General features: G+C 67.7%; 209 protein-coding genes (2 of these 209 only partly in view). 107 read left to right on the top strand and 102 right to left on the bottom strand.

The genetic code is table 11. The annotated features are described in order from the left end of the window. The 4 genes from ABGI63_RS11930 to ABGI63_RS11915 all read left to right on the top strand — a co-directional run. On the top strand, positions 1-648 hold the 3' portion of the coding sequence (locus tag ABGI63_RS11930; RefSeq protein ID WP_349742624.1) for a prepilin peptidase. It extends 279 nt beyond the left edge of the window; 648 of the gene's 927 nt are visible here — the last part of the coding sequence; its start codon lies off the left edge, out of view; the stop codon is at positions 646-648. Then, the gene (gene coaE / locus ABGI63_RS11925; RefSeq protein ID WP_349742623.1) at positions 648-1,253 is read left to right on the top strand and encodes a dephospho-CoA kinase; all 606 of its coding nucleotides are present in this window, start codon (positions 648-650) and stop codon (positions 1,251-1,253) included. Before ABGI63_RS11930 ends, coaE begins: the two co-directional genes overlap by 1 nt. A gap of 72 nt (positions 1,254-1,325) precedes the next feature. Beyond that, positions 1,326-2,081 carry a cell division protein ZapD gene (gene zapD, locus ABGI63_RS11920; protein ID WP_137941653.1) on the top strand — a complete coding sequence of 252 codons (756 nt, stop codon included), beginning with the start codon at positions 1,326-1,328 and terminating at the stop codon, positions 2,079-2,081. A 17-nt stretch (positions 2,082-2,098) separates the two neighbouring features. Further along, the gene (locus ABGI63_RS11915; protein WP_349742622.1) at positions 2,099-2,299 is read left to right on the top strand and encodes a DNA gyrase inhibitor YacG; all 201 of its coding nucleotides are present in this window, start codon (positions 2,099-2,101) and stop codon (positions 2,297-2,299) included. Here ABGI63_RS11915 and ABGI63_RS11910 read toward each other — a convergent pair. From ABGI63_RS11910 to tal, 3 genes are read right to left on the bottom strand one after another with little or no spacing between them, the layout of a single operon-like run. After that, on the bottom strand, positions 2,288-2,905 hold the full coding sequence (locus ABGI63_RS11910) for an HAD family hydrolase (RefSeq protein WP_349742621.1): 618 nt from the start codon (positions 2,903-2,905) through the stop codon (positions 2,288-2,290). The genes ABGI63_RS11915 and ABGI63_RS11910 overlap by 12 nt on opposite strands. Beyond that, positions 2,902-4,527, bottom strand: coding sequence for a glucose-6-phosphate isomerase (pgi, locus tag ABGI63_RS11905; RefSeq protein WP_349742620.1), 1,626 nt, complete (start codon positions 4,525-4,527; stop codon positions 2,902-2,904). The genes ABGI63_RS11910 and pgi overlap by 4 nt, the downstream gene beginning before the upstream one ends. Beyond that, positions 4,527-5,477 carry a transaldolase gene (gene tal, locus ABGI63_RS11900; RefSeq protein ID WP_349742619.1) on the bottom strand — a complete coding sequence of 317 codons (951 nt, stop codon included), beginning with the start codon at positions 5,475-5,477 and terminating at the stop codon, positions 4,527-4,529. Before tal ends, pgi begins: the two co-directional genes overlap by 1 nt. Positions 5,478-5,612: 135 nt before the next feature. Between tal and zwf the strand changes: the two genes are divergently transcribed. Together zwf and ABGI63_RS11890 are read left to right on the top strand one after the other, a co-directional pair. Then, complete coding sequence (zwf, locus tag ABGI63_RS11895; RefSeq protein WP_137941520.1) at positions 5,613-7,052, top strand: glucose-6-phosphate dehydrogenase; 1,440 nt, start codon at positions 5,613-5,615, stop codon at positions 7,050-7,052. A gap of 2 nt (positions 7,053-7,054) precedes the next feature. Continuing rightward, positions 7,055-7,915 (top strand): MurR/RpiR family transcriptional regulator, encoded by an 861-nt coding sequence (locus ABGI63_RS11890; RefSeq protein ID WP_349742893.1) that lies wholly within the window; start codon positions 7,055-7,057, stop codon positions 7,913-7,915. Positions 7,916-7,917: 2 nt separating this feature from the next. Here the strand turns inward: ABGI63_RS11890 and ABGI63_RS11885 are convergent, their stop codons facing one another. From ABGI63_RS11885 to ABGI63_RS11860, 6 genes are read right to left on the bottom strand one after another with little or no spacing between them, the layout of a single operon-like run. After that, the gene (locus tag ABGI63_RS11885) at positions 7,918-8,226 is read right to left on the bottom strand and encodes an STAS domain-containing protein (RefSeq protein ID WP_349742618.1); all 309 of its coding nucleotides are present in this window, start codon (positions 8,224-8,226) and stop codon (positions 7,918-7,920) included. 4 nt (positions 8,227-8,230) lie between these two features. Next, positions 8,231-8,881 (bottom strand): MlaC/ttg2D family ABC transporter substrate-binding protein, encoded by a 651-nt coding sequence (locus ABGI63_RS11880; protein ID WP_349742617.1) that lies wholly within the window; start codon positions 8,879-8,881, stop codon positions 8,231-8,233. 28 nt (positions 8,882-8,909) lie between these two features. After that, positions 8,910-9,677 (bottom strand): MlaA family lipoprotein, encoded by a 768-nt coding sequence (locus ABGI63_RS11875; RefSeq protein WP_349742616.1) that lies wholly within the window; start codon positions 9,675-9,677, stop codon positions 8,910-8,912. After that, entirely contained in the window at positions 9,674-10,153 is a 480-nt protein-coding gene (gene mlaD / locus ABGI63_RS11870; protein WP_262971286.1) for an outer membrane lipid asymmetry maintenance protein MlaD, read from the bottom strand. Before mlaD ends, ABGI63_RS11875 begins: the two co-directional genes overlap by 4 nt. 16 nt (positions 10,154-10,169) lie before the next feature. Beyond that, entirely contained in the window at positions 10,170-10,943 is a 774-nt protein-coding gene (mlaE, locus tag ABGI63_RS11865; protein WP_262971287.1) for a lipid asymmetry maintenance ABC transporter permease subunit MlaE, read from the bottom strand. Beyond that, positions 10,940-11,776, bottom strand: coding sequence for an ABC transporter ATP-binding protein (locus ABGI63_RS11860; protein WP_349742615.1), 837 nt, complete (start codon positions 11,774-11,776; stop codon positions 10,940-10,942). The genes mlaE and ABGI63_RS11860 overlap by 4 nt, the downstream gene beginning before the upstream one ends. Positions 11,777-12,079: 303 nt before the next feature. Here ABGI63_RS11860 and ABGI63_RS11855 point away from each other — a divergent pair, with 303 nt between their 5' ends. From ABGI63_RS11855 to ABGI63_RS11830, 6 genes are read left to right on the top strand one after another with little or no spacing between them, the layout of a single operon-like run. Continuing rightward, positions 12,080-12,550 (top strand): type IV pilin protein, encoded by a 471-nt coding sequence (locus tag ABGI63_RS11855; protein ID WP_349742614.1) that lies wholly within the window; start codon positions 12,080-12,082, stop codon positions 12,548-12,550. Further along, positions 12,544-13,134: a pilus assembly FimT family protein gene (locus tag ABGI63_RS11850; protein WP_349742613.1), complete on the top strand. Its 591-nt coding sequence runs from the start codon at positions 12,544-12,546 to the stop codon at positions 13,132-13,134. The genes ABGI63_RS11855 and ABGI63_RS11850 overlap by 7 nt, the downstream gene beginning before the upstream one ends. A 44-nt stretch (positions 13,135-13,178) precedes the next feature. After that, complete coding sequence (locus tag ABGI63_RS11845; protein WP_432767408.1) at positions 13,179-13,586, top strand: type IV pilus modification PilV family protein; 408 nt, start codon at positions 13,179-13,181, stop codon at positions 13,584-13,586. Next, positions 13,583-14,764 carry a PilW family protein gene (locus tag ABGI63_RS11840; RefSeq protein WP_349742612.1) on the top strand — a complete coding sequence of 394 codons (1,182 nt, stop codon included), beginning with the start codon at positions 13,583-13,585 and terminating at the stop codon, positions 14,762-14,764. Before ABGI63_RS11845 ends, ABGI63_RS11840 begins: the two co-directional genes overlap by 4 nt. Beyond that, positions 14,761-15,393 carry a hypothetical protein gene (locus ABGI63_RS11835; protein ID WP_349742611.1) on the top strand — a complete coding sequence of 211 codons (633 nt, stop codon included), beginning with the start codon at positions 14,761-14,763 and terminating at the stop codon, positions 15,391-15,393. Before ABGI63_RS11840 ends, ABGI63_RS11835 begins: the two co-directional genes overlap by 4 nt. 8 nt (positions 15,394-15,401) lie before the next feature. Further along, the gene (locus ABGI63_RS11830) at positions 15,402-19,205 is read left to right on the top strand and encodes a pilus assembly protein (protein WP_349742610.1); all 3,804 of its coding nucleotides are present in this window, start codon (positions 15,402-15,404) and stop codon (positions 19,203-19,205) included. Positions 19,206-19,273: 68 nt separating this feature from the next. Here the strand turns inward: ABGI63_RS11830 and ABGI63_RS11825 are convergent, their stop codons facing one another. The 12 genes from ABGI63_RS11825 to ABGI63_RS11770 all read right to left on the bottom strand — a co-directional run bounded on the left by ABGI63_RS11825 (position 19,274) and on the right by ABGI63_RS11770 (position 36,498). Further along, complete coding sequence (locus tag ABGI63_RS11825; protein ID WP_349742609.1) at positions 19,274-20,740, bottom strand: glutamate synthase subunit beta; 1,467 nt, start codon at positions 20,738-20,740, stop codon at positions 19,274-19,276. A 15-nt stretch (positions 20,741-20,755) separates the two neighbouring features. Next, on the bottom strand, positions 20,756-25,504 hold the full coding sequence (locus ABGI63_RS11820; protein ID WP_349742608.1) for a glutamate synthase-related protein: 4,749 nt from the start codon (positions 25,502-25,504) through the stop codon (positions 20,756-20,758). Between the two features lie 116 nt (positions 25,505-25,620). Then, on the bottom strand, positions 25,621-26,328 hold the full coding sequence (locus tag ABGI63_RS11815) for an REP-associated tyrosine transposase (RefSeq protein ID WP_349742607.1): 708 nt from the start codon (positions 26,326-26,328) through the stop codon (positions 25,621-25,623). Between the two features lie 44 nt (positions 26,329-26,372). Then, positions 26,373-27,500: a deoxyguanosinetriphosphate triphosphohydrolase gene (locus ABGI63_RS11810; protein WP_349742606.1), complete on the bottom strand. Its 1,128-nt coding sequence runs from the start codon at positions 27,498-27,500 to the stop codon at positions 26,373-26,375. Between the two features lie 18 nt (positions 27,501-27,518). Next, positions 27,519-28,622, bottom strand: coding sequence for a 3-dehydroquinate synthase (gene aroB / locus ABGI63_RS11805; protein WP_349742605.1), 1,104 nt, complete (start codon positions 28,620-28,622; stop codon positions 27,519-27,521). A gap of 38 nt (positions 28,623-28,660) precedes the next feature. Further along, on the bottom strand, positions 28,661-29,200 hold the full coding sequence (locus tag ABGI63_RS11800; protein ID WP_432767415.1) for a shikimate kinase: 540 nt from the start codon (positions 29,198-29,200) through the stop codon (positions 28,661-28,663). A 41-nt stretch (positions 29,201-29,241) separates the two neighbouring features. Beyond that, entirely contained in the window at positions 29,242-31,293 is a 2,052-nt protein-coding gene (locus ABGI63_RS11795; RefSeq protein WP_349742603.1) for an Ig-like domain-containing protein, read from the bottom strand. Positions 31,294-31,366: 73 nt separating this feature from the next. Next, complete coding sequence (locus ABGI63_RS11790; protein WP_432767407.1) at positions 31,367-33,574, bottom strand: type IV pilus secretin PilQ; 2,208 nt, start codon at positions 33,572-33,574, stop codon at positions 31,367-31,369. Next, positions 33,571-34,074 carry a pilus assembly protein PilP gene (locus tag ABGI63_RS11785; protein WP_349742602.1) on the bottom strand — a complete coding sequence of 168 codons (504 nt, stop codon included), beginning with the start codon at positions 34,072-34,074 and terminating at the stop codon, positions 33,571-33,573. Before ABGI63_RS11785 ends, ABGI63_RS11790 begins: the two co-directional genes overlap by 4 nt. A gap of 35 nt (positions 34,075-34,109) precedes the next feature. Then, on the bottom strand, positions 34,110-34,802 hold the full coding sequence (locus tag ABGI63_RS11780) for a type IV pilus inner membrane component PilO (protein WP_349742601.1): 693 nt from the start codon (positions 34,800-34,802) through the stop codon (positions 34,110-34,112). Between the two features lie 8 nt (positions 34,803-34,810). Continuing rightward, entirely contained in the window at positions 34,811-35,422 is a 612-nt protein-coding gene (locus ABGI63_RS11775) for a PilN domain-containing protein (protein ID WP_349742600.1), read from the bottom strand. Beyond that, the gene (locus ABGI63_RS11770; protein WP_137941496.1) at positions 35,419-36,498 is read right to left on the bottom strand and encodes a pilus assembly protein PilM; all 1,080 of its coding nucleotides are present in this window, start codon (positions 36,496-36,498) and stop codon (positions 35,419-35,421) included. Before ABGI63_RS11770 ends, ABGI63_RS11775 begins: the two co-directional genes overlap by 4 nt. A gap of 274 nt (positions 36,499-36,772) precedes the next feature. Here ABGI63_RS11770 and ABGI63_RS11765 point away from each other — a divergent pair, with 274 nt between their 5' ends. After that, positions 36,773-39,175: a penicillin-binding protein 1A gene (locus ABGI63_RS11765; protein WP_349742599.1), complete on the top strand. Its 2,403-nt coding sequence runs from the start codon at positions 36,773-36,775 to the stop codon at positions 39,173-39,175. Here ABGI63_RS11765 and cyaY read toward each other — a convergent pair. After that, the gene (gene cyaY, locus ABGI63_RS11760; protein WP_137941494.1) at positions 39,165-39,515 is read right to left on the bottom strand and encodes an iron donor protein CyaY; all 351 of its coding nucleotides are present in this window, start codon (positions 39,513-39,515) and stop codon (positions 39,165-39,167) included. The two genes, ABGI63_RS11765 and cyaY, sit on opposite strands and share 11 nt — an antisense overlap. An 18-nt stretch (positions 39,516-39,533) precedes the next feature. Here cyaY and lptM point away from each other — a divergent pair, with 18 nt between their 5' ends. Next, complete coding sequence (gene lptM, locus ABGI63_RS11755) at positions 39,534-39,659, top strand: LPS translocon maturation chaperone LptM (protein ID WP_137941493.1); 126 nt, start codon at positions 39,534-39,536, stop codon at positions 39,657-39,659. A 54-nt stretch (positions 39,660-39,713) separates the two neighbouring features. Here the strand turns inward: lptM and ABGI63_RS11750 are convergent, their stop codons facing one another. The 8 genes from ABGI63_RS11750 to ABGI63_RS11715 form a co-directional block, all read right to left on the bottom strand. Further along, positions 39,714-40,709, bottom strand: coding sequence for an ABC transporter ATP-binding protein (locus ABGI63_RS11750; protein WP_349742598.1), 996 nt, complete (start codon positions 40,707-40,709; stop codon positions 39,714-39,716). Further along, a complete protein-coding gene (locus tag ABGI63_RS11745) occupies positions 40,706-41,689 on the bottom strand; it encodes an ABC transporter ATP-binding protein (protein ID WP_349742597.1) in 984 nt (327 codons plus the stop codon). Before ABGI63_RS11745 ends, ABGI63_RS11750 begins: the two co-directional genes overlap by 4 nt. A gap of 9 nt (positions 41,690-41,698) precedes the next feature. Beyond that, a complete protein-coding gene (locus ABGI63_RS11740) occupies positions 41,699-42,640 on the bottom strand; it encodes an ABC transporter permease (protein WP_349742596.1) in 942 nt (313 codons plus the stop codon). Continuing rightward, a complete protein-coding gene (locus ABGI63_RS11735) occupies positions 42,637-43,848 on the bottom strand; it encodes a M20 aminoacylase family protein (RefSeq protein ID WP_349742595.1) in 1,212 nt (403 codons plus the stop codon). Before ABGI63_RS11735 ends, ABGI63_RS11740 begins: the two co-directional genes overlap by 4 nt. Continuing rightward, positions 43,848-44,831 (bottom strand): ABC transporter permease, encoded by a 984-nt coding sequence (locus ABGI63_RS11730; protein WP_137941488.1) that lies wholly within the window; start codon positions 44,829-44,831, stop codon positions 43,848-43,850. Before ABGI63_RS11730 ends, ABGI63_RS11735 begins: the two co-directional genes overlap by 1 nt. A gap of 241 nt (positions 44,832-45,072) precedes the next feature. Continuing rightward, the gene (locus tag ABGI63_RS11725) at positions 45,073-45,810 is read right to left on the bottom strand and encodes a DUF3047 domain-containing protein (RefSeq protein ID WP_349742594.1); all 738 of its coding nucleotides are present in this window, start codon (positions 45,808-45,810) and stop codon (positions 45,073-45,075) included. Positions 45,811-45,943: 133 nt separating this feature from the next. Then, complete coding sequence (locus tag ABGI63_RS11720; protein WP_349742593.1) at positions 45,944-47,341, bottom strand: porin; 1,398 nt, start codon at positions 47,339-47,341, stop codon at positions 45,944-45,946. A 206-nt stretch (positions 47,342-47,547) separates the two neighbouring features. Then, on the bottom strand, positions 47,548-48,558 hold the full coding sequence (locus ABGI63_RS11715; RefSeq protein WP_349742592.1) for a porin: 1,011 nt from the start codon (positions 48,556-48,558) through the stop codon (positions 47,548-47,550). 292 nt (positions 48,559-48,850) lie between these two features. Here ABGI63_RS11715 and coq7 point away from each other — a divergent pair, with 292 nt between their 5' ends. Next, positions 48,851-49,495 (top strand): 2-polyprenyl-3-methyl-6-methoxy-1,4-benzoquinone monooxygenase, encoded by a 645-nt coding sequence (gene coq7, locus ABGI63_RS11710; RefSeq protein WP_349742591.1) that lies wholly within the window; start codon positions 48,851-48,853, stop codon positions 49,493-49,495. On the opposite strand, the gene ABGI63_RS11705 is transcribed toward coq7, so the two are convergent. Next, a complete protein-coding gene (locus ABGI63_RS11705) occupies positions 49,496-49,918 on the bottom strand; it encodes an OsmC family protein (RefSeq protein WP_349742890.1) in 423 nt (140 codons plus the stop codon). It lies immediately after the preceding gene. A gap of 352 nt (positions 49,919-50,270) precedes the next feature. Between ABGI63_RS11705 and ilvA the strand changes: the two genes are divergently transcribed. After that, positions 50,271-51,788 (top strand): threonine ammonia-lyase, biosynthetic, encoded by a 1,518-nt coding sequence (gene ilvA, locus ABGI63_RS11700; protein ID WP_349742590.1) that lies wholly within the window; start codon positions 50,271-50,273, stop codon positions 51,786-51,788. A gap of 59 nt (positions 51,789-51,847) precedes the next feature. Further along, the gene (locus tag ABGI63_RS11695; protein ID WP_349742589.1) at positions 51,848-52,966 is read left to right on the top strand and encodes a nicotinate-nucleotide--dimethylbenzimidazole phosphoribosyltransferase; all 1,119 of its coding nucleotides are present in this window, start codon (positions 51,848-51,850) and stop codon (positions 52,964-52,966) included. A gap of 3 nt (positions 52,967-52,969) precedes the next feature. Here the strand turns inward: ABGI63_RS11695 and ABGI63_RS11690 are convergent, their stop codons facing one another. After that, positions 52,970-53,569 carry a hypothetical protein gene (locus tag ABGI63_RS11690; RefSeq protein ID WP_349742588.1) on the bottom strand — a complete coding sequence of 200 codons (600 nt, stop codon included), beginning with the start codon at positions 53,567-53,569 and terminating at the stop codon, positions 52,970-52,972. Positions 53,570-53,612: 43 nt separating this feature from the next. Here ABGI63_RS11690 and gspG point away from each other — a divergent pair, with 43 nt between their 5' ends. From gspG to gnd, 14 genes are all read left to right on the top strand, one after another. Next, positions 53,613-54,053 carry a type II secretion system major pseudopilin GspG gene (gene gspG, locus ABGI63_RS11685; protein WP_349742587.1) on the top strand — a complete coding sequence of 147 codons (441 nt, stop codon included), beginning with the start codon at positions 53,613-53,615 and terminating at the stop codon, positions 54,051-54,053. After that, complete coding sequence (locus tag ABGI63_RS11680; RefSeq protein WP_349742586.1) at positions 54,044-54,526, top strand: type II secretion system protein; 483 nt, start codon at positions 54,044-54,046, stop codon at positions 54,524-54,526. Before gspG ends, ABGI63_RS11680 begins: the two co-directional genes overlap by 10 nt. After that, the gene (gspI, locus tag ABGI63_RS11675) at positions 54,523-54,885 is read left to right on the top strand and encodes a type II secretion system minor pseudopilin GspI (RefSeq protein WP_349742585.1); all 363 of its coding nucleotides are present in this window, start codon (positions 54,523-54,525) and stop codon (positions 54,883-54,885) included. The genes ABGI63_RS11680 and gspI overlap by 4 nt, the downstream gene beginning before the upstream one ends. 2 nt (positions 54,886-54,887) lie before the next feature. Next, complete coding sequence (locus ABGI63_RS11670; protein WP_349742584.1) at positions 54,888-55,523, top strand: type II secretion system protein GspJ; 636 nt, start codon at positions 54,888-54,890, stop codon at positions 55,521-55,523. Then, the gene (gspK, locus tag ABGI63_RS11665; protein ID WP_349742583.1) at positions 55,520-56,482 is read left to right on the top strand and encodes a type II secretion system minor pseudopilin GspK; all 963 of its coding nucleotides are present in this window, start codon (positions 55,520-55,522) and stop codon (positions 56,480-56,482) included. The genes ABGI63_RS11670 and gspK overlap by 4 nt, the downstream gene beginning before the upstream one ends. Before the next feature lie 47 nt (positions 56,483-56,529). Beyond that, entirely contained in the window at positions 56,530-57,789 is a 1,260-nt protein-coding gene (gene gspL, locus ABGI63_RS11660) for a type II secretion system protein GspL (RefSeq protein WP_349742582.1), read from the top strand. After that, entirely contained in the window at positions 57,786-58,307 is a 522-nt protein-coding gene (locus tag ABGI63_RS11655) for a type II secretion system protein M (protein WP_349742581.1), read from the top strand. The genes gspL and ABGI63_RS11655 overlap by 4 nt, the downstream gene beginning before the upstream one ends. Further along, entirely contained in the window at positions 58,304-59,104 is an 801-nt protein-coding gene (gspN, locus tag ABGI63_RS11650) for a type II secretion system protein N (RefSeq protein WP_349742580.1), read from the top strand. The genes ABGI63_RS11655 and gspN overlap by 4 nt, the downstream gene beginning before the upstream one ends. A 5-nt stretch (positions 59,105-59,109) precedes the next feature. Next, the gene (gene gspD / locus ABGI63_RS11645) at positions 59,110-61,269 is read left to right on the top strand and encodes a type II secretion system secretin GspD (protein ID WP_349742579.1); all 2,160 of its coding nucleotides are present in this window, start codon (positions 59,110-59,112) and stop codon (positions 61,267-61,269) included. A gap of 10 nt (positions 61,270-61,279) precedes the next feature. Continuing rightward, a complete protein-coding gene (gene gspE, locus ABGI63_RS11640; protein WP_349742889.1) occupies positions 61,280-62,695 on the top strand; it encodes a type II secretion system ATPase GspE in 1,416 nt (471 codons plus the stop codon). A gap of 10 nt (positions 62,696-62,705) precedes the next feature. After that, entirely contained in the window at positions 62,706-63,920 is a 1,215-nt protein-coding gene (gene gspF, locus ABGI63_RS11635; protein ID WP_349742578.1) for a type II secretion system inner membrane protein GspF, read from the top strand. Positions 63,921-64,031: 111 nt separating this feature from the next. Beyond that, a complete protein-coding gene (locus tag ABGI63_RS11630) occupies positions 64,032-65,021 on the top strand; it encodes an AAA family ATPase (RefSeq protein ID WP_349742577.1) in 990 nt (329 codons plus the stop codon). Between the two features lie 39 nt (positions 65,022-65,060). After that, on the top strand, positions 65,061-65,957 hold the full coding sequence (locus tag ABGI63_RS11625) for a 5'-nucleotidase (RefSeq protein ID WP_349742576.1): 897 nt from the start codon (positions 65,061-65,063) through the stop codon (positions 65,955-65,957). A 72-nt stretch (positions 65,958-66,029) separates the two neighbouring features. Beyond that, positions 66,030-67,484 carry a decarboxylating NADP(+)-dependent phosphogluconate dehydrogenase gene (gene gnd, locus ABGI63_RS11620; protein WP_349742575.1) on the top strand — a complete coding sequence of 485 codons (1,455 nt, stop codon included), beginning with the start codon at positions 66,030-66,032 and terminating at the stop codon, positions 67,482-67,484. Here the strand turns inward: gnd and tyrS are convergent, their stop codons facing one another. Beyond that, positions 67,485-68,759 carry a tyrosine--tRNA ligase gene (tyrS, locus tag ABGI63_RS11615; protein ID WP_432767406.1) on the bottom strand — a complete coding sequence of 425 codons (1,275 nt, stop codon included), beginning with the start codon at positions 68,757-68,759 and terminating at the stop codon, positions 67,485-67,487. 224 nt (positions 68,760-68,983) lie between these two features. Here tyrS and ABGI63_RS11610 point away from each other — a divergent pair, with 224 nt between their 5' ends. Both ABGI63_RS11610 and ABGI63_RS11605 read left to right on the top strand, forming a co-directional pair. Beyond that, complete coding sequence (locus ABGI63_RS11610) at positions 68,984-70,366, top strand: M23 family metallopeptidase (RefSeq protein ID WP_349742574.1); 1,383 nt, start codon at positions 68,984-68,986, stop codon at positions 70,364-70,366. 13 nt (positions 70,367-70,379) lie between these two features. Further along, a complete protein-coding gene (locus ABGI63_RS11605) occupies positions 70,380-71,489 on the top strand; it encodes an anhydro-N-acetylmuramic acid kinase (RefSeq protein WP_349742573.1) in 1,110 nt (369 codons plus the stop codon). A 64-nt stretch (positions 71,490-71,553) separates the two neighbouring features. Here ABGI63_RS11605 and erpA read toward each other — a convergent pair whose 3' ends face one another. The 3 genes from erpA to rplM form a co-directional block, all read right to left on the bottom strand. Continuing rightward, positions 71,554-71,928, bottom strand: a complete 375-nt coding sequence (gene erpA, locus ABGI63_RS11600) for an iron-sulfur cluster insertion protein ErpA (protein ID WP_349742572.1) — start codon at positions 71,926-71,928, stop codon at positions 71,554-71,556. A 159-nt stretch (positions 71,929-72,087) separates the two neighbouring features. Beyond that, a complete protein-coding gene (rpsI, locus tag ABGI63_RS11595; RefSeq protein WP_137941463.1) occupies positions 72,088-72,480 on the bottom strand; it encodes a 30S ribosomal protein S9 in 393 nt (130 codons plus the stop codon). 10 nt (positions 72,481-72,490) lie between these two features. Next, positions 72,491-72,919, bottom strand: coding sequence for a 50S ribosomal protein L13 (gene rplM, locus ABGI63_RS11590; RefSeq protein ID WP_349742571.1), 429 nt, complete (start codon positions 72,917-72,919; stop codon positions 72,491-72,493). 275 nt (positions 72,920-73,194) lie between these two features. Between rplM and ABGI63_RS11585 the strand changes: the two genes are divergently transcribed. The 5 genes from ABGI63_RS11585 (at position 73,195) to ABGI63_RS11565 (ending at position 79,958) form a co-directional block, all read left to right on the top strand. Beyond that, the gene (locus ABGI63_RS11585; protein WP_349742570.1) at positions 73,195-73,911 is read left to right on the top strand and encodes a GNAT family N-acetyltransferase; all 717 of its coding nucleotides are present in this window, start codon (positions 73,195-73,197) and stop codon (positions 73,909-73,911) included. A 142-nt stretch (positions 73,912-74,053) separates the two neighbouring features. Further along, on the top strand, positions 74,054-74,851 hold the full coding sequence (locus tag ABGI63_RS11580; protein WP_349742569.1) for a DUF2726 domain-containing protein: 798 nt from the start codon (positions 74,054-74,056) through the stop codon (positions 74,849-74,851). 62 nt (positions 74,852-74,913) lie between these two features. Then, a complete protein-coding gene (locus ABGI63_RS11575) occupies positions 74,914-75,945 on the top strand; it encodes a serine/threonine protein kinase (protein ID WP_349742568.1) in 1,032 nt (343 codons plus the stop codon). 263 nt (positions 75,946-76,208) lie between these two features. Further along, positions 76,209-79,376, top strand: a complete 3,168-nt coding sequence (locus ABGI63_RS11570) for a zinc metalloprotease (protein ID WP_349742567.1) — start codon at positions 76,209-76,211, stop codon at positions 79,374-79,376. Between the two features lie 9 nt (positions 79,377-79,385). Further along, the gene (locus ABGI63_RS11565; protein ID WP_349742566.1) at positions 79,386-79,958 is read left to right on the top strand and encodes a hypothetical protein; all 573 of its coding nucleotides are present in this window, start codon (positions 79,386-79,388) and stop codon (positions 79,956-79,958) included. Here the strand turns inward: ABGI63_RS11565 and ABGI63_RS11560 are convergent. From ABGI63_RS11560 to rsmI, 7 genes are all read right to left on the bottom strand, one after another. Continuing rightward, positions 79,945-80,307 (bottom strand): hypothetical protein, encoded by a 363-nt coding sequence (locus tag ABGI63_RS11560; protein ID WP_349742565.1) that lies wholly within the window; start codon positions 80,305-80,307, stop codon positions 79,945-79,947. The genes ABGI63_RS11565 and ABGI63_RS11560 overlap by 14 nt on opposite strands. Positions 80,308-80,326: 19 nt before the next feature. Next, entirely contained in the window at positions 80,327-82,207 is a 1,881-nt protein-coding gene (gene htpG, locus ABGI63_RS11555; RefSeq protein ID WP_349742887.1) for a molecular chaperone HtpG, read from the bottom strand. Positions 82,208-82,296: 89 nt separating this feature from the next. Continuing rightward, complete coding sequence (locus tag ABGI63_RS11550) at positions 82,297-82,608, bottom strand: hypothetical protein (RefSeq protein WP_137941458.1); 312 nt, start codon at positions 82,606-82,608, stop codon at positions 82,297-82,299. Positions 82,609-82,653: 45 nt separating this feature from the next. Then, positions 82,654-83,778 (bottom strand): 3-deoxy-7-phosphoheptulonate synthase, encoded by a 1,125-nt coding sequence (locus ABGI63_RS11545; protein ID WP_349742564.1) that lies wholly within the window; start codon positions 83,776-83,778, stop codon positions 82,654-82,656. A gap of 237 nt (positions 83,779-84,015) precedes the next feature. After that, entirely contained in the window at positions 84,016-85,479 is a 1,464-nt protein-coding gene (gene tldD, locus ABGI63_RS11540; protein ID WP_349742563.1) for a metalloprotease TldD, read from the bottom strand. A 40-nt stretch (positions 85,480-85,519) separates the two neighbouring features. Beyond that, entirely contained in the window at positions 85,520-86,881 is a 1,362-nt protein-coding gene (locus tag ABGI63_RS11535; protein ID WP_349742886.1) for a TAXI family TRAP transporter solute-binding subunit, read from the bottom strand. A 21-nt stretch (positions 86,882-86,902) separates the two neighbouring features. Further along, positions 86,903-87,823: a 16S rRNA (cytidine(1402)-2'-O)-methyltransferase gene (rsmI, locus tag ABGI63_RS11530; RefSeq protein WP_349742562.1), complete on the bottom strand. Its 921-nt coding sequence runs from the start codon at positions 87,821-87,823 to the stop codon at positions 86,903-86,905. On the opposite strand from rsmI, the gene ABGI63_RS11525 reads away from it, so the two are divergent. Genes ABGI63_RS11525 through ABGI63_RS11515 form a run of 3 tightly spaced genes read left to right on the top strand, consistent with a single transcriptional unit; the run spans position 87,813 to position 89,474 of the window. Further along, positions 87,813-88,193 (top strand): YraN family protein, encoded by a 381-nt coding sequence (locus ABGI63_RS11525; RefSeq protein ID WP_349742561.1) that lies wholly within the window; start codon positions 87,813-87,815, stop codon positions 88,191-88,193. The genes rsmI and ABGI63_RS11525 overlap by 11 nt on opposite strands. A gap of 29 nt (positions 88,194-88,222) precedes the next feature. Continuing rightward, positions 88,223-88,795, top strand: coding sequence for an SIS domain-containing protein (locus ABGI63_RS11520; protein ID WP_137941454.1), 573 nt, complete (start codon positions 88,223-88,225; stop codon positions 88,793-88,795). Positions 88,796-88,829: 34 nt separating this feature from the next. Further along, a complete protein-coding gene (locus ABGI63_RS11515) occupies positions 88,830-89,474 on the top strand; it encodes a BON domain-containing protein (RefSeq protein WP_349742885.1) in 645 nt (214 codons plus the stop codon). Between the two features lie 21 nt (positions 89,475-89,495). Here the strand turns inward: ABGI63_RS11515 and ABGI63_RS11510 are convergent, their stop codons facing one another. From ABGI63_RS11510 to ABGI63_RS11500, 3 genes are read right to left on the bottom strand one after another with little or no spacing between them, the layout of a single operon-like run. Then, on the bottom strand, positions 89,496-90,395 hold the full coding sequence (locus ABGI63_RS11510) for an NAD(P)-dependent oxidoreductase (protein WP_349742560.1): 900 nt from the start codon (positions 90,393-90,395) through the stop codon (positions 89,496-89,498). Positions 90,396-90,417: 22 nt separating this feature from the next. Continuing rightward, positions 90,418-91,554: a PilT/PilU family type 4a pilus ATPase gene (locus ABGI63_RS11505; RefSeq protein WP_137941452.1), complete on the bottom strand. Its 1,137-nt coding sequence runs from the start codon at positions 91,552-91,554 to the stop codon at positions 90,418-90,420. A gap of 15 nt (positions 91,555-91,569) precedes the next feature. Further along, on the bottom strand, positions 91,570-92,613 hold the full coding sequence (locus ABGI63_RS11500; protein ID WP_349742559.1) for a type IV pilus twitching motility protein PilT: 1,044 nt from the start codon (positions 92,611-92,613) through the stop codon (positions 91,570-91,572). 26 nt (positions 92,614-92,639) lie between these two features. Between ABGI63_RS11500 and ABGI63_RS11495 the strand changes: the two genes are divergently transcribed. The 14 genes from ABGI63_RS11495 (at position 92,640) to ABGI63_RS11430 (ending at position 105,538) form a co-directional block, all read left to right on the top strand. Further along, positions 92,640-93,338, top strand: coding sequence for a YggS family pyridoxal phosphate-dependent enzyme (locus tag ABGI63_RS11495; RefSeq protein ID WP_349742558.1), 699 nt, complete (start codon positions 92,640-92,642; stop codon positions 93,336-93,338). Between the two features lie 63 nt (positions 93,339-93,401). Further along, a complete protein-coding gene (locus ABGI63_RS11490) occupies positions 93,402-94,094 on the top strand; it encodes a c-type cytochrome (protein WP_349742557.1) in 693 nt (230 codons plus the stop codon). Beyond that, positions 94,091-95,350 carry a c-type cytochrome gene (locus ABGI63_RS11485; protein ID WP_349742556.1) on the top strand — a complete coding sequence of 420 codons (1,260 nt, stop codon included), beginning with the start codon at positions 94,091-94,093 and terminating at the stop codon, positions 95,348-95,350. Before ABGI63_RS11490 ends, ABGI63_RS11485 begins: the two co-directional genes overlap by 4 nt. Positions 95,351-95,528: 178 nt before the next feature. Next, positions 95,529-97,085: a methyl-accepting chemotaxis protein gene (locus ABGI63_RS11480; RefSeq protein ID WP_137941447.1), complete on the top strand. Its 1,557-nt coding sequence runs from the start codon at positions 95,529-95,531 to the stop codon at positions 97,083-97,085. Positions 97,086-97,128: 43 nt separating this feature from the next. Next, a complete protein-coding gene (locus ABGI63_RS11475) occupies positions 97,129-97,458 on the top strand; it encodes a TonB family protein (protein ID WP_137941446.1) in 330 nt (109 codons plus the stop codon). A gap of 218 nt (positions 97,459-97,676) precedes the next feature. Beyond that, positions 97,677-99,296, top strand: a complete 1,620-nt coding sequence (locus tag ABGI63_RS11470) for a methyl-accepting chemotaxis protein (protein WP_349742555.1) — start codon at positions 97,677-97,679, stop codon at positions 99,294-99,296. 35 nt (positions 99,297-99,331) lie between these two features. Further along, entirely contained in the window at positions 99,332-99,718 is a 387-nt protein-coding gene (locus ABGI63_RS11465) for a hypothetical protein (RefSeq protein WP_349742553.1), read from the top strand. 69 nt (positions 99,719-99,787) lie between these two features. Beyond that, positions 99,788-100,051, top strand: a complete 264-nt coding sequence (locus tag ABGI63_RS11460; protein WP_349742552.1) for a hypothetical protein — start codon at positions 99,788-99,790, stop codon at positions 100,049-100,051. A gap of 25 nt (positions 100,052-100,076) precedes the next feature. Further along, positions 100,077-101,468, top strand: coding sequence for a TolC family protein (locus tag ABGI63_RS11455; protein ID WP_349742551.1), 1,392 nt, complete (start codon positions 100,077-100,079; stop codon positions 101,466-101,468). A 13-nt stretch (positions 101,469-101,481) separates the two neighbouring features. Beyond that, positions 101,482-102,873, top strand: coding sequence for a multicopper oxidase family protein (locus tag ABGI63_RS11450; RefSeq protein WP_349742550.1), 1,392 nt, complete (start codon positions 101,482-101,484; stop codon positions 102,871-102,873). 13 nt (positions 102,874-102,886) lie between these two features. Continuing rightward, positions 102,887-103,396, top strand: a complete 510-nt coding sequence (locus tag ABGI63_RS11445) for a cupredoxin domain-containing protein (protein WP_349742549.1) — start codon at positions 102,887-102,889, stop codon at positions 103,394-103,396. Then, complete coding sequence (locus ABGI63_RS11440) at positions 103,393-103,860, top strand: DUF411 domain-containing protein (RefSeq protein WP_349742548.1); 468 nt, start codon at positions 103,393-103,395, stop codon at positions 103,858-103,860. The genes ABGI63_RS11445 and ABGI63_RS11440 overlap by 4 nt, the downstream gene beginning before the upstream one ends. 13 nt (positions 103,861-103,873) lie before the next feature. After that, positions 103,874-104,206 carry a copper-binding protein gene (locus ABGI63_RS11435; protein WP_349742547.1) on the top strand — a complete coding sequence of 111 codons (333 nt, stop codon included), beginning with the start codon at positions 103,874-103,876 and terminating at the stop codon, positions 104,204-104,206. A gap of 105 nt (positions 104,207-104,311) precedes the next feature. Then, entirely contained in the window at positions 104,312-105,538 is a 1,227-nt protein-coding gene (locus ABGI63_RS11430) for an HD-GYP domain-containing protein (protein WP_349742546.1), read from the top strand. Between the two features lie 15 nt (positions 105,539-105,553). Here the strand turns inward: ABGI63_RS11430 and ABGI63_RS11425 are convergent, their stop codons facing one another. Further along, a complete protein-coding gene (locus ABGI63_RS11425; RefSeq protein WP_269838030.1) occupies positions 105,554-106,327 on the bottom strand; it encodes a ferredoxin--NADP reductase in 774 nt (257 codons plus the stop codon). A gap of 79 nt (positions 106,328-106,406) precedes the next feature. Further along, a complete protein-coding gene (locus tag ABGI63_RS11420; protein ID WP_137941436.1) occupies positions 106,407-106,709 on the bottom strand; it encodes a flagellar basal body rod protein in 303 nt (100 codons plus the stop codon). A gap of 191 nt (positions 106,710-106,900) precedes the next feature. On the opposite strand from ABGI63_RS11420, the gene ylqF reads away from it, so the two are divergent. The 5 genes from ylqF (at position 106,901) to ABGI63_RS11395 (ending at position 112,963) form a co-directional block, all read left to right on the top strand. Beyond that, positions 106,901-107,839 carry a ribosome biogenesis GTPase YlqF gene (gene ylqF, locus ABGI63_RS11415; RefSeq protein ID WP_349742545.1) on the top strand — a complete coding sequence of 313 codons (939 nt, stop codon included), beginning with the start codon at positions 106,901-106,903 and terminating at the stop codon, positions 107,837-107,839. A gap of 95 nt (positions 107,840-107,934) precedes the next feature. Next, positions 107,935-108,405 carry a MerR family transcriptional regulator gene (locus ABGI63_RS11410; protein ID WP_349742544.1) on the top strand — a complete coding sequence of 157 codons (471 nt, stop codon included), beginning with the start codon at positions 107,935-107,937 and terminating at the stop codon, positions 108,403-108,405. A 14-nt stretch (positions 108,406-108,419) separates the two neighbouring features. Continuing rightward, positions 108,420-109,589 carry an acyl-CoA dehydrogenase family protein gene (locus ABGI63_RS11405; RefSeq protein WP_432767414.1) on the top strand — a complete coding sequence of 390 codons (1,170 nt, stop codon included), beginning with the start codon at positions 108,420-108,422 and terminating at the stop codon, positions 109,587-109,589. A 22-nt stretch (positions 109,590-109,611) separates the two neighbouring features. Further along, positions 109,612-110,817, top strand: a complete 1,206-nt coding sequence (locus tag ABGI63_RS11400) for an acetyl-CoA C-acetyltransferase (protein WP_349742542.1) — start codon at positions 109,612-109,614, stop codon at positions 110,815-110,817. 1 nt (position 110,818) lies between these two features. Further along, positions 110,819-112,963, top strand: a complete 2,145-nt coding sequence (locus ABGI63_RS11395) for a 3-hydroxyacyl-CoA dehydrogenase NAD-binding domain-containing protein (protein WP_349742541.1) — start codon at positions 110,819-110,821, stop codon at positions 112,961-112,963. Here the strand turns inward: ABGI63_RS11395 and ABGI63_RS11390 are convergent. Continuing rightward, entirely contained in the window at positions 112,960-113,331 is a 372-nt protein-coding gene (locus tag ABGI63_RS11390) for an EF-hand domain-containing protein (protein ID WP_349742540.1), read from the bottom strand. The genes ABGI63_RS11395 and ABGI63_RS11390 overlap by 4 nt on opposite strands. Positions 113,332-113,345: 14 nt before the next feature. Next, positions 113,346-114,137: a lectin gene (locus ABGI63_RS11385; RefSeq protein ID WP_349742539.1), complete on the bottom strand. Its 792-nt coding sequence runs from the start codon at positions 114,135-114,137 to the stop codon at positions 113,346-113,348. Between the two features lie 129 nt (positions 114,138-114,266). Here ABGI63_RS11385 and ABGI63_RS11380 point away from each other — a divergent pair, with 129 nt between their 5' ends. Continuing rightward, complete coding sequence (locus ABGI63_RS11380) at positions 114,267-114,680, top strand: hypothetical protein (RefSeq protein ID WP_349742538.1); 414 nt, start codon at positions 114,267-114,269, stop codon at positions 114,678-114,680. Positions 114,681-114,689: 9 nt separating this feature from the next. Here ABGI63_RS11380 and ABGI63_RS11375 read toward each other — a convergent pair whose 3' ends face one another. Further along, positions 114,690-115,856, bottom strand: a complete 1,167-nt coding sequence (locus tag ABGI63_RS11375) for a YbfB/YjiJ family MFS transporter (RefSeq protein ID WP_349742537.1) — start codon at positions 115,854-115,856, stop codon at positions 114,690-114,692. Positions 115,857-115,969: 113 nt separating this feature from the next. On the opposite strand from ABGI63_RS11375, the gene ABGI63_RS11370 reads away from it, so the two are divergent. Continuing rightward, positions 115,970-116,821, top strand: coding sequence for a M90 family metallopeptidase (locus tag ABGI63_RS11370; RefSeq protein WP_349742536.1), 852 nt, complete (start codon positions 115,970-115,972; stop codon positions 116,819-116,821). A 100-nt stretch (positions 116,822-116,921) separates the two neighbouring features. Beyond that, entirely contained in the window at positions 116,922-117,479 is a 558-nt protein-coding gene (locus ABGI63_RS11365) for a protein phosphatase CheZ (protein WP_349742535.1), read from the top strand. A 33-nt stretch (positions 117,480-117,512) separates the two neighbouring features. On the opposite strand, the gene infA is transcribed toward ABGI63_RS11365, so the two are convergent. Beyond that, on the bottom strand, positions 117,513-117,773 hold the full coding sequence (infA, locus tag ABGI63_RS11360) for a translation initiation factor IF-1 (protein WP_137941425.1): 261 nt from the start codon (positions 117,771-117,773) through the stop codon (positions 117,513-117,515). A gap of 174 nt (positions 117,774-117,947) precedes the next feature. Then, positions 117,948-118,643 (bottom strand): CBS domain-containing protein, encoded by a 696-nt coding sequence (locus tag ABGI63_RS11355; protein ID WP_349742534.1) that lies wholly within the window; start codon positions 118,641-118,643, stop codon positions 117,948-117,950. A 47-nt stretch (positions 118,644-118,690) separates the two neighbouring features. Here ABGI63_RS11355 and ABGI63_RS11350 point away from each other — a divergent pair, with 47 nt between their 5' ends. The 3 genes from ABGI63_RS11350 to ABGI63_RS11340 all read left to right on the top strand — a co-directional run bounded on the left by ABGI63_RS11350 (position 118,691) and on the right by ABGI63_RS11340 (position 121,994). Further along, the gene (locus ABGI63_RS11350) at positions 118,691-118,918 is read left to right on the top strand and encodes a hypothetical protein (protein WP_349742533.1); all 228 of its coding nucleotides are present in this window, start codon (positions 118,691-118,693) and stop codon (positions 118,916-118,918) included. A 17-nt stretch (positions 118,919-118,935) separates the two neighbouring features. Beyond that, the gene (locus tag ABGI63_RS11345; protein WP_349742532.1) at positions 118,936-119,970 is read left to right on the top strand and encodes a patatin-like phospholipase family protein; all 1,035 of its coding nucleotides are present in this window, start codon (positions 118,936-118,938) and stop codon (positions 119,968-119,970) included. A 65-nt stretch (positions 119,971-120,035) separates the two neighbouring features. Then, complete coding sequence (locus tag ABGI63_RS11340; RefSeq protein WP_349742531.1) at positions 120,036-121,994, top strand: C1 family peptidase; 1,959 nt, start codon at positions 120,036-120,038, stop codon at positions 121,992-121,994. Between the two features lie 12 nt (positions 121,995-122,006). Here ABGI63_RS11340 and ABGI63_RS11335 read toward each other — a convergent pair whose 3' ends face one another. From ABGI63_RS11335 to ABGI63_RS11280, 12 genes are all read right to left on the bottom strand, one after another. Beyond that, positions 122,007-122,843: a Rossmann-like and DUF2520 domain-containing protein gene (locus ABGI63_RS11335; protein ID WP_349742530.1), complete on the bottom strand. Its 837-nt coding sequence runs from the start codon at positions 122,841-122,843 to the stop codon at positions 122,007-122,009. 32 nt (positions 122,844-122,875) lie between these two features. Continuing rightward, positions 122,876-123,784 carry a heme o synthase gene (gene cyoE, locus ABGI63_RS11330; protein ID WP_349742528.1) on the bottom strand — a complete coding sequence of 303 codons (909 nt, stop codon included), beginning with the start codon at positions 123,782-123,784 and terminating at the stop codon, positions 122,876-122,878. Between the two features lies 1 nt (position 123,785). After that, positions 123,786-124,091: a cytochrome C oxidase subunit IV family protein gene (locus ABGI63_RS11325; RefSeq protein WP_137941419.1), complete on the bottom strand. Its 306-nt coding sequence runs from the start codon at positions 124,089-124,091 to the stop codon at positions 123,786-123,788. A 13-nt stretch (positions 124,092-124,104) separates the two neighbouring features. Beyond that, positions 124,105-124,782, bottom strand: coding sequence for a heme-copper oxidase subunit III family protein (locus ABGI63_RS11320; protein WP_349742527.1), 678 nt, complete (start codon positions 124,780-124,782; stop codon positions 124,105-124,107). Between the two features lie 16 nt (positions 124,783-124,798). Beyond that, positions 124,799-125,365 (bottom strand): cytochrome c oxidase subunit 3 family protein, encoded by a 567-nt coding sequence (locus tag ABGI63_RS11315; RefSeq protein ID WP_137941417.1) that lies wholly within the window; start codon positions 125,363-125,365, stop codon positions 124,799-124,801. Beyond that, complete coding sequence (ctaD, locus tag ABGI63_RS11310) at positions 125,362-127,137, bottom strand: cytochrome c oxidase subunit I (RefSeq protein WP_349742526.1); 1,776 nt, start codon at positions 127,135-127,137, stop codon at positions 125,362-125,364. The genes ABGI63_RS11315 and ctaD overlap by 4 nt, the downstream gene beginning before the upstream one ends. An 11-nt stretch (positions 127,138-127,148) precedes the next feature. Next, positions 127,149-128,279 carry a cytochrome c oxidase subunit II gene (locus ABGI63_RS11305; protein WP_349742525.1) on the bottom strand — a complete coding sequence of 377 codons (1,131 nt, stop codon included), beginning with the start codon at positions 128,277-128,279 and terminating at the stop codon, positions 127,149-127,151. Positions 128,280-128,346: 67 nt separating this feature from the next. Then, positions 128,347-128,859, bottom strand: a complete 513-nt coding sequence (locus ABGI63_RS11300; RefSeq protein WP_349742524.1) for a hypothetical protein — start codon at positions 128,857-128,859, stop codon at positions 128,347-128,349. A 201-nt stretch (positions 128,860-129,060) separates the two neighbouring features. Further along, positions 129,061-129,873 (bottom strand): class I SAM-dependent methyltransferase, encoded by an 813-nt coding sequence (locus ABGI63_RS11295; protein ID WP_137941413.1) that lies wholly within the window; start codon positions 129,871-129,873, stop codon positions 129,061-129,063. 72 nt (positions 129,874-129,945) lie between these two features. Then, positions 129,946-132,432, bottom strand: a complete 2,487-nt coding sequence (locus tag ABGI63_RS11290; RefSeq protein ID WP_349742523.1) for a branched-chain amino acid ABC transporter ATP-binding protein/permease — start codon at positions 132,430-132,432, stop codon at positions 129,946-129,948. Further along, complete coding sequence (locus ABGI63_RS11285) at positions 132,429-133,307, bottom strand: branched-chain amino acid ABC transporter permease (RefSeq protein ID WP_349742522.1); 879 nt, start codon at positions 133,305-133,307, stop codon at positions 132,429-132,431. The genes ABGI63_RS11290 and ABGI63_RS11285 overlap by 4 nt, the downstream gene beginning before the upstream one ends. A gap of 1 nt (position 133,308) precedes the next feature. Further along, the gene (locus tag ABGI63_RS11280) at positions 133,309-134,487 is read right to left on the bottom strand and encodes an ABC transporter substrate-binding protein (RefSeq protein ID WP_349742521.1); all 1,179 of its coding nucleotides are present in this window, start codon (positions 134,485-134,487) and stop codon (positions 133,309-133,311) included. Between the two features lie 175 nt (positions 134,488-134,662). Here ABGI63_RS11280 and ABGI63_RS11275 point away from each other — a divergent pair, with 175 nt between their 5' ends. From ABGI63_RS11275 to ABGI63_RS11265, 3 genes are read left to right on the top strand one after another with little or no spacing between them, the layout of a single operon-like run. After that, entirely contained in the window at positions 134,663-135,562 is a 900-nt protein-coding gene (locus ABGI63_RS11275) for a polysaccharide deacetylase family protein (RefSeq protein WP_349742520.1), read from the top strand. Between the two features lie 36 nt (positions 135,563-135,598). Beyond that, on the top strand, positions 135,599-136,300 hold the full coding sequence (locus tag ABGI63_RS11270) for a GntR family transcriptional regulator (protein ID WP_349742519.1): 702 nt from the start codon (positions 135,599-135,601) through the stop codon (positions 136,298-136,300). A 17-nt stretch (positions 136,301-136,317) separates the two neighbouring features. Further along, positions 136,318-136,944, top strand: a complete 627-nt coding sequence (locus ABGI63_RS11265; RefSeq protein ID WP_349742518.1) for a flavin reductase family protein — start codon at positions 136,318-136,320, stop codon at positions 136,942-136,944. Between the two features lie 41 nt (positions 136,945-136,985). On the opposite strand, the gene ABGI63_RS11260 is transcribed toward ABGI63_RS11265, so the two are convergent. Next, positions 136,986-138,266, bottom strand: a complete 1,281-nt coding sequence (locus ABGI63_RS11260; protein ID WP_349742517.1) for a tetratricopeptide repeat protein — start codon at positions 138,264-138,266, stop codon at positions 136,986-136,988. A 204-nt stretch (positions 138,267-138,470) separates the two neighbouring features. Between ABGI63_RS11260 and ABGI63_RS11255 the strand changes: the two genes are divergently transcribed. The 8 genes from ABGI63_RS11255 to ABGI63_RS11220 are packed head-to-tail and all read left to right on the top strand — an operon-like array spanning position 138,471 to position 147,067. Beyond that, positions 138,471-140,480: an amidohydrolase gene (locus tag ABGI63_RS11255; protein WP_349742516.1), complete on the top strand. Its 2,010-nt coding sequence runs from the start codon at positions 138,471-138,473 to the stop codon at positions 140,478-140,480. A 58-nt stretch (positions 140,481-140,538) separates the two neighbouring features. After that, entirely contained in the window at positions 140,539-141,459 is a 921-nt protein-coding gene (locus tag ABGI63_RS11250) for a chromate resistance protein ChrB domain-containing protein (RefSeq protein ID WP_349742515.1), read from the top strand. Further along, on the top strand, positions 141,456-142,808 hold the full coding sequence (gene chrA / locus ABGI63_RS11245) for a chromate efflux transporter (RefSeq protein ID WP_349742514.1): 1,353 nt from the start codon (positions 141,456-141,458) through the stop codon (positions 142,806-142,808). The genes ABGI63_RS11250 and chrA overlap by 4 nt, the downstream gene beginning before the upstream one ends. A 9-nt stretch (positions 142,809-142,817) precedes the next feature. Continuing rightward, a complete protein-coding gene (locus ABGI63_RS11240) occupies positions 142,818-143,516 on the top strand; it encodes a Fe-Mn family superoxide dismutase (protein ID WP_349742513.1) in 699 nt (232 codons plus the stop codon). Positions 143,517-143,555: 39 nt separating this feature from the next. Then, entirely contained in the window at positions 143,556-144,590 is a 1,035-nt protein-coding gene (locus ABGI63_RS11235; protein ID WP_349742512.1) for a Cj0069 family protein, read from the top strand. Positions 144,591-144,605: 15 nt separating this feature from the next. Then, a complete protein-coding gene (locus ABGI63_RS11230; protein WP_349742511.1) occupies positions 144,606-145,661 on the top strand; it encodes a solute carrier family 35 transporter in 1,056 nt (351 codons plus the stop codon). A gap of 7 nt (positions 145,662-145,668) precedes the next feature. After that, on the top strand, positions 145,669-146,049 hold the full coding sequence (locus ABGI63_RS11225; RefSeq protein WP_349742510.1) for a hypothetical protein: 381 nt from the start codon (positions 145,669-145,671) through the stop codon (positions 146,047-146,049). A 16-nt stretch (positions 146,050-146,065) separates the two neighbouring features. Continuing rightward, on the top strand, positions 146,066-147,067 hold the full coding sequence (locus ABGI63_RS11220) for an aldo/keto reductase (protein WP_349742509.1): 1,002 nt from the start codon (positions 146,066-146,068) through the stop codon (positions 147,065-147,067). 6 nt (positions 147,068-147,073) lie between these two features. Here ABGI63_RS11220 and ABGI63_RS11215 read toward each other — a convergent pair whose 3' ends face one another. After that, positions 147,074-148,249, bottom strand: coding sequence for an esterase/lipase family protein (locus ABGI63_RS11215; RefSeq protein ID WP_349742508.1), 1,176 nt, complete (start codon positions 148,247-148,249; stop codon positions 147,074-147,076). A 170-nt stretch (positions 148,250-148,419) separates the two neighbouring features. Here ABGI63_RS11215 and ABGI63_RS11210 point away from each other — a divergent pair, with 170 nt between their 5' ends. Further along, a complete protein-coding gene (locus ABGI63_RS11210; protein WP_349742507.1) occupies positions 148,420-153,756 on the top strand; it encodes a diguanylate cyclase in 5,337 nt (1,778 codons plus the stop codon). On the opposite strand, the gene ABGI63_RS11205 is transcribed toward ABGI63_RS11210, so the two are convergent. Next, a complete protein-coding gene (locus tag ABGI63_RS11205; protein ID WP_349742506.1) occupies positions 153,746-154,180 on the bottom strand; it encodes a globin family protein in 435 nt (144 codons plus the stop codon). The two genes, ABGI63_RS11210 and ABGI63_RS11205, sit on opposite strands and share 11 nt — an antisense overlap. Positions 154,181-154,388: 208 nt before the next feature. Between ABGI63_RS11205 and ABGI63_RS11200 the strand changes: the two genes are divergently transcribed. Next, positions 154,389-155,162, top strand: coding sequence for a GGDEF domain-containing protein (locus ABGI63_RS11200; protein ID WP_349742505.1), 774 nt, complete (start codon positions 154,389-154,391; stop codon positions 155,160-155,162). Positions 155,163-155,169: 7 nt separating this feature from the next. Here ABGI63_RS11200 and ABGI63_RS11195 read toward each other — a convergent pair whose 3' ends face one another. The 4 genes from ABGI63_RS11195 to ABGI63_RS11180 all read right to left on the bottom strand — a co-directional run bounded on the left by ABGI63_RS11195 (position 155,170) and on the right by ABGI63_RS11180 (position 158,649). After that, on the bottom strand, positions 155,170-155,745 hold the full coding sequence (locus tag ABGI63_RS11195) for a PEP-CTERM sorting domain-containing protein (protein WP_349742504.1): 576 nt from the start codon (positions 155,743-155,745) through the stop codon (positions 155,170-155,172). 35 nt (positions 155,746-155,780) lie between these two features. Then, positions 155,781-157,277 carry a PhoX family protein gene (locus ABGI63_RS11190; RefSeq protein WP_349742503.1) on the bottom strand — a complete coding sequence of 499 codons (1,497 nt, stop codon included), beginning with the start codon at positions 157,275-157,277 and terminating at the stop codon, positions 155,781-155,783. Between the two features lie 149 nt (positions 157,278-157,426). After that, on the bottom strand, positions 157,427-158,008 hold the full coding sequence (locus ABGI63_RS11185; RefSeq protein WP_349742502.1) for a DUF1134 domain-containing protein: 582 nt from the start codon (positions 158,006-158,008) through the stop codon (positions 157,427-157,429). Next, the gene (locus ABGI63_RS11180) at positions 158,005-158,649 is read right to left on the bottom strand and encodes a TetR/AcrR family transcriptional regulator (RefSeq protein WP_349742501.1); all 645 of its coding nucleotides are present in this window, start codon (positions 158,647-158,649) and stop codon (positions 158,005-158,007) included. The genes ABGI63_RS11185 and ABGI63_RS11180 overlap by 4 nt, the downstream gene beginning before the upstream one ends. Before the next feature lie 146 nt (positions 158,650-158,795). Here ABGI63_RS11180 and ABGI63_RS11175 point away from each other — a divergent pair, with 146 nt between their 5' ends. The 4 genes from ABGI63_RS11175 (at position 158,796) to ABGI63_RS11160 (ending at position 162,181) form a co-directional block, all read left to right on the top strand. Further along, entirely contained in the window at positions 158,796-159,827 is a 1,032-nt protein-coding gene (locus ABGI63_RS11175; protein WP_349742500.1) for an MBL fold metallo-hydrolase, read from the top strand. Positions 159,828-159,976: 149 nt separating this feature from the next. Continuing rightward, the gene (locus tag ABGI63_RS11170; RefSeq protein WP_137941389.1) at positions 159,977-160,420 is read left to right on the top strand and encodes a hypothetical protein; all 444 of its coding nucleotides are present in this window, start codon (positions 159,977-159,979) and stop codon (positions 160,418-160,420) included. A gap of 9 nt (positions 160,421-160,429) precedes the next feature. Next, the gene (locus ABGI63_RS11165; RefSeq protein WP_349742884.1) at positions 160,430-160,828 is read left to right on the top strand and encodes a PilZ domain-containing protein; all 399 of its coding nucleotides are present in this window, start codon (positions 160,430-160,432) and stop codon (positions 160,826-160,828) included. A gap of 123 nt (positions 160,829-160,951) precedes the next feature. Next, positions 160,952-162,181, top strand: coding sequence for a glycerophosphodiester phosphodiesterase (locus ABGI63_RS11160; protein WP_349742499.1), 1,230 nt, complete (start codon positions 160,952-160,954; stop codon positions 162,179-162,181). A gap of 3 nt (positions 162,182-162,184) precedes the next feature. On the opposite strand, the gene ABGI63_RS11155 is transcribed toward ABGI63_RS11160, so the two are convergent. Beyond that, complete coding sequence (locus ABGI63_RS11155; RefSeq protein WP_349742498.1) at positions 162,185-163,033, bottom strand: alpha/beta fold hydrolase; 849 nt, start codon at positions 163,031-163,033, stop codon at positions 162,185-162,187. A gap of 146 nt (positions 163,034-163,179) precedes the next feature. On the opposite strand from ABGI63_RS11155, the gene ABGI63_RS11150 reads away from it, so the two are divergent. Genes ABGI63_RS11150 through ABGI63_RS11140 form a run of 3 tightly spaced genes read left to right on the top strand, consistent with a single transcriptional unit; the run spans position 163,180 to position 166,180 of the window. Continuing rightward, positions 163,180-164,301, top strand: a complete 1,122-nt coding sequence (locus ABGI63_RS11150) for a sensor histidine kinase (protein ID WP_349742497.1) — start codon at positions 163,180-163,182, stop codon at positions 164,299-164,301. Continuing rightward, positions 164,298-165,419, top strand: coding sequence for a histidine kinase (locus ABGI63_RS11145; RefSeq protein WP_349742496.1), 1,122 nt, complete (start codon positions 164,298-164,300; stop codon positions 165,417-165,419). Before ABGI63_RS11150 ends, ABGI63_RS11145 begins: the two co-directional genes overlap by 4 nt. Further along, positions 165,416-166,180 carry a LytR/AlgR family response regulator transcription factor gene (locus ABGI63_RS11140; RefSeq protein ID WP_349742495.1) on the top strand — a complete coding sequence of 255 codons (765 nt, stop codon included), beginning with the start codon at positions 165,416-165,418 and terminating at the stop codon, positions 166,178-166,180. Before ABGI63_RS11145 ends, ABGI63_RS11140 begins: the two co-directional genes overlap by 4 nt. A gap of 7 nt (positions 166,181-166,187) precedes the next feature. On the opposite strand, the gene ABGI63_RS11135 is transcribed toward ABGI63_RS11140, so the two are convergent. Continuing rightward, a complete protein-coding gene (locus ABGI63_RS11135) occupies positions 166,188-167,012 on the bottom strand; it encodes an MBL fold metallo-hydrolase (RefSeq protein WP_349742494.1) in 825 nt (274 codons plus the stop codon). 179 nt (positions 167,013-167,191) lie between these two features. Here ABGI63_RS11135 and ABGI63_RS11130 point away from each other — a divergent pair, with 179 nt between their 5' ends. Further along, complete coding sequence (locus ABGI63_RS11130; protein ID WP_349742493.1) at positions 167,192-167,737, top strand: protein tyrosine phosphatase family protein; 546 nt, start codon at positions 167,192-167,194, stop codon at positions 167,735-167,737. 30 nt (positions 167,738-167,767) lie between these two features. Here the strand turns inward: ABGI63_RS11130 and ABGI63_RS11125 are convergent, their stop codons facing one another. Next, positions 167,768-168,154, bottom strand: coding sequence for a hypothetical protein (locus ABGI63_RS11125; RefSeq protein ID WP_349742492.1), 387 nt, complete (start codon positions 168,152-168,154; stop codon positions 167,768-167,770). A gap of 164 nt (positions 168,155-168,318) precedes the next feature. Here ABGI63_RS11125 and ABGI63_RS11120 point away from each other — a divergent pair, with 164 nt between their 5' ends. From ABGI63_RS11120 to ABGI63_RS11110, 3 genes are all read left to right on the top strand, one after another. Beyond that, positions 168,319-170,547, top strand: a complete 2,229-nt coding sequence (locus tag ABGI63_RS11120; RefSeq protein WP_349742491.1) for a molybdopterin-dependent oxidoreductase — start codon at positions 168,319-168,321, stop codon at positions 170,545-170,547. A gap of 216 nt (positions 170,548-170,763) precedes the next feature. Next, on the top strand, positions 170,764-170,970 hold the full coding sequence (locus ABGI63_RS11115; RefSeq protein ID WP_137941637.1) for a cold-shock protein: 207 nt from the start codon (positions 170,764-170,766) through the stop codon (positions 170,968-170,970). 292 nt (positions 170,971-171,262) lie between these two features. Then, on the top strand, positions 171,263-171,490 hold the full coding sequence (locus ABGI63_RS11110; protein WP_349742490.1) for a hypothetical protein: 228 nt from the start codon (positions 171,263-171,265) through the stop codon (positions 171,488-171,490). A gap of 73 nt (positions 171,491-171,563) precedes the next feature. Here ABGI63_RS11110 and ABGI63_RS11105 read toward each other — a convergent pair whose 3' ends face one another. The 3 genes from ABGI63_RS11105 to ABGI63_RS11095 are packed head-to-tail and all read right to left on the bottom strand — an operon-like array spanning position 171,564 to position 177,315. Next, the gene (locus ABGI63_RS11105) at positions 171,564-172,949 is read right to left on the bottom strand and encodes an efflux transporter outer membrane subunit (protein ID WP_349742489.1); all 1,386 of its coding nucleotides are present in this window, start codon (positions 172,947-172,949) and stop codon (positions 171,564-171,566) included. 1 nt (position 172,950) lies between these two features. Then, complete coding sequence (locus ABGI63_RS11100) at positions 172,951-176,115, bottom strand: efflux RND transporter permease subunit (protein WP_349742488.1); 3,165 nt, start codon at positions 176,113-176,115, stop codon at positions 172,951-172,953. A gap of 18 nt (positions 176,116-176,133) precedes the next feature. Continuing rightward, positions 176,134-177,315: an efflux RND transporter periplasmic adaptor subunit gene (locus ABGI63_RS11095; RefSeq protein WP_490424228.1), complete on the bottom strand. Its 1,182-nt coding sequence runs from the start codon at positions 177,313-177,315 to the stop codon at positions 176,134-176,136. 208 nt (positions 177,316-177,523) lie between these two features. Between ABGI63_RS11095 and ABGI63_RS11090 the strand changes: the two genes are divergently transcribed. Both ABGI63_RS11090 and ABGI63_RS11085 read left to right on the top strand, forming a co-directional pair. After that, on the top strand, positions 177,524-178,234 hold the full coding sequence (locus tag ABGI63_RS11090) for a TetR family transcriptional regulator (protein ID WP_349742487.1): 711 nt from the start codon (positions 177,524-177,526) through the stop codon (positions 178,232-178,234). A gap of 91 nt (positions 178,235-178,325) precedes the next feature. Then, the gene (locus tag ABGI63_RS11085; RefSeq protein ID WP_349742486.1) at positions 178,326-180,653 is read left to right on the top strand and encodes a YgiQ family radical SAM protein; all 2,328 of its coding nucleotides are present in this window, start codon (positions 178,326-178,328) and stop codon (positions 180,651-180,653) included. 2 nt (positions 180,654-180,655) lie between these two features. Here ABGI63_RS11085 and ABGI63_RS11080 read toward each other — a convergent pair whose 3' ends face one another. Together ABGI63_RS11080 and ABGI63_RS11075 are read right to left on the bottom strand one after the other, a co-directional pair. After that, positions 180,656-180,967: a YqjK family protein gene (locus ABGI63_RS11080; protein WP_349742485.1), complete on the bottom strand. Its 312-nt coding sequence runs from the start codon at positions 180,965-180,967 to the stop codon at positions 180,656-180,658. After that, positions 180,967-181,365: a phage holin family protein gene (locus ABGI63_RS11075; RefSeq protein ID WP_137941370.1), complete on the bottom strand. Its 399-nt coding sequence runs from the start codon at positions 181,363-181,365 to the stop codon at positions 180,967-180,969. Before ABGI63_RS11075 ends, ABGI63_RS11080 begins: the two co-directional genes overlap by 1 nt. 209 nt (positions 181,366-181,574) lie before the next feature. Between ABGI63_RS11075 and ABGI63_RS11070 the strand changes: the two genes are divergently transcribed. After that, entirely contained in the window at positions 181,575-183,848 is a 2,274-nt protein-coding gene (locus tag ABGI63_RS11070) for a GGDEF/EAL domain-containing response regulator (protein WP_349742484.1), read from the top strand. Here ABGI63_RS11070 and ABGI63_RS11065 read toward each other — a convergent pair. From ABGI63_RS11065 to ABGI63_RS11055, 3 genes are all read right to left on the bottom strand, one after another. Next, positions 183,835-184,146, bottom strand: coding sequence for an ElaB/YgaM/YqjD family protein (locus ABGI63_RS11065; protein ID WP_137941369.1), 312 nt, complete (start codon positions 184,144-184,146; stop codon positions 183,835-183,837). The two genes, ABGI63_RS11070 and ABGI63_RS11065, sit on opposite strands and share 14 nt — an antisense overlap. A 50-nt stretch (positions 184,147-184,196) precedes the next feature. After that, on the bottom strand, positions 184,197-185,318 hold the full coding sequence (ald, locus tag ABGI63_RS11060) for an alanine dehydrogenase (RefSeq protein ID WP_349742483.1): 1,122 nt from the start codon (positions 185,316-185,318) through the stop codon (positions 184,197-184,199). Positions 185,319-185,420: 102 nt separating this feature from the next. Further along, positions 185,421-186,950 carry a methyl-accepting chemotaxis protein gene (locus ABGI63_RS11055; RefSeq protein WP_349742482.1) on the bottom strand — a complete coding sequence of 510 codons (1,530 nt, stop codon included), beginning with the start codon at positions 186,948-186,950 and terminating at the stop codon, positions 185,421-185,423. 208 nt (positions 186,951-187,158) lie between these two features. Here ABGI63_RS11055 and ABGI63_RS11050 point away from each other — a divergent pair, with 208 nt between their 5' ends. After that, positions 187,159-188,376 carry a 6-phosphofructokinase gene (locus ABGI63_RS11050; protein WP_137941367.1) on the top strand — a complete coding sequence of 406 codons (1,218 nt, stop codon included), beginning with the start codon at positions 187,159-187,161 and terminating at the stop codon, positions 188,374-188,376. Here the strand turns inward: ABGI63_RS11050 and ABGI63_RS11045 are convergent, their stop codons facing one another. Continuing rightward, positions 188,377-189,063 carry a haloacid dehalogenase type II gene (locus tag ABGI63_RS11045; RefSeq protein WP_349742481.1) on the bottom strand — a complete coding sequence of 229 codons (687 nt, stop codon included), beginning with the start codon at positions 189,061-189,063 and terminating at the stop codon, positions 188,377-188,379. Positions 189,064-189,091: 28 nt separating this feature from the next. Continuing rightward, a complete protein-coding gene (locus tag ABGI63_RS11040; RefSeq protein WP_349742480.1) occupies positions 189,092-189,859 on the bottom strand; it encodes a MipA/OmpV family protein in 768 nt (255 codons plus the stop codon). A gap of 193 nt (positions 189,860-190,052) precedes the next feature. Between ABGI63_RS11040 and ABGI63_RS11035 the strand changes: the two genes are divergently transcribed. The 4 genes from ABGI63_RS11035 (at position 190,053) to ABGI63_RS11020 (ending at position 193,651) form a co-directional block, all read left to right on the top strand. Further along, positions 190,053-190,730 carry a response regulator transcription factor gene (locus ABGI63_RS11035; protein WP_137941364.1) on the top strand — a complete coding sequence of 226 codons (678 nt, stop codon included), beginning with the start codon at positions 190,053-190,055 and terminating at the stop codon, positions 190,728-190,730. Further along, complete coding sequence (locus ABGI63_RS11030) at positions 190,727-192,097, top strand: ATP-binding protein (protein WP_349742479.1); 1,371 nt, start codon at positions 190,727-190,729, stop codon at positions 192,095-192,097. The genes ABGI63_RS11035 and ABGI63_RS11030 overlap by 4 nt, the downstream gene beginning before the upstream one ends. Positions 192,098-192,170: 73 nt before the next feature. Continuing rightward, on the top strand, positions 192,171-192,977 hold the full coding sequence (locus ABGI63_RS11025; protein WP_349742478.1) for a phosphodiesterase: 807 nt from the start codon (positions 192,171-192,173) through the stop codon (positions 192,975-192,977). A gap of 14 nt (positions 192,978-192,991) precedes the next feature. Beyond that, the gene (locus ABGI63_RS11020) at positions 192,992-193,651 is read left to right on the top strand and encodes a dienelactone hydrolase family protein (RefSeq protein ID WP_349742477.1); all 660 of its coding nucleotides are present in this window, start codon (positions 192,992-192,994) and stop codon (positions 193,649-193,651) included. On the opposite strand, the gene ABGI63_RS11015 is transcribed toward ABGI63_RS11020, so the two are convergent. Both ABGI63_RS11015 and ABGI63_RS11010 read right to left on the bottom strand, forming a co-directional pair. Continuing rightward, entirely contained in the window at positions 193,645-194,769 is a 1,125-nt protein-coding gene (locus tag ABGI63_RS11015; RefSeq protein ID WP_349742476.1) for a hypothetical protein, read from the bottom strand. The two genes, ABGI63_RS11020 and ABGI63_RS11015, sit on opposite strands and share 7 nt — an antisense overlap. A gap of 170 nt (positions 194,770-194,939) precedes the next feature. Then, positions 194,940-195,278 carry a hypothetical protein gene (locus tag ABGI63_RS11010; RefSeq protein WP_349742475.1) on the bottom strand — a complete coding sequence of 113 codons (339 nt, stop codon included), beginning with the start codon at positions 195,276-195,278 and terminating at the stop codon, positions 194,940-194,942. Between the two features lie 124 nt (positions 195,279-195,402). Here ABGI63_RS11010 and ABGI63_RS11005 point away from each other — a divergent pair, with 124 nt between their 5' ends. Next, on the top strand, positions 195,403-195,642 hold the full coding sequence (locus tag ABGI63_RS11005; protein ID WP_349742474.1) for a hypothetical protein: 240 nt from the start codon (positions 195,403-195,405) through the stop codon (positions 195,640-195,642). A gap of 286 nt (positions 195,643-195,928) precedes the next feature. Here ABGI63_RS11005 and adhP read toward each other — a convergent pair whose 3' ends face one another. The 12 genes from adhP to ABGI63_RS10945 form a co-directional block, all read right to left on the bottom strand. Then, positions 195,929-196,951, bottom strand: a complete 1,023-nt coding sequence (adhP, locus tag ABGI63_RS11000; RefSeq protein WP_349742473.1) for an alcohol dehydrogenase AdhP — start codon at positions 196,949-196,951, stop codon at positions 195,929-195,931. A gap of 72 nt (positions 196,952-197,023) precedes the next feature. Beyond that, on the bottom strand, positions 197,024-197,932 hold the full coding sequence (locus ABGI63_RS10995) for a hydroxymethylglutaryl-CoA lyase (RefSeq protein ID WP_349742472.1): 909 nt from the start codon (positions 197,930-197,932) through the stop codon (positions 197,024-197,026). Positions 197,933-197,937: 5 nt separating this feature from the next. Next, positions 197,938-199,929 (bottom strand): acetyl/propionyl/methylcrotonyl-CoA carboxylase subunit alpha, encoded by a 1,992-nt coding sequence (locus ABGI63_RS10990; RefSeq protein WP_349742471.1) that lies wholly within the window; start codon positions 199,927-199,929, stop codon positions 197,938-197,940. Between the two features lie 34 nt (positions 199,930-199,963). Continuing rightward, entirely contained in the window at positions 199,964-201,004 is a 1,041-nt protein-coding gene (gene bioB / locus ABGI63_RS10985) for a biotin synthase BioB (protein WP_349742470.1), read from the bottom strand. After that, positions 201,001-201,675: a dethiobiotin synthase gene (bioD, locus tag ABGI63_RS10980; protein ID WP_349742469.1), complete on the bottom strand. Its 675-nt coding sequence runs from the start codon at positions 201,673-201,675 to the stop codon at positions 201,001-201,003. Before bioD ends, bioB begins: the two co-directional genes overlap by 4 nt. Continuing rightward, positions 201,672-202,883 (bottom strand): 8-amino-7-oxononanoate synthase, encoded by a 1,212-nt coding sequence (gene bioF, locus ABGI63_RS10975; RefSeq protein ID WP_349742468.1) that lies wholly within the window; start codon positions 202,881-202,883, stop codon positions 201,672-201,674. The genes bioD and bioF overlap by 4 nt, the downstream gene beginning before the upstream one ends. After that, positions 202,873-204,186, bottom strand: coding sequence for an adenosylmethionine--8-amino-7-oxononanoate transaminase (gene bioA / locus ABGI63_RS10970; RefSeq protein WP_349742467.1), 1,314 nt, complete (start codon positions 204,184-204,186; stop codon positions 202,873-202,875). The genes bioF and bioA overlap by 11 nt, the downstream gene beginning before the upstream one ends. A 5-nt stretch (positions 204,187-204,191) precedes the next feature. After that, positions 204,192-204,977, bottom strand: coding sequence for an enoyl-CoA hydratase/isomerase family protein (locus ABGI63_RS10965; protein WP_137941352.1), 786 nt, complete (start codon positions 204,975-204,977; stop codon positions 204,192-204,194). Further along, the gene (locus ABGI63_RS10960) at positions 204,974-205,510 is read right to left on the bottom strand and encodes a GNAT family N-acetyltransferase (protein WP_349742466.1); all 537 of its coding nucleotides are present in this window, start codon (positions 205,508-205,510) and stop codon (positions 204,974-204,976) included. Before ABGI63_RS10960 ends, ABGI63_RS10965 begins: the two co-directional genes overlap by 4 nt. Then, positions 205,510-205,911, bottom strand: coding sequence for a type II toxin-antitoxin system VapC family toxin (vapC, locus tag ABGI63_RS10955; RefSeq protein WP_349742465.1), 402 nt, complete (start codon positions 205,909-205,911; stop codon positions 205,510-205,512). The genes ABGI63_RS10960 and vapC overlap by 1 nt, the downstream gene beginning before the upstream one ends. Further along, positions 205,898-206,164 (bottom strand): type II toxin-antitoxin system VapB family antitoxin, encoded by a 267-nt coding sequence (locus tag ABGI63_RS10950; RefSeq protein WP_349742464.1) that lies wholly within the window; start codon positions 206,162-206,164, stop codon positions 205,898-205,900. Before ABGI63_RS10950 ends, vapC begins: the two co-directional genes overlap by 14 nt. Before the next feature lie 39 nt (positions 206,165-206,203). Continuing rightward, complete coding sequence (locus ABGI63_RS10945; protein WP_349742463.1) at positions 206,204-207,811, bottom strand: carboxyl transferase domain-containing protein; 1,608 nt, start codon at positions 207,809-207,811, stop codon at positions 206,204-206,206. Positions 207,812-207,973: 162 nt separating this feature from the next. Here ABGI63_RS10945 and ABGI63_RS10940 point away from each other — a divergent pair, with 162 nt between their 5' ends. Then, positions 207,974-208,675: a TetR/AcrR family transcriptional regulator gene (locus ABGI63_RS10940; RefSeq protein WP_349742462.1), complete on the top strand. Its 702-nt coding sequence runs from the start codon at positions 207,974-207,976 to the stop codon at positions 208,673-208,675. An 89-nt stretch (positions 208,676-208,764) separates the two neighbouring features. Here ABGI63_RS10940 and ABGI63_RS10935 read toward each other — a convergent pair whose 3' ends face one another. After that, positions 208,765-211,608 carry a TonB-dependent receptor domain-containing protein gene (locus ABGI63_RS10935; RefSeq protein ID WP_349742461.1) on the bottom strand — a complete coding sequence of 948 codons (2,844 nt, stop codon included), beginning with the start codon at positions 211,606-211,608 and terminating at the stop codon, positions 208,765-208,767. A gap of 309 nt (positions 211,609-211,917) precedes the next feature. Here ABGI63_RS10935 and ABGI63_RS10930 point away from each other — a divergent pair, with 309 nt between their 5' ends. The 6 genes from ABGI63_RS10930 (at position 211,918) to ABGI63_RS10905 (ending at position 220,272) form a co-directional block, all read left to right on the top strand. Further along, positions 211,918-212,292, top strand: a complete 375-nt coding sequence (locus tag ABGI63_RS10930; RefSeq protein ID WP_349742460.1) for a hypothetical protein — start codon at positions 211,918-211,920, stop codon at positions 212,290-212,292. 59 nt (positions 212,293-212,351) lie between these two features. Beyond that, positions 212,352-213,977, top strand: coding sequence for a FecR family protein (locus ABGI63_RS10925; RefSeq protein WP_349742459.1), 1,626 nt, complete (start codon positions 212,352-212,354; stop codon positions 213,975-213,977). Between the two features lie 28 nt (positions 213,978-214,005). Continuing rightward, positions 214,006-216,729 carry a CHASE2 domain-containing protein gene (locus ABGI63_RS10920; protein WP_349742458.1) on the top strand — a complete coding sequence of 908 codons (2,724 nt, stop codon included), beginning with the start codon at positions 214,006-214,008 and terminating at the stop codon, positions 216,727-216,729. Between the two features lie 82 nt (positions 216,730-216,811). Next, positions 216,812-217,279: a (2Fe-2S)-binding protein gene (locus ABGI63_RS10915; RefSeq protein WP_349742457.1), complete on the top strand. Its 468-nt coding sequence runs from the start codon at positions 216,812-216,814 to the stop codon at positions 217,277-217,279. Positions 217,280-217,281: 2 nt separating this feature from the next. Next, positions 217,282-219,408, top strand: a complete 2,127-nt coding sequence (locus ABGI63_RS10910) for a xanthine dehydrogenase family protein molybdopterin-binding subunit (protein ID WP_349742456.1) — start codon at positions 217,282-217,284, stop codon at positions 219,406-219,408. 78 nt (positions 219,409-219,486) lie between these two features. Continuing rightward, complete coding sequence (locus ABGI63_RS10905) at positions 219,487-220,272, top strand: GIN domain-containing protein (RefSeq protein ID WP_349742455.1); 786 nt, start codon at positions 219,487-219,489, stop codon at positions 220,270-220,272. A gap of 9 nt (positions 220,273-220,281) precedes the next feature. Here the strand turns inward: ABGI63_RS10905 and ABGI63_RS10900 are convergent, their stop codons facing one another. Next, positions 220,282-221,580, bottom strand: coding sequence for an HD-GYP domain-containing protein (locus ABGI63_RS10900; RefSeq protein ID WP_349742454.1), 1,299 nt, complete (start codon positions 221,578-221,580; stop codon positions 220,282-220,284). A 64-nt stretch (positions 221,581-221,644) separates the two neighbouring features. Further along, positions 221,645-221,848: a heavy-metal-associated domain-containing protein gene (locus ABGI63_RS10895; protein WP_349742453.1), complete on the bottom strand. Its 204-nt coding sequence runs from the start codon at positions 221,846-221,848 to the stop codon at positions 221,645-221,647. Between the two features lie 116 nt (positions 221,849-221,964). Here ABGI63_RS10895 and ABGI63_RS10890 point away from each other — a divergent pair, with 116 nt between their 5' ends. After that, on the top strand, positions 221,965-224,196 hold the 5' portion of the coding sequence (locus tag ABGI63_RS10890; RefSeq protein WP_349742452.1) for a heavy metal translocating P-type ATPase. 126 nt of this gene lie beyond the right edge of the window; only the first 2,232 of its 2,358 coding nucleotides appear in the window; its start codon is at positions 221,965-221,967; its stop codon lies off the right edge, out of view.

The raw sequence follows: 224,196 nt of genomic DNA, 5'->3' as shown, positions 1-224,196 counted from the left end.
CCCCAGTGCGGCCACCAGCTGGCCTGGCATGAGAACCTGCCGCTGATCGGCTGGCTGCGCCTCGGTGGCCGCTGCTCGGCCTGCAAGACCCCCATCTCGGCCCGCTATCCCATCATCGAGCTGCTGACCGGCCTGCTGTTCGCCGCCATCGGCTGGCGTTTCGGCGCCCAGCCTGTAAGCCTGATGTGGTGCGCGTTCGCGGCCTGCCTGCTGGCCCTGGCGGCAATCGACTGGGACACCACCCTGCTGCCCGATTCGCTGAACCAGCCCCTGCTGTGGGCCGGCCTGCTGGCCGCGCTGCTGGGCTGGACGATTGCGCTGGACCAGGCCCTGATCGGCGCCCTGGTCGGCTATCTCTCGCTCTGGTCGGTCTACTGGCTGTTCAAGCTGACGACCGGCAAGGAGGGCATGGGCTATGGCGACTTCAAGCTGCTGGCGGCGCTGGGTGCTTGGCTGGGTTGGCAGATGATTCTGCCCATCGTGCTGGGCGCCTCGGTGATCGGCGCCATCGTCGGCATCGCGATGAAGATGAGCAGCAGCCTGCGCGAAGGCCGCTATGTGCCCTTCGGTCCCTTCCTCGCCGGCGGCGGCCTGGTCGTGCTGTTTGCCGGCTCGGAGCGGGTGCTCGGTTGGCTGGGCTGGGCCTGATGGCCTTGCGGGTCGGCCTGACCGGCGGCATCGGCAGCGGCAAGAGCACGGTCGCAGGCTTTTTGCGCGAGGCCGGCGCGGCCTTGATCGACACCGATGCAATCTCACGACAGCTGACGGCCGCCGGCGGGGCCGCGATGCCGGCGATCACCGCCGCCTTCGGCGTCCAGGCCTTGACGGCGGAGGGCGCGCTGAACCGGGCCCATATGCGCGAGCTGGCCTTTGCCGACCCTGAGGCGCTGCGCCGCCTCGAGGCCATCATGCACCCGATGATAGGCGCCGAGACCCGGACCCAGGCGGAGGCGGCGAGCAGCGACCTGCTGGTATTCGATGTGCCGCTGCTGGTCGAGTCGGGGCGCTGGCGCTCGCAGGTGCTGCGTGTGCTGCTGGTCGACTGTGACGAGGCCAGTCAGATCGCGCGGGTCACACAGCGCTCGGGGTGGACCGTGGCTGCGGTGGAAGCGGTGCTTAGGCAGCAAGCCAGCCGTGCGCAGCGGCGTGCAGCGGCCGATGCGGTGATCCACAACGAAGGGCTGGATCTGGCCGGCTTGCGCGAGCAAGTCCTGACCCTTGCGGCTCATTGGCGCAGCGTCGCCAGCGTATGAAACAATAGCGTCCACCGGCGCGCAATCGGCGCCCGGCTTGCCTCCCACGCTGACAGACGAGGAATGGCCCCCTTGGTTCTCTACGAATACCCGTTCAACGAAAGCATCCGCACGATGCTGCGTCTCGAACACCTGTTCGACCGCCTGGGACAGCTGATCCCGCGCGAGACGCCGCTGGACCATCATTTCGCCCTGGTGACGATTTTCGAGATCATGGATGTCGCCTCGCGCGCCGATCTGAAATCCGACCTGCTGAAGGAGCTCGAGCGCCACAAGGCCCAGCTCAACAGCTACCGCGGCAATCCGGCCATCGCCGAGGACGCGCTCAACGAGGTGGTTGCACGCATCGACCATGCCTACAGCGGCCTGAACCAGCTGGTCGGCAAGGCGGGCCATGTGCTGACGACCAATGACTGGCTGATGAGCATACGCAGCCGCATCAGCATCCCCGGTGGCACCTGCGAATTCGATCTGCCGGCCTACTACACCTGGCAGCAATTCCTGCCGGCGCGCCGCCGCAACGACCTGATGCAGTGGACCCAGTCGCTGATGCCGCTGGCTGAGGGCCTGCAGGTGCTGCTTGGCCTGCTGCGCGACTCGGGCGCGCCGCACAAGGTCGCGGCCCAGGCCGGCCAGTTCCAGCAAAGCCTGGCCGCCGGCCGGGTCTACCAGTTGCTGCGCATGAAGCTGGACCCCAGCCTGGGGCTGATCCCCGAGATCAGCGGCCACCGCCTGATGATCAATATCCGCCTGATGCGGCAGGACGAGGAAGGCCGGCTCAAGCTGGCCCCGCAAGACGCCAGCTTCGAGCTGACGCTGTGTGCCTGAATTTGTGATGACTTGTGATGACGACCGACGAGAGCAAAAAGCCGCCGCGCATCGTGCGCTGCCCCACCTGCGGCGGTGACAGCGTGTTCGCGCCCAGCAACAGCTGGCGCCCCTTCTGCAGCCAGCGCTGCCGCCAGATCGATCTGGGCGCCTGGGCCAGCGAGAGCTTCCGCGTCGAGGCGCCGCCGCCGCCGGAAGACCGCGACCTAGAGCAGTAAGCCCAGGGCCTGCAGCTGCGGCCGCATCGCGGCCGCGTCGCTGAACAGCAAGGCCTGCCAGCCGGCCGCCCGGGCCGCCTCGATATTGGCCGGATGATCATCGAGGAACAGGCAGCTCGCCGGCGCCACGCCGAACCGCTCGGTCGCAAGGCGATAGATCTCGGCGCCCGGCTTCGATTGCTTGACCCGGCCCGAGAACAGGCCCGACTCGAACCATTCATGCAGCGGGTAGTGCCGCTCCAGATGGTCGGCATAGGGCTCGGGCATATTGGACAGATAGAAGAGCCGATGGCCGGCCTGCTTCAAATCCTTGATCAGCTCAACCGTGCCGGGCAAGAGCTGCAACTCGTCCGGTACCGCGCGCACCACCTGCCCGACCTCGGCATGAGGCCAGCCGGTGCGGGTGGCAACGCGCTCGGTGACTGTCACTGCGTCGATCAGACCCTGGTCGAAGGCGCCCCAGTCGCCGCTGTAGTTCTGGAAGAACTCGGCGGCCACGATCATGCCTGACTCGGCATCGGCCACGCGGTGCGGCCAGACCCGCGCCAGAAAACTCGCTGGATGCCAGCGAAACAGCACAGCACCGAAATCGAGCACCACATTCATGCGCGCAGCCTCTGCAGCAGGCCGGCGGTGGAGGCATCCAGGCCGGCGGTGTCGCCGCTGCTCAAGCGCGGCAGCAGACTGTTGCACAGGGCCTTGCCCAGCTCGACGCCCCATTGATCGAAGCTGTTGATGCCCCACAGCGCACCGCTCACGAAGACACGGTGCTCGTAGAGCGCGATCAGCGCGCCCAGCGAGCGCGGGCTCAACTCGTCCAGCACCAGGGTCGTGCTGGGCCGGTTGCCGGGAAAGCTGCGGTGCCGGGCCACGGTCAGCGCGCCCAGCGATTTCGACGCCGTCGGCGCTTTCTCGTGCAGCGCCTCCTCCACCGTCTTGCCCTGCATCAGCGCCTGCGACTGGGCCAGGCAGTTGGCCAGCAGCTTGCTGTGCTGGTCCTGCAGCAAGCCGGCCAGCTCGCCGCCGATATGCGGGCCATGATGGGTGTGCTTGACCGCGATGAACTCGACCGGAATCACGTCCGTGCCCTGGTGCAACATCTGGAAGTAGGCATGCTGGCCATTGGTGCCGGCCTCGCCCCAGACCACCGGGCTGGTGCCATAGGGCAAGGCCTGACCCTCGCGGTCCACGCCCTTGCCATTGCTCTCCATCTCCAGCTGCTGCAGATAGGCCGGCAGGCGCTTCAAGCCCTGGTGGTAGGGCGCGACGCTGCGGCTGCTGAAGCCATGGAAATTGCGGTACCAGATGTCGATCAGACCCAGCAGCACCGGCAGGTTGTGCGCCAGTGGCGCTTGCCGGAAATGCTGGTCCATTGCATGGGCGCCGGCCAGCAAGGCGCGGAAGTGGTCGGCGCCGATCGCGATCGCGATCGGCAGGCCGATCACAGACCAGAGCGAGTAGCGGCCGCCGACCCAGTCCCAGAAGCCGAAGCTGGTGTGGATGCCGAAAGCCGCCGCCGCCTCGGTATTGCTGCTGGTGGCGACGAAGTGGCGCGCCACATCACTGCCGCCATTCTTCAGAAACCAGGCCTTGGCGGCCAGCGCATTGGCCAGGGTCTCCTGGGTCGTGAAGGTCTTGGATGCGATCACGAACAGGGTCTTGGCCGGATCCAGATCGCGCAGCACCGGGGCCAGGTCATGCCCGTCGACATTGGAGACAAAATGCAGGCGCTGCCCGGCCTGGGTGTAGGCATTCAGCGCGCCGACCACCATGGCCGGACCGAGGTCGCTGCCGCCGATGCCGATATGGACAATGTCGCGAAAGCCGCTGCTGGCCACATCGCGCACGCTCTCGGCAAAGGCCAGCATGCGCGCCAGCGAGGCCTGCACCTCGTCGCTGAACAAGCCCTCGCCGGCCGGCGCGCGCAGGGCCGTGTGCAGCACGGCGCGGCCTTCGGTATGGTTGATCGGTTCGCCCTTGAACAAGGCCTCGCGTTGTGATTCGAGCCCGCAATCGCGCGCCAGCTGCAGGAGCAGGTCCAGCGTGGCCGCATCGACGCGGTTCTTCGACAGGTCGGCGAAGACCTCCGGCGCTTCGAAGGACCAGGCCGCAAAGCGGCCGGCATCGGCGGCAAAGGCACTGCGCAGATCAAAGGCCTGGCCGGCCTTTTCATAGTGGCTGCGCAAGGCGGCCCAGGCCGGGCTTTGATCACAACGCGAGAAAGTCATCAGCGGCTCTCTTCAATCATCTGGTCCAGTTTGGCCGAGTCGACGGCAAACAGGCGGATGCCTTCGGCCAGCTTCTCGGTGGCCATGGCGTCCTGGTTGAGGGCAAAGCGGAAGCCCGCTTCGTCGAAGGAAACGGCGGGGATGTCGGCGGCACGCGCCGCCTCGGCATCCAGCGCGCGGGCCAGCGGCTCTTCCGAGGCCTGCAACTGGGCCAGCAGATCGGGGCTGATGGTCAGCAGATCGCAGCCGGCCAGCGCACGGATCTGGCCGATATTGCGGAAGCTCGCACCCATCACCTCGGTGGCGATGCCGTGCTTCTTGTAGTAGTTGAAGATCTGCGTCACCGACTTGACGCCGGGATCGTTGGCACCGGCCTGGGCGGCCTCGTCCCAGGCGGCGCCGGCACTCTTCTTGTACCAGTCGTAGATGCGGCCGACAAAGGGCGAGATCAGCTGGATGCCGGCCGCGCCGCAGGCCACCGCCTGGCCGAACGAGAACAGCAGGGTCAGATTGCAGTGGATGCCTTCGCGCTCCAGCTCGGCGGCGGCCTGAATGCCCTCCCAGGTCGAGGCGATCTTGATCAGCACCCGTTCACGGCCAATGCCCGCAGCCTCGTACAAGGCCATGATGCGGCGGGCTCGCGCCAGGGTGCCCGCCTTGTCGAAGCTCAGGCGGGCATCAACCTCGGTCGACACCCGGCCCGGCACCACCTTCAGGATTTCGAGGCCGAAACGCACCAGCACCTGGTCGACGATCTCGTCCAGCGGCTTGCCGCGATGCGCAGCCACCGTGTCCTTCAGCAGCGGGGCATAGTCGGCCGACTGCACGGCCTTCAGGATCAGCGAGGGATTGGTCGTGGCATCGCGCGGCGCGAACTGCGCCAGCTGCAGAAAGTTGCCGGTGTCGGCGACGACGGTGGTGCAGGTCTTCAGTTGTTCGAGCTGATTCATGAGCAAGGTCCGTTGGTGATGCAGATCCCTTATTAGAACCGCCAGGGCGACACGGATTGACCCCCGGAAGAAACTCGTGCATCATAAATCCGGTAACTTCGTTACATCAACAAAACATTCCAACAGCAAGCGCGCATGTCATTCGATCTCGTTTTTTTCGGCGGTACTGGCGATCTCACATGGCGCAAGCTGATGCCGGCGCTGTTCCAGGCCTTCCGCCACGGCAAGCTGCCCGAGGGTGGCCGTATTCTGGCCGTGGCCCGTGACGATATGCCCGACGAACGCTATCGCGAATGGCTCAAGGAACGTTTCAGAGAGGTCGACGGACCAAAGCGCCCCAGCGACGAGGAGTTCGAGCGCTTCGCCGCGCTGCTGCACTACCGACGCATGGACCTGTCCCAGCCCGAGCATTACCAGAAGCTCAAGGACTGGCTGGACGAGCGCAATGCGGACACCGTGGTGCTCTATCTGGCCACCAGCCCGCATCTGTTCACCCAGATCTGCGAGCAGCTGGGCGTGGCCGGCCTGAACCAGCCCAAGGTGCGCGTCGTGCTGGAAAAGCCGCTGGGCCACGATCTGGCCAGCGCCCAGCAGATCAACAAGGTGGTGCGCTCGGTGTTCGCCGAGGAGCAGGCCTTCCGCATCGATCACTATCTCGGCAAGCCCTCGGTGCAGAACCTGATGGCGCTGCGCTTCGGCAATGCCTTCTTCGAGCCGCTGTGGCGCCGGGAGAGCATTGCCAATATCCAGATCACCCTGGCCGAAAGCCTGGGCGTCGGCACCCGCGGCCCCTTTTATGACGGCACCGGCGCACTGCGCGACATGATCCAGAACCATGCGCTGCAGCTGCTGACCATGATCGCGATGGAGCCGCCGTCGACCAATGATGCCGACGCGATCCGCGACGAGAAGCTCAAGGTGCTGCGTTCGCTGAAACCCTTCACCGCCGAGAGCGTGGCGCGCGATGTGGTGCGCGGCCAGTACCGCGCCGGCACGGTGGACGGCAAGGCCGTGGTGTCCTATCTGGACGAGGGCAAGATCCCGGCGGACAGTGCCACCGAGACCTTTGTCGCGCTGCGCACCGAGGTGCAGAACTGGCGCTGGGCCGGCGTGCCCTTCTATCTGCGCACCGGCAAGCGCCTGGCGGCGCGCGACGCGCAAATCGTCGTCAATTTCCGTCAGGTGCCGCACCCGATCTTCCCCGGACCGAACCAGCCGAATCGCCTGGTCATCAAGCTGCAGCCCGAGGACGGCCTGGAGCTGCAGCTGCTGGCCACCAAGGGCAGCGGCGAGGCCCTGACCCCGGTGTCGCTGGATCTGGACTTCGACAAGGCCTTCGCAGCCAACCGCGTCGGTGCCTACGAGCGCCTGCTGCTGGACGCGATCGCCGGCCGCCTGAACCTGTTCGTGCGCAGCGACGAGCAGGAGCAGGCCTGGCGCTGGGTCGAGCCCATCCTGGACGCCTGGAAGCGCGACAGCGCCGGCCCACGCACCTACACGGCCGGCTCCTGGGGCCCGCCGGCGGCCAGCGCGCTGGTGGCGCGCGACGGCTTCACCTGGGCTGAGGAACAGTGAGCATTCTCGAAAGAATCAAGGCGGCGCTGCCCGCGCTGCCACCGGCCGAGCAGCGCGTTGCCAAGCTCCTGCTGATCGACGCCCGCGCCTTCGCCAGCCTGCCGGTCAGCGAGCTGGCCGACCGGGCCCACGTCAGCAAGCCCACCGTGGTGCGCTTTTGTCGCAGCGTCGGCTATGACGGGCTGGCCGACTTCAAGCTCAAGCTGGCCGGCAGCGTCAACGAGGGCGTGCCCTTTGTGCACCGCGCCGTCGACGAGGACGACAAGCCGGGCGATCTGATCGTCAAGGTGGTCGACAACGCGGTGGCCGCGCTGCTGCACTACCGCAACGATGCCGCCAGCCACGCCTTCGAGCGCGCGATCACCGCGCTGGCCGAGTCGGGCCGCAACGGCCGGCGCATCGAGTTCTACGGCGTCGGCAATTCAGGCATCGTGGCCCAGGACGCCCAGCACAAGTTCTTCCGCCTGGGGGTCAACACCGCCGCCTGCAGCGACGGCCATGTGCAGCTGATGAGCGCGACCATGCTGCAGGCGGGTGATTGCGCCGTCATCATCAGCAACTCGGGGCGCAGCCGCGACCTGATGGACGCGGCCGAGATCGCGCGCAAGAAAGGCGCGACCACCATCATCATCACCGCCAGCGGCTCACCGCTGGCGCAGATGGGCCAGGCACCGGGCCAGATCCTGCTGGCGGTCGATCATCCGGAAGACTTCGACCGCTACAGCCCGATGGTGTCGCGGCTGTTGCACCTGATCGCGATCGACATCCTGACCACCGGCGTCGCGCTGCAGCTGGGGCAGAAGCTGCGGCCCATGCTGCAGGAGATCAAGCGCAATCTGCGCAGCAAGCGCTACGCGGCCTAATTTCAGGACGCCTCGGGCCAGAGCAGCTCGGTCACGCCATACACCCGAGCCAGCTCCTGCAGCTTGTCGGGTGCGTTGTGGATCTGCAGGCTCAAGCCCTGCTGGGTACAGAGCCGTGCCGCGCCGAGCAGCAGCGTCAGCGCGGCGGAGTCGAAATGGCGCAACTCGCCGGCATTGAGCTGCACAGCCTTGCCCGCCGCATTGCCGACCTGGGCCGCCTCGGCCAGCAGGCCGGCCTGCAGATGCGCCCAGAGCTGGGGTGCCTCATCAAGCCGTACCGACTCGGGCAGCTTCAGCATCGAGGCCGGCATCGCCTCAGGACTTGGCGGCCGGAGCGGCCGCCGCCTTCTGGTTGCGCTCGGCCAGGGTCTTGATCAGGCCGTCGATGCCGTTGGCACCGATCTCCTGTGCAAAGCTGTTGCGGTACTGGTCAGCCAGCCAGATGCCCAGCACATTGACGTCATAGATGCGCCAGACATTGCCGGCCTTCTCGAGCCGGTAGTCCAGCTGGATCGGGTCGCCGCGGCCTCGCACCTCGGTACGCACCACCACCTCGGTATCGTCCGGGCTGGCGCGCAGCGGGCGCAGCGCGATGGTCTGGTCCTTGACCTGGGTCAGCGCACCGGCATAGGTGCGCACCAGCAGGGTCTTGAACTCGTCCTGCAGGCGCTTTTGCTGCTCGGGCGTGGCCTGGCGCCAGAAGCGGCCGACGGCCGAGGCCGTCATGCGCTGGAAGTTGATGTGCGGCATCACCTTGGCGTCGACCAGGGCGATGATCTTCTGCACATCGCCGGCCTGGATCGCCTTGTCGGCCTTGACGGCTTCGATGGTCTCCAGCGACAGCTGGCGGATCAGCGTGTCGGCGGCACTGGCGTCGGCAGCCCGCGCCGCCAGCGGCAGCGCGCTCACGGCGGCCAGGCCCAGGGCCAGCAGGGTGCGCATCAGGCCACGTTTGTTTGCATTCATCGATGAGGGTCCTTCTTGATTCAGGGATTCAGCGCCCGGCCTGAGGATCGCTCTGCGGCTCCGGGCTGATGACCTCGTACTCGTCGCCGCCATCTTCCTCAAAGCTGCCGCGCCGGGTCAGGTAGGCGTCGCGGATAAAGGTGTATTTGTCCAGTGCAATGCCGTCCAGCATCTCACCGGCGCGCAGGAAATTCGAGCGCGCATTGACGGCTTGCAGAACGGTGATGCCGAACTGCGCATTGCCGGAGTCGAGCAGCAGCGCCGGGCTGGCGCGACGGTCGAAAGGAAGCGCAAACGAATCGCGCACCGACGAAGGGCCCAGCAGCGGCCAGACGATATAGGCGCCGGTGCCGGTGCCCCAGCGACCAAAGGTCTTGCCCAGGTCCTCGCTATGGCGCTCCAGCCCGACCTCGGTGCTGATGTCCAGCACGCCGCCAAAGCCCAGCGTGGTGTTGACCGCAAAACGCATGGTCTGCAGCACACCGGTCTTCAGACGCCCCTGCAGGAACAGGTTCACCGCCGACCAGGCATCGGCGACATTGCCGAAGAAATTGTCCACACCCAGGCGGGCCGGCGCCGGCACCACTTCGCTGTAGGCGGTGGCCACCGGCTTGAGGACGTTCTCATCGATCTTCTCGTTGAAGCCAAAGACCTTGCGGTTCCAGTTCTCCCAGGGATCGAGTTTCTGGCCGGGCGAACCCGGCCCCTTGAGACTGGCGCAGCCGCCCAGGCTCAAGGCCATGATGCTCAGCAGAGCCAGCCGACGCCAGGACGCGCCGGCATGGGATTTTTTCATTGCTTCTCTCCAGCAGCACTACCCATATCGGCCGCCTTGTTATTGATGAACTGGCCGATCAGGTTCTCAAGCACAACGGCCGACTGCGTCTGCGAGATGCGGTCGCCGGCAACCAGGTTTTTCTCCTCCGCACCCGGCTCCAGGCCGATGTACTGCTCGCCCAGCAGACCCGAGGTCAGGATCTTGGCCGAACTGTCCTTGGGGAAAGCCACATTCTTGTGCAGATTCAGAACAACCCGGGCCTGAAAGGTCTTGTCATCGAACTCGATGGATTCCACCCGGCCGATCACGACACCGGCGCTCTTGACGGCTGCACGCGGCTTGAGGCCACCGATATTGTCGAAACGGGCCGTCACCTGATAGGTTTCATCAAAGTTCAGGCTCAGCAGATTGCCGGCCTTCAGCGCCAGAAACAGCAGGGCCGCGGCCCCCAGCAGCACGAAAAAACCCACCCACGCATCGCGACGAGATTGCATGCCCATCTCTCCAGAATCAAATCGAAAACATCATGGCCGTCAGCACAAAGTCCAGTGCCAAAACCGCCAGCGACGAGACCACCACGGTACGGGTGGTAGCCTGGGAAACGCCCTCGGGCGTCGGCTTGCAGGTGTAGCCCTGCAGCAGCGCGACAAAGCTCACCGTCACGCCGAACACCAGGCTCTTGACCACGCCATTGCCGACATCGGCCCAGACATCGACCCCGCCTTGCATCTGTGACCAGAAGGCGCCGGCATCGATGCCGATCAGCGGCACCGCCACCAGCCAGCCGCCGATGATGCCCACCGCCGAGAACACCGCCGCCAGCAAGGGCATCGCGATCACACCGCCCCAGAAGCGCGGCGCCAGCACCCGCTTGACCGGGTCCACGGCCATCATCTCCATCGCCGTCAATTGCTCGCCGGCCTTCATCAGGCCGATCTCGGCCGTCAGCGACGTGCCGGCACGGCCGGCGAACAGCAGCGCCGTCACCACCGGGCCCAGTTCGCGAACCAGACTCAGCGCGACCAGCAGGCCCACCGCTTCGGCCGAGCCATAGCGCTGCAAGGTGTAGTAGCCCTGCAAGGCCAGCACGAAGCCGACGAACAGGCCCGACACGCCGATGATGGACAGCGAGCGGTTGCCCAGGAAGAACACCTGCTCGCGCACCAGCGAAAAGCGCAGCAAGGCCTGCGGGCTACGCGCCAGCAGCAGAAAGAACAGGCGGGCGCTGGCGCCGATATCGGCCAGCGACAAGCGCACGGCACGCCCGACGGGGGCAAAAATCATCGCTGACCTCCGACACCAAAATCTTCGGCCACCGGCACCGCCGGCTGGTGGAAATGCACCGGGCCATCGGGCTTGGCGCCGACAAACTGCTGCACCAGCGGGTCCTCGCTGCGCCGCAGCTCCTCCGGCGTACCCTGGGCCACGACACGGCCATTGGCAATCATCGCCACCTGGTCCGCAATGGCAAAAGTCTCATGCAGATCATGCGAGACAATGATGCTGGTCAGCCCCAGCGCGTCGTTGAGATCGCGGATCAGCCGCGCCGCAACGCCCAGCGAGATCGGGTCCAGGCCGGCGAAGGGCTCGTCGTAGAGCACCAGATCGGGGTCCAACGCGATCGCCCGCGCCAGCGCCACCCGCCGCGCCATGCCGCCCGACACCTCGGAGGGCATCAGATCGCGCGAGCCGCGCAGCCCCACCGCGTTCAGCTTCATCAGCACCAAATCGCGAATCATCGCCTCGGGCAGCCGGGTGTGCTCGCGCAGCGGGAAGGCAACGTTCTCGAACACCGACAGATCGGTGAACAGCGCGCCGAACTGGAACAGCATGCCCATGCGCCGGCGCACCGCGTACAGCTGATCCTGATTCAAGCCCGCCAGATCCTGACCATCGAACAGCACCTGGCCCGAGATAGGCTTGATCTGCCGCCCCAGCAAGCGCAGCACCGTGGTCTTGCCCCCGCCCGAAGTGCCGATCAGCGCCAGCACCTTGCCACGCGGCACCCGCAGATTGACACGCTCCAGGATGATCCGGTCGCCGTAGCCGCAGCTGACGTCGCGGAGTTCGACCAAGGGGGCGTCAGAAGCTGTCGATACCGTGTGTTGTGGAGCCATGTGGGCACAAAAAGAGGGCCCAGGGCCCGGCTTGCAAAGTCGGCATCATAGGGGAAAGCACGAGTTGCCGCTGTTGACGGCAATGCCTTTACCTCAGGTACAGAAAGCGGCAAACAGCCCTCTTTGAGCAGCATGCAACGTCGAGCTTCGTTACCTCTGCTTTCAGATCCCAGGCCGACCTGAGCGTGAGGCATTTCACGAATGGACGCCAGTGGGCGACAAGCGTTCACCGAGCCCCGACTAACGGCGCCGCGATAGCTCGACGAAACGGAACAATAAGCTCACAGCCGGAGAACCAGACCCATGTCGCTCATGAACCTCAACCGCCGAACACGCCGCCCCCAAGGTTTTACCCTGATCGAGGTGATGGTGGTGGTGGCCATCATCGGCATTCTTGCCTCGGTGGCCTACCCCGCCTACAACGACTATATCGTCCGTGGCAGTCTGGCCGACGCCAACAGCGGTCTGGCGACGATGCGGGCGCAGATGGAGCGCCACTATCAAGACAACCGCACTTACGCCACCGTCGGCGCATTCACGACACCCTGTGCAACGGCTGAGGCCGGGCGCACCTTCGGACGTTTCGTGGTCAGTTGCGTTGAGGCACCCACAGCCACTACTTACACCTTGCAGGCCATTGGTAACGGCGCGGCGGCCGACTTCATCTACCGGGTCAATGAAATGGACGTGCGGGTGACCCACAAAGTACCCTCCGGCAAGGGCTACAACACCTGCGCGACCAAATGGCTGATGAAGAAGGGTGAGACATGCTGATGCGCATGCGCGGCTTCACGATGGTCGAGTTGATGGTCACGGTCGCGCTGGGCGCGCTGCTGATGAGTCTGGCCGCGCCATCGTTTCGCACCTGGATTCGCAACGCACAGGTGCGCTCGGTCAGCGAGTCCCTGCAGTCCGGTGTGCGACTCGCCCAGGCCGAGGCGGTGCGTCGCTACCAGCAGGTGGTCTTCTTCCGAACCAACCAGGCCAACTGCCCCCTGGCCACGACGGCCTCGGCCACCGGTACCTTCTGGGCGATCCGCACCGTGCCGAACGCCGGCGGTCCGGCGGCCCAAACAGTGCACTGCGGATCACTGGTGGAGGCCGGCTCAGGCGTTGAAGTCTTGGGCCCAACAGCCATATGCTTCAGCGCCAACGGCCGCCTGATGGCCAATGCGGCACCCGGCGTGGGCGCCCCGACCTGTGCGATAGACGGCACTGCCAGCGCTTACGACGTCAGCGGCGGCACCAGCGAAGGCAGTCGGCCGATGCGCGTGCGTATCAGTCTGGGCGGCAGTGTGCGGATGTGCGACAAGTCCAAGACCTTTGCCGCCGACACCCCGGAAGGATGCCCCCCATGAATTCTTGCCCACACCGACGGCGCTCCTCCCAGCGCGGCATCGCCTTGATCGAGGTGCTGGTCGCAGCCCTGCTGATCTCATTCGGCCTGCTGGGCCTGATCTCGCTGCAGTCGCGTGCCACCCAGTTCTCGGTCGGCGCCGATGATCGCGCCCGCGCCGCGCTGCTGGCCAATGAGCTGGCATCGGAGATGTGGGGGCTAGGCAGCGTCAATATCGATGCCGCAACGCTGGAGAAATGGCAAAAACTGGCGAAGGATCCGACTGGCGCCGGGCTGGCCAACGGAGAAGTCACGGTCAAAGATCTCGGCAGCAATACCATGAGGATCACGGTGGAATGGAGCCCGCCCAAGACCAAGGACGAGTCCAAGAACCGCTACACGACCGATGTAGCCATACCGGTCATCCCCGTGGCGCCAGCCCCCCCCCCTCCAGCCCCCGCTCCTGCGCCATGAATCCGATCAAACCCTATCGAATCCTCGGGCGCCGCCTGTCGCAGGGGCTGACCTTGATCGAACTGATGGTCGCCCTGGTCATCGGCCTGACCCTGACCCTGGCGATGACCATGATCACCGTCCGGTACGAAAGCGGCAAGCGGGTGCTGGGCACGGCCAATGACATGACGGCCAACGGCAACTTCATCTCCTACGAGCTCGACCGCCAGTTGCGCAGCGCGGGCTCGGGCTATGTGCAGGGTTGGAGAGACAACCTCGGCTGCCTGCTGCGCGTCTCTCGAAATGGTCAGCAGATCCTGCCGCGTCTGGGGCCCTTCCCCGCCCCCTTCGACACCCTGCCCCAGCAGGTGCGCCTGGCCCCGGTACTGGTCTTTCCCGGCGCCGGCAACGGCGACTCGGATGTGATTGCCATCGCGACCGGCACCTCGGGCCTGGCCGAGACGACCTCCACCGTACTGCCCAACTCGACCACAGCCACATCGCTGCGCATGCCCAACACCGTCGGCATGCGCGGCGGCGATCTGATGCTGGTGGCAGAAACAGGCGTGGGTTGCATGATGCAGGAGGTCGCCAGCCCCTTTGCGGGGGGCGCCACCCAGCAGCTCAACCTGGATGGTGTCTATGCCAGCTCCGTCATCAACGGTCTGGCGATGGCGGACTTCGCGAAGACGGGCAGCGCCTCGGTGGCGGCGCTCGGCAATGTGGCTGGCAACCAGCCTTCTTTTCAGCTGCTGGGCATGAATGCTGATTCGGCCCTGGTGTCCTACGACCTGCTGCAACTCGGTGGGCAGGATGCAGTGCAGGTGATGGCCGACGGCATTGCCGACCTCCGGGTGATTTACGGCATTGACAGCACCCCCAACAACCTCCTATTCACCGTGGATCAATGGGTGACCCCGACCGGCGATTTCGCGCCTGCCGCGCTCACCGACGGTTCGGCAGCGGCACAGGCACGCCTGATGAGCATCATGGCGGTGCGCGTGGGCATGGTGCTGCGCAGCGACCGGGTGGAAAAAGAGGGCGAGGAGGTTGCCCCCGACAAACTGACGCTGTTCGCCGGCATGCCGGCCGCGCTGCAGGTTGAGGTCAAGATCGAAAGCCTTCAGCAGCGGCAACGCCATCGCACGGTGGAGTTCACCGTGCCTCTTCGCAACATCATGCTGACGGTACGGCCATGAAACGCTTCCAAGCCCCCCAACTCCCCGGCCGCCAGCGCGGCGTGGTCCTGGTTTTCGCGCTGATCGCCCTGGTGCTGCTGCTGGTCGGTGCAGCCGCGATGATGCGCTCGATGAACGTCTCGCTGACCAACGCGGGCAATATCGGCTTCAAGCGCGACCTGACCAACCAGGGAGAACTCGCGATGAACCAGGTGGTCGCCGTGCTCAGCACTGGCAACCTCAGTACCGAAGCCGCCCGGCTTGCGGCCAACAAGGCAGAGAACTACAGCGAAGTCATTCTGCCCACCAATCCGCAAGGCGTGCCGCTGGCCTTGCTCACCGACACCGCCTTCGCTGAGGTCGGAGTCGCGACCAGAGACATCAAACCGGCCGACACGGGCGTCGAGGTGCGCTACGTGATCGACCGTCTGTGCAGCGACACCGGCGCTGTCGACCCGTCCCGCTGCAGCATGGCCGGCCCGCCGCCGCCGTCCGGCGTCAGCTGGTCCGAACGGTTGCGCGCCGAAGACAGCTCGAGCGCCGGCGCCGGCGCCGTGCCCCTGCAGGTGGTGTACCGCGTCAGCATCCGTGTCAACGGGCCGCGCGGCACCCAATCCTTCTTCCAATCCACGTTCACGAACAGCAACTGAGCGAAGCCGTGACCGGCCGTCCGCAGGAGAGTCTCATGAAAACCAAGCCTATCAGCGCGCCGGCACGCCGGTACTGCACCGGCCTGCTGCTGCTGTCCCTGCTGAACAGCAGCTGGGCCCAGATACAGCTCGCCGACCAGCCGGTGTTTTCCTCGGTCAGCGTGCCGGGCAATATGGCGCTGGCCCTGTCGGTGGAGTTTCCGACCGCGATCAGCGTGGCGCACAAGGGTGGCACCTACAGCAGCGCGAACACTTATCTGGGCTACTTCGACCCCAACAAGTGCTACGTCTACACCTACCAGTTCAACGACACCACGAAGGTGGATTCGAGCTATTTTTTCCCTGCCAGCCTGGCGGCGAGTCGTACCTGCAGCGGCCAGTGGAGCGGCAACTATATGAACTGGGCCACGATGCAGACCATCGACCCGTTCCGCTGGGCCCTGACCGGCGGCTACCGCTCTACCGACACGGCGACCGAGACCATCCTAGAGAAAGGCTGGGGTTCGGCCCAGGGTGGCATTGGCAACTTCCCCGATCGCGCGATCAGCCCGGCGGCAAACGTACCCAAGGCCACGCCGGTCAACTGGACGACGTTCAACACGAGAACCTATGGCCTGGGCAATGCCATGCGATTCACGGCGAGCGGGAATCTGGCAGGCACCAGTCCCACGCGCTACGGCTCGACCAAGACCCTGGACCCGGCCACCGTTTACCAGCTCATGGTGAGGGTCAAGGTCTGCGACCCGGCGCTGGGCGTCGACAACATGGAGAAGAACTGCACCAAGTACCCGGCCGGCAACTACAAGCCCACCGGGCTGATCCAGAAATATTCCGACCAGATCCGCTACAGCGCCTTTGGCTACCTCAACGATGGCAATCTCAAGCGCGACGGCGCGGTGCTGCGTGCTCAGCAGAAGTTCGTCGGGCCGACCCGGCCGGTACCCGGAGGCCAGCCGCTCGCGACCACAGCCCCCGAATGGAATGCCGACACGGGTGTCATCTATGACAACCCGCACTTTGAAGAAAAGGAAACCAACAAAGCCTTCGACGTGGCCAGCGCCAATAGTGGCGTGATGAACTATCTGAACAAGTTCGGTCAAATCAATCGAAGCCTGACCAACAACTACAAGACCTACGACCCGGTGAGCGAGTTGCACTATGCAGCCGTGCGCTACTTCAGAAATTTGGGCAATGTGCCGGATTGGTCAGCCCCTGGCACCACTCCGGAGCAGAGCGCCGTTTTTGCGGATGGTTTCCCGGTGCTGACCGCGTGGGAAGACCCGATCCTCTACTCCTGCCAGAAAAACTTCATTCTGGGCATCGGCGACACCAATAGCCATGCCGACCGTAACTTGCCGTTCGCGGGCGGTAACTCCGAGCCCACCCCAGACAAATTGCTCAATGACGACACGTTCAAAGCCGTGGACGCCACCAACAAGGTCGGCGAGCTGCAGAACTCCAACAAGTCCCTGGGTACGCAGCAAAACATCGCCAATAACAATGCCGGTGCGCTGATGGCCGGCATGGCCTACTACGCCAACACCAAGGACATCCGGCCGGAAGAAAAGATGCCGGGCCGCCAGGCCGTCCAGACCTACTGGCTGGACGTGCTGGAAACCGGGTTCAAGAATCAGAACACCAACCCCTTCTATCTGGCCACCAAGTTCGGCGGCTTCACCGTGCCCGAGGGCTTCGACCCCGATGCGCGGACCACCGCCCTGCCGGAGACCTGGTGGCGCACCAACACGGACACGGTGGGAACGAATATCCCGCGCCCGGACAACTACTTCACCGCCGACCGCCCGGACCTGATGGTGGACGGCCTGACCAAGGCCTTTGCAAGCATCGCCTCCAAGCTCAAGGCCAACACCACCACATTGCAAACCGCCATGCCCCAGGTCACGACCACCGGCTCGGCCAGCTTTGCGGCGCTGTTTGACGCCACCACCTGGAGCGGTGAGTTGGCCGCCTCGAAATCGACCTTCGATGAAACCTCCGGCGCACCGGTGCAGACCGAGTCCTGGAAATTCTCAGCCAAGCTCGACAACCAGGCCAAGGGCACCGGCTGGGACGGCGGCCGGGTGATCATCACGCACAACGGCACCAGCGGGGTACCCTTCCGCTATGACAGTCTGGCCAGTTCGCAAAAGACAGCTCTGAACACGGCCTACCGCAGCGGCGACGATGGCGTGGACTATGTGAACTATCTGCGCGGCGAGCGCCAGTACGAGATATCGGTAGCAACCGACGCCAGCAAAAAGGTCTACCGTGACCGCAGCAGCCTGGTCGGCGATATCGTCAACTCCCGCGTACGCGTCGTGGTGGAACCCAACGAGCGCTACTCGGATGCCACCAACCCCGGCTACAACGACTTTAAGAAGAAGTACGCCAAGCGCAAGGCCATGGTCTATGTGGGGACCAATGCGGGCATGCTGCACGGTGTCGATGCCTCATCGACCACAACGGCTGGCAATGAGGTGTTTGCCTATGTGCCCGGCGCGCTTTATGAGGGCCCCAGCGGAACGCCCGCCGTCAACGGCTTGCAGGCCCTGGGCAAGCCCGAGTTCACCCACTACAACTTCGTCGATGGCTCGCCGGTGGTGGGCGACGTCGATCTCGGCCGCACGGTTGGCGGTAGCGGCACCAACTGGCGCACCCTGATGATCGGCTCGTTGGGCAAGGGCGGAAAGTCCATTTTTGCGCTCGATGTCACCAACCCGGCCGGCACGACCGACGCGACTGAAGCGGCCAATATGGCCACCGAGAGCAGCGCTGCCACCAGAGTGCTGTGGGAGTTCAGCGACAAGGACGGCCTGGGCTTCACCTACGGCGAACCGGCCCTGGTCAAGACCCGCAAGCACGGCTGGGTGGTGGTCTTCGGCTCCGGCTACAACAACGGGGACGGCAAGGGCTATCTCTTCATTCTCAACGCGCGCACCGGCGAGCTGCTTGCCAAGGTCGAGGCGAAAGGCGGCAAGGAGGGCACAGCCGCCGCACCTACGGGCCTGGCCCATGTGCAGGCCTATGTGCCGGACCTGACCGACAACACCGTCGAAAGCGTCTATGCCGGTGACCTGTTCGGCCAATTGTGGCGCTTTGACCTGACCAAGACCGATGCCGGCGACTATCCGAGCCCGCAACTATTCGCTGAGTTGAAGGACTCGACCGGCACGGTCGCCCTGCCCATCACCTCGCGACCCCTGGTGGTGATACAGCCCAACACCAACAAGCGCTATGTGACGGTGGGCACCGGCCGCTTGCTGCACAGCACCGACAGCGGCAATACCCAGGGCCAGCGCTTTTACGCCATCATCGACGGCGTCGGCGTGCGCCCCAACAAGGCGTCGGACCTGCCGGCAGGCATCAGCTTCCCGATTGGCAATGCCAAACTCAAGCAGCTGACCGATCTGACGCAGGCGATCGTGCTGGACCTGAAGAGCGAAATCGGCTGGTATGTGGATCTGGGGCGCCTGGGCGCAGGCGCCGGCTGGCGCGTGATCTCGGACCCGGCCTCCTTCAACGGCATCGTGGCCTTCGCAGCGATGGTGCCCTCCTCGGCCGACGCCTGTGCGCCTTCGGGCAGCAGCCGCGTCTATGCGATCGATCTGGGCAGAGGCCAGTCGGTGTTCGAGCCCAATAACAAGACCTTCATCGATCTGGCCGGCGTTGTAACCGATCTGCGCTTCTATAGCGTGAGCGGCAAGCCGCGGCTGCTGGCAGGCACAGACACCGGCAAGATCACCCCGTTGCCTGGCAGCTACAGCGGAAAGCAAGGTCTGCGGCGACTCAACTGGCGCCAACTCAACCAGTAAGCAACTCCGATAGCAAAGCGCCGGCATCAAGCCGGCGCTGTCGTTTTGGAGACGGGCTTAGCCGCTGCTCAGCGCGGCAACTCGCTCTCCCCCATCAGGAACTCATCCACCGCCCGCGCCGCCTGACGGCCTTCGCGGATGGCCCAGACGACCAGGCTCTGGCCACGGCGCATATCGCCGGCGGCAAAGACCTTGGGCACATTGGTCTGGTAACCGCCGGTGAACTCGACCGTGGCCTTGGCGTTGCCGCGGTTGTCCTTGGCCACGCCGAAGGCGTCCAGCACGGTCGCGACCGGGGCGACGAAACCCATCGCCAGAAAGACCAGATCGGCCTTCAGCACCTGCTCGGAGCCGGCCACCTCGACCATCTTGCCGCCTTGCCATTCGACGCGCACGGTCTTGACGCCGGTGACTTTGCCCTTCTCACCGAGGAACTCCTTGGTGGCGATCGCGAACTCGCGCTCGCAGCCTTCTTCGTGGCTGGACGAGGTGCGCAGCTTGATCGGCCAGTAGGGCCAGGTCAGCGGGCGGTCCTCGACCTCGGGAGGCTGGGGCATCAGCTCGAACTGGGTGACGCTCTTGGCACCGTGGCGGTTGCTCGTGCCCACGCAATCGCTGCCGGTGTCGCCGCCGCCGATCACGATCACATGCTTGCCGTCGGCGCGGATCTGGCCCTTGAGCTTGTCGCCGGCATTGACCTTGTTCTGCTGCGGCAGGAATTCCATCGCGTAATGGATGCCGCTCAGCTCACGGCCCGGCACCGGCAGATCGCGCGAGGTCTCGGCACCGCCGGCCAGCAGCACCGCATCGAACTGGCTCTTCAGCTCATCCGGGCTGATGCTTTCCTTGGCCCAGTTGGTGATCTTGCTGTCGGCGGGCAGTTCGGCCACCAGCACGCCGGTGCGGAACACCACACCCTCGGCCTCCATCTGCTTGACGCGGCGGTCGATATGCGACTTCTCCATCTTGAAGTCGGGGATGCCGTAGCGCAGCAGGCCGCCGACGCGGTCGTTCTTCTCGAACACCGTCACCGCATGGCCGGCACGCGCCAGCTGCTGGGCCGCCGCCAGGCCGGCCGGGCCGGAGCCGACCACGGCCACGGTCTTGCCGGTCCGGGTCTTGGGCGGCTGGGGCTTGACCCAGTCCTCTTCCCAGGCGCGGTCGATGATGGCGTGCTCGATGGACTTGATGCCCACCGCATCGTCGTTGACGTTCAGCGTGCAGGCCGCCTCGCAGGGCGCGGGACAGATGCGGCCGGTGAACTCGGGGAAGTTGTTGGTGCTGTGCAGCACGGTGATGGCGTTGCGCCAATCACCGCGGTACACCAGGTCATTGAAGTCCGGAATGATGTTGTTGACCGGGCAGCCGCTATTGCAGAAGGGCGTGCCGCAGTCCATGCAGCGCGCACTCTGAATCTTGGCCTGGTCGGCATTCAGGCCGATGACGAATTCCTTGTAACCCTTGACGCGCGTGGCGACGGGCTCATAGCCCTCTTCCAGACGCTCATACTCCATGAAGCCGGTGACTTTTCCCATGACAGACTTTCTTTCTTAGACCTTGGCGGCCGAGGCGGGTGCCTTGGCATGAGCAATGGTGTCGGCAGCCTCCTTGGCCGCATGGATCTCGCCCAACGCACGGCGGTACTCGTGCGGGAAGACCTTGACGAACTTGGCGCGCGAGGCGGCCCAGTGGTCCAGGATGTCGCGGGCGCGCTGGCTGCCGGTCCAGCGGTGGTGATCCTCGATCATCTTCTTCAGGATCGCCTCGTCGGTCTGCTGCTCGGCACCGGCCAGGTGGTGCCAGACCGCGCGCTCCAGCGTGGCTTCCTGCTCGGCGGCGGGCTGCACCTTGTCCAGCGCCACCATGGCCGGGTTGCAGCGGCCGGCGAACTGGCCATCCTCGTCATAGACATAGGCGATGCCGCCGCTCATGCCGGCCGCGAAATTGCGGCCGGTCTTGCCCAGCACGACGACGGTGCCGCCGGTCATGTACTCGCAGCCATGGTCGCCGGTGCCCTCGACCACCGCCGAGGCGCCCGACAGCCGCACCGCGAAGCGCTCGCCAGCCACGCCGCGGAAGAAGGCCTCGCCACGGGTCGCGCCGTAGAGCACGGTGTTGCCGACGATGATGTTCTTGGTGGCGTCGCCGCGGAAGTCGATGCTGGGGCGCACGACGACGCGGCCGCCGGACAGGCCCTTGCCGGTGTAGTCGTTGGCGTCACCGATCAGATAGAAGGTGATGCCCTGCGCCAGGAAGGCGCCGAAGCTCTGGCCACCGGTGCCCTCCATCTGGATGAAGATGGTCTGGTCCGGCAGGCCCTCGGGCTTGCGGCGGATCAGCTCGCCGGACAGCATCGCGCCGACCGTGCGGCGCACATTGCTGACCTGCTGCATGAACTGCACCTTCTCGCCGCGCTCGAAGGCGGGCAGGCACTTCTCGATCAGCTTGACGTCCAGCGCGCGGTCCAGGCCGTGGTCCTGCGTGTCGTTGTGGATGCGGGCCACCTCGGGCGGCATCACCGGCCGGTGGAACACGCGGGCGAAGTCCAGGCCCTTGGCCTTCCAGTGCGTGATGCCTTTCTTGGTGTCCAGCAGGTCGCTGCGGCCGATCAGCTCGTCGAATTTGCGCAGACCCAGCTGGGCCATGATCTGGCGGGCTTCCTCGGCGACGAAGAAGAAATAGTTGACGACATGCTCGGGCTTGCCGGTGAACTTGGCGCGCAGCAGCGGATCCTGCGTGGCCACGCCAACCGGGCAGGTGTTCAGATGGCATTTGCGCATCATGATGCAGCCCTCGGCCACCAGCGGCGCGGTCGCGAAGCCGAATTCGTCGGCGCCCAAGAGCGCGCCGATCACGACGTCGCGGCCGGTCTTCATCTGGCCATCGGCCTGCACGCGAACGCGGCCGCGCAGGCGGTTCAGCACCAGGGTCTGCTGCGCCTCGGCCAGGCCCAGCTCCCAGGGTGTGCCGCAATGCTTGATCGAGCTCCAGGGCGAGGCGCCGGTGCCGCCGTCATGGCCGGCGATCACGATATGGTCGGCCTTGGCCTTGGCCACGCCGGTCGCGATCGTGCCGACGCCGACTTCGGAGACCAGCTTGACGGACACATCGGCGCGCGGGTTGACGTTCTTCAGATCGTGGATCAGCTGGGCCAGATCCTCGATCGAATAGATGTCATGGTGCGGCGGCGGCGAGATCAGGCCGACGCCGGGCACCGAGTAGCGCAGCATGCCGATGTAGTCGGTCACCTTGCCACCGGGCAGCTGGCCGCCCTCGCCGGGCTTGGCGCCCTGGGCCATCTTGATCTGGATCTGGTCGGCACTGACCAGGTACTCGGTCGTGACACCGAAGCGGCCGGACGCGACCTGCTTGATCTTGGAGCGCAGGCTGTCGCCTTCCTTGAGCTCGTAGTCGACCGCGATGACCTTGTTGCCGATCACATCGCTGACCTTGGTGCCGGCGCTGATCTTGATGCCCTTGAGCTCGTTGCGGTAGCGGGCCGGATCTTCGCCACCCTCGCCGGTATTGCTCTTGCCGCCGATGCGGTTCATCGCGACGGCCAGGGTCGCATGGGCCTCGGTGCTGATCGAGCCCAACGACATCGCGCCGGTGGCAAAGCGCTTGACGATCTCGGCCGCCGGCTCCACCTCATCCAGCGGGATCGCTTTGCTCGGATCGATCTTGAACTCGAACAGGCCGCGCAGGGTCATGTGGCGCTTGCTCTGATCATTGATCAGCTGCGCGTATTCCTTGTAGGTCTCGAACTTGCCGGAGCGCGCGCTGTGCTGCAGCTTGGCGATCGCGTCGGGCGTCCACATATGCTCTTCACCGCGGGCGCGCCAGGCGTATTCGCCGCCAGCGTCCAGCATGGTTTCCAGCACCGGGTCGTCGCCGAAGGCGGCCTTGTGCAGGCGGATCGACTCCTCGGCCACCTCGAACACGCCGATGCCGCCGACCTGGGTGGCGGTGCCACGGAAGTACTTCTCGACGAAGTCCTTCTTCAAGCCGATGGCCTCGAAGATCTGCGCACCGCAGTAGGACATATAGGTCGAGATGCCCATCTTGGACATGATCTTCGACAGGCCCTTGCCGACCGCCTTGATGTAGTTGTAGACCGCCTTGTCGGCGCTCAGATTGCCCGGCAGCTCGGCATGCATGCTGCTGAGCGTTTCCAGCGCCAGATAGGGGTGGACGGCCTCCGCGCCGAAGCCGGCCAGCACCGCGAAGTGATGGACCTCGCGCGCCGTGCCGGTTTCGACCACCAGGCCGGCGGTCGTGCGCAGGCCCTCACGCACCAGATGGTGGTGCACGGCGGACAGCGCCAGCAGCGCGGGGATGGCGACACGGCTGGCGCTCAGGTGCCGGTCCGAAATGATCAGGATGTTGTGGCCACTGCGGATCGCGTCCTGGGCTGAAGCGCACAGCGAGGCCAGCTGGGCCTCGACACCTTCATGGCCCCAGGCCAGCGGGTAGGTGATGTCCAGCTCATAGGACTTGAACTTGCCGTTGGTATGAGACTCGATGCCGCGCAGGCGCGCCATGTCCTTGAAGTCCAGGATGGGCTGGGTCACTTCCAGCCGCATCGGCGGGTTCACCGCATTGATGTCCAGCAGATTGGGCTTGGGGCCGACAAAGCTGTTCAGGCTCATCACGATGTTCTCGCGGATCGGATCGATCGGCGGGTTCGTGACCTGGGCGAACAGCTGCTTGAAGTAGTTGTACAGCGGCTTGTTCTTGCTCGACAGCACCGCCAGCGGCGAGTCGTTGCCCATCGAGCCTATGCCCTCTTCGCCATTGGTCGCCATCGGCGCCATCAGGAACTTGATGTCTTCCTGTGTGAAGCCGAAGGCCTGTTGGCGCTCCAGCAGCGGCGTCTCGAAGACCACGGGCTTGACCTCGGCCACTTCGATGTCGTCGAGCTTGACGCGGACGTTGTCGATCCACTGGCGGTAGGGCCGCGCGTTGGCGTACTGGTTCTTCAGCTCCTCGTCATCGACGATGCGGCCCTGCTCGAGGTCGATCAGGAACATCTTGCCCGGCTGCAGGCGCCACTTCTTGACCACCTTGCCCTCGGCAATCGGCAGCACGCCGGACTCGGAGGCGAGGATGACCAGATCGTCATCGGTGACCCAGTAGCGGGCGGGGCGCAGGCCATTGCGGTCCAGTGCGGCGCAGACCTGGCGGCCATCGGTGAAGACCATCGCGGCCGGGCCGTCCCAGGGCTCCATCATCGCCGCGTGGTACTCGTAGAAGGCGCGGCGGCGCGGGTCCATCAGCTCGTGCTGTTCCCAGGCTTCCGGGATCATCATCATCGCCGCATGGGCCAGCGGATAACCGCTCATCGTCAGCAGCTCGATCGCGTTGTCGAAGGTCGCGGTGTCGGACTGGTGCTCGAAGCTGATCGGGTAGAGCTTCTTCAGGTCGTCGCCCAGCACCGGTGACTTCATCACGCCCTCGCGGGCCCGCATCCAGTTGAAGTTGCCCTTGACGGTATTGATCTCGCCGTTGTGGGCGACCATGCGATACGGGTGAGCCAGCGGCCACTCGGGGAAGGTGTTGGTCGAGAAGCGCTGGTGCACCAGCGCGATGGCCGAGACCACGCGTGGGTCGGCCAGGTCCTTGTAATAGCTGCCCACCTGGTCGGCCAGCAGCAGGCCCTTGTAGATCACGGTGCGGCAGCTCATGCTGGGCACGTAGTACTCGCGGCTGTGGGTCAGCTTCAGCGCCTGGATTGCGCTGGAGGCAGTCTTGCGGATCACATAGAGCTTGCGCTCCAGCGCGTCGGGCACGATCACATCGGTGCCGCGGCCGATGAAGATCTGCCGGATGATGGGTTCCTTCTCGCGCACCGTCGGCGACATCGGCATCTCGCGGTTCACCGGCACATCGCGCCAGCCCAGCAAGACCTGACCCTCGGCCTTGATCGCGCGGGCCAGCTCCTGCTCGCAGGCCAGACGCGAGGCATGCTCCTTGGGCAGGAAAACCATGCCGACGCCGTACTCACCCGGGGGGGGCAAGGTGATGCCCTGCTGTGCCATCTCGGCGCGGTAGTAGTCGTCCGGGATCTGGATCAGGATGCCGGCGCCATCGCCCATCAGCTTGTCAGCGCCGACGGCACCGCGATGGTCCAGGTTTTCAAGGATCTTCAGACCTTGCTGAACGATGGAGTGGGCCTTCAGCCCCTTGATGTGGGCGACGAAACCGAGGCCGCAGGCGTCCTTCTCGTTCGACGGGCGATACAAGCCATGTTCGGCCAGGTCTCGGATCTCGGCTTGTTGCAACTCTGTGGCCTTGGTCATGGCTCTCTCCACGCTATCAGCAATGGCGCGAAGCGTACTGCGCCGCAGCAAAACCATCAAGTTCGATTAAATGGGGTCAGATTCAAATAAAAACCCGCCAAATCAAATCACGCCTTTTAATTAGGGACAGAGTCATCAGCACGCTTGCGCGGGCGGCCCCGGCTGCGGGGCGCCATCGGACGGTCAACCTGTGCGGCAAGCCCTTGCAAGAAACTTGCCGAGCCGAGCGGCCAGCCCTTCAGGGCGGAGGCCGTCAGTGCCCCGACCTCTTCGTCGCTGAGACCCTGCTCCATCAGCTCACGGTAGGCAGCCTCGCGCTCGAAGGGTGTGTTGCCCAAGGCCCAGTACATCGGATGTTCGGTGACCAGCGGATCGCGCCGGCGCCCCAGGTGGTGGGCGCAGCTGGACCAGGGGTAGGCGCCCGCATCCACCGCCATGCCGGCCCGCAGCGGATTCAGCTCGATATAGCGCGCGCAGGCGAGCAGATGGCGCTCGCCCTCGATCAGTGCCGCGCGGAAGCGCCCTTCCCACAAGGTGCCGCTACGACCATGACGATGGTTGAACCAGCCCACATAGCGCCGCCCCAGCGACTGCATCATGCGGCTCAAGCCATCCACCTGCCGCGGTGTGGCCAGCAGGTGTACATGGTTGTCCATCAGCACATAGGCATGGATGGCAACCTGATGGGTTAGCGCACACTCCCGCAAGGTGGCGAGGAAATGCTGACGGTCTTGGTCGTCGACGAAGATGGCCTGGCGGTTGTTGCCGCGCTGGATGATGTGGTGCGGCTGGCCGGGCAGCACCAGGCGGGGAAGTCGGGCCATGGGATCGGGCTTTAATTGAACCTGACCCCATTATGAAGGAAAGATCAGAACAGCTGCTTGCCGGTCAGGCGCTGGTGCTCGCGCAAGGCGAAGCGGTCGGTCATGCCGGCGATGTAGTCGGCGCAGGCACGGTGGGCGTCATCGGTCTGCGCGTGATCGGCAGGCAGCTGGCTGCTGTCGTTGATGTAAATCTCGAACAGCTCGCGCAGCACCTGTTCGGCACGCAGTCGGGTCTCCTGCACCTGGGGGTGGCGGTAGAGCTTGGCAAAGAGAAAGCGCTTGAGCTCGGTGCTGGCGGTGCGCATCTCGGGGCTGAAGCGCAGCAGCGGAGCCTGCGCCCGCACGGCATCGACGTCGGCCGGCGCCACCGCATCCAAGGCGGCCTGGCTGGCCTTGATGATGTCGTAGACCTGCTCCGACAGCATGCGGCGTATGGTTTCGAACAGCAGCCGCTTGCCCTTGAGTTGCGGAAACTCGGCCAGCGCCTGGCGCAGATAGCGCTGCACCAGCGACACCTCTTCCAGCTGCTCCAGCTCGATCAACCCGGAACGCACCCCGTCATCGATGTCGTGCGCGTTGTAGGCCACCTCGTCGGCCAGATTGCAGAGCTGGGCTTCGAGGCCGGGCTGCTGGCCGCCCAGAAAGCGTGCCGCCACGCCGCCCGGCTCGGCCGCCTCCAGCAGCTGCGCATTGCGCTTGCTGCAATGCTTCAGGATGCCCTCGCGGGTCTCGAAGCTCAGGTTCAGCCCGTCGAAGGCCGGGTAGCGTTGCTCCAGCTGGTCGACCACGCGCAGGCTCTGCAGATTGTGTTCAAAGCCGCCATGCCCGCGCATGCATGCGTCCAGCACGTCCTGACCCGCATGGCCGAAAGGCGTATGGCCCAGATCGTGGGCCAGCGCGATCGCCTCGACCAGATCCTCATCCAGCCGCAAGGTGCGGGCGATCGAGCGGCCAAGTTGCGCCACCTCCAGCGAATGCGTCAGCCGGGTGCGGAACAGATCGCCCTCATGATTCAGGAAGACCTGGGTCTTGTAGACCAGACGCCGGAACGCGGTGCTGTGGACGATGCGGTCACGGTCGCGCTGGTACTCGCTGCGTGTCGGGGCCGGCGGCTCGGCGAACCGCCGACCACGGCTGTTGAGAGGATCACAAGCGTAGCGGGCGAGCGGCATCGTGGCGGGATTGATTGTTCAGTCGGCGGCGTTGGCTTCAAGCACCTCGGCCACCAGCGCATCCGGTGCCCCGCGCATGCCAGCCTTGCCCAGGCCCTCGATCAACACGAAGCGGATCTCGCCACCCTCGCTTTTCTTGTCCACCCGCATCAGCTCGAGATAGCGATCAACACCCAGGCGCGGCGCCCGCACCGGCAAGCCGGCCGCCGCGATCAGGCGGCGCATGCGGGTCAGAAACTCCGGCGGCATCAGGCCCAAGCGCACCGACAGATCACTGGCCAGCACCATGCCGCAGCCAACGCCCTCGCCATGCAGCCATTCGCCATAGCCCAGGCCGGTCTCGATCGCATGGCCAAAGGTGTGGCCGAAATTCAGAATGGCACGCAGGCCCTGCTCGCGCTCGTCCTGGCCGACGACCCAGGCCTTGATCTCGCAGCTGCGCTTGACCGCATAGGCCAGCGCCGCCTTGTCGCGCGCCAGCAGCGCACCCAGATTGGCCTCGATCCAGTCGAGGAAGTCGGCGTCAGCGATCGGCCCGTACTTGATGACCTCGGCCAGGCCTGCGGCCAGCTCGCGCGGTGGCAGTGTGTCCAGCGTGTCCAGGTCTGCAATCACCCGGGCCGGCTGGTAGAAGGCGCCGAGCATGTTCTTGCCCAGCGGATGGTTGATCGCGGTCTTGCCACCGACCGAGGAGTCGACCTGGGCCAGCAAGGTGGTAGGCACCTGTACAAAAGGCACGCCGCGCATATAGATGGCGGCCGCAAAGCCGGTCATGTCGCCGACCACGCCACCACCCAGCGCGAACAGCACGGTTTTGCGATCCGAGGCGCTGCCCAGCAGGTGGTCGACGATCTGATTCATCGTCGCCCAGTCCTTGTACTGCTCGCCGTCCGGCAGGACCACGGCATCGACCCGCCTGTAGTGAGCCAGCAGTCTGCTGCGCAGTCGCTCCAGGTAGAGCGGCGCCACCGTGGCATTGCTGACGATCAGGGCCGCCGCGGCACGGGGCAAGCCGTGCCAGGTGGCAGGATCCTCCAGCAGCTGCGGGCCGATCAGGATGTCGTAGCTGCGCTCGGCCAGCGCGATGGAAACCGTGGAGGGGGAACAGCGATCACTACTCATAAGCAGCGAGTGTACGGGCGTGCCGCAGCGCTGTTGGTTCAGCAACGCTCCGCGCCCACCGTCGCCGCCACCCGCGCCGGATCCACCAGCCCGGCCAGTTCCAGCTGCATCAGAATCATATTGACCAAGGCATGCACCGATGGCCGCCCCGTCTCCAGCACGAAATGCGCGGTGCGCCGGTACAGCGGATCACGCTGGGCATAGAGCTCGCGCAGCTTCTTCAAGGGATCCTTGACCTGCAGCAGCGGGCGCTGCGTGTCGTGGCGCAGGCGGCGGAAGAGTTCTTCGGGGGAGGAGCGGAGGTAGACCACCGTGGCCTGTCGATGCAAGACCTCTCGATTGGCCTCGCGCAGCACGGCACCGCCGCCGGTGGCCAGCACCATGTCTTGCGGGCTGCAAAGCAAGTCCGCAATCACCTCGGACTCGACATCCCTGAACTTCTCCTCGCCCTGCTGGTCGAAAAAGCTGCGGATGCTCTGACCCAGGCGACTCTCGATCTCGGCATCGGAGTCCACACAAGCCACGCTCAATTGCCGCGCCAGCTGGCGGCCGACGGTGGACTTGCCACCGCCGGGCATGCCGACAAGAGCAACTACAAAAGGCAAGACAGTTCGCCCATTCAGTTCGGGCTGGCGCAGTTGCCGGTCGTGCCGTAAGGGCTAAGCACAAAAGGCGGGGCACCGTCTTGCGTCAAGATATCGGCGGGCACGATCAGCAGCCGCGCCGTGCCCTTGAGCGTCCCCACCGTGTCTCCTTCCGCAGCAAGCCGGCCGGTCCAGGCAGGCGGGCTCACGACGCCGGAAGCACTGACCCGGATCGAGAACTCAACCCAAGAGCCAAAGCTCTGCGCATACTCGATTCGCAAAGTCGCCATACCAGCAGCATTGGTCCTGGTCGAGCCGACAAAGCTGATCGACACATCCGACTTGCGCGGATCCAACTGACCGCTGCCGTTGACGTCTTCACCCGTCTCTATCGTGCCGTTCCGATAACCGACACCGACCGCATTGTCTTCATTGATGCAAGTGGCAAGCTCGGTCTTGATCCAGTTGGAGCCGACGCGGCTCCAGAAACCCTTTCGATAGGTCGGCAGATCCAGCACAGCCGCCAGTTGGGCATCGGGCCGCGGGTTACCGGCCGCATCAACAACCAGCACGGTGAAGTCATGCGCGTATGTATTCTGGTTGACGATCACCAGATTGTTGGAACCCACGGAGACCGACACCGCCTCCTCCACCACAGTCAGCGATACCGTGCGCAATCTCTCCACCGGGCAAGCGGCTATCTGCTCGACCGCATCCGTCTTGCCGAAGCATGCATAGATTTTCAGTTGCTCGGTCGGGCTGGAGCGGCGACCGGCGATAAAACTGGAAACTGCCACGCCATTGGCATCGGCCACGATCACCTTGTCCTTGCCCGAACTGATGTCGCCATCGGTGCCAGAGACATTGGCACCAAAGCCAAGCCGCACACGAACATTCGGCACAGGCTCGTTCTTGTCACTACGGAACAGCAGGCGCAACTCCGAACGGTTGTTGGTGCTGCCCACCTGATTGACATTGACCACCACCGGCGAGGCCGTGAAAGTGGCCGAGGCAATTGCTGTTCCTACCGGCACATCGGAGACGCTGGCGTCAATCTGCACCGTGCTCTCCAGGCGAACACCACCGGGCGCTTCTGCCCTGATCACCGTCGGCCCAGTTCCGGCAGCGGTATAGGAGTAGAGATACTTGCCGAGCGCATCGGTTTTGCCTGCGCCACTCGAGGCGCCAGGGCCCGACACAGTGATGTCGACACCCGCCATCGGGTTCGATCCCGAATCCGTCAAGGTGTATTCCACCTGACCTGGAGAACCGGTCGTCAGGGTTGCCGGCAGCAGGGTCGCCGTCAGCCGGGAACCGGTGACGATAAAGCTGGCTTCGCGGGACAGGGCACCAATATTGGCCGTGACCTTGATCGTGCGGTTGGTACGGTCGGCGCCAATCCGCACCGAGGCTTTGGCCTGGCCGTTGACATCGGTCGTTGCATTACCTACAACGATAACCGCGCCCTTGTCGTCAGCCACAAACCTTACGGGCAGACCTGACACTGCGTTTCGTGCAGAGTCGACGGCCGTCACAGTCACCTCCACCGGGTCTGTCCCAGTATTCGTGACATTGGTACGGCTCAGCACTATCGACATGTCATTGGCTTCGGGAACGACCACGACCGCGTCGACGACATTCAAAGTCACGCTCTTTTCAATCGTACCGCTAACTGCTTTCAAAGTGATGCTGCGATTGCCTTTACCGCCTCCAAGATCAACCTGGGCCGTAAGCTGTCCGGTCGTCGCGTCGGTTGTGGCTGGGGCGCCTTTCATGAAGGCCGTGTTTGAAGGATCGACCACCTGCAGGCTCACGGGTACGCCGCCCGTTGCGTTGCGAGAGGCATCCAGCGAGGTCACCGTCAGTGTCGCCTGCTGACTACCATCGTTGGCGACCGTGTCAGGAGTCAGTTGCAAAGCGAGATCTGCGACCTTCGACGCTGCAGGAGGAGCAGTCCCATCACCACCGCCCACTACTGGGTCTCCGGAAGCACCACCACCACCACCACATGCGCCCAGCAGCGCCGTCAGACCGAGCACCACGGCATAGCGCCACACGCTCGTCTTCGGTAATTTGAAACTCATCATTCGATCACTCCTTATGCACCGCGCCCTGTTCAAAGGACGCGGCCTTCTCCCTATGTTTGTGCGTGCGGATGACTCAACGCACGGTCACCCGATCATTCACAACCTTGGGTGTCAAGAAAATCAGCAACTCGGTCTTGCTTGATGTCCGCGACTTGTTGCGGAATAGATGCCCCAGCACCGGCACATCGCCCAGCAGCGGCACTTGAGAAACGTCCTCGCGCTCGTCCAGTGTGAAGATGCCACCGATCACGACGGTGCCGCCGTTCTCGACCAGCACCTGGGTCTGCACATGCTTGGTGTTGATCGCATAACCCTGTGGCGTCAAGGTGCCGCGGCTGTCCTTGTTGACGTCCACATTCAGGATCACATTGCCCTCGGGCGTGATCTGCGGCGTCACTTCCAGCTTCAGATTGGCCTTGCGGAACTGGATCGAGGTGGCGCCGCTGGCGGTGGCCACCTGGTAGGGCAGCTCTTCACCTTGCTCGATCAGCGCCCGCACCTGGTCGGCCGTCACGACACGCGGGCTCGAGACAATCTTGCCCTTGCCATCGGCTTCCAGTGCCGACAATTCCAGATTCAGGAAGCGGTTGGCCGAGGCACTGAACAGCGATAGCGCAAAGGTCGCCGCCGTGGCGCCGCCGAAGCTGTCCGACGAGACATTGGCCGGCAGGTTGACGAAGTTGCTGTTGGCGTAGTTCTGCGCCACGCCCTGGTTGGTCTGCGCACCGACGGCCAGCGAGTTGCCGCCTATGGTCACATAGTTGCTGCCGCCGACGTTATAGCCGGGGATGCCGCCTTGCAGGCCGCGCAAGTCCTGCGAACCCAGCTTGACGCCCAGCGAGCGACCGAACTTGTCGTCGGCCTCGACGATGCGGGCCTCGATCAGCACCTGCCGCACCGGGACATCGATCTTGGCGATCATCGCCAGGATCTCCTCCAGCTTGGACGGGATGTCGGAGACGAAGAGCTGGTTGGTCCGGGTCTCGTAGATCACGCTGCCGCGCGGCGACAGGATGCGGGTGTTGTTGCTGCCACCGCCACCGCCACCGCCACCGCCACCGCCACCCTGGCCGGCCGTCTGGCCACTCAGCCCCTTGGCCACTTCCTCGGCCTTGGTGTAGTTCAGTTGGATGGCCTGCGTGCGGGTCGGCTCCAGCTGCGCGATCTGGGCCTTGGTTTCCAGATCCAGCTTCTCCTTGGCCGCCAACTCATCCTTGGGTGCAATCCACAAGACATTGCCGGACTTGCGCAGCCCCAGGCCCTTGGCCTGCATGATGATGTCCAGCGCCTGATCCCAGGGCACATCCTTCAGGCGCAAGGTCACATTGCCGGTCACGGTGTCGCTGGTCACCACATTGAAGTTGGTGAAGTCGGCGATCACCTGCAGCAGGGCCCGAACTTCGATGTTCTGGAAGTTCAGCGACAGTTTGTCGCCCGCATAGCCAGGGCCCGTCGTCAGCTTGTTGGGGTCGACCTTGACCGGCCGCACCTCCAGCACGAACTGGTTGTCGCTCTGGTAGGCGCTGTGCTCCCAATTGCCCTTGGGCTCGACCAGCATGCGCACGCGCTCGCCGTTCTGGGTCGTCGAGATGGTTTGCACCGGGCTGCCGAAATCAGCGACGTCGAGCTTGCGGCGCAGCCGGTCGGGCAGATTCGCGCGCAGGAACTCGACCACCAGGTTCTGACCCTGCTGCTGGATGTCCACGCCGACCTGGTTGCTCGGCAGGTTGACGATCACGCGGCCGGTGCCATCGGCGCTGCGGCGAAAGTCGATATCCTGCAAGGTCTGCGGCGAGCTGTTGAGACTCTGCGCAAAGTGCACTGGCTCGGCGCTGCCGCTCGGCGCGGCGGCAACTCCGGGCGCGCTGTCCAGCACGATCACCAGCGCGTTGTCCTGGATCTCGGCGCGGTAGCCGGAGGGCTGCCGCAGATTCAGCACCAGCCGGGTCCGGTCACCGGCCTGAGCCACATTGGCCGAACGCAGATTGCCCTGATTGATCTCGACCAGACTGCGCCCCATCGCATTGCTGATGCCCGGCAGATCGATCGCGATGCGCGGTGGCGTCTGCACCGTGAATCCCTTGGGCACTTCGGTCAGCGGCTGGGTGAGCTCGATACGCACCACCTCCACGCCCGCTTGCTGCACGCTGTTGATCGAGCGTATCGCGTTCTGGGCCCAGGCCTGCGCCGGCACAAGAACACATGCGCCGAAGGCCAAAGCCAGAGGTCCCGCTATATGGCGCCAGAGGCTCATCCTGATGGTCTCCTGAAAATTCTTCATCGTCCCGTCTCCTGCAGCTGGAGGGTACTGGTGCGTTCAATCCACTCGCCCGCAGCGTCTTGGACGACTTCTCGCAAGGTAATTTCGGTCTCGCTGATCTGGGTCACACGGCCGAAGTTCTGGCCCAGATAGTCGCCACCCTTGACCTGGTGCAGCAGGTTGTCGACCCGCAGCAAGGCGTAGCGACGGCTCTGCCGGGTCAGACTGCCGACCATGGACATGCTGTCCAAGGGATAGGCTTCCAGCGGCTCGCGCCGACGGTTCATCTCGGCGGCCAGCAGGGAACTGGGCTGGGCCGCCTCCTGCTTGAGGGCCACGCTGAGCTTTTGCGTGCTGAAAGGGTCGGCACCGGCCTGCGCCTCGTAGGGCTGCGGCAGGAATTTCTTCGGCGGCACCAGCGGCTTGATGGTCGCGCGGGCGGACTTACGCTCCTGCTCCATCCACTGCTGCAGCTCGTCCAGATCGGCCGCGCAGCCACCCAACAGGGCCAGGCTCAGCATTGCCAGAGCGCGCCATCGGCGCTTGCCGCAGTCCATCACTTTTGGGCTCCTGCAGCCTTCTTGCCGGCTGCTACTTTCTTCTGTTCGGCCACTTCGCCAGCATCCAGATATCGGTAGGTTCGCGCAGTGGCCTCCATGCTCAGCGCCCCACCCAGGTCCTTACCGGTGGGGGCGACCACGCTGAGGTTGTGCAAGGTGACGATGCGCGACAGATTGGACACATCGGCGGCAAACGAACCCACATCGTGATAGCGACCGGATACGCGCAAGGCGATCGGCAACTCGGCGTAATAGTCCTTCACCAGGATTTGACCGGGGCGGAACAGCTCGAACTGCAGGCCGCGTCCCAGGCCGGCCTGGTTGATATCCGACAACAAGGCATCCATCTCGGCCTTGCCGGGCAGCTGTTTCTCGAGCTGGGTCACATACTCCTCGACCTGGCTCTTCTGCTTGCGCAACTCGGGCAGATTGACGGCCTGGGCCAGCTTGCTGCTGTAGTCCTGCTTCAGATTGGGTTCTTTTTCGCGCTCGGCATCGAGTGCGGCCTGCACATCGGCCAGCACCAAAAACCAACCCAGCGCAATCACCGCCAGTACCACGACGAAGAAAGCCGCCAGCTTCGGCAGCAGAGGCCATTGACCGGGCTCGTTCGGATTGAGGCCACGGAACTGCTCGGCCACGCCCTCGAACCAGGCATTGATATCGACGGAAGGTCGCTTGGTCACCATGGCTCTGCTCAGCTCCTGTTGGGCGCCACCGCGCTAGCCGCACCTGCCGCAGCCTCGGCCGACGGCGTCTTGATGCTCACGCGCAGCGAAAACTCGAACAAGCGTTTCTGATCCCGGGTATTGGCGCTCAGATTCGCCAGCTTGATCTCGACGAGTTCCGGCTTATCCAGCCATTCCGAGCCTCGCGACGCATTGCGCAGGAACTCCGACACCCGCTCATTGGTCTGGGCAATGCCGTTCACGGTCACCACCTTGTCCGTCTGCCGGATGCTGGTCAGGTAAATCCCCTCGGGCGTATGGCGGGCGAGTTCATTGAGCAGATGCACCGGCGTATTGCGGTCGGTCTGCAAATCCTCGACGGCACGCTGGCGCGATTTCAAGGCCTCGATCTCGGCGCGCAGATTGGCGATGTCCTTGATCTGCGCCTCCAGCAAACTGATCTGCGAGCCCAGATACTGGTTGCGTGATTGCTGCTCATCGGTCAGATGCAGCAACAAAGCCCAGGTCGCTGCAACTACACCGGCACCCAGCAAGGCGGAGAAACCAACGCCGACAAAGAAGGCATTCTTGCGACGCTTGCGCTTCTCTTCCCGGTAAGGCAGCAGGTTGATCAGAATCACTGGAAAAACCTCCGCATCGCCAAACCGCAGGCCGTCAGATAGGCGGGAGCCTCGCGGCGCAGCTTGGGCTCGCGCACGGCCGATCCCAAGCCCATGTTCTCAAACGGATTCACCACCATGCAGGCAAAACCGGTCAGCTCGGTGACGCGCTCTTTGAGTCCAGCCAGCGTCGCGGTGCCACCGGCCAGCATCACATAGTGGACCTTGTGGTGCGGCGTGCTGGTGAAGAAATACTGCAGCGCGCGGCCGATTTCCTGTGACAGGCTGTCGACGAAAGGATTCAGCACCACCGTCTCGAAATCCTCCGGCAGCTCGTTGGAGAGTTTCTTCTGCTCGGCCTCCTCGAAGGAAAAGCCATACTGGCGAGAAATCAGCTGCGTCAGCTGCGAGCCACCAAAAGCCTGGTCGCGGTCATACAGCATTTCGTCGTCGCGCAGCACCTTCAGACTGGTCGTGTCGGCACCGATCTCGAACAAGGCCACCAGCGCATCCTTGCCGGCATTGGGCAGATTGGTAATCAGCCGCCCCATCGCCATGCGCGAGGCATGTGATTCGATATCCAGGATCACCGGCCGCAAACCCGCCGCCTCGGCCAGACCCTGCCTATCCTGCACCCGGTCCTTGCGCGAAGCCGCGATCAGCACCTCGACATCGCCGACCGAGGTCGGGCTGGGCCCGATCACGCAGAAATCCAGACTCACTTCATCGAGCGAGAACGGAATGTATTGATTGGCCTCGGCTTCGACCTGGATTTCAAGTTCCTCGTCGCGCAGGCCGGCGGGCAGCATGATTTTCTTCGTGATGACCGCCGATTGCGGCATCGCCAGCACGGCATCACGGGTGCGGGTGCCGCTGCGAGCGACAACGCGGCGCACGGCATCGGCCACCTCGTCGAATTTCTCGATCTGGCCGTCGGTAATCCAGCCCTTCTCGAAAGATTCGGTAGCAAAGCGCTCCAGCACCATTTCGCCGCTGGCGTTCTGACCCAGCTCTACCAGCTTGACGCTGGACGAACTGATATCCAGGCCAATCATGGGCGGATGCTTGCGACCCAGCAGTACGTCAAGTAATCCCATGACGCTTATTCCCCCAATTTGAGCCCCAACACGCTTTAGGAGCGCGGCACTATTAATAAGTTACTTGAATGCTAGCAGCAAAGCCTATGACAGCCCATGGTTTTGCCGCCACAGCCCGTAACACCACGTTGCGAAACATACACGCCTCTTGCAGCCCCAAAAGCCTCGAATAAGGGCTTGTTTCCGGCCAGTGGTGTCGGGATGTGACGACAGGCCAGGCACGGCAAGCCGGGCGAGCGTCTTCCTATAATCGGCCGACGCCATCCGGAGGCCCATGAGCGACGCCAAGAACAAGACCACGCGGGGTCAGTCACCCGAGTCCGCACCCCTAACACCCAGCCACCCTGTCCTGCTCTTCGCCGGTCGCAGCCTCGCCTGGCTGGCCGGCCTGCTGCTGGCTGGCTGCGCCGGCGTGCTGCTGTTGCTGGCCCTGGGACTGGCCATGGCCTATCCCAATCTGCCCGACATCAGCGGCCTGACCGACTACCGCCCCAAGCTGCCGCTGCGCGTGCTGTCGGCCGAGGGCGCACTGCTGGGCGAGTTCGGCGAGGAGCGGCGCAACTATCTGCCGGTGGGACAGATCCCCAAGGTAATGCAGGACGCGGTGCTGGCGATCGAGGACGCGCGCTTCTATCAGCACGGCGGCGTCGACTACCTGGGCGTGCTGCGGGCCGGTCTGGCCAATGTCAGCGAGTCGCGCAGCCAGGGTGCCTCGACGATCACGATGCAGCTGGCGCGCAACTTCTATCTGTCCACCGAGAAGACGCTGACACGCAAGATCTACGAGATCCTGCTGGCGCTGAAGATCGAGAGCGCCCTGCCCAAGGACAAGATCCTGGAGATCTATATGAACCAGATCTTCCTGGGTCATCGCGCCTACGGCTTCGCGGCCGCCAGCGAGGTCTACTTCGGCAAGGCTCTGAAGGACATCACGATCGCCGAGGCGGCCATGCTGGCCGGCCTGCCCAAGGCCCCCTCGGCCTACAACCCGATCAGCAATCCGCGCCGCGCCACCTTGCGCCAGCAGTACATCATCGACCGCATGCTGGACAACGGCTTCATCAACGAGGAGCAGCATCACGCGGCCAAGGCCGAGCGCCTGCGCTACCGGCCACAGATGAGCGAGAGCACCACCCACGCCGAGTATGTGGCCGAGGCGGCACGCCAGCTGATCTTCAACCAGTATGGCGATGAGGCCTACAGCCGCGGCCTGAACGTGCATCTGACCGTGCGCGCCGACGAGCAGAACGCCGCCTATCGCGCGCTGCGCCGCGGCATCATGGACTACGAGCGGCGCCAGGTCTATCGCGGCCCGGAGGACTATGTCGATCTGCCGGCGGACCCCAAGGACCTGGACACCCGCATTGCCGAGGCGCTGGCCGACCACCCGGCCAATGACGAGCTGCTGCCCGCCGTGGTGCTGGAGGCCGGTCCGAAGAAAGTCGTCGCAGCTCTGCAAAGCGGCGACCCGATCACCATCGTCGGCGAAGGTCTGAAGCCCGCCACCTCGGGCCTGGCCGAGCAAGGCAATCCGAAGACCCGCATCCGCCGCGGCGCCATCATCCGGGTGCTGAAGACGGTCAAGACTGGCAAGGACGGGGTCAAGGAGGAATGGACCGTCACCCAGCTGCCCGAGGTCGAGGGCGCGTTCATCGCGATGGATCCGCGCAGCGGCAATCTGCGCGCCATGGTCGGTGGCTTCGACTACGCCAAGAACAAGTTCAACCACGCGACCCAGGCCTGGCGCCAGCCCGGCTCCAGCTTCAAGCCCTTCATCTACTCGGCTGCGCTGGAAAAGGGCTTGACGCCCAGCACCGTGGTCAATGACGCGCCGCTGTTCTTCAGCGCTGCCAATACCGGCAGCCAGCCCTGGGAGCCGAAGAATTACGACGGTACTTTTGAGGGCCCGATGCCTTTGCGCCGGGCCCTGGCCCGCTCCAAGAACATGGTGTCGATCCGCGTGCTGCAGTCGGTCGGCGTGCACGAGGCCCAGGCCTGGCTGACCCGCTTCGGCTTCGAGGCCGACAAGCACCCCGCCTATCTGACGATGGCGCTGGGCGCCGGCTCGGTGACGCCGATGCAGATGGCCCAGGCCTATGGCGTGTTCGCCAACGGCGGCCATCTGCTGACGCCGCGCCTGATCGCCAAGCTGACCGACAGCCAGGGGCGCGTGCTTTATGAGGCCCCGACACCCAAGGCCGAAGATACCCCGCAGGTGATCGAGCCGCGCAATGCCTTCCTGATGAACAGCCTGCTGCAGGAGGTGACGCGCAGCGGCACCGCCGCCAAGGCCCAGGCCCAGCTCAAGCGCCCTGATCTCTATGGCAAGACCGGCACCACCAACGACTCGATGGACGCCTGGTTCGCCGGCTATCAGCGCGAGGTGGTGGCCGTGGTCTGGATAGGCTACGACCAGCCGCGCAAGCTGGGCAGCCGCGAAACCGGCGGCGGCCTGTCACTGCCGGTCTGGATCGAGTACATGCAGTACGCGCTGCGCAATATCCCGGTGTCCGAGTACAGCGCCCCCGAAGGTGTCGTCAATCTGAACGGCGAGTGGTACTACGACGAGTTCACCGGCGGCAATGCGGTGCGTGAGCTCAGCAGCGACGAGGGCCACCTGCCTCAGTCGGCCAGCGAGGACGAGAAAAAGAGCATCCTCGATCTGTTCAAGCGCTGAAGCTCAGCGCCTGGCCGGCCTGGGCGCTGGCCAGGCGCGACAGCAGGGCATGAAACTCCTGACCCTCGCGCTCCAGCCAGCGGCCGTCGACATAGCGGAAGTGATAGCCGCCGGCGCGCGCCGCCAGCCACAGCTCCTGCAGGGGCGGCTGGGTGTTCAGCACGATCTTGCTGCCGTTCGGGAAGCTCAACTCCAGCAGACCACCGGTGCGGTGGCTGTCGATATCGATCACGTCCTGCTCCAGCCAGGCATCGACGGTGGCCTCGACGCCGTCCAGCACGGCCCGGGTCTTGGCGTGGTAGTCGGCATCGTCGAGCGGGGTGGCAACAGGGGCGGTCATGACCGATAAACTCGCGGAATGAAAAAGACAAACGCAAGTGTAGGCCTGCTGCTGATCACCCTGCTGCTGACGGCCTGCGGGCAAAAAGGCCCGCTGACCCTGCCCGCGCCCAAACAGGCGGCATCCGCTCCCGCCAGCCCTTAGCCAGTTGGGGACAGAGCTACTCGCTTCGCTCGAGCGGTCTGTCCCGCAAGGTCCTTAGATTCGGCCTTCTTCCACTGCGTGGCAGGCCACCTTGATGCCCTGAAAGTCCTGTAGCGGCGGGCGCTCGGCCTTGCAGCGCTCGTTGGCATGGGGGCAGCGCGGATGGAAGCTGCAGCCGCTGGGCGGGCTCAGCGGGTTCGGCACCTCGCCCTGCACCGGCGTGCGGGCGCGCCCGCTCATATGGATGTCGGGAATCGCATCCAGCAGCATGCGGGTGTAAGGGTGGCGCGGGCGGCCGAACAGATCGGCCTTGTCGGCCACCTCGACCAGGCGGCCCAGATACATCACACCGACCTGGTCCGAGACATGGCGCACCACGGCGAGGTTGTGCGAGATGAAGAGATAGGTCAGGCCGCGCTCGCGCTGCAGGTCCTTCATGATGTTCAGCACCTGGGCCTGCACCGAGACATCCAGCGCCGAGGTCGGCTCATCACAGACCAGGAACTCGGGCTGGGTGGCCAGGGCGCGTGCGATCGAGATGCGCTGGCGCTGGCCGCCGGAGAACTGGTGCGGGAACTTCTCGCGGTCGCTGGGCGTCAGGCCGACCGACTGCAGCAACTCACCGACGCGTGCCTTCAGCTCCTCGGCCTGGTTGATCAGGCCATGCTCGCGCAGCGGCTCGCCGATGATGTCCTGCACCTTCCAGCGCGGATTCAGCGAAGCATAGGGATCCTGGAAAATCATCTGCATGCGTCGGCGCAGCGCCTGAGCGCCGGGGCCGGCCAGGGTCTGGGCGGTATCGACGCCGTCCACGCTGACCTTGCCGCAGGTCGGCTTATACAAGCCCACCAGCAGACGCGCCACCGTGCTCTTGCCGCAGCCGGACTCGCCGACCAAGGCCAGGGTCTTGCCCTTCTGGATGCTGAAGCTGACGCCGTCAACGGCGTGCACGAATTGCCTGGGCTTGCGTTCAACGACGCGGTTCAACCAGGGCTGCGAGACATCGAAGATCTTGGCGAGGTCCTGGACTTCAACCAGCGGGCGGCTCATACAACGGTTTCCTTCTCGGCAGCATGCAGCCAGCACGAGGCGCGGGTCGCGCCTGTGGCCAGCAGTTCGGGGCGCTCGGTACGGCAGCGGCCGAAGACTTTGGGGCAGCGCGGGTTGTAGGCGCAGCCATTGGGGATGGAGTTCAGGCGCGGCATCGCGCCGTCGATCTGCAGCAGGCGCTCACGGTCCTCGTCCATCGCCGGGATCGAGCCCATCAGGCCAACGGTGTAGGGATGCGCCGGCTTGTGAATCACATCGTGGACCGGGCCGATCTCGGCGACCCGGCCCGCATACATCACCGCGACGCGGTCACAGGTCTCGGCGATCACGCCCATATCGTGCGTCACCAGCATCACGGCCGCGCCCTGCTCCTTGCAGATGCGCTTGAGCAGCGAAATGATCTGCGCCTGGATCGAGACGTCGAGCGCCGTGGTCGGCTCGTCGGCCACGATCAGCTTGGGCTCGGCTGCCAGCGCCAGCGCGATCACGACGCGCTGACGCATGCCACCGGAGAACTGGTGCGGATACTGGTCGATGCGCTGCGCGGCGGCCGGGATGCCGGTCTGCTCCAGCAGCTCGATCGCGCGCTTGCGCGCCTGACTCTCGCTGAGGTTCAGATGGGTGGTGATGGTCTCGGTCAGCTGCTGGCCCACCGTGTAGAGCGGATTCAGCGAGGTCAGCGGATCCTGGAAGATCGCGCCGATCTGGCGGCCGCGGATCTTGCGCATCTCGTCATAGGGCAGGTTGTCGATGCGCCGGCCTTCCAGCAGGATCTCGCCGGAGGCGATGCGCCCCGGAGGATCTAGCAGGCCGATGATGGACGCACCGGTCAGCGATTTGCCGGCGCCGGACTCGCCGACCACGCCGAGGATCTCGCCGGGTGCGATGTCGAAATTGATGTCGTCCAGCGCCAGCAGGGTGCCGCGCCGGGTCGGGAACTCGACCCGCAGATGGCGGACTTCAAGAAGAGGTGCGGTCATAGAAAACTCTTAGCGCAGGCGGGGATTGAGGGCGTCGCGCAGCCAATCGCCGAGCAGATTCACGGACAGGGCGATCAGCACCAGCATCACGCCGGGCCAGATCGTGATCCACCATTCGCCGGAGAACAGGAAGTCGTTACCGACCCGGATCAAGGTACCCAGAGACGGGCTGGTCGGCGGCACGCCGACGCCCAGAAAGGACAGGGTCGCCTCGGTGATGATGGCGGCCGCGACCTGGATGGTTGCCAGCACCAGCACCGGCCCCAGCACATTGGGCAGCACATGCTTGCGCATGATGCGCAGCGAGCTGACGCCGATCACGCGGGCCGCCTGCACATACTCCTTGTTGCGTTCCACCATGGTCGAGCCGCGCACCGTGCGGGCGTACTGCACCCAGCCGGTCAGCGCGATCGCGAAGATCAGCACGCCGAAGGCCAGCGCATCATGCGCGTTCGGGAACATGGCCCGACCGACGCCGTCGATCAGCAGCGCCACCAGAATGGACGGAAAGGACAGCATCACATCGCAGACCCGCATGATGAAGGCATCGACCTTGCCGCCGACAAAGCCGGCCAGCAGACCCAGGCCGACACCGATGATCATCGACAGCACGACCGAGGCCAGGCCGACGAACAGCGAGATGCGCGCGCCATACATCAGCGCCGACAGCAAGTCGCGGCCCTGGTCGTCGGTGCCCAGCAGGTATTTGCTGCTGCCACCTTCCATCCAGGCCGGCGGCAGGCGCGCATCCATCAGCTCCAGCGAAGCCAGATCAAACGGGTTGTGCGGCGCGACGAATTCGGCGAACAGCGCGCAGAACACGCAGATGAAGGCGATGACGGCCGCGATGATGGCCGTCGGCGAGGCACGGAAGGAATGCCAGACATCGCCATCGAAAAAGCGCTGCAAGGCATTCGGCGCCGCAGCAACAGGGGAACTCGGGGAACTCATGGCGTGGATACTCCGGACGGTGATAGGGGCAGGCCCTGCTCGACCAGGCCGGCGAACAGCGCCGCACCCAGAGGCAGAACCTCGTCATTGAAGTCGTAACGGGGGTTGTGCAGGCCGCAGTTCTCGCCCTCGGTGCGCGCCTGGCCCAGGCGCAGATAGGCGCCCGGCTTGACCTGCAGCATGAAGGAGAAGTCCTCCGAGCCCATGCTGGGCGGCAGCTCGCGATTCAGGCGGGCCGCGCCGACCAGGCGCTCGGCAACATCGGCCGCGAAATCGGCCTCGGCGGCCGAGTTGATGGTGGCCGGGTACAGGCGCTGGTAGCTGACGCTGGCACTGCCACCGAAGCCCTGGGCCAGCGACTGCACCAACTCGGCCAGACGCTGCTCGATCAGCAGCTGCACCTCGGGTCGGAAGCTGCGCACCGTGCCGGTCAACCGGGCCTCGCGCGGGATCACGCTGAAGGCGCCCGGCTCGCCGGCACGCAGCGAGCACAGACTGACCACGGCCTGGTCCAGCGGCGCCACATTGCGCGAAACCAGGCTTTGCACGGCCGTGATCACATGGCCGGCCATCAGCACCGGATCGACCGCCAGGTGCGGGTGCGCGCCGTGGCCCCCGCGCCCGGTCAACACGATCTCGACCTGATCGGCCGCCGCCATCATCGCGCCACGATTGATGCCGATATGGCCGACCGGCATCTGCGGCCAGTTGTGCATCGCATAGACAGCCTCGACCGGGAAGCGCTCGAACAGGCCGTCATTGATCATCTCGCGCGCGCCGGCATAACCCTCCTCGCCGGGCTGGAAGATCAGCACGGCCGTGCCGGCAAAAGCCCGCGTCTGCGCGAGGTAGCGGGCCGCGCCGATCAGCATGGTCGTGTGGCCATCATGGCCGCAGGCATGCATCAGGCCCGGGCTGGCCGAGCGCCAGGCGAAGTCGTTGTCTTCCTGCAGCGGCAGCGCATCCATATCGGCGCGCAGCCCCAGCAGGCGGCCGCCCGCCCCGCCCTGGCCATGGATCAGCGCGACCACGCCGGTGCGCCCGATGCCGGTGTGGATCTCGTCGACCCCGCACAGGCGCAAGGCCTCGACCACGCGGGCCGCCGTGCGCGTCTCCTGGAAACCCAGCTCGGGCATGGCGTGCAACTCGCGCCGCAGCGCGGTCAGCTCGCCATGCAGCGCACTGAGTCGCTGGTAGGCGCCGCTCATCAATGGCCTCCGGCCTTGCCTTCGATGCGCAGGCGCGGGTCGACCGCGAAATAAAGCATGTCGACCAGCAGATTGATGGTGACGAAGATGAAGGAGATCAGGCACAGATAGGCGGCCATCACCGGGATGTCGGCGAACTGCACCGCCTGGATGAAGAGCAGGCCCATGCCGGGCCACTGGAACACGGTCTCGGTGATGATGGCGAAGGCGATCAGCGAGCCGAGCTGCAGGCCGGTGATCGTGATCACCGGCACCAGGGTGTTCTTCAGCGCATGGCCGAAGTAGACCGCGTTGTTGCTGAGGCCGCGGGCACGGGCAAACTTGATGTAGTCGGTGCGTAGCACCTCCAGCATCTCCGAGCGCACCAGCCGCATGATCAGGGTCAGCTGAAACACCGACAGCGTGATCGCCGGCAACAGCAGATGCTTGAGCCCATCGACGGTGAGCAGCCCGGTGGTCCAGCTGCCCAGTGCGACCACATCACCGCGGCCGAAGCTGGGCAGCCATTTGAGCGTCACGGCAAAGATCAGGATCAGCAGGATGCCGATCAGAAAGGTCGGCAGCGACACACCCAGCAGCGACAGCGTCATCAGCATCTGCGAGAGAAAGCGGCCGCGCCGCAGCGCCGCATAAACCCCCAGCGGAATCCCGACGCCCAGCGCGATCACACCGGCCGCCATAGACAACTCCAGCGTGGCCGGGAAACGCTCGGCGATCAGGGTCGAGACCTTGCGACCCTGGCGCAGGCTCAGGCCGAACTCGCCCTGCACCGCGTTGCCGATGAACTTGGCGAACTGGACCGGAAACGGGTCATCCAGGCCCAGATCCTTGCGCAGTTGCTCGCGCTGCTCGGGCGTCGCGTCCTGGCCCAGCAGATTGGTCACCGGATCGCCGACGTACTGGAACAGCATGAAGGCGATGAAGGCCACCGTCAGCATCACGGCGATGGCCTGGGCAAGGCGTCTCAGAATAAAAACTAGCATGTCTTGTTCGGCGCTTTGTCAGCAGAGAGTGAGGGGTGCATCGAGGCCATTGCTGAGCGCATGGTATGCATGAATCAGGCCAAGCCTTGGCATTGCTTCTTCGAAGCAATGCACCCGCCTGTCACGGCAAGCGATGAGCGAGGCACCAAATCAGGGCAAGGTCATCTGGGCGCCATCATGGAGAAGTCTGCCCGGCGCGACAAACGGGAAAGCCCTGATGGGCCTGGCATGAAAACCGGCGTCAGAACAGCAGGCTGCCCGGCAGGCTGCGCTGCTCGCCATCGCGGAACACCAGCGGCCCATAGCATGCCTCGGCCCGGCCGCGGGTGTTGTCGGCATCGGTCATGAAGGCCGCACCGATCAAGGGGCCGGGCGACTCACCAAACGCGAGGCGATAGTCGGCCGCGACATCGCGCGTGAAGCGCTGCCAGCGCGGCTTGGCGCTCGGGCCGGAGCCAACGATGATCTTGCGTACCCGATCGCTGCGCCGGCTGATCACCACGGTCTCGGGCGTGGCCTGGGCATCCCAGACATACATCAGCGTCGCGAAGGGCGGCGCCTCGCCGCTGAGGGTGTGGGCCAGCTCGAACATCATGCGGTTGCGCACCGACAAGCGGCTCGCATCGCCGTCGAAAGCCAGCACCAGGCGCGCCGACGCGTCGTCGGTCTCGGGGTCGGTCACCGTGGCACCACCCGGCTGGCCGGCGATCCACCAGTCGAACTCCAGCGGGCCCAGCTGCTGCGGGTCCAGCTGCAAGCGGCGCCGCCACAGGCTGGCGGACTGATCGGCCTGCGCATGCACGCAAGCCCTGCCCTCACGCCTGGCCAGGCTGTAGCGGGTCGCGCGTTTGCCAGGCAGCTCGCGCGCCGACCAGCCCTCCAGCACCGGTTCTTGCGGCTCCCGCTCAGGCGTCTGGGCGCAACCCAGCATCAGCAGAACGGGGACGAGCAGCAGGCAAGGTTTGAATCGGTACAGCATGGGAACAAACTAGAGCAGGGCAGTCATCATCGCTCGGTGAAAAGTCACGGCAGATGAGCGCGCATAAAAAAGGCCGCTTCGCAGCGGCCTTGTGTTGACGGCACCACGGTGCCATCACGTCTTGAACATGCACTCAGAAGCGGTGACGGATGCCCATGGCCACATTGTTGGAGTCCACGCCCGGCGCACTGGTGAAGCCGCCCAGGAAACCGGCTTGGCCGGGTGCGGCCTGGCCCATGCCCTTGTTGTCGAAATGCGTCAGCACGAAATTCAGATCGGTGCGCTTGGACAGCGCGTAGCTGTAGGCCACACCGTAAGAATCCGTGTCCGCATTGACACGCGTCTTGTCATCCAGGCGGTTGAACGCGGTGTAGAAGGTGTGCTGCCCCATGGTCATGCGATAGCCGATGCTGAAAGCTGCAGCGTCCTGCACAAAGGCCGACTTGTAGTTGTTGACCAGACCATCGACATTGATCTGACTGGCCAGCAGAGTACCGACACCGGGCGCTGCGGCGTTGAGCTGGGCCGCCAGGCCCGGCCGGACCTGGCCAACCAGCGCCGTGCGCAAGCCATCCAGCAGCGCCGACAGGCCCGAGGGATTGGGGTCGGAAATGTCGTTGTACAAGAAGCTCACGGTGCCGGGGCCGACCTTGGCCGACGCACCCAGCGTGATGGAGCGCAGCGAGCGCTGACCCAACTCGTTGTCCTTGGAGTTCATGCCAACGCCGACACCGTAGTCATCGGTCTTGTACTGAACCATCGCACCATAGAAGCGCCCTTGAGAGGTCGAGCCCTCACCGGCCGCCACCATCACGCTGGCGGACAGACCGCCCTGCTGGATGCGGTACTGCAGCGCATTGGCCTGGCGGATATCGATCACGGCGGGCACCGCCGCAACCTGACCTGCCGCCAGGCTGGACTGCGTGGCCATCGTGTCAAATGCCGCATTCAGCTCATACGCAGGGGTGTACTGACGCCCAGCCAGCACCGCGCCGAAAGGCGTGACCAGGCCAACATAAGCCTGGCGATCCCAGAATCGCGCGTTGCCGATATTGACACCGAACGAAGCGGCCGCAAGGCGCCCACCGAGAGTGCTCGTGACGTTCTGCATGGCCGAATTCAGACCGGCCGTGGCGCCACCGATCAGCTGCGCAGCGAGAGCCGGAGGAATCGTGCCCGGCAGGGTGAAGGTCGTCGGCGTGAAGATCGCCGACTGCTTGCCCCAACGGTCCGGCAGGAAGGTGGTGCCGGAGACAGGCGTGTTGCTATTGGTGCCAGTGTCCAGCTCCAGGCGATTCTCCAGCACGAAAAGCGCACGATAGCCGCCACCGATGTCCTCGTTGCCACGGAAGCCCAGGCGCGAACCGTCCATGATGCCGCTCACCACCTGCTTGCGTGCACCACCGGCGATACCCGAGGTGTAGCTGACGCCGCCATCCAGGATGCCGTATACAGTCACCGAGGACTGCGCCCAGGCGGCGGTGGTGCTGGCGGCGAGCAGGCTCAGAGCAAGGGAAGCTTTTTTCATCATCGTTGTCTCCTACTTAGAAATTTCCTTGTGTTTCTATTCTGAGTCGGTCGCAGCGGCAAAGTTCATTCTTGTGGCAAGCGACCCACAGGCGATAACCCTGTCGCTTGTGCGACAGGCGCATTCGACAGCTATGACGCAGGCATAAAAAAAACCGCCCCGAGGGGCGGTTTCGCTGAGACCACAAGCTCGCTTGCGCGAGCGCGGAATCAGAAGGTGTGACGCACGCCGACTTCGACGCCGCCGTTGTCAGCGCCGCTGCCGAGGGTCCAGGCCGCCGGACCAGCAACCTTGACGCTGGCACCAGGCTTGTTATCCACGCGAGCCACCGTGCCATACAGCGCAGTGCGCTTGGACAGGTCGTGGATGTAACCAACAGCGATCTGCGACGTGTTCGAAGCCTTGATGTACGAAGCGCGCAAGGTGCCGCTGCCCAGCGGTGCGCTGGCGCCGATCAGGCCGATCTTCTGCTTCGCTGCACCAAACTTGTTCTGGGTGTAGAAGCCCATCAGCTTGACCACGCCCAGATCATACGAACCGGAGAAGGTCGTGCGCTTGTAATCGGCGTTCGAAGTGTCCGGATCGGCGTTCGAGAAGGCGGCGCTGACGTTCAGCGGGCCGGCGGCGTAGCCCAGGCGCAGACCCAGGTACTTGTTGTTGTTGCCAGGGGCAGCAGCACCTTCGCCAGCGGCGACTTCGGCCGAGCCATAGAAACCGCCCAGGTTCGAAGGCAGGTAATAAGCAACGATGTTGTCAGCACGTGTGCTGCTCGTGATGACGCCGTTCAAAGCAGCCGCAGGAGCAGCATAGAACTTGCTCGAGTCGCCCACACCATTGGTGCCGAACGGATCGAAGTCAGCATATGCCGTGAATTGGTTGGTCAGGAAGCGGCCCAGACGCACTTCACCGAAGTCACCCATCAGGCTGACCGAGGTGCGACGATGCCAGAAACGCGACGCATTGGTCGTGCCATCATCGGGGTTGATCGCGGCTTCCAGCCAGAAACCGGCCTTCAGGCCACCGCCCAGGTCTTCCACGCCACGCACGCCCCAACGGCTGCTGTAGATACCGTCGGTGCCCATGGTCTTGAAGGTCTTGCCGCCGCCCTTGTTGTAGCGGGCATTCAGGTCAACGCCGCCGAACAGCGTGACGGACGACTGTGCCGACGCAGCACCGACCATAGAGCCGAGCACGGCCAACGCAATCAGGGATTTCTTCATTCGTTTCTCCTAGGTTGAATAAGAGGCCCCGATCCGGGAAGCCCTCTTGCGGGGCTGATCAGGCCAACCTCCTCAGCGGAAGTTGCCGTATTGCACCAGAGCAAACCCTGAATGACCAGCCGACCGAGAGGAAAAACCAAGGCTTCGTTGTCATCACGCAACGAGGCACAAAGGCTTGAAAAGCGTCACAGAACAGCAATACCGCGCCAGCGGTTGACAAAGCGCCGTTTTCCGCTTCGAGACGCGGCCGCCCCAGGGGTAAACCGCAGGGCCGCCCCTAAACTATCGGCGTATGCATGCCCAACAAAGACTTGACGCCAAAGACCGCCTGCTCGCCAGCCTGGACAACAGCCTGCGTGCGCTGTCCGGCGCCTACACCGCCGGGCGCAGCATGCCCGAGGCTGCGGCCGAGCCGATCGCGATGAGCGAGGCCGAGCGACGACTGTCGGCCGCGTTGATGCGCGTCAACCATGTCGGCGAGGTGTGCGCTCAGGCGCTCTATCAATCGCAGGCTCTGGTCTGCCGCAATGAGCAGCTGCGCAGCCACTTTCACCAGGCCGCCGCCGAGGAAATCGATCACCTGGCCTGGACCCGTGACCGCCTGCAGGACCTGAACAGCCACACCAGCTATCTGAACCCGCTCTGGTATGGCGGCGCGTTTGCGCTGGGCGCGCTCGCCGGCCTGGCCGGTGACCGTGTCAGCCTGGGCTTTGTCGTCGAGACCGAGCGCCAGGTCGAGCAGCATCTGGCCGGCCATCTGGACCGACTGCCGGCCAACGACGCCGGCTCACGCGCCATCGTCGAGCAGATGAAGCTCGACGAGGCCCGGCATGCCGATGAAGCACAGGCCGCTGGCGCCGCCGAGCTGCCGGCCCCGGTCAAAGGCCTGATGCGTCTGGCCGCCAAAGTGATGACGGTGACGGCTCACCGCATCTGATCAGAGCTCGACCAGTTCGATCGATGTGCTGATCTTGGCCGTCTTGGCCAGCATGATGCTGGCCGAACAGTACTTCTCATGCGACAGCGCCACCGCCCGCTCGACCGCGCCCGGGTTCAGGCCCCGGCCGCTGACGATGAAGTGCATATGGATCTGCGTGAAGACCTTGGGGTCGGTCTCGGCCCGCTCGGCCTTGACCTTGACCTGGCAGCCACGCACATCTTGGCGGCCGCGCTTCAGAATCAGCACCACGTCATAGGCCGTGCAGCCGCCAGTGCCGGCCAGCACCGTCTCCATCGGCCGCGGCGCCAGATTGCGACCGCCGCCCGCAGGCGCCCCATCCATATTCAGCAGATGGCCGCTGCCCGTTTCGGCGACAAAAGCCATGCCATCGGCCCCCATCCAATTGATCGTGCATTCCATCTTGCTTTGCCCTGTGACTTTCCACCGCCGCTTGGTGAAAAAATATTGCGGCGCAACATAAGCTGCGAGTAGAATTCTAAGCAAGCAAACGAAAATAAACGAACAAGTTCGCGCCTTGGCGCCTGTGCGTTTTTTCACTGCACCGATTGTCTCCTCCACCGCCTCCATGGTGGATTCAGCCCGAGCCCGCAAGGACTCGGGCTTTTTTTCGTGCCCGCGCCGGCGGCGAAGCGCTGGCAGGCCCTGGCTTATGATGCTGCGCCGCAACACCCCGCATTGGAGAGCATTCATGGCCGGCCCTGCACGGAAGCCCCGCACCAAACTATCCACCAGCATCGGCAAGCCCGCCCTGATGCCCAGCGGCGACAGCTATCTGCAGCGAATTCTGAATGCCAAGGTCTACGAGGTTGCCGACGAGACAGCACTGGACACCGCCAAGAACCTCTCCAAACGCCTGGCCAACAAGGTGCTGCTCAAGCGCGAGGACACCCAGCCGGTGTTCAGCTTCAAGCTGCGCGGCGCCTACAACAAGATGGCGCATCTGAGCCCCGAGGCGCGCGCCAAGGGCGTGATCTGCGCCTCGGCCGGCAACCATGCCCAGGGCGTGGCGTTGTCGGCCAAGAAGCTGGGCTGCCGCGCCGTCATCGTGATGCCCGTCACCACACCCAAGGTCAAGATCGATGCGGTGCAGGCGATGGGCGGCGAAGTCGTGCTGCACGGCGACAGCTTCACCGACGCCTATGGCCGCGCGCTGGAGCTGGAACGCGCGCAGAAGCTGACCTTCGTCCATCCCTTCGATGATCCCGATGTGATCGCCGGCCAGGGCACGATCGCGATGGAAATCCTGCGCCAGCATCCCGGCCCCATCGACGCCATCTTCGTCGCGATCGGCGGCGGCGGCATGATCTCCGGCATCGCCGCCTATATCAAGGCGGTGCGCCCTGAGATCAAGGTGATCGGCGTGCAGACCAAGGACTCGGACGCGATGCTGCGCTCGATCAAGGCTGGCAAGCGGGTGCAGCTGCAGGACGTCGGCCTGTTCGCCGACGGCACGGCCGTCAAGCTGGTCGGCGAGGAGACCTTCCGCATCACCCAGGCCCTAGTCGATGACTACATTGTCGTCGACACCGACGCGGTCTGCGCCGCGATCAAGGACGTGTTCGAAGACACCCGCAGCATCCTGGAGCCCTCCGGGGCGATGGGTGTGGCCGCACTCAAGCAGTACGTGGCCAAGACCGGCGCCAAGGGTCAGGCCTTGATCGCCATCACCTGCGGCGCCAATATGAACTTCGACCGCCTGCGCTTCGTCGCCGAGCGCGCCGAGGTCGGTGAGCAGCGCGAAGCCCTGTTCGCGGTCACCATCCCCGAGGAGCGCGGCAGCTTCAAGCGTTTGTGCGAGCTGCTTGGGCCGCGCAGCGTCACCGAGTTCAACTACCGCATCTCTGACCAGAACGAGGCTCATGTCTTTGTCGGCGTCGCCATCACCAAGCGCGAGGAGGCCGACAAGCTGGCCCGCCAGCTTGCCAAGCACGGCTTCCCGGCGGTCGACCTGAGCGACAACGAGCTGGCCAAGCAGCATGTCCGCCATATGGTGGGCGGTCGCAGCGAGCTGGCCAAGAGCGAGCGGCTGTACCGTTTCATCTTCCCGGAGCGGCCGGGCGCGCTGATGCGCTTCCTCTCCAGCATGCACCCGGAGTGGAACATCAGCCTGTTCCACTACCGCAACCAGGGCGCCGACTACGGCCGCATCCTGGTCGGCATCCAGGTGCCGCGTGGCGACAGCGCGGCGCTGCGCGAGTTTCTCGACTCGCTCAACTACCCCTACGAAGACGAAAGCAGCAACCCGGTCTACAAGCTCTTCCTGCGCTGAGCGCCGCCGGGCAAGTGCGGATGACGTCGGCAATCGCATAGCCCAGAATCCAGCCAGCCATGCCCATCCACCAATCGCTGATCTCGCCGACCGCCAATCCCGAGCTCGAGCGCGCCTTGCGCGAGCGCGTTGACCGGCGCGCCGCGATCGCCGGCGGCCTGGGCGAGCTGGAGCCGCTGGCGGTCCGCCTGGGCCTGGTGCAGAACACGCTGACCCCGCGCTTTCGCGACCCCGCCTTGCTGATGTTCGCCGCCGACCACGGCATCGCGGTGGAGGGCATCGCCTTGCTGCACGGCCGCTCCACCCGCGAGCAGGCCCTGCTGGCCCTGCAGCACCGGCTGCCGGTGGCGGTGTTCGCCCGCCAGCAAGGGCTGCAGCTGACCGTGGTGGACTGCGGCATTGCCGAGCCGCTGCTGCCCCATACCCGGCTGCTGTCGCGCAAGATTGCCCATGGCACGCGCAACTCGCGCGTCGGCTCGGCGATGAGCATGGAACAAGCCCATGCCGGCGTGCGCGTCGGCATGGAGATCGCCGACAGCCTGAGCGGCAATGTGCTGGCCTGCGCCGGCCTCGGCCAGGGCTCGGAAGAAAGCGCAGCGCTGCTGCTGGCACGCCTGGCCGACAGCCCGCTGCGTGACTTCATCGTGTCCGGCCCCGATATGCACCAGGACGACCTGGCCCGGCTGCTGCATATCCTGCAAGGCGCTCAGGCGCGGCACCGCGAGCTGCAGGAGCCGATGGAGGTGCTGGCGGGGCTGGGTGGCTACGAGATCGCAGTGATGGTCGGCGCCATGCTGGTGGCAGCCAGCAAACGTCAGCTGATCATCGTCGACGGCATGTCCGCCTGCGCAGCTCTGAAGATCGCCGCGCTGATCGCCGCGCCGGTGACCGACTATGCGGTGTTCTGCCGCAGCCACGCGCATCGAGGCCTGGACGAAGCGCTGGCCCTGTTCCATGCCTCGGCCCTGCTGGAACTGGGCATGCAGAGCGCGGACGGCACCGGCGCCGCGCTGGCCTGGCCGCTGATACGCAGCGCCGGCGCGCTGCTGACCGATCTGCATGAGCTGGCCGACCGGCCCGGCGCGATCGACTCGGCGCCGCTGCCCATGCTGACACAGCCGCTCAGCACCGCCGGGGGCCCACTCAGCACCGTCGGCGGCCCGCTCAGCAAGCGCTGAGGATCAGCGGGTATTGCTGCCGGTATTACCGTCCTGCCCGGTCTGGGTGGGTGGGAGCTCCGGCGGCAGTGGCTGCGCGGGCGGCATCACCGGCAAGGCCTGCGGCGGCGGGTTGCTGTTGATCTGCGGCGGCGGCAGCGCGACGGCGGCCGGCAGGCTGCCGGTTGCGGCCGGCACCGGCGGCGCCAAGCTCAGGCGCAGGCTGACCACGCCCTGGCGGCCCAGTGCCGCCGAATTGCCGTCCAGCGCCAGCAGCTGCAAGTCGCCGTCGACCGCCGCACCGACCCGCACCGTGCGTGCCGGCGCGTTGTCCACCGTGATCACCGCGACGCCCTCGCCGGCATGGCGGCCACCGCCCTGCTTGGGCGCCACCAGGCCGACCAGCTTGTAGCGTCCATCGACCGGTGCCGCGACCTCGGCCACCGGCGCGGCCTGCGGCGCGCCGAACAAGCGGCTCAGGTCGGCGCGCGGCCCCGTACCGTCAGCGGCCGGCAGCGCCTGCGGCGGCACACGCAGCGGCGCCGGCAACAGCTTCAGCAGCCAGAAGGCGCTGCACAGGGCCAGCAGGCCCCAGACGGCAAAGGTCAACAATCGTGCGAGCATGCGCCGATTATGATTCATGCCAATGCGACAACCGGGCGCCTCCATGCCAAGCCTCAGCGTTAAAAAAACGTCACACCGCCCGCGCGGCTTCACCTTGATCGAGTTGCTGGTGGTGCTGGTCATCATCGGTGTGCTGGCCGCCCTGGTCGTGCCCAATGTGCTGGACCGGGCCGATGACGCCCGCGTCACCGCCGCGCGCACCGACGTCAACAATCTGATGCAGGCGCTGAAGCTCTACAAGCTCGACAACCAGCGCTTCCCCACCGGCGAGCAGGGCCTGGAGGCCCTGGTCCGCAAGCCCAGCAGCGGCCCGGCCCCGGCCAACTGGAAGCCCTATGTCGAGAAGCTGCCCAACGACCCCTGGGGCCGGCCCTACCAATTCGCCAACCCGGGTGTGAAGGGCGAGATCGATGTCTACAGCTATGGCGCCGATGGCCAGGCCGGCGGCGAGGGCAAGGACGCCGACATCGGCTCTTGGCAGTAGCTGTGGGACAGCCCGGCGGACGGACGACGCGCTTCGGCCGCGGCTTTACGCTGATCGAACTGCTGGTCGTCGTGGCCCTGATTGCGATCGCGACGGCGACCTTGAGCCTGGCGCTGCGCGACCCGGCCGGCGCGCAGCTGGAGCGCGAGGCCGAGCGCCTGGCGGCGCTGTTCGAGAGCGCGCGTGCCGAGGCGCGTGCGGCCGGGCTGACGGTGCAATGGGCGCCGGTCAGCGACGACTCCGGCGACCAGTTCCGCTTTCGCGGCCTGCCCGAGCGCATGCAGCTGCCGCGCCGCTGGCTGGGCGAGGCGGTGGCGGTGGAGATCGTCGGCGCACGATCGGTTCAGCTCGGACCCGAACCCATGGTCGGCGCACAGCGCCTGCGCCTGCGCCTGGGCGCGCAACGCATCGCGTTGGTGACCGACGGCCTGGGGCCTTTCGAGCCCCAGCACGAGCCCGAGACCGCTCCGTGAAGAAAGCTTTGCAAGGCTTTACCTTGATCGAGGTGCTGGTCGCGCTGGCCATCGTCGCGATCACGCTGGCGGCCGGCCTGAAGGCGGCCGGTGCGCTGACCGGCAATGCCGAGCGCCTGGCCCAGGTCAGCGCCGCGCAGTGGTGCGCCGAGAACCAGCTGGCCGAGCTGCGTCTGGCGCGGCAGTTCCCCGGCGTCGGTGATATCGAGTTCGCCTGCAGCCAGCTGGGCCGCGACTATGCCGGGCGCCTGGTCGTGCGGCCCACGCCGAACCCGAATTTCCGCCGCGTCGATGCGCTGATAGCCAATGATCAGGGCGTGCCGCTTTTGAGCCTGTCCACCATCGTCGGAAGGTATTGAAGGTGCACCGAAGCGAGCGCGGCTTTACCCTGGTCGAGGTGCTGGTGGCTCTGCTCATCATGGCCGCCATCGCGGTGATGTCCTGGCGCGGCATCGACGGCATGCTGCGCAGCCGCGACATCAGCCAGGGCAGCCTGGCGCAAACCGAGCGGCTGCAGACCGTGCTGGCGCAATGGGAACAGGACCTGCGTTCGCTGCAGGACGGCGGCGGCGACGTCAGCCCATTGAGCTTCGACGGTGCCAGCCTGCGCATCACCCGCCAGCAGCCCGGTGGCTTGCAACTGGTGGCCTGGACCGTGCGCGAAGGCCGGCTCTACCGCTGGGAGACCGCGACGCTCAACACCGTCGCGGCCCTGAACGATGCTTTGCTGCGCAGCCAGCAAGGCCTGGGCGACCAGGACCGGCAGCTGATGGCGCTGGACGGCGTCAGCGGCTGGCAGATGTTCTTCTATCGCGGCAATGCCTGGAGCAATGCCATGTCCAGTGACGACGTCAAGCAGGCCCCCGGCCCAGCCTCGGGTGTGGCCGGCAACAGCCGGGTGCTGCCCAGTGGCGTGCGGATGATTCTGCAGTTCGCGCCCGGCAGCGGCCATGGCGGACCGCTGACCCGGCAGGTCGTGCTGGGGCCGCAATCATGAGAAACACCCGAAGCCGGGGCGCCGCGCTGCTGACGGCGCTGCTGATCGTCGCGCTGGTGGCCAGCCTGGCCTCGGCCATGGTGTGGCGCCAGTACCGGGCGGTGCAGATCGAGGCCGCCGACCGCGCCCGCGCGCAGTCGGCCTGGATTCTGCAGGGCGCGCTGGACTGGGCCCGGCTGATCCTGCGCGAGGACGCGCGCGCCAACCGCAACGACCCCGTCGACCATCTCGGCGAGGTCTGGGCCGTGCCGCTGGCCGAAGCCAGGCTCTCGACCTTTCTGGCCGCCGACCGCACGAACGCCAGCGAAGACACCGGCAAGGACGAGGGCCCCGAGGCCTTTCTGTCCGGCACGCTGCTGGATGCCCAGGCCCAGTACAACCTGCGCAATCTGGTCGGCGGCGACGAGGCCGCCCAGGCCCTGGAACTGCGCACCCTGACCCGCCTGTGCGAGAGCGCCGGCGTGCCGGGCGATACCGCTGCCAAGATCGCCGGCCAGTTGCGCGCCGCGCTGGCCGAGAAGCCCGAAGCGCAGGCGCCGCTGCGCCCGCAGGCCATCGAACAGCTGCAATGGCTGGGCATTCCGGCCGAGATCGTGGCCCGGCTGCGGCCGCTGCTGACCCTGCTGCCGGCCCGCACACCGGTCAATCTAAACACCGCACCGCGCGAGGTGATCGCCGCGCTGTTCGACGGCATGGACCTGGCCTCGGCAGAGCGCGTCGTGCAGCAGCGCCAGCACTCGCCGCTGCGCAATCTGGAAGACGCCAAGGCCCTGCTGCCCGAGGGCGTTGTGCTCAGCGGCGAGCGCGCCGCCTTCGTCTCCTCCTATTTCATCGTCAACGGCCGGCTGCGGCTGGAGGCACGGGTGCTGGAGGAGCGCTCGCTGGTACAACGCCGCGACCTTGAAATGCTGGTGCTGAGCCGTCAGCGCGTCAACCTGGTGCTCGAAGCCGGACGATGAGCGTCGGGCCGACACAAGCTGCTCCTAGAATGCCCCACCCATAAGCCATGACCACCCTGATCCTGCTCCTGCCCCAGCGTGGCCGACTGCGCGCCCAAGGCCAAGCCACGCCCGACGGCCTGAGCCGCGGCGAGCATGGCCGTGAGTACGACTATGTGCTGAGCCACGACGGCGTCCAGGCGACGGCCCAGGGTCGCAGCGTCGCCGCGCTGCTGCCGCGCGCCGACACCGTGATCGCGGTGCCCGCCGAGGCCGACCTGAGCTGGCACCGGCTGGCGCTGCCGCGTGCCGCCCGCGCCCACCTGCGCGCCGCGCTGGCCGGCACGATGGAAGAAGCCTTGCTCGACGATACCGAGAGCCTGCATTTCGCGATCGAGCCCGGGGTGCAGGCCGGCGAGCAGGCCTGGGTGGTCGTCACGCACAAGGCCTGGCTGGTCGAGCAGTTGGCGCATCTGGAACAGGCCCAGGTCTTTGTCGACCGGCTGGCACCGCTGTCCTGGCCCGAGGCCCAGGCGCGCGGCCATTTCTTCGCCAGCGGGCTCGAGTCCGCCCAGCCCGCCCAGCCCGATCAATGCGGGCTGCGCTGGAGCCATGCCGACGGCGTCAGCACGCTGTGCCTGCAGGGCAGCCTGGCCCGCGACCTGTTCCCGGCTGCGGTGGTGCAAGCGGCACGCTGGACCGGCTCGCCCGGCGTGATCGGCGCCGCCGAGCACTGGCTGGGCACGGCCGTGGCGCCGCTGTCCGACGCCGAGCGCGCCCTGCATGTCATCAACAGCCCCTGGAATCTGCGCCAGTTCGAGCTGGCGCCGCGCACCCGCGGCATCCGCGCGCTGCGCGAGGTCTGGCGCAGCCTGATGAGCAGCCGCTGGCGCCCGGTGCGCTGGGGCCTGGCCGGCCTGGTGGCGGTGCAGCTGCTGGGCCTGAATCTGTGGGCCTGGCAGCTCAGGAGCGAGCTCGGTGAGCGACGCGCCGCGCTGAACCGGACACTCAGCAGCACCCACCCGCAGGTGCGTGCCATTCTTGATGCGCCGCTGCAGATGCAGCGCGAGACCGAGCTGCTGCGCGCCAGCGCCGGCAGGGCCGGCGAACAGGACCTGGAAACCCTGCTGGCCGCCGCCGCCACCGCCTGGCCGGCCGAACGCGGCCCGGCCGATGCGCTGTCCTTCGAGACCGGCCGGCTGCTGATCCCCGCCGCCGGCTGGAGCGAGGCCCAGATTCAGCAGTTCCGTCGCCAGTTGCACAGCGAAGGCTGGCAGCTCGAGATCAACGATGGCCGCATGGCCCTGAGCCGCGCCCGCGCCCTATGAGCAAGAAAACCCTCGGATTTGCCCTCAGCCCCGAGCAGGCGGCCCAGTGGCAGCAGCTGAAGTCGCGCTGGCAGGCGCTGGGTGAGCGCGAGCGCACCATCGCTCAGCTGGGCGCGGCCGCGCTGGGCCTGCTGCTGCTGTGGAGCGTCGCGGTGCAACCGGCGCTGCGCACCGTGCGCGCCGCGCCGGGCCAGCTGAGCCAGGTCGATGCCCAGTTGCAGCAGATGCAGCGCCTGGCGCAGGAAGCGCGCGAGCTGCGCGAGCAGCCGGCCGTGCCGGCGGCGCAGTCGCTGCAGGCGCTGAAGGCGGCCAGCGAGCATCTGGGGCCGGCCGCACGCCTGTCGATCAGCGGCGAGCGTGCGGTGCTGAGCCTCAACGGCGTCGGCAGCGAGGACTTGCAGGCCTGGCTCGGCGAGGTGCGCAGTGCCGCCCGCGCCCGGCCGGTCGAGGCCACCTTGCAGCGCGGCCCGCAGGGCTTCAGCGGCAGCATCGTGCTGGCGCTGGGAGCACCGGCATGATCAAGCCACCGAGTCTGCGCTGGAGTCTCGGCGGTACCCTGCTCGGCGCCTTGCTGGGCCTGATCCTGTTCGCGCCGGCCAGCTGGCTGGCGCGCGGCCTGGCCCAGGCCAGCAACGGCCATCTGCTGCTGGCCGAAACCCGCGGCAGCCTCTGGAGCGGCAGCGGCGTGCTGGTGCTGACCGGCGGCACCGGCAGCCGCGACGCCAGCCTGTTGCCCGGCCGCATCGAATGGACGCTGGCGCCCAAGGGCCTGGGCCTGCTGCTGAGCGCACGCCAGGCCTGCTGCATCAACGGCGAGCTGCAGATCCTGCTGCAGCCGGGCCTGGGCAGCTTGGGCTTTAGCCTGCCGCAGCAGCAGGGCGCCGACTGGCTGACGCGCTTCCCGGCCGCCTGGCTGGGCGGGCTGGGCACGCCCTGGAACACCTTGCAGCTGGGCGGTGGCGTGCGCTTGAGCGCGCGCGAGTTCCGGCTCGAATGGGCGCAGGGGCGCTGGCGCCAGCTGGGCCAGCTGGACCTGGACTTCGTCAACCTGTCCTCGCGCATCTCGACCCTGGCGCCGCTGGGCAGCTACCGCTTCAGCGTCGCGGCCGATCCGGCGGCGGCCGGCGTCTCGACGCTGCGACTGAGCACGCTGGAGGGTGCGCTGCTGCTGAGCGGCCAGGGCGTGCTCAGTGGCGGCAAGGCCCGTTTCCAGGGCGAGGCCCAGGCCGCGCCCGAGCGCGAAGCCGCGCTGAACAATCTTCTGAACATCATCGGCCGGCGCCAAGGCGCCCGCTCGGTGATCTCGATTGGATGAACGAGATGATCAAGAAACACCGGCTCCTCCCGCTGCTGGCGCTGCTGGCCCTGGCCGCTGCCACGCCGGCTCAGGCACAAAGCGCGGCCGCGCGCGGCCCGGCGCTGAAGGCCCAGACCCCGGTGACGCTGAACTTCGTCAACGCCGACATCGAGGCCGTGACCCGCGCCATCGGCGTGATGATGGACCGGCAGTTCGTCATCGACCCGCGGGTCAAGGGCGTGATCACGCTCTACAGCGAGCAGCCGCTGAGCGTGCGCGAGGCCTATCTGAGCTATCTGGCCGGGCTGCGCGGACTCGGCTTCACGGTGGTCGAGGCCGGCGGCCTCTACAAGGTCGTGCCCGAGGCCGACGCCAAGCTGCAGACCGGCGCGGTCGCGGTGGGCGCCAGCAGCCAGCGTGGCGACCAGGTGATGACCCAGATCTACAAGCTCAACCACGAGAACGCCAACAATCTGGTGGCCGTGCTGCGCCCGCTGATCAGCCCCAACAACACCATCAATGCCAACCCGGGCAACAACAGCCTGGTGATCACCGACTACGCCGAGAACCTGCAGCGGCTCACCCGCATCATTGCGGCGATGGACACGCCGTCCAGCACCGATATCGAGGTCGTGCCGCTCAAGCATGCCTTGGCTGCCGACATCGCGGCCCTGGTGCAAAAACTCGGCGAGGCCGGCAGCGGCGCCGTCGCCGGTGCGCCCGGCCAGGCCAGCGGATCGCTGAGCGTGCTGGTCGACCCGCGCAGCAATGCGCTGATACTGCGCGCAGCCAATCCGGCCCGGCTGGCCAGCGCCCGCGCCACCATTGCCAAGCTCGACCAGCCGCTGCCCGATGGCGACGCACCGGGCATCCGCGTCGTGCATCTGAAGAACGCCGAGGCCGCCAAGCTGGCCGTGGTGCTGCGCGCCGCCTTCGGTGGCGCGGGCGGCAGCAGCAGCAGCAGCGGCAGTTCCAGCAACAACGCGCAGCTGACGCCGGCCGCCCAGGGCACGATCAGCGCTACCGGCAGCGGCGGTAGCAACAGCAGTACCGGCAGCGGCAACTCATCAGCCTCGACCTCGCCGGTCAGCGCCTCGGCGGGCCCGTCGACCGGCGGCTTCATTCAGGCCGACCCCTCGACCAACTCGCTGATCATCACCGCCGCCGAGCCGCTGTACCGCCAGGTGCGCGCGGTGATCGACCAGCTCGACGGCCGGCGCGCCCAGATCTATGTGGAGTCGATGATCGTCAAGGTCGATGCCAACAAGACCGGGCAGTTCGGTGTGCAGTGGCAAAGCCTGTTCGGCAAGGACGGCGACCGCACGATCTCAGGCCTGGGCACCAACTTCGGCAGCGGCAATTCCAATATCGTCAACCTGTCGGCCGCGACGGCCGGCGGGCGCACGACCATCGGCACGGCGGTCGCCAGCGGCGTCAACCAGGGCCTGAACATCGGCGTGCTGAAGAAGGTCAGCGACTTCTACACGCTGGGCGCGATCGCCAACTTCCTGGAAACCCAGACCGGCGCCAACATCCTGTCGACGCCCAATCTGGTGGCGCTGGACAACGAGGAAGCCAAGATCGTGATCGGCCAGAACGTGCCCTTCATCACCGGCTCCTTCACCAACACCGGCGCCGGCACCGGCGGCACGGTCAACCCCTTCCAGACCATAGAGCGCAAGGACGTCGGCCTGACCCTGCGCATCAAGAGCCAGGTCGGCGAGGGCGGCACGGTGCGCATGGTGATCTACCAGGAGAACTCCTCGGTGGTGCAGGGGGTCACCAACAGCGCCGGCCCGACCACCGACAAGAGCTCGATCGAGACCACGGTGCTGGCCGACGACGGCCAGATCATCGTGCTGGGCGGGCTGATGAAGGACGAGTACAGCGACGGCGAGGACAAGGTGCCGGGCCTGGGCAATATCCCGCTGCTGGGCAATCTGTTCAAGGGCGAGAACCGCAAGCGCATCAAGACCAATCTGCTGGTCTTCCTGCGCCCGGTGGTGCTGCGCAACCAGCTCGGCGCCGATCAGGTGACCCTGGACCGCTACGAATCGATACGCGCGCTGCAGCAGAACGCCCAGCCCGCCCCGAACCCGGTATTGCCCGATACCGGCGCGCCGATCCTGCCCCTGCTGCCGGGCGCGCAGCCGGCGGTGCCCCAGCAAGGCAAGACAAACTAAAGCCATGGCGATACGCCACCCCCTCCCCTATGCCTTCGCGCGCACCCACACGGTGCTGCTGGAGGACGACGGCGCCCAGCTGGTGCTGTGGGCGCCGCCGCTGGTGACCCTGGCCGCGCTGTCCGAGGTGCAGCGCCTCTACAGCATCGATCGCATGGAGCATGAGGCCCAGGCCAGCCTGGCCGAGCGCATCAACCGCGCCTATGCGGGCAGCGAATCGAGTGCGGCCGTCGTGGTCGGCGAGGTCGAGAGCGCGGTCGACCTGAGCCGCATGATGCAGGATCTGCCGGCCGTCGAGGACCTGCTGGAGGCGGCCAACGACGCGCCCATCATCCGCATGCTCAATGCGCTGCTGACCCAGGCCGCCAAGGACGGGGCCAGCGACATCCATATCGAGCCCTACGAGCGCGCCAGCTCGGTGCGCTTCCGGGTCGACGGCACCTTGCGCGAGGTGGTCCAGCCCAACCGCGGCCTGCATGCCGCGCTGATCTCGCGGCTGAAGATCATGGCCGAGCTCGACATCGCCGAGAAGCGCCTGCCGCAGGATGGGCGCATCTCGCTGCGCATCGGCGGCCGTGCCATCGATGTGCGCGTCTCCACCCTGCCCTCGGCCCATGGCGAGCGCGCGGTGCTGCGCCTGCTGGACAAGAGCGAATCGAAGTTCACGCTCGAAGGCCTGGGCATGAGCGGCGATGTGCTGAGCGCCTTCCAGCATCTGGTGCAGCAGCCGCACGGCATCGTGCTGGTGACCGGCCCGACCGGCTCGGGCAAGACCACCAGCCTCTATGCCTCGCTGCAGACGGTGGACACCAGCACGACCAATGTGCTGACGGTCGAGGACCCGATCGAGTACGAGCTCGGCGGCATCGGCCAGACCCAGGTCAACACCAAGATCGACCTGACGTTCGCGAAGGCCCTGCGCGCCATCCTGCGCCAGGATCCGGACGTCATCATGATCGGCGAGATCCGCGACTACGAGACCGCCCAGATCGCGATCCAGGCCTCGCTGACCGGCCACCTGGTGCTGGCCACGCTGCACACCAATGACGCACCCAGCGCGGTGACGCGGCTGATGGACATGGGGGTCGAGCCCTTTCTGCTGAGCTCCAGCCTGCTGGGCGTGCAGGCCCAGCGTCTGGTGCGCAAGCTCTGCGGCAGCTGCAAGCGCCAGAGCCCCGACGGGCGCTGGCATCCGGTCGGCTGCCCGGCCTGCGGGCAGACCGGCTACAAGGGCCGCACCGGGGTCTACGAGCTGATGGTGGTCGATGACGAGCTGCGCGCGCTGATCCATCAGCGCACGTCCGAGGGCGAGCTGCAGGCGGCGGCGCGAACCAAGGGCCTGCGTTCGATGCGCGAGGATGGCGAGCGTTTGATCACGGCCGGCATCACCTCGGCCGAAGAGGTGTTGCGCGTGACCCGCGACTGACGAAGCCGCTATGCCAGCCTTCAAGTACGAAGCCCTGAACGCCGCCGGCCGCAGCAGCACCGGTCTGCTGGAGGCCGACAGCGCGCGCGCCGCACGGGCCCAGCTGCGCGCTCAAGCGCTGGTGCCGCTGAGCGTGCAGCCGGTCGAACAGCAAGGCCAGGAGGGCCAGGGCAGCCGCTGGAGCCGGCGCGTGCTGAGCGCCACGGCGCTGTCGGTCTGGACCCGCCAGCTGGCCGGCCTGGTCGGCTCCGGCCTGCCGATCGAGCGGGCGCTGACCGCGCTGGCCGACGAGAGCGAGGACCAGCGCATCGCCGAACTGCTGGCCCAGCTGAAGGCCGAGGTCAACGGCGGCGCCACCTTTGCGCGCGCGCTGGCCACCGCGCCGCGCGAGTTCGACGAGGTCTACCGCGCGGTGGTCGCGGCCGGCGAACAGAGCGGCGCGCTGGGCCTGGTGCTGGAGCGCCTGGCCGACGATCTGGAGGAACGCCAGAACCTGCGCGCCAAGCTGATCGGCGCGATGGCCTACCCGGCCATCGTCTCGCTGATCGCCATCGTCATCGTGATCTTTCTGGTCACCTATGTGGTGCCGCAGATCGCCACCGTCTTCACCGGCTCCAAGCGCGCCCTGCCCTTTTTGACCGTCGCGATGCTGGCGATCAGCGACTTCGTGCGCCAATGGGGCTGGGCCGTGCTGGCGGCCCTGGTGGCCGGTTTCAGCGGGCTGTCGTGGATGCTGCGCAACAATGCCTTTCGCGAGCGCTTCGATGCCGCGATGCTGGGCGTGCCGCTGATCGGCCGGCTGGCGCGCGGCTACAACGCGGCGCGCTTCGCCAGCACGCTGGCGATGCTGGCCGGCGCCGGCGTGCCGATTCTGAAGGCCCTGCAGGCGGCGGCCGAGACCCTGGGCAACCGCGCGATGCGCGCCGACGCGCTGGACGCGCTGGTGCAGGTGCGCGAGGGCGCGCCGCTGGGCTCGGCCCTGGCCGGCAAGAAGCGCTTCCCGGGCATCCTGGCGATGTTCGCCCGCCTGGGCGAGCAGACCGGCTCGCTGCCGCAGATGCTGGAACGCGCCGCCCGCCAGCTCGGCACCGAGGTGCAGCGCCGCGCGATGGCCGCCGCGACGATTCTCGAGCCGCTCTTGATCGTCGCGATGGGCGCCATCGTGATGCTGATCGTGCTGGCCGTGCTGCTGCCCATCATCCAGCTCAATACCTGGGTCAAATGAAAAACCGAACGGTGAACTATTGGGCAATCGGGGCTTTTCTCGATGCGCACGGTGGCCCGCTGTTTGCTTGAATAGACACGAGCCCTGCGGTTCAGGGCCTGGAGTCGGTTCATGAGCAGCTCTCACGCCATCGCCTTGGCCCCTCGCATCCCGATTGCGCAGATGCGCAGTGTGTTCAGCGTCCACGAGGTCGAGCAAAAGCTCGCCAAGCTGCCCGAGCGCGACCACGAGCCCTTGCGCAACACCTACCAGCGTATGCTGGACAAAGGCCCGCAGCGCTTCCAGGTCAAGCCCTCGGGCCTGCCGGCGATGGCCGCGCTCTACGAGGAGCTGCCCAACTTCCACGAGGTGCTCGACGATGTGCGGCGCCAGATCGCGCTGTGCGAGGACAGCGGCGACCCGCTGGAGATCACCCCGCTGCTGCTCTTGGGCCCGCCGGGCATAGGCAAGACCCATTTCGCCCGCCAGATCGCCCAGCTGCTGGGCACCGGCATGGGCTTCATCTCGATGAGCTCGCTGACCGCCGGCTGGGTCTTGTCGGGCGCCTCCAGCCAGTGGAAGGGTGCGCGGCCCGGCAAGGTCTTCGAGGCCCTGATCGACGGCGACTACGCGAATCCGGTGATGGTGGTCGACGAGATCGACAAGGCCGGTGGCGAGCTCAGCTACGACCCGCTGGGCTCGCTCTACAGCCTGCTCGAACACGACACGGCCGGCAGCTTCACCGACGAGTTCGCCGAGATCGCGGTCGACGCCAGCCAGGTGATCTGGGTCGCCACCGCCAACGACGCCCGCGCAATACCTGATCCCATCCTGAACCGCGTCAATGTCTACGAGGTGCAGGCGCCCGATTTCGCGGCGGCCCGCGCCATCGCGGCCCGGCTCTACAGCGCTATCCGGGAACAGCACGACTGGGGCCGGCGCTTCGACGAGGCGCCCAGCGCCGCGCTGCTGGACCGCATGGCCGAGCTGGCGCCGCGCGAGATGCGGCGCGCCTGGATGACGGCCTTCGGCAACGCCAAGCTGGCCAAGCGTGCCACCGTGCTGTGCGAGGACCTGCCGGAGCCCGGACTCAAGCGCGCGCCTATCGGCTTCACGCACTGATCCTGAGCATCGGCCCGCGTAGCCCCTCTATGATGGGCCATGCCTGCAAATCTGGACGGCCAGCTGGTCGTCGCCATCTCATCGCGCGCGCTGTTTGATTTCGAGGAAGAGAACCAGCTCTTCGAAGACGGCGATGACCGCGCCTATATGCAGCTGCAGCAGCAGCGCCTGGACATGCCGGCCAAACCGGGCGTGGCCTTCTCGCTGGTGCGCAAACTGCTCGGCTTCAACACCGCAGCGGGCCCGCGGGTCGAGGTCGTCGTGCTGTCACGCAATGACCCGATCTCGGGCATGCGGGTGTTCCGTTCGGCCCAGCATTACGGCCTGAAGATCGAGCGCGGCGTGTTCACCCGCGGTGAGTCGCCCTGGCGCTATCTGCGCCCGCTGAAAGCCCAGCTCTTCCTGTCCGCCAACGAGGCCGATGTGCGCTCGGCGCTGGCGGCCGGTGTGGCCGCCGCGCGGGTGCTGCCGCTGTCGGCCCACGCCTCGGACGCCCATCCCCATGAGCTGCGCATTGCCTTCGACGGCGACGCCGTGCTGTTCTCCGACGAGGCCGAGCGGGTCTTCCAGGCCGGCGGTCTGGATGCCTTCCAGGCCCATGAGCGCGAGCGCGTGCTGACGCCGCTGGCCGCCGGCCCCTTCAAGCCGGTGCTGGCCGCCCTGCATGGTCTGCAGCAGGACAAGACCGATGCGATGGCGGTGCGCACCGCCCTGGTCACCGCACGCAGCGCCCCGGCCCATGAGCGGGCGCTGCGCACCCTGATGGACTGGCGCATCGAGGTCGACGAGGCGATGTTCCTCGGCGGCCTGCCCAAGGGCGAGTTCTTGCGCGAGTTCGAGCCCGACTTCTTCTTCGACGACCAGATCGGCCATGTCCAGAACGCCACCGCCCATGTGCCCTCGGGCCATGTGGCGACGGGCATCAAGAACCACTGACTTTTCGCCCGACTCACGACACAAAACCGGGTTTCCCCTAGGATTCAGGTTTTTCTTCGACCTGAAAACAATATGCAAGCCCCAGCCGATATCGCAGTGATCGGCCTGGCCGTGATGGGCCAGAACCTGATCCTGAACATGAACGACCACGGCTTCACCGTCGTCGCCCACAACCGCAGCACCGCCAAGGTCGACGAGTTCCTGGCCCACGAGGCCAAAGGCACGAAGGTGATCGGCGCGCATTCCATCGAGGAGATGGTGTCGCTGCTCAAGCGCCCGCGCCGCGTGATGCTGATGGTCAAGGCCGGCAGCCCGGTGGACGAGTTCATCGAGCAGTTGCTGCCCCATCTGGAGCCGGGCGACATCATCATCGACGGCGGCAACTCGCTGTTCGACGACACCGCACGGCGCGTCAAGTACGTCGAGTCCAAGGGCCTGCTCTATATCGGCAGCGGCGTCTCCGGCGGTGAGGAAGGGGCGCGCTTCGGCCCCAGCATCATGCCCGGCGGTTCGGCCGCGGCCTGGCCCCATGTGAAACCGATCTTCCAGGCCATCGCGGCCAAGGTTGACGATGGTTCGCCTTGCTGCGACTGGGTCGGCGAAGGCGGTGCCGGCCACTACGTCAAGATGGTGCACAACGGCATCGAGTATGGCGATATGCAGCTGATCTGTGAGGCCTACCAGCTGATGCAGGAGGGTCTGGGCATGACGCCGGCCGAGATGAGTGCGGTATTCGCCGACTGGAACCGGGGCGAGCTGGACTCCTACCTGATCGCGATCACGCGCGACATCCTGGCCAAGACCGACGAGGACGGCGCACCCCTGGTCGACAAGATCCTCGACACCGCCGGTCAGAAAGGCACCGGCAAGTGGACCGTGATCTCCTCGGCCGATCTGGGCATCCCGATCACCTTGATGGCCGAGGCGGTGTACAGCCGTTGCGTCTCGGCGATGAAAGACCTGCGCGTACAGGCCGCCAAGGTCTTCGGTGGCAGCAACCGCAAGGTGGATGTTGAACGCGCCGCCTTCGTCGAGGCGATCCGCCAGGCGCTCTACGCCTCCAAGATCATCAGCTACGCCCAGGGCTATATGCTGATGGCGGCCGCCGCCGAGCAGAACGGCTGGCACCTGAACTACGGCGGCATCGCGCTGATGTGGCGCGGCGGCTGCATCATCCGCAGCGCCTTCCTCGGGGATATCAAGGCCGCCTTCGAGCAGGACCCGCAGCTGCAGAATCTGCTGCTGGCGCCCTTCTTCGAACAGGCCGTCAAGAAGAGCGAGGCCGGCTGGCGCCAGGTGGTGGCCACGGCCGTGGCCAAGGGCATCCCGGTGCCGGCCTTCAGCAGCGCGCTGGCCTTCTTCGACAGCTTGCGCAGTGCCCGCCTGCCGGCCAATCTGCTGCAGGCCCAGCGCGACTACTTCGGCGCCCACACCTATGAGCGGGTGGACCAGCCGCGCGGCCAGTTCTTCCACACCAACTGGACCGGCAGCGGCGGCCGCACCGCCTCCAGCACCTACTCGGTCTGATCAGGTCAGGGTCACGCGGGCGAACTTGCGCTTGCCCACCTGCAGCACAAAGGTACCGGCCGCCACCTTCAGGCCTTTGTCGCTGACGGTGGCGCCATCGATGCGCACACCGCCCTGCTCCACCATGCGCAGCCCCTCGCTGCCGGAGCTGACCAGGCCGGCGGCCTTCAGCAGGCCGCCGATGCCCAGCGGCGCGCCGCCGAGGCTCAGCTCGGGGATGTCGTCGGGAATGCCACCCTGGGCACGCTTGTTGAAGTCGGCCTCGGCCTCGTCGGCCGCCGCCGCGCCGTGGAAGCGCGCGGTGATCTCCTTGGCCAGCAGCACCTTGGCTTCCTTGGGGTTGCGCCCTGCCTCGGTCTCGGCGCGCAGCGCGGCGATCTGATCCAGGCTCTTGAAGCTCAGCAGCTGGAACCATTTCCACATCTGCACATCGCTGATCGACAGGATCTTGGCGAACATCTGCGTGGCCGGCTCGGTCAGGCCCACATAGTTGTTCTTGGACTTGGACATCTTCTCGACGCCGTCCAGCCCCTCCAGCAGCGGCATCGTCAGGATGCACTGCGGCTCCTGACCATATTCCTGCTGCAGATGGCGGCCCATCAGCAGATTGAACTTCTGGTCGGTGCCGCCCAGCTCCAGATCGCTCTTCAGCGCCACCGAGTCATAGCCCTGCATCAGCGGGTAGAGGAACTCATGCACCGAGATCGGCGTCTGCGCGGCATAGCGCTTGGCGAAGTCGTCGCGCTCCATCATCCGGGCCATCGTGTACTTGGCGGCCAGCTGGATCATGCCGCGCGCGCCCAGCGGATCGCTCCATTCGCTGTTGTAGCGGATCTCGGTCTTGGCCGGGTCCAGCACCAGACTGGCCTGCTTATAGTAGGTATCGGCGTTGTGCTTGATCTGCTCCGCCGTTAGCGGCGGCCGGGTCGCGTTGCGGCCCGAGGGGTCGCCGATCATCGAGGTGAAGTCGCCGATCAGGAAAATCACCGTGTGCCCGAGATCCTGCAGCTGGCGCATCTTGTTGAGCACCACGGTGTGGCCCAGATGGATGTCGGGCGCGGTCGGATCCAGGCCCAGCTTGATGCGCAGCGGCTGGCCGGTGGCCTCCGAGCGGGCCAGCTTCTGCAGCCAGTCGGCCTCGGGCAACAACTCCTCGACCCCGCGCAGCGACACCGCCATCGCCTCGCGCACCTTGTCGGTGACCGGATAACGCGTCGCACCGGCGGCTGCTGCGGGGGTCGGGGCGGCGGTCTCGGGTGTTCGCGATTCGGACATGTTTGGAAAGTTGTGTGCGCAGGCCAGGGTAAAGCCTTGATTTATCGGGTTTTCTTGGCGTTGACGCGGCTTTCGCCTCGTTATACTCGCCGCTGTTTTGCCAAATCCCCCCTAAATGGGGTGGTCCGGCAATCCCCAGATTCTAGTGGACACCCCCGGTGACCACGCCGGGTGGTCCGCTTGCTTACGGCCCGGTACAACAACAGGGCTTGGGCATCTTGAGCGTGACTGACTGGAAAACGGAACTGAAGCGGGCGCTGACGGGCGCCGAAGCCTTCGCGGCCCGACACCCACGGGCACTGACCGGCACGGTGGTCGGCCTGCTGGGCGGCTTCGCCATCACCGCTTTCGGTATCGCGCCGCTGGCGCCGAATGCCGCCGACCTGCCCCGACAGCTGATCAGCGAGCCGGTCCAGACCCTGGATCTGGAAGAACAGCTGAGCGCACTGGCCAGCCATCAGCTTTCGCTGGTGCGCAACGATGTGACCCGCGCCAGCGACACCGCCGATTCACTGCTGCGCCGCATGGGCGCCTTCGACCCGGCCGCCGCCGAGTTCCTGCGCAATGATGCGCTGGCCCGCCGCGTGCTGCAGGGCCGTGTCGGCAAGCTGGTGCAGCTGAGCGCCGATGACGCCGGCACCGTGCAGTCGATGATCGTGCGCTTCCCCGCCGAGCTGGCCGAGCAGCAGACCACCCATTTCAGCCGGCTGAGCATCCAGCGCCATGGTGCCGGCTTCAGCGCCAAGCTGGAAACCGCCCCGTTGCAAAGCCAGGTCCGCCTGGGCAGCGGCATGGTGCGTTCCTCGCTGTTTGTTGCCACCGACGAGGCCGGCATTCCCGATGCGATCGCCTCGCAGATGGCCGATATGTTCTCCGGCGATATCGACTTCCACCGCGAGCTGCGCAAGGGCGATCGCTTCTCGGTGGTGTTCGAGAGCATGACCGCCGATGGCGAGCCGATCAACTGGGGCCAGGCCGCCGGCCGCGTGATCGCGGGCGAGTTCGTCAACAACGGCAAGAGCTATTCGGCCGTCTGGTACAAGGACTCGGCCAGCGGCAAGGGCAATTTCTACGGCTTCGACGGCCAGAGCAAGCGCCGCGCCTTCCTGGCCAGCCCGATGGAGTTTTCGCGCGTGACCTCCGGTTTCGCGATGCGTTTCCACCCGATCCTGCAGAAATGGCGCGCCCACCTGGGCACCGACTTCGGTGCGCCGACCGGCACGCCGGTGCGCACCGTCGGCGACGGCCTGGTCGAATTCGCCGGCTGGCAGAACGGCTTCGGCAACGTCATCTATGTGCGTCATGCCGGCGAGCGCCAGACGGTGTACGCGCACCTGAGCCGCATGGACGTCAAGAAGGGCCAACGCATCGAGCAGGGCCAGCGCATCGGTGCGGTCGGCGCCACCGGCTGGGCCACCGGCCCGCACCTGCACTTCGAGTTCCGCGTCAAGGGCCAGCACCAGGATCCACGAGTGATCGCTCGCGCCTCGGAGGCCATCACCTTGCCGGCCAGCGCCAAGGCGCAGTTCCAGCAGACCGTGGCCAGCGTCAAGAGCCAGCTCTCGGCGGCCGAATCGATGGGCGTGGGCGTCAGCGGCGCCGATTGAAGCCCCGACCCGGATGAGCGATCTGTTCATCGGGCTGATGTCCGGCACCTCGCTGGACGGTGTCGATGCGGTGCTGACACGCCTGGATGCCGGCATCACCGTGCTGGCCCACAGCCACCAGCCCTTTGATGCAGCCTTGCGCGCCGAACTGCTGGCACTCAACACGCCGGGAGACAACGAGGCCCACCGCTGCGCTCTGGCTGCCAATGGTGTGGCCCGTGCCTATGCACAGCTGGTCGACGCACTGCTGAGCCAGAGCGGCCACCGGCGCAGCGAGATCCGCGCCCTCGGCGCCCATGGCCAGACCATCCGGCACCGGCCCGGCGAGTTCGATGGCTGCGGCTACACCTTGCAGCTCCTCAATGGCGCCCTGCTGGCCGAGCTGAGCGGCATCGCGGCGATCAGCGATCTGCGCAGCCGTGATCTGGCCGCAGGCGGCCAGGGTGCACCACTGGTGCCGGCCTTCCACCGGGCACTGTTTGCCCGGGACGGGTGTGATATCGCGGTGCTGAACATCGGCGGCATCAGCAATATCAGCCTGCTGGCCGGCGACGGCAGCACGCGGGGCTTCGACTGCGGACCGGGCAACTGCCTGATGGATCACTGGGCCGATCGCCATCTGGGCCGCCCCTATGACGCCGATGGCGCCTGGGCCGCAACAGGCCGGGTGCTGCCAGAACTCTTGCAGGCCATGCGTGCCGAGCCCTACTTCCAGCTCGCGCCGCCGCGCAGCACCGGGCGCGATCTGTTCAACCCCGACTGGCTGGACCGCCTCTTGGCGCGTCACGCACCGCAGGCAGCCGCCCAGGATGTGCAAGCCAGCCTGCTGGAGCTGACGGCAACAAGCGTCGCGGAGGATCTGCACCGGCATGGCCCCTCATCGAAGGAGCTGCTGGTCTGCGGCGGCGGCGCACTGAACGGGCAGCTGATGCGGCGCCTGCAGGCCTTGCTGCCCCGCCTGGCCGTGCTGAGCACCGACACCCGGGGGCTACCGGCCATGCAGGTCGAGGCGGCCGCGTTCGCCTGGCTGGCCCAGCGCTTTGTCCAGGCCCAGCCGGGCAATCTGCCGAGCGTGACCGGCGCTGCGGGCCCGCGCCTGCTGGGTGCGCTTCATCCCGCCTGAGCGGGCCATGCAGCAATGAGAAAGCCGCCCGAGGGCGGCTTTGTTGCCTTGCGAAGACCAGGCCTCAGACCGAGAAGCTGGAACCGCAGCCGCAGGTGGTGCTTGCGTTCGGATTCTTGATCACGAACTGCGCGCCCTGCAGGTCTTCCTTGTAGTCGATCTCGGCACCGGCCAGATACTGCAAGCTCATCGCGTCGATCAGCAAGGTGACGCCGTTCTTGTTCATCTGCGTATCGTCCTCGTTGACGGCCTCGTCGAAGGTGAAACCGTACTGGAAGCCGGAGCAGCCACCGCCCTGCACGAAAACACGCAGCTTCAGCTCCGGATTGCCTTCCTCGGCAACCAGATCGCGCACCTTGTCGGCCGCGCTGTCGGTGAAGATCAGCGGCACCGGCATCTCGTCGGCACCGGCCAGGGAAGTTTCGAGAACAGCGCTCATAGGATTTCCTGAATGTTTAGTTCTGACCGGTATTGTCTACGCAAACAGCGCAGCCATGGCCGTCAAGGGTATTTGTGGGCGATCAGAAATGAAACAAGGCCGCTGCGAAAACACAGCGGCCTTGTTGCCGGCATGCCACCGAAGTGGCAAACCAGGGGATCAGCGCTTGCTGAACTGCTTCCGACGACGCGCGCCGTGCAGACCGACCTTCTTACGCTCGACTTCACGCGCATCGCGCGTGACGAAGCCGGCGCGACTCAGTTCGGGCTTCAGGGCTGCGTCGTAGTCGATCAGCGCACGGGTGATGCCGTGGCGCGCTGCACCGGCTTGGCCCGACTCACCGCCACCGTGGACGTTGATCTTGATGTCGAAGGCTTCGCCGTTGTTGGTCAACATCAGCGGCTGCTTGACGACCATGATCGAGGTCTGACGGCCGAAATACTCGTCGACGGTCTTGCCGTTGACGATGATTTGGCCAGTGCCCTTCTTCATGAAGACGCGAGCGACCGACGACTTGCGGCGGCCGGTACCATAGTTCCAGTTTCCGATCATCAACCGCTCCTTAGATTTCCAGAGCCTTGGGCTGCTGAGCGGCGTGCGGGTGGGTGTCACCAGCATAGACCTTCAGCTTCTTCACCATGGCGTAGCCCAACGGACCCTTGGGCAGCATGCCCTTGACAGCCTTTTCCAGGGCGCGGCCCGGGTGCTTGGCTTGCATGTCCTTGAACTTGGTGGCGTAGATGCCGCCCGGGAAGCCCGAATGACGGTAGTACACCTTGTCATTGGCCTTGTTGCCCGTAACGCGAAGCTTTTCCGCGTTGATGATGACGATGAAATCGCCGGTGTCCACGTGAGGCGTGTAAATGGCCTTGTGCTTGCCGCGCAAACGGAGTGCCACTTCGCTGGCAACACGTCCGAGCACCTTGTCGGTGGCGTCAATCACAAACCACTCGTGCGTCACTTCGGCCGGCTTGGCGCTGAAGGTCTTCATGAGATTACTTTCGAGTGCCTGCAAACCTGTATAAAGAGGCCGGCAGGCGGTCGGATGGCTGATTCTTATCCTTGCCAGCCATTCGGTGCCGCTTATCAAAGGCGACCTCTCATGCACTGCACTCGGACTTCTTACCCGCAGCCAAGGCCGGGAAAGCCCGCGAGTGTATCAGATTCGGCCCCGCCATCAAACAGCCGACACATCGATCACGCACAGACGCCGCCTTCGCCCATGTAAAATCAGGGTTTTCACTAATCCCTCACCAGATCAATGCCATGACCGCGCCAGAGACAACCAGCCCGACAGCCGCCGAGCCATCCCCAGCCTGGGGACCGGCGGCGGCCCTGCAGCGCTGGGCATCCTGGGTGCCGATCCGTTCGCTGGCACGCCGGCATCGGCGCCGCATCAAGGAACATCTGTTGTCGCTGGACGCGCGCGACCGCTATCTGCGCTTCGGCTACCCCGCCTCGGACGAGCAGATTGCCAAGTACGCGATGGGTCTGAACTTCGACCGCGACGAGGTGCTGGGCATCTTCAACCGCCGGCTGGAGCTGGTCGCGATGGCGCATCTGGCTTACGAGCCATCGCCGCAACTGCCAGGCAAGCCGGCCATGGCAGAGTTCGGCGTCTCGGTGCTGGGCAAGGCGCGAGGTCGCGGCTTCGGCGCCAGGCTGTTCGAGCATGCGGCCCTGCACGCCCGCAATCGGGGCATCGACACCTTGTTCATCCATGCACTGAGCGAGAACGTGCCGATGCTGCGCATCGCCCGCAATGCCGGGGCCAAGGTGGAGCGAGACGGCTCGGAGTCCGAAGCCTGGCTGCGCCTGCCGCCGGACACCGTGGCCTCCCATGTCGGCGAAGCCATCGAGCGCCATATGGCGGAACTGGACTTCCAGTTCAAGCGCCATGCCCGAGTCTTCGGCAACTTCATCGACGGCGTGGCCGAGATCAAGTCGCAGTTCGACGACGCCGGCAAGGCCGCCAAACAGTAACCCCCTCAATCACGGGACATCGCCCGGGCCTACCCCGTTTCCGGGGGTAGGCCCGGGGTTGCTTGTCACAATATTCAGTTACATTCAGCTGAATAAGCGCTTGTTTAGAGGCGCATCCCCACTCATCGAGATCACGAGGGACATGCAAACCACCGTTCCGTGGATCATCGCGCTGGTCTTTGCCTGCGGCTTTGTCGTGCTGGCCCTGCTATGGGTCTGGCGCCGACCCAGCCAGGGCGCCAAGCCGCTGCCCAGCGAATGGGCCTTGAGCGCCCGCCCGGTCTTCAGCACCGATGAGCGGCGCGTCTACCGTCTGCTCAAGGAAGCCCTGCCTCACCACGTCATCCTGTCCAAGCTGCCGCTGGTGCGCTTTTGTCAACCGACCGAGGCCAAGCAGGTGCGCTACTGGTTTGATCTGCTGGGCGCCACCCATGTGACGTTTGCGATCTGCAGCCCGAACGGCCGCGTGCTGGCGGCCGTGGACCTGGATGCCGAGCGCCATGCCTCCAGCCGCAGCCTGCAGATCAAGCAGTCGGTGCTGGGCGCCTGCCGGGTGCGCTATCTGCGCTGCCCGATCGACAACCTGCCGAGCGCGGCCGAGTTGCAGCTGCTGGTGCCCTTCAGCAGCAGTGCCTCGCGGGGTCCGCAGCCCGCACCGACACCGAACCTGACGCCGGCACGCCCCAGCATCAGCAGCAAGACGCCGCGCCGCAGCAGCCGTGAGAACCTCTGGCAGGACTCGGCCGTGTTCCACGACTCCTTCTTTGCGCCCGACAGCCGCTACGACAGCGTCGCCGTGACCCGCAGCGAAACCCGGCCCGGCTTTCGCAACAGCCGCCCCTTCGGCGAGCCGCTGAGCGCCGACTCCCAGTATCCGGACGAGGCCCCGAATGACATCGTCGGCGTGGTGGTCGACACGCCCCGCTACGGTCACCGTTAAGCTCCGGCACCGGCCACTTCGCTGCGGCGCCTGCCTCCGGCTCGGCGCCGCAGCCGTTTTTAATGAGCACTGATCACGATTTCAGCTTCGGCGACCTGACGCCCGAGTTCATGCTGGATGCCCTCGATGCCGTCGGCCTCCATGGCGATGGCCGCATGCTGCAGCTGAACTCCTACGAGAACCGGGTGCTGCAGCTGCATCTGGAGGACGGCCGTGTGGCGGTCGCCAAGTTCTACCGACCCGGACGCTGGAGCGACGAACAGATCCTGGAGGAACATGGCTTCGCCCAGGAACTGGTCGACGCCGAAGTGCCGGTGGCCGCGCCCTGGATGCTGGGCCAGGATGATGCGGCCAGCACACTGAGCCACTACCGTGGCCAGCGCTTCGCGGTCAGCGCACGCCAGGGCGGGCGCAGCCCGGAGCTGGAAGACCCCGAGGTGCTGACCTGGATAGGCCGGCTGCTGGGGCGCATCCATGGGGTCGGGCGGCGGCAGCCGTTCGTGCACCGGCTGCATTGGGACAGTGCTCAGCCCGGCCTGATCGCGCGCGACTGGCTGTTGGCGCATGACAGCGTGCCGGTGGAAATCCAGCCGGCCTGGCGCGCCGTCGTGCAGCAATGCCTGGACGCGACCCAGCAGGCCTTCGACGCAATTCCTGGTCTGCAGACGCTGCGTCTGCATGGCGATTGCCATCCCGGCAACATCCTGTGGACACCCGACAAGGGGCCGCACTTCGTCGATCTGGACGATGCAGTGACCGGCCCGGCCATTCAGGATCTGTGGATGCTGCTGTCCGGCGATGCCTTGAGCATGCGCCAGCAACTGGCCTGCGTGCTCGAGGGCTACGAAACAGTGGCCGAATTCGACCGCCGCGAGCTGACCCTGATCGAGCCGCTGCGCACCCTGCGGATGATCCACCACAGCGCCTGGCTGGCCCGGCGCTGGGGTGACCCGGCCTTTCCGCAGGCCTTCCCGTGGTTCGGCACACCGAACTACTGGAACGACCAGGTGGCCAAGCTGCGGGAGCAGCTCGAAGCAATGCAGCCTCCCGCGGCCCCGGCGATTCCCGACGAGGACTACCAGTTTCTGGACTGACACCGCCCGCTTGCGAACCTAGGGGGACAGGGCATTCTGGGAATTGACACTGCCGGCCCGCCACCGCTACACCATGCCCTCATGCCAACGGCAGCGCCAGCTGCACAGGGAGGGTTCATATGCAACGCTGGTCTCGACTTCTCGGGCTGTGCTCGCTCGCCTGCTGCGCCGCCTTGGCGCAGCCAGTCCCAGGTCTGCATCAACCGCGCTCGGCGGCCACCGCTTCGCCTGCGGCTGCGCCGGTCAAGCGCAGCGCCGCGCCGATGGCAGCGACCCTGGAGAGCGGCCGCGTCTGCACGACGATTGACTTCGAAGGTGTCGGCAATCTGGCCGCCGTGCCCCCGGTGGCCGGCATCACCACACCGGGCTGGCTGGGCATCATCGACTTCGATGCCGGCGGCACCGGCAACTTCGCCAACGAGCCGTCGCCACAGACGATCGCGTTCTGGCTCGGTGGCAATGCCTCGCAGCGCGATATCGTGCTGGCCAATCCGGCCTCGAAGGCCGAGTTCTACTTCTCCTCCTTCGTCAACGTCCGTGTGACCGCCTATGACGAAGCCGGTGTGGAGCTGACCAGCGCCCTCGGCCTGCCCAACTACAACACCGGCACCGGTGATCCGAATGGCAACTTCAACCGCTGGGATCCGATCAAGGTCGAGGTCGAGGGCAACAAGATCAAGACGGTGCGTGTCACCGGCAACACCGACCAGACCGGTATCGACAATCTGAAGATCTGCACCACGATAGGCATCGAGGGCGTCGAGGTCACGCAGGCGATCCAGCAGTACCAATCGATCAAGGACTTGAAGACCAGCCTGCAAGCGGGGCGCGAGGCACCCGTCCCCGTCATCGCCGGCAAGCCGGCCGTCGTACGGGTCTATATGAACAAGGTCGACAACGTGACCCCGGTGACGGTCAAGCTCAGCGGCGCCATCAACCAGACCCGCCAGCTGGTGCTGCAGCCGCAATGCGGCGCCGAAGACCAGCGCCGCCAGCGCAACGGCTGTCAATCGCTCGACTTCTACTTCTCCCCACCCGAGGGCGACTGGGATCTCAACGCCAAGGTACTGGACAGCGCCGGCAATGTACTCGAGTCGCATGACCTGCCCTTCAAGAGCCGCAAGACGGATGCGCTGGTACTGAAGGCCGTATCGATCTGCGAGGCCAAGGACGCGGCCGGCAACTGGCTGTGCGCGGCCGCGAACACGCTGGCCGGCAATATCGGGGTGCTGCGCAAGCTCGCACCGACCTCATCGGTCACGGTGCAGGTCACCAACAGCTTTGTCAGGCGCGATGTCGCGACCTTCCCCTCGGTCGACAACTGGTGGCCGGTCACGATCAAGGACGTCAATGATCTGTATGGCCTGTTCGACGGCATCGGCGATCTGTTCGGCACCCACACCGTCTACTACGGCATGATACGGCCGGCCCTGCCCGGCGGCACCGGCGGCATGGCCCACGAGATCCCCGGCCGCGGCGCCGGCAGCCGCACCAGCGCGATCCGCCTGGGCACCGAGACCGTGACCGAGGTGGTCGCTCACGAGGTCGGGCATACGCTGGGCCTGCGCCATACCAACACCGATGTGCCGGTGGCCGGTGCGGCGCCTCCGGGCTGCTACAACAAGGCCGTCGACGGCGCCACCGACTGGCCGTTTGCCAACAACCGCATCCAGAGCGCGGCGCGTCTGGAAGTCGGCTTCGATGTCGCGGCGCGCAAGCCGCTGGACCCCGACAACACCTATGACATCCTCAGCTACTGCGTGCCGCGCTGGATTTCGCCGCAGCGCTACAAGACCGCGATCGCCGCGCTGAGCGGCGGCGCCGTCACCAGCGCGAGCGTCGCTCCCTCCCGAGCCCGCAGCATCATGACGACATCCGCGATACGCAGCCCACAGCAAGCCGTCGGCGGCGGCTACTGGACCATCTCCGGCACGCTGACGGCTGCTGGCGTGCAGTTCGATGCCTTGTTCGAAGACGTGGCGTCAGGCCCCGTCGGTGCCGGCAGCGGCAGCCACAGGGTTGAAGTCCAGAGCGCGGCCGGCGCGACCCTGGCGCTGCGGCACTTCACCCCGACGCGCTCACACAGCGAAGGCGTCGGCCCCGACATCGAAGGACCAGCCAGCTTCTTCGCGCTGCTCCCGGTCGCTGCCGGCGCGGCACGCATCGTCGTGTTCGATGCCGCCAACCTGCCGATAGGCAGCCTCGACCTCGGCGGCGACAAGCCTGTCGTCACTCTCGTGCAGCCCGCAGGCGGTGTGCTCAGCGGGCCGCAACGCATCGAGTGGGCCGTCAGCGATGCCGACAGCACCGGCCACACCGCCAAGGTCTATTACTCGCCCAATAACGGCGCGGTCTGGTCGCAGATCGCAGCGCTCAGCGACAGCGCCTCCCTGACCGTGGACTTCGACCTGCTGCCGGGCGCACAGGGCACGGGCCGGCTGATGGTGTCGGTATCCGACGGCATCAACTCGGGCTCCGTGCTGTCCGAACCGTTCAGCGTGCCGCGCAAGGGGCCGAGCGCGCTCTCCATCGTCTCGCCGCTGGCCAACCAAGCCTTCCCGCCGGGCGTGCCGGTGCCCCTGGAAGGGCTGGCCTATGACGTCGATGACGGCATGCTGGACGGCAACGCCGTCAGTTGGCAGTCCAATCTCGGCGGCCCGCTCGGCCATGGCGCGCTGCTGACGACGGACAAGCTCGCGAAGGGTTCGCACATCCTGACGATGACGGCCACCGACCGCGACGGCAATACCGCCACGGCCACCACCACCGTCCACGTCGCCGGTGCCGCGCCGACCCTGAACCTGAGCGTCAGCGGCCTCGATCAGCTGCCGACGACCTGTGTCGAAGCCACGATAGATCCAAAGATCGAGACCGGCAGCGTGGCGCTGAAGAACGTCGAGTACAGCCTGGACGGTGGGCTCCAATGGACCGCGATTCCCCTGAATCGCCTGCCCTTCAAGCTGCTGGTGCCGGGCAGCGGCTTCATCCATCTGGTGGCACGCGCCTACGACATGGCCGGCCAGTCGGTCGCCAAGGACGCCAAGTTCTTCATCAACTCGGCCTGTGACCAGGGCGGCCCGCCGCGCCTGGCCGGCAGCATCGTCGCCCAAGGCTTTGCCGCCGCAGGCGTCTACTTCATCGATGTGCAGCTGAGCAATAGCGGTCAGGGCCTGGCCCAGGCCATCCAGATCAAGGCCATCCGACCTCGCACGCTGTCCGGCAGCGGCACGGTCAGCTACAACGGCGCGCTGTCACCGGCGCTGCCGATCACCGTGCCCGACCTGACGATGGGACAGTCCAGCATCGTGCGGCTGCACTTCAATGTGCCGGCCTCGGTGACGCGCTTCAGCGTCGTCGAGGACGGTGTGATGACGGACAAGTTCGGCCGGGTCTTGAACTTCTCCATCTCGCAATCGGTCATTCCCAAGTAGGAGATCTGCATGACGACACAACACGTCGCCCGTCGACCGTCAGCCGCCCGCGCCGGACTCGGCGCCCTCGCCCTGGTGACCCTGCTGCTGGGCGCTCCCGTCGCATGGGCCCAGCAATGGAACGCGGCCACCACGCCGCTCGATGGCAATATCGCCGGCACGGCCGGCGCTCGCATCGGCTGGGGCTACCAGATCGACAACCAGGAGGCCACCAACTGGCTGGTACTGACCGGCCTCAGCGCCGACGCCGTCCAGCATGCGGTGGCGGACTCGCTGTTCGATCTGCCCATCATCGCTCCGGGCGCTTCGGCCACGACGGCCTACACCGGCGCCACCGGGCTCTATGCGCTGACCTGGGATGCCGACGCGCCGGTCGGCTTCGTCAACTTCGGCAGCTTCGTGCTGAGCGCCGAGTGGTGGGACGGCGACCCGCTCGCCGGTGGCCAGTTTCTGGCGCTGGCCGACGATATCTCGCTCAACTACTCGGCCCTTGTGACCCAGGTGCCTGAGCTGCCGGCCGCAGTGATGCTGGCACTGGGCCTGGTGGCGTTGCAGCTGCGGCGGCGCTTCAGCCGGACTTGACGAGCAGGGTCAGCGTATCGGTGCTTGATGTGCAGACATCGAGCAGATTGTGGCCGGCGCGCAGCGTCGGCAGGCCGGAGGCGCGCACCCGGTCGCCAACCTGGATGCGCAGCCCCTGCGCGGTGACCTCGCTGCTGGCGCAGCGACGCTCGCCCTCACCGGGGTGGTAGAGCACCTGCCACAGGCTCGCGTCGACCCGCAGGGTCAGCAGGCAGGCGCCGTCGCGCTCGCAGTCGCGGCGGTTCTCCAGCACCGTGCCGACGATGACCTGGGGCGCCGCGAAGACCGCCACCGAACTCGGGCCTAGCAGCAGCAGGACCAGGCCGAGAGACGGGGCAGTGGCCTTCATCACATCGGCCCGGTGGCGCTCAGCCGAGCAGCATCGCGTTGACGCGCTTCACATAGGCGGCCGGATCTTCCAGATGGCCGCCCTCGGCCAGCACCGCCTGATCGAAGATGACGTGGGCCAGATCGTCGAAATGCACGCTGCTGTCCAGCTTCCTGACCAGCGCGTGATCGGCGTTGATCTCCAGGGTCGGCAGCGAGCTCGGCGCGGCCTGGCCGGCCTGCTTCAGCAGACGCGCCAGATGACCGCTCATATCGCCTTCCTCGACGACGATGCAGGCCGGCGAATCGACCAGGCGGGTGCTGATGCGCACATCCTTGGCACGGTCCTTCAGCGAGGCCTTCAGACGGTCCAGCAACGGCTTGTTGACCTCGGCGGCCTCCTCGGCCTTCTTCTTCTCGTCCTCGTCCTGCAGCTTGCCCAGGTCGATCGCGCCCTTGGCCACCGACTGCAGCGGCTTGCCCTCGAACTCGTACAGATGCGAGAGCATCCACTCGTCGACGCGGTCGATCAGCAGCAGCACCTCGATGCCCTTCTTGCGGAAGATCTCCAGCTGCGGGCTGTTCTTGGCGGCCTGCAGTGAATCGGCCGTGATGTAGTAGATCGCGTCCTGGCCTTCCTTGGCACGGCTCAGGTAGTCGGCCAGCGAGACATTCTCATCGGCATGGGTGGAGGCGAAGCGCAGCAGCTTGGCCAGCCGCTCCTGGTTCTGGTGATCCTCGCCGACGCCTTCCTTCAGCACCGAGCCGAAGTCCTTCCAGAAGTCCGCATACTTGGCCTTCTCGGCCGCATCCTCGTTGTCGGCCAGCGTTTCCAGCATCGACAGCACGCGCTTGGTCGAGCCTTCGCGGATCGCCTTCACGTCGCGGCTCTCCTGCAGCAGCTCGCGACTGACGTTCAGCGGCAGGTCGGCCGAGTCGATCACGCCCTTGACGAAGCGCAGATAGACGGGCATCAGCGCCTCGGCGTCGTCCATGATGAAGACGCGCTTCACATACAGCTTGACGCCGCCGCGCTTGTCGCGGTTCCACAGGTCGAAGGGCGCCTTCTTCGGGATGTAGAGCAGCTGGGTGTATTCGCTGCGGCCCTCGACGCGGTTGTGCGTGTAGGCCAGCGGCGCTTCCTGGTCGTAGCTGATCTGCTTGTAGAACTCTTCGTATTGCTCGGGCGTGACCTCGCTCTTGCTGCGGGCCCACAGCGCCGAGGCCTTGTTGACCGGCTCCCAGGCCTCGGTCAGGACCTGCTCGCTCTTCTCGGCGTCCCACTCCTCCTTGCGCATCAGGATGGGCAGCGAGATGTGATCCGAGTACTTGCTGATGATGGACTTCAGGCGCCAGGTCTTCAGGAACTCTTCCTCGCCCTCGCGCAGATGCAGGATCACATCGGTGCCACGACCGGGCTTGGCGATGGTCTCGACCTCGTAGTCGCCGGTGCCTTCCGAACTCCAGCGCACACCCTCTTCCGGCTTCAGGCCGGCGCGGCGGGTCTCGACCGTGATGCGGTCGGCGACGATGAAGCCGGAGTAGAAGCCGACGCCGAACTGGCCGATCAGGTTGGCATCCTTCTTCTGGTCGCCTTCCAGCTTGGCCATGAATTCGCGCGTGCCGCTCTTGGCGATGGTGCCCAGGTGGGCGATCGCTTCGTCCGCACTCATGCCGATGCCGTTGTCGCTGATGGTGACGGTCTTGGCAGCCTCATCGAAGCTGACGCGCACCTCCAGATTGGGCGTGTCCTCGAACAGCTCGGCTTGGTCCAGGGCTTCGAAGCGCAGCTTGTCGCAGGCATCCGAGGCGTTGGACACCAGCTCGCGCAGGAAGATTTCCTTGTTGGAGTACAGCGAATGGGTGACGAGGTGCAGGATCTGCTTGACCTCGGCCTGGAAGGAATGGGTTTGCTTTTCCATCATGGCTTGTCGATATCGGTAAGAGAAAACGGCAAGAACGCCGACAGCGCCCCGCATCTGGGGGCGCCGTGGCGCTCTTTCAAGAGGCTTCAGTAAGACAGGCTCAGCTTCGGGATGTCGACCCGCAGCAGCGCCTTGCTCAGCGCACCGCTGGCCGCGCGGGCATAGTCCAGCGCAAACGCGGCATCCTCGAAGGCCTCGGGGCCGACGGCGGCGGCCACGCCGAGGATCTTGTCGGCGATCAAGACCTTGCCGGCGCCCCGCATCGGCTCGCAGCCGTTCTTGACGAACTGCTCGTCCAGCCAGAGGCGGGCGGCCTCGAAGGACAGGACCTCGCTGGCGTCGACCACCAGATTGATTTCCTGGTCCGGGCCGAACACGATCTTGACTTCGCTGCGCATCGCTTGCTCCTTGTGACTGAGCCGATTTTCGCTCAGCCGCATGAACTACTTGCGACTCGCCTTGACCGCAGCGCTCAGGACCTCCAGCACCTCCAGCGAATCGTCCCAGCCCAGGCAGGCATCGGTGATGCTCTTGCCGTACTCCAGCTTGGACGGATCGTCCTTGCCGGGGCTGAACTTCTGGGCACCGTCGTGCAGATGGCTTTCGACCATCACCCCGAAGATCTGCTGGCTGCCCGCCCCCATCTGCGCCGCGATATCGCGCGCCACATCGAGCTGGCGTTTGTGCTGCTTGCTGCTGTTGGCATGTGAGCAGTCGATCATCAAGCTGTCGTCCAGCTTGGCGGCCAGCAGGTCCTTGGCGGCGGCGGCCACATGCTCGGCGTCGTAGTTGGGCGTCTTGCCGCCGCGCAGGATCACATGGCAGTCCCTATTGCCCTTGGTCTCGACGATGGCCACCTGGCCGTTCTTGTGCACCGACAGGAAATGGTGCGGCCGGGCCGCCGCCTGGATCGCATCGGTGGCGATCTTGATATTGCCGTCGGTGCCGTTCTTGAAGCCGATGGGCGCGGACAGGCCCGAGGCCAGCTCGCGGTGCACCTGGCTCTCGGTGGTGCGCGCGCCGATCGCACCCCAGGAGATCAGGTCGCCGATGTACTGCGGCGAGATCACGTCGAGGAACTCGCTGCCGGCCGGCATGCCCAGGCGGTTGATCTCCAGCAGCAGCTGGCGGGCGATGCGCAGGCCCTCGTCGATGCGGTAGCTCTCGTCCAGATAGGGGTCGTTGATCAGGCCCTTCCAGCCCACCGTGGTGCGCGGCTTCTCGAAGTAGACCCGCATCACGATCTCCAGCGTGTCGGCGTACTTCTCGCGCTGCGTCAGCAGCCGACGCGCGTACTCGACTGCAGCGGCCGGGTCATGGATGGAGCAGGGGCCGATGATGACCAGCAGGCGATCGTCCTTGCGCTGCATGATCTTGCGGATATTGGCCCGGGTGCCGCTGATCAGCTGCTCCATCGGCGTGCCCGAGATCGGGAAGAAGCGGATCAGATGCTCGGGCGGCGGCAGCGGCGTGACATCGCGGATGCGCTGGTCATCGGTCTCGCTGGTCTTGTCCTGGGGCGAGTACCAGCGCTCGGCCTGATGCTGGGAGGTCGTCTTGGCGTTCATTGGGCTTGGCTCTTTCCGTGGCTGATCCGTGGGACGAAAAAAAACCGCCTGGGCTGAGCCCGGCGGTTTTTAGAGATTCGTTGCGTTTGACTTGCTTGCTTACGCGTTCGCCTCTCCGCCGCCGGTGCGGTGCGAGAACCAAAAGAAAGCAAAGTAAAACTTTGGCGAATGCATGGCACTGAATGTAGCACGGCGGCTTTGGCGCCGCCGTCGCATCAAAACGTCAGCAAGCCCCGGTCAGGCCGTGCCACCCACCGTCAGGCCGTCGATGCGCAGCGTCGGCTGGCCCACGCCCACCGGCACGCTCTGGCCTTCCTTGCCGCAGACGCCGACGCCGGTGTCCAGCCGCATATCGTTGCCTATCATCGTGACACGGGTCAGGGCATCGGGGCCGTTGCCGATGATGGTCGCGCCCTTGACCGGGTACTGGATCTTGCCGTTCTCGACCCAGAAGGCTTCGCTGGCCGAGAAGACAAACTTGCCGGATGTGATATCCACCTGGCCACCGCCGAAGTTGGTCGCGTACAAGCCCTTCTTGATGCTGGCGATGATTTCCTGCGGGTCCTTGTCGCCGCCCAACATATAGGTGTTGGTCATGCGCGGCATCGGCACATGGGCATAGCTCTCGCGCCGGCCGTTGCCGGTCGGCGCGACCTTCATCAGCCGGGCATTCATCGCGTCCTGGATATAGCCCTTCAGGATGCCGTCCTCGATCAGCACATTGCGCTGCGAGGCGCAGCCTTCGTCGTCGACATTCAGCGAGCCGCGGCGATCCGGGATGGTGCCGTCGTCCAGCACCGTCACGCCCTTGGCGGCGACGCGCTGGCCGATGCGGCCGGCAAAGACGCTGGAGCCCTTGCGGTTGAAGTCGCCCTCCAGGCCATGGCCGACGGCCTCGTGCAAGAGCACGCCGGGCCAGCCCGAGCCCAGCACCACGGTCATCTCGCCGGCCGGGGCCGGGCGCGATTCCAGATTGGTCAGCGCCGCCGTGACGGCCTGATCCACATAGCTGGCGATCATCGCGTCACTGAAATAGGCCAGACCGAAACGACCGCCGCCACCGCCCGAGCCGACCTCGCGCCGGCCATTGCTCTCGGCGATCACCGTGATCGAGAGGCGCACCAGCGGGCGCACATCGGCCGCCAGCGTGCCATCGGCACGCGCGATCAGCACCACCTCATGCTCGGCCGCCAGGCCGGCCATCACCTGGGCCACGCGCGGATCCTTGGCGCGCGCCATCTTCTCGGCGCGCTCCAGCAAGGCCACCTTCTCGGTGCTGTCCAGGCTGGCGATCGGGTCGGCATCGCCGTAGAGCGAGCGGCTGCCCGACACCAGCGGCGAGGCAGGCACCTTGACCTTCTTGCTCTGCCCGGCCGCAGCAATCGTGCGCACCGTGCGGGCCGCGTCCATCAGCGCCGCTTCCGAAATATCGTCGGAGTAGGCAAACGCCGTCTTCTCGCCGGCCACCGCCCGCACACCCACGCCCTGGTCGATGCTGAAGGAGCCGCTCTTGACGATGCCCTCCTCCAGGCTCCAGCCCTCGGCGCGGGTGGTCTGGAAATAGAGATCGGCGTCATCGACGCGATGCTCGGTGATCAGACGCAAGGCCTTGGCCAGATCCAGCTCGCTGAGGCCGTAGGGCTCCAGCAACTGGCTGCGGGCCGCTACCAGGCGGGCAAGAGTGGGTTCGCGGGAGATCATGAGAGGCATTGTAGGAGCGAGCGGCCGAGCGCCACCGCCCTCAGCGGCGCAGACCCTTGCGCACCAGATGGATATGGTTGCGCAGGGAATACAGCTCGTCGGTGTAGGACAGCGGCACGACGATCTTGCCGACCTTCTCCTCCAGGCTGTCGAGCTCCTGCAGCAGCGCGGGCGCGGCGGCCGGGTCGGCCTCCGCCCGGGCCTCGATCTCGCGCAGCTCGCCATACCAGCGGAACACCCGCGAGCGGATGCGGAAGGCATAGAGCGGCGGCACCACCCGCGACAGCGGCAGCAGCAGCGCGATCAGGACACCCATCACCAGCCACATGCGCTCGACCAGATTGGCGATCCAGAAGGGCAGATAGCGCTGCAGCAGCGGCGCCGGCTCGTTGATGGCGCGCTCGCCCTCCTTGGCGACAGGCAGCTCGCTGTGGCGGGTGTTCGGATACTCGCGCGCCCGGTTGAACCAGCCGGCCCCGCCGTGGATGGTCTGGGCGTTCTGCGCGAACAGCTGCAGCAGCGCCGGGTGCGTGTCCTCGCGCGCCAGCAGCGAGGTGGTCGAGGCCACCAGGCGCACATCGTCGGACGGGATGTCGGCGGCCAGATCGACCACGCCGCGCGGCAGGGTCTCAGGCGTCAGAAAGGGAAAGCGGCGCGCATAGGCCTCGCTCTGCGCGAAGTCCATCAGCCGCACGCCGGGCGTCTGCAGCAGCATCTGCACCATCAGCGACTCGGGCGCCGAGGCGAACACCAGGGCATCGAGCTCGCCGTCGAGAAAGGCCACGGTGGCCGGGGTCTGCGCCAGATGCGAGAGCCGCACCGAGGACGACTCCACCTTGTTGAGCGCCAGCAGCTTGTTCACCAGGCTGGGCACACCGCTGCCCTCGGTGCCGACATTGACACGCAGGCCCTGCAGCTGCGCCAGGCTGCTGAGCCGCGCATCGCTGCTGATGGCGGCTTTGGCCGCCTTGCCGCCGCCCGCGCCGACCGCCACCTTGCGGGCGGTGTCGGCGCGGTAGAACAGCCAGACCGGCTCGACGAACAGGCTGCCCAGCGAGAGCAGTTCCTGGCCCTGCATCACGTCCGGCTCGGCCGTGCCGCCCTGTACAAAGCCCAGATCGGCCCGGCCCTCACGCAGCAGCTGCAGATTGGCCGCCGAGCCCTCGCTGGGCAGCAGCACGACCGTGATGCCGTCGGCCGCCAGCGCCTTGGCATAGCGCTTGCCGAACTCCTCGTAAGCGCTCTGCGCCGGGCCGGTGGCCAAGGTGACGCGCTTGGGCGGGTTGGGATTCAGCCACCAATAGGCCAGCACCAGCAGGGCCACCGCCAGCATCGCGAACGGCCCCGCCGACAGCAGCAGCACGCGCAGCGACAGCAGCGCACCGCGCAGCGCCTGAGGCATCTGACGAACCGGCGTCATCACTCAGTCCTCGCGGGCCTTCTTGATCGCCAGCGCCGCCTCATAGAGCCGGTTGCGCGAGGCCCCGCTCAGCTCCGAGGCCAGCGCCACCGCCTGCTTCAGCGGCAGCTCGGCCAGCAGCAGGCTCAACGCACGCAAGGCGTCCGCAGGAATGTCGCCCTCGACAGCGGCCCTGGCCGGCAGCGCATGCAGCACCAGCACGAACTCGCCGCGCTCGCGCTGCGCGTCGGCCGCCAGCCAGGCCGGCAGCGCGGCGGCGGCGTCGGTGTGCACGGTCTCGAACTGCTTTGTCAGCTCGCGGCAGACGGTGACCCGCTGCTCGGGGCAGAGTTCGGCCAACAGCTCGACCAGCGCCTTGATGCGGTGCGGCGCCTCGAACAGCACCTGGCTGCGTGGGCTCCCGGTCAGCGCCTGCAGCGCCGTGCGGCGCTCCATCGCCTTGGTCGGCAGGAAGCCGGCGAACTCGAAGCCCTGCGCCGCCGCATCGCCGGCCACACTCAGCGCCGTCACCGTGCTGCTGGCACCGGGCACCGGAAAGACGCGCAGACCCGCAGCGGCCACGGCCGCCACCAGCACCGCGCCGGGGTCGGAGATGGCCGGCGTGCCGGCGTCGGAGATGTAGGCGATGCGCTCGCCGGCCTGCAGCCGGGCGATCAGCGCCGCGCTGCCCTGATGCTCGTTGTGCTGGTGCAGCGCGATCAGCGGCTTGTGCAGGCCCAGATGGCGCAAGAGGCCGGCGCTGACCCGCGTGTCCTCGCAGGCCACCGCATCGACCAGGCTCAGCACATGGGCGGCGCGGAATGTCAGGTCCGCCAGATTGCCAATCGGCGTGGCCACCACATAGAGCGTGGCTGCGGGATACTGCTGGCCACCGGCCGCCGCAGCGGCCACCTGCAGCAGCAGGGAGGCATCGATGTTCGACAAAAAGGGCTCTCCCAAGAAAAGCGGGGACGCTGCCGAAGACCGGGCGCTACAGCATCTGCAGCAGCAGGGCCTGCGGCTGCAGGAACGCAATTATCGGGTCGCCGCCGGACCCAGCGCCCGGGCCGGCGAGGTGGACCTGATTCTGCGTGATCGCGACGGCACCCTGGTCTTTGTCGAGGTGCGTGCCCGGGCCGGCTTCTCGCATGGCGGCGCGGCCGCCAGCGTCACCCCCACCAAGCAGCGTCGCCTGATCTATGCGGCGCGCCGCTATCTGATGCGCTACGCCTCGCCGCCACCCTGCCGCTTCGATGTGGTCGCGCTGGACGGCGAGGCCATCGAATGGCTGCAGGCCGCCTTCGATGCGGGCTAGGCGTTTTCCCTGGCTTATGATCCGCGCCAATGCTTGAACAACGGATCCAACAACAATTCTTCGAGAGCGCCGACCTGCAGTACCAGGTGGCCGAGAGCCTGTCGCGGCCGCTGGCCGCCGCAGCGCAGATGCTGGTGGACGGCATCACCGCCGGCGGCCGGGTGCTGTGCTGCGGGCTCGGGCTCTCGGATCTGGACGCCCGCTATATGGCCGCGCTGCTGGTCGGCCGCTTCGAGCAGGAGCGCCCCGGTCTCGCGGCCTGGAGCCTGGACGCGCTGAGCCGCCAGGTCGATGCCACGGCCGCACTGACCCGCCAGATCCAGGCCCTGGGCCATCCCGGTGACCTGCTGCTGATGTTCGAGGCGCAGAGCGCCACCCGCGCCACCCATGGCGCCTTGCTGGACGCCGCCCATGCGCAGGAGATGAGCGTGATCGCGCTGACCAGCAATCTGGACGAAGACCTGCGCGGCGCCCTGCTCGATACCGATGTGCAGATCCGTGTGCCGCACAGTCGCGCCGCGCGCGTCGCCGAGGCGCACCGTCTGCTCTCGCATTGCCTGTGCGATGCGGTGGACCTGCAATTGCTGGGTGCCGGCGAGTGAGCCGCGCCCGAACCCTAGCCACTGGAAAGCCATGATGCCGTTCTTGCCGAAATCCCGATCGCTGGCGCGCCGCGCCGTCCTGCTCAGCACCCTGGGCGCGGCCCTGCTGAGCAGCGCCTGCGCGCCGCTGATACTGGGCGGCGCGATGGTGGGCGGCGTGATGATGAGCACCGACCGCCGCACCTCGGGCACGCAGATCGAAGACCAGGGCATCGAATTGAAGGCCGGCGCCCGGCTGCGCGAACAGTTCGGCGAGCGCGCGCACATCAATGTCAACAGCTACAACCGCATCGTGCTGCTGACCGGCGAGGCGCCCACCGAGGCCGACCGCGAGGCGGCCGAGCGCCTGGTGGCCCAGGTCGAGAACGTCAGCCGGGTGCTCAACGAGGTCGGCGTCGCCGGCAAGAGCTCGCTGACCAGCCGCTCCAACGATGTGCTGATCGCGAGCAAGGTCAAGGCCAGCCTGGTCGATGCCCGCGACCTGATCTCCAACGCCTTCTACGTCGTGGTCGAGCGCGGCACCGTCTACATCATGGGCCGTGTCACCGAGCGCGAAGCCACCCGCGCCGCCGAGATCGCACGGGGCGTCAGCGGCGTGCAGAAGGTGGTGCGCGCGGTCGAGCTGATCAGCGAAGAAGAGCTGGCTCGCATCACCCCGAAGCCGGCACCGACGAAATAGATCGGCACCCGGCGGGGAGGACTACTTCAGCCGCTTGATCAGGCTGGAGGTGTCCCAGCGATTGCCGCCCAGGGTCTGGACATCGGCATAGAACTGGTCGACCAGGGCCGTCACCGGCAGCTTGGCGCCATTGCGGCGGGCTTCGTCGAGCACCAGGCCCAGGTCCTTGCGCATCCAGTCGACCGCAAAACCGAAGTCGAACTTGTCATCCACCATGGTCTTGCCGCGGTTGTCCATCTGCCAGCTCTGGGCCGCGCCCTTGCCGATCACGTCCAGCACCTGCTTCATGTCCAGGCCGGCCTTTTGGCCGAAGGCGACGGCTTCCGACAGGCCCTGCACCAGGCCGGCGATGCAGATCTGGTTGACCATCTTGGCCAGCTGACCGGCGCCCGGGGCGCCGACCAGGGTCACGGCCTTCGCAAAAGCCAGGGCGACCGGCTGGATGCTCGCGAACGGCGCGGCATCGCCGCCGCACATCACCGTCAGCGCGCCGTTGACGGCGCCGGCCTGGCCGCCCGAAACCGGCGCGTCGACGAACTGCAGGCCGGCGGCCAGCGCTGCGGCATAGAGCTCGCGCGCCACCTCGGCCGAGGCCGTCGTGTGGTCGACAAAGATGGCACCAGGCTTCATGCCCGCCAATGCGCCAGCCTCGCCCAGCACCACCGAGCGCAAATCGTCGTCATTGCCGACACAGGCGAACACGATATCGGCACCGGCCGCAGCGGCCGCCGGGGTTGCAGCGGCCTTGCCGCCGTATTCCTGGGCCCAGGTCTGGGCCTTGGCGGCCGTGCGGTTGTAGACAGTCACGGCATGGCCGGCGCGGGCCAGATGGCCAGCCATGGGATAGCCCATGACACCGAGGCCGAGAAACGCCACTTGGCGCGGCGGGATGGGTTCGTAGGTGCGGGTGGGTGCGTTCATGCACCCGACTCTAAACGATGGCTCAGACGATGGTCAGATGCTCGGTGCCGGACGACAGATCGCCGGAGCGGGCCCGTTCGCTATTGAGCTTGATCTGCAGGCGCAGATCGTTGACCGAGTCGGCATTGCGCAGCGCGTCTTCGTAGGTGACCTTGTTGGCCTCGTAGAGATCGAACAGCGCCTGGTCGAAGGTCTGCATGCCTTGCTCGCGCGAGCGCTTCATGATCTCCTTGATCTCGCCGACCTCGCCCTTGAAGATCAGGTCCGACACCAGCGGCGTGTTCAAGAGGATCTCGACCGCCGCGATCCGGCCCTTGCCCTCCTGGCGCGGCAGCAGGCGCTGCGAGACCAGCGCGCGCAGATTCAGCGACAGGTCCATCAGCAGCTGGCTGCGCCGCTCCTCGGGGAAGAAGTTGATGATGCGGTCCAGCGCCTGGTTGGCGCTGTTGGCGTGCAGGGTGGCCATGCACAGATGGCCGGTCTCGGCGAAGGCCACCGCGTGTTCCATAGTCTCGCGGTCGCGCAGCTCGCCCATCAGGATCACATCGGGCGCCTGGCGCAGCGAATTCTTCAGCGCCGATTCCCAGCTGTCGGTGTCGATGCCGACCTCGCGCTGGGTCACGATGCAGTTCTTGTGCGGGTGGACGAACTCGACCGGATCCTCGATCGTGATGATGTGGCCGAAGGTGCTCTCGTTGCGGTGGTCGACCATGGCCGCCAGCGAGGTGCTCTTGCCCGAGCCGGTGGCGCCGACCACGATGACCAGGCCGCGCTTGGCCAGCACCACATCATTGAGGATGGCGGGCAGCTCCAGCGAGGCAATCGTCGGCAGCGTGGCCGGAATCGTCCGCAAGACCAGGCCCACATGGCCCTGCTGCAAAAAGGCGTTGGCGCGGAAACGGCCGACGCCCGCCGGCGAGATCGCGAAATTGCATTCCTTGTTGCGCTCGAACTCGGCCGCCTGCTTGTCGTTCATGATGGAACGGGCCAGCTGCAAGGTGTGCTGGCCGGTCAGCGGCTGCGGCGAGACCTTGGTGACCTTGCCGTCGACCTTGATGGCCGGCGGGAAATCTGCGGTCAGGAACAGGTCGGAGCCCTTGCGCGAGATCATCAGGCGCAAGAGGTCGTTGATGAATTTCGAGGCCTGGTCGCGTTCCATGAAGGGGATCCTTGATCAACCAGGGAAATTTTCGGGGAACTTGGCCTTTGATCGGGCTTCCATCGGCGAGATGATGTTGCGCCGGACCAGATCGGTCAGGTTCTGGTCCAGCGTCTGCATGCCCTGCTGGTTGCCGGTCTGGATCGATGAATACATCTGCGCGACCTTGTTCTCGCGGATCAGATTGCGGATCGCCGAGGTGCCCAGCATGATCTCGTGCGCGGCCACGCGGCCGGTGCCGTCCTTGAGCTTGCACAGGCTTTGCGATATCACCGCCACCAGCGATTCCGACACCATCGCCCGCACCATTTCCTTCTCGGCCGCCGGGAACACATCGACGATACGGTCGACGGTCTTGGCCGCCGACGAGGTGTGCAAGGTGCCGAACACCAGGTGGCCCGTCTCGGCGGCGGTCAGCGCCAGCCGGATGGTCTCCAGATCGCGCATTTCGCCGACCAGCACGCAGTCCGGATCCTCGCGCAGCGCCGAGCGCAAGGCGTTGGCAAAACTCAGCGTGTGCGGGCCGACCTCGCGCTGGTTGACCAGGCTCTTCTTCGACTCGTGGACGAACTCGATCGGGTCCTCGATGGTCAGGATGTGGCCGTATTCGTTTTCGTTCAGGTGGTTGACCATGCCGGCCAGGGTGGTCGACTTGCCCGAGCCGGTCGGGCCTGTCACCAGCACCAGGCCGCGCGGCTTCAGCGCCAGCTCGGCAAAGACCTTGGGCGCGTTGAGCTGCTCCAGCGACAGGATCTTGGACGGAATGGTCCGGAACACGGCGCCAGCGCCGCGGTTCTGGTTGAAGGCATTGACGCGAAAGCGCGCCAGGCCCTGGATCTCGAAGGAGAAGTCGACCTCCAACGTCTCCTCGTAGGCCTTGCGCTGCGAGTCGTTCATGATGTCGTACACCATATCGTGCACCTGGCGGTGCTCGAGTGCCTCGACATTGATGCGGCGCACATCGCCGTGGACCCGGATCATCGGCGGCAAACCGGCCGAGAGATGCAAGTCGGAGGCCTTGTTCTTGACCGAGAATGCCAGCAGTTGGGTGATGTCCATAAACGAGCGAATTAGCGTGGGCCATTATGGCGACGATCTCCGAGAACTTACAACAGCTGCAAGAGCGCATTGAAACGGCCTGTGAGGCCGCCGGTCGGCCCGTGCAAAGTGTCACGCTGCTGACGGTCAGCAAGACGTTTTCTGGCGACGCGGTGCGCGAGGCCTTCGCGGCCGGCGCGCGCCGCTTCGGCGAGAACTATGTGCAGGAGGGGCTCGACAAGATCGCCGAGCTAGGCGATCTGCGCGCGCAGATCGAGTGGCATCTGATCGGCCCTCTGCAAAGCAACAAGACCCGGCCGGTGGCTGAGGCCTTCGACTGGGTGCACAGCGTCGACCGGCTCAAGACCGCGCAGCGCCTGTCGGACCAGCGCCCCGCCGAGATGGCGCCGCTGCAGATCTGCCTGCAGGTCAATATCAGCGGCGAGGCCAGCAAGAGCGGCGTCGCGCCGGCCGAGCTGCCGGCGCTGGCGCGCGCCGTGGCGGCGCTGCCACGCTTGCGCCTGCGCGGCCTGATGGCCATTCCCGAGCCCGCGGCCGACCAGCAGGCCCAGCGCGCGCCGCACCGCGCGCTGGCGGGCCTGCTGACCGAACTCAACCGGCAAGGCCTGGCCCTGGACACCTTGTCGATGGGCATGAGCGCCGACTTGGAGGCCGCGATTGCCGAGGGCGCCAGCATCGTGCGGGTCGGCACGGCCATCTTCGGCGGCCGCGCCGCCGCCATCTGATCGGGTGGTTTGTCCCGCATCTGATCCTTCCCAAGGCGGCCGCCAGCCGGCAGCATCAGGCCCATGTTTGCCCTGCCCTCAAGATTCTTCCTGACCCTGATGCTGGTCGCCGGTGCGGCTGCCGCGGCGCCGGCCGTCGAAGACAGCATCGCCCAGCGCGCCCAGGCCTGCACCCTGTGCCACGGCAAGCAGGGCCGCGCCGCCGCCGACGGCTACCACCCGCGCCTGGCCGGCAAACCACAGGGCTATCTCTACAAGCAGCTGCTGAACTTCCGTGACGGTCGGCGCGACTACGGCCTGATGAGCGATCTGATCGCCCCGCTGTCCGACGCCTATCTGCTGGAGCTGGCCGGCCATTTCGCCCAGCTCGAACTGCCCTATCCGGCGCCACAGCCACCGAGCGTGGACGCGGCCGCGCTGGCACGTGGCCGTGCGCTGGTGCTGCAGGGTGATCCGGCGCGCAAGTTGCCGGCCTGCGTGCAATGCCATGGCGAGAAGCTGAGCGGCGTCCAGCCCTTCATCCCCGGACTGCTGGGTCTGCCGCGCGACTATCTGAACGGCCAGCTGGGCGCCTGGCGCAGCGGCCAGCGCCGCGCGGTCGCACCCGACTGCATGGGCCACATTGCCAAACAGCTCAAGGTCGAGGAGATCAATGCCGTCTCGCAATGGCTGGCGGCCCAGACCCTGCCGCCCGGCAGCAAGCCCGCCGCTGCCCTGCCCGCGCCGCTGCCGATGGACTGCGGAGGCCTGCAGTGAAGCGCCGCCACATCGTTGCACTCGCCCTGGCCGCTCTGCTGCTGCTCGTGGCCGTCACCGTCTACTGGCTCAACCATCTGGACGAAGGCCGACCCGCCGAGGCCCCGCTGGCGATCACGCCGGCCCTGGTCGAGCGCGGCGCCTATCTGGCCCGCGCCGGCAACTGCATGGGCTGCCATACTGCGCGTGGCGGCCAGCCCTATGCCGGCGGCCGCGCGATACCGACCCCGTTCGGCGCGGTCTTCTCATCGAACCTGACCCCCGATGCCGCCACCGGCCTCGGCTCCTGGAGCGCCGAGCAGTTCTGGGCCGCGCTCCACAACGGCCGCGGCCGCGATGGCCGCCTGCTGACGCCCGCCTTCCCCTACACCAATTACGCGCTGGTGACCCGCGCCGACAGCGACGCGCTCTACGCCTATCTGCAAAGCCTGAGCCCGGTCGCGCAAGCCCATCGGGCTCACGAGCTGCGCTTCCCCTACAACACCCAGGCGGCGCTGGCGGTCTGGCGCGCGCTGTACTTCCGCCCGGCCGTGTTCACGCCCGAGCCCACGCGCAGCGCCGAATGGAACCGCGGCGCCTATCTGGTCGAGGGGCTGGGCCACTGCAATGCCTGCCACGCGCCGCGCAACAGCCTGGGGGCGCTCACCGACGCCCGGGATCTGAGCGGCGGCGCGCTGCGCGAGCTGGGCTGGTACGCGCCCTCGCTGCAGGATCCGGCCGAGGCCGGGGTGGCCGGCTGGAACAGCGTCGAGCTGCGCGACTGGCTCAAGCACGGCCGCAACGAGCGTGCCAGTGCGCTGGGCCCGATGAGCGAGGTGATACTGGGCAGCACCCAGCATCTGGACGAGGCCGATCTGCGCGCGATGGGCGCTTATCTGCAAGCTCTGCCGCCCCAGGGCAAGACCCGACCCCGGCAACCCAAGCCCGATCCGGCCCTGCGCGAGCTGGGCGCCAAGCTCTACGAACAGCACTGCGCCAGCTGCCACGGCGAGCAGGGCCGGGGCGTGGCCGGCATCTATCCGGCCCTGGCGGGCAACCGCACGGTCACGATGGGGACTAGCGACAACCTGCTGCGCGTGATGCTGCGTGGCGGCTATGCGCCGGCCACCGCCGGCAACCCCCGCCCCTTCGGCATGCCGCCCTTCGCCGGCGTGCTGAGCGACCGCGAACTGGCGGCCATCGCCAGCCATCTGCGCAGCAGCTGGGGCCATCAGGCCGGCGATGTGACACCGCTGGACGTGCTGCGCGTCAAATGACCGACAAGACCTGACCCCATGAAAACCCTTGGTTTCGAGGTGTAACTGCGGCCTTTGTCACGACCTTGCGCTGAGCTTACAAGACCCCCCCTCAATTGAGGGTCATTGGCACCGATAGTCCGGCCACGCCACGCACCGCGCGGCGCCAAAACCAATGACCATTTCGAGGGATCTTCCGATGAAGTTTCTGTCACAGCTGCGCATCAGCCAGCGCCTGGCGGTGAGCTACGCCCTGCTGGTGCTGCTCATGATCGCGATCGGCAGCTTCGGCGCCGGCAACGCCAACCGCCTGGCCCAGGACCTGGACAGCACGGCCAACACCAGCCTGGTCAAGATCGCTTCGGCCAACGCGCTGGAGAGCAATGTCAACATCATTGCCCGCGCCGCCCGCGACCTGATCCTGCTGGACGAGGCGCGCCAGATCAAGCGCCAGAACGCCGCCATCGATGCCGCCGTGCTCGACACCGAGAAGCAGCTCGGCAGCCTGGGCCAAGGCGACGATGCGAAGGAGAAGGAACTGATCGCCCAGGTGCGCGAGCGCGAGGCCAAGTTCATGGCCTCGGTCGCCAAGTTCCGCAAGGTGGCCGAGGCCGGCAATCCGGATGAATCGCGCGAGAGCCTGATCACCGATGTGCGCCCGACCCAGCAGGCCTACCAGGACGGGCTCAAGAGCCTGATCGATCTGCAGTTCGAGAACGCCCGCAACCTGGCCGTCTCCGGCGGCGAACTGGCGCGTTCCTCGATCCTGATCACCGCCCTGCTGGTCGCGGTGGCAGCCGCGATCGGCCTGGGTGGCGGCTGGGCGATCGCCCGCTCCATCGTGCTGCCGGCCCGCAAGGCCCAGCAGGCCGCCCAGGCGATCAGCGCCGGCGACCTGACGCAGACCATTGTGGTCGACAGCAAGGACGAGCTCGGCGAGATGCTGCTGGCGATGCGCGAGATGCAGTCGGCCTTGTCGGGCGTGGTGCAGAGCGTCAGCTCGGCCGCCGGCGAGGTGGCGCACAGCTCGGGCGTGATCGCCGGCAGCAATATCGACCTGTCCGATCGCACCGCGCGCTCGGCCGCCAGCCTGCAGAACACCGCCGCCTCGGTCGAGCAGATCGCCTCCAACCTGAACGGCGCCAGCGAGCTGACCCGCAAGGCCTCCGGCATCGCCGCCAAGGCGCGCCAGTCGGCCTCGGCCGGCGGCAGCGTGGTGGCCAAGGTGGTGTCGACGATGGAAGAGATCAGCGCCAGCTCGAAGAAGATCGGCGACATCATCGGCGTGATCGACGGCATCGCCTTCCAGACCAATATCCTGGCGCTGAACGCGGCCGTGGAAGCGGCCCGCGCCGGCGAGCACGGCCGCGGCTTCGCGGTGGTGGCCAGCGAGGTGCGCTCGCTGGCCCAGCGCAGCGCTACCGCCGCCAAGGAGATCAAGGTGCTGATCCAGGAGTCGTCCGTCAAGGTCGAGAACGGCACCAAGCTGGTCGACAACGCCGGCGTGACGATCCGCTCGGTGGTCGACGAGGTCAACAATATGGGCCAGCTGATCGAGGAGATCTCGCACTCGGCCCAGGAGCAGGCCGCCGGCGTCGGCGTCGTCAATAACGCGATGAGCGAGCTGGATCGCACGACGCAGCAGAACACCACCCTGGTCGACGAGCTCAGCCGTTCCACCGACGAACTCAAGCAGAGCTCGACCCGGCTGCTCGACGCGGTCGGCTTCTTCCGCGCCGAACCGGTCGCCGCCTGATCCCTCCCCACTTTCCTCTCCCCCTTTGTTTCAAGAGGTTCCCATGAGCAAACTCTCCACCCTCGCCCAAGTCCTCGCCGCCAGCGCCCTGCTGATCGGCATCGCCGCCCAGGCCGCCGCGCCGAAGATCATCAAGAAGGTGCCGCCCGAGTTCCCGCGCGAAGCGGCCCAGCAATCGATCACCAGCGGCGTGATCAAGGCCAAGATGTCGATCGACGGTGAGGGCAAGGTCACCGAGGTGGCCATCGTCGAGGCCGAGCCGCGCCGCGTGTTTGATCGCGCCGTGACCCGCGCACTGATGGACTGGCGCTTCGAGGCCAGCGGCGAAAAGCAGACCCACGAGGTCAAGCTGGTGTTCCGCAACGAAGAGTGAGGAAGACCAGGCGCTGACGGGCCCAGGCCCTCAGCGCTCGCCGCCGCTGTCTTCGGCATCGGCTACACCACCCCGTATCAGGCCGCGCGAAATGAGTTTGCCAACTCGCGCTCGCTGCCGCTATGCTCGACCCGCCCGACCTAGCGGACTCCAGAGCCTCGGCGGGCCGCCATCAAGCCATCGCCACTTCCGAGTGGCGCGAGCCATCAGGGGGTGTCATGCGAAACAACGGGCCTGTGACCCAGCGCGAGTATCCGTTCCCACGCGGTGAGACGCTGGTTTCCACGACGGACTTGCAGGGGCGCATCGTCTACTGCAACGCCGCCTTTGTGACGGTCAGCGGCTATGAGCACCAGGAGATCCTGGGCCAGCCGCACAATATGATCCGCCACCCGGACATGCCACCCGAGGCCTTCCGGGACCTGTGGGAGACCATACAGAGCGGTCAGCCCTGGTCGGCCATGGTGAAGAACCGACGCAAGGACGGCGACCACTACTGGGTGCAGGCCAATGTCACCCCCATCATGGACGAGCGCGGCCAGCCCAACGGCTTCATGTCGGTGCGCACCGAGCCGGATCGCCTGGCCATCGAGGCCGCCGAGGCGCTGTATGCCCGCATGCGCGAACAGGGCGAGAACGGACCTTTGCGTCTGCGCCAGGGCCAGTTGATCAATCTCTCGCTGGGCGGGCGGCTGCGCGAGGCGCTGCGCCTGAGCCTGGGCACCCGCATGAGCCTGACGGTGCTGCTGGTCGGGCTGGCGGGCCTGGGCCTGGGCCTGTGGCTCAGCGGCTCCGGCATGGCCTGGGCCGGCGCGCTGGCCATCGCGGTGCTGGCCCTGCTGGGCGGCTGGTATCTGCGCGGCGCGGCGCTGGCGCCTATCGAGGCCCTGGTCGGCTTCGCCAACCGCATCGCCGCCGGCGACCTGACCCAGCAGATCAAGAGCGGCCGGCGCGACGAGATCGGCCGCGTCACCGCCGCGCTGGCCCAGCTCAACGTCAACCTGATGTCCATCGTGCGCGACGCCCGCGTCGGCGTGATGCAGATGCGCCAGAGCACGCAGGCGATCTCGGCCGGCAATCAGGACCTGTCAGGCCGCACCGAGTCGCAGGCCAGCAATCTGCAACAGACCGCCTCGTCGATGGAGGAGATCACCGCCACCGTCCATGCCAGCACCGAGATGGCGGCCACCGCCGCGACCCGCGCCGACGCGGCGCGCCAGGTCAGCCAGCGCAGCGCGGCGGCGGTGCAGGCGGTCTCGACGACGATGGACAGCATCGCCCAGTCGTCGGCCCGCATCGCCGACATCATCCAGGTGGTCGACAGCATCGCCTTCCAGACCAATATCCTGGCGCTCAATGCCGCTGTCGAGGCGGCCCGTGCCGGCGAGCAGGGGCGCGGCTTCGCGGTGGTCGCCGCCGAGGTGCGCACCTTGTCGCAACGCACCACCGAGGCCGCCAAGGAAGTGCGCGGTCTGATCCAGGCCTCCAGCGAGCGGGTCGCCGAGGGCGGCACCCAGGTGCTGAACGCCGGCCGCGCGATGGGCGAGGTGCAGCAATCGGTCGAGGAAGTGCACGGTCTGATCACCCGCATCAGCCAGGGCATGAACGAGCAGCGTCAGGGCATGGACCAGATCAATGCGGCCGTGGCCCAGCTCGACAGCCTGACCCAGCAGAACGCTGCGCTGGTCGAGCAGGTCTCGGCCTCGGCCCTGGGTCTGAACGACAAGGCCCAGGAAGTCGCAAACTCCGTCAGCGTGTTCCGCCTGCAAGGCCAGGCGGGGCAGGCCTTACCGGATGCGGTGGCGCTGCGCAAGGCGGCCAAGGCCGCAAAGGCCTGAGCGGCCGCGGCAGCAGCTGCACTACACTGGCGCCCATGCGCCGCCTGCTGCCCCTCCACTGGCTCAGGGCCCTGATCTGGGCCCTGGCCCTGGCTCTGCCCCTGCAGGCCATGGCGGCGACCTTGATGCTGGGTTGCGGCGATCATGGTGGGCGTCAGTCCACACATGCCGCTGCACATCAGCCCACCCAGCCGCATGAGCACGGTGCCGACCTCGAGCATGTCCATCACACGGATGAGATGCCGGCCGGCCACCAGTGCAGCGCCTGCGCCGCCTGCTGCGTCGGCGCCGCGCTGCCCAGCGCCATGCCTGTCCTGCCCAGTCCGGCTGGCCATGGCGTGCACATCGCCCGGCCCGAAGCAGCCCGCCTGAGCATCACCATGGCCGGGCTCGAACGCCCACCCAGACCCGTCCTCGCGTAAGCAGTCCGGCGCGTCCGGCTTGATGCCGGCTCGCCTTCTCTTCCGACTCTTTCCTCACGCGAGGATGCAATGACATCTGCACTGCCCTATCTGGCGGCCTGCCTGCTCGCCGGCGCCGCCCTGAGCGCGCTGGCGCAAGCCAGGCCCGACCCGACTGACCCCAAGGCCGAGGTGCCTCCGGCACGCCCCCCCTCCGCGCTGCAACACTACAAGCCCCTCGGCGAGGCCGAGCTGGCCGACTGGCGCGCCGCGAATCGCCGCGTCCAGCAAGCCGGCGGCTGGCGCGCCTATGCGCGCGAAACCGCCGCCTCGGCGCCGGCCCACAAGCACTGAGGGCTGCCACATGAACCCTCTGTTGATGAGACCGGCGCTCGTGTGCGCCAGCCTGGCCCTGGCTGGGTGCGCCAGCCTGCAGCCGCAAGAACGTTTCGCGCCGCTGCAGGCGCAAACCCAGGCCCTGCTGAAACAGGATCTGCAGTGGCCGCGCGATGCCGAGCAAACTGAGGCCCTGGCCACCCGTGTCGCCGAGCTGCTGGCCCTGCCGCTGACGGCCGACAGCGCGGTGCAGATCGCGCTCCTGAACCACCGCGGCCTGCGCGCCGAGCTGCACCAGCTGGGTGTGGCCGACGCGGATCTGGTGCAGCTGAGCCGGCCGCTGAACCCCGGGCTGAGCCTGGGCCGCTTGCGCCAGGGCAGCGAGACCGAGATCGAGCGCGGCCTGCATCTGAATCTAGGCAGCTGGTTGAGCCTGGACCAAAGCCGGCGCGTTGGCGCGCTGCGCCTGCGGCAGACCCAGCAAGACCTGGCCCTGCAAGTGCTGGCGATTGCCGCCCAGGCCCGCAAGGCCTACTACCAGGCGCTGGCCGCCGAGCAGCTGCGGCAGTACAGCCGTCAGGTGATGGAGGCCGCCGAGGCCGGTGCCGAACTGGCGCGGCGCATGGCCGCGGCCGGCAATGTCAACAAGCTGCGCCAGGCCCGCGAGCATGGCTTCTATGCCGAGGCCGCCTTGTCCGTGGCGCGTGCCGAGGCCCAGGCGCGCAGCCAGCGCGAGACGCTGATACGGGCGCTGGGCCTGTGGGGGGAGCAAACGAAGTTCCGCCTGCCCGAGCGTCTGCCCGAGCTGCCCGGCGCGGCGCGCGAGCTGCCCGAGGTCGAGCGCCAGGCGATCGCCCAGCGCCTCGATGTGCAGGCCGCCAAGCGCGCTGCCGAGCTGCGCGCCAGCGAACTGGGCCTGAGCCAGCGCACCCGTTTCATCAACGTGCTGGAGCTGGGCATCGTCCGCAACAGCAGCAACGAGGAGTCGACCCAGCGCGGCTTCGAGCTGAGCCTGGAGCTGCCCTTGTTCGACTGGGGCCAGGCCCGGGTCGCGCGCGCCGAGAGCCTCTATATGCAGGCCCTCGAACGCACCGCCCACACCGCGATCCAGGCCCGCTCGGAAGCCCGCGAGGCCTACGGGCGCTACCGCTCGGCCTTCGATATCGCGCGCCACTACGCCACCGAGATCGTGCCGACCCGGCAGCGCATCGCCGACGAGAACCTGCTGCGCTACAACGGCATGCTGATCGGCGTGTTCGAGCTGCTGGCCGACGCGCGCGCGCAGATCGTCGCGGTGTCGGCGGCGATCGAGGCCCAGCGCGATTTCTTCCTCGCCGAGGCCGAGCTTGACCAGGCCCTGATCGGGCCGGTGGGCGCAAGCGCCGTCTCCTCCTCTTCCGCCGCCCCCGCTGAAACCAGCGCCGGCGGCCATTGAAAGCAAGACCATCATGGTTTCCCGACGCAATCTCTTCCTCGGCGCCGGCGCGGTCGCTGCGAGTGCTGTCTCGCGCGTGGCCCTGGCTGCCATTCCCGAGGCGGTGCAGCAGACCAGCGCCGCCACCGCCCCGCCCCTCGTGCCCGCCAACGGTCGGCCCTACAACCCCGTCGTCACCTTGAACGGTTGGACTTGCCCATGGCGCATGCGCGACGGTGTCAAGGAGTTCCACCTGGTCGCCGAGCCGGTGGTGCGTGAAATGTGCGAGGGCTTCAAAGCCCATCTATGGGGCTATAACGGCCAGTCGCCCGGCCCCACCATCGAGGTCGTCGAGGGGGACCGGGTGCGCATCTATGTCACCAACCGCCTGCCCGAGCACACCAGCGTGCACTGGCACGGCCAGCGCCTGCCCAATGGCATGGACGGGGTCTCGGGCCTGACGCAGCCCTCGATCAAGCCGGGACAGACCTTTGTCTACGAGTTCGTCGCGCGTCGGCCCGGCACCTTTATGTACCACCCCCATGCCGACGAGATGACGCAGATGGCGATGGGCATGATGGGCTTCTGGGTGACGCACCCGAAAGTCTCAGGAAAAGCCGGCCACCCGCAGATCGCCGAGGTGCAGCGCGACTTCTGCTTCCTGCTGTCCAGCTACGACATCGATCCCGGCAGCTACACGCCCAAGATCATGACGATGACGGACTTCAATCTGTGGAGCTGGAACAGCCGCATCTTCCCCGGCATCGACACGCTGAATGTGCGCCTGGGCGACCGGGTGCGCGTGCGCGTCGGCAATCTGACGATGACCAATCACCCCATTCATCTGCACGGCCACGAGTTCGAGGTCACCGGCACCGACGGCGGTCCGGTGCCCAGGAGCGCGCGCTGGCCCGAGGTGACCACCGATGTCGCGGTCGGCCAGATGCGGCAGATCGAGTTCCTGGCCGACGAGCCGGGCGACTGGGCCTTCCACTGCCACAAGAGCCATCACACGATGAATGCGATGGGCCATGACGTCGACACGCTGATCGGTGTCGACCACAGCGGCCTGGCCGGCAAGATCACCCAGCTGATCCCCGACTACATGGTGATGGGCGAGCGCGGCATGGCCGATATGGGCGAGATGACCATGCCGCTGCCCGACAACACCGCGCCGATGATGGCAGGCCATGGCCCCTATGGCGGGTTGGAGATGGGCGGGATGTTCAGCGTGCTGAAGGTGCGCCGCGACCAGAAAGCGGGCGACTACAGCGATCCCGGCTGGTATGCCCAGCAGGCCGCGCCGGGCACGGTGGCGCACGAAGTGCCCGCCGCCGTGGCCGAGCCGCCGCGCGCCCCCCCGGCATCAGCCAAGCCCGCCACCGAGGTCAAGGTGCGCAAGCCCGGCCATCATCACTCTCATTGAAAAAGTCCTGCAGATGAAAAACATCCAGATCCGCGTTCTACTGTCCGCCCTGGCGCTCAGCGCCAGCCTGGCCCATGCCCACGGGCCGCAGCCGCACCATGGCGGCGCGGTCAAGAAGGAGCAGCAAGTTTTCGGCATTGCCGGCGACGCCGCCAAGGTCGCCCGCACGATAGCCATCACGATGGGCGACGATATGCGCTTCAGCCCCGACCGCATCGAGGTGCGCGAGGGCGAGACGCTGCGCCTGCGCATCCACAACCAGGGCCGGCTGCTGCACGAGCTGGTGATAGGCACGCCCAAGCAGCTCGACGAGCATGCCGCGCTGATGCAGAAATTCCCCGGCATGGAACATGACGAGGCCCATATGGCCCATGTCGACCCGGGCCAGCGCGGCGAGATCGTCTGGCGCTTCAACCGTGCCGGCGAGTTCGACTTCGCCTGCCTGATCAACGGCCACTACCAGGCCGGCATGCGCGGCAAGATCATCGTCAGGTCGGCCGGCTCCAAGGAGGGCAAGCGATGAAGACGGCACCGACACGCCGCCGCCTGCTGCTGGCGCTGGGCCTGACCGCAGCCGGCGGCGCACTGGCCCAGGGGCCCGCGCGCGGCCAGGCCATCACGGTCTGGAAGGACGCGAACTGCGGCTGCTGCCAGGTCTGGGTCAAGCATCTCGAAGCGCATGGCTTCGTCGTCGAACTGCACGACATCGGCAACAGCGAGGCCCGCGCCCGGCTGGGCATGCCATCGGCCCTGGGCAGCTGCCATACGGCGCTGGTGTCCGGCTATGTGATCGAGGGCCATGTACCGGCCGGCGATATCCAGCGACTGCTGCGCCAGCGTCCCGTCGCGCTGGGTCTGGCCGTGCCCGGGATGCCGATCGGCTCGCCGGGCATGGACGGCCCCGAGTACGGTGGCCGGCGCGATGCCTACGAGGTGCTGCTGGTGCAGCGCAACGGCAAGACCCGGACCTTCTCCCGCCACGTTTGAACCCCAAGCCATCATGAAACTGAAGCAAAAAATCCTCATCGCCCTACTGGCCGCGGCCAGCCTGCAGCTCTGCCAGGCCCAGACGGCCCCCAACCACGCCATGACCGCTGCTGCGCCCGCCTGGGCCGACGGCGAGGTGCGCCGCATCGATCTGGCCAACAAGAAGATCACGCTCAAGCATGGCGAGATCAGGAACCTGGACATGCCGCCGATGACCATGGTGTTCAGCTGGCAGGACGGCGACCTGCCGGCCGAGCAACTGGCCGGGCTCAAGCCCGGCGACAAGCTGCGCTTCCAGGCCCGGATGGTGGACGGCAAGACCCTGCTGGTGGCGTTGCAGCGCTGAGGCGGTTGTGAACAGACGGTGGCAGATGCAACAAAATGCACGGCAGGACCGGCCTCGGGGGCGGTCCGCCAAAAACCGCACGCTTTTGCTGGCATGCTGCTGCCCGTGCTGAAAACCATTCCGACATCACAGCTGCGCCTGGGCATGTTTCTCCACCAGCTGAGCGGCTCGTGGATGAGCCACCCATTCTGGCGTTCGCGCTTCCTGCTGCGCGACGCGCGCGATATCCACAAGCTGCTGGAGGCCGGCATCGCCGAGGTCGTGATCGACACCGATCAGGGCCTCGATGTGGCGCCCGAGCCGCAAACCCCGAGTGAGGCGCCCGCCGCAGCGCCGCCGGCCCCGCCCGAGCCCGAGCTCGTCCCGCTACCGCCGGCCCATCCGGCCGTGGCCGACGCCGGCCCCAGCTATACCGAGGCGCTGAGTCTGAGCCGCAAGTCGCTGGGCGCTGTCGTCGACCTGTTCGCTCAGGCCCGCATGGGCCAGGCGCTGGATGCCCAGACCTGCCTGCCGGTGGTCGAGGATGTGATGAGCTCGGTCAGCGACAGCCCCAGCGCGCTGATCAGCATCAGCCGGCTGAAGACGGTGGACGACTACACCTATATGCACGCGGTGGCCGTCTGCGCACTGATGGTGGGGCTGGCGCGGCAGATGGGCCTGGCCGACCACCTGGTGCGCGAGGCCGGTCTGGCCGGCCTGCTGCTGGACACCGGCAAGGCGGCGATGCCGCCGGAGCTGCTGAGCAAGCCCGGCCGGCTGAGCGACGAGGAGCTGGCGCTGCTGAAGACCCATGCGCTCAAAGGCCATGAGATGCTGGGCAAGGAAGGCGGCTTCAGCGCGGCGGTGCTGGATGCGGTCTTGCACCACCACGAGCGCAGCGACGGCAGCGGCTACCCCGATGGCCTGTCCGGCGACAAGATCGCGCCGCTGGCCCGTATGGCGGCGATCTGCGATGTCTATGACGCCGTGACCTCACGCCGGCCCTACCGGGCGCCCTGGGACCCGGGCGAGGCGATGCGCCATATGGCCCAGGCCAAGGGCCAATTCGATGCGCAGATCTTCCAGCACTTCGTCAAGGCGGTGGGCATCTACCCGGTGGGCTCGCTGGTGCGGCTGCAATCGGACCGGCTGGCGGTCATCGTCGCCCAGGGCAAGGACTCGCTGCTCAAACCCAAGGTCAAGGTCTTCTACACGGCCCAGGAACAGCACCGGTTGAGCCCGGCCTTCGAGCTGGACCTGGCCGACCCGGCGGCGGCCGACAAGATCGTCGGCGTCGAGCCACCCGCGTCCTGGCGTTTCCAGGACCTCGAGCAGCTCTGGCTCGACCAGTAAGGCTTGCTGCTCGGCTTACTGCTCGGCGAACGCGCGCTCGATCACGAAGTGGCCCAGCTTGCTGGTCGAGCCTTCCTCGAAGTTGCGCGCTTCCAGCATCGCCTTCAGATCCTTCAGCATGCCCGGGCTGCCGCAGATCATCACGCGGTCGTTCTCGACGTCCAGCTTGGGCAGGCCCAGATCGGCCTCGATCTTGCCGGTGGCCAGCAGATCGGTGATGCGGCCCTGGTTGCGGAAGGGCTCGCGCGTCACGGTCGGGTAGTACAGCAGCTGCTCGCTGGCGAACTCGCCGAGGAACTCGTGCTGGTGCAGTTCCTTGGTGATCAGGTCCTGGTAGGCCAGCTCGTTCACATGGCGGCAGCCGTGCACCAGGATGACCTTCTCGAAGCGCTCGTAAGTCGCCGGATCGCGGATCACGCTGAGGAAGGGGGCCAGCCCCGTGCCGGTGGACAGCAGGTAGAGGTTCTTGCCGGGGTGCAGATAGTCGGTCAGCAGGGTGCCGGTGGGCTTGCGGCCGATCAGCAGCTTGTCGCCCGGCTTCAGATGCTGCAGGCGCGAGGTCAGCGGGCCGTCCGGCACCTTGATGCTGAAGAACTCCAGATGCTCTTCGTGATTCGCACTGGCGACGCTGTAGGCCCGCAGCAGCGGTTTGCCCTCGACCCGCAGGCCCAGCATCGTGAAGTGCCCGTTCTGGAAGCGGAACGCGGTATCGCGGGTGGTGGTGAAGCTGAAAAGCCGGTCGGTCCAGTGATGGACGCTCAGCACCTGTTCTTCGTTAAAAGCACTCATGAATGACGCGGGCTCTAGTAATAACCCGGAATTCTAACGAGCGCTGATGCGCCGCAGCAAATACCGCTTGCTTATAACCTTAAGCCTTGATGTCCAGCAAAGCGCCCTCGGCGCGCAACTGAGTTTGCAGCACCCGCAGATTGGCCACAAAGCTGTAGGTGGCGCTGCGCTGCTCGACCAGCTCGCGCTCGGCCGAGACCTGGATCTGCTGGCTGCGCTCGGCACCGGCCACGACGCCGCCCTCGGGCAGGCTGGTCTGCACCACCCGCTCGGGCCGGAAGCCCGGGGTCTGCAGATTGGCGGTGTTATGGGCCGACGCGCGCAGGCGCTCGTTCGCGGCCGAGATGCCGGACAAGGCGGTGGACAGGCTGACGGACGACATGGCGAGCACTCCAAGGACAACAGGCGTGATGCCGGGATTCTTGTCTCTTCATCGGCAGCGCGCCGCCAAACTTGAGGACAAAAGGGAATTTCCCCGTCATTTCCTCACACCCTGTGCGGTGGCGCGGCCCGCTGCGAGGACAATCCCGCCCTTGCGCCACGCTCCGGTGGCGCGCCAATACCGAGGTGAAGATGGCGATTCAATGGTTCCCGGGTCATATGAACTCGACCCGGAACGCGATCCGGGAGCGCATGAAGGCGGGGCTCGATGTGGTCATCGAGCTGCTCGACGCGCGCCTGCCCGGCTCCAGCGCCAACCCCCTGCTGGCCCAGCTGACCGAGGGCAAGCCCAATCTGAAACTGCTGAACAAGCAGGATCTGGCCGACCCGGCACGCACCGCGCAATGGCTGGCGCACTACAACGCCCTGCCCGAGACCCGCGCGATCGGCCTGGACGCCAGCGTGCCGGCCCCGGCGCGCGCGCTGATGAGCGCCTGCCGCGAGCTGGCACCGCTGCGCGGCGGCATGGCCAAGCCGCTGCGGGTGCTGATCTGCGGCATCCCCAATGTCGGCAAATCGACGCTGATCAACACCTTGATGGGCAAGCGCGCCACCAAGACCGGCGATGAGCCGGGCATCACCAAGGTCGAGCAGAAGCTGGTGCTGGAGAACGACTTCTACCTGTTCGACACGCCCGGCATGCTGTGGCCACGCATCACCGTGCCCGAGAGCGGCTACAAGCTGGCCGCCAGCGGCGCCATCGGCCGCAATGCCTTCAACGAGGAAGAGGTGGCGCTGGAGCTGCTGGACTATCTGCGCCAGCACTACGCCGGCCAGGTCGAGGCGCGCTACAAGCTCGACGACGTGGCCGGGCTCGGCGACGAGGAGCTGCTGGAGGCGATCGGCCGCAAGCGCGGCGCGATGCTGGGCGGTGGCCGCGTCAATCTGCAGAAGGCGGCCGAGATCGTGGTCTACGAGTACCGCCAGTCGCTGCTGGGCCGCATCACGCTGGAGACTCCCGAGGAATTCGCCCGCTGGCAGGCGGCCGGCGCGGCCATCGAGGCCCTGCGCAAGGACAAACGCAAAAAAAGCCGAATCGAGCCCGATGCCGAGCCCGACCGAGACGCCTGACCTTAACGTCAGCCATCTGCCATATCGGTAGATACCATCACCGGCAAGCTTTGTGACGGGCTTAGCATCCAGGCCATTGCCAGCCCGGAGCCCTCATGACGACGCAAGCCAGCAGCACAGCCGTGCTGGACCAGCAACACAGCGATGCGCAGGAATTGCTGGCGCACAGCGCCAGCGCGCCCAGCGAGCAGCTCTACGGCATCACCGAGCTGTGCGCCGAGTTCGGCATCTCGCAGCGCGCGATCCGCTTTTACGAGGACAAGGGCCTGCTGGCGCCGCGCCGGGTCAATGGCGCACGGATTTATGGCCAGCGCGAACGGGCCCGGCTCAAGCTGATCCTGCGCGCCAAGGCCATCGGCTCCAAGCTGGTCGACATCAAGCAGTTCCTCGATCTCTATGGCCACCACGGCGAAGGCCGCGCCAGGCAGCTGCAATGGACGCTGGAACGCACCGATGCGGCCATCATCGAGCTGGAACAAAAGCGCGCCCACATCGACGTGACGCTGACCGAGCTGCGCCTGATCAACGAAGCGGTGCGCCAGCAACTGGCGGCCCAGGAGGACTAGCGATGTCCCTGCCCCTGTTCCCCTCCGCCTGGATGACGGACGAGCACCGCATGCTGCAAGACTCGGTGGCGCGCTTCTTCAGGCAGCGCTGGGTGCCGCGCGCGGCCGAGTGGCGCGAGGCCGGCATGATGGGCCGCGACACCTGGGCCGAAGCCGGCGCCAACGGCCTGCTGTGCGCCGCGATGCCCGAGGCCTATGGCGGCGGTGGGGGCGATTTCGGCCATGAGGCGGTGCTGCTGCTGGAGCAGGCCAAGGCGAACCTGAGCGGCTTCGGCGGCGGCCTGCATTCGGCCATCGTCGCGCCCTACATCCTGCATCACGGCAGCGAGGCGCAGAAAGCCCGCTGGCTGCCGCGCATGGCCACCGGCGAGCTGATCGGCGCGATCGCGATGACCGAGCCCGGCACCGGCAGCGATCTGCAAAGCGTGCGCACCAGTGCCAGGCGCGACGGCGATCACTACCTGCTGTCCGGCCAGAAGGTCTTCATCACCAACGGCCAGAACGCCAACCTCGTCATCGTGGTCTGCAGGACCCGCAGCGAGGACAAGGGTGCCAAGGGCATCTCGCTGCTGGTGGTCGAGGTCGAGAACGCCGATGGCAGCCTGGTCGAGGGCTATCGGCGCGGCCGCAATCTGGACAAGATCGGCATGAAGGCGCAGGACACTTCCGAGCTGTTCTTCGACGAAGTGCGCGTGCCGGTGGACAGCCTGCTGGGCGGCGAGCGGGGCATCGAGGGCCAGGGCTTTGTGCAGCTGATGCAGGAGCTGCCGCAGGAGCGTCTGATCATCGCCGTCAGCGCGGTCGGCGCGATCGAGCGGGCACTCGCCGAGACCCTGGACTACACCAAGCAGCGCAAGGCCTTCGGCCAGCCGGTCTGGGAGTTCCAGAACACCCGCTTCAAGCTGGCCGAGGTACAGAGCCAGCTGCTGGCCGCGCGCGCCTTGGTCGACGCCTGCGTGCAGGCCCATCTGAAGGGCGAGCTGGACGCCGCCCGCGCCGCGCTGGCCAAGGCCTGGACCACCGACCTGGCAAGCACAGTGATGGACGAATGCCTGCAGCTCTTCGGCGGCTACGGCTACATGATGGAGTACCCGATCGCCGAGCTCTATGCCGACGCCCGTGTGGCGCGCATCTATGGCGGCACCAACGAGATCATGAAGGAGCTGGCCTCACGTTTCATGTGAGCGCCGGCCGAGGAGACAAGCGATGTTCGACGCCTACCTCTACGACCATGTCCGCACACCGCGCGGCAAGGGCAAGAAGGACGGCGGCCTGCACCAGGCCAGCCCGGTCTGGCTGTTGCGCACGCTGCTGCAGTCGCTGCAGCAGCGCCTGCGGCTGGACACAGCTCGGGTCGATGATGTGGTGCTGGGCTGCGTGACCCCGCTGGGCGAGCAAGGCGCCGACATCGCCCGCACCGCCGTGCTCGACGCCGGCTGGGCCCAGACCGTGGCCGGCCTCACGCAGTCGCGCTTTTGCGCCTCGGGGCTGGAGAGCGTCAACCTGGCTGCGGCCAAGGTGGCCAGCGGTTTTGAACAACTGGTGGTGGCCGGCGGCGTGGAAGCCATGAGCCGCTGGCCCATGGGCAGCGATGGCGGTGCCTGGTTCATGGACCCGCGCGTCAACCAGGCCCTGGGCTTCATCCCGCAAGGCATCAGCGCCGACCTGATCGCGACGCTGGAAGGCTTCAGTCGCGCCGATGTCGATGCCTATGCCAGCGAATCGCACCGCCGCGCGGCGGTGGCGCGCGAGCAAGGTTTCTTTGCCCGCTCCGTCGTCCCGGTGCACGACATCGCCGGCCTGCTGCTGCTGGCCGCGGACGAGACCATCCGCCCCGCCACCACGCCCGCAACGCTGGCCAGGCTGGAGCCTTCGTTCGCCATGATGGGCGGCATAGGTTTTGATGCCACGGCGCTGCGCAAGTACACGACGCTGGAGCGTATCGACCATGTCCATCATGCCGGCAACTCCTCGGGCATCGTCGATGGTGCGGCGCTGCTGCTGGTCGGCTCCAAGGCCGGCGGCGCGGCGGCCGGCCTCAGGCCGCGCGCCCGCATCCGCGCTGCCGCGGTGATCGGCTCCGAGCCCACCATCATGCTGACCGGCCCGACCCCAGCCTGCCAGAAAGCGTTGAAGCAGGCCGGCATGGCCGCGTCCGACATCGATCTGTGGGAGATCAACGAGGCCTTCGCGGTCGTGCCGATGAAGACCGCGCGCGATCTGGGCCTGAGTCTGGACAAGGTCAATGTCAACGGCGGCGCGATCGCGCTGGGCCACCCGCTGGGCGCCACCGGTGCCATCATCCTGGGCACCCTGCTCGACGAGCTGGAGCGCCGCGATCTGAGCACCGGCTGCGCCAGCCTGTGCGTCGGCGGCGGCATGGGCATCGCGACGATCATCGAAAGGGTCTGACATGAGCACCGCGCTGCACCTCGAGAGGGGCGAGGACGGCATCGTCGTCGCGACCATGGACCTGCCCGGCCACTCGATGAACATCCTCAACGAGGCGCTGGCTGCGCCCCTGCGCGGCCTGGCCGACCTGCTGGAAGACCCCGCTGCCGGTGTCACGGGCCTGATCCTGCGCTCCGGCAAGCAGGACTTCCTGGCCGGCGCCGACATCGACCGCCTGCGCGCGCTGGAGACCGCGCAACAGGCCTTCGACGAATCGATGAAGCTCAAGCATTTCATCCGGCGTTTCGAGCGCTGCGGCAAACCGGTCGTCGCCGTGATCCAGGGCCAGTGCAAGGGCGGCGGCCTGGAGATCGCGCTGGGCTGCCATTGGCGCATCGTCATCGATGATGGCAAGGCCAGGCTGGGCCTGCCCGAGGTCAAGCTGGGCCTGCTGCCCGGCGGCGGTGGCACGCAGCGCCTGCCCCGCCTGGTGGGCATGCAGCAGGCCTTGCAATGGATGGGCGAAGGCAGCGACATCAGCGCCGCGCAGGCGCTGGCCAGCGGCCTGGTCGGCGAACTGGCGGCGACGCCGGACGAGGCCCTGACCAAGGCCCGCGCCTGGATCGCCGCCAACCCAAAGCCGGTCCAGCCCTGGGACGCACCCAAGTTCCGCTATCCGGGTGGCGACTCGCGCTCGCCGGCGGCGGCCCAGCTGTTCTCGGTCGCGCCGGCGCTGGCCAGTGCCAAGAGCCAGGGCAATTACCCGGCGCTGACCCACATCATGTCCAGCGTCTTTGAGGGCGGGCTGACCGATATCGACCGGGCGCTGGAGATCGAGTCGCGCTACTTCGCGGCCTGTGTGATCAGCCCGGCCTCGCGCCATCTGATCGGCACGCTGTGGTATCAGCTCAACGCGATCAAGAAGGGCGCCTCGCGGCCCGCCGGCCTGCCGCGCTCCCAGGTGCAGCGCCTGGGCATCCTGGGCGCCGGCATGATGGGCGCCGGCATCGCCCATGTCTCGGCTCAGGCTGGCATGCAGGTGGTGCTGCTGGACGTTTCCCAAGAAGCGGCCGAGCGCGGCAAGCGCCATTCGCAGGACCTGCTGGACAAGGCGGTCAAGAAGGGCCGCAGCACGCTTGAGCAGCGCGAGGCCGTGCTGGCGCGTATCCACCCGACGACCGATTACGCAGCCCTGGCCGGCTGCGAACTGGTGATCGAGGCGGTGTTCGAGGACCGCGCCGTCAAGGCCGAAGTGACCAAGCGCGCCGAGACCCAGCTGGCCGCCAGGGCCGTGTTCGCCTCCAATACCTCCACGCTGCCGATCACCGGCCTGGCCGAGGCCAGCGAGCGGCCGGCCCATTTCATCGGCCTGCATTTTTTCTCGCCGGTGGAGAAGATGCCTCTGGTGGAGATCATCGTCGGCAAGGCCACCTTGCCCGAGACCCTGGCGCTGGGCTTCGACTATGTACAGCAGATCGGCAAGACGCCCATCGTCGTCAATGACTCGCGCGGCTTCTACACCAGCCGCGTGTTCGCGACCTATCTGATGGAGGCGCAGGCCATGCTGGCCGAGGGCGTGCATCCGCGCAGCATCGAGATGGCCGGCCTGCGCGCCGGCATGCCGATGCCGCCACTGGCCCTGCAGGACGAGGTCAGCCTGAGCCTGGGCGTGCATGTGGCCGAGCAGACGCGCAAGGATCTGGCGGCCGCAGGGCTGCCCTATCACGAGCACCCGGGCGAGCGCGTGCTGCGCCAGCTGTGCGAACTCGGCCGCGTCGGCAAGAAGGTCGGCCAGGGCTTTTACGACTGGGTGGATGGCGACAAGCGCCTGTGGTCCGGGCTTGGCCGCCACTACCCCGTCGCGGTGGAGCAGCCCGCGCAGCAGGAGATCATCGACCGCCTGATGTTCATCCAGGCCAACGAGGCGGCGCGCTGCCTGGAGGAAGGCGTGCTGCGCTCGGTGGCCGATGCCAATATCGGCTCGATCTTCGGCTGGGGCTTCGCGCCCTTCGAGGGCGGGGCGCTGCAGTTCATCAATGCCCGCGGCCTGCCGGCCTTTGTGGCGCGCGCCCGCGAGCTGGCGGCGACCCATGGCGAGCGCTTCGCGCCGGCCGCGCTGCTGCTGGGCATGGCCGAGCGCGGCGAACGCTTCGAGGCCGGCTGCTAGCCGCCACGCTTCTTCTTGCGCGCGGCCTGGTAGGCCTCGATCTCGTCCTTCGACAGGCGGTCGTCCTTGTCGGTGTCGGCCGCGTCGAAGGCCGCCATACGGACCTCGACCACCTCTTTGAAGGACAGGCGCTTGTCCTTGTCGGCATCGGCCCGGCGCAGCGAGCCCAGCATGCCGCGCGCCCCGCGCGGCATGCGCTTGAGCTCGGCCTCGGTGATATGACCATCGCCATCCAGGTCCAGCGCATGCCAGGAACGCGTCACATCCTTGTGGAATTCGTCGAGGCTGATGTAGCCGTCGCCATTGCTGTCCGCGGCCTGGGCCAGGCCGGCAGCGGCCAGCAGCAGCGCTATCAGAATTTGCTTCATCGCTTCATCCTCCCTCACCACCACCAGCGTTGATTGTCACCACCGTTGCAGTCCCACAGCTGGACCGCCTGGCCGGGGCGCAGGCGACCGTCACGCACATCCAGGCATTTGCCGTTCATGCGACTGCGGATCTGGTTGCCGCGCGCCTGCCAGCGCTGGTTGTCACCGCCGTTGCAGCGGAACGCGATCACCTCGGCGCCATTGCTGCTGTTGCCACCGGCCACATCCAGACACAGACCGGAGACCTTCAATTCGCCGCCACGCCCCCAATCAAAGCGCTGGTTGCTGCCCTTGTGGCAGCCAAAGACGATGGCCCGCGCGCCCTCGACGACGCGGCCGCTGATGTCCAGGCACAGACCGCCACCCGAACGCAGCTGGCGGCCGTCGCCGGCGTTGTCGTCCGGCCGGTCATCCTCGCGATCGCGGTTCTTGTGATGGCTGGCCAGCAAGGCCAGGCCGGCAATCGCCGCGACGGCCGCGATCGCCACACCGGTGTTGGACGAGCGGTGCTCGCTGTCGGAGAAGTCGCCGCTGAGGGTGAAGCGCGCGCTGCAGCCCTTGTCGACCCAGACTTCCATGCTGCTGAGGTCGTAGCCCCAGGAGCGATTGAAGCGGCAATTGCCGGACAACTGTCGATCCAGGTCCACATCGCGCGTCCCGGCCGGCAGGCGCTGGGATGTGTAGCCGCCGTCGGAGCGCAGCTCCAGGCTTTGCTCGGCGGCCCAGGCGGGTGCCACCGGCATGGCCAGCAGCGCCGCGCTCAGCGCCGTCGCCATCAGACGCTGATGGGTCTTCACATGCGTCATCGTCGCTCTCCCTTGGTTGCGCGCCAACTCTAGCCGCGATTCGCGGCCTCGCCCAGAGCGTGAATTGTTCACGCCGCGAGAACGGCCTGCTTAAGTTCTGCAGCGCCGTGGTCGCTTCTTGTCCTCACCATGCCCGCCAGCAACAACAGCCCCCGATCCGGCATCAACCGCGCCAATCTCAGAAGCTCACCGCCACGCGCCGCGTCCAAGCCCGTGGCCGAGGCCATCGCGCCGGCCGTGCTGCCACGGCCGGCGGCGCCGACCTCGGCCTTCGGGGAGTTTCTGCAGATCGTCGGCGCCGCCGCCCTGCTGCTGGGCGGTCTGGCCTTGCTGCTGATGGGTGTGCAGATGATGAGCGACAGCGTCACGGTCGGCAAACACCTGGCCGAGGCCAAGGCCCAGCGCGGCGTGCTGGTCTGCCAGGACGGCCGCATGGTACGTGGCGATGGCTCGCTGCGCGACCTGATCTTGGCCGACGCCTACTTCAGCTGCACCGACTGGCGTACCTTGCAGAGCATCGAGCTCGAAGAGAAGAGCAAGTAGCCCGGGCCGCTACTCGACGCCCTCGCGCCGCAGCTGCACGAGTATCCCCATGCCCAGCAGCAGCACCGCCGCGGTCAGCCACAGCGCGCCCCGGTAGCTGCCGCTGGCCTGGGCCATGGCGCCGGCCAGCGCCGGCGCGCTGACCTGGGCCACACCGTAGCTGAGCGTCAGCCGCGCCATCGCCTTGCCGGGGTTGCCCGGTGAGCGCCGGCCCACCAGGGCCAGGGTCAGGCTGACGATGCCGATGAAGGTGGCGCCATACAGCAGGGCCCCGGCCAACGCCGCCGGCAGGCCGTCCGACAAGGCCGGCAGCAGCACCGAGACCCCCTGCAGGCCGAAGGCCAGCAACAGAGCCGGCAGCTCGCCCAGGCGCCGCGCTACCCTATCCCACAGAAACACCGCCGGCGTCGAGGCCAGGCCGACCAGCAGCCAGGCCCAGGGCCCCTGCCCGACCAGCAACGGCTGGCGCTCGACGATGGCGACCGTGAAGGTCGCGCTGATCACAAAGCCCCAGCCGGCGCAGAAATAGGCTGCCACCATCCAGCCCATCCAGCGTCGCCCCGGCCCGCTGCCGGCCGTCTGGGCGCTGGTGGCAGCGGGCGGCACCGGCGGCCGCCAGACCCAGGCCGGCAGCAAAAACACCAGGCCGATCAGCGCAAAGCCCTGCCACTGCGCGGCCCAGTCCAGCGCCAGCACCGACATCGCCAGCGCGCCCAGCGCCGACACCACGATGCCCAGGCCCAGGCCGGTGAAATGCAGGCCCAGCTCGGGGCGCCGGCCGGCCCGCATCAGCCAGTTCAGCACCAGGCCCGAACCCAGGAGCATGCCGGCGGCGCCGCACAGACCGCCCAGATAGCGCGACAACGCCCACAGCCAGACATTGCCGGCCAGGCCCATCAGCACGGCGCTGAGCAGGGACAGCGGCAGGCCCCAGCTGTAGAGCCGCTGGCGCCAGCGCGCGTCCTCCAGGGTCGCGGCCAGCAGTGCGCCACTCATATAGCCCAGGTAATTGATCGCGGCCAGCCAGCCGGCGGCCGCGTCGCTGAGCCCGGCCTGGGCCTGCATCAAGGGCAGCAGCGGCGTGTAGGCGAAGCGGGCGATGCCTATGGTCAGCACCAGGCCGGCAATACCGCCGACGATCACTTGCCAGGCCTGCAGGCCGCGATGACTGTTCATGGCCGGCAAGCCTAGCCGCAGCGACCCAACTCGGCTGTCGCTTTGGCGCGCCAGACTTGAAATCGCGCTCGCGCCGCCCATCTTCGATTCAAGCAAACTCCGAGACGCGCGCCATGGCCCTGCTCATCGTCTGTGGTCTGGCCCTGGCGCTGATCGCCTGGCTGGCCGCCCATCCCCTGCTGCAGGCCTGGCGGCGCGAGCGCCTGCTGCGCCAGCCCTTCCCGCAGGCCTGGCGCCGCATCCTGCGTCGGCGCGTGCCGCAGATCGCACAGCTGCCCACCGACCAGCAGCTGCGGCTGAAGAAACTGATACAGGTCTTCGTCGCCGAGAAGAGTTTCATCGGCTGCGCCGGCCTGCGCATCAGCGACGAGATCCGCATCACCATCGCCGCCCAGGCCTGCCTGCCCTTGCTGGGCGCGGCGCGTGGCTTCTATCCGCAGCTGCGCCAGATCCTGGTCTACCCGGGCGCCTTCGTCGTCGACCGCGTCGCCGGCGGGCCGGCCGGCGTGCAGATGGAGCAGCGCCGCGCGCTGGCCGGCGAATCCTGGAGCCAGGGCCAGGTGATCCTGTCCTGGCAGGACGTGGTCGAAGGCGCGGCCAACCCGGGCGACGGTCGCAATGTCGTGATCCATGAGTTCGCCCACCAACTGGACCAGGCCAAAGGCCATGCCAATGGGGCGCCGCCGCTGCGCGACCGGTTCGCCTATGCACGCTGGTCGGCCGTGATGCAGGCCGAGTACGACGCGCTGTGCGCGCGTGCCGCACGCGGCGAGCCCAGCCTGATGAGCGACTACGGCGCCACCGATCCGGCCGAGTTCTTTGCAGTCGCCAGCGAGGTGTTCTTCGAGCAGCCGCTGCTGCTGGCCCAGGCCCATTCGGCGCTGTACCGCGAACTGGCCGGCTATTACCGCTTCCATCCCGCCGGCGCCCCGAACGAGAACTATTCCTCGTCGAACGCCGCTTAGCGCGGGCCGCCCGTCCCTGCATCGGCGGGGGTCGCCGCTAAGATTCCCCGACGTGTCCGCGCCTGCGCGCACCGAGACACCAGACAGGGGAACCCACGCCATGCCAGCCACCACCGACGATCAAGCCCTTGACCCTCAGGCGGCCCAGGCCCTGACGCAATTCGCCCATGAGCTGCCCGATGCCTGCGAGCGCCTGGCCTATGTGCGGCAGATGACCGAGCAGGCCGCCAACAAGGTGCTGAATCTGGTGGATGCGGCTCAGGACGATGCCGAGCAGGTGCGCCGCCAGGGCAGCGATCTGTCCGAGACCCTGGTGCGCATGGCCACTGCGCCCGAGCTGACGGTGGAGCGTGCCCGCGCGATGATGAAGCTGTGCGCCGCCTATGCGGCCACGGCCGCCAGCTTTGCCGGACGCGAGAAGGCGCTGCACACCGAAATCATGATGGCGCAGGACTTCCAGGATCTGTCGGGCCAGGTCATCAACAAGGTGATGCGCATGCTGGAGCGCGCCGAGCGACCGCTGGAGCAGATGCTGTCCGGCAGTGCGCTGGTGGCGACAGCGGCGCCCGAGCAGGCGGCGCTGGAGGGTGTTCAGACGCCCGACAAGGCACTCAAGCAGGACGATGTGGACGACCTGCTGGCCTCGCTGGGGTTTTGAGGAGCCGTCCCGGCTCCCCGATCACACAAGCGGTCAGTAACGACGCTGCGGCGTCGTCGGCATCGGGCCGCGGCGCTCGATGTGACGGAAGGTGATGCGGCCCTTGGACAGATCGTAGGGCGACAGTTCCAACGAAACCTTGTCGCCGGCCAGGATGCGGATATGGTTCTTGCGCATCTTGCCCGAGGTGTAGGCGACCAGCTGGTGGCCATTCTCAAGCGTCACGCGAAAACGGGTATCCGGCAAGACTTCGTCCACCTGGCCTTGCATTTCGATCAGTTCTTCCTTGGCCATGTGGGCGTTTCTCCAATTCAGTAAGGGCCAGCATACGCCGACCCGAGGCGATGTGCAGAAGATCTGCATTGTCGCGGGGCAAAACAAAACCGCCACAGCGCAAGCACTGCAGCGGCGAAGCCGTAGCATAAACGAGACAGATGGCTTTGGCAAGCCGTGGTTTAGAGGCCCCAGCTAACTCCACAGATCCAAGGGCGGCTCGCGGGTCAGCGCTCGCAAGAGATCGCTGCGCGACAGAAAGCCCTGCAGCGCACCCTGCTCGTCCAGCACCGGCAGGCCCGGCAGGTGCAGATCCAGCAGCAGCTGGGCGACCTCGCGCACCGGGGTGTCGGGCTGGGCGGTCGGCACCGGGGTCCACATCGCGCTGGCTACCGGCTGGGCCAGGCGCTCGGTCCAGGCCTGGGCATCGGCCGGATCTAGCGGCAAGGTGTCGGGCCGCAGCAGGTCGGCACGCATGATCAGGCCCACCAGCTGACCCTTGGCATTGAGCACAGGCGCCTGACCCACGCCGGCCCGGGCCAGCAGCCCCCAGGCCTCGCGCACGGTGGCGGCCAGCGGCACGGTGATCATCCGGCGGCTCATCAGCTGCTGCACCAGGCTCAGCGGCTGGCGCGGCGGCGTGGCGGTCTGCGCATAGGCGCTGAGCGCCTGGCGCGGTCGTCCTTCGGCAGCCAAACCGCCAAAGCCCCCCTCCTCGGCGAGCTGACCGGCGATCACAGCGCTGGCCGGCAATTGGTCTTGACGCTCGACCCCGGCCAGCGCCCGCAGCCGCGCCACCGCCTGCACCGGGCCCAGCTCACGCACCCGGTCCAGCGGCCCGCTGAACATACGCCCCTGCAATCCATAGACGGCAAACATGCGCGCAAGCATGGCACAGTCGGCGCTTTGGGCACAATGCGGCCCAGTCCCTAGCGCCCATGCCCATGAATCTTCTCAAGCCCTTGTTCCGATCGAGCCTGCTGCTCGCCGCCACGCTGCTGAGCGGCTGCGCCGTCGTCAGCGTGGCCGGGGCCGTGGCCGGCGCCACCATCTCGGTGGCTGGTGCGGTGGTCAGCACCGGGGTCAAGGTCGGTGGCAAGGTGATCGAGAAGACCATCGACGCCGTGGGTCCCGACGACAAGACCGACGCGGTCACCACCGAGTAGCCACCCCGGGGGCCGCGATGCGATTTCTCGGCAAGCCCCAGAACCCGACCCTCAATCTCGCCCTGCAGGGTGGCGGTGCCCATGGCGCGTTCACCTGGGGTGTGCTGGACGCCTTGCTGGAGGACGGCCGGCTGCGCTTCGAGGGTGTCAGCGGCACCAGTGCCGGTGCGATGAACGCGGTCGTGATGGCCCAGGGCCTGATGAGCGGCGGCGCCGATGGCGCGCGCGCCGCGCTGCAGGCCTTCTGGACCGCGGTGGCCGCCACCGTGCCCGAGCACTTCACGCAGAGCTCGGCCGATGGCCAGAACATCAGCCTGGCGCCGATGTTCAAGCTGATGCTGCAATGGACCTATTACATGGCGCCCGAGCAGCTCAACCCCTTCGACCTGAATCCGCTGCGCGACATCATCAGCGGGCAGATCGACTTCGAGCGTCTGCGCCGGCACAGCCCGGTCAAGCTCTTTATCGCCACCACCCAGGCCAATAGCGGCAAGCTGCGCCTGTTCCGCAACCCCGAGCTGAGCGCCGAGGTGCTGCTGGCCTCGGCCTGCCTGCCGACCGTGCACCGCGCCATCGAGATCGACGGCGAGCCCTACTGGGACGGCGGTTATGCGGCCAATCCGGCGGTGTTCCCGCTGTTCTTCGAATGCCGCTGCAGCGATGTGCTGCTGGTGCTGCTGACGCCGCTGAAGCACAAGTCGACCCCGGTCAGCGCCGCCGACATCCACAGCCGCGCGCTGGAGATCGCCTTCAACGCCACCTTTTTGCGCGAGATGCGCATGTTCGCCCATCTGCGCGAGCACCTGCCCAGGCGCTGGCTGAATCTGCAGGTCGGCAGCCTGGAACGGCGCGCCCAGCAGCTGCGCTTTCATCTGATCGAGGCGGCCGATGTGCTGGGCGAGCTGCACGCCGACAGCAAGCTGGCGGCCAATCTGAAGTTCTTCGACATGCTCAAGAAGCTGGGCCGCGAACGCGCACGGCAATGGCTGGACCAGCATCGCGAGCAGCTCGGCCGGCGCTCCACGCTGGACCTCGGCACCCTGTTCTATTAGCTGGGGATGGGCAGGCGCCGCGCCGCGTGGCAGCCTGCGGCCCTCGACATCCTGAGGAGACCCTGATGGCCACCAAGAAGAAGGCCCCCGCCACCAAGCGCACGCTGGACGCGCGCCGCGACACGCTGGATTTCCGCGACCGCATGTATGTCTCGACCCTGGTCGAGGTGCCGTCGCGCATCGCGCTGGAGGATTACCAGGCCCTGGAGGTGCCCATCCTCGACCAGGGCCAGGAAGGCGCCTGCACCGGCTTCGGCCTGGCCACCGTCGCGAACTTCCTGCTGCGCCGTCGCAAGGTGGTGCCCGACCCGACGCCGGTCAGCCCGCGCATGCTCTACGACATGGCGCGGCGCTACGACGAATGGCCCGGCGAGAGCTACTCGGGCTCGAGCGCGCGCGGCGCGATGAAGGGCTGGCACAAGCACGGCGTCTGCGCCGAGAGCGTCTGGCCCTACCGCCCCAAGCGCGGCGGCGAGAAAGGCCTGTCGCAGAGCCGGGTCGAGAACGCGCAGGGCCGGCCGCTGGGCGCCTACTTCCGCGTCAACCACAAGGACCTGGTCGCGATGCATGCGGCGCTCGCCGAGGTCGGCATCCTGTTCGCCACCGCCTCGGTGCACGCGGGTTGGGACGCGGTCGGCGCCGACGGCATCATCACGCCCTCGGAGCAGGAGCTGGGCGGCCATGCCTTCGCCATCGTCGCCTATGACGAGCAGGGCTTCTGGCTGCAGAACTCCTGGGGCCCCGACTGGGGCCGCCAGGGCTTTGCGCGCATCTTCTACGACGACTGGCTGCGCAACGCCACCGACGTCTGGGTCGCCCGCCTGGGCGCGCCGATCCGGCTGGCGACGCCGGCCGGCGAGCCGGCCGCCCAGCTCAGCGGGCCCTCGGGCGCGACCAAGGTCAGCCATATGGCCTTGCGGCCCCATGTGGTCAGCGTCGGCAACGAGGGCCGGCTGCGGCCCGGCGGCGAGTACGGCATGAACGAGGACGAGCTGGCCCAGCTCTTCGCCAGCGACATTCGCCAGACGCTCGCGCCCTGGCCCAAGAAGCGCCTGCTGCTGTATGCGCACGGCGGCCTGGTCAGCGAGCAGGCCGCGCTGCAGCGGCTGGCCGAGTACCGACCGGCGCTGCTGGAGGCCGGCGTCTACCCGCTGGCCTTCATCTGGCGCAGCGACTACTGGAGCACCGTCAGCAACATCCTGCAGGACGCCGTGCGCCGGCGCCGTCCCGAGGGCGCCTTCGATGCCGCCAAGGACTTCCTGCTCGACCGCCTGGACGATTTGCTGGAGCCGGTGGCGCGCAATCTGACCGGCAAGGCGGCCTGGGACGAGATGAAGGAGAACGCGCTGGCCGCCAGCCGCAAGGGCGGCGCGGCCCACAAGGTGGCCGAGCATCTGCTGGCCCTGCTGAAGGACGAGCCGGGGCTGGAGATCCATCTGGTCGCCCACAGTGCCGGGGCCATCCTGCTGGCGCCACTGGTCGGCCTGCTGACGGCCAAGGCCAAGATAGTCAGCTGCACCTTGTGGGCGCCGGCCTGCACGACCGCGCTGTTCAAGAGCGACTATCTGCCGGCCATCAAGAGCGGCCGCATCCAGGACTTCGCGCTCTATGCCTTGGACGACAAGACCGAGAAGGACGACAACTGCGCCAAGCTCTACAACAAATCCCTGCTCTATCTGGTCTCCAACGCCTTCGAGGCGCGCCAGCGCGTGCCCATGGTGCAGGACGGCACGCCAATCCTGGGCCTGCAGCGCTGCATCGAAGCCGACCCCGAGCTCAGCAAGCTGTTCGCCTCGGCCAAGGCCGAGCTGGTGCTGGCGCCCGACAAGGCCGGTGCCAACCCGCGCAGCCGCGCCCAGCACCATGGCGATTTCGATGACGACCCGGCCACCGTGCAATCGACCTTCGGCCGCATCCTGCGCTCCGGCGGCAGGAGCACCGACAAGCTGGCGACCATAGAGTTCGGCCGCTCGGCCTCGACCTTGCGCGATCTGCGACTGCGGCTGGAGGACAAGGCGCGCTGAGCGCGTCCAGCGTCAGGGCGGCGGCGCAGCTATCACCTGGGCGAGGCGCTGCAGTTGCGTCTCGTCGAGCCGACCGGCCGCGCGTGCCAGCGCCAGCTGGCGGCGCGACAGCTGGCGGTAGAACTCGCCATGCTCGCCGCCCAAGGCATCGAAGGCGCGCAGATGCGCGGCCAGCACGCCCGCATCGCCCCGAGAAACAGGCCCGGCCAGCGCGCCGGCCAGGCCGCGCGCCTCGGCCGCCGCCAGGGTGCCGCGCGCCAGCGGCAGCAGGGCCGGCAGGGTCAGGTCTTGCGGCAGACCGGCGGCGGCCCAGACCTGGGCGGCCTCGTCCAGCATCGACAGCAAAAAGCTGGCCGCGAAGCTGGCGGCGCCGTGATAGGCGGCGCGGCTGCCGGGCGGCAAGCTCAGCGGCCGCATCCGCAGCAGACTGGCCAGGCGCTGCAGCTCGCCCAGCAGCGGCGACTCGGCCTCGAGCGCGACGCAGGAGCCGGCCAGCAGGGCGGCGGATTGCTGCGTGTCGGCCGTGAAGATCTGCAGCGGATGGAAGCCGCCGACCACGGCGCCCGCCACCGCTGCGGCCTCCAGTGCGGCCAACTCGGTGGCGCCGCTGCAATGCACGACCGCCTGGCCGCGTCGCCACGGCAGGCTGCGCGCCAGCGCTGCGATCGCGTCATCGGGCACGGTCAGGAACACCAGATCGGCAGCCTGCGCGGCGGCCGTGTCATCCCTGCGGCCCAGCGGCGCCAGCACGGTCTCGCCGGCGGCCGCCAAGGCCTGGGCCAGGCAGCGGCCGAGCCGGCCGGCGCCGATGAAGGCAATGGTGGGCGTAGCGGTCTTGTCGTCTTGCATCGGCCAAGTATGGCCTGAGCCCGGTGCTGGGTTCAGCGCAGCAGGAAGTGATCGGCCAGCAGCAGGCCGAACAGGCCGAACAGGTAGACGATGGAATAGCGGAAGCTGGGCATGGCCAGGCGCTCGTCACCCCGCAGCCGCCAGGACAGCTCGGCATAGCGCGCGCCCAGCAGCAAGGCACCGAGCAGATAGAGTGCGCCGCTCATGCCTATCGCCACCGGCAGCAGGCTGACCGCCAGCAGGGCCAGGGTGTAGGCCCAGATGCGCCGCGTCGTGTAGGCCACGCCATGCAGCACCGGCAGCATGGGCACGGCGGCGCGCGCATAGTCCTCGCGGCGATGGATGGCCAGGGCCCAGAAATGCGGCGGGGTCCAGATGAAGATGATCAGGAACAGGGTCAGCGCGCCGGGGTCCAGGCTGCCGGTGACCGCGACCCAGCCCAGCAGCGGCGGGGCCGCGCCGGCCGCGCCGCCGATGACGATGTTCTGCGGCGTCGCATGCTTCAGATAGAGGCTGTAGACCACCGCATAGCCCAGCAGCGAGGCCAGGGTCAGCAGCGCGCACAGCAGGTTGGTGGTCAGCAGCAGCAGGGCCATGCCGGCCGTGCCCAGGGCCAGCGCGAACAGCAGGACCTGGCCGCCGCTGAGCTTGCCGCGCGGCAGTGGGCGTGCGCGGGTTCGGGCCATCAGCGCGTCGATGCGGCGGTCCACCAGATGGTTGATCGCGGCCGCTGCGCCGGCCACCAGGGCGATGCCCAGCGGTGCGCCCAGCCACAAGGTCCAGGGCAGCGGCGTGCGCGCGGCCAGCAGCATGCCCACCAGCACGGTGAACAGCATCAGCGCGACGACGCGCGGCTTGGTCAGCACCAGGTACTCGCGCCACAGGGGCCGGCTGCTCGGCCCGGCCGCCAGCAGCGCGATTTCTTGTGAAGGTACCGACATATCAGCGGAAGAACAGCAGCCGGGTCAGCCAGGTGTACTGGGCCTCGGCATACATCAGCCCGACCAGCACCAGCAGCAGCAGCGGCGGCAGGAGTATGGCGTAGATCAGCGCCAGGCGCTCCCAGGCCATGTGCATGAAGACGGCAATGATCAGACCGGCCTTCAGGGTCATGAAGAGCAGGATCAGGCTCCAGCGCAGCAGCCCTTGCAGATGCATATAGTCCACCGCGTAAGACATGGCGCTGAGCACGAAGAGCAGCAGCCAGATCTTCAGGTACAGGCCTATCGGGTGTTGTTGCGTACTCATCGCGTCACCTCGCTCACCAGAGGTAGAAAAAGGCAAAGATGAAGACCCAGACCAGATCAACGAAGTGCCAGTACAGGCCGGCGATCTCGACGATCTGGTAGTTGCCGCTTCTCTCGTAGTCGCCGCGTCGCACCTTGATGCCGACGATGATCAGATAGATCACGCCGATCGACACATGCAGGCCGTGGAAGCCGGTGATCATGAAGAAGGTGGCGCCGAACTGGGCCGCCCCCATCGGGTTGCCCCAGGGCCGCACGCCCTCCTCGATCAGCTTGCTCCATTCAAACGCCTGCATGCCGACGAAGCAGGCGCCCAGCAGCGCGGTCGCGAAGATCAGCAGCGCGGCATTCTTGCGGTCGCGCGCATAGCCCCGCATCACCGCCATCGCCATCGTGCCGCTGCTGGTGATCAGCACGAAAGTCATGATGGCGATCAGCAGCAGGGGCACGTTCGTGCCACCGACATGCAGGGCGAAGACCTCGCTGGGATTGGGCCAGGGCACGGTGGTGGAGGCCCGCACCGTCATATAGCCGGTCAGGAAACAGCCGAACACAAAGGTGTCGCTGAGCAGGAAGATCCACATCATCGCCTTGCCCCAGGAGACGGCAAAGGCTTCGCGGTCGCCCGAGAAATCGGCCACCAGGCCGCGCCAGCCATGGGCCTGGCCGCCGGGAACACTGTGATTGCTCATCGGAACCTCCTTCTCGTCAGCCGCCGCAGATCGCGCGCACCAGGTCCGGGGTCATCAGGCCCAGGGTCGCAAACAGGCCGACCCAGAGCAGCAGCAGGAAATGCCAGAAGCGCGCACACAGCGCGATGCGCCAGCGCGCCCCCGGATCGCGCCAGGCCAGCCACCAGCCGCCCAGGCCGCCCAGCACATGCAGGCCATGCATCGCAGTCAGCAGATAGAGGAAACTCGCCGCCGGGTTGCCGGCCGGCACCACCCGCTCGGCCAGCAACGCCGACCAGGCCCACAGTTGCACCAGCACAAAGCCCAGCGCCAGCAGGCCACCGGCCAGCAGCCAGGGCCGGCTGCCACGGGTACGCAAGGCCAACTCCAGTGCGACGCTGCCGGCCAGCAGCAGACTCGTGCTGAGCCAGAACTGCCAGGGCAGCGCCAGCGGATAGCCTTCGGCGCTCTCCAGCCGCATCACATAGGCGGCGAAGAACAGGCCGAACAAGGCGCAAGCCACGCCGATGAAGACCCACAGCGCGATGCTGGCGGCCTGCGGCCGGTCGACGGCGAACTCTTCGACTGGGAAGACTGCACTCATGCCCGTGCTCCCTTGGCGCCGTGCGCCCTGCCTTCATCCTCCTCGACGCCGCCCTCGGACAGCGGCGCGTTCTGCGCGATGAAGTCCTGCTTGGCGCCGGGCACGCTATAGGCATAGGCCCAGCGATGCACGACCGGCAGGGCCGGGCCCCAGTTGCCATGGCGCGGCGGCGTGTCGGGGGTCTGCCATTCCAGCGAGGCCGCGCGCCAGGGGTTGGGCTCGGCCTTGCGGCCCCTGAAGGCGCTCCAGATCAGGTTCCAGACATAGACCAGCTGCACCACGCCGACGATGATGGCCACCACGGTGATGAAGACATTGAGCTGATGGGCCGACTGGGGGAAGGAGTCGTAGGGCTTGTAGTCGTAGTAGCGCCGGGGCATGCCCAGCAGGCCCAGGTAATGCATAGGGAAATAGATCAGATAGGTGCCGATGAAGGTGACCCAGAAATGGAAGTGCCCCAGGCGGTCGTCCAGCATGCGGCCGGTGATCTTCGGGTACCAGTGGTAGATCGCGCCGAACACGACCAGCAGCGGGGCCACACCCATCACCATATGGAAGTGGGCGACGACGAAGTAGCTGCCCGACAGCGGGATGTCGACCGAGACATTGCCCAGGAACAGGCCGGTCAGGCCGCCGACGATGAAGGTCGAGATGAAGGCCAGCGCGAACAACATGGGCACCGACAGATGGATGTCGCCACGCCACAGCGTCAGCAGCCAGTTGTAGACCTTGATCGCGGTGGGCACCGCGATGATCAGCGTGCTGGTGGCGAAGAAGAAGCCGAAGTAGGGATTCATGCCGCTGACGAACATATGGTGGGCCCAGACGATGAAGCTGAGCACGGCGATCGCCAGGATGGCCCAGACCATGGTCCGGTAGCCGAAGATGCATTTGCGCGCATGCACGCTGATCAGGTCGGAGACGATGCCGAAGGCCGGCAGCGCGACGATATAGACCTCCGGGTGGCCGAAGAACCAGAACAGATGCTGGAACAGCAGCGGCGTGCCGCCCTTGTAGTCGCTGACCTGGCCCAGCGAGACCAGGGCCGGCATGAAGAAGCTCGTGCCTATGGTCTTGTCCAGCAGCATCATCAGGCCGCTGACGAACAAGGCCGGAAAGGCCAGCAGGGCCAGAATCGTCGCGGTGAAAATGCCCCACACGGTCAGCGGCATGCGCAGGAGCGTCATGCCACGGCAGCGCGCCTGCAGCACCGTACTCACATAGTTGAGACCGCCCATGGTCGCGGCGACGATGAAGATCACCAGCGAGACCAGCATCAGGATGATGCCCCAGTCATGGCCCGGCGTGCCGGGCAGGATGGCCTGCGGCGGGTAGAGGGTCCAGCCGGCGCCGGTCGGGCCGCCGGGCACAAAGAAGCTGGCCATCAGCACGATGACCGACAGCAGATAGACCCAGAAGCTGAGCATGTTCAGATAGGGGAACACCATGTCCCGCGCCCCCACCATCAGCGGAATCAGGTAGTTGCCGAAGCCGCCGAGGAACAGCGCGGTCAGCAGGTACACCACCATGATCATGCCGTGCATCGTGACGAACTGGTAATAACGCTCGGCATTGATGAAGTCGAAGTAGCCGGGGAAGCCGATCTGCAGCCGCATCAGGTTCGACAGCAGCAGGCCCACCAGACCGACGACGACGGCGGTACCGCCGTACTGGATCGCGATGACCTTGTGGTCCTGGCTCCAGACATACGTGGTCCAGAAGCTCTGCGGCTCGTGATGCTGTTCGTGCTCGTCGTGCTGTTCGTCGTGCATGGGCGCCTTCCTCAGTTCTTGACCGGCTCCAGCGAGCGGATGTATGCGACCAGGGCCGTCACCTCCGCCTCGCTGAGTTCCGACTTGGGCATGATGGGCGCGAAGCCCTGCACCACCTTGGCCGCCGGCTCGCGGATCTCGCGTGCCAGCACCGCGTCGTCGACCTTCTCCTTGGAACCATCGGCAAAGGCCTCGGTCTTGCCATACAGGCCCTTCCAGCTGGGGCCGACGCCGGCGCTGCCGTCCGCCGAGTGGCAGGCCACGCAGGCCTTTGCCTTGGCCACGGCCAGGCCCATGGCCAGCGGATCGCTGCTGCCGCCATCGGCCGTCGCGACCGGGGCCGGCTTGGAGGCAGCGGCAAAGCTGGGCTTGCCTGCCAGCCAGGCCTGGAAAGCCGGCGCCTCCTCGACCACCACCAGGCCGCGCATCGCGGCATGGCCGACCCCGCAGAGCTGGGCGCACATGGCCTCGAAGCGGCCGGCCTGGGTCGGCGTGAACCAGAAGGTCGTGACCAGGCCCGGCACCATATTCATGCGCGCGCGAAACGGCGGCACATAGAAGTCATGCAGCACATCGTGGGCGCGCAGCAGGATCTTGACCGGCTGGTTCAGCGGCAGATGCAGCTCGCTGGCGTCGACCAGCGCATCGTCCTGACCCTTGGCATCGTCGGGGTCGAGACCGAAGGGGTTGCTGGCCGTGACAAAGCGCGCATCGGTGGCGCCGAGCTGGCCGTCGGCGCCTGGAAAGCGGTAGCGCCATTGCCACTGCGAACCCAGCACCTCGACCTCCAGCGCGTCCTTGGGCGGCGTCACATAGTCGGCATAGACCTTCAGTCCGGGCGCCAGCAGCGCGACGATGCCCACCGTCGTGATCACCGTCAACCAGCGCTCCAGCTTGTGATTGACCGGCTGATAGGCGACGGTCTCGGTGGCCTTGCTGCCGCGCCGCCTGAAGCGCCAGATCACATAGACCAGGAACAGATTCAGGATCACGAAGAAGATGCCGGTGATCACGAAGGTGATCGTCAGCGTGTCGTCCATCTGCTTCCAGTTGGAAGCCAGCGCCGGCGGGTGCCAGGGATTGATGTAGTGAAACAGCAGCGACGCCAGGACGATGACGGCCAGGGTGATGGCGATGAGCATGCCAGCCTCCTCCTGTTCTTGTCTCTAGATGAGGAAGCGGCGCCCGAGGGCGCCGCCGCAAGTCATGTCAGTCCGCGACCGAGCCGCGCCGCGACAGCTTCCAGTAGACGCTGGCGGCCACCATGCCGAACACCAGATGCTCGACCAGATAGGCACCGCTGCGCATCTCGGCGACCCAGGGGAAGAGCCGCACCATGCCGTAGAAATTGATGAAGTACAGCGCGATGCCGAACAGACCGCCGACGATCTCCAGCATCGGCAGGCTGCCTTCGTAATGGAAGCCGGTGACGATGAAGGCGACGATGCAGCCGAACACGATGCCCAGGGCGTAATGAATCGCCATCGCCGTCGCGACTACGCCAAGACTGAAGGCCTGGGTAGGGCCTTGCAGCAGCTCCGATCCCAACAGCATCGCGGCCACCTGGTGCGAGGTGTGCCAGGGATTGCCGCCCTGCATCAGCGTGGTCCAGAGCAGGTCCATCACCATCGCCACCGCGCCCGCGACCAGGCCCGCGACCACGGCCGCCGGCCAGTCCGGCATGCGGCTCTCCCATCGATGCGACTGCGCTTCAAGTTCCATGACCGCCTCCTCAAGGAGTGACAGAAACGAATTGCCTTCAGATCTTGGGGGCCAGGTGTTGCTACCGCAGCCGCATCACTGCGGGGTTTGCTGCGTAGGCGCCATGCCGGATTGCTTTCGTTTATATACCTGTGCGTGCGGCCTCGCAAGCGGGGACAAACCAGCCCGCAGGCAACACCCGGCCCCAGGGCAGCCGGCGGCTCAGGGCTTGACGAACTTGAGCGTCATGCGGTCGCTCTCACCGATCGCCTCGTAGCGCGCCCGGTCCTTGTCCTTGAGCCCATAGCTCGGCGGCAGCGACCAGACCCCGCCCTCGTGGTCGGCCGTGTCCCTGGGGTTGGCGTTGATCTCGCTGCTGGCCGCCAGCTTGAAGCCGACGCGCTCGGCCATCCGCACGACATAGGCCTGCTGCACATAGCCGCTGGCGGCCTTCTCGTCCTGCACCCGGTCGGCCGGCAAGCGATGCTCGACCACACCGAACACGCCGCCGGGCTTCAGGCTGTCGAACGCGCTCTGGAACACCGCCTGCGTCCTGGCCTCGCCATGGCTCATCCAGTTGTGCACATTGCGGAAGGTCAGCACCAGATCGGCCGCGCCCGCCGGCGCATAGGCGAGCTTGCCGGCACCGGCGTCGAACACGGTCAGCTGCACCTTGTCATAGACCGCCGGCTGCGCCTCCAGCTTCTGTTTCAGCCGCGCCGCGCTGCGCTGGTAATAGGCCTGCGGCGACGCCGGATCGTCGCCGGCCAGGATCAACCGGCCGCGCTCGCGCAGATAGGGGGCCAGGATTTCGGTGTACCAGCCGCCGCCGGGACTCAGCTCGACCACGGTGTCGCTCGCTCGCAGGCCGAAGAAGCTCAGCGTTTCATACGGGTGGCGCCAGACATCGCGCGCCACAAAGGCCGGCGTGCGCTGCGCACCGGCAATGGCGGCCTTCAGCACGTCATCGGCCTGCGCCGGCACGGTGCTGATCAGCGCGGCGGCGGCCAGCCCTATCGAGATCCAAGTCTTCATCGGTATCGTCCTGTGCAACAGTCAAGCGGGCGGCCAGTATGACCGGCCTCGCCCCAGCTGCCGGAAGACACCTCAAGCGCCCAGATAGGCTTTTCGCAGCGCCGGGTCGGCCGCCACCTCGGCCGCCGTGCCGGCCAGCACCACCTGGCCGTCCTCGATCACGCAGGCCCGGTCGGCCAGTGACAGCGCCAGCGCCGCCATCTGGTCGACCAGCACAATCGTCAGCCCCTCCGCGCGCAGCCGCGCCAGCACCGCGAACAGGTCGGCGATGACCTTGGGCGCCAGGCCCAGCGAGGGCTCGTCCAGCAGCAGCACGCGCGGCTTGGCCATCAGGCCGCGCGCCACCGCCAGCATCTGCTGCTCGCCGCCCGACAGCAGGCCGGCACGCTGGTGCAGGCGCTCTCGCAGCCGCGGGAAGCGTTCCAGCATCGCCTCGGCACGGGCTTCCAGCCCCTCGGGATGGAGGAAGCCGCCCAGGCGCAGATTGTCCAGCACGCTCAGCTCGGGGAAGACCTGGCGACCCTCGGGCACCAGCACCAGGCCGCGACGGGCGATGGCCTCGGCGCCCAGATCGGTCAGGTCCTCGCCGGCCAGATGGATGCCGCCCTGCACCGGCCGCTGCAGCCCGGCCAGCGCGCGCATCAGCGTCGACTTGCCGGCCCCGTTGGCGCCCAGCACGGCCAGCAGCTCGCCCTCGCGCAGCTGCAGCTCGATGCCCTTCAGCACCGGCGCGGCGCCATAGCCGGTGTGCAAGGCGCCGACATGCAGCAACTCGGCGCCAAGCTTGCGTTCATGCGCGGCAACCGGCGCTGCCAGCAGGCTGTCCTCGCCCATGTCATCGCCAAGATAGGCGCGACGCACCAGCGGATCGGCCTGGATCTCGGCCGGCGTGCCCATCGCCAGGCGCTGGCCGGCGTCCAGCACCACCACATGGTCGGACACGCCCATCACCAGGCCCATATCGTGCTCGACCAACAGCACGCCGACGCCGGCCTCGTCGGCGATGCGGCGCAGCAGCAGGGCCAGGCGCTGCTTGTCCTCGGCCGAGAGGCCGGCGGCCGGCTCGTCGAGCAGGAGCATGTCCGGATCGGTGGCCAGCGCGCGCGCGATCTCGACGACGCGGCGGTCCACATGGGGCAGATCGGCGGCCGGCAGATGCACATCGCCGGCATAGCCGCAAGCGCCCAGCAGGGCCAGGCTGCGCGCCTGCACCGCCGCCGAACGCAGGCCGGCCGCGCCGAACAGCCCGCCGAGTCGGCCACGCAGGCAGGCCAAGGCGACGTTGTCCAGCACGCTCAGCGAGCCGAACAGCTGCGAGGTCTGGTAGCTGCGCGCCAGGCCGGCGCGCGCCACCGCATGGGCCGGCTGGCCCGCCAGGGTTCTGTCCCCCAGCGCGAAGCCGCCGCTGCTGGGCGTGTAGAAACCGCTCAGCAGATTCAGCGCCGTGGTCTTGCCGGCGCCGTTCGGGCCGATCAGCGCCGTCACCGCGCCGGGCTGGGCCGCAAAGCTCAGCGCATGCACCGCACGCACGCCGCCGAACATCCGGCCCAGGCCTTCTGCGCTCAGGCCTTGGCGCACACGCACGGCGAGCGGCAGGCTCACGCCGTTCGCCATCAGCGGCGTCTGCCGCCGTTGCCACAAACGCTGCAGCAAACCGGCCACGCCATCCGGCGCCACCCACAGCACGACCAGCAGCAAGGCGCCGAAGAACAGCAGCCGGTACTCTTCCATGCCGCTCAGGACCTCGGGCAACAGGCCCACGATCAGCGCGCCGATCAGCGGGCCGATGGCCGAACCGGCGCCGCCCAGCACGACCACCAGCACGAAGAGGATGGACTGCACGAAGGCAAAGCTGCCGGGCGTCACCATGCCGGCCAGCGGCGCGAACAAGCCGCCGGCCAGACCGGCCAGGCCGGCGGAGACCGCGAAGGCCACGACCTTGATCGGCAGGGGCTTCAGGCCGACGGACTCGGCAGCGGTCTCGCTGTCGCGCACCGCGCGCAGCCCCGCGCCCCAGCGGCCGCGCGCCAGCAGGCAGTAGCCGACGAAGGCCACGGCCGCGGCGATCAGCGCCAGCATCGCGACCGCGCGCTCGCCCGAGGCCAGGCCGCCCAGGCTGGGGCCGCCGTAGCCCATCAAGCCGTTCTGCCCACCCGTCAGGCCGCGCCATTCGGCGGCCCCATGCTCGACGATGAAGCCGAAGGCGATGGTGATCATCGCCAGGTACGGCCCCTTGACGCGCAGTGCCGGCAGCGCCAGCAGCGCGCCGGCGGCCGCCGCCACCAGCAGGGCCACCGGCCAGGCCGCCCAGAAGCTCCAGCCGGCCGCGCCGGTCAGGATGGCCACCGCGTAGGCGCCGATCGCGTAGAAACCGACATGCCCGAAGGACACCTGGCCGGACAGGCCGATCAGCACGTTCAGGCCTATGCCCACCAGGGCCAGCAGGGCCACCTGGGCCAGCACGAAGACGTAGTAGCCGTTCAGTGTTGTCGCCAGCACCAGTCCGGCGCCCAGCACCGCAAGGCCTGCAATCCAGGGCCAGGTCTTGCCTCCCGTCATACCTTCTTCACTTCCATGCGGCCGAACAGGCCATTGGGTTTGCACGCCAGCACCAGGATGACGAGGGAAAAACTGATGATCTGCGTGTAGCTGGAGCCCAGAGTGCTGGTGATCAGCGCCTCGCTGACGCCGAACAGCAGGCCCGCCGCCATCACGCCCCAGGCGCTGCCAATACCGCCCAGCATCGCCACCGCGAAGGCCTTCAGCCCGAACAGGGTGCCCATGTCGGCATGCACATTGAACAGCGGCGCGATCAGCACGCCGGCCACGCCGGCGAACAGCGTCGACAGCGCGAAGGCCACCGCGATCACGCGCTGGATCGGGATGCCCATCAGCCGCGCCGCAGCCGGGTTCTGCACCACGGCCAGCATCGCGACACCCCAGCGCGTGTGGCGCGCCACCCAGTGCAGCGCACCGGCCAGCGCCAGGCCGACCAGCGGGATCAGCAATTGCAACGGATAGACGCCCAGGCCTACCGCGCCCAGCTCAATCGGCGTCGTCGCCAACGGCGAGGGCAAGCTGCGCGGCTCCTTGCCGAAGGCGAACATCACCAGGTTGTCCAGCACGATGCCCAAAGCGACGGTGGACATCAGCCAGGCGTTCGAGCCGCGGCTCGCGAAGGGCCGCACCGCCAGCCGTTCGACCAGCAGGCCATAGGCCGCGCAGCCCGCCAGCGCCAGCAGCGCCGCCAGCGGCAGGGGCCAGCCGGCGCCCTGGGCCAGCGCATAGCAAAGCACGGCCCCCAGCATCATCGAGCTGCCCTGGGCAAAGTTGACCGTGCCCGAGACCGCATGGGTGACGTGAAAGCCCAGGGCCATCAAGCCATACATGCTGCCCAGGCCCAGGCCGCTGATCAGCGCCAACAGGTACAGCATCTCAGTTCGCCACGGGAAGAATGCGGTTATCGATGAACTGGGCCCAGACGTAGTCGTTCTCGGTCACGGCGTCGTGCACCTGGGCCGTGAAGGGCTTGTCATAGGTCTTGATCAGGCCCTCGTAGCGGCCGATCTTGTAGAAGCCCTGGCGCACCGCGTCGCCGTCGGTCGAGCCGGCCGCCGTGATAGCCAGCGCCGCCAGCTGCATCGCGTCATAGGCATTGGCCACGCCGACCGCCGGGGTCACGTCGTCCGGGCCCTTGATGTCGGAATACTTGGCCATCAGCGCCTTCATGACCTTCTCGCCGACCGGGGTCTGCTTGCCGAAGAAGCTGTAGGTCTGCACGAAATGCACGCTCTTCGCGTTCGGGCCGGCCAGCTCGGTGAAACGACCGCCGGCGGGACCCCAGTGCGAGACGATAGGCACCTTCCAGCCCATGCGGTCCAGCGACTTGACGACCTGGGCCGAGGGGCCGACGTTGCCGACCAGGAAGAGGCTGTCGGCGCCGGCGGCCTTCAGGCGGCTCAGCTGCGGCACCACGTCCACATCATTGGCCTCGAACTTCTCGACGCCGACCGCCTTCAGGCCCTTGGCCGCCAGCGCCGCGACCAGGCCCTTCTCGTTGCTCTCGCCCCAGGGGTTGTTGACCAGGATCATGCCGGGCTTGCTGGCCTTGAAGGTGGCCTGCGCGTACTGCAGCATCGCCTTGTTGACGATCTCGTCGACGGCCGAGACGCGGAAGGCGAAGTTCGGGTTGGCGCCGTTCTTGGTGATCGGCGTGCCGGCCGCCCAGGGGCCTATGAAGGGCACCTTCTCTTGATTGGCCAGCGGCACCAGAGCCATCGAGACCGGCGTGTCCAGGCCACCGAACAGCACCGCGACCTTCTCCTTGAAGATCAGCTCGCGCGCCGCCACCACACCCTTGGCCGGCGCGCCCTCGTCGTCGCGCCGCACCAGCTCCAGCTTGCGGCCGCCCAGCAGGCCGCCCTTGGCATTGATCTCGTCGATCGCCACCACCAGCCCGCGGGTGATGGCCTCGCCGGCGCGCGCCGACTGGCCGGACAAGGCGGTCACCAGGCCGATCTTGATGGGCTCCTGGGCCTGCGCCGGGCTCAGGCCCAGGGCCGCAAGCGCGGCGGCGCAGATCAACAAGGGGCGGCGAGATAGCTTGAGAGACATCGGAGGCTCCAGGGGTTGAAGGATGACCGGCGACAACTCGCAAACTCCATGCCATGTCGACACATGGCCTGTTTATTGCAAACAATTAAATTATTAGATTGTCAACAATCTTAAAGTCACCCCACATGCCCCAAACCCGCAGCCCCCCCGCGCCAAGCCGGTGCATCACCGCACCATGCTGAGCACCCCGCCCGCCCACGGCCGCTTCAACTACCGGCCCATCACCCGGCGCCCGCGCTGGGCCTGGCCCGGGGGCCAGCGCCTGGCCGTCTACCTCGGCTTCAATGTCGAGCACTTCGCCTTCGGCGAGGGCCTGGGCGCAGCACTGGGCCCCGTCAGCCCCGAGCCCGATGTGCTGAACCACAGCTGGCGCGAGTACGGCAACCGGGTCGGCGCCTGGCGCTGCCTGGAGCTGTTCGACGACCTGCGCCTGCCCACCGGCGCGCTGATCAATACCGCCCTGTATCAGCACTGCCCCGAGCTGGTGGCGGCCCTGCTGGCGCGCGGCGACGAGCTGATCGGCCATGGCCACACGAATGCCGAACGCCAGGGTGGCTGGGATGAGGCCCGCGAGGTCGCGCTGCTGGCCGCCTGCCGCGACGAGATCCAGGCCCGCTCGGGCCAGGCAGCCAGCGGCTGGCTGTCGCCCTGGATCTCGGAGAGCCGGCTGACGCCCGACCTGCTGGCCGAGGCTGGCTATCGCTACACACTGAACTGGTGCCACGACGACCAGCCAACCCGGATGCACACCCGCGGCGGCCGCGCGCTCTGGTCGATTCCCTATCCGCAGGAACTCAACGACATCCCGATGCTGGTGGCGCGGCAGATGGACGCCAAGGACTTCGCGCAGATGATCGTCGACAACTTCGACGAGATGCTGGCGCAGACCGAACGCCATGGCCAGGCCCTGGTGATGGGGATCGCGCTGCACCCCTATCTGGTCGGCCAGCCCTACCGGCTGCGCCATCTGCGCCGGGCGCTGGCGCACATCGCTCAGCGGCGCGACGAGATCTGGCTGTGCACACCCGGGCAGATCTCCGCGCACATGGAGGCGCTGCAGATTGTCGACATTTAGTGGCGACAATCCTGGCATTCCATTGATCAGCAAGCCATGAGCACACACCGCACAGCCAAGCCCGAAGCCCCGCTCGACATCGAGGAGCGCATCTACCGCTCGGTGTTCGAGGGCGTGATGGAGCAACGTCTGACCCCCGGCACCAAGCTGCCGGAGGCGGCGCTCTGCGAGCTGTTCGACGTCAAGCGCGCGACGGTGCGCAAGGTGCTGCAGCGCCTGGCCCACGACCACATCGTCGAGCTGCGCCTGAACCGCGGTGCCGTCGTTGCCGCGCCGACGCCGGAGGAGACGCGCCAGATCTTCGAGGCGCGCCGCGCGCTGGAGGGCGCGCTGCTGGAGCTGGCCGTAGCGCACGCCAGCAAGGCCGACATCGCCGCGCTGCGCAAGCAGCTGGCCCAGGAGCACGAGGCCATGCACCGCTTCGACCAGCCGGCCTGGGCGCGGCTGGCCAGCAGCTTCCATCTGCAGGTCGCGGCGCTGGGCCGCAACCCGGTGCTGATGCGCTATCTGACCGAGCTGATCTCGCGCTGCTCGCTGATCGTCGCGCTGTACGAGCCGCCCGGCAACGCGGCCTGCGAGCACGAGGAACACGAACGCATCGTCGACTGCATCGCCAACGGCAATGCCAAGGGCGCGCTGAAGCTGATGGAAGCGCATCTGCGCGAGCTGGAGCAGCGCATCGTGCTGCACAGCGCCCAACCCGAACCCAGCCTGGCCCAGAAGCTGGGCCTCAGTTAGCACCTCATGGACCTTGCATGGACATAGATTTCGCCGCCATCACCGAATACCAGCGCTACAAGCTGATGGCCAGCCTGATCGTGCCGCGGCCGATCGCGCTGGTCACGACGGTCAACGAGGCCGGCGTCGTCAACGCCGCCCCCTTCAGCATGTTCAATATGCTGGGCGAGGAGCCGCCGATCGTGATGATCAGCGTCAACCGGCTCCAGGACGGCGCGCTGAAGGACACCGCTGCCAACATCCAGCGCAGCGGCGAGTTCGTCGTCCATCTCAGCGACGAGGCGATGGCCGAGGCCATGCACCGCTGCGGCGAGCGCCTGCCGCCGGATGTCAGTGAGCTGGCCCATGTGGGCCTGCACGCAGCGCCCTGCCGGGTCGTCAAGCCGGCGCGCATCGTCGAGGCGCCGGTGGCCTTTGAGTGCACGCTGTGGGAGACGCTGGAAACCGCCAGCCGCCAGATCTTCATCGGCCAGGTGCGTTGGCTGCATGCCCGCGAGGGCCTGATCGATACCGAGACCTGGCGCGTGCGCCTGCAGGACTATCACCCGGTGGGCCGCTTCGGCGCCAGCTTCTATGTGCGCACGCGCGACCGCTTCTCTCTGGAGAGCGGGCAGGCCAAGCAGACCGTGATCGACGAGATCTGAGCCAACCGCCAGGCATCCCGGTGTAGCAGCAGCGGTTCAGGTCAGTGCTGGACCGCGCGCTGCTCGGCCAGCGCGCGGCGTTCGCTCAGCAGCGCCCGGGCCAGCGCGGCGTCTCCGCCCGCGCTGGCCGCCCGGATCAGGGTCTGGTCCAGCAGATCGCGCTGTGCATGGCTGCCACCGAAACGGTGGGCATGGCTGCGCAGCGGCCGCAGCAGCTCGCCGGCACGGCGGTACTGGCCGGCGGTGAAAGCCAGCACGGCCTCGGTCGCGGGCTGGCCGACCTCGCGCAGGAAAGCGGCGTTATCGTCCGCGCTGCGCAAGGCCAGGGCTTGCGCGGCGCGCAACTCGCGCACCAGATCCTCGCGGCCGGCACAGGCGAATGCCATCGCCGCATGCATATCGTTGAACGCATAGTTGGCGCTGGCCGCATGGGGCGCCCAGCGCTCGGCCAGCGTCACCCAGCGCGCACCGACCTCGACCCCCTCCAGCTGCAGCCGCCAGAGCAGAGCGCTGGCATCGACCAGCTCGAGCACGATGGTGCTGTGCGGGCCGTTGATCGGGCCGTCGTACAGCGCCAGCACCTCGTCATGGTCGCCCTCGGCCAAGTGGTACAGGGCCAGGTGCCACCAGTTGTGCACGCCCAGAAAGCTGCCCTGCTGCCAGCCTGCGTTATCGCGCATCCAGACCATCCCCTCGCGACGCCGACCCTGCATTTCCATCACATGAGCCACCGCATGCTGGGCCCAGGCGTCCTGGGGCTGCAGCGCCACGGCCTCGCGGCCCAACTGCTCAGCATTGCGATAGTCGCCGTTCTCCTCCAGCCCGAACGCATACATGCCCAGCACCGCGTGCCAGCCCGGCAATGCCGCCGACCAGTCCGGCAGCACGCGCGCCATGCGGTCGCGCAGCATGCGCGCATCGCCGGTGAAAAAATCGATCTGCTGGCCGGCCTGCAAGGCCAGCGCGTCCAGCGGATAGTCGCAGCTGAGGTCTTCCAGCACCTGGCCGGCTTCATGCCAGCGGCCCTTGCAGAGCGCCTCGATGGCGCGCAGATGCAGGGCTTCGCGCGCGTTGTGCGGCAGGGCCTGCGCGGCAGCCAGGGCGGCGCGGGCCGGTGCCAGCGCCGGCGCCTCGGTGCTCAGCAGCAGCAGCCAGGCCTTCAGCACCTGGCCCATCACCAGCTCAGGCGCGGCCGCCAGTGCGGCCTCGGCGCTGGCCAGCGGATCTCCGTTGAGGCAGCGAAACTGATGCAGCCCCTGCTCCAGCAGATCCAGTGCCTGTGCATTGGCGCCCGTCAGGGCCTGTCCCACAGCGTCTTTCATCCGTCTCTCCAAGCATCGACCGACGCGCCGAGCACCGGCATGATGCCCGGGAAACAGGTCCGACAACAAGACCCCAAGCCACGGCAGGCCCCGCGCCTGCCTCTTACGGGGGAGCCGGAGCCCGGCCGACGAAGGCAGGACAAGAGCAGGCCTAGGCACGACGATGGACCGGCATCCGCCACTCTTGCCGACGAGGTCCATCCCATGTTCAAACAGCTGATCATTCAGGGCGGCGAGCCGCCCTCCTCGCGCCGCGACTTCCTCGAGGCCGCTGCAGCCCTGGGTCTGGGCGTGCTGGCCGGGCCGACGCTGGCCCAGGGTGGCGATGGCCGCACCGCGCCCGATCTGATCCTGCGCAACGGCCGCATCACCACGTTGGACCCGGCCAAGCCCGAGGCCACGGCCATCGCGCTGAAGGCCGGGCTGGTGATGGCCGTCGGCAGCGACGCCGAGATCAGCAAGCTGGCGGACAGCCGGACCCGCATCGTGGACCTGGCCAAGCGCCGCGTGATCCCGGGCCTGATCGACTCGCACATGCACATCATCCGCGGCGGCCTGAACTACAACCTGGAGCTGCGCTGGGACGGCGTGCGCAGCCTCGGTGCGGCGCTGGAGATGCTGCGCGAGCAGGCGGCGCGCACGCCCTCGCCGCAATGGCTGCGGGTGGTCGGCGGCTGGAACGAGTTCCAGTTCGACGAGAAGCGCATGCCCACGCTGGCCGAGCTGAATGCGGCCGCGCCGGACACGCCGGTGTTCGTACTGAACCTCTACAACATGGCCTTCCTGAACCGCGCGGCGCTGCGCGCCGTCGGCTACACCAAGGACACGCCGCAGCCGCCCGGCGCCATCATCGAGCGCGATGCCAAGACCGGCGAGCCGACCGGATTGCTGCTGGCCGAACCGAATGCCTTCGTGCTCTACAACACGCTGAACTTCGGCCCCAAGCTCGACCCCGAGCAACAGCTGAACTCGACCCTGCACTTCATGCGCGAGGAGAACCGCCTGGGCGTGACCTCGGTCGGCGACGCCGGCGGCGGCTTCCAGAACTACCCGGACGACTACACCATCATCGACAAGCTGGCCAAGGAAGGCCGGTTGACGCTGCGTATCGCCTACAACCTGTTCCCGCAGAAGGCCAAGAGCGAGCTGGCCGACTTCCAGCGCTGGGCCAAGATGGGCCGACCCGGCGACGGCAGCGATTTCTACAGGCTCAACGGTGCCGGCGAGATGCTGGCCTTCTCGGCAGCGGATTTCGAGGACTTCCTGATGCCCAGACCCGAGATGCCGCAGGCGATGGAGGGCGATCTGGAAGGGGTGGTGCGCTTCCTGGCCGGCAATGGCTGGCCCTGGCGCATGCATGCCACCTATGACCAGACGATCTCGCGCGCGCTCGATGTGTTCGAGAAGGTGCATCGCGAGCTGCCGATCGACAAGCTCGGCTGGTTCTTCGACCATTGCGAGACCGTCTCGCCGCCCAATCTGGAACGCATCAAGAAGCTGGGCGGCGGCGTCGCCATCCAGAACCGCATGTCGATGCAGGGCGAGTACTTCATCCGCCGCTACGGCCTGAAGGCCACGGCCGAGACCCCGCCGGTCACGCGCATGCTGGCGCAAGGCCTGCCGGTGACCCTGGGCACCGACGCCACCCGCGTCAACAGCTACAACCCCTGGCAGGCGCTGTACTGGCTGGTGTCGGGCCGCACCATTGGTGGCACCCTGCTCTACCCCGAGGAGCGGCGCCTGGACCGCATCGCCGCGCTGCGCCTGATGACGGCCGATGGCGCCTGGTTCTCGCGCGAGAGCGGCAAGAAGGGCGTGCTGAAAGCTGGCGCCTTCGGCGACCTGGCGGTGCTGGACCGCGACTACCTGAGCGTGCCGGAAGACCAGATCCAGGACATCACCTCGGTGCTGACCATCGTCGCCGGCCAGCCGGTGCACGGCAGCGGCACCTACGAATCGCTGGCCCCGCCGCTGCCGCCGGCCTCGCCCGACTGGTCGCCGGTGCGCCGCTACGGCGGCTATCAGGCGCGCAAGAGCGCTGCCGTCGGCGCCTCCGAGCAGGAGAAGCGCTACCACTACGCGGCGATGTGCGCCTGTGCCAGCGCCTGCGGCCTGCATGGGCATGACCACACAGCCGTCGCCAGCACGGCTCGCAGCAGCGGGCCGGAGACCGGGGCATTCTGGGGCGCCTTGGGCTGCAGCTGCTACGTCTGAAACGGCTGCTCGCCAAAATTTATGTAGATATTGCTACCTTGTGTATTAATATCTACAAATGAAATGGTTGCTACTGATACTCTCGCTGCCGACCGAGAACGCCACCGCCCGCATGCGCAGCTGGCGCGCGCTGAAGGCTTGCGGAGCGGCGGTCTTGCGGGACGGCGTCTACCTGCTTCCCGAGCAGGAGTCACATGCCCGGACCTTGGCCTCCGTGGCCGAGGATGTGCGCGCCCACGCCGGTCAGGCCCACCTGCTGGCGACCGTCAGCGACACGGCGGAGTTCCCACCGCTGTTCGCACGCGACAGCGAGTTCGCCGAACTGATGGGTCAGATCGGCGCCTGCCGTGCGGACAGCGCGGTCGACTTGCTGAAACAGAGCCGCAAGCTGCGCAAGAGCTTTGAGCAGCTGGTATCCATCGACTTCTTTGCCGGCGAGGCACAGCGCCAGGCCGAGGCCGCGCTGCAGGCGCTGGAGCAGCGCGCCCACCAGGCCATGTCGCCCGACGAACCCCGGTCAGCCGCCCACGCCATCGCCCGGCTGGATCCGGCGCGCTATCGTGGCCGGCTCTGGGCCACACGCCAGCGCCCCTGGGTGGACCGACTGGCCAGCGCCTGGCTGATACGCCGGCACATCGATCCCGAGGCGCGCTTCCTGTGGCTGAAGTCGCCGGCCGACTGCCCGAAGAAGGCGCTGGGCTTTGATTTCGATGGGGCCACCTTCAGCCATGTCGGCGCGCGCGTGACCTTCGAGACCCTGCTGGCCAGTTTCGGCCTGGAAACACCCACCCTGCTGCGCCTGGGCCTGCTGGTGCACAGCCTCGACGTGGGCGGCATCCAGCCCCCGGAGGCGCCCGGCGTCGAGAAGGTGCTGGCCGGGATGCGCGAGGCGATTGCCGACGATGACCAGCTGCTGCTGGCGGCGGCCGGCGTTTTCGAAGGTCTGCAGACCGCATTCAACAAGGACCAGGCCGAATGAGCAGCGCCCCCTCCCGCCCCGAACCGGTCAGCTTCTGGCAGGCCTTGCGCTTCTGGCTCAAGCTGGGCTTCATCAGCTTTGGCGGCCCGGCGGGGCAGATCGCCATCATGCACACCGAGCTGGTCGAGCGGCGCCGCTGGATCAGCGAGAAGCGTTTTCTGCACGCGCTGAACTACTGCATGCTGCTGCCCGGCCCCGAGGCGCAGCAGCTGGCCACCTATATCGGCTGGCTGATGCACAGGACCCGCGGCGGCCTCGTCGCCGGCGCCCTGTTCGTGCTGCCCTCGCTCTTCATCCTGATCGCGCTGTCCTGGATCTATATCGCCTTCGGCGAGATGCCCGTGGTGGCCGGCCTGTTCTATGGGATCAAGCCGGCGGTGACCGCCCTGGTCCTGCATGCCGCCCACCGCATCGGCAGCCGCGCTTTGAAGAATGGCTGGCTGTGGGGTATCGCTGCGGCGGCCTTCGTCGCGATCTTCGCGCTCGATGCCCCCTTCCCCCTGATCGTGTTGCTGGCCGCCGTCATCGGCCACTTCGGCGGGCGCCATGCGCCGCAGGTCTTTGCCATCGGCGGCGGCCACGGGGTGGCCAAGCAGAGCTACGGGCCGGCGCTGATCGATGACGACACGCCGACACCCGGCCACGCGCGCTTCCAGCGCAGCCGCCTGGTCCAGGTCCTGGGGATTGGGCTGGGCCTCTGGCTGACCGCGATGGCGCTGTTGGTCGCGGCCTATGGCTTCGAGGGAACCTTGACCCGGATGGGCTGGTTCTTCACCAAGGCCGCGCTTTTGACCTTCGGCGGCGCCTATGCGGTGCTGCCCTATGTCTACCAGGGCGCGGTCGAGCAGCATCAGTGGCTCAGCGCCGCGCAGATGATCGATGGCCTGGCGCTGGGCGAAACCACACCGGGGCCGCTGATCATGGTGGTGGCCTTCGTCGGCTTTGTCGGTGGCTGGACCCAGCAGGTGTTCGGGCCCGATGCGCTGTTGCTGGCCGGTGCGACGGCAGCCAGCGTGGTGACCTTCTTCACCTTCCTGCCCTCCTTCATCTTCATCCTCGCCGGCGGCCCTGTGATCGAGAGCACCCACGGCAATCTGAAATTCACTGCGCCGTTGACGGCCATCACCGCCGCCGTGGTCGGCGTGATCCTGAATCTGGCGATGTTCTTCGCCTATCACGTGCTGTGGCCCCAGGGCTTCGCCGGCCGCTTCGACGGGGCCTCGGCCCTGATCGCGCTGGGCGCGGCGCTGGCCCTCTTCCGTTTCAAACTGGGTGTGATGCCGCTGCTGGGGATCTGCGCCCTGATCGGCCTGGGCATCACCCTGTTGCCCGGCCTGGCGCTTCGCTAAGGAGTATTGATGGACACACCGATTCAAGACCCAGGCCGTGCCGGGCAAGACATGGCCCCGGCGATGGCGCTGGCCCTGAGCGCCAGCTTCGGCAGCGTGGAGCACTGGCGCGAGGACTTCGTCGCGATGGGCAAGGCCTCGGGCGACGGTTCGGGCCGGTTGCTGCTGAGCTTGCATCCGCGCCAGGGCCGGCTGCTCAACCAATGGGTGGCAGACCCCGAGCAGGCGCTGGCCGGTGGAACGCCGATCCTGGCGATGGACGTGTGCGAGCTTGCCAAGCCTCTCGATCACGGCCCCCAGGCCGGCGCTGATGTCGATGCTTTCATGGCCACCATCGCCTGGGACGAGGTCTACCAGCGCTACCAGCAGGCCGTGCATGCGGCCAGCGGGGGGCTGGCCGCCGATCCGGACACGGTCGATCCCAGACGGGTCAACGTGCTCGATGTGCGCCGTGAGGCGATCTACGAACAGGCCGCGACGATGTTGCCCGGTGCCTGCTGGCGCAATCCGGCCCGCGTCGCCGAATGGGCCGCAACACTGGCCTCGGGGAGCGAGGTGCTGGTCTACTGTGTCTATGGCCATGAAGTCGGTCGTGCGACCGCGCTGCGACTCCGCGCTCAAGGCATCCGGGCGCGCTTTCTGGTCGGTGGCATCGACCGCTGGTCCCGTGACGGGCGCGAGCTGCAGCTCAGCGGCAAGGCCGGCTGACGGCGCCCGGCAATCCCACCCGCGTTGAAGGAGTGAGCAATGGCTGCCGAGCACCCACCGACGCTGGCCCTGCTCTACCCCGGCGACCTCGCCGCACGCCAGCGCAGCGACCCGGGCGAGAGCCGCTTCGCGATGCTGTTCGAAGCCTTCGCTGCTGCGGGCGTCTTGGCCGAACCGGCCGTCTATCACGACGACTTTGCCGACGCGGTCGCCGAGCAGCTGCGCCGCGTCGACGGCGTACTGGTCTGGAGCAATCCGATCGAGTCCGGCCGCCGTCGGGATCGGCTCGACACGCTGCTGCGCGAGCTCGCGCAAGCCGGCGTCTTCGTCAGCACGCATCCGGACGTCATCCTGCGCCTGGGCACCAAGGACGTGCTGCTGGATGTGCGCGGGCTGCCCTTCGGCAGCGATGCAGTCCGTGTCGACAGCCTCGCGCAACTGGCCGAAGCACTGCCGCAGCGCTTGCAGATCGGCGCGCGGGTGCTCAAGCAGCACCGCGGCCACAGCGGCATCGGGGTGTGGCGGGTCGAGCAGCTCGCCGGCTCGGCGCTGCTGGCGGTACGTCATGCCCAGCGCGGCTGCGAGGAACAGCACATCGCTATGAGCACACTGCTGTCGCATCTCGCACCCTATTTCGAGCCGGAGCATGGGGGCCATATGGTCGACCAAGCCTGGCAGCCCCGCTTGGTCGATGGCATGTTGCGCGCCTATCTCGTCGAGGATCGGGTCGTGGGTTTCGGCCATCAAGCGCTCAATGCGCTTCACCCGGGCAGACCGAGCGAGGCGGCACCGATGCCGGGGCCGCGCCATTACCACCCGGCGGATTGGCCGCAATTCCAGTCACTCCGACGGCTGCTGGAGACCGGCTGGATCGAGCTCCTGCGGCAGCGGGTCGGCCTCGCACGGGAGCAGCTGCCGATGCTGTGGGATTGCGACTTCATGTTCGGCGAGCCCACGGCCGAGCAGGCCGAGCGTTTCGTGCTCTGCGAGATCAACGTCAGCAGCGTGTCCCCGTTCCCGCCTTCGGCCATCGAACCCCTGGTGGTGGCGGTGAAGGCACGTCTGACCACATGATGAAATGAGCTCCTGATGGCAAGCACCGCGTCTGATCTTCCCGCACTCAAAGGCGGCTTGCTGGCACTGCTGGCGGCAGCGCTGTTCGGCCTCAGCACGCCGCTGGTTCAGCAACTGGGCCTGGGTCTGGGCCCGTTCACCACCGCCGCCTTCCTGTATGCCGGTGCGGCCCTGGTCGGCAGCCTGCTGCGCCAGCCGGTCGAGAAGGAAGCGCGCTTGCTGCGCCCGGACCTGCCTCGGTTGCTGGCCGTCGCCTGCTTCGGGGCCGTCATCGGACCGGTCGCGATGGCCTGGGGCCTGCAGCGCAGCAGTGGCACCGGCGCCTCGCTGATGCTGACCCTGGAGGCGCTGTTCACCGCCACGCTGGCCTGGCGGCTCTATGGCGAGACCATGGAACGCCGGGTCTGGGCGGCGATGTTGCTGCTGCTGGCCGGCGGTCTCCTGCTGGTGCTCGAGCAGGGGCTCAGCGGTGGCAGTCAGTGGCTGGGTCTGCTGGCCGTGCTGCTGGCCACGGCGGCCTGGGGCATGGACAACACCTTTTCGCGCGCGCTGGCCGAGCGCGATCCGGGCCAGGTGGTGCTGGTCAAGGCGGCGCTGGGCGCGTCGGCCACCGCCGCCCTGGCCTGGCTGTCTGGCGAACCCATGCCCGGCCTGCTCGCCGCCTTGGGTCTGCTGGCCGTCGGCGCCACCGGCTATGGCCTGAGCCTGCGCTTCTATCTGCTGGCCCAGCGCGCTTTTGGCGCCGCCCGCACCGGCTCGGTGTTTGCCTTCGCGCCCTTCATCGGAGCCTTTGCCGCCTTTGCCCTGGGCGACCGCTCGGCCGGCTGGGGCATGGCGCTGGGCGGCGGGCTGATGCTGCTGGGCGTGCTCGTGCATCTGTCCGAAACCCATGGGCACGAGCATCAGCACGAAGCGCTGACGCACGAGCATGCCCATAGGCATGACGACGGACACCACGACCATGCCCACGACCCCATGCCCGGCGGCGCCCACAGCCATCCGCATTACCATCGCCCGCTGAGCCACAGCCATGCCCATGTGCCTGATGTGCACCACGTCCACAAGCATTGAGACCCCGATGAGCACCCATCTGCCTTTGATCGCCCTGTCCGTCCTGCTGAGCCTGGCATCGTTCGCCGCCCAGGCCGAGCTGGTCGAGATCCGCTGGAGCGAATCCGGCCGCTTCGAGCACAAGGCCAGCATCGCGCCGGCCCAGTTCGCCGAGGTCTGCGGCAAGCTGTCCAAGGGCCAGACCGTGGCCTGGAACTTCCGGACCGAGGCGCCGACGAACTTCAACATCCACTATCACGAAGGCAAGAAGGTCAGCTACCCGGCCAAAATCGATGGCGCTGGCGCGGCCGAAGGCCAGTTGCTGGCCGCCGTCGACCAGGACTACTGCTGGATGTGGTCCAACAAGTCCGACCGCGCGCTGACGCTAGAACTCACTTTGCAACGATAGGAAAGAAAGCTGCACGATGCACTACCGCTCCCTCGGCAAGTCCCCACTCCAGGTCTCCACGCTGTGCCTGGGCACGATGATGTTCGGCGACCAGACCGATATCAGCGAGGCGCGCAGCATCGTCGCCCATGCTCGCGAGCATGGCGTCAACTTCATCGACACCGCCGATGTCTACAGCACCGGCGCCTCCGAGACCATGGTCGGCACGCTGCTCAAGGACGGCGCCCGCCACGACTGGGTGCTGGCCACCAAGCTGGGCAACAAGATGTCGGGCCGGCCCAACGAGTCGCAGTACTCGCGCGCCTGGATGCTGCGCGAGTGCGAGGCCAGCCTGCAGCGCCTGGGCACCGACCATATCGACATCTACTACCTGCACCGCGACTACCTGGGCATGGACCTGGAGGAGCCGCTGCGCGCGATCGATGCGCTGCTGCGCGCCGGCAAGATCCGCTACTGGGGACTGTCGAACTTCCGCGGCTGGCGCATCGCCGAGATCGTCCATCAGGCGCGCTCGCTGAACATGCCGGGCCCGGTGGTCTGCCAGCCCTATTACAACCTGCTGAACCGCCAGCCCGAGGTCGAGGTGCTGCCGGTCTGTGCCCACCACGGCATCGGCGTCGTGCCCTACAGCCCGATCGCGCGCGGCGTGCTGTCGGGCAAGTACGCGCCGGGTGCCGCGCCGGCCGAGGGCACGCGCGCCGGCCGTGGCGACAAGCGCATGCTGGAGACCGAGTTCCGCGAGGAGTCGCTGCAGATCGCGCAGACGCTGAAGGCGCATTGCGAGGGCAGCGGCCGTTCCCTGAGCCACTTCGCCACCGCCTGGGTGCTGGCCCACCGCGCCGTCAGCGCGGTGATCGCCGGCCCGCGCACCCTGGCCCAGTGGCGGGACTATCTGGGCGCGCTGGACTGCAGCATCGCCGCCGAGGACGAGGCCCTGGTCGATTCGCTGGTGGTGCCAGGTCATGCCTCGACGCCGGGCTATAACGACCCGGCCTATCCCTTCCCGACCCGGCGCTGAGCCGGATCAGGCCAGCCAGCGCCGCAGCCGGGCATAGACGGCCGGGCTGCTCAGCAGGTCCAGATGGTGGGTGCCGCGCGCGACCCAGTGGTTCGAGGCCGGCAGGCGCAGCCGGCGTTGCGGATGGGCATGGCGGCCCAGCGCGCTGTCCAGCGGCACCAGCCCGTCCCCCAGCCAGCCGCCGTCGCTGCGACCCAGGGTGCCGGCCACCGCATAGCAGCTCACGCCCTGCGGCAGCGGCACGACGACGCGCCGGTCGCGCCCGGCAAAGCGGCTTTCGCCGACCCAGTCGGCCTCCAGCAGATTGCCATGGCGCAGATCGGTGATGCCGGCGCTACGCAGGCCCGACAAGCGCGTGAACGGCGCCAGATAGGGGCTCAGCCCCAGGCCCTGGTGCAGCCAGTTGCCGGCCCGCTCCAGCGGCGCGCCATGGTGCGGGCTGCCCAGAAAGACCAGGCGGCGCAGCAGCAGGGGCCAGGCCATATCGCGCTGCAAGGCCTGCTGGACGGCGCTGCGTGCGAGCAGACCGCCCATGCTGTGGCCGATGATGACCAGTTCCTCGACCGGCTCGGGCCAGCGCTGTAACAGGTGCTCGAGTTCCTCGGCCAGGGCCAGGCCGTTGGCCGAGATATGCAGGCCGCTGTTGTAGCGCGCATAGATCGGCGTGAAGCCCAACTCGGCGGCCAGCGCCTGGCCATGGTCATGGCCGTCGCGCAGCCATTGCTGGTCGTTCATGCACAGGCCATGGATCAGCAGCAGCGGCTTGGGCCCGCTGCCCTGGAAGCGCAGTTCCAGCGGCTGCGCCAGCGGGTTGCCGCTGCGCAGCAGATGGTCGCCCAGCACGCCATTGAGCGCGGCCACCACGGCCTCGCGGCGCCGGCCGGACTGGGCGTCGGGCTCATCCTGTAACTGCGCCTGCAACTGCTGCTGCAGGCGGGCCAGCGCCGCGTCCAGGCCCGCGCCCACCAGGCCGGTGGTGCCGCGGATGCTGCGATAGACCAGACCGGTGATGCCACGCGTCGGCGCATCCGCCACCTGGCCCAGCGGCGGCGCGACACGGGCAATGCGGCCGTGCAGGCTCTCGACCAGGCCGGTCACGCCGCCGACCCCGTCGGTGATCAGGCGCAGGCCGCCGCGCAGATCGCGGATCAGCGCGGCCGGTCGTTGGGATGGTTTCTTCACAGCGCTCTCCGGGTCGGCGTCCAGGCCCCATCATGCCCCTAGCCACGGTCTGCGCCGGTCTGTCACGGTCAGCCGGTTACATTTGCAGCTCATCGGTGACAGACAGAGAAAAGCGGTTTCAGATGCTTCGTCAGGCACAGGGGGACCTTGGTTGGGGTCTCGGTGACAGTGTGAATGGGTGGCAGATCACCGAACACCTGCCCGGCAGCCGGCGCAACGGCGTGCTGCGCGCGGTCGATGCCCGGGGCCAGCGGGCGGTGCTGGTCTATCTGCGAGCGGCCATGCCCAGCGCCGCCGAGCTGGCGCGCTTTCGCTACGAGTTCGAGATCGCGCGGCGCTTCGATCACCCGCACATCCTGCGCCCCGAGGCCCTGGCCAGCCATGCCGGCCGGCCCTATATGCGCCTGCCCGACCAGGGCCTGCAGACCCTGCGGCAGCGGCTGCGCAGCGGCGCCGCGCCGCTGAGCCAGCCGGCCGTGCTGCGCCTGGGCCTGGCCCTGGTCGATGCGCTGGAAGTCATCCACGAGCAAGGCGTCGTGCACCGCGACCTGCATCCGGGCAATGTGCTGCTGGCCCAGCATGACGATCCGCTGGCGCGCATGCTGCTGTGCGACTTCGGCATCGCCGCCGAGATCGCCCAGGAGCGTGCGCTGCTGCTGCGTGCCGACGCGCTGGACGGCAGCCTGGCCACGCTGGCCCCCGAGCAGACCGGCCGGATGAGCCGCGATGTCGACTACCGGGCCGACTTCTACAGCCTCGGCGCCACGCTGTACGAGGCCCTGACCGGCGCGCCGCTGTTCGAGTGCCAGGATGCCGCCCAGGCCGTCCATGCCCATCTGGCCGTGCCGGCGCCGCTGGCCACCGCCCGGCGCGCCGATGCCTCGCCGGCGCTGGCGGCTGTGCTCGAACGCTGCCTGCAGAAGGAACCCGAGGCCCGCTACCAGAGCCACCCGGCCCTCCGGCAAGACCTGGCCCTGTGCCTGGCGGCCTTGAGCGAGGGCCGCGAACCACCCCATTTCATGCCGGGCCGGGGCGACCGCAGCGGCCGCTTCCAGCTCAGCGGCCGGCTCTATGGCCGCGAGGCCGAGCTGCGCCAGCTCGGCGCGGCCTTCGAGGCTGCCGCCGCCGGCGCGAGCCAGCTGGTCGGCATTGCCGGCTTCTCGGGCATAGGCAAGACCGCGCTGGTCAATGCCGCGCAGCGCAGCCTGCTGGCCCAGCGCGGCAGTTTTGTCGCGGCCAAGTTCAACCAGTTCGGCCAGCACCAGCCCTATGGCGCGCTGCTGAGCCTGCTGGCCCAGCGCGCCGAGCAGATCCTGGCCCAGGCACCGGCGCGCCAGCAGTTCTGGCGCGAGCGCCTGTGCGAGCGGCTGGGCAGCGCGGCGGCCGTCGTGGCCGAGGCCATCGCCGAGTTCAGGCCGCTGCTGGGCGAGCCGGCAGCGCCGGTGGCGCTGGCGCCGGCCGAGGCCGAAAGCCGCTTCATGCGCAGCCTGCGCCTGTGCCTGGCGGCACTGGCCAGCGAGGACGAGCCGCAGACCCTGTTCCTGGACGATCTGCAATGGGCCGACCGCAGCTCGCGCCGCCTGCTGCGCGAATGGGCCGGCGATACCGAGCTGCGCTACACGCTGATCGTGCTGGCCTGGCGCGACAACGAGCTGCCCCCCGAACACCCGCTGAGCCAGGACATGGCCGAGCTGCGCGCGCTGGGGCCGCGCTTTCTGGCGCTGGCGATCGCGCCGCTGGGCGCCGGCGAGATCGGCCAGCTGCTGGCCGACAGCCTGCATCGCCCGGCCGCCGAGGTCGCCGAGCTGGCCGCGCTGTGCCAGGCCAAGACCGCCGGCAACCCCTTCTTCCTGCGCCGCTTCGTCGAGGAACTGGCGCAGCGCCGCTTGATCCATTTCGACCTCGCGCGACAGCGCTGGGATTGGTCGGCCGCACAGATTGCCCAGACGCAGATGGCGGACAACGTCGTCGAGCTGATGCTGGCGCAGCTTCAGCCCCTGCCCGAGGCCTGTCGCCGGATGCTCTCGGTCGGCGCCTTCCTGGGCGGGAGTTTCGATCTCGACACGCTGGCCACCGCGCTCGACCGCCCCGGCGCCGAGGTCGCCGCCGGCCTGCTGCCGGCGCTGCAGGCCCAGCTGCTGGTGCCCGGCAACAAGCTCTACCGCTACGCCGCCCATCTGGCGCCGAGCGCGGCTGCGGTGCGCTATGCCTTCGCCCACGACCGCGTGCAGGAGGCGGCCTGGCACCTGGTGCCCGAGCACTCGCGCGCACGCCTGCATCTGCAGATCGGCCGCCTGCTGCGCTCGCGCCACCGGCAACCGGCGGCCCTGCCCTTCCATGTGTTGAACCATTTGAATGCCGCCCAGGCCCTGATCAGCGAGGCCGACGAGCGCGCCGCGCTGGCGCTGGCCAACGAGCAGGCCTCGCAGCAGGCGATGCACGCGGCCGCCTTCGATCTGGCCGCCGACTATGCCGAGATGGCGCTGCGCCTGCAGGGCCAGGCGGCCTGGGCCGAGCAGCCCGAGGCGCTGCTGGCCCTGCATCTGCAGGCGGCCCGCATGGCCTATCTGAGCGGCCGGCATGGCCGCATGGACGAGCTGCTCGCTGCCGCGCTGGCCAGGCTCAACGAGCCGGCCCAGCGCGCCCGGCTGCTGGAGGTGCGCATCGAGGCCAGCTATGCCCAGGGCCAGCTCAGCGAGACCCTGGACCTGGGCCTGCAGGTGCTGGCCATGCTGGGCGCCGAGCTGCCGCAGGCCGACTCGCCGGCCCAGGTGGGGGCTCTGGTCGCGACGGTCCGCGACGAGATCAACGTGCTGGGCCTGCCGGCGCTGGCCGCGCTGGCGCCGATGAGCGATGCGCGCATGCTGCAGCTGATCTCGATCAGCGCCAAGATGACGGCCGCCGCCTATATCGCGCGGCCGGCCCTGCTGCCGCTGCTGACGGTGTTCCAGCTGCGGCTGATGATGGCCCATGGCCATGCGCCGGGGGCGCTGTCGGCCTACTCGGTGCTGGGCCTGATGTGGGCCGAGTTCCTCGGCGACTATCGCCAGGCCTATGCGCTGGGCCGGCTGTCGATGCAGCTGGTGCGCGAGCACGGCTGGCTGCAGGTCTACGCCCATGCCGGCTTCTCCTTCAACGCCTTCCTGCAGCACTGGATCGAGCCGCTGAGCCAGGGGCTGCCGGGACTGATGGAGACCCATCGCAACGGCCTGGAGGGCGGCAATCTGCGCCATGCCGGCCTGGGTCTTTATGTGCATGACTGCCACGCCTTCCTGGCCGGCCAGCCGCTGCCGGCGCTGGCGCAAAGCCTGGCCGTGCACCGCGACGCGCTGCAGCGCATGCGCCAGCCGGTGGCCGCCGATTATCAGGACGCACTGCTGGCCCTGGTGCAGGAGCTGCTGCTGCCGACGCTGCCGGCCCAGGCGCTGGAAAGCGGATCCTGCTCCGGCCGTGCACTGGCGGCGATCTACCAGCAGCGCAAGGACCAGACCGGGCTGATGTTTCTGCATGCCTGGCGCGCGCTGCTGCATTTCCTGGCCGAGCGGCCGGCCGATGCCTTGCTGGAGGCGCGCGCCGCCAGCGCCTTGTTCGCCGCCGCGCGCGGCATGCACGCGGTGCCGCTGGTGGTCTTCATCGCAGCGCTGGCCGGGCTGCGCTGTGCCGGCGACGCGGCCGCGCGCGAGGCCGCGCTGGCCGAGGCCGAGACGGCGCTGCACAAGCTGGGCCGCTGGAACGAGGCCGGCCCCGGCACCTTCAGCGCCAAATACCATCTGCTGGCGGCCGAGCTGGCCTGGGCGCGCGGCGAGGACGCGCTGCCGGCCTTCGATGCCGCCGTGGCCAGCGCCGAGCAGCCGCTGACCGGCACCGCGCTGGACGCCGGCCTGGCCCACGGCGCGCGCGGCCGCTACCTGGCCGCCACCTTGCCGCAGGAGCCGACCGCCGCACAGGCGGCGCTGGCCCAGGCGCGGCTGCACTGGCTGCAATGGGGTGCGCCGGGCGTGGCCCAGCGGACCCTGCCGATGCCGACAACCGAGACGCCGCGCCGCAGCGATGCGGTCGACATCAGCAGCCTGATGAAGGCCATGCAGGCCATCAACGCCGAGGCCGAGCTGCCGCGCCTGCTGCGACGTCTGCTGCGGGTGGTCGGCGAGAACGCCGGCGCGCAGCGCGCCGCCATCGTGCTGGCCAGTGGACACGATCGGGCCGGCGCCGCAGCCGCGCTGCGCTGGACGCTCAGGGCCGATGTCGGGCTCGGCGACACCGAGAGCGAGATGGCGCCGCTGGCGCTCGAACAGGCCGGCGAGCGGCTGCCGCTGAGCCTGCTGCGTCGCGTGCTGGCCGGCGGCAAGACCGTGCTGATCGACGATGCGCGCAGCGCCCCCGACGCGCAGCGCGAGCCCTATTTCGCGGCGCACGAGGCCCGCTCGGTGCTGTCCACGCCGCTGCTCAAGCAGGGTCGGACGGTCGGCGCGCTCTACCTAGAGAACGCCTCGGCGGCCGGCGTCTTCACCGCCGGCCGGGTTGAGTTTTTGGAGCTGCTGTGCGCCAATGTCGTCAATGCGGTTGACAACGCCCGGCTGGTCGCCGAGCTGCAGGACCTGACGGCCGGGCTGGAGCAGCGCGTCGAGCAGCGCACGCAGGAGCTGCGCGAGAGCGAACAGCGTCTGCGCACCATCCTGGACAACGCGCCAGTGCCGATGACCTTGACGCGGCGCAGCGATGCGCTGCTGATCTATGCCAATGAGGCGGCGGCCCGCCTGGCCGACCGGCCGCTGAACGAGATCATCGGCCGGCCGGCCGAGTCCTTCTACCGCGACCCGCAGGAGCGCACGCGGCTGCAGGCCAAGTTCCTGCGCGAGGGCCGGCTGGTCGATGAGGAGGTCAGCCTGCTGGGCTCGGGCGGCAGCGTGCTGTGGGTGATGGTGTCCATGGTGCCGGTCAGCTACAACGGCGAGCTCGCCGACCTGGCCACCATCGTCGACATCACCGAGCGCAAGCAGCTGGAACTGGAGTTGCAGCGCCTGGCCACCACCGATGCGCTGACCGGCGTCGCGAACCGGCGCAGCTTCATCGAGCAGGCCGAGCGCGAGCTGGAGCGGGCGCGCCGCCACAGCCTGCCGCTGGCCCTGGTGATGATGGACATCGACCACTTCAAGCGCATCAACGACAGCCTGGGCCATGCCGGCGGCGATGCCGCGATCCGTCAGGTGGTGCAGGCCTGCGCGCAGCTGGTGCGCCGGCTCGATGTGATCGGCCGGCTTGGCGGCGAGGAGTTCGCGCTGCTGCTGCCGCAGACCGAGCTGGCGGCGGCCCAGCCGCTGGTCGAGCGGCTGCGCGCCCAGATCGCCGCCCTGATGCCCGACCAGGCGGGCGGCGCGCTGACCGCCAGCTTCGGCATCACCGCGCTGCGCGCCGGTGACTGCCGGGTCGACGAGCTGCTGCTGCGCGCCGACGAAGCGCTGTACGCCGCCAAGCACCAGGGCCGCAACTGCGTGGTCAGCCGCTGATCTCGGCCGGCTGGCGGGCACAGGCGCTTTGCATCGTGCCGCTGACCAGGGCATAGACGGCCAGCCAGGCGGCGCGGGTCTCGGCGTTGAAGGCCGGGCCCAGGCCCTGCGCCAAGGTCTTGATCAGCGCGGCGCCGACCGTCTCGTAGTGGGCGCCCTGCACGCCATAGCCGCCATGGCGTGTGCCGAGCTGGCGCAGCACCGGCAGCAGCCGCTCGGGCTGGTCCAGCAGGGCCACGGCCGCGCCTATCATCTGTATCAGCTTGTGGCCCTGGGCCTGCATATCGCCGTGAAACAGGCGGCGCAGCCCAGGATCGGCGTCAAACAAATGGCCGTAGAACAGCGCGGCGGCCTGGCCGGAAATCGGCTCGACCAGCGCGAAGCTGCGGCGCACCAGCGTGATCTGGGTAGAACTGAGGGACATGGAAGACTCCTGTGATTGCACAGCCCCGAGCTTGCGCGGCGGCCGTATCAGCACGGTTGCGAGGCCGCCGCCGCTTTGTTGCCTTTGTTGCGGCTTTCACTAGATGAAATCGGGCCCGATTCGCGCTATCCTCAGGCTGTTGTTACAGACACGTCACAGGTTTCACATGCACGCGCTCAAGCCCGTCCGCTCAGAAGCGAGCACTGACATGGACAGCGCCCCCGATGCGGAAGTCCAGGCCGCCGAACGCGCTCTTGCCGAGGGGCAGGCGCAGCGCTGCCGCAGCCTGGTCGAGCCGCTGCTGGCGAAAAACGCGCTGGACTGGCGCGCCCGCGCGCTGCTGGCGCAGGCGCTGGAAGCCTTGAGCGAGCAGCACACGGCGGCCGGCGAGCATGCGCAGGCCTTGGCGCTGTACCAGCAATTCCACACGGTCGTGGTCGAGGGCCTGCAGCTGCGCCTGACGCGCAGCGACAGCCAGCCCGATGCCAGCCAGCAGGACGCGCTGACCGGACTGGCCCGCCGCGAGGCGCTGGAGCTGCGCCTGCCGCCGATGATGCAGCAGGCCCTGGCCGGCAACCGCGGCCTGTGCCTGGTGCGCATGGAACTTGATCCGCTGCAGCCCTCGCGCGTCGCGCTGACACCGGGTCTGGGCGATGCGGTGCTGCGCGAGGTGGGCGCGATCGTGCGCGCCCATTGCCGCGCCAAGGATCTGGCGCTGCGCTACAGCGGCGAGTCGCTGGTGCTGGTGCTCAGCGAGGTCGAGCTGTCGACCGCGCGCACGGTCTGCGAGCGCATCCGCCGCGCGGTCCAGGCCCATGACTGGGCGCCGCTGCACGAGGAGCTGCGCGTCGGCGTCAGCCTGGGCATGACGGCGCTGCGCAGCGGTGACAGCATCAGCCAGCTGATGGCCCGCGCCGAGGCGGGCCTGATCAGCGCCCGGCGCGACGGACGCAATTGCGTGCGCACCGGGGTGCTGAGCTGAGCCCAGCTCAGCTCTTGCGGCGACGTGCCACCCAGCCGACCGCGGCCAGACCGACCAGCATCAGCGCATAGCTCTCCGGCTCCGGCACGGCCACGGTGATGCTGAAGACATCGCCGACCTGGCGGCCGCTCAGGTCCAGGGTCCAGTCGGTACCGACCATCTCCGCCAGCGGCTTGCCAAGGTAGAAGTCGGTCGTGACGCCAGGGCCGCCGAACTTGGCCCACAGCGCGCCGCTATTGCTGCCCCAGCTCTGCACCGGCTGGAAGCCGTCGGTCGCGACCGTGCCCTGCGGCAGCGCGAAGCTGGCGCCGTCGAGCTTGACGCTGACGCCTTCAAAGCCCAGGCCGGAGAGGTTGCGCACGACCGAGTTGAAGCTCAGCAAGGGGCTGGCCAGGTCCTGGGCCTCGACCGCGAAGCTCAGCGTGACGCTGCCGCGGCTGGCAAAGTCCAGGTCGAAGAACAGCTCGCTGGCCGTGACATAGTCGGTGCCGACAACGGCTGTGCCTTGGGCGCCGGTGTACTGGGCGGCTTGGGCCTGGGCGGCCAGGGCCAGCAGGGCGGTGGCGATGAGGGTGGTTTTCATAGACGATTCCTTGGATGTGTTGGCTTGCAGCGGGCTCACAGCGAACCGTTGCCCCAGGGGCCGGTGATCGCCAGCGTGATGCCGGGGGTCTGGATGTTGACGAAGAGGTAGCGGCCGGTCGGGTCGAAGCAGGCGCCGCAGAACTCGGAGCCGCGGCGGTCGCCGGCCAGCGAGCTGCGCTTGCCGGCAGCGCTGAGTTGGGCGGCCGTCACATTGACGTTGTTCTTGCAGAAGATGAAGGTGTCGCCCTCGGCGGTCAGGCCCATCAGGCGGGCGCCGAAGCCGAAGCTGTCGGTGACGCCGCCGCCGTCTTCGCAGATCACGATGCCGCCGCGCGGGCTGACCGTCAGGTTGTCGCCGGCATCACCGACCACTTCGGAGGCGCTGGCGTAGATGCAGGTGATCAGCTGGCTGGCCAGGTCCAGCTCCCAGATCGCGCCACGGCCGACATTGCCGCCCGAGGTGTCCATCACATACATCTTGCCGGCGTAGTACCAGATGCCTTCGCCGCGGTTCATGCGCAGCGCGCCCTGGGCCCAGCCCTGCACGAAGGGGCCGGCGCAGTTGCTGATCGTCGCGCCGTTGACGGCGGTGGCGGTGCCGCGGTTCTGGTCGGGGTTGGCGATGTCCACCCACTCCAGCTCATAGGCCTGCTCCAGCTCGGCCGGCGCGATATTGACGTTGTTCTGGCCCTTGACCTTGGCCATCTGCAGCTTGCCGCCCTGGGCCAGGCTGCCAAGCTTGCCGGGGTGGACATCGGGGATGTAGCGGTAGAAGCCCGATTTGCCCGAGCTGTCTTCGGTCAGATAGGCATAGCCATTGCTCGGGTCGATCGCCACCGCCTCGTGGGCGAAGCGGCCCATGCCGATGATGGGTTCGGCGCTGGTCTGGGCCGGATCGGCCGCGCACTCGAACACATAGCCGTGCTTGCGGCCGGCGCTGCTGATGCTGTCGGAGCCGACTTCCTCGCAGGTCAGCCACGTGCCCCAGGGCGTGATGCCGCCGGCGCAGTTGGTGCGGGTGCCGCCGAGGTTGGCGTCGATGCGCACAAAGGCGCCGTCGCGGAACACCAGATTGGTGGTGCCGCCGTTGGAGAAGCCGGTGCCGCTGTCATAGACGGCCGGCGCGCCGAAGAAGCTGGCATCGCTGCCGGTGCTGACCTCGTGGTTGCGCACCAGCACCAGCTCGGTGCTGCGGCCGACCTTGCGGCTCTGCACCACGCCCATGCCGTCATGCGCGGCCGGGCAGGCCTTGCCGTTGCTCATCGCGTCGCCGGTCCAGCCATAGCTCTTGTAGCTGAAGCCGGGCGGCAGCTGCAGCAGCGGCAGGCCGGTCGTCAGGTCGTTGACCGGCGCGATCGGACCGTAGGCGCTGTCGATCAGCACCGTGTTGCCGGCGGCGGCGGCCTCGCGGGCATGCAGGGCACCCAGGGTGGCGATGAAAGGCAGGGCGGCCGAGGCCGAGGCGCTCTTCAGCAGGCCACGGCGCGAAGGGGAAAAATTGGACGCTAGGGTCAGGTCTTGCTGGCTCATCAAAAATCTCCAGAGATGGCGTTGGCTGTCGGACTTGCTGCCCTGAGGGGGCAGGCAGCGGACGCGATTCTCTGGAGCGCTGATGTCAGCACTGCGGACGCAACAGAGCCGATCGGACTAGGCCGATACCCTGCTCTTGCGCTGAAGGGTCAGAAGGGGTTGAGCGACTTCTCGCGCCGGTAATGCAGATAGCCGACGCTGGCACCGCTGCGCAGGCCCACGCCCAGGCGGATGGGCGCCAAGGTGATGCCCTTGTTGCGCTGGTAGTTGATGCCGGCGCCACCGATGTAGTAGAGGCTGCCCTCGACACCGGGGAAGCGCTGGTAGATGGCCGCCGCATTGGGCAGCTTGTAGACCAGGGTGAAGACCTTGGAAGCATTGGCGCCGGCGTCCAGCCCGATCGACGGGCCGGCCCAGAAGACCCGCGCCGTCGCGCCGCCTTTCATCTGCAGCTGGCCATCGCCATAGCGCAGGCCCACGGTCAGCGCGGCCGAGGCCTCCTCGCCCTTGATATAGGCGTTCGGCCGGCCCTGCTCCTTGAAGGCCTTCTCGATCACCTTGGCCAGGCCTTCGGTGGTGCTGCCGAAGAACTCGGTGGCGGCCTTCAGGATCGAATCCTCGTCATAGGTCTTGGCCTCGTCCTCGGCGGCCAGCAGGGTGGCCGGGGCCAGTGCCAGGCAGCCGGCGCCGAGACGGCCCAGCGCGCTGCGGCGATCGATATCGAATGTCATCGGGCGTTCTCCTTGAGGGGCTCAACACTAGCGTAAAAACCCAGGAACATCTCGACGCTGTCCCGCAAAACCTGCTGCTGCACAGCCTCGGGCAAGGGCGGCTGGCCCATCGCCAGCTGGGGCCAGAAGGCGAAGGCCTTCAGCAGGCCCTGCAGTTGCTGGGCGGCGTACTGCGGGTCGGCCGGACGCAGCCGGCCATCGGCCTGGGCGGCGGCGATCCATTGCGGCAGCCCCTGCTCCTTTTCGCCGAGCCGCGCCACCATGGCCTGGGCGCGCTCCGGCGTGTGCATCATCTCGGCCATCACGACCCGCGCCAGATCCATGAAGCTGGCGTCATTGAGCAGGCGCAGCTTCAGGCCCAGCAGCTCCAGCAGTTGCTCGCGCAAGGGCCGCCCGGCCTGGTAGACCGGCTCGCCCAGCGCCTGGCTGCGGGCCCACAGCTGCTGCAGGATGGCCGCGAACAGCTCGTCCTTGCTGGCGAAGTGGTTGTAGACCGTGCGCTTGGAAACCTCGGCGACGGCCGCGATGCGGTCCATGCTGGTGCCGCCGAATCCATGCTGGCGGAACTCGGCCAGCGCCGCCAGCACGATGGCCTCGCGCTTGCGATCGGTCAGTCGGCTCGGCGGCGGCAGCGCTGTCATCGGCATAAATCCTTGGAAATCGCAGGATTTTACACCCTGCAGTTTACTTTTAAGATTCAGACACTACACTGTGCAGTGTAATTTTTATGGCCTGCCCGATGCCGCGTGCCCTCCTCCGTCTGACCCTTCTCAGCCTCATCCTCCTCATGACCTACAGCCTTCTGAAAACCTGCTCCGCGCCCGCCACCAGCCCCTATGCCGGCTCGGCCCAGTTCGCCGACGGCAAGTTCCGCAACCCGGTACGGCTGCAGGACATGGGCCTGGGCAAGACGCTGGCCGTGCTGTGGCGCTTCATGTTCGACAAGCCGGCCGACGCCAGCCCGGCCAAGCCCATCCCGGTGCAGGCGCTGAGCCGGGCCGAGTTGCTGGCCGCGCCCGAGGGCAGCCTGTACCGGCTCGGCCACTCGACCCTGCTACTGAAGCTGGCAGGCGAGTTCTGGCTGACCGACCCGGTGTTCGCCGAGCGCGCCTCGCCGCTGAGCTTTCTGGGCCCGAAGCGCTTTCATGCGCCGCCGATCAGCCTGGACGAGCTGCCGCCGATCAAGGCGGTGATCCTGTCGCATGACCATTACGACCATCTGGACCACGACGCCGTGCTGGCGCTGGCGGCCAAGACCGAGCTGTTCCTGACACCGCTGGGTGTCGGCGACACGCTGGTCGGCTGGGGCATCCCGGCGGCCCAGGTGCGCCAGCTCGACTGGTGGCAGGAGACCCGGGTCGGCGCGCTGCGCTTCGTCGCGACGCCCGCCCAGCACTTCTCGGGCCGCGGCCTGCGCGACGGCAACCGCAATCTGTGGGCGTCCTGGGTCATCATTGGCGAGCAGCAGCGTGTCTTCTTCAGCGGCGACAGCGGCTATTTCGCCGGTTTCAAGACCATCGGCGAGCGCTTCGGCCCCTTCGACCTGACCCTGATCGAGACCGGCGCCTACAACCAGGACTGGGCCGATGTCCATATGCAGCCCGAGCAAAGCCTGCAAGCTCATCTGGACCTGCGCGGCCGCCATCTGCTGCCGGTGCACAACGGCACTTTCGATCTGGCCCTGCACCCCTGGCAGGAACCGTTCGAGCGCATCGTCGCGCTGGCAGCCGCGCAGGGTGTGGCACTGACGACCCCGCGCATGGGCGAGCGGATAGCCATCGGTGCACCGCCGCCCGCACAGACCTGGTGGCGCGACTGAACGGGGCAAGCGGGTCGCCGGCGTGAACAAAGCCTCACTCCGGCGCTGCGGCTGGCGCCTAAACTGGCGGCCTTGGCATATCGACCCACAAATCAAGCGCCCGGGAGGCTCTGCATGTCCGATCAATCCAAAGCCCGAGTCCAGCCCTCATGAGCGGCAGCGATCTGCCCAAGCTGGCCCGGGCCCTGGAGTACGTGGACCTGGCCGCCGCCCTCTATCTGGCCGGTGGCAGCGACCACGCCGCCCGGCTGCTGGCTGCGGCGGCCGAACAGCTGCTCGGTGATCTGTGCCGCCTGCTCAACGAGCAGGAACAGAACGAGGAGCTGCAGGCCCTGCTGCGCCGCGTCGCCGAACGCTATGCGGCGCCGCGCTTCGACGCCCGCGGTCATGCCCAGGCACGCGGCAACCAGCAGGCGCTGGCGCGCGCCGGCGAGATGGGCGGGCTGGCCGCTGACGAAGCGCGCCAGGAGACCGCCGCGCTGCTGCGCGCCGCCTGGTATCTGCTCGAGTCGATGGGGCTGGAAGCGGTGGCGCCGCAGCGCCTGGAGCAGGCCATCGACCGCAGCACGATTCACGGTCAGGACGACATCTGATCTGCTAGCATCAATTGCACCTTTCGTCAGCTTCGGGAGCCCATCATCAACACCGAACGCCGCCATTTCGCCCGCGTCGCCTTCGATACCGATGCGCAGCTGACCACAACCACCGAGCGCCTGGACATCAAGGTGCAGGATCTGTCGCTGAAGGGCGCGCTGCTGCGCCTGCCGCGCGCCGGCGCGGTCGCGGTGGGCGATCCCTGCTTGCTGAACATCAGCCTGGTGCAGATGGAGGTGGGCATCGCGATGGCCGGCGAGGTGGCCCATGTCGAGGGCGAGCATGTCGGATTGCTGTGCCGCAGCATCGACATCGAGAGCATCACCCATCTGCGCCGCCTGCTGGAGATCAATCTGGGCGACGCCGCGCTGCTGGAACGCGAGCTCAAGGCCCTGATCTCGAACTGACCTCTTCAAACTAGGGGCAGGTCTTGCCCCATAGTCCGTTTGGACTACTGCTCCTACGCTGCCTCGCGTCGAGGTGTCATATCGCGCCGCGACGATAGGACAACTTCAGAGGAGCAAAAAACCATGCAAGCCAAACTGACCCTGGCCGCGCTCGCGGCCGCCCTGCTGCTGGGCGCCGTGCCGGCCCAGGCCTGGAACACGCTGGACGGCCAGGCCCCCATCATCATCGCCCACCGCGGCGCCTCCGGGTATCTGCCCGAGCACACGCTGGAGGCCTATGCCAAGGCCATCGAGCTGGGCGCCAACTACATCGAGCCCGATCTGGTGATGACCAAGGACGGCATCCTGGTGGCGCGCCACGAGCCCACCATAGGCGCGACCACCAATGTGGCCAGCATCGCCGGCTTTGCGGGGCGCAAGACCACCAAGACGGTGGACGGCGTCGCGACCACCGACTGGTTCGTCGAAGACTTCACGCTGGCCGAGCTGAAGACCCTGCGGGCCGTGCAGCCGCGTGCCAACCGGCCGCAGGAGTTCAACGGCCAGTTCCAGATTCCGACCTTGGACGAGGTGATCGCGCTGGCCAAGGCCAAGAGCCTGGAGACCGGCCGCACCATCGGCATCTATCCGGAGCTCAAGCACTCGACCTATATGCAGGGCGTGTCGCAAGGCCTGGGGCTGGACAAGCGCTATTTCGAGGACAAGCTGGTCAGCACCCTGCACGCCGCCTATGGCAATAACGCAGCGGCGCCGGTCTTCATCCAGAGCTTCGAGGTCGGCAATCTGCAGTATCTGAACACCCGCACCGACATCAAGCTGGTGCAGCTGGTCGATGCCGACGACGTCAAGCCCGATGGTTCGATGTCCCTGGTTGCGCCCTATGACCAGCCCTTCGACGTCAAGGCCGCCGGCGGCCTGCTGAGCTTTGCCGATCTGGTCAGCAATGTCGGCCTGTCCTTTGTCGCCACCTATGCCGATGGCATCGGCCCCTGGAAACCCTATCTGCTGAAGACCGTGGCCGACGGCGTGGACCGCAACGGCGACGGTGTCGTCAACGGCCTGGACCGCCTGGTGGTCGGCAGCACCGGCGTGATCGAGCAAGCCCACAAGAACGGCCTGTTCGTCCACACCTGGACCATGCGCGACGACGCCGGCATCCTCGGCTTCGAGTCCGGCCAAGCCGAGATCGAGGCCTATCTGCGCCTGGGCGTCGACGGCGTGTTCACCGACTTCACCGACACCGGCGTGGCCGCGCTGGCCGCCGTGCCGGAGCCGCAGACCTATGCCTTGATGACGGCCGGCCTGGCCCTGCTGTGGACGGCCAAGCGCCGTCGCGATCAGCAGAAGAAGTAAAGCTCAGGCCTCGATGAAGCGCCGCAGGATGGCATAGGCCTCCTGCGGCTTGTCGCGCCAGGTGCCGTGACCGGCGCCGGGCACGCTGATGAAGCTCGTCAGCGCCGCCGGCAGCGCTGCGGCGATCTCGCGCGCATCCTCGAGCGGGCAGACCGGATCCTCGTCGCCGGCCAGCACCAGCACCGGGCATTGCGCGCCCGCCAGGCCGGGCCGCAGGTCCAGCCCCTGCTTCTCACCGGCGACGAAGTGCAAGAGGATGTCGATATTGGCCAGCACCCGTTCGCCGGCCTGGGGGTCCAGCGGTTCGCGGGTGTTGTAGAGCTTGCGGCAGGCGGCCCAGTAGGCTTCCCAGCTGGCGGGATCGGGTCGGGCCCAGAAGGCCTCGGCACAGGCCCGCGCCTGCGGCCCGCCCAGACGCTCGAACATCGCCAGCTTGCGATCCATCCCCATGTGATGGGAGGTGCTGGACAGGATGACCTTGGACGCATGGCCCGGATGGCGCGCGATATAGCGCTGTGCGACGAAGCCGCCAAAGCTCTGGCCCAGCACGATGGGCTTGACGATGCCCAGGGCGTCCGAGAGCCGCACGATATCGTCGGCCCAGGTGTCCAGCGTCCATTCCTCGCGCGGCCGCGCATCGCTGCGGCCATGGCCGCGATGGTCGTAATAGACGATCTGCGCCAGGTCGGCCAGGGCCGAGAAGCCGGGCTTGAAGGCGCTGTGATCAAAGCCCGGGCCGCCGTGCATGCAGATCAGCGTCGGTTTCTCCCGCATCGCCGGCCCGTCGGGCACCAGGCCCGGACCCTCCACATCCACGAACAAACGCACGCCGCCGCCGATATCAATCCTCATTCCCGACTCCTGGTTGAAGGCCCGCAGTATGCAGGGCAAGCGGCGGGGCGCCATTCTCGATGACGACTGAGCCGGATTTCGTCCCCGCCCAGCCGATTTCGTCGCATCGTCTGGCGAAGCCCCCGAGCCAGCGCGAGAATCCGCCCATGCCCACCCCGCCCACCCAAGCCACGCTGACCGCCCGGCAGGCCTTTGTGCAGATCTTCAATCTGCGCGTGATCGCCCTGGTGTTCTATTTTTGTCTGCTGATCGCCAGCTCGCGGGCCCTGTCCTGGTACACCAGCAGCGACATGCTGGCCGAGTGGCTTCATTCGCTGGTGCGCTTCACGCGCCAGAACCTGATCACCGGCCTGATGCTGCTGCTGGCGATCGCGCTGGCGGAGGCCTGGCTGGCGCGGCCGCGCCGGCTGCCCATGCTGTGGCGAGGCCTCGCGGTGGCCGGCGCTGCGTTCAGCAGCGCCCTGGTGCGGCATTGGGTGGCCAATCTGGGCGACGCCAGCGCGCAGTTCAAATGGAGCTGGGCCATCTCGACCACCTTGCTGTGGATACTGCTGGGCGGCGTCGCCTATGCCCTGCTGGTGGCGGCGCGCGGCGAACGCCAGACCCGGCAGCAGCTGCTGGCCACCGCCCGCCAGCACGAAACCCTGCATGCCCAGCAGCTGGAGGCCCAGCTCTCGGCGCTGAATGCGCAGATCGAGCCACACTTCCTGTTCAACACCCTGGCCAATGTCAAACGCCTGTACGAGACCGCACCGGACCGCGGCCGCGACATGCTGGTCAGCCTGATCGCCTATCTGCGCGCCGCCCTGCCGAGCATGCGGCAAAGCGAGTCGACGCTGGGCCAGGAGCTGGAGCTGGTGCGCAGCTATCTGACGATTCTGCAGATGCGCATGGGCGAGCGCCTGAGCTTCGAGATCGAGGCCGAGCCCGGGCTGCTGGCCGCCAGCCTGCCGCCGATGGTGCTGCCGACCCTGGTCGAGAACGCGATCAAGCACGGCTTGTCGCCGCTGCCCGAGGGCGGTCACATCCTGATCAGCGCCCATGCCCAGGCCGGCGAGCTGGCCGTCGAGGTGCGCGACGACGGCCAGGGCTTCGCCGCCAGCGGCGGCTCCGGCGTCGGCCTGGCCAATACCCGCGCGCGGCTGGCTGCCCTGTTTGGCGGCCGTGCCGCGCTGGAGCTGGAGGCCCTGGTGCCGCGTGGCGTCGTCGCGCGGGTGCGGCTGCCGGTCCGGCTGCTGCCGGGGCTGCCTGCCGGAGCGGCCGCATGAGCGTGGTCCTGACGGCCGCACCCTCCCCGCCCTCGGGACTGGCCCATGTGCTGGCCTCCTGGCGCTCGATGACTTTGGCCGAGCTGGGCTGGTTCAGCCTGATGGGCCTGCTCTACGGCCTGATCGACCTGAGCAGCCTGGTCTATATCGAGGACGACAAGCAATGGTGGCTGGCGCTGACGCGGCAGCTGTTCTCGCCGGCCATCGTGACCCTGCTGCTGATGCTGTTCTGGCTGCCGGCCGCGCGCAGCGATCCGGATCATCCTCAGCGCGCCTGGCGCCTGGGTCTGGCCACCCTGGTCGGCTCGATGCTGGCCCTGCTGATGCTGTGGGGCCTGGTGCGGGTGCTGGACTGGCCCTCGATCAACGAGCTGATGCGGCAGCGCAAGGGCGAGATCAAGCATGCGCCCATGCTGTGGAGCCGTTTTCTCGGCGACGGGCTCTCGGTCTTCATTCCCTGCGGCCTGACCGTCGCCCTGTTCGAGATGCTGGAGCGCCGCGGGCGCGCCCAGGCCCGGCTGCAGCGCCTGCTGCACGAGCAGAGTGTGATGGCACGCCAGGCCATGGCGGCGCGGCTGGCCGCGATGCAGGCCCAGGTCGAGCCGCAGTTCCTGTTCGAAACCCTGGTCGATGTCGAACAGGCCTATGGCCGCGCCGACCCCGAGGCGGCGGTCCAGATGGAGCGGCTGATCCGCCATCTGCGCGTGGCGCTGCCACGGCTGCGCGAGGCCGGCGGCAGCCTGGAATCGGAGGCCGAGCTGCTGGACAGCTATCTGGCCGTGGTGGCCGGGCGCAGCCAGGCGGTGGTGCGTTTCAGCGCGCAGTGGCCCGAGTCCCTGAAAGGCTGCGCGCTGCCACCGATGCTGCTGCTGCCGTTGCTGCAACGCGCGCTGCGCCTGGCCGATGGCCTGCCCGGCCGTTGCACCCTGGCCGCCGAGGCCCTGCCTCGCGGCGGCTTACGCCTGCTGCTGGCCTTTGACAAGCCCGGTCTGTGCGGGGACGACGAGGAATTGCGCGCACTGGCCGAGCGCGTGCGCGCCCTCAGCGGCGGCCCGGCCCGGCTGATCTGCCGCAGCAGCGAAGACGCCACCCTGTTCACGCTGGAGTTGAACCCATGAGGTCTTTGAGCGCACCGACGGCCGTGGTGGCCGAGGACGAGGAAACACTGCGCCACGAGCTGATCGAACGCCTGGGCCAGCTCTGGCCCGAGCTGGCCATCGTCGGCGAGGCGGCCGATGGCGTCGAGGCGCTGCGGCTGCTGGACCGGCACAAGCCGGATGTGCTCTTTCTCGACATCCAGATGCCCGGCGCCACCGGCCTGGACGTGGCCCGCCAGGTGGCCGGGCGCAGCCATGTGGTCTTCGTCACCGCCTACGACCAGTACGCGGTGGCGGCCTTCGATCAGGGCGCGGTCGACTATGTGCTCAAGCCGCTGGTCGCCGCCCGGCTGTTCACCGCGATAGGCCGGGTCAAGCAACGCCTGGCCAGCCCGCCGGCCGATCTCGGCGGCGTGCTGAACCAGCTGGCGGCCAGACCCGAGCCCGCGCAACGCACGCCGCTGCGCTGGATCAATGCCTCGGTCGGCCAGACCTTGAAGCTGATCACGGTCGACGAGGTGCTGTACTTCCAGTCCGACAGCAAATACACCCGGGTCGCGACGCGCGACAGCGAAGCGCTGATACGCAAGCCGCTGAAGGAGCTGGTCGACGAACTCGACCCGCAGCAGTTCTGGCAGATCCACCGTTCCACCCTGGTCAATGCCGCCGCCGTGGCCGGCGTCACCCGCGACTTCCGCGGCCGCCTGCAGGTCAAGCTGAAGGAAAGCGCCGACACCTTGCTGGTGGCGGAGAGTTACGCGCATCTGTTCAAGCAGATGTGAGGCGTCCTCAGCGCGCCGGCCCCGCAGCCACGGACTCGCGCTCGATGACGGCGAGCGTTCTATCGATGAAGCGTTGCAAGGCCGCGTCCGGCACGAAGACGGAGGCTTGGCCTGCGGTGTTGAAACGTTGCAGCAGGCCCAGGAGTTCGGCATCTGCCTTCATCTGCTGGGCGGACAGGCCCTGCTGCTTGAGCAGCCGCACCCGCGCGACCCAGCGCAGGGTGTCGAGCAGATAGCCCCGCAGCGCCGGTTTCCGGACCGGCTTGCCATGTCCGGGAATGATCCAGGTAAGCTCATCCCCCAGCGCTAGCAGGGCCAGCATGGCCTCGGTGAAGCCGGCCACGCCGCCGGCATAGAAGGTCGGATGCCAGCTGCCATCGTACAGATCGCCCACGAACATCCAGTGGCCGGCCGGGTCGAAGTACACATGGTCGGCGGCGCTGTGGGAGCGCAGCGTGATGGAGCGAATCTCTTTGAGCGCCAGCGGCAGCACCACCAGCCTGGCACCGTGCCCGACGAAGAACTCGTTGCCTCCCGTGTGATCCTCGTGACTGTGGGTGTTCAGGATAAACACCACAGCCGGATCGAAGCGCTGCTGGATCAACTGCTGCAGCGCGGCGAGGTTCTCACGCCTGGGCATGGGATCGATCAGGATCACGCCCGCCGGGGTCTGGATGAGACCGATATTGGTGTTGTAGTCGGCAGCCTTGAGAACATGGGCGGCACCACCCAGCGACTCCAACGTGAACAAGCTGGCAGCGCTGGACTTGGGCTGCGCTTGCGCGCAGACCCAGCCGCTGGCCAGCAGCAGGACTGCCAGTCGGGTCGTCATCATTCGTCTTCCTTTGAGTTGTATGGGCGGCGCGAGTGTCGACAGCAGCCGGCGGCGCGCCAAGCGGCATCGGACGGAACAGGCTCGATTGCGACGAAACGCTAAAACGCTGGGACAGGCCACCGTCATTGCGGCGACCGCTGCTCTTACAGTGACCTACCCCAAAGCCAAACCCCGCCATGCATGAACGCCGCCCCCTGCTGATTGCCGGCCTGCTGGCCGCCTGCCTGCCCCATCCGAGCCGGGCCGATGCCCCTGCCAAACCACCGCCCAATCTGATACGCCTCGACGAACGCTGGCTCACCGCCGGCCAGCCCTCGGCCGCATGGCTTGCCACGCTGAAGCAGCAGGGCATAGACGCCGTGCTCTATCTGGCCCCGCCGACGGTCAGCGACGCCTTGGCGGCCGAGCCCGACATCGTTCGCGACCAGGGCCTGCTCTTCGTCAATGTGCCCGTGGTCTGGGGCCGCCCCAGCGCGGCTGAATATCGAGCCTTCGAACGCCAGATGCGCGGCTGGCGAGCCCAGCAGCGGTCGGTGTTGGTGCATTGCCAGGTCAATATGCGGGCGTCCGTCTTCAGCTTTCTGTACCGAGTGATCAACGAGGGCGCAGTGCCCGAAGAAGCCTGGACCGCAGTCAGCCGGATCTGGACGCCCTCCGGGCCTTGGAAGCGCCTGGTGCAGGAACTGCTGGCGGAGCACGGGATCGTCTTCGACCCGTTCTGAACAGGGCTATGCGTCCATCCGGGACCGGCCTCAGCGCTCCACCACCTTGTTATCGGAGCCGGTATTGACGACCCGGGTCTTGAAGCCCTTGGGCACATAGACGGTGTTGCCGCCGCCCGTGAAGTCGATCACCTCGATCTGCGTGCCGGCCTCCACCATGACCTTGTTGCTCAGACCGGTGATCAGCAAGCGCTTGACCGTGTTGTTGGCCGCCACGGTGAGCTCGCAATCGCCGCCGTTGATCTCGATGTCGTAGGCCTCGCTCTTGTTGACCGTGGCCTTGACCCGGATGCCGTCGACGACATAGCGCGAGCCCTCATCGCTGCCGCCGCCGCAGCCCGCCAGTGCAAGACACAGCCCTGCGACCAGCCATGCTCGCCGACAAGGGGGCGCGATCTTTTGTAATTCCCTGAACATCGAATCTCCTGAGGCTTGTGACAATGACGCTCAGTCTGCTTGGGTGTCGATGAATGTCGCATGAAGCCGGCAAGCCGCAGCGCACGGCTGACTGTCACCAAGATGACCTCCCCCCTCAATGCCGGCCGCGCACAATCGACCCGCCAGCCTGCAGGAGACAAGACATGAGCGAGCCGCAACAAAGCCACTACCGCATCTGCCCCCTGTGCGAGGCCTGCTGCGGGCTGGAAATCGTCACCGAGGGCACCCAGGTCATCAGCATCCGCGGCGCCGCGCAGGATGTCCTCAGCCACGGCTATATCTGCCCCAAGGGCGTGTCGCTGAAAGACCTGCACGATGACCCTGATCGGCTGCGCGCACCGCTGATCAAGAACAGCGCCGGTGAGTTCGTCGAGGCCAGCTGGGACGAGGCGTTTGCCGAGATCGAGCGCCGCCTGCTACCGATACTCGACAGGCACGGCCGCGACGCGGTGGCCGCCGTGATCGGCAACCCCAGCGCCCACAAGATCAGCCTCTTGAGCTACTTCCCGCGCCTGGTCAAGGCCCTGGGCTCGCACAATGTGTTCTCGGCATCGACCCTGGACCAGATGCCCAAGCAGCTGTCCAGCGGACTGATGTTCGGCCACTGGCTGTCGGTTCCCGTGCCCGATATCGAGCGCTGCGACTACCTGCTGATGCTGGGCGCCAACCCCATGGTCAGCAACGGCAGCCTGTGGACCGTGCCCGACTACCGCGGCAAGGCCAAGGCCATGCGCGCGCGGGGCGGCCGCATCGTCGTGGTCGATCCGCGCCGCAGCGAGACGGCGGCCCAGGCCGATGAGCATCTGGCGATCCTTCCCGGCGGCGATGTCTTCCTGCTGCTGGGCCTGGCCCACACGATGTTCGACGAAGGCCTGCTGCGGCTCGGCCGGCTCGCGCCCTATGTCCAGGGCCTGGCCGCGCTGCGCCAGGTCTTGCTGGACTATCCGCCCGAGCGCATGGCGGCCGGCTGCGGCATTGATGCCGCCACCCAGCGCCGCCTGGCCCGCGAGCTGGCGCTGGCGCCACGCGCTGCCGTCTACGGCCGCATCGGCACCTGCACCCAGCGCTTCGGCACGCTCAACAGCTGGCTGGTCGATGTGCTGAATGTGCTGACCGGCCAGCTCGACGCGCCCGGCGGCGCGATGTTTCCGAAGGCGGCCGCCTTTGCCGCCAACACCCAGGGCCAGGCCGGCAGCGGCAAGGGCGTCAGCACCGGCCGGCGCCGCAGCCGGGTCTCGAGCGCGCCCGAGGTGTTCGGCGAGCTGCCAATCACCTTGCTGGCCGAGGAAATCGAAACCGCCGGCGAGGGTCAGGTGCGCGCCGTGATCGCCATCGCGGCCAATCCGGTCTTGTCGGCGCCGAACGGCCCGCGCCTGGCCAGCGCGCTCGACGGCCTGGATTTCATGCTGAGCCTGGACATCTATCTGAACGAGACCAGCCGCCATGCCGATGTGATACTGCCCGGGCTGTCGCCGCTGGAGGACCTGCATTACGACCTGGCCTTCCCGCAGTTTTCCTACCGCAACCATGCACGCTTCTCCGGCCCGGTGTTCGACAAGCCGGCCGGTCAGCCCGAGGAGTGGGAGACCTTGCTGCGCCTGGCGACCATGGCCGAAGGCCGCGACTGGCGCGCCGATTTGCAGGCGCTCGACGATGCCGCGATTGCGGCCGATGTGCAGCGCCTGGCCGGCGCCCATGCGGCGGCCGTGCTGCAAGCGCTGCAGCCCTGGCGCGGCCCGGAGCGCCTGGTCGATCTGGCGCTGCGCAGCGGGCCGTATGGCGACGGCTTCGGAAAGAACCCGCAAGGTCTGACCCTGGCCAAGGTGCGCGTCGCGCCGGGCGGCATCGATCTGGGCGAGCTGCAGCCGCGCATCCCCGAAGTGCTGCGCACACCCTCGGGTTGCATCGAGCTCGCGCCGCCTTTGCTGCTGGACGATCTGGGCGCTGTCGATGCGGCACTCGAGGCCCCCGTGCCCGAGCTGCTGCTGATCGGACGACGCGATGTGCGCTCGGGCAATAGCTGGATGCACAACCTGCCGACCCTGGCCAAGGGTCCAGAGCGCTGCACCTTGCTGGTCCATCCCGACGATGCGAAACGCTACGGCATCAACGAGGCGGACATGGCCCGGCTCAGCAGCGCGGCGGGCGAGTTGCAGGTACGGGTGGCGCTGAGCGCGGAGATGCGGCCCGGCGTCGTCAGCCTGCCGCACGGCTGGGGCCATGACCTGGCCGGCAGCCGGCTCTCGCTGGCAGCGCAGCGGCCGGGCGCCAATATGAACGCGCTGCTGGACGACGGGCTGCGCGATCCGCTGTCGGGCAATGCCGTGCTCAGCGGCGTGGCGGTACGCTTGGCGCCGGTCTCAATCAGTTGAGGGCAGTGGCGCACTGCTGTGGTATGCTCGGCGCATAGATACGCACAAGACCGTTTCTTCAAGGTCTTCAATCTGCAGCCCCGCATGATCGTTCGCGAGCGGCTCGCTTCAGTTTCAACTCCCGTTTGACTGTTCTTGAGTGTTTCTGTCCTCGCCGGCCATGTGGCTGCGAGGTGGTTTTTTAATTTGTTTCCAAAGGAACACATCATGACGACTATGCAAACTGGCACCGTGAAATGGTTTGACGACGGCAAGGGCTTCGGCTTCATCACGCCGGAAGACGGCTCCAAGGACCTGTTCGCCCACCACAGCGAAATCAAGAACAACGGCGGCTTCCGCACTCTGGCCGAAAACCAGAAGGTGGAATTCGAAGTCAAGCAAGGCCCCAAGGGTCTGCAAGCTTCGAACATCCGCGGCCTGTAATTGGCTGTCGACGGTGACGCGTGAGCGTCACCTGCTTTGATCGCATCAAAGCCAAACGGTGGGTCGCCTCAAACCGGCCCACCGTGCTTCAAATACCTGCCAAGACCATAAAAAGAAACCGGCAAGTACGCAGCGGGCGGCCTCCCAAGCCAATGCCCTGACCTCTCAAGGTCACAAACCAACGAACACCGCCGATGAACGACAAATGCGCCAGCTTTGCTGATGCTGCACGTCTTCATTCGCCCGTTCGCCCCTTATCGCGCCGAGACACAGCGTCCTGGCGCACACCTCCATGAAAAATATGCACAAGAACAGCATAGAGGTGGGCAAGTACCTTGTCTCACCGATGATCAAACCCCAAGCCGATGGCAGCTTTGCCGCCTCGGTCTCGATACGCTCGGGCTGCGGCATGGCCAGCCATGACCGCGTGATGCGCTTCACACCGCGTTTCCTGAGCCAACGCGCCGCACTGCGCTACGCCACCAACGAGGGCCTGGCCTGGATTCGCCAGACCAACTGACGCGGTTCGGTCCGGCCCCATGAACAACGCCTCCGCAAAGGAGGCGTTGTCGTTTCCGGGCCAGGTCTTCTTGTCAGGACTGGGCCACCCCTCCGCCCAACACCTTGTAGAGCTGCACGCCGTTGAGCAGCTTGGCCAGGCGCACCTGTAGCACCGCCTGCTGGGCGGCGAAGCTGGCGCGCTGCGCGTCGAGCAGCTCCAGATTGTTGGAGGCGCCATTGGCATAGCGCAGCTCGACCAGCTTCAGGCGCTGACCCTCGGCCTCGGCCTGGGCCTGCTGCGCCTGCAGCTGCTCATCCAAGGTGGCGCGGCCGGCCAGGGCGTCGGCGACCTCGCGGAACGCGGTCTGCACCGCCTTCTCGTACTGTGCCACTGCGATGCCCTGGGCTGCCTTGGCGGCCTCCAGATTGGCGCGGTTGCGGCCGGCGTCGAACAGCGGCATCAGCGCCTGCGAGGTGAAGGTCCAGGCGGTGTTGCTGAACAGCTCGGACAACTGGCTGCTGGCCGTGCCGAGGCTGGTGGTCAGCGTGATGCTGGGGAAGAAGGCCGCGCGCGCGGCGCCGATATTGGCGCTGGCGGCGATCAGCTGCTGCTCGGCCTGCAAGACATCGGGGCGCGTCACCAAGACCTCGGACGGCAGACCCGCCGGCACATCGGCCAGTTGCAGCGCGGCCAGGGCCTGCCCCTGCGGCAGCGCAGCCGGCAGCGGCTGGCCCAGCAGCAGCACCAGCGCGTTCTGGTCCTGATCGCGCTGGCGCTGGGTTTGGGCGACAGTGGCGCGGGCGGCGGCCGCGGCCGACTCGGCGCTGCTGAGATCCAGCGCCGAGGCCGCACCGGCCTCGTACTTCAGCCGGGTCAATCGCAGACTGTCCTCGCGGGTGGCCAGGGTCTGGCGGGCCAGCGCCAGCAGCTCCTCATCGGCCTGCAGGGCCAGATAGCTGGACGCCACACCCGAGACCAGCGCGATCTGCGCGGCGCGGCCACCTTCGACAGTGGCCAGATAGCGGGCCATCGCCGCGTCGCTCTGGTTCTTGATCTTGCCGAACAGGTCCAGCTCGAAGGCGGTGATCTGCAGACCGGCCTGGTAGTTGCGGCTGCTGCCGCCGTCGGCGGTCGGCTGGCGGCTGCCGGACAGACCGACGCCGACAGTCGGCAGGCGGTTGGCATCGGCCACGCGGGCCAGCGCCCGCGCCTGCTCGACATTGAGCAGGGCCACGCGCAGATCGCGGTTGTTCTGCAGCGCCAGCTTGATCAGCTCGGCCAGCCGCGCATCGCCGGCATAGAACTGCGGCCAGGCCAGCTCGGCCGCAGCCTGGCCGGTGGCGGCCGTCGGCGCCGGCCAGCTCTGCGCCACCGGGGCGGCCGGACGCTGGTGCGCGGGCGCCAGATTGGCGCAGCCGGCCAGCAGCAGCGCGGCCACGGCGGCGCTGACGAGGGTCAGGGGATTGTTCTTATGCATCTCAGATTCCTTCGGCGTCGCGCACCGGGTTGGCTTCGAGCTCGTGGGCGTACATCTTGCGCTGCCGCTCGCTGCCCTTGAACACACGCCGCACCACCAGGAAGAACACCGGCACGAAGAGCACGGCCAGGAAGGTCGCCGTCAGCATGCCCGAGAGCACGCCGGTGCCGATCGCGCGCTGGCTGGCCGAGCCGGCACCGCTGGCGAAGAACAGCGGGGTCACGCCCAGGATGAAGGCCATCGAGGTCATGATGATGGGACGGAAGCGCAGATGGGCGGCTTCGAGAATGGCCTCGATCAGGCCCTTGCCCTGGGCCTGCAGGTCCTTGGCGAACTCGATGATCAGGATCGCGTTCTTGGCCGACAGACCGATGATGGTGATCAGGCCGACCTTGAAGTACACATCGTTAGGCATGCCGCGCAGCGTCGCCCCCAGCACCGCGCCCAGAATGCCCAGCGGCACGACCAGCAGCACCGAGAACGGGATCGACCAGCTCTCGTACAGCGCGGCCAGGCACAGGAATACCGCCAGCAGCGAGAAGGCCAGCAGCACGGTGGCCTGGGCGCCCGAGAGCTTTTCCTCGCGGGACAGGCCGGTCCACTCATAGCCGATGCCGGCCGGCAGCTTGGCCACCATAGCCTCCAGCTCCTTCATCGCATCGCCGGTCGAGGCGCCGGGGGCGGCATCGCCGGCCAGGCGCATCGCCGGATAACCGTTGTAGCGGGTGGCCTGCATCTGGCCGCTGATCCAGCGGGTCGAGGCGAAGGCCGACAGCGGCACCGACTTGCCCTGGGCGTTGTTGACGTTCAGGCGAAGCAGGTCCTCGGGCTGCATGCGGGCCTGGGCATCGGCCTGCACGACCACACGCTGCAGACGACCCTGGTTCGGAAAGTCGTTGACATAGGACGAGCCCAGCTGGGTGCCCAGCACGGCGGCTATGGCGTCATAGCCGATGCCCAGGGCATTGGCCTTGTCGCGGTCGATGTCGATCTGCAGCTGGGGCGCGTCTTCCAGGCCATCGGGCCGCATGCCGGTGATGATCTTGCTCTGGGCCGCCATGCCCATCAGCTGGTTGCGCGCGGCCAGCAAGGCCTCGTGGCCCAGGCCGGCGCGGTCCTGCAGGCGCAGCGCGAAGCCGGTGGCCGTGCCCAGCTCGGGGATGGGCGGCGGCGACAGCGGGTAGATGAAGGCGTCGCGCACCCCCATCATCATCGCGCCGAAGGCACGGCCGGCCAGCGCGCTGGCGCTGTTCTCGGGCTTGCTGCGCTCTTCCCAGGGCTTCAGCGGCACGAACACCAGCGCGGCATTCTGGCCTTGGCCGGAGAACGAGAAACCGATCACACCGATGGTGGACTGCACCTCGGGCTGCTTGAGCATGAAGTCCTCGACCGACTTGACCGCTGCCTCGGTACGGGCCGCCGTCGCGCCCGGGGGCAGCTGCACATTGACGATCAGATAGCCCTGGTCTTCATTGGGCAGGAAGGAGGTCGGCAGGCGCAGATAGAGCCAGCCCACCACGGTGACGATGGCCAGGAAGGCCACCATCATGCTGGGGGCGCGCTTGAGCAGCTTCGCGACCCAGCCCTCGTAGCCCTTGGCGGTGCGCGAGAAGCCGCGGTTGAACCAGCCGAAGAAGCCGCGCTTGTCATGGTGGTGGCCGGCCTCGACCGGCTTCAGCAGGGTCGCACACAGCGCCGGGGTCAGTGTCAGCGCCATCAGCGCCGACAGCGAGATCGAGGCCACCATGGCCAGCGAGAACTGGCGGTAGATATTGCCGACCGAGCCGCTGAAGAAGGCCATGGGCACGAACACCGCCACCAGCACCACGGTGATGCCGATGATGGCGCCCGAGATCTGGCCCATCGCCTTCTTTGTGGCCTCGCGGGGCGACAGCCCCTCCTCGCTCATGATGCGCTCGACGTTCTCGACCACGACGATGGCGTCATCGACCAGGATGCCGATCGCCAGCACCATGCCGAACAGGGTCAGCACATTGATCGAGTAGCCCATGCCCAGCATCACCGCGAAGGTGCCCAGCAGGGCCACCGGCACGACCAGGGTGGGGATCAGCGTGTAGCGCCAGTTCTGCAGGAACAGATACATCACCAGGAAGACCAGCACGATGGCCTCGACCAGGGTGTGCACCACCTGGGTGATGGAGATGTCGACGAACTTCGACGAATCGTAGGGCGTCTCGTAGATCACGCCCGCCGGGAAGAAGCGTTCCAGCTCGGCCATGCGCTGCTTGACGGCGGTGGCCGCTGCCAGCGCATTGCCGCTGGGCGAGAGCTGCACGCCGATGCCGGTGGAGGGTTTGCCGTTCAGGCGCGCGTAGGTGCTGTAGCCCTGCCCGCCGAGCTCGATGCGGGCGACATCCTTGAGCCGCACGCTGGAGCCATCGGCATTGGCGCGCAGCACGATATTGCCGAACTGCTCGACGTTCTCCAGCTGGCCCTTGACCACCACGGTGGCCGACATGGTCTGGCTGGACAGATTGGGCAGATCGCCCATGGTGCCGGCCGGCACCAGCGCGTTCTGCGCACGGATCGCCGCATTGACCTCGGCCGGGCTGATGTTGAAGGACAACATCTTGGCCGGCTCCAGCCAGATGCGCATCGCGCGCTCGGTGCCGAAGAGCTGGGCCTGGCCGATACCGGGAATGCGCTGGATCTCGGGCACGATATTGCGCGCCGCGTAGTCACCCAGGGCCACCGGATCCATCGAGCCATCCTTGCTGGACAGCGTGACGAAGAGCAGGAAGTTGCTGCGCGCCTTGTCGACGCGCACACCCTGCTGCGTCACCGCCGCCGGCAGGCGCGGGTTGGCGCGCGACAGGCGGTTCTGGATCTCGACCTGGGCCAGGTCGATATTGGTGCCGGGCTCGAAGGTCACGGTGATCGCACCCGTGCCATTGGCCTGGCTGACCGATTCCATATAGGCCAGGCCGGGCGCGCCATTGAGCTCCTGCTCGATGACCGAGACCACGCTCTCGTCCAGCGTCTTGGCCGAGGCACCGGGATAGGCCACATTGATGGCCAGCGAAGGCGGCGCGACCGTCGGGTACTGCGCCACCGGCAATTGCGTGATCGCGACCCCGCCAAAGACCAGGATGAAGAGCGCGATCACCCAGGCGAAGATCGGGCGGTCGATGAAAAAACGTGCCATAGCTGAGTCCTGCCTGTCTTAGCGGCTGGCGGCCGAGGCCGCGGCTGCGGGCGCCGAGCCTGCCGGCGACCAGGGCACGGGGTTGACCGGTGCACCGGGCACGAACATCTTCTGGAAGCCGTCGGCAATCACCTTCTCGCCGGGCTTCAGACCGTCCAGCACCACCCACTGGTTGCCCTGGGCGCCGCCGATCTTGACCGGGCGCTGCTGGGGCTTGTTGTCGGCGCCGACCACCAGCACCGTGTCGCCGGTGTTGCTGCGCGTCACCGCCTGTTGCGGCAGCAGCATGGCCGCCGGTCGCTCGGCCTGGGCCAGGCGCACCCGCACATACTGGCCGGGCAGCAGCGCGTTGTCGGCATTGGGCACTTCGGCGCGCAGCGAGACCTGGCCCGAGCTCGTGTCCACCGTCAGATCGGTGAACAAGAGCTTGCCGCTCTTGCTGCTGCCGTCGTCCAGCAGCACCTGCACCTGGGCGGCCTGTTTTCCATCTGCCCCGCCGGCCGAGCGCAGCTGGCCGGCCGCCAGCGCGCGACGCAGCTGCTGCACCTCATTGGCGCTTTGCGTGAAGTTGACATAGACCGACGAGGTCTGCTGGATCAGCGCCAGCTGCGTGGCCTCGGCGGCGCTGACCAGCGCGCCCTCGGTCACCAGCGCACGGCCGATACGGCCGGCGATCGGTGCGCTGACGGCCGCATAGTCCAGATTGAGTTTGGCCGTCGTGATCGCAGCCTTGGCGGCGGCCACATCGGCCTCGGCCTGCTTGGCAGCCGCCACGGCCACCAGGTATTCCTGCTGGCTGATCGCCCGGGCCTCGACCAGGGGCTTGTTGCGCTCCGCCTGGGCGGCGGCCTGGCTCAGATTGGCCTGGGCCTTGGCCAGCTGGGCCTGGGCGCTGTCATAAGCTGCCTGATACGGCGCGGGATCGATCTGGAACAGGGCCTGGCCGGCCTTGACCTCGGCGCCTTCGGTGAACAGGCGCTTGAGCACGACGCCGTTGACACGGGCTCGCACCTGGGCAACGCGCTGGGCCTCGACCCGGCCCGGCAGTTCGGTCTGCACAGCCACCGGCTGCAAGGCCGCCGTGACCACGCCCACCGCCGGCGGCGGCATGCCGCCGCCCTTGGCCGGGGCTGCGCCTTCCTTGGAACAGCCCAGCAGCACGGCGGCGATGGCCACCGTCAGCGGGACCAGATAGAGCACACGGCTGCCCAGGCTGAGCGGGGCGGGCTGCTGTTGGGATGATGCTGAACAGATCACGGGTGGGGCCTCTCTTGAAATAGTCCGCTTGTGCGCCTCGCGGCCGACAGGGGTACGACGGATGACGCCAGCGGCTTGAACTCGGGGTTGACCCGGAGTATATACACATACATTCATGAATGTATGTAAACCCGTATAAAATCCTGGGGTCATGGCACGCAAAACCAAACAAGAGGCGCAGGAGACGCGCCACCACCTGCTCGATGCAGCGGAACACCTGTTCCTGCGGCAAGGGGTGTCACGCACCTCGCTGCAGCAGATCGCCGAGGCGGCCGGCCTGACCCGCGGCGCCGTCTACTGGCACTTCAAGGACAAGGCCGAGCTGTTCCAGGCCATGATGGACCGCGCCACGATGCCGCTGGAAGAAGGCATGAGCCTGCAGTCCGAGGGCGAGGCACCGCCACTGACCTTGACCGAGCTGCGCTGGGGCCTGGTCAACATCTTCCATTGCGCAGTCCACAACGAGCGCACTCGCCGGGTCTTCGAGATCGCGATGAAGAAGGTCGAGTACACCGGCGAGCTGCTGGCCCTGCAGGAACGCAAGCTGCTGGCGATGCAGGGCTGGCGCGCCCAGAACCGCGCGGCCTTCGAACGCGCCATCGCCGAAGGCCTGCTGCCGGCCGGGCTGAATGTGTCGCTGGCCGCCGTGGCCCTGGTCGCGCTGGTCGACGGGCTGCTGCACCAGTGGGTGATCGATCAGGACGGCTTCGACCTGATCGAGGTCGGCCAGACCGCCGTCGAGGGCTTTCTCGGCAGCCTGGCCCGCGGCAACGATGCGGGGCTGCTGCCGCCGCTCAGCGAGGCCGAACACGCCCGACTGGGCCTGGCCGGCGCCTGCAGCAACGCCCGGCAGGCGGAATAAATGCACCGCCAATCCCCTTGAATTGCATTGGCAATGACCGGGTTTGCCCCAGGTCAAGGACAATAGCGGGTTGCCCGCCAGCCCCACCGCCATGTCCGCCCACACCACCATCGCCCCGCCCAAGCCCAACAAGGCCCTGACGGCCTACCGCCCGTTCTGGGCTAAGCGCTTCGGGCCGGCACCGTTCCTGCCGATGAGCCGGGCCGAGATGGACCAGCTGGGCTGGGACAGCTGCGACATCATCATCGTCACCGGCGACGCCTATGTGGACCACGCCAGCTTCGGCATGGCGGTGATCGGCCGCACGCTGGAGGCGCAGGGCTTTCGGGTCGGCATCATCGCCCAGCCCGACTGGCAGAGCGCCGACCCCTTCAAGGCCCTGGGCAAACCGAATCTGTTCTTTGGCGTGGCGGCCGGCAATATGGATTCGATGATCAACCGCTACACGGCCGATCGCAAGATCCGCTCCGACGACGCCTACACCCCCGGCGGCCAGGGCGGCAAGCGGCCCGACCGCGCCACGCTGGTCTACACCCAGCGCTGCAAGGAAGCCTGGAACGAGGTGCCCATCGTGATCGGCGGCATCGAGGCCTCGCTGCGCCGCATCGCGCATTACGACTACTGGAGCGACAAGGTGCGCCGCTCCATCCTGGTGGACGCCAAGGCCGATCTGCTGGTCTATGGCAATGCCGAGCGCGCCATCGTCGAGATCGCCCACCGGCTGGCGCGGCGCGAGCCGATCGAGAGCCTGACCGATGTGCGCGGCACTGCCTTCATGCGCCGCACCGACGATCCGACTTCGCACGAATGGTTCCAGCTCGACTCGACCTCCGTCGACACGCCGGGCCGCATCGACGATCTGATCAGCCCCTACCAGACCATCGAGGAGACCGCTGCCGACCAGGGCGCCTCCTGCAGCAGCGCGAGCGGCGACCAGCCGGCGGCAGACGCGCCCAAGCCCATCACCATCCACCGCCCGGCCAAGATCACGCTGCCGCCGCGCGACAAGACCGTGATCCGCCTGCCGGCCTATGAGCAGGTCAAGAGCGATCCGGTGCTCTATGCCCATGCCAACCGGGTGCTGCATCTGGAGACCAATCCGGGCAATGCCCGCGCCCTGGTGCAGCGCCATGGCGAGCGTGATCTGTGGATCAATCCGCCGCCGATCCCGCTGAGCACGGCCGAGATGGACCATGTCTTCGACCTGCCCTATGCCCGCGCGCCGCATCCCAGCTATGCCGATGCGAACGGCAGCCACGAGGGCGAGACCAAGATCCCGGCCTGGGAGATGATCCGCTTCTCGGTCAACATCATGCGCGGCTGCTTCGGTGGCTGCACCTTCTGCTCGATCACCGAGCACGAGGGCCGCATCATCCAGAGCCGTTCGGAAGACTCGGTGATCCGCGAGATCGAGGAGATGCGCGACAAGGTCAAGGGCTTCACCGGCGTGGTCTCCGACCTCGGCGGCCCGACGGCCAATATGTACCGCATCGGCTGCAAGTCGCCCGAGATCGAGGCCGCCTGCCGCAAGCCCAGCTGCGTCTATCCCGGCATCTGCCCGAACCTGAACACCAATCACGATCCGCTGATCAAGATGTACCGACGCGCGCGGGCCTTGCGAGGCGTCAAGAAGATCCTGATCGGCTCGGGCCTGCGCTACGACCTGGCGATCCAGTCGCCCGAGTACGTCAAGGAGCTGGTGACCCACCATGTCGGCGGCTATCTGAAGATCGCGCCCGAGCACACCGAGGGCGGGCCGCTGTCCAAGATGATGAAGCCGGGCATCGGCACCTACGACAAGTTCAAGAAGATGTTCGAGCAGGCCAGCGAAGAGGCCGGCAAGAAGCAGTACCTGATCCCCTATTTCATCGCCGCCCACCCGGGCACCTCGGACGAGGACATGATGAATCTGGCAGTCTGGCTGAAGAAGAACGGCTTCCGCGCCGACCAGGTGCAGACCTTCTACCCCAGCCCGATGGCCACGGCCACGGCCATGTACCACTCGAACAAGAACCCGCTGAAGAAGGTCACCCACGACAGCGAGACGGTCGACATCGTGCGCGGCGACCGCCGCCGCCGCCTGCACAAGGCCTTTCTGCGCTACCACGACGCCAACAACTGGCCGCTGCTGCGCGAGGCGCTGAAGACCATGGGTCGGGCCGACCTGATCGGCAATGGCAAGCACCACCTGATCCCGAGTTTCCAGCCGGTCACCGACGGCAGCTACGAGAGCGCCCGGCGCAAGAACTCGACGCCGACCGGTGTCAAGACCTCGGTCGCCAAACCACTCGCCAAGCAGGCCGTGCGCACCCCGCCGCTCAAGGGTCAGATCTTGACCCAGCACACCGGCCTGCCGCCGCGGGATACCGGCAGCCGGCCGCCCCGGCCCGCTGTCAGGAAGGCAAAGCCGGGGCGCTGAGTTCAGGTCGGTGGCGGGCGGCGCCACAGCGCCAGCAGCCGCTGTCCGAGCCGCCACCAGCCAAAGCCCCGGGCCGCCAGGCCCAGCAGCCGGCTCGGCCGGCGCAACAGCAGCAGGGCCGCCCCGCTGGCGAGCAGTCGGCCCGTCCAGGGCACGCCGCGCAGCCAGGCCCAGGCCTGCAGGCCGCGGTCGGCCCAGAGCAGCGGCGTCTGCAGCACACGCCCGTCCTGCTGCAGGGCGGCGCGCAGCTCGGCGCTGCGCAGCCGCAGTTCCAGCTGGCGCTGGCGGACCCGCGCCTCGGCCAGGCGGAACATCAGGAGCCCCTCAGCGCGTCGCGATCGCGCGCCAGCTCGGCCACGCTGGCCGCGAACAAGCCGCCCGGCGTGCTCATCTGCTCCCGCGCCTTCTGCCACAGGCCGTAGGCCCCGCCGACATAGACCAGGCCCAGCAGCAAGGCCGCCAGCCAGCGCCAGGGATCGGGGCATAGCAGCACCAGCGCGACACTCAGCAGGCCCAGGGCCAAGGCCACCAGCACCAGGGCCAGCAAGGCCCGCAGCAAGGCGGTCAGCAGGCGCAGCTTCTCGGCCTCCAGCTCGGTGCCCAGCAGGGACAGCCGCACCTGCAGCAGCTCCAGGCCGTGTTCGCCCAGGCGCTGCAAGGCCCCGATCAGCCCACCGCTCGGCGCTGCGTCCGCCTCGTTCTTGTTGTCCATGCCATCTCCTTGGTCTTCACTTGCCGGCCAGCTTAGCGGCAATATCACGGCGCCGCGCCCCGGTTGTTGCTAGATCGTCGCAGGGTGCGGCGGCAAATCGTCTATAACGGGCACAAACGGTCAAGAGCGATAGCGCCGATGTGCGGCCTGCCATTCTTCCCCTAATCTAGGAGATTGCCGCCACAGAGCGGCAGCACAGGATCCAACCCATGCCCGACAACATGCATCCAGCCAGCGCTCCAGAGGACGATCTGCTGGAGTTTCTGGACCATCCGGAAGGTGCAGACCAGGCCGGCCAAGAGCCGCTCAGCCCCTGGCGGGTACTGATCGTCGACGACGATGCCGATGTTCACAAGGCCACCGAGCTGGCCATGCAGGGCCTGAAGATCGAAGGCCGACCGCTGATTTTCCTGCACGCCAGCTCGGCCTCGCAGGCGCGCGCCTTGATGAGTCAGGAGCATGAGCTGGCGGTGGTGCTGCTCGATGTGGTGATGGAGTCCGAGAATGCCGGTCTGCAGCTGGTGCGCCAGATCCGCGAGGAGCTGAACCAGCATGCGGTGCGCATTGTGCTGCGCACCGGCCAGCCCGGCTATGCACCCGAGATCGAGACGGTGCAGGCCTATGACATCAACGACTACAAGACCAAGTCCGAGCTGACCCGCACCCGGCTCTACACGGTGCTGACCGCCGCGATCCGCTCCTACAAGCAGATCTGCGCGCTGGAGGCGAATCGCCAGGGCCTGGAGATGATTGTCGAGGCCAGCACCGAGCTGAGCCGGCTGCGCGGCCTGCATCGCTTCGCCGAGGGCGTGGTGACCCAGCTCTGTGCCTTGCTGGGCATCCTGCCCGAAGGCCTGGTCTGCGCCCAGGCCGGCACCGATGCCGGCGGCAAGCTCGGCGATGTGCGCATCGTCGCGGCGGCCGGTCAGTACAGCGGCCTGATCAATGCGCCGCTGGCCTCGGTCCAGGTGGTCACGGTGCGCGAGCGCCTGCAGCGCTGCCTGCAGCAGCGCCGCCATCTGTTCGAGAACGGCACCTGCCTGTACTTCGGGCTGGCCAGCGGCCGCTCGATGGCGGCCCTGGTCGATGTGGGCCGCGAGCTCGATGCCATGGAGCTGCAGCTGCTGCGCGCCTTCTGCTCCAACATCGTCGTCGGCTTCGAGAACGTGATGCTCTACAGCCAGCTGCTGGACCACGCCTACAGCGACCAGCTGCTGCGCCTGCCCAACCGGGTGCGCTTCATCGAGCTGCTGGACCAGAACCTGAAGGACCCGGCCGGCATCACCTTGGCGCTGATCGATCTGGACGATTTCTCCGACGTCAACGACGCCTTCGGCCACGGCTTCGGCGACCAGGTGCTGCAGTCGGTGGCGCTGCGCCTGGGCGAGACCCTGGGCCTGAACACCTCGATGGCCCGCGTCGCCGCCGATGTGTTCGGCCTGATGGGGCCCGAGGCGGTGGTCAACAGCGACAGCATCCGCGCGGTTTTTGCCGAGCCCTTCGATGTGGCCGGCGAGCGCCTGCAGATATCGGCCACCACCGGCCTGGTGCGGCTGGCCGAGTCCTCCTCGGTGGGCTCCGAGCTGCTTCTGGACGCGCAGATCGCGCTCAAGCGTGCCAAGCAGCAGCACCGTGGTGCCTCGCAGTACTTCTCGCCGGCCATGGGCACCGATGCGCGCGAGCGCTTCAAGCTGCTCAAGGGTCTGCGCGCCGGCTTCGAGGAGAACCGGCTGTTCGTCGTCTACCAGCCCCAGGTCGATCTGGCCAGCGCGCTGCCGCTCGGTGCCGAGGCCTTGCTGCGCTGGCGCACCGAGGACGGCAAGTTCGTGCCGCCCGACCAGTTCATCCCGCTGGCCGAGCAGAGCGGGCTGATCATCAGCATCGGTGAGTTTGTGCTGCGCACCGCCTGCCATCAGCTCAAGCGCATGGAAGACCAGGGCTATAGCGATTTCCGCATGTGCGTGAATATCTCGCTGGCCCAGTTTCGCCATCCCGGCTTTGTCGCCAGCCTCAACAGCGCGCTGCAGGACAGCGGCGTCAATGCGATGAATCTGGAGCTGGAGATCACCGAGTCGATGGCGATGGAGGACACCGAGCTGGTGCTGCATCTGCTGGCCGACATCAAGCGCAGCGGCGCGACGGTGGCGATCGACGACTTCGGCACCGGCTTCTCCAGCCTCAGCCACCTGCGCCAGCTCGATGTCGAGCGGCTCAAGATCGACCGCGCCTTCGTGCGCGAGGCGCAGAACTCCAGCGCCGGCCTGACGATCGCGCAAATGGTCATCAACCTGGGCCGCGGCCTCGGGCTGACCGTGATCGCCGAGGGCGTGGAAACCGAGCAGCAGCGCCAGCAGTTGCTAGCGCTGGGCTGCCACGAGGGTCAGGGTTGGTTGTTTGCCCGGCCGATGCCGGCCGAGCAGCTGGAGTCCTGGATGCAGCAGACCCGGGCGCCGGGCCTGCCCTTGCAGATCAGCGCCGGCTGATCAGCAAGCCCAGCAAGAGGCCCACGCCGGCGGCTACGCCCATGGCCTGCCAGGGGTTGTCGTGCACATAGGCATCGGTGGCACGGCCGGCAGCGCGCGCCTTCTCGACCGCAGCGTCCTGCAAGTCATGCAGATTGCGCTTGGCGCGGTCCAGGCTGGCCTGCACCTTGGCGCGCATCTCGCTGGCGCCTTCACCGGCCTGGCCGGCCGTGGCCCGCAGCAGGCTCTCGGCCTCGGCCACGACGGCATGCAGATCGCTCATCAGACGGTCTTTCTGGCTTTGCTGGGTTTCGATCATGAACCTCTCCTGGTGGGTTGAACACTGCCCCAACCTTACCGCGTTTTCCCTCACTGGGCGACCAGCAGGCGCTCGGCCGCCACATGCTCACGGCCCAGTGCCGCAGCCACCGCCGCATGGGTGATGTGGCCGGCCGCCACATTCAGGCCGGCCAGCAGATGCGGGTTGTCCGCCATCGCGCGGCGCCAGCCCTTGTCGGCCAGCGCGAGGGCATGGGCGATGGTGGCGTTGTTCAGCGCCAGCGTCGAGCTGCGGGCCACCGCGCCGGGCATATTGGCGACGCAGTAGTGCACCACGCCGTCGACGACAAAGGTCGGCTCGGCATGGGTCGTGGCATGCGAGGTCTCGAAGCAGCCGCCCTGGTCGATCGCCACATCCACCAGCACCGCGCCCTGGCGCATCTGCGCCACCATGGCCCGCGTCACCAGCTTGGGCGCGGCCGCGCCCGGGATCAGCACCCCGCCGATCACCAGATCGGCCGCCAGCACCGCGTCCTCCAGGGCTTGCGCGCTGGAGAACAGGGTCGTGATGCGGTTGCCATAGACCAGGTCGAGCCGGCGCAGCGCGTCGACATTGCGGTCCAGCACCGTGACGCGCGCGCCCAGGCCCACCGCCATCTGCAGCGCATGGCTGCCGACGACGCCGGCGCCGATGATGACCACGTGGCCGGGGGCCACACCCGGCACCCCGCCCAGCAGCACGCCCATGCCGCCCTTGCTCTTTTCCAGATGCGCGGCGCCGGCCTGGATGGCCATGCGCCCCGCCACCTCGCTCATCGGCGCCAGCAGCGGCAGGCCGCCGCCGGGCCCGGTGATGGTCTCGTAGGCGATGCAGACCGTGCCGGAGCGCTGCAGCGCCGTCGCCTGCTCGGGATCGGGTGCCAGATGCAGATAGGTGTAGAGGATCTGGCCCTCGCGCAGCAGCGCGCATTCCTGCGGCTGCGGCTCCTTGACCTTGACAATCATCTCGGCCCAGGCGAACACCTCGGCCGCGTCCGGCGCCAGCCGCGCGCCGGCGGCCAGATACTGCGCGTCGCTCAGCCCGATCGCCGCGCCGGCGCCGGCCTGTACCAGCACCTGGTGGCCGCGTGCGCTGAGCTCGCGCACGCTGGCCGGCGTCAGGCCGACACGGTACTCATGGTTCTTGATCTCGCTGGGGCAGCCGATGCGCATGAGGGTCTCCGGATCTTGTGTTGGGAGCCCGTCTTGTACGACCGCCCGGCCCTGCTGTGAAGCGGCATTCGCGCCGCTTCACAGGCATTAGCTCGGCTTATCTCAGCGCAGCCGGAATACCGCGACCGCCTGCACCAGCTGCTGGGCCTGCTGCTTCAGGCTCTCGGCCGCGGCGGCCGATTCCTCGACCAGGGCGGCATTCTCCTGCGTGGCGCGGTCCATCTGGGTGACAGCCTCGCCGACCTGGGCCACGCCCGAACTCTGCTCGCTGCTGGCAGCACTGATCTCGCCCATGATGTCGGTGACGCGGCGTATCGAGGCCACCACCTCCTCGATGGTGCTGCCGGCTCGGTCCACCTGGCTGCTGCCCAGCTCGACCCGCTCGACGCTGGCGCCAATCAGCGACTTGATCTCCTTGGCCGCCTCGGCCGAACGCCCGGCCAGCGAGCGCACCTCGCTGGCGACGACCGCGAAGCCGCGGCCCTGCTCGCCGGCGCGGGCCGCCTCGACCGCCGCATTCAAGGCCAGGATATTGGTCTGGAAGGCGATGCCGTCGATCACGCCGATGATGTCGGCGATCTTCTTCGAGCTGTCGCTGATCTCGCGCATCGTGCCCACCACCTGGCTGACCGCGTCGCCGCCCTGGCCCGCCACCTGGGAGGCGGCCAGCGCCAGCTGATTGGCCTGCTGGGCATTGTCGGCATTGCCCTTGACGGTGCTGCCCAGCTGCTCCATCGACGCGGCGGTCTCCTCCAGTGCCGAGGCCTGCTGCTCGGTGCGGGCCGACAGATCGTGGTTGCCCGAGGAGATCTGGGCCGAGGCGGTGGCGACGCTCTCGGCGCCATCGCGCACCTCGCGCACGATGGCCGACAAGCGGGTCTGCATCTCGCGCAGCGCGTTCAGCAGGCGGCCGGTCTCGTTGCTGCCGCCGGCCGAGATCGGCAGCGACAGATCGCCGGCGGCCACGCCGCTGGCCACCTGCACGGCCTCGTTGAGCGGGCCGGTGATCGAACGGATCAGCCACCAACTCAGGCCCAGCGCCAGGCCCAGCGCCGCGCCGATCAGCAGCCCCATCTGCAGCTTGGCGCTGCGCGCCTCCTGCTCGGCCTGCTGGCTGGACAGGTCCATCAGCTTGTTGCCCAGCGTGATCAGCTCATCGGCCGCCGCCATATAGGCCTGCTGCTTGGGCTTCATGTCCTTCAGCAGCACGGCCTTGGCCGTCTCGACATCGCCGGCGCGCAAGGCCTTGGTGACCTTCTCACGCTCGACCCGGTAGGCGGCACGGGCCTCGTTGAGCTTGGCGATGCCGGCCTTGCCGCCCGGCGTCGTCATGATCTTGGCCATCGCGTCGATGGTGGCGCCGGTCGACTTGGAGGCCGCGTCGATCAGGGCGAACTCGGCCTCGATATCGGCCGGCTCGGTCATGATGGCCAGATTGCGCAGCGACAGCGCCACCTGGCTGTTGGTGGCCTTGATCGAGTTGAAGGCCTTGACCTTGGGATAGCGGTCTTCCATCGCCAGCTTGAAGTGGCTGTCCATCGCGTCCAGCTTGGCCCAGGCCAGCAGGCCCAGCAGCAGGATCAGCGCGGCCATCGCGCCAAATCCGAGACCCAGTCGGGTCGATATCTTCATCTGGTCTAAGTTCATCAGGGGCTTTCTGCGTTGGGGTTCCTGCAGCCAGTAGGCGACCATTGCGGGCCTGCGGCTCGCATGAAAAAACCCCTTGTTACCCTTCATACGGCGCCCCGCTACGCAGAGCGCCCAAAGCGCTCGCTGAGCGCACCGCGGCCGGGCTTTGGGCCACAATCGGCGCCACGGCAAACCAGTCAGGGAGTGATGGATGTCAGCCTGCAAAATCCTCGTCGCCCAGGGCGGCGGCCCGACGGCGGTGATCAACCAGTCGATGGTGGGCGTGGTGCTGGAGGCGCGGCGCAGCCGTGCGGTGGACCTGGTCTATGGCGCGCGGCACGGCGTGCGCGGCATCGTCAGCGAGGACTTTGTCGACCTGACCCAGGAGACCAGCCACAACCTGGAGCTGGTCGCGAGCACGCCCTCGTCGGCGCTGGGCTCGACCCGCGACAAGCCCGACGCCGCCTACTGCCACAAGATCTTCAAGGTGCTGCAGGCCCACGGCATCAGCCACTTCTTCTATATCGGCGGCAACGACTCCTCGGACACGGTGCGCATCGTCGCCGAGGAAGCCGCCGCCGCCGGCTATCCGCTGCGCTGCATCCACATCCCCAAGACCATAGACAACGACCTGGTCGGCAACGACCACACGCCCGGCTTTCCCTCGGCCGCGCGCTTCGTGGCCCAGGCTTTTGCCGGCGCCAATCTGGACAATGCCGCGCTGCCTGGCGTCTATCTGGGCGTGGTGATGGGTCGCCATGCCGGCTTCCTGACCGCCGCCTCGGCGCTGGGCAAGAAGTTCGCCGACGACGGCCCGCACCTGATCTACCTGCCCGAGCGGGTGTTCGAGACCGAGCGCTTCCTGGCCGACGTAAAAGCGATGTACGAGCGCCATGGCCGCTGCGTGGTGGCGGTCTCGGAAGGCATCCACGACGCCTCCGGCGCCCCGATGCTGGCCCAGCTGGCCCGCGACCTGGAGCGCGACGACCATGGCAATGTGCAGCTCTCCGGCACTGGCGCGCTGGCCGATCTGCTGTGCGAGGAGATCAAGAGCAAGCTGGGCATCAAGCGGGTTCGCGGTGACACTTTCGGCTATCTGCAGCGCAGCTTCATCGGCTGCGTGTCGGACGTCGACCAGCGCGAGGCCCGCGAGGTCGGCGAGAAGGCGGTGCAGTTCGCCTTCCACGGCGACCGCGACGGTTCGGTCGCGATCAAGCGCACCGGCTTCTACTCGGTCGATTACGAGCTGCTGCCGCTGGCCGCCGTGGCCGGCAAGACCCGGGTGATGGAGGACGAGTTCATCGCTGCCTGCGGCACCGACGTCACCGATGCCTTCCGCCTCTATCTGCGCCCGCTGCTGGGCTCGGGCATGCCCGATGCGTTCCGGCTGCGGCCCAATCCCGTCGCCAAGGTGCTCAACCCGGGCTGATCAGCAGCCCAGCATGTCGGCCAGTTCGGTCAGACTCTGCGCCTCGTAGTCGACCGGCCCGACGGCCCGGCTCTCGCCGCGCCCCGGCCCCTGCTCATCGGGCCGCGCGATGAAGGCCGTGGCCAGGCCGGCGGCCCGGGCGGCGGCCAGGTCCGAGCTGTGGGCGGCCACCATCAGTGCGTCCTCGGGCGCGGCGTCGAAGGCCAGCGCGGCCGTCAGGTAGACGCTGGCCTTGGGCTTGTAGTCGCGCGCCAGCTCGGCGCCGGTGATCGCGTCCCAGTGCCAGCCGTTCAGGCGGGCGAGATCGGCCATCAGCGAGATATTGCCGTTCGAGCAGGGCGCGAGGTGAAAGCGCCGGCGCAGCCGCTGCAGCGCCGCGCCGACATCGGGCCAAGCCGCCAGCCGGTGCCAGGCCAGGTTCAGCTCGCGCCGCGCCGCCTCGTCCAGATGGTCGAGGCCGAAGTCCTTCAGCACCAGGTCCAGATTGCGGCGGTGCAGCACATCGAGCTTGCAGAAGGGCAGCCGGCCGGCCCTGACCTCCTCCATCGCCGGCTGGTACTGGGCCCGCCAGGCCTCGGCAAAGGCCTCGGCGCGCGCGCGGCCCAGCAGCGGCAGCAGCTCGGTCGCGATCGAGCCGCGCCAGTCGACCAGGGTGCCGAAGACATCGAAGAGCAGGACTTTGGGCATGGGCCATTGTGCATGGCCCGGCCTGGCCTCAGAAGCTGCGGCTGGCCGCGAAGGCCAAGCTCGGCTGGTTCTTCTTCAGCACCAGCGGGCTGCCGGCCGCATCGCCGCGCAGGCTGGCGACGCCCAGCTTGGCGAACAGCTGCCAGTCGGCGCCCAGCTGGTAGCTGGCCTGGCCGAACACTCCCAGGCTGTGCAGACCGGCGTCGACCTGGTGCGGCCGCAGTCCCGAGGCAGCGGCCTGGGCGCTGTTGATGCCCAGCAGGGCCTGGCCCAGCTTGGCATCCATCAGCTTGGCCGAGATGCCGAAGGCCAGCGCCAGGCCGGGAGCGGGCAGCAGGCCGTAGCCGGCTTCGAGCTCCACGCTGCTGCCGCGCGCGCCGGGCTTGCTGTCCTTGCCCAGCCGCGTGCTGCTGACCGCATTGACGAACACCGGCCCCAGCGCCAGCTCGGCACCCAGGCGCAGCGCCGGCGCCAGCTTGATCTCGTCGAGCGCCTGCACGCGCAGGCCGTCCTTGCGGCGGCGCTGATGGGTGTCGACGGCCAGTGCGGCGCTGACACTGGCGCCCTCGCCCAGCTCCGCCTCGTAGCCGAGGCCGCGCAGGCTGCCGAGGAAGACCTGCTTGCGCCAGCGCGCCTCGATCAGCGGCGCGGCCAGCAGGCGCTGCTTGTCGGCGCCGACATATTTGGGCTGGGCCAGCGCAGCGACGCCGCCGCGCAAGCGCCAGTCGCTGTCGGCGGCGGTGGCCGGGCCGCAGGCGGCCAGCAGGACCAGGGGCAGAACAAGGCTAACTCTCATGAGGGTTTCGGTCTCGCAGTTGATGACACCGGCCAGTGTGCAAAGCCGGCAATGAAGCGGCGATGAAGCGCCGCGGCCGCGCATGAAGCCTTGATGAAGCCTGCGGTGGCGCCGCCACGGCGCTGTGCCGGCGGCGCTTCTAGAATCCGCTGCCGTTGCCGGCACGGCCCACCAAGGAGGGGGCAGACCCACCATGTCCAGCATTCTTCTGATCGAGGACGACCTGCCTCTGGGGCATTCGCTGCAACGCGTGCTGAGCATGGCCGGCCACCGGGTCGTGTGGCTGCGCAGCGCCGGCGACGCGCGGCGCTTTCTCGCCGAGCTGCCCTTCGATCTGCTGCTGCTGGACATCGGCCTGCCCGACGAGAGCGGGCTGGCGCTGCTGGCCTGGTGGCGCGCGCTGGGCCGGGCCACGCCGGTGATGCTGATCACCGCGCGCGACAGCGTCGAAGAGCGGGTCGAGGGTCTGGATGCCGGCGCCGACGACTATCTGGGCAAGCCCTTCGCGATGGAGGAACTGCTGTCGCGGGTGCGTGCGCTGCTGCGCCGCCACAGCGGCCAGTCCAGCAACACCTGGCAGCTCGGCGAGCTGGTGATAGACACCGCGCGCCGGCGCGTGCTGCTGGCCGAGGTCGAGGTGGCCCTGTCGGCGCGCGAGTACGACATCCTGCTGACCCTGGCGGCCGAGCCCGGCCGGGTGCTGACGCGCGAGCAGATCGAGCGCGGCCTCGGCGGCGGCGAGCTGCTGGACAGCAATGCCATCGATGTCCATGTCTACAAGCTGCGCAAGAAGCTGGGCAATGACTGGATCGCCACGGTGCGCGGCGTCGGCTATGTGCTGGAGGCGCCGGCCTGCGCCGCCTCCTCGTGAACCCGGCGGCACGCTGGGCGCCGGCCTCGCTGAGCGGTCGCCTGATCGCCTGGCAGGCGTTTGCCCTCTTCGTGGCCTGGCTGGTGCTGGCGGGGCTGCTGACCTGGCGCGGCGTGGCCTGGGGCGAGACCGAGGTGGAGGCGCGGCTGCAGCAGATGGCCACGGTGCTCGTGTCCGCCGCGGCCAGCCCCGAGGCCGAGCTGGCGCAGCGCCTGAAGGCCACCGACGATGCGGTGCTGGCCCTGCTGGGTCTGGGCGATGACGTGGGCGCGGGCCTGCATCCGGCCTACCAGGTCTGGGACGCTCAGGGCCGGCTGCTCTATCGCAGCGCCAACGCCCCGGCCACCCGCCTGGACGCGGAGCCTGCGGCGGGCGAAGCCGCGCGCTGGCTGGTGCAGCGCGCGGACCCGGGCCAGGGGCGCGTGCTGCTGATCGCCGAGCCCCGTGAGGCCGACCTCGGCGCGGTGCTGCCGGTGCTCTGGCTGGTCCTGCAGTCCCAGCTGGGCGTCTTCCTCTGGCACGGTCTGGTGATCTGGTTCAGCGTGCGCGCCGGCCTGCGGCCGCTGGCCCTGCTGGCCCAGCGCATCGCGAAGCGCGGCGCCGGCGATCTGGCACCGGTGCAGGTGGACAAGCTCTACACCGAGACCGCACCGCTGGTCAGCGCGCTCAACGGCCTGCTGCTGCGCGAAGGCCAGCGCCTGGAGGCGGAGCGGCGCTTTCTGGCCGATGCGGCGCACGAGCTGCGCACGCCGCTGGCCGCCGCCAACGCGCAAGCCCATCTGCTGCTCAGCGAACAGGAGCCGCAGGCCCGCGCCGAGGCGGCCGGCGCGCTGCGCGCCGGCATCGCGCGGGTCTCGCATCTGCTGGCCCAGCTGCTGACCCTGGCGCGCGCCGAGACCACGGTGCAGACGCTCAAGCCCGAGCGCCTGGACGCGGCCGCGCTGCTGCGCGAGCGCATCGCGCTGCTGGCCCCGCTGGCGCGCCAGCGCGGCACCCAGCTGGAGCTGCTGGCACCCGATCATCACGAGGCGCTGCTGGAGCGCAGCGGCTTCTGCTCGGTGGTCGACAACCTGGTGGACAACGCGATCCGCTACAGCTCGGGCGGCGCGCGGGTCGAGGTGCACCTTGACAAGCTGGCCGCTGGCATCGCTCTGACGGTACGCGACAACGGACCCGGCCTGGAGCCGGCCCAGCGCGAGCGGGTGTTCGAACGCTTCTACCGCGTGCCCGGCAGCACCGAGCAAGGCACCGGCCTGGGCCTGGCCATCGTCAAGCGCATCGCCGAGCGCGAGGGGGCGACGCTGGATTTTGTCGACGGGCTGGACGGGCGCGGGCTGGGGCTGAGGATCAGCTACCCGGCCGGCTGAGCGAGCCCGGCGAAAGGATTTCGGCTCGCACGGCACTTCCCAGCGCCCGTCGGCTGCGGTCTACTGCGAGACGATGAGCACACCGACCCTGCTGCTGCACTTCTCCGACACGCATATCACCGAGCCGGGCCGGCTGCTGCTGGGCCGAGTCGATACGGCCTCCTTGCTCCAGCAAGCCGTGGCCAGCGTGCTGGCCGCCGCTTACCGACCCGACGCCCTGCTGATCAGCGGCGATCTGGTCGACCATGGCTCGGCCGAGACCTATGCGCATCTGCGCCAGCTGCTGGCGCCGCTGTCCTGCCCGATCTACCTGATGGCCGGCAATCACGACGAGCGTGTCGCCTTGCGACAAGCCCTGCCCGAGTGTTGCCCGTCCGGCGAGTTGCCGGCATTTCTCCAGTACGCGGTCGACATCGGCGGTCTGCGCCTGATCGTGCTGGACACCGTGGTACCGGACGCGCCGCATGGCGAGCTCTGCGAGGAGCGCCTGGCCTGGCTGGAATGCCGCCTGAGCGAAGCCCCGCAGCGGCCGACGGTGGTTGCCATGCACCATCCGCCCTTCGCGACCGGCATCGCCCAGATGGATGCGCTGGGCCTGCTCAAGGGCGGGCCCGAGTTGGAGGCGCTGCTGCGCCGCCATCCCCAGGTCGAGCGGCTGCTGTGCGGCCATCTGCACCGGCCGATACAGTGCCGCTTCGGCGGCACGCTGGCGATGACCGTGCCGTCCACCGCCCACCAGATCCACCTGGACCTGGCTCCCGAGGCGCCCGCGCTGTTCTGCCTGGAGCCGCCCGGCTACGCGCTGCATCTGCTGCGCGAGGGTCAGGTCTTGACTCACCTGGTGGCCAGCGGCCGCTATGGCGAACCCCAAGCGTTCTGAACAAGGAGAAACACATGGCACAGATGATCGATTTCCAGCGCCCCGACGGCGGCACGAGCAGTGCCTGGCTGGCCGAAGCCGGCGCGGGCCGGCCCGGGCTGATACTGATCCAGGAATGGTGGGGGCTGAACCCGCATATCCGTGAGCTGGCCGAGCGCTTTGCCGCCGCCGGGTTCACGACGCTGGCGCCCGACCTGTATCGTGGCCGCATTGCCGGCAGCGCCGACGAAGCCAATCACCTGATGACGGGGCTGGACTTCGGCGACGCCACCCACCAGGACCTGGCCGGCGCGCTCGGCTATTTGCGGGCGCGCTGCCCCAAGGTCGGCGTGCTGGGCTTCTGCATGGGCGGTGCGCTGACCATCGCAGCCGCCGTGCATCTGCCGGGCCTGGCCGCCGCGTCTTGCTTCTACGGCATCCCACCGGCTGGGTTCGCCGACCCGGCCAGGATCGCCATCCCGCTGCAAGGCCATTTCGCCGACCGCGACGACTGGTGCACGCCGGCCACGGTGGACGGCCTGGTCGCCGCGCTGCAGGTGCCGGCCGAGATCCACCGCTACCCGGCCGACCATGCCTTCTTCAACGACCAGCGGCCCGAGGTGTTTGATGCGGCCAGCACGCAGCTGGCCTGGCAGCGCACGCTGGATTTCCTGAGGCGGACCTTGACTCAGTAACCCGGCAGGTCCTTGAACTCCAGCGTCTTGTCGCTGAACTGCACCCGCTCGATGCTGCGCACGATGATGACGGCACCGTCGGGGCTGCCGCTCAGTGCATGGGCATCGGGCAGGCTGCCGTTCGGCGCCAGATGGCGGTAGGGGCCGTAGGCATTGAGGCGGCCGAGCTGGGCGGCGCTGCTGGGGAAGCCGACGATCAGGGTGTCGCGCGCCAGCCCGCCGTCGACGCGCGAGAGCGTCTTGGCCGCGGTCTTGAGCTCGACCACATCGTCGCCAGTGCCACCGAAGATGGTGTTGGCTGCGCCTGGCTTGCCAACGATGCGGTCGGCACCGGCACCACCGAAGAAAGCCGCATGGGCTTGCGCCGCGCCGGCCCCCTGGCCCATCGTGGCCAGATCGATCTGCCGCGATGCGTCACCGCCGACACTGGCGCCGGTGGTTTCGATCAGCAGGTCCACCAGGGTTGACACCGCACCGCCGCTGGCCTCCACCTTCACGAACACCGCACCGTCGCGCAAGGCGAGCAGCTCGTAGGCCAGCGGATCGTCAAGCGGATGCACCCGGTCCAGCTCGCCCAGACCGGCATAGAGCTGGTAGCCCGCCGCGTCATAGACCGTCAGATTGCCCGCCCATTCATTGCGGCTGGAAAAGCGATAGAAGTGGCCCTGGCTGATCTCGATGCGGTACAGCCCCGAGCCCAGCAGCTTGGCCTGATGGGTCCAGCCATGGGCATTGCCGGCCGGAGCCGCCGCGTAGGCCTTGTCGTCCATGGACCTGGCCTTGGCGGCGTCCGCCTCCTGCAGACGCCACTCGATGTCATAGCCATTGGGCTTGGCGATATAGGGGGAGTGGACGGCCAGGGCCGGCGTTGGCGTTGGCGTTGGCGTTGGCGTTGGCGTGGGCGTGGGCGTGGGCGTGGGCGTGGGCGTGGGTGTGGGTGTGGGTGTGGGTGTGGGTGTCGGAGTCGGAGTCGGAGTCGGAGTTGGAGTTGGAGTTGGAGTTGGGGTGTCTCCTCCCCCGCCACCGCCGCCACAGGCGGTCAGCAAAAGCGTCAGCGCCGCTATCGGCCAGGCCCCCGCGCGCGCGGCTCTGCCTGATGTGTGTTTTCTGTTCTTCATGGATCGAGTTCTCCCTGATGTTCTTGCTTGTCACTCAGTCGACCTGAGTGCTCGGGCAACGCGGGCGGGCGTGAGAGGGGCGACCGCGATTACCGACGCTTACAAAATACCCGGCCCGGAGTCCTGGTCCTGTCTGGACGCAAGACCTGACCCCAGTCGCCGTTTGCCCCCTACTCCCAGCGCCAGTTCGCCGGCAGCCAGCCCTGGCGGAACAGCTCCTGCTGGCGGTGCCAGGCGGGGTCCTGCAGCTTGCAACGGCCGCCGTCCTCCGGCGCCCAGCTGCAGCCCATCGGCGTCGGCGCGTCCTTCATGCGTTGGATCAAGGCCGCGTCCAACGGCACCTCGGGCGCCATGGTCGGCGCCAGTTGCTGCTTCAGGTGGATCAGGCGGTTCAGGACCTGCGGCGCCGACCAGGAGGTGGTGGCGTGGGGAACAGGGCCGAGGTCCAGGCCGTAGACCGAATCGGTGACCAGCGGCGGCGTCGCGGTATTGAAAGCCGTCGATGGCACGCAGCAGCTCGGCGCCCCAGCGCGGCGTGCTCGCAATCAGCGGGTCATGGGGCTCCACCAGGCCGGTGTTTTCGTTGACCCGGTAGTAGCCCAGCATACGCGAGCGGTAGCGCAGCGTGGCGGCATGGCCGATGCCATCATCGATCAGCAGGATGGTCTGGTCGGCGCGCAGCTTGGCGGGCAAGGCCTGACCCTGGGAAAAGCGGATGTCCTTGAACGGCTCGCAGGGACCGGCCTGGCTCTGGCGGCAATCGATCGCCGCTATCCTGGCCTTCTGCTCGGCCACGAAGACCTCGACCTGCTGGCGCAGCAAGGCCTTGTCGATGCCCACGGGCTCGGTGACGGGTGGCGGGGGCGGCGGTAGGTCGTTGCCGCCACCACCGCAGGCGGCCAGCAAAAGCGCCGCAGCGAGCGCGCTCGGTCCTGCCCCGCCGCAAGGGCTAAGAGCCTTGTTGTACTTCATCGAAGCATCTCCCCCTGATGTTCTGTTCGGCGTCCTGTCGGCCGCGTCCGGTCTGTGCCGGGACTGAGCCGCAGCCGGATGGGCCGGCTGGCGTGGCGCCGATTCTCGGGGGCGAATGATGAAGGCGGTCTTAAGCAGAGTTGCCGGCGTGCGCGCAACGCACAGCCCTGGCCGGCGCAGGCGCCGCTCAGATCTCCAGCACCACCCGGCCGTCGATGCGGCCCTGCTTCATCGCGGCGAAAATGTGGTTGATGTTCTCGATCTTGTCGCTCGAGTAGTGCGCGCTGACCTTGCCCTCTCCGGCAAACTGCAGCGCCTCCTGCAGGTCCAGCCGGGTGCCGACGATGGAGCCGCGCACGGTCTTGGCATTGAGCACCATATCGAAGATGGGCAGCTCGAAGCTGCCCGGCGGCAGGCCCACCAGGGACATGGTGCCGCGCTTGTGCAGCATCGCGAGCCCCTGGGCGAAGGCGCTGCGCGACACCGCAGTGACCAGCACGCCATGGGCGCCGCGCAGCTGCTTCTGCACCTCGGCCACCGGGTCGCCCGTGGCCGCGTTGAGGCACAGCTCGGCACCGAGCTCGCGGGCCAGCTGCAGCTTGTCCTCGGCCACATCGACGGCGACGACATGAAAGCCCATCGCTTTCGCGTACTGCACCGCCATATGGCCCAGGCCGCCGATGCCCGAGATCGCCACCCAGTCGCCGGGCTTGCAGTCCAGCATCTTCAGGCCCTTGTAGACCGTGACGCCGGCGCACAGCACCGGCGCGGCCGGCGCGAAGTCCAGCCCTGCCGGCAGATGGCCCACATAGCCGGGGTCGGCCAGCACGTACTCGGCAAAACCGCCGTTGACCGTGTAGCCGGTCATCTGCTGGCCGTCGCACAAGGTTTCCCAGCCGCCCAGGCAATGCTCGCAATGGCCACAAGTCGTGTGCAGCCAGGGCACGCCGACTCGGTCGCCCTCCTTTAGGAACTTGACGCCGGCCCCGACCCGCGCCACATAGCCCGCACCCTCATGACCCGGGATGAAGGGCAGACTGGGCCGGACCGGCCAGTCGCCCTCGGCCGCGTGCAGATCGGTGTGGCAGACGCCGCTGGCCACCACCTTGACCAGCACCTGACCCGGCGGCACCTCGGGCACATCCACCTCGTCGACTTCCAGCGGACGGCCGAACTCACGGACCACCGCAGCCTTCATCTTCTCCGTCATGGCAACACTCCTGAGCAAGAGGATCCTGCTGCTCAGTGTCCCTGGCCGTGGCGCCGGCCGTCTTGATCTGGATCAGCCCGCCCGCTTGGCCAGCAAGGCCCGAGCGACGCGGGCCACCGGCGGGCGGCCCAGCGCGCTGGAGATGTAGGCGCTGGCATCGACCAGCTTGTCGATATCGATGCCGGTCTCTATGCCCAGGCCATTGAGCATGAAGAGCACATCCTCGGTCGCGACATTGCCGGTCGCGCCCTTGGCATAGGGGCAGCCGCCGAGGCCCGCGACGCTGGCATCGAAGGTATGTACGCCCAGCTCGAGGCAAGCGTAGATATTGCTCAGCGCCTGGCCATAGGTGTCATGGAAATGGCCGCTGACCTCGACCAGCGGGTAGTGCTTGAGCGCCCGCTCCATCGCGGCCTGCACCTTGCGCGGCGTGCCGACGCCAATCGTGTCGGCCACGCCCATATGGTCGACGCCGATGCTCTTCATCAGCAGCACGACGCGCTCCACCTGGTCGGCGCTGATCTCGCCCTCGTAAGGGCAGCCCAGCGCGCAGGACAGCGCACCGCGCACCTTGATACCGGCCTCGTGCGCGGCGGCCACCACCGGCGCGAAGCGGGCTATGCTCTCGGCGATGCTGCAGTTGATGTTCTTCTGGCTGAAGGCCTCGCTGGCGGCGGCGAAAACGACGATCTCGTCGGGCTGCGTCGGCAGCGCGGCCTCCAGGCCCTTCATATTCGGCGTCAGCACCGAGTAGCGCACGCCGGGCTTGCGCGTGATCGCCGCCATCACCTCGGCGTTGTCGGCCATCTGAGGCACCCATTTCGGCGAGACGAAGCTGGTGACCTCGATCTCCTTCAGGCCGGCGTCCTGCAGCATGTGCACGAGCGCGGCCTTGTGCTCGGTGGACACCGGCTGCTTTTCGTTCTGCAGTCCGTCGCGCGGGCCGACATCGACGAGGGTGACTCGATTGGGCAGGATCATTGTGATTACTCCAGTCGCAAGAGTTCGGCACCATCACCGACCTGGTCACCGACCGCGAACAGCAGCTCGGCCACCACGCCATCACGCGGCGCATTGATCGTGTGTTCCATCTTCATCGCCTCCATCACCGCCAGCGCCTGGCCCTTGGTGACGGTGTCGCCGGGCTGGGCCAGGAAGGACACCATCTTGCCCGGCATCGGCGCCGTCAGCCGGCCGGCCTCGGCGGCCCCTTCGCCGGCGTGGGCAATCGGGTCGATCTCGGTCAGCAGCGCCGAGCCCTGTGGCGCGAACACCGCCACCTGCTCGCCCAGCGCATAGGTCTTGACCATCACGCGCTGCTGGTCCAAGCCTTCGCCGAGCAGCAGTTCGTGGCTTTCCAGGCTGGCGGAGTTGACGGCAAAAGCCTGCGCCTGACCTTCCACGGTCAGCTGCATGCCGCCATGGTGATGGCGCGACAGCAGCACCTCGTGATGGGCACCGCCGGTCTCCAGATCGAAGCGGCGCGCCGAGGCGCCATACATGCGCCAGCCATCGCGGCGGCTCCAGGGGTCGCTGGTCTGCAGGCTGGCCTCATGGGCCAAGGTATGGGCGACGACGGCCGCCGCAGCGATGGTCAGCGGCAGGCCCGCTTGCTCGAACAGCGCGGCGCGCTCGCGCTCGATCAGGCCGGTGTCCAGGTCCGCCTGGGCGAACGAGTCCGTCGCGGCGCAGCGGCGCAGAAAGGCCACATTGGTCTGCAGGCCGACGATATGCGTGTCGCGCAGCGCCGCATCGAGGCGGGCCAGCGCCTGGGCGCGGTCCTCGCCCCAGACGATCAGCTTGGCCACCATCGAGTCGTAGAAGGGGCTGATCGCATCGCCCTCGCCAACGCCCGAGTCGATCCGCACATCGCCACGCTGGAAGCTGACGTGCGCCGGCCAGCGCGCGACGCTCAAGCTGCCGGTGGCCGGCAGGAAACCGGCCTCGGGGTTTTCGGCGCAGATGCGGGCCTCGATCGCATGACCCGTCATGCGCAGCTCGTCCTGCTTCAAAGGCAGCGGCTCACCCGAGGCCACGCGCAGCTGCCACTCGACCAGGTCCTGGCCGGTGATCGCTTCGGTCACCGGATGCTCGACCTGCAGCCGGGTGTTCATCTCCATGAAGTAGAAGCGGCCGTCCTGCTCGCAGATGAACTCCACCGTGCCGGCGCCGACATAGCCCACCGCTTTCGCCGCCGCCACGGCGGCATTACCCATCTCGGCGCGGCGCTCGGCCGTCATGCCGGGCGCGGGCGCTTCTTCCAGCACCTTCTGGTGGCGGCGCTGCACCGAGCAGTCGCGCTCGAACAGATAGACGCAGTCGCCCTGGGTGTCGCCGAAAACCTGGATCTCGATATGGCGGGGCTTTTGCACATAGCGCTCGATCAGCACCGCATCGTCGCCGAAGCTGTTGATCGCCTCGCGCTTGCAGGAGGCCAGGGCCGCATCGAATTCTTCCGCCTTCAGCACCGCCCGCATGCCCTTGCCACCGCCGCCGGCGCTGGCCTTGATCAGCACCGGAAAACCGATGCGCTCGGCCTCGCGCTTGAGCAGCGCGGGGTCCTGGTCGGCCCCGTGATAGCCCGGCACCAGCGGCACGCCGGCCGCCTCCATCAGCCGCTTCGATTCGGCCTTCAGGCCCATGGCCTGGATGGCCGAAGCCGGCGGGCCGATGAAGACCAGGCCGGCATTCTTGCAGGCGGTCGCGAACTCTTCGTTCTCGCTGAGGAAGCCATAGCCCGGGTGGACCGCTTCGGCGCCGGTGGCCTTGGCGGCGTCGAGGATGCGCTGCCATTGCAGATAGGAGTCGCGCGGCGCCGGGCCGCCGATCAGCACGGCCTCGTCGCAAGCCTGGACATGCTTGGCGCGGGCGTCGGCCTCGGAGTACACCGCCACGGTCTTTAGCCCCAAGCGCCGAGCGGTGGCCGCGACACGGCAGGCGATTTCGCCGCGATTCGCGATCAGGATTTTCTTGAACATGGCAGGTCTCCGGAAAGTCTTGATTTGATTGGGTTCAGTGGCAATGGCCGCAAGCCGCCGGTTCCGCGGGCTCGGCTGCGAGGCCCGCCTCGGTCGCGCAGCGCATGCCCAGGCGATCCAGCAGCGCCCTGTCCTTCTCCGCCTGCGGATTGCTGGTCGTCAGCAGCTTGTCGCCATAGAACATCGAGTTGGCGCCGGCCAGGAAGCACATGGCCTGCAGGCTCTCGGGCATCTCCTCGCGGCCGGCCGACAGCCGCACCATCGCGCGCGGCATCGTGAGGCGGGCCACCGCGATCGTCCGCACGAACTCGAAGGGGTCGAGCGCGGCGGTGCCGGCCAGCGGCGTGCCTTCGACCTGGACCAGGTTGTTGATCGGCACCGACTCGGGATAGGGGTCCAGATTGGCCAGCTGCACGATCAGGCCGGCGCGCTGGCGGCGGGTCTCGCCCATGCCGACGATGCCGCCGGAGCAGACCTTCAGGCCGACACCGCGCACGCGGTCCAGCGTGTCGAGCCGGTCCTGGTAGGTGCGGGTCGTGATGATCTGGCCGTAGAACTCGGGGGCGGTGTCGAGGTTGTGGTTGTAATAGTCCAGGCCGGCCTCGCGCAGCTGCTCGGCCTGGCCGTCGGCCAGCATGCCGGCGGTCAAACAGGTCTCCAGGCCCATGGCCTTGACCTCGCGCACCATCTCGCCGATCTGCTCCAGATGGCGCTCCTTGGGCGCGCGCCAGGCCGCGCCCATGCAGAAGCGCGTCGCGCCATTGGCCTTGGCGGCGCGGGCCGCTTCCAGCACTTCATCGAGCGGCAGCAGCTTCTCGGCCTTCAGGCCGGTGTCGAAATGGGCCGACTGCGGGCAGTATTTGCAGTCCTCCTCGCAGCCGCCGGTCTTGATCGACAGCAGCGTGGAGAGCTGCACGGCGTTGGCATCGAAGTGCTCGCGGTGCACGGTCTGGGCGCGGAACAGCAGGTCGTTGAAGGGCAGCTCGAACAGGGCCGCGACTTCGTTGACGGTCCAGGGCTTGGCGTTGCGGCGGTCGGCGTCCGAGGTCGGCGTCAGGGTCTGGATCTGGTTCATAGGGGAAGTTCTTTGAGGTGCGCGGCCACGGCCGCGGGAGTCGGATCGGGAAGCCGGGGCACATGGCCCCAGCAAGGCGCTTGCAGACCCTGCTGCAGCGTCGCGAGATTGTCGGCCACATGGCCAAAAGCCGGGTCCACCGTGTTGGCCACCCAGCCGGCCAGCACGAGGCCGCGAGCGCGTATGGCTTCGGCCGTCAACAAGGCATGGTTGATGCAGCCCAGCCGCAGGCCGACGACCAGGACCACGGGCAGGGCCAGGTCCACCGCGAGGTCGGCGGTGTCCCAGGCCTCGGTGAGCGGTACGCGAAAGCCGCCGACACCCTCTACCAGAACCAGATCGGCCTTGGCGGCGCTGCTGCGAATCGCGGCCAGCAGGGCACCCCGCTCGATGCTGCGGCCCTCCAGCCGCGCGGCGATATGCGGGGCACAGGCGGCGCGAAGCTGCAGCGGGCCGACCTCGTCAAGACTCAGGCCCAGGGTCTGGGCGGCGTGCAGCTGGCTGACGTCCTCGTTGACCCAGCGCCCGTCCGCGTCCTGGCTCTGGCCGGCGGCCAGCGACTTGACCGGCGCGACGCGCCGGCCGGCCTGCTGCCAGGCATGGGTCAGGCCGGCCGTGATCGCAGTCTTGCCGATCTCGGTGTCGGTGCCGGTGATGAAGAAGCCCTTCATTGGATCGCCTCCGCCTCCAGCGCGGCCAGCAGGCGGTCGACATCGGCCGCCGTGTGCGTGGCGCACAAGGTGATGCGCAGCCGCGCCTCGCCTTTGGGCACGGTCGGCGGACGGATGCCGGGCACGCGCAGGCCCTGGGCCTCCAGCGCCGCCGCCAGCCGCATCACCTCGGCATTGCCGCCGATGATCAGCGGCTGCACGGGGGTGTCGGAGGCGGCCAGGCGCCAGTTCAGGCGCGGATGGCTCGCCAGCAAACGGGCCACGCCGCTGCGCAGTCGCGCCTGCAGATCGATCAGCGCAGCGCGGCGCTGCGCGCCGGTCTCGCCCTCGATCAGGTCCAGGCTGGCCTGCAGCGCATGGGCGATGGCCGGCGGCGAGGCGGTCGTGAAGATATAGCTGCGCGCGGCCTGCAGCAGGTACTGGATCACCGTCTCGTGAGCCGCGACGAAGGCGCCGGCCAGGCCAGCGGCCTTGCCCAGGGTGCCGACCACGATCAGCCGCTCGCTGCGCAGCTGGAAATGTTCCAGCGCGCCGCGCCCCCGCTCGCCGAGCACGCCGAAACCATGGGCATCGTCGACGATCAGCCAGGCATCGAATTCCTCGGCCAGGGCCAGCAGATCCGGCAGCGGCGCGATATCGCCGTCCATGCTGAACACCGCATCGCTGACGATCAGCTTGAGCTTGGCCGTGCTGGCCTGCAGTTGCGCGCGCAGCTCGGCCAGATCGACGTGGGCATAGCGTCGGGCCTGGGCCTTGGCGAGGCGGCAGCCATCGATCAAGGAGGCATGGTTCAGCGCATCCGAGAAGATCTCGGCGTCCGCATCACCGAGCGCGGTGATCACCGCCAGATTGGCCATATAGCCGGTGCAGAAGCCCAGCACCTGGGCCTGCGGGATATGCGGCTCGAACCAGCCAGCCAGCCGCTCTTCGAGCTGCTCGTGCGCGATCGAATGGCCGCTGATCAGATGCGAGGCGCCGGAGCCGCCGCCATAGATCTGCGCGCCCTCGGCCAGCGCCGCCGCCAGCCGGGGCTCGGCCGCCAGGCCCAGATAGTCATTGCTGCAGAACATCAGCAGCTCGCGCGTGAGGCCGTCGGCGCCGCGCACCAGCTGTTTCGCGGCGGTGGGGCTTTGCGCGGCGCGCAGGAAGCGGGTCAGGTCTTGCGCGGCGATCGCGGCCAGCTTGGTCTGCAGATGCTCAAGAAGCATGGCTGAGCACCTCATTCAAGGTGGCCTGCACGGCCTCGACAAGAAACTGCGCGGTGGGCGCGTCGATCAGATAGGGCGGCATCAGGTAGACGGTGTGGCCGATCGGGCGTATCAGCAGCTCATGGGCGCGCGCGGCCAAGTGGAAACGTTCGGCGAAACCGGCACCGGCATCGAGCACATCGAAGGCCAGCACCATGCCGCGCTGGCGCAGGTTGGCGATGCGGGCATCGCCGGCCAGCGGGGAGAAGAAAGCCTTGGCCAGCAGCGCCGCCTGCTCGCGGTTGCGTTCCAGCTGGCCGGCATCGAAACGGTCCAGCACCGCATTGGCCGCCGCGCAGGCCAGCGCATTGCCGGTATAGGAATGCGAGTGCAGAAAGCCGCGCGAGACGTCCTCGCTCCAGAAAGCCTGGTAGACCTCGTCCGTCGTCAGCACCAGGGACAGCGGCAGCGTGCCGCCGGTGATGCCTTTGGAGAGCAGCAGGAAGTCGGGCCAGGGCGCTGCGACTTGCTCCCAGGCAAAGAAGCTGCCGGTGCGCCCGCAGCCGACCGCGATCTCGTCGGCGATCAGGTGCACCTCGAACTCGCTGCACAGCGCGCGCAGGCCGCGCAGATAGGACGGCTCGTGCATCACCATGCCGGCTGCGCCCTGGATCAGCGGCTCGACGATGACGGCGGCGATATGGTCGTGGCGCGCTTCGAGCAGCGCCCGCATCGCGGCCAGCGCCTGGGCCTCATTGCCCAGGCGGCTGTCGGGCGATTCGACGATGTGGGCACGCATCAGCAGCGGGTCATAGGCGTCGCGGAAGATCGCCACATCGGTGACGGCCAGCGCGCCGATGGTCTCGCCGTGATAGCCATTCTTCAGGCAGACGAACTCGCGTTTCTCGGTGCGGCCGCGGTTGCGCCAGCTGTGAAAACTCTGCTTCAGCGCGATCTCGACCGCCGACGCCCCGTCGCTGCCGAAGCACACATGGCCAAGCGCTCCGCCGGTGCGCGCGCTCAGGCGCTCGGCCAGGCGCACCGCCGGCTCGTGGGTGCAGCCGGCCAGCATCACATGGGGCAAGGTGTCGAGCTGGGATTTGATCGCGGTGCTCAGCCCTGCATCGGAGTGGCCGAAGAGATTGACCCACCAGGAGGAGCAGGCATCGAAGTAGCGCCGGCCCTGGTGATCAAACAGCCAAGCGCCCTCGCCGCGCGCCATCGGCAGCGGCGGCAGCCTGGCGGCGCGCGCCATCTGCGTGCAGGGATGCCAGATGCTGCCGAGGCTGCGGCGCTGCCAGTCTTCTTGTACTGCCAAAGACATCGGAGTCAGTTCAGCCACGAGGGCTTGCTCTTGTTCAGAAAGCTCTGCACGCCCTCACGCCCCTCGGCGCTGGCGCGAATGTCGGCGATGCGGCGTGCGGTGTCGTCGCGCAGCGCCGGCGTGATCGGCTCATGGGCCAGGTCTTGCACCAGCTTCTTGCAGGCGCGCACGGCGGCCGGGCCGTTGGCGATCAAGGCCACCGACAAGGCATCGACCTTCTCGTCCAGCGTGTCGGCCGTCGCCAGCTCATGGACCAGGCCCAGGCGCTGCGCCTCGGTGGCCGAGAAGCGCTCGGCGGTGAGGAAATAGCGCCGCGAGGCCTGTTCGCCCAGGGCCCGCACGACGTAGGGGCCGATGGTGGCCGGCAGCAGGCCGAGCTTGGCCTCGGACAGGCAGAAGCCCGCCGTGTCGGCCGCGACGACGATGTCGCAGACCGACACCAGGCCGACGCCGCCGGCATAGACATCGCCCTGCACCCGCGCGATCACCGGCACCGGGCAGCTGTAGATGGTCCACAGCATCTCGGCCAGCAGGCGGGCGTCGGCATGGTTTTCGTCCCAGCTGAAGCCGGCCATGGACTTCATCCAGTTCAGGTCGGCGCCGGCGCAGAAGGCCTTGCCCTCGGCAGCCAGCACGATGGCGCGCAGCGTCGTGTCCTGCCCCAGGGCCGCAAAGGCCGCCGTCAGCTCGGCGATCAGGAGCTCGTTGAAAGCGTTCCGCACCTCGGGGCGGTTCAAGGTCACGCGCGCGACATGGCCTTCGCGGCGGATATGCAGGGTGTTCGTCATCATGGCTCTCCGAGTGTCTTGACCATCAGCACGCTGGCATAGGTCTTGCCATCCCATTGCACCTCGCCGACCTGGGTGTAGCCGCGCTTGGCATAGCGGCGCTGCAGATGCTCGGCCGGCTTGGCGGTGTCCAGCGCCACATGGGCAAAACCACGCTCGACGGCCCAGGCCTCGGCGGCATCCATCAGGCGCTCGCCCAGGCCCTGCCCTTGCAAAGCCGGGTCGACCGCGAACTGCGACAGGATGGCCGTGTCCTCGCGCAGATACCAGGGCGTGTCCAGGCTCCAGGCATCCTGCTCCGGGCGGTAGGGGCCGCGCATATTGACCGTGCCCACCAGTTGCCCAGCGGCCTCGGCCACCAGGCAGCCGCCGCCGGCCACCCGCTTGGCGGTCAGCTCGACACTCTGATCCACCGCAGTGAAGTTCCAGCCCTGCGCGCCCAGCGAGGCGTAGGCCTTGTGCAGCAAGGCGGTCAGGCGCTCGATCGAGTCGCTGGCGGCCAGCGGCCTGATCGTGATGTGCGTCGTCGTGTTCATCAATGGGTCCATACCTTGAGCCCGCGCCGCGCCTCCAGCGCGTCGAAGTCGCGGTCCTTGTGCAGCAGCGCGTAGTCGTTCTCTATGCAGAAGGCGGCCACCAGCACATCGATGCCGCTGCGCACCGTGTAGCCGCTGGCGCGCAGATCGCGGTAATGCTGGACGGCGGCCAGGGCCGTGTCTTCGCCGCCGCAGATCTCGATGCTGAGCCCCTGCATCAGCAGGCTGGCCTGGCGCAGATCACGCTCATGCCGGAAGCCGCGCAAGACCTCGAACAGCACCAGATCGGGCACGACGATGCGCACCTCGCCGTGGTCCAGCAGCTGGGCCAGCTGATCGACGGCCGGGTGCTCGGCCCCGGCGAAGAAGTCGATCCAGACGCTGGAATCAACGACCAGCACGGTTCTTCTTCCTCGGCACCGGCTCGCGCGCCACCAGCGCCCGAGCGGGTTCGGCAGCGGGCGCGCTCGTCCAGTCCACGCTGTCGTCGCCTTCCCACTGGAGCTTGCCGCGCCATTTGAGGATCTCGCGATAGGCCGACTGGCGCGCCAACAGACGCAAACCCGCCTCGACCGCCTCCTTCTTGGTCTTGAAGGGGCCGGCCTGCAAGGCCTTGGCCATCAAATCGTCATCAATCTCGATATTGGTGCGCATGATGTGTACCATCAGTAGATTTCACACACATCATACGCTTCACATCCGGAACACGCCGAACTTCGTCTCGGCAATCGGCGCATTCAGCGCCGCCGACAGTCCCAGGGCCAGCACGCGACGGGTGTCGGCCGGGTCGATCACGCCGTCGTCCCAGAGCCGCGCCGAGGCGTAATAAGGATGACCCTGGTCCTCGTACTGCTGGCGGATCGGTGCCTTGAAGGCCTCTTCTTCGTCGGAAGACCAGCTGCCGCCCTTGGCTTCGATGCCGTCGCGCTTGACCGTGGCCAGCACGCTGGCGGCCTGGTCGCCGCCCATCACCGAGATGCGCGCGTTGGGCCACATCCACAGGAAGCGCGGGCTGTAGGCGCGGCCGCACATGCCGTAATTGCCGGCCCCAAACGAGCCGCCGATGATGATGGTGAACTTGGGCACCGCAGCACAGGCCACCGCCGTCACCATCTTGGCGCCGGCGCGGGCGATGCCCTCGTTCTCGTACTTGCGGCCGACCATGAAGCCGGTGATGTTCTGCAGAAAGACCAGCGGGATCTTGCGCTGGCAGCACAGCTCGATGAAATGCGCGCCCTTGTTGGCGCTCTCGGCGAACAGGATGCCGTTGTTGGCGACGATGCCCACCGGCATGCCCTCGATATGGGCGAAGCCGCAGACCAGGGTCGCGCCGTAGCGGGCCTTGAACTCATCGAATTCCGACCCGTCGACGATGCGGGCGATCACCTCGCGGATGTCGAAGGGCTTGCGCGTGTCGGTCGGGATCACGCCATGCAGCTCGGCCGCATCGAACAGCGGCGTGCGCGGCGCCTGAGTCAGGAGCTGCCCTTGCTTGCGCCAGTTCAGCGCCGCCACCGACTGGCGCGCCAGCGCCAGCGCATGGGTGTCGTCATTGGCCAGGTGATCGGCCACGCCGGACAGCCGCGTGTGCACATCGCCGCCGCCCAGGTCCTCGGCCGTGACGACCTCGCCGGTCGCCGCCTTCACCAGCGGCGGGCCGCCCAGAAAGATCGTGCCCTGGTTCTTGACGATGATGGTCTCGTCGCTCATCGCCGGCACATAGGCGCCGCCGGCCGTGCAGCTGCCCATCACGACGGCGATCTGCGGCACGCCCTGGGCGCTCAGATTGGCCTGGTTGAAGAAGATCCGCCCGAAATGATCGCGGTCCGGGAACACCTCGTCCTGGTTGGGCAGATTGGCGCCGCCACTGTCGACCAGGTAGATGCAGGGCAGGCGGTTCTGCTGTGCGATCTCCTGCGCCCGCAGATGCTTCTTGACCGTGATCGGGTAATAGGTGCCGCCCTTGACGGTGGCGTCGTTGCAGACGATCAGGCATTCGACACCCGAGACCCGGCCGATGCCGGCGATCATGCCGCCGCCAGGCGCGGCGTTGTCATACATATTCAGGCCGGCCAGCGGCGCGATCTCCAGAAAGGGCGTGCCGGGGTCCAGCAGCATCTCGACCCGCTGGCGCGGCAGCAGCTTGCCCCGTGCGGTGTGCTTGGCGCGGGCCGCCTCGCCGCCGCCCTGGGCGATCTGCTCCAGGCGCTCGCTGAGATCGGCGATGACGCCGCGCATCGCCTCGGCATTGGCCTTGAAATCCGCCGAACGGGGGTTGAGCTTGGTGGTGAGGACGGCCATCGTGTCTCCAGAGCGGCCCGGCTCAGCACAAATTCTGAGTCAGGCTCAATTCATGTTTTTGCAGCTTCTTGAGCAGCTGCGAGAGCGCGAGAATAGTTCAGAGCGCGCAACCACGCAAGCAGGCTTGAGCTTTACTCAAGAATTGCGCACAATCGCGCCACGATGAGCACCGCCACCCTGCCCGCCCAACGCCGCGCCCCCGCCAGCGCCAAGGCCGAGCAGCGCGTGCGCGACATTCTGCGCGTCGGCCGCGCGGTGTTCGCTGAAGCAGGCTACGAGCGCACGACCACCACCGAGATCGCCCAGCGCCTGGGCATCTCCGAAGCCACCGTCTTCACCTATTTCCGCAGCAAGCGCGATCTGTGCATGCGGGTCATCGGCGACTGGTACGACGAGATCATCGGCGCCATCGAGACCGGCCTGCCGCGCGAGCAGCCGGTGCGCCAGCAGCTGGAGTTCGTCGTCCACACCCATCTGCGCCTGTTCCTGATCCAGGGCACGGGGCTGTGCGCGCTGGTGCTGTCGGAAGGCCGCACCAAGAGCGTCGCCGGCCAGGAGCTCGGCGAGGCCTTTGTCGCGCTGCAGCGCCGCTACACCGCGCCGCTGATGGACCTGCTGGCGCGCGGCCAGGCCAGCGGCGAGGTGCGCCGCGACATCTCCTTGCGCATGCTGCGCTCGCTGGTCTTCGGGCCGATGGAGCACATCCTCTGGGAAGCCATCACCGTGCAGCGCCCCATCGACATCGAGGCCAGCGCCCGCGATCTGGTGGCCCTGCTGTGGCCGGCGCTGCAGGCGCCGGATCAGGAGTTGCTGGCGCTGCGGCGGCTGCGGCAGGATTTGCAGGACGCGCTGGCCAAGGCCTGAACGGATGCCTCTCGGAAATAGGAAGGCCGGGCAAGCCCGGCCTTCCCGCTCATCCCGATCGACCGGCACGCCGGTCGATCAAGCCCTCATCACCAGAAGGTGTACTCGGCCGTCAGGCGCAGCATGCGGCCCTGCACATCCTCGCGGTCCTGCGGAATGATGCCGCCCACGCCAAAGGCGCGATAGTTGGTGGAAGGACGCTCGTCCAGCAGATTGCGCACATTGGCGCTCAGCTTGAGCGCCTTGGTGACGTCATAGCTGACGTTGTAGTCCAGCCGGGACTCCGGCGCCACGATGCACTGCGCCTCGGTCAGGCCCTTGGTCTTCGCGCAGTCGTCGACGGTCCAGGCCGGCGCATTGAAGTCATCATTCAAGAGGCGGCTGGACGTGAAGTGCAGGCTCAGGACCTGGCTGAACTTGCCCAGGTTGTGACTGACCGCCATCTTGGACTTCCAGCGCGGATAGTCATAGCGCCCGGCCAGATTGTCGCCATAGCCCTTGCGCGAAGCCACCCAGGCGCGGTACGAGATCACATAGGTGGCCTCGGCATCCAGGCCCAGCTTGCCGATCGGCGTGTTGCCCTGGGTCTTGAAACTCAGGTCCACGCCGCTGGTCTTGGTGCTGAACAGGTTCTCGAACTGCGCCACGACCGAGGCCAGGCGGCCCGCCGTCACGCCGTACTTGGCCCGGGCCGCAGCGTCGAAGTAGGCATCGTTCTCCAGTGGCAGGCGATTGACAACGCCGGGTGCCAGCGTGTCTTCAATGCTCAGCAGGTCATTGGTGCTCTTGCGGCCGATCTCGCTCTTGCGCTCGATGATCCAGTAGTCCGCCGTCAGCGCCACATCGCGGGCGGGCGAGAAGGCGGCACCGAAGGTCAGGCTCTTGCTGGTCTCGGGCTTCAGCTTGGGGTTGTGGGCCACGATGCTGGCCACGCCGACCCGGCACTCACCCGTCACGCTGTCCGCCTGCGCGGTAAGCAGCTGCTTGTTGCTGTCGCCAGCCGGCAAGGCCGCCGCCTGAGCCTTCAGATCGCGCGAGTAAGCGGTGGCCTGAGCGCAGCGCTTGGGATCGTTGACGTTGTTGTTGAAGGCAAACTTGGTCGAGGGGGCGTTCTCGGTCAGGTTGGGCGCACGGAAGCCGGTCTCCAGCGTGCCGCGCAGCAGCACCTCCTTGTTGGGCTGGAAGCGCAGGCTCAGCTTGGGCGAGACATGGGCGCTGAAGCCAGGGAACTTGTCGACGCGCGCGGCCGCCTGCATCTCCAGCTGCTTGCTCAGCGGCAGGCTGACTTCGCCGAACACCGCGCCATAGTTGCGGCTGGCATCGGCACGAACCGAGCCATAGCCGACGATGTCGCCGCGCTCCAGGCCACCACGCGGGCCGATGTTCACGTCCTCGCGACGCAGCTCGAAGCCGCTGGCGAAGCCGATGGCGCCGCCGGTCCACTGGCCCAGCTCGCCGCTCAGCTTGCCGTCCAGGAAGTACTGCTTGGTCGTGGCGCTGTAGCCGAAGACCGGGAACAGCTTGTTGAGCACTTCGGCGCTATTGACCTGACCGAGCTTGTAGCCATTGGGCTTGTTGAAGAAGTCGGCATCCAGCACCGGCTTGGTGTAGTCGCCGATCACCTCCTTGAACCCGGTGACGCTGAAAGAGCCGCGCTGGTCGGACGTGGTCTTGCCGCCCATCACACCGACGGCGGTCTCCCAGTCATAGCCAGCAAACGTCCCCTTCAGACCTGCCAGTGCGCGGTACTGGTCGGTCGTCGCCAACTTGCTGCTGCCCGCATCATTGAAGCGATAGCGGAACGCCGCTTCCGCGCCGGTGTTGTTCAACGGGTGGCCGGCCGGCAGGCCGCGCGGCGCGAAGGACTTCAGCCCATTGGTCTGAGGGTCGCCCCAGACCGTCGGCGCAATGCCGTCGCCATAGGCATCGTAGGCACTCTGGTAGCTGGTCTTGGTGCGCGAGAACAGCAGTTCGGAGAAGCCTTCCAGCGTGTCGCTGATCAACAGCCGGCCCGACACCAGGGCGGTGGCGCGGTCGGAAGCGGGCGTGGCCTCGAAGCGTTCATAACGGTCGTACTGGCACAGCCCCGAGATGACTTGCGTCGATGGGCAGTTCGTCGCCGGAACGAGGGCGATCTTGCCGTCGGCACCCCTGCGGCGGAAGTTGCCGGGCCAGGAGTAGGACGAGGGCGTCCCAAAGCCGGAGGAGTAGGCGCGGTAGGCCGGATTCACATCATCCAGCACCTCGTTCCACATCACGCCATTGCGGGTGTAGACGTCCAGATTGGCCAGCACATTGAAGCGGTCCTTGTTCAAACTGCCGAAGCCGCCGGTGATGGTGGCGCTGCGGTCGTTGAACTGCGAGTTCTTCAAAGAACTCTGCCCCGTCACCTTGGCGATCAGGCCTTCATAGTCGCTGCGCGTGACGATATTGATCACGCCGGCCACCGCATCCGAGCCGTAGATGGCCGCGCCGCCGGTCTTCAGGATCTCGATGCGCTCCACCGCTTCCAGCGGCAGGCTGTCGATATTGGTGAAGGTCTGGTTGTAGTCGGCCAGCGGATAGGGCGCGACGCGACGGAAGTTCAGCAGGGTCAGGGTCGACTGCTTGCCCAGATTGCGCAGCGATGCCGACGAAGCCCCGCCGGCAAAGCTGTTGCTGCCGCTCAGGTCGCTCAGGCTGGTGGTGCTGGCCGCCAGCTGCCTGATCAGCTCCTGCACCGTGGCGGCACCGGAGGCCTTGATCTCCTCGCGGCGCAGCACCTGCACCGGCGCGGCGCCCTCGGCATCCACCCGCTTGATGCGGCTGCCGGTCACCTCGACGCGCTCCAGCGCGGTGGGCTCGGCGGCGTGGGTATTGAAACAGGCCAGGGCACTGGCCATGGCGACTCCGGTCAGCGCCCATTGGGCCCGACGCTGGGTAGAACGAGACATTGTGAGATCCCCTCAGGGGCGGTCGGCACGACACCCGCAGGGCGCGTCCGTCGCCATATGATTGTTTGAAGTGTTGTGCCGTTCCCAGGCCCTCGAGGCGCCAGCCTTGAGGGCCTGAAAACGGGGGCCTCATTTTGTCAGCCGCATCAAAGCCAAGCCCTGGCCGGCCAGCGGATTGATGCACAGACACAACAAATTCAGCACAAACCCCTAGCCCCTGCGAGGCCGGCCACAATCGCGGGCAGCAGGCCCTGCGGTGGAGCCGAGGGTCAGGTCATCCACCAGGGTGGCAGCGAGAGGTGAGCAAACATGAAGCTGGCCGACGGCATACGCAAGCACGGGTTCAAGCGCTGGTACGAGCGCGAACTGTTGAGCGGCCATGCCCATCTGGTGCTGGCCTTTCTGAGCGCGATCGGCTTGATGGCAGCCTTCGAGGGCTTCTTCACCTTCCACAGCATGGCCGACAAGCTGATGGACGTGGTCAGCATCGCGCTGTGTGGCCTCGCCGGTGTCTGGGCGCTGCGCCGCTACCTCTATCTGCTGGCTCATGCCGAGCACATCGCCCATCAGGCCGAATGCCCCGGCTGCGGCAGCTATGCGCGCTTCGTGCTGGTGGGCGCCGACAGCCACGGGTTGCAGGTGCGCTGCCGCCAGTGCGAGCGCGTCTGGCCGATCAGCGAGTAAGCCGCCTTCCGATAACATCAGCCGACAAGAGCGCCGTCCGCGCGCTCGGGGGGCGCCAGATGACATCGCGAAGCGACACATGGCTATGGCCGGCGGCGGCAGCTGTGCTGGCCGCAGCGGCCTTGCCGCTGCAGGCACAGACGACCCAGGCCCACTGGAACTACCGCATCCAGCCGGGCGACACCTTGATCGGCCTGACCGAGAGCTATCTCGACGCCAAGCACAGCTGGCGTGATCTGCAGCGCCTCAACCAGGTGGCCGATCCGCTGAAGCTGCCACCCGGCGGCACGCTGCGCCTGCCGATTGCCTGGCTGCAGCGCGAGGCCAGCGTGGCCCGTGTGCTGTTCACCCAGGGCGAAGCCAGTCTGCTGCGCCCGCCCGGCCCGCCCGCCGCGCTGAGTGCCGGCACCGAGCTGCGCAGCGGCGACCAGCTGCGCACCGGCGCCCAGTCCTCGATCAGCCTGCGTTTTGTCGATGGCTCGCGCCTGCTGATCGCGCCGGACAGCCGCCTGACGCTGGAGCAGCTGCTGGTCTATGGCCGCAGCGCGCTGCCGGCCGTGCAGCTGCGCCTCGATCAGGGCGGCGCCGACAGCCGCGTCCAGCCCGATGCCGCGCAGCCGCCGCGCTACGAGATGCGCACGCCCAGCGTCAATCTGGGTGTGCGCGGCACCGAGTTCCGCGTGCAGCTGGGCACGGCCGGCCAGACCCGGGTTCAGGTGCTCAGCGGCGCGGTGGCCGCCGACCGGCAGACCTTGAAGGCCGGCCAGGGCGCGCTCGCCCAGCCCGGCCAGCCGACTGCCGTCCGGGCGCTGCTGGCCGCGCCGGCGCTGCAGGGCCCGCCGATCACGCTGAGCAGCCTGCCGCCCACACTGGCCTGGCAGCCGCTGGATGGCGCCAGCGCCTACCGCGCCCAGGTCTATGCCGAGGGCGACTTCGACCGCCTGCTGCTCGACGGCGTCTTCCCGACCCCGCAGGCCCGTTGGGCCGATCTGCCGGACGGCCGCTACACGCTGCGCGTGCGTGCAATCGACGCGCTGGGCCTTGAGGGCCAGGCCGCCGATGCCTTGTTCACGCTGAAGGCCCGCCCCGAGCCGCCGTTCAGCCGCGCCCCGGTCGCCGAGGCGGTGGTCTACGGCGACAAGCTGACGCTGAGCTGGACGCGCGCGCTGGCCGCCCAGCGCTACCGCCTGCAGGTCGCGGCCGGCGCCGACTTCGCCGAGCCGCTGCACGAGCGCAGCGACATCGCCGGCACCGAACAAGACCTGACCCTGCCACCGGGCCGCTACCACTGGCGACTGGCCAGCATCGCCGCGCCCGATGATGCCGGGCCGTTCGGGCCGGTGCAGAGCTTCACGCTGCGCCCGCTGCCGCCCAGCCCGGCCGTAGAGCCGCCCGAAGTTGGCGAGAAGGAGCTGCAGTTCCGCTGGCAGGCCGGCGAACCCGGGCAGCGCTACCAGCTGCAATGGGCTCGCGACCCCGATTTCAAGCAGGAGCTGCAGGAGCTCGTCGTCGACCAGCCGCAGGCCGCGCTGCCGCGCCCCGAGCCCGGCAGCTACTACCTGCGGGTGCGCACGCTGACGGCCGATGGCACCGCCGGTCCCTATGGCGGCACGCAGCAGTTCGAGGTCCCGCGCTCGCGCTGGCTCTGGCTGCTGCCGCTGAGTCTGCTGCTGCTGGCGCTTTGAGCCACCGGGCATCGCGGGCCGCCTGACCATGACCGGCCCACCCACACGCCTGTTCCGACCTCGCCTGGCCACCTGGCCGCTGCTGGGTCTGCCGCTGGCGGCCCTGCTGTGCCTGGGCACCGGCTACCGCCAGCTGGGCTATCCGCTGGACGATCTGCAGCTGCGCCTGAGCGCGCCCGAGCCGGCCAACGAGCAGGTGCTGCTGGTCGATATCGACGACGCCTCGCTGCGGGCGCTGCAGCCGCGCCTGGGCGGCTGGCCCTATTCGCGCGAGGTCTACGCGCTGGCGCTGGACTGGCTGCGCGAGGCCGGCGCCGAGCTGATCGTGTTCGACATCGTGTTCGGCGGCAACCGGCCCGGCGACGCCGAATTCGCGCGCGCGCTAGGCAAGCGGCCCGACACCGTGCTGGCGGCCGCCGGGCTGCAGCAGGCGGTGGAGATCGACCGGCAGGAGAGCTCGCTGCTGGCGCGCCTGTCGGTGCCGCTGGAACCGGCCACGCCGGCCATCGCCTGGCCGGCCCTGACCCTGCCCAGCGACAGCCTGCAGCCCCGCCATGTCGGCGTGATCACGGCGCCGCTGGACCCCGACGGCCGCCTGCGCCGCCTGCCGCTGCTGCACACGGCCCAGGGCCGGCTGCTGCCCTCGCTGCCGCTGGCAGCCCATCTGCGCCAGCAGGGCAGCGAGCGCTGGCAGCTGGACGCGGCGCAGCGGCGCCTGAGCGTCGGCGCACTGAGCTGGCCACTGGACGAGCAGGGCCGGCTGCGCCTGCGCCTGCCGGCGCAGCCCGATGCCCTGCCCCGGCTCGGCTGGACCGAGCTGATGGAGGCGGCGCTGGGCGCGCGCGACGACGCCGCGCTGCGCCAGCGCCTGCGCGGGCGCAGCGTCTTCATCGGCAGCAGCGCCTTCTTCGCCGATGCGGTGCTGACACCGCAGGGCCAGCTCTCGGGCACCCAGCTGCTGGCCGCCAGCTATGCGGCGATGGCGCGGCCCGAGGCCTGGCTGCGACCGGCGCCGCTGCCCTGGCAAGGCCTGCTGTGGCTGCTGGCCATGCTGCCGGCGCTGTGGACCGCCGGCAGCGGCCGGCCGCTGCTGAGCCGCCATGCGCTGGCCGCGGCCGGCGTGCTGCTGCTGCTGGCGGGCGCGGCCGCCTTGTCGCTGGAGCGGCAAGTCCTGACCCCTTTGCTGGGGCCGCTGACCGTGCTCGGTCTGGGCCTGGCGCTGACCGGCCTGGCCCAGCTGCGCTGGGAGCAGGTGCAGAACCGCCGCCTGCAGTACGAGCGCCAGGTCGCCGAAGCGGCCAACCAGGCCAAGAGCCAGTTCCTGGCCAATGTCAGCCACGAGATCCGCACCCCGATGAATGCGGTGCTGGGCATGGCCGAGCTGCTGGCCAAGACCGAGCTCAACCCCGAGCAGCGCCGCTATGTCGATGTGTTCCGCTCCTCGGGCCAGGCCTTGTTCGAGCTGATCAACGACCTGCTGGACATCTCCAAGATCGAGGCCGGCCGACTGAGCCTGGAGAGCGGCCGCTTCAGCCTGCGCGAGCTGGTCGAGCAGACGCTGGCGATGGTGCAGCACCGCGCCGCCGCCCAGGGCCTGACGCTGGAGCTGGACTTCGATGCCAGCGCCGAGGGCTGGGTGCAAGGCGATGCCAAACGGCTGGCCCAGGTGCTGCTGAACCTGATCGGCAATGCGATCAAGTTCACCCGCGAGGGCGGCATCAAGCTCAGCGCGCGGCGCGAGCCCGACGGGCTGCTGGTGATCGCGGTGCGCGACACCGGCATCGGCATCGCGCCGAGCAAGCACGAGCTGATCTTCCAGCCCTTCTCGCAGGCCGACGGCAGCGTCACGCGCTTCTTCGGCGGCACCGGCCTGGGGCTGTCGATCAGCCGCAGCCTGGTGCAGATGATGGGCGGGCGCATCTGGCTCGACAGCGAGCCCGGCCGCGGCTCCAGCTTCTTCATCGCGCTGCCGCTGCCGGCCGTGGCCGCCCCCGAGCCGGGCGCAGCCCCGGCCGCCAGCATGCCGCTGGCGCAGGCGGCGCCGCAGCACATCCTGCTGTGTGAGGACAACGAGGTCAATGTGATGGTCATCGAGGCCATGCTGCAGCCCTACGGCCACCACATCACGCTGGCCGAGAACGGCGCGCTGGGCCTGCAGCGCCTGCGCGAGCAGGCCTTCGATCTGGTGCTGATGGATGTGCAGATGCCCGGCATGGACGGTCACAGCGCGACCCGCGAGCTGCGCCGCCTGGAGGCCGAGCAGGGCTGGCCGCGCACGCCGGTGATCGCGCTGACGGCCCATGCCTTCGGCAGCGACACGCTGCGCAGCCTGGAGGCCGGCTGCGACGACCATCTGACCAAGCCGATCAGCCAGGCCGAGCTGCTGCAAGCCCTGGCGCGTCATGGCCGGCCGGCCGAGCAGCCGCCCCCCGGGCCGCGCCGGGCGGTGGCGGCCAAGTCGCCGCAGCTCGGATCGCTGGACGAGCGGCGCCTGAGCCATGCTCGCGTCTTCCTCGGCGCCTGGCGCAGCAGCTGGACCCTGGCCCGGGCCGGCGGCGATTTGCAGCAGTGCCTGCTGCTGGTGGCCGATCTGGCCAAGCTGGCCCAGGCGCTGGAGGCCGACGAGCTGGCCCGGGCCGCCCAGGCCCTGGGTCAGGTCTTGCCCGGCGACGAGGCGGCCCTGCTGGATGCCGCGCAGGCGCGCGTCGAGGCGGCGCTGACGCCGGTGCTGACGACGCTGGGGCCGGGCTGAGTCGCCCGCGTGCAAGCGCGGCGCAAACGGTGTAGGCTCGCCGCCACCTCCAGCCCTTCCTTCCCCGCAAGAGGAACATCCGATGATCAAGTTCACCGTCAACGGCAAGCCCGTTTCGCTCGACGCCGATCCCAACGAACCCCTGCTGTGGGCGCTGCGCGAAGACCTGCAGCTGACCGGCACCAAATTCGGCTGTGGCATGGCGCTGTGCGGCGCCTGCACCGTGCATCTGGATGGCCAACCGATCCGCTCCTGCTCGACCCCCATCTCGGCCGCCGCCGGCAAGAAGGTCACCACCATCGAGGGCATCGCTGCCAGCAAGACCGGCAAGGCCGTGCAGGCCGCCTGGGTCAAGATCGATGTGCCGCAGTGCGGCTACTGCCAGAGCGGCCAGATCATGAGCGCCTGTGCGCTACTGGCCGGCAAGAAAAAGCCCAGCGATGCCGATATCGACGGCGCGATGAGCGGCAACCTGTGCCGCTGCGGCACCTACAACCAGATCCGCGCCGCCATCCATGACGCCGCCGCTTCGCTGGCCAAGGGAGGCTGATCATGACCAGCACCAACCGCCGCGAATTTCTCCAGTCGGGTGCCGCGCTGAGCCTGGGCTTTGCCTTGCCCTTGCAGGGCGCCCGCGCCCAGGCCAGCAATACCTTCGCGCCCAATGCCTGGCTGCGCATCACGCCCGACAACAAGATCACCGTGATCTGCGGCTCGGCCGAGATGGGCCAGGGCGTGCTGACCGCGATCCCGATGCTGGTGGCCGAGGAACTGGACGCCGACTGGAGACTGGTCGGCGTCGAGCAGGCCCCGGTCGACCAGGCCTATAACAACCCGATGTTCGGCATGCAGGCCACCGGCGGCAGCACCACGGTGCGCGCCCACTGGCTGCCGGTACGCCAGGCCGGTGCGGCCGCGCGCGAGATGCTGGTGGCCGCCGCTGCGGCGCACTGGAAGGTCGAGCCGGCCGGCCTGCGCACCGAGGCCGGCCATGTGATCGGCGCCGGCGGCAAGAAGCTGGCCTATGGCGCACTGGTGGAAGCCGCCGCGCAGCAGCCGGTGCCGGCCAAGCCGACCCTGAAGGCCAGCAAGGACTTCAAGATCCTGGGCAAGCCGACACGCCGCCTGGACACGCCGGCCAAGGTCAATGGCACGGCCAAGTTCGGCATCGACGCCCAGGTCGAGGGCATGCTGGTCGCGGTGATGGCGCGCGCGCCGATTGCCGGCGCCAAGCCCAGGAGCATGGACGAGGCCAAGGCCCGCGCCATCAAGGGCGTGCAGCAGCTCATCACGATACCCGGCGGTGTCGCGGTGCTGGCCGATGGCTACTGGGCCGCCAAGCAGGGCCGCGATGCGCTCGCCGTGCAATGGGATATGGGCGCGCATGCCGAGCTGTCCAGCGCCAAGGTCAGCGCGATGCTGGCCGAGGCCGCCGACAAGGCCGGCGCGGTGGCCTTCGAGCAGGGCAGCGTCAAGGATGCGGTGGCCGCAAGCCCCGCAGGCAAGCTCAGCGCCACCTATGAAGTGCCCTATCTGGCCCACGCCTGCATGGAACCGCTGAACTGCCTGGCCTGGGTCAAAGGCGATGAGGTCACGATCTGGGCCGGCACGCAGAGCCAGGGGCCCGCGCAAGGCATTCTGGGCCAGGTGGCCCAGGTCACGCCGGCCAAGGTCAAGGTCAACACCTTGCTGCTGGGCGGGGGCTTCGGGCGCCGCTTCGCGCCCGACTTCGCCATCGACGCGGTGCTGCTGTCCAAGGCCAGCGGCCGGCCGGTCAAGCTGATCTACACCCGCGAAGACGATATGGCGGCCGGCTACTACCGCCCGGCCTCGCTGGTGCGCTTCGAAGCCGCGCTGGACGACAAGGGCCGGGCCACCGCGCTGCGCGCCGACATCGGCAGCCCCTCCATCATGGCGGCCTCGGGCTTTATGAAGATTCCGGAGAACGGCGTCGACGCGATGGCGGTCGAGGGTCTGGCCGACCAGCCTTACGACATCCCGAACCAGCGCATCGCCTACGGCCGCGCCGAGCCCGGCCCACAGGTCTGGTTCTGGCGCTCGGTGGGTCATTCGCAGAACGCCTTCTTCATCGAGAGCTTTGTCGACGAGCTGGCCGCTGCGGCCAAGGCCGACCCGCTGCAGTTCCGCCTGGCCCTGCTGGCCAAGAAGCCGCGCCACAAGGCCGTGCTGGAGGCGGCGGCGGCCAAGGCCGGCTGGGGCAAGCCGCTGGCCAAAGGGCGCTTTCGCGGCATCGCGGTGGCCGAGAGCTTCGGCAGCTATGTCGCCGAGGTCGCCGAGATCTCGGTGGGTGACGATGGCACGCCCAGGGTGCATCGCGTCGTCGCGGCCGTCGATTGCGGCCAGACCGTCAATCCGCTGACCATCGCGCGCCAGATCGAGGGCGGCATCGTCTACGGCCTGTCGGCCGCGCTGTACGGCAAGATCACCCACAAGGACGGCCGGGTCGAGCAGGGCAATTTCCACGACTACCCGGTGCTGCGCCTGAGCGAGATGCCCAAAGTCGAGGTCCATATCCTGCCCAGCCAGGAAGCGCCCGGCGGCATCGGCGAGCCCGGCACGCCGCCGATCGCGCCGGCCCTGGCCAATGCGATCTTCGCGGCCACCGGCAAGCGCATCCGCAGCCTGCCGATCGACACCGCGCTGCTGAAGAAGGCCTGATGTAGCGAGGCGCCTTCTTCATCGAGGCTTCATCGCGGTGGCGGCACAGTGGCCGCCACCATGCAGCGAGGAGCGTCGATGAAGCCCATCCCCACCACCCGCCGGACCGCCCTGGTGGCGGGTCTTGCCCTGCTGGCGGCCTGCGCCCAGGTCAGCCTGCAGGACGAGGCCATCACGGCACTGCGCATCGAGGGTCCGGTGGACCTGGTGCTGGACGCAAGCGCGGCCAAGAGCGAGCAGCTCAAGGGCTTGCGCCGTGCGCGCGAGGGCAACACCCTGGTGCTCAGCGCAGACCCCGGCCAGCGCGGCCGGCTGTCGGCGCGGCTGCCGCTGCCGGCGCGGCTGAGCCGGCTCAGCATCGCCGGCGGCGCCGATGTCGCGCTGCCCGAATTGCAGGCCGAGCTGATCAGCCTGGAGCTCAGCGGCAGCGGCCGGCTCAGCCTGGACCGGCTGCGGGCCCGCCAGCTGCTGATCGACATCAGCGGCTCGGGCGATCTGCGCCTGGGCCGGGTCGAGATCGGCGAACGCGCCGAGGCCAAGCTCGGCGGCTCCGGCGATCTGCATATCGAGCGCCTGCGCGCGCCGCACTGGCAGGCCAGCCTGCAGGGTTCGGGTGCGGTGCATGCGGCCGGCTGGGCTGCTCAGCAGCAGTGGCGCATCAGCGGCTCTGGCGGCGTGCAGGCCGGCGCACTGGACGGCCAGCATCTCGAGCTGGCCTGCTGGGGCAGCGGCGACAGCCAGCTGGGGCGCAGCGAGCGGCTGCTGCTGCGGCTGTATGGCTCGGGCGATGTGGCCTACGCCGGCGAGCCCGCGCTGCAACTGCGCCAGCTGGGCTCGGGCGGCGCGCGCTCGCGCGGGTCCTGAGCCGGGGCTTCAGGCCTCGGCGGGCTGCAGCGCCGCGCCGCGCACCGCCTCGATCAAGGCCTGCACCAGGGCCAGATCCTCGGGGCCCATCAGACCGGCCCGCATCAGCGAGGCACGCTCCAGCTCGCGCAAGCGCCAGGCGAACTCGCGCACCAGGGCCAGCACCTCCTGCTGCACCTCGGGATCGCGGCGCGCCAGCAGGCGCATCACATGCTCGGGCCCGTGCAGGTCCAGGCCCGCGCTGCTGAAGGACTGCTGCAGCTGGTCGATGCGCTGCCCGCACAGCGCCAGCATGCTGCGCAGCTCGGGCGAGCCCTCGCTCAGCCGCTCGCGCAGCTGCGGCCGGATCTCGCGAAAGCGCTGCAGCAGCTCCGACACCCGCAGCGCCTGCGGCAAGGCCGCCTCCAGGCTGCGATGCTCGTCGGCCAGATGGCCGCCGGCATCGCTGGCTCGGCCGGCGGCGCGCAAGGCCTCCAGCAGTGCCGGGCCGAACTCGCCCGGGATCAGGCGCGTCGCCACGCTGGCATGGGCCACCAGGCTGGACCCGCTCTCCAGCAGGCCCATCAGCCACTCGGCCGCCGCCAGCGCCTGGGCCTCGATGCCGAACTGCTCGCCGGCCAACCCGCGCGGGTAGCCGAAGCCATCGAGCCGCTCGTGGTGGCTGAGCACCAGCTCGGCCAGCGCCGGCCCTGCGCCGTCCATGCCTTGCAAGACCCGCTGGCCGACCAGCGGATGGGTGACGATGTGCTTCCACTGTTCGGCCTGCAGCGGCGTGTCGCGGCGCAGATAGGCGGGGTCGATATAGAGCTCGCCGACGTCGTGCACCAGGCCGGCCAGCGCGAGCCGGCGCTGGGCCTCGATGTCGCCGCCGAGCAGGCGCCGCGCCAGCGCCCGCGCCATCAGGGCCACGCCCACCGCATGGCGCAGCCGATCGGCGCCGCCATCGGCATAGACGCTCAGCAGCAATTGCAGCGGGACGCTCAGGCGCAGCCGGGTCAGCGCCAGCGGCACCGCCGGCTCGGCACCGCACAAGGCGCGCAGCAGCGGGTAGTCGTCCAGCAGGGCCGCCGCCACCGGGCCGAAGCGCTCCGGCGTCAGGCCGCCCTCGACCCGCAGGCAGTCCTCCAGCGGCTTCGCCAGCTTGTGCTGCAGCAGGCGCTCACGCGTCGCCTCGTCCAGCTTCGCGCCCTTGGCCAGCAGCTTCTGGCCGCTGCCGCTGACAATATCCTCGCTGGCCTCGACGCCGCTGCGCCCGGCGCTGACCATCACATGGTCGAGGTAGTGCGGGTTGACCGTCGCGCTGTCCATGAGCCGCTCCCTGATGGTCCTGGCCGCCCATTGTGGCGGCGCCCGGCCGCCAAAGTCCAGGGCCTCAGCCGGCTTCGGTGGCCGGCGTGTAGCCCGCCTCGCTGAGCGCCCGGGCCAGCACCTCGCGGCCCAGCTCGCTGCCGATGCGCACGCGCCGGGCCTCGCGTTCGAACTCCAGCGTCGCCGCAGCGTCCAGCTCCTTGACGGTCTCGGTGACGGTGGCGACGCAATGGCCGCAAGTCATATCGGGCAGATGGAATTGATGCATGGTGCTGGTACTCCTGTGGATGGGGGATGTCGGCAGCTTAAAGTCTGCCATCGTGGCAAGGTCAAGCCCAATTTGAGGCTTGACCTTCCCATAATGGCAAGCTCCAGACTGCCCTCATGAACACCATCACCACCCTGCCCATCAGCGGCATGAGCTGCGCGTCCTGCGTCGGCCGTGTCGAAAAAGCCCTGCGCGCGGTTGCCGGCGTCAGCCGGGCCGAGGTCAACCTGGCCAGCGAGGCAGCGACCGTCGCCGGCCCGGCCGGGCTGGACGCGCTGCGCGCGGCCATCGAGAAGGCCGGCTACGGGCTGCGGACACAAGACCTGACCCTGACCATCACCGGCATGAGCTGTGCCTCCTGCGTCGGCCGGGTCGAGAAGGCCTTGCGCAAGCAGCCGGGCGTGCTGAGCGCCGAGGTCAACCTGGCCACCGAGACCGCCAGCGTGCGCCTGCTGGCCGGCCAGTCAACCGAGGCGCTGCTGCAGGCCGTCGCCAAGGCCGGCTACAGCGCGGCATTGAAGGAGGATGCCGCGGGCGAGGCCAGGCCGGCCTGGGCGCACAGCGGCTGGCCGGTGCTGATCGCGGCGCTGCTCTCGGCCCCGCTGGTCGTGCCGATGCTGGGCATGCTGGCGGGCCGGCACTGGATGATTGATGGCTGGCTGCAGCTGCTGCTGAGCGCGCCGGTGCAGTTCTGGCTGGGCGCGCGCTTCTACAAGGCCGGCTGGGCCGCTGCCCGGGCCGGCAGCGGCAATATGGACCTGCTGGTGGCGCTGGGCACCAGCGCGGCCTTCGGCCTGAGCCTCTACCACCTGCTGGGGGGTGCCTCGGCCCATGCGTTGTACTTCGAGTCCTCGGCCGTCGTGATCACCTTGGTGCTCTTGGGCAAGTGGCTGGAAGCGCGCGCCAAGCGCCAGACCACGGCGGCGATCCGTGCGCTGCAGGCGCTGCAGCCACAGACCGCCCGCGTCATCCGAGACGGCCGCGAGCAGGAGCTGCCGCTGGCCGCGCTGCGCCTGGGCGATGAGCTGATCGTGCGGCCCGGCGAGCGCATCCCGGTCGACGGCGAGCTGCTGGAGGGCCGCAGCCAGGTCGACGAGTCGCTGATCACCGGCGAGAGCCTGCCGGTGGACAAGCAGCCCGGCGCGCGGCTGACGGGCGGCAGCGTCAACGGCGAGGGCCTGCTGCGCCTGCGCTGCAGCGCGCTGGGCGCCGAGTCGACGCTGGCCCGCATCGCCCGCATGGTCGAGGACGCGCAAGGCCACAAGGCGCCGATCCAGCGCCTGGTCGACCAGGTCAGCGCCATCTTCGTGCCGGTGGTGCTGGTGATCGCGCTGATCACGCTGCTGGGCTGGGGACTCGGTATCGGCGACTGGGGGCAGGCCTGGCTCAACGCGGTCGCGGTGCTGGTGATCGCCTGCCCCTGTGCGCTGGGTCTGGCCACACCGGCCGCCATCATGGCCGGCACCGGTGTCGCCGCCCGCCACGGCATCCTGATCAAGGACGCCCAGGCGCTGGAACAGGCGCACCGGCTGCAGCTGGTGGCGCTGGACAAGACCGGCACCCTGACCGAAGGCCGGCCGCAGCTGATCGCGGCCGAGGGGGCGCCGGAGCTGCTGCGCTGGGCCGCCGCGCTGCAGGCGGGCAGCGAGCATCCGCTGGCGCATGCGGTGATGAATGCCGCACATGAGGCGGCGCAAGACCTGGTCCTGCCGGAGAGCAGCGCGCTGCGCGCGGTGGCCGGGCGCGGCGTCCAGGCCCGCGTCGAGCAGCAAGACCTGGCCCTGGGCAGCGGCCGCTGGATGCAGGAGCTGGGCGTCGACCTGGGCCCGCAGCAGGCCCGTGCCTCCGCCTTACAGGCCGAGGGCCGCACTGTGTCCTGGCTGGCGGCGATCGGCGATCAGCCGCGGCTGATCGGCCTGCTGGCCTTCGGCGATGCCTTGAAGCCCCAGGCCGCCGTCGCCGTGCAGCGCCTGCAGGCGCTGGGCATACGCACCCTGCTGCTCAGCGGCGACAACGCCGGCAGCGCCCAGGCGGTGGCCAAGACACTGGGCATCGACGAGCTGCGCGCCGAGCTGCTGCCCGAGGACAAGGCCCGCATCATCGCGCAACTGAAGGCCCAGGGCCGGCATGTCGCGATGGTCGGCGACGGCATCAACGACGCACCGGCGCTGGCGGCCGCCGACGTCGGCATGGCCATGGCCACCGGCACCGAGGTCGCGATGGCGGCGGCCGGCATCACGCTGATGCGCGGCAACCCGGCCCTGGTCGCCGATGCGATCGATATCTCCAAGCGTACCTACGCCAAGATCCGGCAGAACCTGTTCTGGGCCTTCGCCTACAACGTCGTC

It is taken from the genome of Roseateles cavernae (assembly GCF_040187885.1).
GTDB classification, from domain to species: domain Bacteria; phylum Pseudomonadota; class Gammaproteobacteria; order Burkholderiales; family Burkholderiaceae_C; genus Roseateles_E; species Roseateles_E cavernae.
This window is presented reverse-complemented; position numbering and strand designations above follow the sequence as displayed.

Excerpts from the sequence above, each read along its gene's own strand:
- coaE (WP_349742623.1), top strand. The coding sequence starts at position 648 with ATGGCCTTGCGGGTCGGCCTGACCGGCGGCATCGGCAGCGGCAAGAGC.
- ABGI63_RS11915 (WP_349742622.1), top strand. The coding sequence starts at position 2,099 with ATGACGACCGACGAGAGCAAAAAGCCGCCGCGCATCGTGCGCTGCCCC.
- ABGI63_RS11910 (WP_349742621.1), bottom strand. The coding sequence starts at position 2,905 with ATGAATGTGGTGCTCGATTTCGGTGCTGTGCTGTTTCGCTGGCATCCA.
- pgi (WP_349742620.1), bottom strand. The coding sequence starts at position 4,527 with ATGACTTTCTCGCGTTGTGATCAAAGCCCGGCCTGGGCCGCCTTGCGC.
- tal (WP_349742619.1), bottom strand. The coding sequence starts at position 5,477 with ATGAATCAGCTCGAACAACTGAAGACCTGCACCACCGTCGTCGCCGAC.
- zwf (WP_137941520.1), top strand. The coding sequence starts at position 5,613 with ATGTCATTCGATCTCGTTTTTTTCGGCGGTACTGGCGATCTCACATGG.
- ABGI63_RS11885 (WP_349742618.1), bottom strand. The coding sequence starts at position 8,226 with ATGCCGGCCTCGATGCTGAAGCTGCCCGAGTCGGTACGGCTTGATGAG.
- ABGI63_RS11880 (WP_349742617.1), bottom strand. The coding sequence starts at position 8,881 with ATGAATGCAAACAAACGTGGCCTGATGCGCACCCTGCTGGCCCTGGGC.
- ABGI63_RS11875 (WP_349742616.1), bottom strand. The coding sequence starts at position 9,677 with ATGAAAAAATCCCATGCCGGCGCGTCCTGGCGTCGGCTGGCTCTGCTG.
- mlaD (WP_262971286.1), bottom strand. The coding sequence starts at position 10,153 with ATGCAATCTCGTCGCGATGCGTGGGTGGGTTTTTTCGTGCTGCTGGGG.
- mlaE (WP_262971287.1), bottom strand. The coding sequence starts at position 10,943 with ATGATTTTTGCCCCCGTCGGGCGTGCCGTGCGCTTGTCGCTGGCCGAT.
- ABGI63_RS11860 (WP_349742615.1), bottom strand. The coding sequence starts at position 11,776 with ATGGCTCCACAACACACGGTATCGACAGCTTCTGACGCCCCCTTGGTC.
- ABGI63_RS11855 (WP_349742614.1), top strand. The coding sequence starts at position 12,080 with ATGTCGCTCATGAACCTCAACCGCCGAACACGCCGCCCCCAAGGTTTT.
- ABGI63_RS11850 (WP_349742613.1), top strand. The coding sequence starts at position 12,544 with ATGCTGATGCGCATGCGCGGCTTCACGATGGTCGAGTTGATGGTCACG.
- ABGI63_RS11840 (WP_349742612.1), top strand. The coding sequence starts at position 13,583 with ATGAATCCGATCAAACCCTATCGAATCCTCGGGCGCCGCCTGTCGCAG.
- ABGI63_RS11835 (WP_349742611.1), top strand. The coding sequence starts at position 14,761 with ATGAAACGCTTCCAAGCCCCCCAACTCCCCGGCCGCCAGCGCGGCGTG.
- ABGI63_RS11825 (WP_349742609.1), bottom strand. The coding sequence starts at position 20,740 with ATGGGAAAAGTCACCGGCTTCATGGAGTATGAGCGTCTGGAAGAGGGC.
- ABGI63_RS11820 (WP_349742608.1), bottom strand. The coding sequence starts at position 25,504 with ATGACCAAGGCCACAGAGTTGCAACAAGCCGAGATCCGAGACCTGGCC.
- ABGI63_RS11815 (WP_349742607.1), bottom strand. The coding sequence starts at position 26,328 with ATGGCCCGACTTCCCCGCCTGGTGCTGCCCGGCCAGCCGCACCACATC.
- ABGI63_RS11810 (WP_349742606.1), bottom strand. The coding sequence starts at position 27,500 with ATGCCGCTCGCCCGCTACGCTTGTGATCCTCTCAACAGCCGTGGTCGG.
- aroB (WP_349742605.1), bottom strand. The coding sequence starts at position 28,622 with ATGAGTAGTGATCGCTGTTCCCCCTCCACGGTTTCCATCGCGCTGGCC.
- ABGI63_RS11800 (WP_432767415.1), bottom strand. The coding sequence starts at position 29,200 with ATGCCCGGCGGTGGCAAGTCCACCGTCGGCCGCCAGCTGGCGCGGCAA.
- ABGI63_RS11795 (WP_349742603.1), bottom strand. The coding sequence starts at position 31,293 with ATGATGAGTTTCAAATTACCGAAGACGAGCGTGTGGCGCTATGCCGTG.
- ABGI63_RS11790 (WP_432767407.1), bottom strand. The coding sequence starts at position 33,574 with ATGAAGAATTTTCAGGAGACCATCAGGATGAGCCTCTGGCGCCATATA.
- ABGI63_RS11785 (WP_349742602.1), bottom strand. The coding sequence starts at position 34,074 with ATGCTGAGCCTGGCCCTGTTGGGTGGCTGCGCGGCCGATCTGGACGAG.
- ABGI63_RS11780 (WP_349742601.1), bottom strand. The coding sequence starts at position 34,802 with ATGGTGACCAAGCGACCTTCCGTCGATATCAATGCCTGGTTCGAGGGC.
- ABGI63_RS11770 (WP_137941496.1), bottom strand. The coding sequence starts at position 36,498 with ATGGGATTACTTGACGTACTGCTGGGTCGCAAGCATCCGCCCATGATT.
- ABGI63_RS11765 (WP_349742599.1), top strand. The coding sequence starts at position 36,773 with ATGAGCGACGCCAAGAACAAGACCACGCGGGGTCAGTCACCCGAGTCC.
- cyaY (WP_137941494.1), bottom strand. The coding sequence starts at position 39,515 with ATGACCGCCCCTGTTGCCACCCCGCTCGACGATGCCGACTACCACGCC.
- lptM (WP_137941493.1), top strand. The coding sequence starts at position 39,534 with ATGAAAAAGACAAACGCAAGTGTAGGCCTGCTGCTGATCACCCTGCTG.
- ABGI63_RS11750 (WP_349742598.1), bottom strand. The coding sequence starts at position 40,709 with ATGAGCCGCCCGCTGGTTGAAGTCCAGGACCTCGCCAAGATCTTCGAT.
- ABGI63_RS11745 (WP_349742597.1), bottom strand. The coding sequence starts at position 41,689 with ATGACCGCACCTCTTCTTGAAGTCCGCCATCTGCGGGTCGAGTTCCCG.
- ABGI63_RS11740 (WP_349742596.1), bottom strand. The coding sequence starts at position 42,640 with ATGAGTTCCCCGAGTTCCCCTGTTGCTGCGGCGCCGAATGCCTTGCAG.
- ABGI63_RS11735 (WP_349742595.1), bottom strand. The coding sequence starts at position 43,848 with ATGAGCGGCGCCTACCAGCGACTCAGTGCGCTGCATGGCGAGCTGACC.
- ABGI63_RS11730 (WP_137941488.1), bottom strand. The coding sequence starts at position 44,831 with ATGCTAGTTTTTATTCTGAGACGCCTTGCCCAGGCCATCGCCGTGATG.
- ABGI63_RS11725 (WP_349742594.1), bottom strand. The coding sequence starts at position 45,810 with ATGCTGTACCGATTCAAACCTTGCCTGCTGCTCGTCCCCGTTCTGCTG.
- ABGI63_RS11720 (WP_349742593.1), bottom strand. The coding sequence starts at position 47,341 with ATGATGAAAAAAGCTTCCCTTGCTCTGAGCCTGCTCGCCGCCAGCACC.
- ABGI63_RS11715 (WP_349742592.1), bottom strand. The coding sequence starts at position 48,558 with ATGAAGAAATCCCTGATTGCGTTGGCCGTGCTCGGCTCTATGGTCGGT.
- coq7 (WP_349742591.1), top strand. The coding sequence starts at position 48,851 with ATGCATGCCCAACAAAGACTTGACGCCAAAGACCGCCTGCTCGCCAGC.
- ABGI63_RS11705 (WP_349742890.1), bottom strand. The coding sequence starts at position 49,918 with ATGGAATGCACGATCAATTGGATGGGGGCCGATGGCATGGCTTTTGTC.
- ilvA (WP_349742590.1), top strand. The coding sequence starts at position 50,271 with ATGCCCAGCGGCGACAGCTATCTGCAGCGAATTCTGAATGCCAAGGTC.
- ABGI63_RS11695 (WP_349742589.1), top strand. The coding sequence starts at position 51,848 with ATGCCCATCCACCAATCGCTGATCTCGCCGACCGCCAATCCCGAGCTC.
- ABGI63_RS11690 (WP_349742588.1), bottom strand. The coding sequence starts at position 53,569 with ATGCTCGCACGATTGTTGACCTTTGCCGTCTGGGGCCTGCTGGCCCTG.
- gspG (WP_349742587.1), top strand. The coding sequence starts at position 53,613 with ATGCCAAGCCTCAGCGTTAAAAAAACGTCACACCGCCCGCGCGGCTTC.
- gspK (WP_349742583.1), top strand. The coding sequence starts at position 55,520 with ATGAGAAACACCCGAAGCCGGGGCGCCGCGCTGCTGACGGCGCTGCTG.
- gspL (WP_349742582.1), top strand. The coding sequence starts at position 56,530 with ATGACCACCCTGATCCTGCTCCTGCCCCAGCGTGGCCGACTGCGCGCC.
- ABGI63_RS11655 (WP_349742581.1), top strand. The coding sequence starts at position 57,786 with ATGAGCAAGAAAACCCTCGGATTTGCCCTCAGCCCCGAGCAGGCGGCC.
- gspN (WP_349742580.1), top strand. The coding sequence starts at position 58,304 with ATGATCAAGCCACCGAGTCTGCGCTGGAGTCTCGGCGGTACCCTGCTC.
- gspD (WP_349742579.1), top strand. The coding sequence starts at position 59,110 with ATGATCAAGAAACACCGGCTCCTCCCGCTGCTGGCGCTGCTGGCCCTG.
- gspF (WP_349742578.1), top strand. The coding sequence starts at position 62,706 with ATGCCAGCCTTCAAGTACGAAGCCCTGAACGCCGCCGGCCGCAGCAGC.
- ABGI63_RS11630 (WP_349742577.1), top strand. The coding sequence starts at position 64,032 with ATGAGCAGCTCTCACGCCATCGCCTTGGCCCCTCGCATCCCGATTGCG.
- ABGI63_RS11625 (WP_349742576.1), top strand. The coding sequence starts at position 65,061 with ATGCCTGCAAATCTGGACGGCCAGCTGGTCGTCGCCATCTCATCGCGC.
- gnd (WP_349742575.1), top strand. The coding sequence starts at position 66,030 with ATGCAAGCCCCAGCCGATATCGCAGTGATCGGCCTGGCCGTGATGGGC.
- tyrS (WP_432767406.1), bottom strand. The coding sequence starts at position 68,759 with ATGTCCGAATCGCGAACACCCGAGACCGCCGCCCCGACCCCCGCAGCA.
- ABGI63_RS11605 (WP_349742573.1), top strand. The coding sequence starts at position 70,380 with ATGAGCGATCTGTTCATCGGGCTGATGTCCGGCACCTCGCTGGACGGT.
- erpA (WP_349742572.1), bottom strand. The coding sequence starts at position 71,928 with ATGAGCGCTGTTCTCGAAACTTCCCTGGCCGGTGCCGACGAGATGCCG.
- rpsI (WP_137941463.1), bottom strand. The coding sequence starts at position 72,480 with ATGATCGGAAACTGGAACTATGGTACCGGCCGCCGCAAGTCGTCGGTC.
- rplM (WP_349742571.1), bottom strand. The coding sequence starts at position 72,919 with ATGAAGACCTTCAGCGCCAAGCCGGCCGAAGTGACGCACGAGTGGTTT.
- ABGI63_RS11585 (WP_349742570.1), top strand. The coding sequence starts at position 73,195 with ATGACCGCGCCAGAGACAACCAGCCCGACAGCCGCCGAGCCATCCCCA.
- ABGI63_RS11580 (WP_349742569.1), top strand. The coding sequence starts at position 74,054 with ATGCAAACCACCGTTCCGTGGATCATCGCGCTGGTCTTTGCCTGCGGC.
- ABGI63_RS11575 (WP_349742568.1), top strand. The coding sequence starts at position 74,914 with ATGAGCACTGATCACGATTTCAGCTTCGGCGACCTGACGCCCGAGTTC.
- ABGI63_RS11570 (WP_349742567.1), top strand. The coding sequence starts at position 76,209 with ATGGCAGCGACCCTGGAGAGCGGCCGCGTCTGCACGACGATTGACTTC.
- ABGI63_RS11565 (WP_349742566.1), top strand. The coding sequence starts at position 79,386 with ATGACGACACAACACGTCGCCCGTCGACCGTCAGCCGCCCGCGCCGGA.
- ABGI63_RS11560 (WP_349742565.1), bottom strand. The coding sequence starts at position 80,307 with ATGAAGGCCACTGCCCCGTCTCTCGGCCTGGTCCTGCTGCTGCTAGGC.
- htpG (WP_349742887.1), bottom strand. The coding sequence starts at position 82,207 with ATGGAAAAGCAAACCCATTCCTTCCAGGCCGAGGTCAAGCAGATCCTG.
- ABGI63_RS11550 (WP_137941458.1), bottom strand. The coding sequence starts at position 82,608 with ATGCGCAGCGAAGTCAAGATCGTGTTCGGCCCGGACCAGGAAATCAAT.
- ABGI63_RS11545 (WP_349742564.1), bottom strand. The coding sequence starts at position 83,778 with ATGAACGCCAAGACGACCTCCCAGCATCAGGCCGAGCGCTGGTACTCG.
- tldD (WP_349742563.1), bottom strand. The coding sequence starts at position 85,479 with ATGATCTCCCGCGAACCCACTCTTGCCCGCCTGGTAGCGGCCCGCAGC.
- ABGI63_RS11535 (WP_349742886.1), bottom strand. The coding sequence starts at position 86,881 with ATGCCTCAGGCGCTGCGCGGTGCGCTGCTGTCGCTGCGCGTGCTGCTG.
- ABGI63_RS11525 (WP_349742561.1), top strand. The coding sequence starts at position 87,813 with ATGTTCGACAAAAAGGGCTCTCCCAAGAAAAGCGGGGACGCTGCCGAA.
- ABGI63_RS11520 (WP_137941454.1), top strand. The coding sequence starts at position 88,223 with ATGCTTGAACAACGGATCCAACAACAATTCTTCGAGAGCGCCGACCTG.
- ABGI63_RS11515 (WP_349742885.1), top strand. The coding sequence starts at position 88,830 with ATGCCGTTCTTGCCGAAATCCCGATCGCTGGCGCGCCGCGCCGTCCTG.
- ABGI63_RS11510 (WP_349742560.1), bottom strand. The coding sequence starts at position 90,395 with ATGAACGCACCCACCCGCACCTACGAACCCATCCCGCCGCGCCAAGTG.
- ABGI63_RS11505 (WP_137941452.1), bottom strand. The coding sequence starts at position 91,554 with ATGGAACGCGACCAGGCCTCGAAATTCATCAACGACCTCTTGCGCCTG.
- ABGI63_RS11500 (WP_349742559.1), bottom strand. The coding sequence starts at position 92,613 with ATGGACATCACCCAACTGCTGGCATTCTCGGTCAAGAACAAGGCCTCC.
- ABGI63_RS11495 (WP_349742558.1), top strand. The coding sequence starts at position 92,640 with ATGGCGACGATCTCCGAGAACTTACAACAGCTGCAAGAGCGCATTGAA.
- ABGI63_RS11490 (WP_349742557.1), top strand. The coding sequence starts at position 93,402 with ATGTTTGCCCTGCCCTCAAGATTCTTCCTGACCCTGATGCTGGTCGCC.
- ABGI63_RS11480 (WP_137941447.1), top strand. The coding sequence starts at position 95,529 with ATGAAGTTTCTGTCACAGCTGCGCATCAGCCAGCGCCTGGCGGTGAGC.
- ABGI63_RS11475 (WP_137941446.1), top strand. The coding sequence starts at position 97,129 with ATGAGCAAACTCTCCACCCTCGCCCAAGTCCTCGCCGCCAGCGCCCTG.
- ABGI63_RS11470 (WP_349742555.1), top strand. The coding sequence starts at position 97,677 with ATGCGAAACAACGGGCCTGTGACCCAGCGCGAGTATCCGTTCCCACGC.
- ABGI63_RS11465 (WP_349742553.1), top strand. The coding sequence starts at position 99,332 with ATGCGCCGCCTGCTGCCCCTCCACTGGCTCAGGGCCCTGATCTGGGCC.
- ABGI63_RS11460 (WP_349742552.1), top strand. The coding sequence starts at position 99,788 with ATGACATCTGCACTGCCCTATCTGGCGGCCTGCCTGCTCGCCGGCGCC.
- ABGI63_RS11455 (WP_349742551.1), top strand. The coding sequence starts at position 100,077 with ATGAGACCGGCGCTCGTGTGCGCCAGCCTGGCCCTGGCTGGGTGCGCC.
- ABGI63_RS11450 (WP_349742550.1), top strand. The coding sequence starts at position 101,482 with ATGGTTTCCCGACGCAATCTCTTCCTCGGCGCCGGCGCGGTCGCTGCG.
- ABGI63_RS11445 (WP_349742549.1), top strand. The coding sequence starts at position 102,887 with ATGAAAAACATCCAGATCCGCGTTCTACTGTCCGCCCTGGCGCTCAGC.
- ABGI63_RS11440 (WP_349742548.1), top strand. The coding sequence starts at position 103,393 with ATGAAGACGGCACCGACACGCCGCCGCCTGCTGCTGGCGCTGGGCCTG.
- ABGI63_RS11435 (WP_349742547.1), top strand. The coding sequence starts at position 103,874 with ATGAAACTGAAGCAAAAAATCCTCATCGCCCTACTGGCCGCGGCCAGC.
- ABGI63_RS11425 (WP_269838030.1), bottom strand. The coding sequence starts at position 106,327 with ATGAGTGCTTTTAACGAAGAACAGGTGCTGAGCGTCCATCACTGGACC.
- ABGI63_RS11420 (WP_137941436.1), bottom strand. The coding sequence starts at position 106,709 with ATGTCGTCCGTCAGCCTGTCCACCGCCTTGTCCGGCATCTCGGCCGCG.
- ylqF (WP_349742545.1), top strand. The coding sequence starts at position 106,901 with ATGGCGATTCAATGGTTCCCGGGTCATATGAACTCGACCCGGAACGCG.
- ABGI63_RS11410 (WP_349742544.1), top strand. The coding sequence starts at position 107,935 with ATGACGACGCAAGCCAGCAGCACAGCCGTGCTGGACCAGCAACACAGC.
- ABGI63_RS11400 (WP_349742542.1), top strand. The coding sequence starts at position 109,612 with ATGTTCGACGCCTACCTCTACGACCATGTCCGCACACCGCGCGGCAAG.
- ABGI63_RS11395 (WP_349742541.1), top strand. The coding sequence starts at position 110,819 with ATGAGCACCGCGCTGCACCTCGAGAGGGGCGAGGACGGCATCGTCGTC.
- ABGI63_RS11390 (WP_349742540.1), bottom strand. The coding sequence starts at position 113,331 with ATGAAGCAAATTCTGATAGCGCTGCTGCTGGCCGCTGCCGGCCTGGCC.
- ABGI63_RS11385 (WP_349742539.1), bottom strand. The coding sequence starts at position 114,137 with ATGACGCATGTGAAGACCCATCAGCGTCTGATGGCGACGGCGCTGAGC.
- ABGI63_RS11380 (WP_349742538.1), top strand. The coding sequence starts at position 114,267 with ATGCCCGCCAGCAACAACAGCCCCCGATCCGGCATCAACCGCGCCAAT.
- ABGI63_RS11375 (WP_349742537.1), bottom strand. The coding sequence starts at position 115,856 with ATGAACAGTCATCGCGGCCTGCAGGCCTGGCAAGTGATCGTCGGCGGT.
- ABGI63_RS11370 (WP_349742536.1), top strand. The coding sequence starts at position 115,970 with ATGGCCCTGCTCATCGTCTGTGGTCTGGCCCTGGCGCTGATCGCCTGG.
- ABGI63_RS11365 (WP_349742535.1), top strand. The coding sequence starts at position 116,922 with ATGCCAGCCACCACCGACGATCAAGCCCTTGACCCTCAGGCGGCCCAG.
- infA (WP_137941425.1), bottom strand. The coding sequence starts at position 117,773 with ATGGCCAAGGAAGAACTGATCGAAATGCAAGGCCAGGTGGACGAAGTC.
- ABGI63_RS11355 (WP_349742534.1), bottom strand. The coding sequence starts at position 118,643 with ATGCTTGCGCGCATGTTTGCCGTCTATGGATTGCAGGGGCGTATGTTC.
- ABGI63_RS11350 (WP_349742533.1), top strand. The coding sequence starts at position 118,691 with ATGCCCATGAATCTTCTCAAGCCCTTGTTCCGATCGAGCCTGCTGCTC.
- ABGI63_RS11345 (WP_349742532.1), top strand. The coding sequence starts at position 118,936 with ATGCGATTTCTCGGCAAGCCCCAGAACCCGACCCTCAATCTCGCCCTG.
- ABGI63_RS11340 (WP_349742531.1), top strand. The coding sequence starts at position 120,036 with ATGGCCACCAAGAAGAAGGCCCCCGCCACCAAGCGCACGCTGGACGCG.
- ABGI63_RS11335 (WP_349742530.1), bottom strand. The coding sequence starts at position 122,843 with ATGCAAGACGACAAGACCGCTACGCCCACCATTGCCTTCATCGGCGCC.
- cyoE (WP_349742528.1), bottom strand. The coding sequence starts at position 123,784 with ATGTCGGTACCTTCACAAGAAATCGCGCTGCTGGCGGCCGGGCCGAGC.
- ABGI63_RS11325 (WP_137941419.1), bottom strand. The coding sequence starts at position 124,091 with ATGAGTACGCAACAACACCCGATAGGCCTGTACCTGAAGATCTGGCTG.
- ABGI63_RS11320 (WP_349742527.1), bottom strand. The coding sequence starts at position 124,782 with ATGAGCAATCACAGTGTTCCCGGCGGCCAGGCCCATGGCTGGCGCGGC.
- ABGI63_RS11315 (WP_137941417.1), bottom strand. The coding sequence starts at position 125,365 with ATGAGTGCAGTCTTCCCAGTCGAAGAGTTCGCCGTCGACCGGCCGCAG.
- ctaD (WP_349742526.1), bottom strand. The coding sequence starts at position 127,137 with ATGCACGACGAACAGCACGACGAGCACGAACAGCATCACGAGCCGCAG.
- ABGI63_RS11305 (WP_349742525.1), bottom strand. The coding sequence starts at position 128,279 with ATGCTCATCGCCATCACCCTGGCCGTCATCGTCCTGGCGTCGCTGCTG.
- ABGI63_RS11300 (WP_349742524.1), bottom strand. The coding sequence starts at position 128,859 with ATGGAACTTGAAGCGCAGTCGCATCGATGGGAGAGCCGCATGCCGGAC.
- ABGI63_RS11295 (WP_137941413.1), bottom strand. The coding sequence starts at position 129,873 with ATGAAGACTTGGATCTCGATAGGGCTGGCCGCCGCCGCGCTGATCAGC.
- ABGI63_RS11290 (WP_349742523.1), bottom strand. The coding sequence starts at position 132,432 with ATGACGGGAGGCAAGACCTGGCCCTGGATTGCAGGCCTTGCGGTGCTG.
- ABGI63_RS11285 (WP_349742522.1), bottom strand. The coding sequence starts at position 133,307 with ATGCTGTACCTGTTGGCGCTGATCAGCGGCCTGGGCCTGGGCAGCATG.
- ABGI63_RS11280 (WP_349742521.1), bottom strand. The coding sequence starts at position 134,487 with ATGTCTCTCAAGCTATCTCGCCGCCCCTTGTTGATCTGCGCCGCCGCG.
- ABGI63_RS11275 (WP_349742520.1), top strand. The coding sequence starts at position 134,663 with ATGCTGAGCACCCCGCCCGCCCACGGCCGCTTCAACTACCGGCCCATC.
- ABGI63_RS11270 (WP_349742519.1), top strand. The coding sequence starts at position 135,599 with ATGAGCACACACCGCACAGCCAAGCCCGAAGCCCCGCTCGACATCGAG.
- ABGI63_RS11265 (WP_349742518.1), top strand. The coding sequence starts at position 136,318 with ATGGACATAGATTTCGCCGCCATCACCGAATACCAGCGCTACAAGCTG.
- ABGI63_RS11260 (WP_349742517.1), bottom strand. The coding sequence starts at position 138,266 with ATGAAAGACGCTGTGGGACAGGCCCTGACGGGCGCCAATGCACAGGCA.
- ABGI63_RS11255 (WP_349742516.1), top strand. The coding sequence starts at position 138,471 with ATGTTCAAACAGCTGATCATTCAGGGCGGCGAGCCGCCCTCCTCGCGC.
- ABGI63_RS11250 (WP_349742515.1), top strand. The coding sequence starts at position 140,539 with ATGAAATGGTTGCTACTGATACTCTCGCTGCCGACCGAGAACGCCACC.
- chrA (WP_349742514.1), top strand. The coding sequence starts at position 141,456 with ATGAGCAGCGCCCCCTCCCGCCCCGAACCGGTCAGCTTCTGGCAGGCC.
- ABGI63_RS11240 (WP_349742513.1), top strand. The coding sequence starts at position 142,818 with ATGGACACACCGATTCAAGACCCAGGCCGTGCCGGGCAAGACATGGCC.
- ABGI63_RS11235 (WP_349742512.1), top strand. The coding sequence starts at position 143,556 with ATGGCTGCCGAGCACCCACCGACGCTGGCCCTGCTCTACCCCGGCGAC.
- ABGI63_RS11230 (WP_349742511.1), top strand. The coding sequence starts at position 144,606 with ATGGCAAGCACCGCGTCTGATCTTCCCGCACTCAAAGGCGGCTTGCTG.
- ABGI63_RS11225 (WP_349742510.1), top strand. The coding sequence starts at position 145,669 with ATGAGCACCCATCTGCCTTTGATCGCCCTGTCCGTCCTGCTGAGCCTG.
- ABGI63_RS11220 (WP_349742509.1), top strand. The coding sequence starts at position 146,066 with ATGCACTACCGCTCCCTCGGCAAGTCCCCACTCCAGGTCTCCACGCTG.
- ABGI63_RS11205 (WP_349742506.1), bottom strand. The coding sequence starts at position 154,180 with ATGTCCCTCAGTTCTACCCAGATCACGCTGGTGCGCCGCAGCTTCGCG.
- ABGI63_RS11200 (WP_349742505.1), top strand. The coding sequence starts at position 154,389 with ATGGACAGCGCCCCCGATGCGGAAGTCCAGGCCGCCGAACGCGCTCTT.
- ABGI63_RS11195 (WP_349742504.1), bottom strand. The coding sequence starts at position 155,745 with ATGAAAACCACCCTCATCGCCACCGCCCTGCTGGCCCTGGCCGCCCAG.
- ABGI63_RS11190 (WP_349742503.1), bottom strand. The coding sequence starts at position 157,277 with ATGAGCCAGCAAGACCTGACCCTAGCGTCCAATTTTTCCCCTTCGCGC.
- ABGI63_RS11185 (WP_349742502.1), bottom strand. The coding sequence starts at position 158,008 with ATGACATTCGATATCGATCGCCGCAGCGCGCTGGGCCGTCTCGGCGCC.
- ABGI63_RS11180 (WP_349742501.1), bottom strand. The coding sequence starts at position 158,649 with ATGACAGCGCTGCCGCCGCCGAGCCGACTGACCGATCGCAAGCGCGAG.
- ABGI63_RS11175 (WP_349742500.1), top strand. The coding sequence starts at position 158,796 with ATGACCTACAGCCTTCTGAAAACCTGCTCCGCGCCCGCCACCAGCCCC.
- ABGI63_RS11170 (WP_137941389.1), top strand. The coding sequence starts at position 159,977 with ATGAGCGGCAGCGATCTGCCCAAGCTGGCCCGGGCCCTGGAGTACGTG.
- ABGI63_RS11160 (WP_349742499.1), top strand. The coding sequence starts at position 160,952 with ATGCAAGCCAAACTGACCCTGGCCGCGCTCGCGGCCGCCCTGCTGCTG.
- ABGI63_RS11155 (WP_349742498.1), bottom strand. The coding sequence starts at position 163,033 with ATGAGGATTGATATCGGCGGCGGCGTGCGTTTGTTCGTGGATGTGGAG.
- ABGI63_RS11150 (WP_349742497.1), top strand. The coding sequence starts at position 163,180 with ATGCCCACCCCGCCCACCCAAGCCACGCTGACCGCCCGGCAGGCCTTT.
- ABGI63_RS11145 (WP_349742496.1), top strand. The coding sequence starts at position 164,298 with ATGAGCGTGGTCCTGACGGCCGCACCCTCCCCGCCCTCGGGACTGGCC.
- ABGI63_RS11140 (WP_349742495.1), top strand. The coding sequence starts at position 165,416 with ATGAGGTCTTTGAGCGCACCGACGGCCGTGGTGGCCGAGGACGAGGAA.
- ABGI63_RS11135 (WP_349742494.1), bottom strand. The coding sequence starts at position 167,012 with ATGACGACCCGACTGGCAGTCCTGCTGCTGGCCAGCGGCTGGGTCTGC.
- ABGI63_RS11130 (WP_349742493.1), top strand. The coding sequence starts at position 167,192 with ATGCATGAACGCCGCCCCCTGCTGATTGCCGGCCTGCTGGCCGCCTGC.
- ABGI63_RS11125 (WP_349742492.1), bottom strand. The coding sequence starts at position 168,154 with ATGTTCAGGGAATTACAAAAGATCGCGCCCCCTTGTCGGCGAGCATGG.
- ABGI63_RS11120 (WP_349742491.1), top strand. The coding sequence starts at position 168,319 with ATGAGCGAGCCGCAACAAAGCCACTACCGCATCTGCCCCCTGTGCGAG.
- ABGI63_RS11115 (WP_137941637.1), top strand. The coding sequence starts at position 170,764 with ATGCAAACTGGCACCGTGAAATGGTTTGACGACGGCAAGGGCTTCGGC.
- ABGI63_RS11110 (WP_349742490.1), top strand. The coding sequence starts at position 171,263 with ATGAAAAATATGCACAAGAACAGCATAGAGGTGGGCAAGTACCTTGTC.
- ABGI63_RS11105 (WP_349742489.1), bottom strand. The coding sequence starts at position 172,949 with ATGCATAAGAACAATCCCCTGACCCTCGTCAGCGCCGCCGTGGCCGCG.
- ABGI63_RS11100 (WP_349742488.1), bottom strand. The coding sequence starts at position 176,115 with ATGGCACGTTTTTTCATCGACCGCCCGATCTTCGCCTGGGTGATCGCG.
- ABGI63_RS11090 (WP_349742487.1), top strand. The coding sequence starts at position 177,524 with ATGGCACGCAAAACCAAACAAGAGGCGCAGGAGACGCGCCACCACCTG.
- ABGI63_RS11085 (WP_349742486.1), top strand. The coding sequence starts at position 178,326 with ATGTCCGCCCACACCACCATCGCCCCGCCCAAGCCCAACAAGGCCCTG.
- ABGI63_RS11080 (WP_349742485.1), bottom strand. The coding sequence starts at position 180,967 with ATGTTCCGCCTGGCCGAGGCGCGGGTCCGCCAGCGCCAGCTGGAACTG.
- ABGI63_RS11075 (WP_137941370.1), bottom strand. The coding sequence starts at position 181,365 with ATGGACAACAAGAACGAGGCGGACGCAGCGCCGAGCGGTGGGCTGATC.
- ABGI63_RS11070 (WP_349742484.1), top strand. The coding sequence starts at position 181,575 with ATGCCCGACAACATGCATCCAGCCAGCGCTCCAGAGGACGATCTGCTG.
- ABGI63_RS11065 (WP_137941369.1), bottom strand. The coding sequence starts at position 184,146 with ATGATCGAAACCCAGCAAAGCCAGAAAGACCGTCTGATGAGCGATCTG.
- ald (WP_349742483.1), bottom strand. The coding sequence starts at position 185,318 with ATGCGCATCGGCTGCCCCAGCGAGATCAAGAACCATGAGTACCGTGTC.
- ABGI63_RS11055 (WP_349742482.1), bottom strand. The coding sequence starts at position 186,950 with ATGAAGATATCGACCCGACTGGGTCTCGGATTTGGCGCGATGGCCGCG.
- ABGI63_RS11050 (WP_137941367.1), top strand. The coding sequence starts at position 187,159 with ATGTCAGCCTGCAAAATCCTCGTCGCCCAGGGCGGCGGCCCGACGGCG.
- ABGI63_RS11045 (WP_349742481.1), bottom strand. The coding sequence starts at position 189,063 with ATGCCCAAAGTCCTGCTCTTCGATGTCTTCGGCACCCTGGTCGACTGG.
- ABGI63_RS11040 (WP_349742480.1), bottom strand. The coding sequence starts at position 189,859 with ATGAGAGTTAGCCTTGTTCTGCCCCTGGTCCTGCTGGCCGCCTGCGGC.
- ABGI63_RS11035 (WP_137941364.1), top strand. The coding sequence starts at position 190,053 with ATGTCCAGCATTCTTCTGATCGAGGACGACCTGCCTCTGGGGCATTCG.
- ABGI63_RS11025 (WP_349742478.1), top strand. The coding sequence starts at position 192,171 with ATGAGCACACCGACCCTGCTGCTGCACTTCTCCGACACGCATATCACC.
- ABGI63_RS11020 (WP_349742477.1), top strand. The coding sequence starts at position 192,992 with ATGGCACAGATGATCGATTTCCAGCGCCCCGACGGCGGCACGAGCAGT.
- ABGI63_RS11015 (WP_349742476.1), bottom strand. The coding sequence starts at position 194,769 with ATGAAGAACAGAAAACACACATCAGGCAGAGCCGCGCGCGCGGGGGCC.
- ABGI63_RS11005 (WP_349742474.1), top strand. The coding sequence starts at position 195,403 with ATGGCCGATGCCATCATCGATCAGCAGGATGGTCTGGTCGGCGCGCAG.
- adhP (WP_349742473.1), bottom strand. The coding sequence starts at position 196,951 with ATGACGGAGAAGATGAAGGCTGCGGTGGTCCGTGAGTTCGGCCGTCCG.
- ABGI63_RS10995 (WP_349742472.1), bottom strand. The coding sequence starts at position 197,932 with ATGATCCTGCCCAATCGAGTCACCCTCGTCGATGTCGGCCCGCGCGAC.
- ABGI63_RS10990 (WP_349742471.1), bottom strand. The coding sequence starts at position 199,929 with ATGTTCAAGAAAATCCTGATCGCGAATCGCGGCGAAATCGCCTGCCGT.
- bioB (WP_349742470.1), bottom strand. The coding sequence starts at position 201,004 with ATGAACCAGATCCAGACCCTGACGCCGACCTCGGACGCCGACCGCCGC.
- bioD (WP_349742469.1), bottom strand. The coding sequence starts at position 201,675 with ATGAAGGGCTTCTTCATCACCGGCACCGACACCGAGATCGGCAAGACT.
- bioF (WP_349742468.1), bottom strand. The coding sequence starts at position 202,883 with ATGCTTCTTGAGCATCTGCAGACCAAGCTGGCCGCGATCGCCGCGCAA.
- bioA (WP_349742467.1), bottom strand. The coding sequence starts at position 204,186 with ATGTCTTTGGCAGTACAAGAAGACTGGCAGCGCCGCAGCCTCGGCAGC.
- ABGI63_RS10965 (WP_137941352.1), bottom strand. The coding sequence starts at position 204,977 with ATGATGACGAACACCCTGCATATCCGCCGCGAAGGCCATGTCGCGCGC.
- ABGI63_RS10960 (WP_349742466.1), bottom strand. The coding sequence starts at position 205,510 with ATGAACACGACGACGCACATCACGATCAGGCCGCTGGCCGCCAGCGAC.
- ABGI63_RS10950 (WP_349742464.1), bottom strand. The coding sequence starts at position 206,164 with ATGCGCACCAATATCGAGATTGATGACGATTTGATGGCCAAGGCCTTG.
- ABGI63_RS10945 (WP_349742463.1), bottom strand. The coding sequence starts at position 207,811 with ATGGCCGTCCTCACCACCAAGCTCAACCCCCGTTCGGCGGATTTCAAG.
- ABGI63_RS10940 (WP_349742462.1), top strand. The coding sequence starts at position 207,974 with ATGAGCACCGCCACCCTGCCCGCCCAACGCCGCGCCCCCGCCAGCGCC.
- ABGI63_RS10935 (WP_349742461.1), bottom strand. The coding sequence starts at position 211,608 with ATGTCTCGTTCTACCCAGCGTCGGGCCCAATGGGCGCTGACCGGAGTC.
- ABGI63_RS10930 (WP_349742460.1), top strand. The coding sequence starts at position 211,918 with ATGAAGCTGGCCGACGGCATACGCAAGCACGGGTTCAAGCGCTGGTAC.
- ABGI63_RS10925 (WP_349742459.1), top strand. The coding sequence starts at position 212,352 with ATGACATCGCGAAGCGACACATGGCTATGGCCGGCGGCGGCAGCTGTG.
- ABGI63_RS10920 (WP_349742458.1), top strand. The coding sequence starts at position 214,006 with ATGACCGGCCCACCCACACGCCTGTTCCGACCTCGCCTGGCCACCTGG.
- ABGI63_RS10915 (WP_349742457.1), top strand. The coding sequence starts at position 216,812 with ATGATCAAGTTCACCGTCAACGGCAAGCCCGTTTCGCTCGACGCCGAT.
- ABGI63_RS10910 (WP_349742456.1), top strand. The coding sequence starts at position 217,282 with ATGACCAGCACCAACCGCCGCGAATTTCTCCAGTCGGGTGCCGCGCTG.
- ABGI63_RS10905 (WP_349742455.1), top strand. The coding sequence starts at position 219,487 with ATGAAGCCCATCCCCACCACCCGCCGGACCGCCCTGGTGGCGGGTCTT.
- ABGI63_RS10900 (WP_349742454.1), bottom strand. The coding sequence starts at position 221,580 with ATGGACAGCGCGACGGTCAACCCGCACTACCTCGACCATGTGATGGTC.
- ABGI63_RS10895 (WP_349742453.1), bottom strand. The coding sequence starts at position 221,848 with ATGCATCAATTCCATCTGCCCGATATGACTTGCGGCCATTGCGTCGCC.